We start from the raw sequence: 228,786 nt of genomic DNA, 5'->3' as shown, positions 1-228,786 counted from the left end.
CCAGCGCGCATCGGCCGCAAAGCGGCGGTCCGCGCCGGTCATCGTTCCGGAGCCGGCGTCGGCTGCGGCGGGGCCGCTCACCACATAGGGATAGCCGGCGCGCTGCCCGATCGACCGGGCCTCGCCGGTGAAGGCTTCCTGCAGGAGCACCACCTGCGGCTCGCGCCCGGTTTCCCGCATCGCGCCGAGGCGATCGGCGATCCGAGCCAGCGCAGCGGTTCGTCCGCGCGCGACCGGCCAGGGCAGGCCCTTGATGTTGTAGGTCAGCACGGCGAGCGTGCCGTCGAATCTGTGCGGCGGGGAAACCGCATGAACGGCCCGGGCGGAATGTGGCAGGGTAAGCGCGGCCATAGCCACCAGGCTCGCGCCCAGGGCCGACTTCCAGAGAGTGTGCATGAAGATGCGTCCAAGACCGATGTCGAGGCTTGGACGGCAAGCGCTCTGCGCCGCCGCAGTCCCAGAATAGAAAATTTGTTTTTCTTGGGAATGACTGTGGTCGGCCGTCGTCCTGCCGTCTCCTCGTCAGTGGGAGGCAAGCCAATGGGCCATGCTTTGGAAACCGGATCGGAGCGCGCCGCCGCGCTGATCCCGATCGCGATCATGATGATGCCGATGGTGGCGCATGGGCAGGGTGCGGTGCTGCGCCCGCCCATCGTCACCCCGGCCGCGCTTGCGCAGGCGCAGGACAAGCCGGCCATGCCGCCGATGGACAGCGTGATGCTGCTCAAGCCGGCGGACCGCATCAACCTGCCGGGCGCGCGCACGCATCTGTGGCAGGCGCAGGCAGGGGACTTCGATCTCACCCTGTTCGCCTCTCGCTTCAAGGGTCCGCGCATCGAGGGCGGCCTGGATGCTCCGATCGGCACCCGCTTCAACATCCGCACGGGCGGTATCGACCTGGCACGGGATCTGAGGGATGGGCTGCGCCTGCAGGCCGATGCCATGCTGACGCTGATGAAGCCGCATCTGGCGATGCGCCCCGGCTTCACCCACATGCCGAGCGCGCGGATCGCGACGCTGGGCTTCGGCCTGGGCCGCACGGACGGCCCCTCGCTGCGGCTGGACTATCTGCACATCGGCACGGGCCGGTACCGCTCCACGCTCGATCGGGTCGAGGCGTTCGACGACGGCGCGCCGCTGCCGGGAAGCGGGCTGCGCCTCGCTTTCCTCAGCCATGGCAGGGAAGGTCGGCCCACCCATGTCCAATGGGGCCTGGCACTCGCGTCGCTGCGGCGTCCGCTGGTCGATATCGCCACCGGCACCAGCGCCGGCACGATGACGGATCGCCGCGCCGAACTCAGCCTGCGGATGGTGTTCTGATGGGGCGGCAGGGCGGCGCATGATTTTATTCGGAAGGCAATGCGGGCCTCGAACCGCGACGGCGTCTCAGTATCGCGCGAAAGACAAACGGATATCGGCTCTTCGAGGAATGCTGTGACGATCGCGCGCGTTGTTTCCAATGGTTTCGAGAGATTTTCAGACTTCGGCCGTACCCCGCTCATGCAGGCGGGCCGGAGCTGGACGCGCTGGGCGGGTCTGCTCGTCCCGGCGCTGATCCTGGTCTGTTCGGCCTATCGGCTGCGCGACATGGATTATCGGGCGCTGATCGCGCTCGTTCCGACCGGCATCGCCTTCTGGCTTGCCTTTGCCGGCTATTATCTGGCGGCGCCGCTTTCGGAATGGATCATCTTCCGCCGGCTGTGGCGATTGCCGCCGCGGGGCCTGGCGGCGCTGCTGCGCAAGCTGGTGAGCAACGAGATACTGCTCGGCTATCTCGGCGAAGTCTATTTCTACGCCTGGGCGCGGCGCAATGCGGATACCGCTACTGCACCGTTCGGCGCGATCAAGGACGTCGCCATATTGAGCGCGCTGGCCGGCAATGCCTTCACTTTGTTGTTGCTGCTTCTCTCTCTGCCCGTCTTCGGGTCGCTCCATCTCGGCTTGGGGGGAGGCACGCTGCTGGCTTCAGCCGCGGTCGTGCTGGTCTCGTCGATCACCGCGCTGACACTGCGCCGGCAGATGTTCAGCCTGTCGCGCCGCGCGCTGTGGTTCGTCACCGCGATGCACGCGGTGCGGATCGTGACGATGATGTCGCTGGCGGCGGTCATGTGGCACCTGCTGCTGCCGGGCGTGCCGGCCGGCTGGCTGTTGCTGCTCGCGACGCTGCGCCAGCTCCTGTCGCGCCTGCCGCTCATCCCCAACAAGGACGTCGTGTTCGCGGGTCTCGCAGCCTCGCTGGTCGGCACGACGTTGCCGATCGTCGCCGCGGTCACGCTGGTGGCGTCGCTGATCCTTGCGGCGCATCTCGTGGTGGGCGCCTGCCTCGGCGCGGCCGAGCTGGCCGGCGCCGAGCGGTCATGAGCGGGGGTATCGAAGGCCATGCCGCCGCTCGTGCGGGCGCCACTTTCTGCGCGCGATGGCTGCGGTTTTCGCCTTCCGGCGACGTCGCTGGGTGATGCGAATAGGCTTTCTCTTCAATCACGACCAGGTGCATCAGGTCGCGCACAGCCTGCCGATCGCGCTGGCGCTCGCGCAGGCGGACACGGGCGCTGAGATCATCCTGGCGACCACCAACATGCGTGTCCAGGCGGAGGTCGTCCGGCTGGCCGGCGCGGAGATCGGGCACCGGCTGAGCCTCTATCCGCTGCGGCTGCACCGGCGCGGCAGCAAGGCGATCGCGGCGTTCAGCCATTTCGTCGCACCGGCGGAAAAGTTGCTGGTCTATGGCGACAATCTGGATTTCTTCCGCTCGCTCGACATACTCGTCGTGGCGGAAAAGACCTCGCTGGTGCTCAAGCGGCGCTTCGGGCTCGACCGGCTCAAGATCATCCACACCCGGCACGGCGCCGGCGATCGCGCGATCGGCTTCAACCGGGAGAGCGCGGAATTCGATCATGTGCTGGTTTCGGGCCCCAAGATCCGCGACCGGCTGATCCGCGACGCGGGTGTGGCGCCGGCGCAGATCAGCATCGTCGGCTATCCCAAATTCGATCTGTGTGCCGACACGACCAGCCGGTGCCTGCCGAACGACGAGCGCCCGGTCGTGGTTTACAACCCGCATCCCTCGCCGCATCTCTCCTCCTGGTTCACGATGGGGCGGCAGATCCTCGACTGGTTCGCAGAGCATGAGGAGTATCAGCTGATCTTCGCGCCGCACGTGATGCTGTACGAGCGGCGCTTCGTCGTCACCGTCGACAAGCTGCGTATCGATCGGCCCGGGCGGATCGAGGAGCGTTATCTGCGCGCTTCCAATATCCACATCGACCTCGGCAGCCGCGCCTCGACGACGATGGCCTATACCAACCGGGCCGACATCTATCTGGGGGACGTGAGCAGCCAGATCTACGAGTTTCTCATCCGCCCGCGCCCCTGCGTGTTCGTCGACGCGCACGAGACACAATGGCAGGGCGATCCCAATTTCGCCCATTGGCGTGCCGGCCCGGTGATTCGCGACATCGCCGAGCTGGGTCCGGCGCTCGCCGCCGCGCAGCGCGACCAGGACGCGGTCTACCGGCCGGTGCAGGAAGAATTGTTCGCCTACAGCTTCGATCTGGGCGACCGGCCGTCTGCCGAGCGCGCGGCCGAGGCCGTCGCGCGCGTCGCAGGGCTGGATTGGCGGCGGAAGACTGTGGCAGAGCCTGCAATCAGCCATGGCTGAAGCGGTACCCGGCGGCATCGTCCGCCGCATATACGGAAATCTCGGGCGGCTGCTGTCCGGCAAGGCGGCGGCGGGGCTGATCAGCCTTGCCTATATGATCGTCGCGGCGCGGGCTCTGGGCGCGCGGGACTATGGCGTGCTCGTGCTGGTCCACACCTTCGCGATCACGGTCGGCGGCATCGTCGAGTTCCCCGGCTGGCATGCGGTCGTCCGCTATGGCGCGCAATGGCAGGCGAAGGGCGATCCGCTGCGCCTGATGCGACTGCTGCGTTTCGTGGCGAGTGTGGAGATGACCGCAGGCATCGCGGCGGTGATCACCGCGGCCTGCCTCGCGCCCCAGCTCGGGCCGGGACTCGGCTGGTCGCCCACCGCGCTCGCCTTCGCGCTGCCCTACAGCCTGGCGGTGCTGGGATCGGTGCGCTCGACCCCGGCCGGCTATCTGCAGCTCATGGGCCGGTTCGACCTGCTCGGCTATCACAATGCCGTGCCCGCGCTCGCCCGGCTGATCGGTGCCGCCATCGTCTGGGCCTGCGGTTTCGGGTTGCTCGGCTTCCTCGTCGCCTGGCTGATCGCGGCGCTGCTCGAATGGGCGGTGCTGTGGGGGATGGCGATCCATGTCGCCCGCCGCACGCTGCGGGGGGTGAGCCTGCTCGGCACGGTGCGCGGAGTGCGGGCGGACAATCCGGGCATCTGGCGGTTCATGCTGATCGCCAATGCGGACGTGACCTTCGGCGAGCTTGCCGGACGCATCGCGCCGCTGATCGTCGGCTGGATGCTCGGGCCGGCCGCGGTCGGCCTCTATGCCATCGCGCAGCGTGCGACGGTGGTGATCGCCCAGCCCGCGCAGATATTGGGGCAGGCGGCCTTTGCCGAGCTGGCCCGGCTGGCGGCCCGCCACGATCATGGCGCGCGGATGCGGCGCGCGGTGCTGCACTGCATCGGCATCGCGCTGGCCGCGGCCGTTCCGGTCGTGCTGCTCCTCGTCTGGTTCGGCCGGGACGTCGCGATCCTGATCGGCGGCAAGGGGTTCGCCGATGCCGCGGGCGTGATGCTGTGGCTGACGCTGGCGCGCGCGATCGCCCTGGCCGGCCCGCCGTGCAGCGCCGCGCTGATCGCCATGGGCCGGCCCTCGCTGTCGGTGGGCGCCAACCTCTTCGCCAATCTCGCCCCGCTGCCGCTGCTGCCGTGGCTGCTCGGCCGTTTCGGGTTGATCTCCGCCGGCTGGCATGCGGTGCTGCAGGCGGCGATCGCCTCCTTGCTGATGCTGTGGTTCGTCTTCCGAGAAAGCCGGGGCGGCTCACATGGCGAAGTGGCCGCGCCGGCCTGATGCGCATCGCCTATGTGATCAACTCGGTGGAGGGCGGCGGCGCGGCGGCGCCGGTGCCGGCGGTGTGCGCCGTGCTGCGCGCGCAGGGTGCGGATGTTTCCGTGCTGGCGCTCACCGGGCGCGACCGGCGCGGACTGGCGGCGATAGAGGCGGCCGGGCTGGACGTGACGGTGCGTCCGGATGGCGAGAAGGATCATTGCGCTGCGCTGCACTGGCTCGACGCCCGCATCGCCGCGCAGCAGGCCGATGTGATCTGGACGTCGCTGACCCGCGCGACCCTGCTCGGCCAGATCGTCGGGCAGCGGCGCCGGCTGCCGGTGGTGAGCTGGCAGCATGCGGCCTTTCTGAAACCGGCCAACCGCGTCCTGCTGCGGCTGCGGCAGAAACGGTCGGCACTGTGGATCGCGGATTCCGAATGCGTCGCGGCGCTGACGCGGCAGCGGCTCGGCGTGGCGGAAGACAGGCTGGCGATCTGGCCGCTCTTCGCCGCCGATGCGGCCGCACCGCAGGCGCGGGCCTGGCGGCCGGGCGAAACGCTGCGCATCGGCAGCCTCGGCCGGCTTCACCCGGTGAAGGGCTATGACCTGCTGATCGAGGCGCTGGCGCGGCTGAAGACGAGCGGCTTTCATCCGGCCACGCCGTTTATGCTGGAGATTGCGGGCGAGGGGGCAGAGCGGGACGCGCTGCAGGGCAGGATCGATGCCGCCGGCCTCCGCGACGAGGTGCGGCTGGCCGGCTTCACCGCAGATCCGCGCGGCTTCCTCGCCTCGCTTCACCTCTATGTGCAGCCGTCGCGATCGGAGGGGCTGTGCATCGGCGTCCATGAGGCGATGCAGGCCGGCCTGCCAGCGATCGGCAGCGCCGTGGGCGAGATGGGCTTCACCATCCAGCATCGCCGCACCGGTTTAGTCGTTCCGCCGGGCGATGCGGAAGGCTTCGCCTTTGCGCTGGCGGAGTGCCTGAGCGCGCCCGAGAGGCTGCACATGATGGGTGTGGCCGCGCGTGCGCATGTGCTGGAGAAATTCGGGCCGGACGTCTTCGCGGGCGCCGGCGCTGCGATCATGGCGCGGCTTCGCGTCCTGACCGGGAACGGAACCAGCGCCCCGCATCGATGAGCCAGCCCCGGCCGCTGCGGTCGATCCGCTTGGCGTCGATCAGCGTGACGGGCCCGCAGCCGTCCAGCGTGTGCAGCCCCGCGTCGAACGGGCGCCAGGCGGGATCGGGCGCGAGGATGCGGCCGGGCCGGAGCGTGATGCCGCCCGGATCCAGCCGGTTGACATGCAGCAGGCGGATCGCGCCGCCATAGGTGCGGCTGCAATCCTGCACCGGCAGGACGATCCCGCCGTCGAGCAGGAAGGGCCGTCCGCCGGGCCGCGCGCCCGCGCGATCGAGCCGCACCGGGCCGGGCTGCAGCAGCGTCCATGGCCCGGTCAGCCGTTCCGCCCAGGCGACGTGCAGGCTGCCCGTGCGGTGCAGCCGGTCGCCCGCGCTGCTGTAGAACAGCCACCAGCGGCCCTCGTGGAAGAAGGGCGTCGCGTCGATCGCGGCGCCGTCCAGCGGCAGCCGGGCCACCGCCTCCCAATCATGGGGAAAGGCGCGGGCGCGATAGAGGGTGAGCGTGCCCGACCGATAGGCCTCCGGCAGCATCCAGATCGCGCCGTCGGCCGCGAACACATGGGGATAGGAGAGGTGCCACGGCTCCTCCAGCACGCGCGTGCGGCGCGTGACGCGATAGTGGCCGTCGAGCGCGAGATGATCGATCGCGCCGCGGCGGGTGCGGTAATCATAATGCTCGACGAACAGGTGAAGCCGGTCGTCCTGCCAGATGCCGAAGGGATCGGCATCGAAGGTGAAGGACCGCCCGACATCCAGCCACCGGATGGGGAGATCGGACGTCAGCCCGGCGGCCGCGATCCGCTCGACCGGTGCCGCGACGATGCCGACGCGCCATATGTCGCAGCGCCGGGGCATCAGCGGGTCCGGTGGCCGGCCGCGATCATTCTGGCTCGGCCTGATCGGGGAAGGCGAGCGACACGCGCAGGCCGGGGCGATTGTCCGCCAGCGTCAGCGCCGCGCCGTGCAGCGCGGCGATGGCGGAGACCAGCGAGAGGCCGAGACCCGCGCCGGGCGAACTGCGGCTGCGATCCAGGCGGTAGAAGCGCTGCAGGATCTTCTCGCGCATGTCGTCGGGCACGCCCGGGCCGTCGTCCGCCACTTCGGCGAGGATGCCGTGCCCGGTGCGCGCGAGGCGCGTCGTGATGCGCGTGCCGGCGGGTGTGTGGACCAGCGCGTTTTCGATGAGGTTGATGAAGAGCTGGGCCAGCAGCTCGCCGTCGCCGCGCACCGTGACGCCCGGCGCATGCTGCGCGAAAAGCGTCTTGCCGGCATCCTCGGCCACGGGCTGACAGGCGAGGTGGACGCGGTCCATCACCTCGCTCAGATCCACCTCGGCCAGCCGCTCGCGCCCCGCACCGCCTTCCAGCGTGCCGATGCGCAGCAGGGCGCGGAAGATGCGCAATATCTCGTCCACCTGCTCGATCGCCGTATCGATGCCCGCCTCATAGGCGGCGGGATCGGCCATCCCGCGGGTTTCCTCGAGCTGCTGGCGCAGGCGCGTCAGCGGCGTGCGCAGATCATGGGCGATGTCGGTCGAGACCTGGCGCAGCCCCTCCATCAGATTGCCGATGCGATGCAGCATGAGATTGAGGTTGCGCGAAAGCTGGTCGAATTCCGGGCTGATGCCGATCGCCGGCAACCGCTCGGCCAGCGCGCCGGCCATGATCCGATCGACCGAGCCGTTCACCCGATCGAGCCGGCGCACGAACAGGCCGCCGACGAAATAGCCGCCGACCAGCGCGAACAGGGTGATGCCGATGCCGCAGGCGAGGGTGAAGCGGCCGAGCCGGTCGGTGAGCTCCTGGACGTCGAACGTATCGGTGGCGACCACCAGGCGCAGCCCCTGGGGCAGATGGGTCGCCAGCGTCTTGAAGGTTTCGAAATAGGGCCGGCTGCCGCGGTGCCGATGCTCGTCGACGGGCACCGTGCCCCAGCCGTCGATCGGGGTATCGACCGGCAAGTCCCCGGCGATGCGTGTTCCGAGCGTGTCGACCAGCAGATAGTGGAAGGGCGCGTCCTTGCCGAGCGCGGCGTGGCGGTGAATGGCGTCGATCAGGCCCTGCCGGCCATGCGCGCGATATTCCGCGGCGAGATTGCCGGCCTCCGCGCGCAGCGACTGGTCCGTCGCCTCGATCGCGTAGCGGCCGATCTGCCGCTCCACGGCGATCAGGAGCAGCAGCGATCCGATCGCGAAGACGGCGGCGAACAGCAGCGCGAAGCGGAAGGCGCCGCTGCGCAGGACGCTCTGCCGGCTCCGCTCAATCCGCATCGATGCGATATCCGGCGCCCCGTACCGTCTGGATCAGGTCCCGATCGAAGCCGCGGTCCACCTTGGCGCGCAGCCGGCTCATATGGCTTTCGATCACGTTGGTGCGCGGATCGAAATGAAAGGACCAGACATTTTCGAGCAGCATGCTGCGCGTCACGATCTCGCCGGCATGGCGCAGCAGATATTCGAGCAGCTTGAATTCCTGCGCCTGCAGCTCGATCCGCCGGCCGGCTCGCGTCACCGTGCGCTTGATCAGGTCCACCTCCAGATCGGCGACGCGCAGCGTGGCGACGGTCTCGGCGATCGGCGGCCGGCGGGCGAGGGCGTGGACGCGCGCCAGCAGCTCGCTGACCGCATAGGGCTTCACCAGATAATCGTCCGCGCCGGCCTCCAGCCCCTCGACGCGATCGTCGATGCCGTCCATCGCGGTGAGCAGCAGCGCGGGGGTGCGGTTGTTCGCCGCGCGCAGCGCCTTCATCACGCTGAGCCCGTCGACGCCCGGCACCATCCGATCGAGGACGAGCACCGCATAGCTGTTGCTGGAGCCGAGAAAGATCGCGTCGGGCCCGGTCGCGCAGGAATCGACGATATGGCCGGCCGCGGTCAGCGCGCGTTCGACATGCTCGCGGGTCGCGGCATCGTCTTCGAGCAACAGGATCTTCATCGGGCCTTCGTTTCCACGCACGATCGATGCAGCACGGTAGCCAAGATCCGGCCCGCCATCCACCATGGGAACATTGGCAATTCCCAATGTCGGCGGGCTTTCCACCGAACGGGACTGGCGTCCCATTTCCCGGTCATGTTGAGCTTGTTTCAATATGACGAAGAAGAAAGAACCGACATCGTCCGGGACGGCGGATATAAGGGCGCATGCCCGCCACTCCCGCCTGGCCGCCTGCCAGCACGCCCCGCCTGTTCGTCGACCAGCCGCTCGCGGCGGATAGCGAGATCCGCATTGAGGGCGCGCAGGCCCATTATCTGTCCGGCGTCATGCGGCTCAAGGCGGGCGATCCCGTGCGGCTGTTCGACGATCGCAGCGGTGAATGGCTGGCCACGGTGAGCCGGGTCGGCAAGCGGGACCTGATGCTGTGCCTTGCCGCGAATCTCCAGCCGCGCGAGCCGGTACCGGATCTCTGGCTGCTGGCGGCGCCGATCAAGAAGGGGCGGATCGACCTCGTCGCGGAAAAAGCCTGTGAGCTGGGTGCCGCGCGCCTGCAGCCGGTGGTGACGCGCCGCACCGTGGTCGACCGGCTCAACCTCGATCGGTTGCGCGCGCACATGATCGAGGCGGCCGAGCAATGTGGCCGCACGGCGCTGCCCCAACTGGCGGAGCCGGTGAAGCTCGAGGCGCTGCTTGCCGACTGGCCGGAGGATCGTGCGCTGATCTTCGCGGACGAATCAGGCGGTGTCCCGATGCGGGATGCCGTGTCGCCCGGGCCGGCGGCGATCCTGATCGGCCCCGAGGGCGGCTTTACGCCGGAAGAACGCGAAGCGATCCGGGCTGTGCCGCAGGCAAAGGGCATTTCGCTGGGGCCGCGCATCTTGCGCGCGGAAACCGCCGCCATCGCTGCACTCGCGATCTGGATGGCAGTCGCGGGAGACTGGTCGCAAAATAAAACTGGTTGACGGTGCAACTGGATACTGGCGGAGCGCCTTTCCCATCGCTAATGGCGCGATCATGAGCACGCGCAAAGCAGCCGAAGGGGATGACCCGCAGATCCAGTCGCGCGACGATCTGATCGCGGTCTTCGAAAAAGGGGAAAAGCCGCGGGAACGCTGGCGGATCGGGACCGAACACGAGAAGTTCGTCTATTTCCGGTCCGATCACCGCGCGCCGAGCTATGAGGAGAAGGGCGGCATCCACGCCCTGCTGATCGGGCTCACCCGATATGGTTGGGAACCGGTCTATGAGGGCGACAATATCATCGCGCTCGCGGGGCCGGACGGCAATGTCAGCCTGGAGCCGGCGGGGCAGCTCGAGCTTTCCGGCGCGCCGCTCGATAATCTGCACGAGACGTGTGCGGAAACGTCGCGCCATCTCGACCAGGTGAAGGCGGTGGGCGACCGGCTCGGCCTCGGCTTCCTCGGGCTCGGCTTCTGGCCGGACAAGACCCGCGCCGAGCTGCCGGTGATGCCCAAGGGCCGCTATGCGATCATGCTCGACCATATGCCCAAGGTCGGCTCGCTCGGCCTCGACATGATGCTGCGCACCTGCACCATCCAGACCAACCTCGATTATTCGAGCGAGGCAGACATGGTGAAGAAGTTCCGCGTCAGCCTCGCCCTCCAGCCGCTCGGCACCGCTTTGTTCGCCAACTCGCCTTTCACCGAGGGCAAGCCCAACGGCTATCTCAGCTATCGCAGCCATATCTGGACGGACACCGATCCAGGCCGCACCGGCATGCTGCCCTTCGTGTTCGAGGACGGCTTCGGCTATGAGCGCTACGCCGATTATGCGCTCGACGTGCCGATGTATTTCGTCTTCCGCGACGGCGGCTACATCAACGCGGCCGGGCTCAGCTTCCGCGATTTCCTGAAGGGCGAGCTGTCGGTGCTGCCGGGCGAGAAGCCGCTGCTCTCCGACTGGCCGGACCATCTTTCCACCGCCTTCCCCGAGGTGCGGCTCAAGAGCTTCCTCGAGATGCGCGGCGCCGATGGCGGCCCGTGGAACCGGATCTGCGCGCTGCCTGCGCTGTGGGTCGGCCTGCTCTACGACCAGACCGCGCTCGACGCCGCCTGGGACTTGGTCAAGCATTGGACGATCGAGGACCATCACCGCATCCGGAGCGAGGTGCCCAAGCTCGGCCTCCAGGCGCGCGGTCCTCGCGGCCGCACCTTCCAGGAGCTCGGCAAGGAGGTGCTGGAGATCGCGACCGCCGGCCTCACCGCCCGCGCGCGGCTCAACGGCGCCGGCGACAATGAGAGCGGCTATCTCGATCCGCTGCGCGAGATCGTCGCCAGCGGCAAGACGCCGGCCGAGCGGCTGCTCGACCGCTATCATGGCGAATGGCAGGGCGATCTCGGCCGTATCTATGACGAGATGAGCTTTTAACCACTTCCCCCTCCCCCGCTGTGCGGGAGAGGGCTTGAGCGCTACTCCGCCGCCACCGGCTGCCCATCCGGCCGCTTGCTGCCGGTGATCCACCGGAGGAGCCGCGGGATCGGCGCGTTGCGTTCCATCCACGCCGCATAGGCCCGATAGGCGGGATCGGCGCCGAGATGCCGCTCCTCGGTCCGCGCGCGCCAATAATAGACGCCGCTGACGAGACCGAGCGTCACCGTGTTGCGCACTACGTCGTTGAGATTGTGGGTGGTGACGAGGAACGGCAGCTGGGATAGCCACCAGAAGAGGTTCTTCGACAGATAGGCGGGATGCTTGGTCCAGCGATAGGGACCGTGGGTCAGTATGCCGCGGTGGGTGAGATTGGAGAAGCGCAGGCCGAACGCCACTGTCGCCCACGCGTAGATGCCGGTGAGGAAGACCAGGATCGCGCCGACCGCAGCCAACACGATCGGATGGCCGTCGAACCAGTAGGTCCATTCCTGCGTGCCGTAATGATAATCGAGGGGGCCGCCGTCGCTCATCAGCACGAAGGGCGGATAGCAGATCAGCGCCGCCGTCCAGCCAGCCGCATAGGGGTTGGCCGAGCGGATGTGGGCATCGAGCGGCCGCATCGTCAACATGTAGCCGACGGTCGCGACGCTGACGTCGACCATGAACATCAGCGCGATCAGCCAGAGCGCGAAATTAGCCGGCGTCGCGACGATCTCGCCGGTCGGCCGCAGGATCACGTCGGCGAAATTGGCCGGCACGATCGAGAGCATGAAGGCGAGGAAGAAGCCCTTCACCGCCCAGGCGCGCAGATGGCCATAGATCGCCTCGCGATCCGCCTTGCCCTGGCCGAGCAGGAACTGGCCGAAGGCATAGGTGCCGTCACGCGGCTCGACGAGGCGCCGGTCGAGCCAGAGCATATAGGGTACGGACAGCAGGACGAGGAAGGGCACTGCGATCGCAAAGCAGTGCATTGCGAACAGATAGCTGCCGTCCCAATACCAGCGGCCGATGCAATAGACGACGGCGATGAGGCCCCATGTCGTCCAGAGGCCGGCGAGCTTGGTGAGGCTCGTCTCTAGCCCGGCGCGCAGCGGGCGGGGCGGGCTGTTCCAGTCGATCCCGGTCGAGGGGTTGCGGTGCACCTTGTCCACCGCCAGCGACCAGAACACCATCGGGATGCCGCACAGCAGGATCGCGACGAGCGCCGAATAGGGACCGTCCAGTCCGAAATGGCGGGCGATCGCCGTCCAGATCGCCAGGCCGACGAGTCCGGCGATGCCGACGCCGTTGCTTACCGCGGAGCGCGGCCGGGGATCGCTGTCCGTCATCCTTCTGCCCATCGAACGCCTATCGGGTCGCTCTAGTCGGCAATGGTAAGCAAGCCATGAAGCTTTTGCTAAACAGATTGTAATGACCGGCCCAATGAAAGAAGAGAGATGAAGCGGACGTAACAAATCTGCAATGGGAGGTGGCGATGCGACGGATCGCGGTGCTGGCGGCGGGCGCGGCACTGGTCGCGGCTCCTACGCCGGCGCTTGCCAGCGAAAAGGGCTGGGACGATGCCAGCCGGGCGGGCGAGGTCGGCCTCGTCGCGCTGGCGCTGGGTATGCCGGCGGTGAAGGGCGACTGGAATGGCGTGTGGCAGGCGGGCGGCAGCGTGGTCGTCGCCGGCGGTGCCGCGGCGATCCTCAAGGAAGCCTTTCCCGAAAGGCGGCCGGACGGCAGCGACCGCAAGAGCTTCCCGTCGGGCCACGCCTCCATCTCCTTCGCAGCCGCGGCCACGCTCCACCAGCGTTACGGCTGGGAAGTGGGCCTGCCGGCAACGCTGGTCGCCAGCTTCGTCGGCGTGGCACGGGTGAAGGCGCGCAAGCATCATTGGTACGACGTGGTGGCTGGCGCCGCAGTCGGCGAGGCGAGCGGCTGGCTGATCACCCATCCCCACGACGATCGCGTGCAATTCTTCCCGTGGGGCGACACCCATGGCGGCGGCCTGGCGCTGGGCATGCGCTTCTGAGGGAAGCGGCGCGAACGGCCTGACGCGGCTGCCCGGCTTCTCAACGGATTGTGCAGAACTCCCGCGTTGCCGGGAGGATGTGGGTCCGAATCGGCGATGGACGAATGCCGTCCGGCAGTCGACCGGATATCCTCTTGCTCGGGCCCGACCCCGCCTTGAAGAGTGTTGTCGGGCGCCCCGATACCCCTTTGCCACAGCGATGCGGCCGCGACTGCCGCGCCGATCTCGGCTATCCACAGGGTCGGGAGAGGTCGCCCGCAGAGGCGAGAGGATCGCGAGGTCTGGCTATGGACATACATGCGGCGGACGAGCTGGCGCCGATCGTCGAGGACGATGCGTTCATCCGCAAGGCGCTGGAGGCAGCGAGCACGCCCGCGCTGCTTGCGACGCTGATCCATCTGACGGGCGATCCCGCGCTTCTGAACGAGCGGTTCCGTCCCACGCCGACGATGGGCACCGCCTTCGGCACGCTGCCCGCCGAGGCGCATGCCGAGCTGATCGATCGCGCCGTGGCCGAGCTGGGCAGGCTGCGCGACGGGCCGCGCGAGCCCTTGCGCAAGCCCTCGGCCGACCAGATCCAGCGCGTCATCGCCTTCGTGCTCGGGCAGGACGTGCCGGGCGAATATACGCCCTTCGCGATGGACGAACTCGGCATCGAACCGTTGCCGACGCCCAAAATGTCGCCGCCGCCGGGCTTTCACGCGCTGATCGTCGGCGCAGGCATGTCCGGGCTGCTGGCGGCGATCAAGCTGGATCAGGCGGGGATCGCGTGGACGATCGTCGAGAAGAATCCGGACGTCGGCGGCACCTGGTTCGAGAATCGCTATCCGGGCGTGCGGGTCGACTCGCCCAACCACAATTACGCCTATTCCTTCGCGCCCAATCACGATTGGTCGCATTATTTCTCGCAAGGGGCCGAGATCCTCGCCTATTTCCGCTCGATCGCCGATCGCTTCGGCCTGCGCGAGCGCATCCGCTTCGGCACCGAACTGGTCGAGGCGCGCTTCGATGAGGACGCCGGCCTCTGGCGCGCGGCGCTGGCCGGGCCGGACGGCCGCGAGACGGTCGAGGCCAACATCCTGATCAGCGCGGTCGGCCAGCTCAACCGGCCGCGCCTGCCCGATATCCCCGGCATCGCCGATTTCGCCGGCCCGATGATGCATTCGGCGCAGTGGGATCCTTCGGTGGACTTTGCGGGCAAGCGGGTCGCCATGATCGGCACCGGCGCGAGCGCGATGCAGATCGTGCCCGAGCTGGCCAGGATCGCCGAGCATGTCACCGTCTTCCAGCGGCACGCCCCGTGGATCACGCCGCAATCGGTTTATCGCAAGCCGGTCGAGGAGGGGAAAAGTTGGCTGCTCGGCCACGTCCCGCATTATGCGCGCTGGTATCGCTTCCTCCTCTTCTACGCGACCGCCGATCAGGTCCATCCTGCGACGCAGGTCGATCCCGACTGGCCGGACCATGATCGCTCGATCAGCGCGATGAGCGGCATGGTGCGCGATGGGCTCGAGGCGATGTTCCGCCAGCAGACCGAGGGGCGGCCGGATCTCTACGAGAAGGTGATCCCGGTGTTCCCGCCCTTCGGCAGCCGCATGCTGGTCGACGACGGCACCTGGCTCGCGACGCTCAGGCGCGACAATGTCACGCTCGTCACCGACGGGATCGACCATGTCGAGGCGGACGGCGTCGTGGACGGCAAGGGCATCATGCATGAGGTGGATGTGCTGGCGCTCGCCACCGGCTTCCATGCCAACCGCTTCCTGTGGCCGATGGAGATATATGGGCGCGAGGGCCGCAGTCTCGCCGCGCTGTGGGGGGACGAGCCGCGCGCGCATCTCGGCGTCACCGTGCCGGGCTTCCCGAACCTGTTCATCCTCTATGGGCCGGGCACCAACCTTGCCTTTGGCGGATCGATCATCTTCACGGTCGAATGCCAGGTGCGGATGATGCTCGATGCGCTGGCCCGGATGGTCGAGGGCGGCGGCACGACCATCGAGTGCGATGCGGCGAGCTATGATGCGCATGTCGCGGAGCTGAGCGCGATGCTCGCCACCTCGGTGTGGGCGCATCCCGAGGCACGTAACTGGTATCGCAACCGCCGAGGCGTCGTCGTGAACACGATGCCGTTCCGGCTGATCGATTATTGGACCTGGACGAAATCGGTGGCGCCTTATGATTATATCGTGCGGGCGCCCGCCGAGGTGGCGGCTGCCGATTAGGTCTTCTGTGGAAAGGCGACCGCAATGCTGGAAGAGTTGATGCCGCTCGCCGCGCGTGTCGCCGAGACGTTGAAGGCGCGCGGCCAGACGGTGGCCGTCGCAGACGGCGCAACCGGCGGCCTGATCTCGGCTGGCCTCCTCGCTATAGCCGGCGCGACCGGATTCTATATGGGCGGCGGCGTGATCTATTCGCTGAAAGGGCGCGACGTGCTGCTCGATCTCGAGCCCGAGGCGCTGAAGGGGATGCGCTCGGTCACCGAGCCTTATGCGCTGCTCCAGGCGCGAGCGATCCGCGATCGTTTCGGCGCGGATTGGGGCGTGGCGGAAAGCGGGTCGGCGGGGCCGGGCAAGCATCCCTTCGGGGCCGAGGCGGGGATGAGCGCCATCGCCGTCGCTGGCCCGGGTGTCGAGCTGTCCCGTATCGTGCGGACCGGCCAGGCGGATCGGGCGGGCAACATGCAGAGCTTCGCGCTGGCCGCGATCGGCCTGCTGGACGAGGCTTTGCGGAGCTGACGAGAGAGAGGAGAAGCGTGGCGATGGCGGATGTGAGAAACGGCGTTGCGGTGATCACCGGCGCTGCGGGCGGGCTGGGCGGGGGGCTCGCCAGGGTTGCCGCCGGCAGGGGCATGAAGCTGGTGCTGGCCGATCGCGACGAGGCGCGCCTCACGGCGGTGGTCGATGCGCTTTCTGCGGAGGGTGCAGAGGCGATCGGCGTGCCGACCGACGTCACCGATCCGGCGGCGCTCGATCGGCTCGCCGCAAAGGCGAAGGAGCGGTTCGGCGCGGTCACGCTGCTGATCAACAATGCCGGGATCGAAACGCTCGGCCTCTCCTGGGAGCTGCCCGCCGAGACCTGGCAGCGCGCGATCGGCGTCAATCTGCTCGGCGTGATCTACGGCGTGCGCGCTTTCGCGCCGGGCATGCTGGCCGAAGGCAAGCCGGCGCATATCGTCAACATCGCCTCGCTCGCCGCGCTCGGCATGATGCCGATCACCGCGCCTTATATGGTCACCAAGCACGCGGTGCTCGCCTTCACCGAATGCCTCAAGCTGGAGATGGACGTCAAAGCGGCGCCGATCACGGTCTCTGCCGTGCTTCCGGGCGCCATCGCCACCCCGATCTTCACCGATGCACCCGGTGTCGACGGCGATCCGATGGTCGCCGCCCATCGCGCGATCATGGGGGAGATGCTGGCCCAGGGCCTGTCGCCGGACGAGGCGGCGGACCGAATCTTCGCCCAGCTGGACGAAGGGCGCTTCTGGGTGTCGCCCCATCCCGAGATGCTCGCCGAGATGGCTGACGACCGGGCCGCCTATCTCTCCGCCCGCTCCGCGCCGGAGCTGCGCGAGGGACACAGGCACATGCTGGCGATCTGAGGCGGCTGCTCGATCGCGACGCCGAGGCCGCCCGTGCAGCCGAAGCATGGATGGCCCGGCTTCCGTCCGCAGCAGTGAATCCCACGGGGGTTCGGATGTGACGGGCGGCGCTTGCTTTCCGCCCTGTGGTTGGTTGCAAAAAATAGGCCATTGGAGCATCCATCGAATGGATTGCAGTCGGCGAAGGGTCGCGAAATGCGTGCTTTGTTCCGAATATCTTTCTGGGTCCTCGCCGTCTCCTTGATGGCTTGCGGTGCCAGTGAGGGCAATGCGTCCAAAAGGGACGAGAAGAACAAGGAGCGGTGCGCGAATTTCGGCTTCAAGGAAGGCACGGATGCGTTTGCGAATTGCGTGATGCGGCTTTCATTGAAGCAGGACCGTGACCAGCCCGATCACGACACGCTCGTGCGCCGCTACAGGGATCGCAGCATGGCCCGCCGCGGGGACGATCGCTACCCCGTTTGTACTGCAGCCATGATGGACAATGAGCTCGATATCTCGACGGGCAAATGGGTCGGCCCCAATTGCCAGATGGCCCCAGATTAACTCTCGTCGAGCGTCGCCGGCAAGACGGTGGACATGTTCTTTCTTGCTGGGAAGGATTTCGAACCCAGTTCAAAGCCATAGCAAATTTCCGGCCGAGTCTGCATGACCGCGAGGCCGCTTGCCATCGCCACGTCGAACTCGGTCTTGCGTGTCGCGGGCGGCGGGCGATTTTTGTCGGATCGACGGCTCGGCGGAGTGCCGTCGCACAAACGCAGCGCTTGCCTCGAAAACTGGATGCCCCGGCTGGAATCGAACCAGCATTGACGGAATCAAAATCCGCTGTCCTACCGTTAGACGACGGGGCAATGCGGCCGCTCCATGGCAATCAAAGGCCGCCGCTGCAAGCCCGGATCATCGCTTTTCGGGATTCAGCGGTCCTGCTCGCGGCGATTGAGCTGATATTCGATCTCGCGTCGCACTCGCGCCCAGAATTGTTCCATCTCGTGTAGCGCGCACTGATTAAACCATTCGGATTCGACGCCAGCATCGGTCGCGAAATCGAGTGCGTCGAACATGCGGGCCGCCTTGCGATCCGCTTCCGCCAACGGATCCTGCGCCAACAGGCAAAGATCCGCCATGAGCTGCATCGTGACGATCTCGCCGACAAACTCTCGGGCGCGCCAATGCGCCTCTTCCTTCGTCTCTATGTCCATAGGCCCCCGCCAAGCAAAACATGGCTTAATGGCTGGAATCTGCGGGAGCAACGCCATTGCAGGAAAAAATGTTGCAGTGCGTCAAGTCCCCGCATCGCGCCGCCGCAGAGGTCGGCCGGCATCCCGGTGGCGGGGATGAATTAATGTGGGCGGGTCGCGCCGATTGATGATTGCCATCGCTCGCAAACTCGCCTAATCGCCCCCCTCCCAGGCGCCCGTAGCTCAGCTGGATAGAGCATCAGACTACGAATCTGAGGGTCGGACGTTCGAATCGTTCCGGGCGCGCCAACACCCTCGCTTGGTCATAGACTGGGCGAGGGTTTGTTTTTGTGGGCTTTCGCGGCGGCCCATGTCAGCCGGTTGCCATGCGCGCGGTGATCGTCCGCAGCGTGGCGACGGTGGTCGCGATCGCTTCCGCAGAGAGGCCGCGACAGGCCTTTTCCAGCATTGCGACGATCAGCGGGACGATCGCATCGCGTGTCGCCTTGCCCGCGGGGGTGAGAGAGACCAGGAAGGCGCGGCGGTCATCCGGCGCGGTGATCTTTTCGACCAGACCGATCGCGATCAGCCGGTCGATCGTCCGGCTCATCGCCGGCTTGTCCTTGTAGGTGAGCGCAGCGAGATCGGTCTGGGTCAGCCGGCCATATTGGTGCAGCCGGTTGAGGATCGGGAATTCCCGCGGCCGCAGATCATAGCCGGCGCGAGCGATCGCGTCGGCCAGGCCGCGGCTCAGCTGATAGCCCGCCTGGCTGACCACGAAACCGATCACATTGTCATAATCGTCGAAGGAAAAGGCCGCCTCCGCGGCCACCCCAGGATCCTGCGCGTCCATCGTCACCCGTTGCCCGATAGCATCAATAAGTTGTATAACACAAATATTGTGATTCGCATATATGTACGGAGACGGGCGATCGGGCATGGGTGAGGGTGATGCGGCATTTCGGCTGGACGGACTGGTTGGCCTGGTGACGGGTGGCACGCGCGGTATCGGCGCAGCGATCGCCGCCGAGTTCGCCGCCGCCGGCGCGCGCGTGATCGTGACCGGGCGGAACGGGGAACAGGCCGTCGCGGCCGCCCGCGCGCTGGGCGGGGACGCGGCCGGCTTTGCTTATGACGCCGCCGAACCCGGCGGGGCCGAGGCGCTCGCCGCCGCCGTCGCGCAGCGCTTCGGCCGGCTGGACCTGCTGGTGAACAATGCCGCGATCTTGAAGCCCCACCGCATCGACAAGGTGAGCGGGGAGGAGATCGACCTGATCTTCGCCACCAATGTCCGCTCGCCGCTGCTCCTGTGCCGTCATCTGCATCCGCTGCTTGCGGGCAGTACCGCCGGCGCAGTGGTGAATATCGGCGCGGCGGGCGGCCATGTGCCGATGGCCGGCATCGGCGCCTATTCGGCGAGCAAGGCGGCGCTGATCAACCTGACGCGCACCTTGGCCAAGGAATGGGCGCCCGACGGCATCCGCGTGAATGCGTTGACGCCGGGATCGGTGGCGACCGACATGATCCTGCCCCGCGATCCGGAGCGGCGCGCGCGCTTCGTCGCGGAGATGGGCGAGACCAATTTGATGAAGCGCATCGCCGCGCCGATCGAGATCGCCCGCGCGGTGCGGTTCCTGGCGAGCGGCGCGGCCTCCTTCATCACGGGGCAGGTGCTGATCGCCGACGGCGGGCTGCTGGCATGAGCGCCGCCGTGCCGCCTTATCCGCGGGGCCGCGAACTGCTGGCGGGGCGGACGGTGCTCGTCACCGCGTCCGCAGGCAGCGGCATCGGTTTCGCCACGGCCAAACGCTGCGCCGAGGAAGGGGCGGTGGTCATGTTGTCCGACATCCACACGCGGCGCCTCGCCGAACATGCCGACGCGCTGGAGCGGGAGATCGGCCGGCGTGTGCATCGCATGGCGTGCGACGTGCGCGATGCCGGCCAGGTGGCGGCGCTGATCGCCGCGGCGCTGGAGGCGATGGGCCGGCTCGACGTGCTGCTGAACAATGCCGGGCTCGGCGGCACCCATGCGGTGACCGAAACCAGCGACGCGCAGTGGGAGGCGATCCTCGACACCAATCTCGGCGGCACCTTCCGCTGCATGCGGGCCGCCTTGCCGGCGATGATCGCGCAGGGCGGCGGATCGATCGTCAACATGGGAAGCATCTGCGCCTGGCGCGCGGAGGCCGGGCAGAGCGCTTATGCGGCTTCCAAGGCGGGCATATTGGCGATGACGCGCTGCGTGGCGATCGAGGCGGCGGAACATGGCATCCGCATCAATGCGGTCGTGCCTAGCCTCGCCCTCCACCCGCATCTGCGCAAGGTCAGCAGCGCGGCGCATCTCGATCGCATGATCCGCGAGAACGAGGCGTTCGGGCGCGCCGCCGAGCCGTGGGAGATCGCCAATGCGGTGGTTTTCCTGGCGTCCGACTATGCCAGCTACATGACCGGCGAGGCGCTCTCGGTGAGCTGCCGGCGGGCTTGACGGGGAGGATGGGATGAAGGGGCGGCTACCCGACGACGTCAAGCGCCTGATCGATGCGCCGAACTTCGCCTGTCTCGCCACGCTGATGGAGGATGGCTGGCCCAAGGCCGAGCCGGTGTGGATCGCGCGCGAGGGCGAACGGCTGATCATCGCCACCGATCGCAAGTCGATCAAATCGACCAACATCGATCGCGATCCGCGCGTGGCGCTTTCGGTGACGGATTATGCCGATCCCTATGAGCAGGCGCTCATCCGCGGGCGCGTGGTGGAGGCGCGCGAGGACAATGATCTCGTCATCCTCGATGCCATGGCGCTCAAATATCTCGGCACGCCCTTTCCGCGCCGCCGCTGGTCTAGCCGCGTTGCCTATTTCGTCGAGCCGATCGTGGCCCGCTATTATCAATCCCCCCTCCGGCACCGGCCGGCCCAAACCCATGAGGATGCTTCATGACCGTGAGCTGCACGATCGAGGATGCGATCGCCACCGTGACGATGCACAATCCGCCGGTGAATGCGATCACCGTCGGCGATACCTGGAAGATCCATGACCTCTTCAAGGAGCTGAGCGCAAAGGAGGATCTGCGCGCGGTGATCCTGACCGCAGAGGGCAAGGGCTTCAACGCCGGCATCGACATCAAGGAGATGCAGGCGAACAAGGCGGCCGGCGACGAGTGGAAGCTGATGATCAGCTCCGGCGAGGCCTGCTATCACGCCTTTCATGCCATTTACGAGACGCCGGTACCGGTGATCGCGGCGGTCAACGACTTCTGCATGGGCCTGGGCGTCGGGCTGGTCGGCAGCTGCGACATGATCGTCGCGTCGACCAAGGCGCGCTTCGGCCTGCCGGAAGTGGATAATGGCGCGCTCGGCTGTGCGTCGCATCTCGCCAAGCTGGTGCCGCCGATGAAGCTGCGCGAGATGTCGCTTACCTGCAAGCCGGCGACGGCGGCGGAGCTGCATGCCTGGGGCTCGATCGCTTATCTGGTCGAGCCCGAGGAGCTGATGCCCAAGGCGCGCGAGCTTGCCAGGCAGATCGCCGCCAAGCAGGCGCCGGCGGTGCGTTTCGCCAAGGCAGCGCTCAATCATATCGACGTGTTCGAGATGCACGCCAATTACCGGCTCGAGCAGGGCTATACCTATCAGCTCAACATCATGGGCGAGGGCAGCCGGGCCCGGAACGCCTTCGTGGAGGGCACCCGCATCGTCACGCGCGCCTGATCCGATGCTGCTTGCGGGCAAAGTGGCCCTCGTTACCGGGGGCGCACGCGGCATCGGCGCAGCGACGGCGCGGCTGTTCGTCGCCGAGGGCGCACGCGTCGCGATAGCCGACCGGCGTGCCGAGGAAGCGGCGGCGCTCGTCGCCGAGATCGAGGCGGCGCATCCCGGCGCGGCGCTGTTCGTGCCGCTCGACGTGACCAGCGAGACGGACTGGCAGTCGGCTGTGGAGCGGATAGAGGCGGCGTTCGGGCCGATCGGCGTGCTGGTGAACAATGCTGGGATCATCCGCGTGGCGCCGATCGAGGCGCTCGACGTCGAGACCTTTCGCAAGGTGATCGACACCAATCTCGTCGGCACCTTCCTCGGCATACGCTGCGTCACGCCCTCGCTCCGGCGCGCGGGTGGGGGATCGATCGTCAACTTCTCCTCGGTGCAGGGCCTGGAGGGACGGCAGGGCTTCGGCGCCTATGCCGCCTCCAAATTCGGCATCAGGGGCCTGACCAGGAGTGCGGCAATCGAGCTTGGACCGGACGGCATTCGCGTGAACGCGGTGGTACCGGGGCCGACCAAGACCAAGATGATCGAGCGGCCGGGCTGGTCCGACGCGGATTATGACGCGATGTACGGCAAATATCCGCTGATGCGCATGGCCGACGCGCAGGAGGTGGCGCGCATGGTGCTGTTCCTCGCGTCGGACCAGAGTTCCTTCTGCACGGGCGGCGACTATCTCGTCGATGGCGGCACACTGGCCGGAAAGCCGCGCGACTGACGGGGAAAACGTCAGCTCCGGGCCGCCGCCTGCGCCCGCCACCGGCCCAGAAGAGCGCTCGCATCCGCATCCTCCTGGATCGCCCCGGGCGTCCGGCTGAAGCGCGGCGCGGGGGCGGGATGGGCGAGGCCGCCCCGTTCGACATAGGTGGCGCGGGCGGCGTGATGCGGATGCGAAGGGGCCTTGTCGGCAGTCAGCACCGGCGCGACGCAGGCGTCGCTGCCCTCGAACAGGGCGAGCCAGTGGCTGGCCGGCCGGGTGGCGAAGGTGCGTTCGAACCAGGCGGTGGTCTCCGGCCAATCCTTCTCGTCCTGGCTGAGTGAGGCGGGGGCGCCCAGCCGTTCGCACAGATGGGTCCAGAATGCGGGCTCGAGCGGACCGACGGCGATCTCGCGGCCGTCCGCGCAGCGATAGCAGCGATAGAAGGGCGCAGCCCCGCCGAGCAGATTGGCGTCCCGCTCCAGCGAGATCAGCCCCGAGGGCGTGAGCCCGGTGAACATCCCCATCATCGAGGCGACGCCGTCGACGATCGCCGCATCGACCACCTGGCCCTTGCCCGATCGCTCCCGCTCCCACAAAGCGGCCATGATGCCGAAGGCGAGGAACATCGATCCGCCGCCGAAATCGCCGACCAGATTGAGCGGGGGCACCGCCGGTTCGCCGGGGCGCCCGATCGCCGCCAGCGCGCCGGTGATCGCGATATAGTCGATGTCGTGGCCGGCGACCCGGGCGAGCGGACCCTCCTGGCCCCAGCCGGTCATGCGGCCGTAGACGAGGCGCGGATTGGCGGCGAGCAGCGTGTCCGGGCCCAGGCCGAGCCGCTCCATCACGCCGGGGCGGAAGCCTTCGATCAGCACGTCGGCCAGCAAGGCCGCTTCGGCTGCGGCCGCACGGCCCTCTTCGGAGCGGATGTCGAGCGGCAGGACGGCGCGGCCGCGGTCCATGATCGGGTTCGGCCAGCCATTGCCGCCCGGCCGGTCGATGCGCAGCACCTCGGCCCCGAGATCGGAGAGCAGCATCGCGCAATGCGGCCCCGGCCCGATGCTGGCGAACTCGACGACACGAAGGCCCGCCAGCGGACCCAACCGTTCTGCCATCGCCCGATCCTCCCTCAGCGTCCTTGCCAGGTCGGGCTGCGCTTCTCGGCAAACGCCTTCGGCCCTTCGGCCGCATCTTCGGATGCCAGCATTGCCCGGATCGCGGGCAGGGTGCCTTCGGCCGCGAGCGCGTCGGCGACCGACTTGTCGAGCCCGGCCAGCACCGCCTGCTTGGTGGCGCGCAGCGACATCGGGCTGCATTGCAACAGCTCTTCCGCCCAGCGCCGGGCGAGCGGTAAAACATCGCCGTCGGTCACCTCGTTGACGAAGCCGAGCGCCAGCCCCTCGGCGGCGGTGACGCGGCGGCCGGTGAGCATCAGGCCCATGGCGCGGGTCAGGCCGATCGCGCGCGGCAGCCGGTGCATGCCGCCGGCCAATGCGGCGAGGCCTACCCGCGGCTCGGGCAGGGCGAACACGGCATTGGCCGAGGCCAGGACGATGTCGCAGGCCAGCGCGATCTCGAAGCCGCCGCCCATCGCCACGCCGTTCACCGCGGCGATGATCGGCTTGGGGCAGTCGAAGCGCGAAGTGAGGCCGCCAAAGCCGCTCGGCGGGATGTGCATGCCCCCGCCTGCGGCCTGTTGCTTGAGGTCATGCCCCGCGCAGAAGGCCTTGGGGCCGGCGCCGGTGACGATCGCCACCCATTGCTCGTCATCGGCCGCGAAGGCGTCGAAAACTTCGTGCAGCTCGACATGGGCGGCCGCGTTCAGCGCATTGTGCGCCTCGGGCCGGTTGAGCGTGACGATGGTGAGCCGTCCCTCGCGGGCGACGTCGACATAGGTGTAGCTCATGCGGCCGCGGTCTCCGGTTGCGTGAGGAAGCCGGCGAGCCGGCCGGCGATGATCGTCTCGGCATCGTGCACGATGCGGCCGATCAGTTCCGCGCAGGTCGGTACGTCGTGGATCAGGCCCTGCACCTGGCCCGCCCAGACGAGCCCGGCGTCGATATTGCCGGTCTCCAGCGCGTCGCGGCCCTTGGCGCCCTTCACAAGATCGGCGACGTCGCCGAACACCGCCTCGGGCCGCGCCGAAATCTCCACCACCTGATCCGAGACGCTGTTCTTGGCGACACGGCCGGTGTTGCGGAACTTGCGGAAGATGAGGTTGGTGCCGCGCTCGTCATTGTCGACGATGAATTGCTTGATCCTGTCGTGGATCGGCGCCTCGACGGTCGCGCAGAAGCGCGTGCCCATGTTGATCCCTTCAGCGCCGAGCGCCAGGGCGGCGACCAGACCGCGGCCGTCGCCGAAGCCGCCGCTGGCGATGATCGGGATCTTGATGCGGTCGGCCGCGGCCGGGATCAGGATCAGGCCGGGAATGTCGTCCTCGCCCGGATGGCCGGCGCATTCGAAGCCGTCGATCGAGATCACGTCGACGCCCATCCGCTCGGCCGAGAGCGCATGGCGGACGGCGGTGCATTTATGCAGTACCTTGATGCCGTGGGCCTTGAACTCATCGACATGCTCCTGCGGCTTGTGGCCGGCGGTCTCGACGATGGTGATGCCGCTGTCGATGATCGCGCGGCGATATTCGGCATAGGGCGGCGGATTGACCGAGGGCAGGATGGTCAGGTTCACGCCGAACGGCTTGTCGGTCATCGTGCGGCAGCGATCGATCTCGCGCCGCAGATCGTCCGGCGTCGGCTGGGTGAGCGCGGTCAGGATGCCGAGGCCGCCGGCGTTGGATACGGCGGCGGCGAGCTCGGCACGGCCCACCCACATCATGCCGCCCTGCACGATCGGATGCTCGATGCCGAGCAGTTCGGTGAAGCGTGTACGAAGCGCCATCTGTCAATCTCCCTTCACGATCTGGAATCGCCGCTTTCCGCCTGCCGTTCGGACCGGGCTTGTCGAAGTCCTCCTTTTCTCTTCTGCCGTGGAAGAGGAGGCAGGTTGCCGCGACAGGCTCGCCGGGAACGGATCTCGGTCAGACGCTCCTGAAATCCGCTTTGCGCTTGGCGAAGAAGGCGGCCAGGCCTTCGCGGCACTCGGCGGTCGCGCCCGCCTCGGCAATCGACTGCGCCTCACGCTCCAGCTGCGCCTCGTAGCTGCTGTCGAAGCTGTGGTGCAGCAGTGCGCGGGCGCCCCCGACCGCGCCGACCGCCGCGTCCGCGAATTGCGTGGCGATCGCATCGCCCTCCTCGGTCAGCCTGTCCGCCTCGACCAGCCGGCTGACGAGGCCGATCGCCTCGGCCTCGGGCGCCTCAATGCGCCGGTTGGCGAGAATGATCTCCTGTGCCTTGCGCAGCCCCACCAGCCGGGGCAGCAGCCAGCTCATGCCGCCATCGGGGGTGAGCCCGATCGCGCCATAGGCCGCGGTGAAATGGGCGGTGGGCACGGAAAGCACCACGTCGCCGCTGATCGCGAGACTGAGCCCGGCGCCGGCCGCGGGGCCGTTGACCAGCACGACCAGCGGCTTCTTCATCCGCGCGAGCCGGACCATGCTCATGTGGAGCGTGCCGGCAAGCTCGCTGAGCAGCGCGTCCGCGCGCTCGCCCGCGGCCGCCATCTGGCCGACATCGCCGCCCGCGCAGAACAGCCGGCCCCGGCCGGTCAGCACCACGCAGCGTATCGCATCGTCGGTCTGGCAGCGTATCGCCGCCTCCAGCAGGCTGCGCGCCAGGGCGAGATCGATCGCATTGCCGACATCGGGCCGGTTGAGCGTCAGCCGGGCGATGCCGTCCGCGACATCGAGGAGGATGGGGGATTCGCTCATGTCCGGATGCTCCCGTATCGGCTCATTTCGGGGCCATGCGGATGGCGCCGTCCAGCCGGATCACCTCGCCGTTCAGCATGGGATTGGTGACGATGCTCTCGACCAGCTGGGCATATTCGTCCGGCTGGCCGAGGCGGCTCGGGAAGGGCACCTGCCTGCCCAGCGAATCCTGCGCTTCCTGCGGCAGGGTGGCGAGCAGCGGCGTCCAGAAGATGCCGGGCGCGATCGTCATCACGCGGATGCCGTAGCGGGCGAATTCGCGCGCGATCGGCAGCGCCATGCCGACGACGCCGCCCTTCGACGCCGAATAGGCCGCCTGACCGATCTGCCCGTCGAACGCCGCCACAGAGGCGGTGTTGACGATCACGCCGCGTTCCTCGCCCACCGGTTCGGCATCGTGGAGGCGCGCGGCGAATTTGGACAGGACGTTGAACGTGCCGAACAGGTTGATGCGGACGATCTTGGTGAAGTCGCCGAGCGGGATCGCCTTGCCGTCGCGGCCGATCACCTTGGCGGGCGGCCCGATGCCGGCGCAGTTCACCAGGATGCGGGCCTTGCCGTGCAACCCCTCCGCTTCGGCGAGCGCGGTCTCCACGGCGTCCTCGTCGGTCACATCCACCGCGGCGAAATGGCCGCCTATCTCCTTCGCCTTCTCCTCGCCGAGCGCGGCGTTGAGATCGAAGATCGTCACCTTCGCGCCGGCCCGTGCCAGCCGCTCCGCCGTGCCGGCGCCGAGCCCGGAGGCTCCGCCGGTCACGATTGCTGCCATGCCGTCAATCCGCATCCGTCCGTTCCCCTTGCTGGTGCCTGTCGTGCCGTTATGCCTGCGCGCTCAGAGGGCGCGGGCGATGACCATGCGCTGGATGTCGGACGTGCCTTCGTAGATCTGGCAGACGCGTACGTCGCGGTAGATCTTGGCGATGCCGAACTCCTCGAGATAGCCATAGCCGCCGAGCGTCTGGATCGCGCCGGAGACGACCGCCTCGGCGGTTTCCGAGGCGACCAGCTTCGCCATCGAGGCTTCCTTGAGGCAGGGCAGGCCGCCATCCTTGAGGCTGGCCGCGTGCAGCACCAGCTGCCGCGCCGCCTCCAGCCGCGCCGCCAGGTCCGCGAGCCGGAAGCCCACCGCCTGATGCTCGATGATCGCCTTGCCCATCGAGCGGCGCTCCTTGGCATAGCCGACCGCGATCTCCAGCGCCGCCTGCGCCATGCCGATGCACTGCGCGGCGATGCCGATCCGCCCCGTCTCCAGATTGGCGAGCGCGATGCGATAGCCCTGGCCCGGCGCGCCGAGCAGCAACGCCTCCTCGACGAACAGATCCTCGAAGCGCAACGCGCAGGTGTCCGACGCCGCCTGGCCGAGCTTATGCTCCACCTTGTCGACCCAATAGCCTGGCCGGTCGGTCGGCACGAGGAAGGCGGAGAAGCCCTTCTTGCCCGCATCTGGATCGGTCACCGCGATCACCATGGTCATGCCGGCGATCTTGCCCGAGGTGATGAACTGCTTGGCGCCATTCAGCCGCCAGCCGCCGTCCGCCTTCGTCGCGCGCGTCCGGATCGCCGCCGCGTCCGAACCCGCATCCGTTTCGGTCAGCGCGAAGGCGCCGATCATCCGACCGGCGATCAGATCGGGCAGGAAGCGTGCCTTCTGCGCCTCCGTCCCATCCTTGAGCAGCCCTGCGACCATGATCGAATTCTGGATCGAGACGATGGTGGAGAGCGCGCCGTCGGCCGCCGCGATCTCGATCAGCGCCAGCGCATAGGAGACATAGTCGCTCGCCGCACCGCCATAGGATTCCGGTGCCACCATGCCGAGCAGCCCCAGCTCCGCTATCTCCTCGAACAGGCCCGGCGGATAACCGCCCGCCGCCTCGAACGCCGCGCTCTGCGGACGCAGCCGCTCCTGCGCATAGCTACGCACCGCTTCCTGGATCGCGGCCTGCGTTTCGGTCAAAATCACAAAACCACTCCGTCATCTCTATACTGGCGAGTAGATCGCAGATGCGAGGGCATGGAGCAAGAGCGGAACGCGGATTGTTTTCACTGCCATCCCGACGAAAGCACGTCCTGAGCGCAGCCGCTCACGGCACCAGCACCGCCTTCACGCATTCCCCGCGAATCTGCGCCGCGACGGCCTCGTTGATGCGGTCGAGCGGAAAGGTCTCGATCAGCCGGTCGATCGGGAAACGCCCCGCGCGAAACAATTCGACCAGCTCGGGAATGAAGCCGTCGAGATCGCTGTCGCCCTCGATGATGCCATGGATGCGATGGCCATAAGTGATCAGCGAGGCGATATTGATCGAAAGGCTGCTGTCCGGCCGCGGCGGCACGCCCACCAGGCCGAGCAGGCCGTGGCTGGCGAGGCTGGCGAGCGCGGTCTCGATGACGGCTTCGCGGCCGCTGGTCTCGAACGCATATTCGGTGCCGTCGGGCAGGATTGCGCGGATCGCGGCGCCCACGTCGCCGTCCGCCGGATCGACGACATGTGTCGCGCCGAGCGACAGGCCGAGCGCGCGCCGGGCGGCGAAGGGCTCGACGAGGATGATCGTGGCGCAGCCCTGCACCACCGCACCCATCACCGCCGCGAGGCCGACCGGCCCGCCGCCGAAGATCGCGATGCTCGATCCGGACGGGCAGGCGAGCGAGCGCATCACGCCGCCCGCGCCGGTCTGGAAGCCGCAGCCGAGCGGCCCGAGCAGCTCCAGCGGCACGTCGTCCGCCTCGATCTTAACGACGTTGCGCTCCTCGGCGACGGCATGGCCGGCGAAGGAGGATTGGGCGAAGAAATGGCCCGAGGCCGGCGTGCCCGCGACGCGGATGGCGGTGGAGCCGTCGGTGCGGGTGCCGGCATAGTTGCGCTGCGGAAATTCGCGGCAATAGGAGGGCAGATGCTCGGCGCAGCGCGGGCAGGCGCCGCAACTGGCGAAGCCGATCACCACCCGGTCGCCCGGCTTCACCTTGGTGACGCCGTCGCCCACCGCCTCGACGATGCCCGCGCCTTCATGGCCGAGCACCGCAGGCAGGGGGATGGGAATGAACTGATCGCGCGCGATCAGATCGGTGTGGCAGAGCCCGACGCCCACGATGCGCACCAGCACTTCGCCGGCGCGCGGAGCCTCGAGGTCGATCGGCTCGATGGAGAAATCGGCGTGGGGGCTGCGGGCGACGGCGGCGATGGTCTGCATGGCGGGGTCCTAGGGGGATTTGTTTTCCGTCATCCCTGCGAAGACGGGATCATTGGAACGGGATGACATCAAGTCGACGCGTCATCCCAGCGAACGCTGGGATCACTCTCGACCTCGAGCCAAGTGCATTTTGAGAGCGATCCCAGCTTTCGCTGGGATGACGAAGAAGGGTAGCGCTCACAGCGCCATCACGACCGATTTGGGCTCCAGATAGGCGTCCAGCACCTCGCTGCCATTCTCCCGCCCGATGCCGGACATCTTCATCCCCCCGAAGGGAAAGGCGGGATCGGCGAGCAGGATGCAGTTCACGAAGACGGTGCCCGCCTCCAGCGCGGCCGAGGCTTTGTGCGCCGTCGTGAGATCGCGGGTAAAGACATGGGCGGCGAGACCATAGGCGCTGTCATTGGCGAGCGCGATCGCCTCCTCGATCTCGTCGAACGGCGCGGTCGCCAGCACCGGACCGAACACCTCCTCGCGCATCACTTCGGCATCCGACGGCACATCGCGCAGCAGGGTGGGCGCGAAATAATAGCCCGCGTCGGGGATGGGCCCGCCCGCTGGCAGCGCCGTGATCCCGGCATCGGACGCGCGCTGCACGAAGCCGGAGACCTTCTCATGCTGGCGCGCGCTGATCAGCGGGCCGAGCTGGCTGGTCCGATCCGCGCTCGGACCGATGCGCTGCGCCGCGCCCACCGTGCGGATGCCGTCCAGCACCTCGTCATAGATGGACCGGTGCACATAGAGCCGGGTGCCCGCGTAGCAGATCTGGCCCGAGTTGAAGAAGCAGCCCATCGCCGCCTGTGGAATTGCGGTCGCGAGATCGGCGTCCTTGCACAAGATGGTCGGCGATTTGCCGCCGAGCTCCAGCGTGACGCGCTTCAGCGACGGCACCGAGGCGGCGAGGATCGCCTGGCCCGTGGCGGTCGATCCGGTGAAGGCCACCTTGGCGATGCGCGGATGCGCGGCCAGTGCGGCGCCGGTCGCGCCGTCGCCGGTGACGACGCTCAGCACGCCGTCCGGCAGGCCCGCCGCGCGGGCGAGCTCGACGAGGCGGAGCGCGCTCAGCGGGGTTTCGGGCGCGGGCTTCAGCACGATGGTACAGCCGGCGGCGAGCGCCGGGGCGATCTTCCACATCGCCAGCACCAGCGGGAAGTTCCACGGCGTGATCGCGGCGACGACGCCGATCGGCTCGCGCCGCGAATAGGCGTGGAACGCGCCGGGCGTGGCGGAGAGCGGCGCGGCCCGGCCGGCGAGCTTGCCCGGCCAGCCGGCATAGGCGCGCAGCCAGGAAATGGCGGTCGGTATGTCGAGCGTCTCGACGATCGAGATGGGCTTGCCGGTGTCGAGCGCCTCCAGCGCGGCGATGCGCGGCAGGTCCGCCTCGATCGCGTCGGCGAAGCGATGCAGCAGCCGCTCGCGCGCCAGCGGATGGAGATCGCGCCAGGCGGGATTGCGAAAGGCGCGATGCGCAGCCTCGACCACGGCATCCACGTCGGCCGGCGAGGCGGCCGGAATATCGGCAAAGCGCTCGCCGGTGCAGGGATCGATGTCGGCGGTGCTGGCCTCGATGCGGATCGGATCGGCGCCCGCGCGCAGGATGAGCTCGGGCAGTTCCAGACCGGAGAAGCCCTGGATCGATGTCATTGCAGCGTCTCCCGGCCGCGCCGCCGATAGTCGCTCGGCGTCTGGCCGGCGAACTGGCGGAAGGCGCGGGTGAAATGGCTCTGGCTGGTGAAGCCCAGCGCCTCGGCGATGGTCGCCATCGACGCGTCGGACTGCTCCAGCATCTGCTGGGCGCGATCGAGCCGGGCGCGCATCACATATTGGTGCGGGCTGACCCCGGTCGCCCGCTTGAAGATGCGGCAGAAATGGGTGGGGGTGACGCCCGCCTGCGCGGCCATCTCCTCCAGGCTGTGCTCCGCCTCGGGCCGTTTCTGGATGGCGTTCATGATGTGATGGATGCGGTAGGAGGAGAAGGCGCTGGTCGGGATCTCCGCCGATGGCGCCGAGACGGGGCCGCGCAGCATATGCGCCTTCAGCGCATCGACCAGCGCGCCGACATAGACGTCGCGCTCCGGCGTCTGCGGCGCATAGAGCTCGCCCAGCACCTGGCGGGTCAGCGCGACGCCGAGCGGATCGGAGAAGGCGAAGCGCATCCGCTTGAACTGGTCGAGCGCGGGCGCGCGCTGGAGATCGGAGGAACTCACGCTGAGCGTCACCACGTCTAGCTCGCCGTCGACCAGCCAGCCGGTCGGCTGGTTCGAGGGAACGATGGTGGCGCAGCCGGGCAGCGATGCGGTCTCGCTCCAGCCGTCGCGTTCCCAGGTGCGGACATTGGGCTTGCCGGCGATGTGCACGACGAACATGGGATCGGGCAGCGGCGGCAGCGTGTAGCTGCCGACGAACTGGCGCCAGCGGCACAGCCGCCAGCGGCCATGGTCGGCGCCCAGGGTCACGTCCGGCGCGCGGCCCAGCGCGTCCGCGATGATATGTTCGTCGTTCCAGCGTGTCGGTTCCGCCACGGCATCTCTCCTTCAGGCCGGCGTCAGCCTGACGTCGAGGTTCTTCAATCCATTGATGAAATTGGATCGGAACCTGCGCGGCCGTGCCATGACCTCGAACTGCTTAACATGGCGGGCGAGCACGCCAAAGGCGACGCGCAGCTGCATCTCGGCGAGGCGCGATCCGACGCAGACATGCTGGCCCGTGCCGAAGCCGACATGCTGGATATTGCCGCGGCCGATATCGAACCCGTGGGGATTGGCGAACATCGACGCGTCGCGGTTGGCGGCGATGTACCACAGCACCACCTTGTCGCCCTTGCGGATGCGGGTGCCCGCGATCTCGGTGTCGGCGGTGGCGGTGCGGCGCATGTGCATCACCGGGCTGGCGAAGCGCACCATCTCGCGCACCGCAGTCTTGAGCAGGTCGGGATCGGCGCGGATCCGGTCCCACTGGTCGGGGTTTTCGGCGAAGGCGACGATCGAATGGCTCAGCGAGTTGCGCGTCGTCTCGTTGGCGCCGACCAGCGCGAGGATCATGTTGCCGAGAAATTCCTTGAACGGCACCGGCTCGCCATCGACCTGCATGTTGGCGAGAAGCGTCGCCAGATCCTGGCCGGGGCTTGTCCGCCGCTCGCGGAACAGGGCTTCGGCAAAAGCCATGAATTCGCCCATCACCTGCGCCATCGCCTCGGGGGACTGCCGGAAATCCGGATCGTCCTCGCCGACGAAGGCGTTGGTCCAGTCGTAGAGCTTTGTCCACAACTCCGCGGGCAGATCGAACAGCTCGGTCAGAGTGAGCAGCGGCAGCGGCGCCGAGAGCAGGGGCACGATGTCCACCGTCTCGCCGAGCGGAATCTCGCCGATCAGCCGGGTGCAGCGATCGAGGATGCGTTCCTCGATGCCGGCCAGCCGGCCCGGCGCGACGGCGGGCATGATGAACTTGCGATAATGGGTATGCAGCGGCGGATCGAGGGAGATGAAGGGGATGCCGATCGCGGACTCGCCGGCTCCGGTCAGGCCGACCTCATTCTCGTTGAAGATGCGATGCCCGCCATTCTCATAGGCGGAGGAGAATAGCGCCGGGTTGCGCGATACCTCGACGATGTCGGCGTATCGCGTCAGCGCCCAGAAGCCGGCGCCGTCCTTCTCCTCGTTCCAGTAGACTGGCCGGTCCCGCCGGAGCGCGTCGAACGTCTCGTGCGGCACGCTCCCCACATAGAGGTCGGGATCCTTGAGATCGGGGCTGAGGTCGGGATCAGCGATCGGCATCACTTTTTCTCTCAGAAGGCGATGCGGACGGAGCCGCCGAAGGTGCGCGGATCGGAGGGCACCAGGAAGTTGTAGGGGAAGCCGGCGCCGCGCAGATCGAGGCCGTAGCCCAGCGTCTTCTTGTTGGTGAGGTTGTTCACCCAGGCGCGCAGGGTCAGCTTGTCGTGCGTCCAGGCGAGCGAGGCGTTGACCTTCGCATAGCCCTTCTGCTGCAATTCGGAATTGACCTGGCCGGTGCCGGCGGCGTTCACGCCGTTGAACGGCGAGAACCATTGCCGGCTGAAATAGGTGAGCGTCGGCGCGAGCGAGAGATCGCCGTCCGCGACCCGCGCCACCGTCCAGTCGAAGCCCGCCTGTGCCGTCCAGCGCGGCGCGAAGGGCAGGGCGTTGCCCGACAGGTCGGTGCCCTGCAGGGTCAGCGTCTTATACTGGGCATGGAGATAGCCGAAGGAGCCGTTGAGCGTGAGGCTGGGCATGACCCGGAAGCTCGCCTCGGCCTCCGCACCATAGACTTCGGACTTGGGGGCATTGACCAGGAAAGAGACGGGGCCGGCGCGCGTGTCCTGCACCTGCTGGTTCTTATAGTCATAGTAGAAACCGGCGACCGAAAGACTCAGGCGTCTGTCGAAGAACCGGCCCTTGAGGCCCGCCTCATAGGCATTGACCTGCTCGGGCTTGATATAGGTGATGCCGACGGACGAGGTGTAGCCGCCGCCGTTGAAGGCGCCCGACCGATAGCCGCGATTATAGCTGACATAGGCGAGCATGCCGTTGTCGAAGGTATAGCTGAGCGCGGCCCGGCCGGTCAGCGCATTGTTGCGGCCGCGGATCGCGTAGCGGGCGGAGGGATCATAGGCGCAGCTGCCCGGCACGCCGTCGCACGGCACGGTGGTGGCAAGCGGGATCTGCGCGCCGCCGACGTCGCCCGCGAAGAGATAGGCATAGCCATCCTCGTAGCGCGAGCGATCCCAGGTGTAGCGCAGGCCCACAGTCAGCACGAGCTTGCTGGCGAGATTATAGTCGCCCTGCGCGAAGGCGGCGTAGGATTTGCGAACCTGCCGGTAATGCTGGAAGAAGCCGCCATTGACGCCAGGCGCCAGCGCGCTGCCGATGTTGAACAGATTGTCGGTGATGGTGTGATCCCAGCCATAGAAGAGGCCGGTAACCAGGCTGAGGCCATTGCCGCTATAGTTCAGCCGCGCTTCCTCGCTGAACTGGCGATATTTGGAGCGCCAGTTGATGTCGAGCACGTCGAGCGGCGATCCGTCCGCCGCCTGCTGCAGATTCTGCTTGCCGCCGTCATAGGAGGTGATCGAGGTCAGCTTCAGCGAGGGCGAAAGCTCATAGGCGATATTGGCCGAGACGCCCCAAGCGTCGGTCTTGCTCTTGCCGACCCGGTTCTCGTTCACCTGATAGAAGCCGAGGCCTTCGCGATAGGGCTGCAGGCCGAACACGGCGGCCTGGTTGCCGCGGTCGCGCCCGCCATAGGCCTTGATGCGGATGTCGAGCGGTCCGCCGCCCGGCCGGATGCGCAGCGCGACGCGGCCTTGCAGCTTGTCCACCGAATCCGGATCGCGGCCGCCCGGATAGACATTGTGGAACTTGCCGTCGCCCTTCTCGTAATTGCCGGCGATGCGGATGCCGAGCTGGTCGTCGACCATCGTCGTCTCGACCGCGCCCTGCGCCGTCCAGCTGTTGAAATTGCCGTAGCCGCCCTGGAGATAGCCGTTGGTGCCGCTGAGGCTCGGCTGCCTGGTGATGAAGTTGATCGCACCGCCCGTCGTGTTGCGGCCGAACAGCGTGCCCTGCGGCCCGCGCAGCACTTCGACCCGGTCGAGATCGAACAGGCCCATGCCGTGTGCGGTGCGATTGGCGAGATAGACGTCGTCCATATAGACGCCGACCGGCGAGGCCTGGTTGCTGTTATATTCGTTGGCGACGCTGATGCCGCGCAGCGAGAAATTGGGCTGGGTGCTGCCATAGGCGCTGTTCACCTGCAGGTTCGGCACCGCGCTGGCGAGCTGGGCCGAATTGGTGATGCCCTTGTTGACGAGGCCCTGGCCGGTCACTGCTGAAATGGCGAGCGGCACCTTCATCAGCGATTGCTCGCGGCGTTGGGCGGTCACCACGATGTCGCCCGTTCCGCTGGCATCGTTGGTCGCTGCCGCAGGCGCCGTGGGCACATCGCCGCCGGCCGACTGGGCAAGGGCAGGCGCCGAGACGGAGGCGAGCAGCGCCAGCGCCGTCAAACGGATATGGGGGGAAGCGTGCGACATTGTCCTCTCCTGTTCTGTGGTCTCATGTCCCGGTTGTTGCCCATAGGCGCCGGGTAAGCCTTTTCCCGTGCGGGAGAGGGCTTCGAGCGGCGCCCATGGGTTGCGACCCGAGAACGTTGGCCCCGATGTAGCGCGATCGGGGCCGGGAGGCTTTGCACAGGTTTCAGCCGGAATTTTACAAATCCTGCGCGCGGCTTGCGCGGCGGGGCGTCCTGGCCTTCTGCTGAATCCGCGCCGGCGAGCCGTTCTCGCCCGGCAAGCACGATCGAAGAGAGGATCCGCGATGCACCCTTCGGCGCACGCCCGCAGCACGCCCGAAAAGCCCGCCATCGTCATGGCCGAAAGCGGCGAGACGATCGGCTATGGCGCGCTCGAGGCGCTATCCAACCAGTCGGCCCATCTGCTGCGCCGCCTCGGCCTGCGTCGCGGCGACACGGTGGCGACGCTGTTCGGCAATGCGCCGGAAGTGTTCGTCTTCGGCTGGGCGGCGCAGCGCGCGGGGCTTTACCTCACCTCCATCTCGAACCGGCTGAGCGCGGCCGACATCGCCTATATCCTCGGAGATTGCGGCGCGAAGCGGCTCGTCGCTTCCGATGCCTATCTCAGCCTCGCCGGGGATGCCGCCGCGGCGGCGGGCGGCCTGCCGCCGCATGGCTGGACGGACTGGGCTGCGCTGGCGGCACAGGAGCCTGCGACCCCGATCGCGGACGAGAGCGCGGGTACCGACATGCTCTATTCCTCCGGCACCACCGGCCGGCCGAAGGGGGTCAAGTTCCCGCTTCCCGAAGGCCCGATCGACGATCCGACGCCGCTCGCCGCGATGGGGCGCGATCTCTACGCGATGGGGCCGGACACGCGCTATCTCTCGACCTCGCCGCTCTACCATGCGGCGCCCTTGCGCTGGGCGATGACGGTGCAGCGGCTGGGCGGCACGGTGGTGGTGATGGAGCGTTTCGATGCCGAGCGCGCGCTGGCGCTGATCGAACGGCATCGCATCACCCACGGCACCTTCGTGCCCACCCATTTCATCCGCATGCTGAAGCTGCCCGAGGCGGTGCGTGGGCGCTACGATCTCTCCTCGCTGCGCGCCGTGGTGCACGCTGCCGCGCCCTGCCCGGTGCCGGTCAAGCGCGCGATGATCGACTGGTGGGGGCCGATCGTGCACGAATATTATTCGGGCACCGAAAGCTGCGGCATTACCGCGCTGTCTGCCGAGGAATGGCTGTCGAGGCCCGGCTCGGTCGGCCGCGCGGTGCTGGGATCGCTGCGCATCACCGACGACGAGGGGCGGCTGCTGCCGGCAGGGCAGGAGGGCAATATCTGCTTCGCGGACGGGCCGCGCTTCGCCTATCACAACGATCCGGAGAAGACGGCGCGCGCCTATGACGCCAATGGCTGGGCGACGCTCGGCGATATCGGACGGGTGGACGAGGACGGTTATCTGTTCCTCACCGATCGCAAGAATTTCATGATCATCTCCGGCGGCGTGAACATCTACCCGCAGGAGATCGAGAATCTGCTGGTGACGCATCCCAAGGTGGCCGACGCTGCGGTGATCGGCGTGCCGGACGAGGAGATGGGCGAGCAGGTGCTGGCCGTCGTCCAGCCGGCGGCGGGCGTGGCGGGCGACGAAGCGCTGGCCGACGAGCTCTGCCGCTTCGCGCGCGCGGCGCTCGGCGGGGTCAAGACGCCGCGCCGCTACGAATTCCGCGACGAACTGCCGCGCGAGGCAACGGGCAAGCTGATGAAGCGGCGGCTGATCGACGCCTATCGCTGATCGGGCGGCAGCGGCCGGCTGACGATCCAGGCGGCGCAGGCGGCGAGCGCCAGCGTCACCAGCGCGGCGATCCACAGCCGCGGCCGCGCGCCGGCGAGAAAGATCGTCCCGCCCAGCGCGATGCCCGCGCAGGCGGCGATCTTGGCCTGCTTCGGAATGGCGCCGTCCCGCCGCCAGGCGCGCAGGGTCGGCCCGAAACGGGGATGATCGAGCAGCCAGGCTTCCAGCCGCGGCGAGGAGCGGGCGAAGCAGCCCGCCGCCAGGATGAGGAAGATGGTGGTCGGCATCAGCGGGAGCAGTGCGCCGATGAAGCCGAGCGCGACGCAGACAAATCCGAGCAGCAGCCAGCCGATCCGCACCGCGCGATGCGGCTGCGATGGCTCGGGGCCATCAGGCAATCCGCGCATCGCCGTCGTTCCGTCCCACGCTTTCCCGGTCCTTTCCCGGCCCGTTGCGGCCGGATTGCTTGCGATATTGGATGAAAGCCGCACGTCAAGGGCGTGGCGCAGACTTCATCTGCCGCGCGGTTGTCCATCGGGCCGGCTTGGCGCTAGGATCGATCGCATCGGTCGGGACGTTTGCCGGCCGCAGGGAGGGCCGTTTGCGGCGTTGGCGTAACTGGGCATTGTCGGTGCTGCTCTGTGCCGGGCTGGCGACGATCGCGTGGCCGATGCTGCGCGATTATCGCGCCGCTGCGGCGCTGATGGCGGTGCAGAGCGATCGCCGCGGTCCCCCGCTGGTCGCGCCGTTCGATGCCCCCGCCCGCCGCCGCGCGATCGCCTGGCGGGACGTGCCGTTCGGCGGCTGCCCCGCGCTCATCCTCGTCGACCGCGATCTGCCGATGCTGGAGCGTTTCTACACGGACGACAAGCAATCGGTGCGCGACGAGGCGAAATGGCAGCGGGGCAGGGACAAGGTGCGCCCGATGCGCGTCTTCGGCCAGCTGATGGGCCGGCTGGCCAGCGATCAGCTGCTCGATCGCACGCCCGATCCGGCCCGCGCGCGGTGCATGGTGGCGCATCTGGAGGCCTGGGCGAAGGCGGAGGCGCTGACCGGCAACGTCTCGATGATGACGTCGAGCAATCGGGCTTGGTTCGTCATCATCAACGCGGCGACCGCGCTGATCGTCCTCAAGCAGGATCACAGCATCTCGAAATCCGAGGCCCGGCCGATCGAGCGCTGGTTGTCCGCACTTGCCTGGTCGGTCGAAAAATTCGACGACGAGATGTACCAGAAGATCCGCGAGACGCCGCGCTATCCGAACAATCACGTCTATTGGGCGGGCGCTGCGGCTGTCACCGCCGGCGTGGCGGCGCAGGACGTGAGACTCTTCCTGCGCGGCATCGAGGATGGGCGGCACGGCCTCCAGCAGGTCGACGCGCAGGGCTTCCTCTCCGGCGAGCTGTGGCGCGGCGGGCGTGCCTATCGTTACACGCTGTGGGGCGCGGGGCCGCTGGCGCTGATCATTCGCTATGCCGAGGCGAACGGCATCCGGCTGACCGAGGTGAACGATCATGCCGCCCGCCGCCTCGCCGAATCGATCATCATGACGCCTGCGTCGCCCCAGGCTTTCGAGCGTGCGGCCGGCACAGCGCAGATCGATCCCTGGAACCATATGCCGCTGCGCACCGGCGACACCGACTTCGCCGAACTGTTGGCGCCGCTCGGCCTCGGCCCCCGGATCGAGGCCTATGCCGCGCCTTATCGTCCGGTGTTCAGCCAGATGCTGGGCGGCAACCTCACCATCCTCTATGCGGATCCCGCGAAGGTGCGCGCGGCGATCGAGCATCCCGGCACTCGGCTGACCGATCCGCCGCTCTGACCGGTACGGCAAGAAGAGGGGGGAGGACGGATGGGGCCGCTGGCGGGAATCCGGGTCGTGGAATTTGCCGGCATCGGCCCGGCGCCGATGTGCGCGATGATGCTGGCCGATGCGGGCGCCGAGGTGCTGCGCATCGATCGGCGCGAGGCATCCGGCATCGGCATCGCCAAGCCGGTCCGCTACGATCTGCTGGCCCGCAGCCGGCGTTCGGCGGCGATCGACCTCAAGCATCCCGACGGGATCGCGTGCGTGCTCGACCTGGTCGCCTCGGCCGATGCGCTGATCGAGGGCTTCCGCCCCGGCACGATGGAAAAGCTCGGCCTCGGCCCGGATGTCTGCCTCGCGCGCAATCCGGCGCTGGTCTATGGCCGGCTGACCGGCTGGGGACAGACCGGGCCGCTCGCCCAGACCGCGGGCCATGATCTCGACTATATCGCGCTCACCGGCGCGCTCCACGCCACTGGCCGCGCCGGGGCGCCGCCGACGCCGCCGCTCAACCTCGTCGGCGATTATGGCGGCGGCGGCATGCTGCTCGCCTTCGGGCTCGTCGCGGCGTTGCTCCATGCGCGGGCGACCGGCGAGGGGCAGGTGGTCGATGCGGCGATGACCGACGGCTCGGCGCTGCTCATGACCTCGCTTTACGGAATGCATGGCGCCGGGCTGCACGGCGATACGCGCGGCACCAACCTGCTCGATTCCGGCGCGCCTTATTATGACAGCTACGCATGCGCGGACGGACTCTACGTGGCGGTCGCGCCGATCGAGCCGAAGTTCCGCCGCATCCTGCTCGACCGGCTCGGTATCGATCCCGCCGACTGGCCGGAGCAGGAGGATGCCGCCTGCTGGCCTGCGCTCCGCGCCCGTCTCGCCACCGCCTTCCGTACCCGCACCCGTGACGAATGGTGTGCGCTGTTCGAGGATAGCGACGCCTGCGTCGCGCCCGTGCTGAGCCTCGCCGAGGCGCCTCATCACCCGCATAATATGGCGCGCGGGACGTTCGTTACCGTCGATGGTGTCGTGCAGCCCGCGCCCGCGCCCCGCTTCGCCGCGACACCGAGCGCGATGCCCACTCCGCCCGAGGGGCCGGGCGCGAGCACGCGGGCGGCGCTCGATGCGTGGGGGATCGGGGCGGAGCGGATCGACGCGTTGGAGCGAAACGGGGTGATAGGACGATGAGCAAGGGCGCGTGAAAGTGGCCGGATAAGTTCGGCCCGCGCCTTCCCGTTGCCGCGACATCGTGTACCCTCCTCGAAAACAGCGAGAGGAGAAGCAGATGGCTGGCGGCGAACCGCGCATTCCCTATCCGGACCCGGCCCAATTCGAGGGGATCAGGCGCAATTCGGCGGAGAGCCGGCTGAACGTCGAGCGGATGTTCGCCCATATCCCGCCCGGGCTGTTCGAAGGCTATGGCGCCTTTGCGTCCTCGGTGATGAGCAATGCGTCGCTCGATCCCGTGCTGCGCGAGCTTGCGATCCTGCGCGTCGGCCATCTCTCGCACTGCGCCTATGAGATCTACCAGCACGAATCCTTCGCCCGCTATATCGGCATGTCCGATACGCTGATCGCCGCCGCGGCGGTGGGGGCGGAGGATCCTGCGCTCGATGCACGCCAGCGCGCGGTGCTCGCCTTCACCGACGATCTGGTGCTGCGCATCCGCCCGACCGACGCGGTGCTCGGTGAGGCACGGCGGCAGCTTTCGATCCATGAACTCTTTTCGGTGCTGCTCACCGTCGGCCAATATATGACCGTCTGCCGCATCCTCGAAACCACCGGCGTGCCGATCGAAGGCGACAGCAGCATCGTCACCGGCAAGCTGAGCGCGATCCCGGCCCAGGCGCCGGCTGCGGCGGGTTGAGCGGTGGCGATGGAAAAGCAGCTCCAGGGCCGCATCGCCTTTGTCACCGGCGGCGCGCAGGGCATCGGACAGGCGACGGCGCTGGCTTTCGCCCGTGAAGGCGCGAAGGTGGCGATCGCCGATCTCAAGGACGCGGGCGAGACGATCGAGGCGATCCGGCGCCTTGGCGGCGAGGGCTATGGCGAGCGGCTGGACGTGACCGAGGAGGGCGCGGTCGATGCGATGGTCGACGGGATCGTCGCGCGCTGGGGTCGGCTCGACATCGGCTTCAACAATGCCGGCATCGCGCTGGAGGCGGTCGCCACGGCGTGGGGCGATCTCGCCATCTACGATCGCCTCGTCGCCACCAACCAGCGTGCGGTGCTGCTCTGCATGACGGCGGAGCTGCGCCACATGACCGCGCAGCGATCGGGCGCGATCGTCAACACGGCCTCGATCGCCGGCCTCTCGGGCGTGTCCGGCGCCGGCTACAGCGCCTCCAAGCATGCGGTGGTCGGCCTCACCCGCTCGGCGGCGCTGCGCCACGCGGCGGACGGCATCCGCATCAACTGCGTCTGCCCCGGCGCGATCTGGACCGAGATGACGCAACAGGCCGCGCAGGAGCCCGAGGCTGCGGAGCTGATGGCGCAGATGCACCCGATGCGCCGCTTTGGACAGGCGGAGGAGGTGGCGGAGGGCGTGCTGTTTCTCGCCTCCGATCGGGCGAGCTTCATCACCGGTCACCCGCTCGCGATCGACGGCGGCTTCCTGGCCGGGTGAGTCCCGATCCTGAGCGAAGTCGAAGGGTCAGGATGATGAAGTAGGGAAATAGCGCATCCAGACTAGTCCGGTCGAACGATGCACGGCCGTTCCGATCGGTCCACATCCCGGATCGCACACTGGGACAGGATGAACCGAATGGCCAAGCACACCGAAAGCCGCGCCCTGCGCTATGCCGTGATCGGCGCCGGCATGGCCGGCATTCTCGCCGGCATCCGGCTCTTGCAGGCGGGCGAGGCCGTCACCGTCTATGAGAAAGCGGATCGGCTCGGCGGCACCTGGCGGGAGAACCGCTATCCCGGCCTTACCTGCGACGTGCCCGCGCATGCCTATACCTACAGCTTCGAGCCTTATGCCGAATGGCGCGCTTATTATGCGACCGGCGGCGAAATTCAGGGCTATTTCGAGAAGACGGCCGAGAAATATGGGCTGATGCCGCATATCCGCTTCGGCCACGAAGTCGTCTCCTGCGTCTGGGACGAGGACGAGGCGCGCTGGACGCTCGGCTTCGGCAATGGCGGCACGGCGACGGCGGATGTGGTGATCGCGGCCTCGGGCGTGCTGCACCATCCGCGCATGCCGGAGATTCCGGGGCTCGAGAGCTTTGCCGGCCGCGCCTTCCACAGCGCGCGCTGGGACGATGCGGCGCAGCTGGACGGCGCCCGCGTCGGCGTGATCGGCAATGGATCGACCGGTGTGCAGATCGTGTCCGCCCTGTCGCAGCGGGCGGAGCGGCTGGTGCATTTCCAGCGCTCGCCGCAATGGATCATGCCGGTTCCCTATTTCGAATATAGCGAGGAGCAGCGCGAGGCCTTCCGCCGCGATACGGCGCTGATCGACGCCATCCGCTACGACAAGGACTATTGGGCGTCCATCAACCGCTTCACCCAGGCGATCACCCATGTCGACGGGCCGGAGATCGCGGCGATCGAGCAGCTGTGCCTCGACAATCTGGAGACCAGCGTGAAGGATCCGGTCCTGCGCGAGAAATTGCGCCCGGACTACCGCGCGGCGTGCAAGCGGCTGATCTATTCCTGGTCCTATTATGACGCCGTGCAGCGTCCGGCCGTGTTCGTCGAGCGGCAGCGCATCGCCGGGATCGAGCCGGAGGGCGTGCGCATGGCGGACGGCACGCTGCACGCGCTGGACACGCTGGTGCTGGCGACGGGCTTCCACGCCGATCGCTTCATACGGCCGACGCAGGTGCTGGGCCGGGGCGGGGCCTCGCTCGACGATGCGTGGCGCGTGCGTCCGACGGCCTATTATGCGATCGGCATTCCCGATTTCCCGAACTTCTTCATGCTCAACGGGCCGACCGGGCCGGTCGGCAATTTCTCGCTGATCGACATCGCCGAGCGGCAATGGGGCTATATCGACCAGTTGCTCGACCTGCTCCGCCGCGGCGAGACCCGCGCGATCGCGCCGAGCCATGCGGCCCATGCCGATTATGAGGAGCGCCGCATCGCCGCGGCGCGCACGACGATCTTCGGATCGGGCTGCGCGAGCTGGTATCTCGACGCCACCGGCGTTCCGGCGAGCTGGCCGTGGAGCTACGAGGCCTTCGCTGACGCGATGGCGAAGCCGGTGCTGGCCGATTATGAGGTGCGGGCAGCGGCGCTGGCCTGAGCGAATATCCCGGCGTTTGCCCCTCGCCGTCTGGACTTATCCCGCGCTCTCGCCGTCCCAATATCTCCGCACGTCGTCCATGCCGAATATGTCCGCCTCTGCGCGCAGCGCGCCGACCGCCATCTTGTTCGAATCCGGATAGACGCACAGCTCGTCAGGCTTGCGCTCGCCGATCATCAGGTAGCGCAGCGGGCCGGGGCCGGCGTTCATGAGGCTGTGGCCGACCTTCTGCCCGGCGGGAAAGCAGACATAGTCGCCCGCCTTCATCGCATGCCGTTCCTCGCCGAGGATCAGCGTCGCCTCGCCCTCGAGGATCAGCGCATGCTCCTCCTCCAGCATATGATAATGGGTCGGGCAGAGCCGCTTGCCGGGCGCCGGCGCCTCGATCAGCACGCCGACATGATAGTCCCTGCCGACCGCGGCATGAGTGAGGTGCCTGGATCGGCCGCCGAAGCGTCCGCCATCTCCTTCCTCGTTCCATTCCACGCTTTGCGAGGACAGCGGCGGCACGGGATCGTCCGGCGCATCGATCGCCGCCGCGATCGCATCGAAGCGTTCCGGCACGCCCGGCGCCTCGCCCAGATCCTCGCCGTCCCAATAGTCGCGCGTCGCGGAGAGATCGAAGATTGCGCGACGGCCGAGCGCGCGCACCAGGAGCTTGCGCGAGTCGGTATAGACAGCGACCTCGTTCGGATCGCGCTCGCCGAGGACGACATAGCGGCAGACCGCCGCGGCCTCGTTGACGAGGCAGTGGCCCGCCTTCTGCCCGGCCGGGAAGCAGGCATAGTCGCCCGGCCCCATCGCGAAGCGCTGCGTGCCGAAGCGCAGGGTCAGCCGGCCTTCGAGGATATAGACATGCTCCTCCTCGAAGACGTGATAATGGGTGGGCACACTCTGCCGGCCGGGAGCCAGCTCCTCTATCGCGACGCCAACATGATAATCGTCGCCAACGGCCGCGCGGGTGAGATGGCGGTAGCGCGTGCCGAATCGCGATCCCTCGCGCCACTCCTCCCATGGAATGTCGCCGGATGCGATCGGGCCGGCGGGCCTTTCGGACTGCATCGTCATCCTCCGTCTCCCGCCGCGCAGCGCTCCGGGACGGAGTAGCACGTCCCGGATTCCCTTAATCCGGCGTGTGACGGAATGCCGTCAATCCCCCAGCGCGTAGGCGACGAGCGTGTCGCTGACCTTCGTGCCGAGATATTTGTGCCCGCCGGCCGCGATCACGACATATTGCTTGCCGTTCTTGGTGAGGCGGAAGGTCATCGGCGTCGCCTGGCCGCCGCCGGGCAGGCGGCCCTTCCACAGCATCTTGCCGGTGCGGATGTCGAAGGCGCGCAGATAATTGTCGGTCGTCGCGCCGATGAAGACGAGCCCCGAGGCGGTGACCACCGATCCGCCGAGGTTCGGCACGCCCCATTTGAACCAGAGCGGGAAGGGGGCGACGTCGCGGGTGGTGCCGAGCGGTTCCTCCCACAGGCGCTTGCCGGTCTTGAGGTCGATCGCCAGCAGCGTGCCCCAGGGCGGGCTGATGCACGGCGCGCCGAGCGGCGAGAGCATCGGCTGCATCGTGTTGGCATAGGGAGCGCCGATCGCGGGCAGCATCATGTCGCCCTTGGCCATGCGCTCGTCGGCCTGCTTGCGCGGCACCATGGTGACGATCGCGGGCACCTGGGTGGTGTTGACGATCATGACCTGGCTCGCCTGGTCGATCGCGACCCCGCCCCAGTTGGTTGCGCCCATGAAGCTTGGGAAGGTGATCACGCCGCGCGTCGACGGAGGCGTGAACACGCCCTTCCAGTCGGCATTGCGGAACATGTCGCGGCACTTGCCGCGATCCCAGGGGGTGAAGCCCCAGATATCTTTTTCGGACAGGTCGCGCCGCACGATGAAGGCGGGATTGGCCGGGAAGGGCTGGGTGGGGGAGAGCTTCTCGCCCGGCAGGCCGCCGGTTTGCGGCACCGGCTTCTCGACGACCGGGAAGAGCGGCTGGCCGGTCTCGCGGTCGAGGATGAAGATGTGGCCGACCTTGGTCGACTGGGCCAGCGCCGGGATTTTGCGGCCGCCGCGCTCCAGGTCGAACAGCACCGGCTGCGAGGGCACGTCATAGTCCCACAGGTCGTGGTGGACGGTCTGGAAATGCCACTTCATCTCGCCGGTGCGCGTGTCGAGCGCGACGACCGAGGAGGAGAGATAGTCGAGGCCGTGACGGGTGATGCCGACATGGTCGGGCGCGGCATTGCCGGTTGGCAGGAACAGCATGTGCCGCGCGGCATCGACCGCCATCGGCGCCCAGACGTTGGGCGTCGCGCGGATATAGGGCTCGCCCTCGGCGGCCACTTCCTTGTCCGAGCGGCCGGGGGGCAGCGGGTTCCATGCCCAGACGAGCTTGCCCGTATGGACGTCGAAGGCGCGCACCACGCCGGCCGGAACGTCGACGCGCATATTGTCAGGGATGCGCCCGCCGACGATGACGAGATCGTCCGCGATCACCGGCGCCGAAGAGATTGCGAGATCGCCGAGCTGCGTCTTGCCGAGGCCGTCGAGCAGGTTCAACCGGCCGTCGCGGCCGAAATCCTCGCACGGGCGGCCGGTCGCGGCGTCGAGCGCCATCAGCTTGCCGTCGATCGTGCCGGAGAAGATGCGGCTGGCGCAGACCGCGCCCGGGGCCGCGCGCGCGTCATGATAATAGGTCACGCCGCGGCAGTTGAGCAAATAGGTGCCCTTGGGATCGGCCTTCTGGTCGAACGCCCAGACCTGCTTGCCGGTGGTCGGGTCCAGCGCGACGATGCGGCCGAGGCCGGAGCAGACGAACATCTTGCCGTCGGCTACGATCGGCGTCGCCTCGAAGGTGGGCGAGCTCATCGCGGGCGCGTTGGTCATCAGCCCGATATGATAGGTCCAGGCTTCCTTGAGCTGGCCGACATTGCCGGCGGTGATCTGGGTCAGCGGCGAGAAATGGCCGCCGCCTTCCGCGCCGCCGGTGAAGGTCCAGTCCGCGACCGGCCCCGAATAGTCGATCGGCTGGTGCGATCCGCTGCCGCAGCCTGCCAGCGACAGCATCGCGCCGATCATAAGAGCGATCGCAACCCGCGACCGATGCATCCATCCAGCCACTCTTCTCATCCTCCCCGAAGACTCGCCGCAGATGGCGAACGCCTTTCGCTCGCGGGTCTTCTCCGCGCGATGGTGCGCTGTGTCAATCGTTGGGGATGCGCAGCGATTCGAGAAACTCTTGCGTGTTTGCGTAGTGACATGCGGGACGGATCGATGCATGCGGTGCTTGAGTGTCGAAGGCCGCAGGCGCACTATGCTGCCACAACGATACGACGATACGCCACGAGAGGAGAGGCTCGCATGACGTCCAACCGTTTTCCCCATCTGTTGTCGCCCGGACGCATCGGCACCATGGAGCTGCGCAACCGCATCACCGTGACCGCGATGGGCGTCAATTTCGCGGAGGACGACGGCAGCTGCGGCAAGCGTATCATCGACTATCATGAAGAGCAGGCGCGGGGCGGCGCGGCGATGGTCAACACCGGCGTCGCGGGTGTCGCCTGGCCGGTGGGCGGCAACCAGAGCTGGCAGGTCGCGATCTCCGAGGACCGCTTCATTCCCGGCCTCGCCGCGGTGGGCGAGGCGGTGCACCGGCACGGCGCCAAATATTGCATCCAGATCCATCATGGCGGCCTGGTCGGCATGGAAGACATGCTCGCCGGCCGGCCGGTCTGGACGCCGTCCATCCCGAAACCCTCCACTGGCGGCGGCTATCTCGAGGCTTTCCTGCTGGAGGAACTGACCACGGCGCCGTTCACCCGCATCAAGGGCGTCGATTACAAGGTGCTGACCAAGGAGGATATCCAGACCGTCGTCGAGCAGTTCGCCGCCGGCGCCGCGCGCGCGCAGAAGGCGGGCGCCGATGCGGTCGAGATCCATGGCGGTCACGGCTATCTCATGTCCTCCTTCCTCTCGCCCTACACCAACCAGCGCGAGGACGATTATGGCGGCCCGCTGGAGAACCGCGCGCGCTTCCTCGTCGAGATCGTCCGCGCGGTGCGCGCCGCCTGCAATCTCGCCATCCTCGTCAAGATCGATTCCCGCGAGGTCGGCAAGGAGAATGGCATCCGCCTGGAGGATGCCGTCCAGACCGCGAAGATGATCGAGGCAGCAGGTGCCGATGCGATCACCTGCAGCTCCTATCACGACACCAGCCAGGGCAAGCTCCATTCCGCCTCGAACATCCCGCACGAGCCGGGCACGAACCTGCCCGCCGCCGCGGCGATCCGCGCGGCGGTGAACATCCCGGTGGTCGCGTCCGGCCGGGTCGAACCGGAGGTGGGCGACAGCGTGATCCGCGAGGGCAAGGCGGATTTCATCGCGATGGGCCGCAAGCTGCTCGCCGATCCGCATCTGCCGCGCAAGCTGACCGAAGGACGCTTCGAGGACGTGCGGCCCTGCATCTATTGCTACACCTGCGTTAGCGCGATCTATACGTCGGAGCGTACCCGCTGCGCGGTCAATCCGCGCACCGGCTTCGAGTGGGAGATGCCGGCCGAGCTGCCGGCCTCGCCGAAGCGCAGCTTCGTCGTGATCGGCGGCGGCCCTGGCGGCATGGAATCGGCGCGCATGCTCGATGCGGCGGGCCACAAGGTCACCCTGATCGAGCGGTCGAACCGGCTCGGCGGCACCTTGCGCTTCGCCTCGCTCGCCTATGCCGCGAACGAGCGGCTGCTCGACTGGCTGACACGGCAGATCGGCGCGTCGGGCGTCGATGTCCGCCTGAACACCGAGGCGACGCCGGAGCTGCTGCGCAGCCTGTCGCCCGATGCGGTGATCGTCGCCACCGGCGCGATCCGCGACCTGCCGGACATTCCCGGCGTCCATCACGATCATGTCTTCAGCGGCGACGACATGCGTTCGCTCGTCCTCGGCGAGAGCACGGACGCGCTGAAGCGCAAGACCGGCCTGATGACCCGCCTCGCCACCAAGGTGGGCGCGGCCACCGGCGCCACCGCCAATCTCGATTTCGTGCGCAAGGCGACGCGGCAGTGGATGCCGCTGGGCGACCGGATCGTGATCGTCGGCGGCGAGCTGGTCGGCATCGAGCTCGCCGAATTCCTCGCCGAGCGTGGCCGCAGCGTGACCGTGGTCGATGATCTGCCGCGCTTCGGCAAGGGCCTCACCGTGGTGCGCCGCATGCGCATCCTGCCGGAGCTCGCCGAGCATGGCGTCGGCCTGTTCCCGGGATCGTCCGAGATCCGCATCGACAAGGATGCGGTGCGCTTCACCGATGCGGCCGGCAAGGCGCACGAGGTGGCGGCCGACAATGTGATCGTCGCCAAGGGCGCGCATGGCGACCTGACCCTCGCGGAAACGCTGTCGGCGGCGGGCTTCACCGTCCAGACCGTCGGCGACGCGCGCGGCGTGGGGTATATCGAGGGCGCGATGCGCGGCGCTGCCAATGCGGTGGGCAAGCTGTTCGAACTGGAGCCGGCGTGACCTTTCGTCCTTCCCATCGCGTCGCGATAGGGAGGATGCCCTGACGTCATCGCTCCCCTGACGTCGGGGCCTGCGCCTTTGTGCGGACGACCAAAGCGAGTGAATGGATCTGCAATGAACATCTCATCCTCGTCGCCCGCCCCCGACCTCACCCTCACCGATCTTCTCGCGGAGCGCGCCATCGCCCGCCAGCTCATCCTCTTCGCCCGCGCGATGGACGCGCGCGACTGGGCGGCGCTGGACGGGATCGTGGCCGAAGAGGCGACCGGCGACTATGGCGAAGGCCCGCTTGCCGGCCGGGCCGAGATCGTCGCGAACATGCGCAAATATCTCGACGGCTGCGGCCCCACCCAGCATCTGCTCGGCAATCTCGTGATCGACCTGGACGGCGATCATGCCGCCAGCCGCTGCTATGTGAACGACATCCATCTCGGCCCGGGCGACAAGTCCGCGCTCAGCTTTCGGACGCTCGGCGATTATCATGATCGCTGGGAAAGGCGCGGCGGGCATTGGTGGATGGTCGAGCGCATCAAGCATAATCGGGCGCATGTGGGCACGTTCGAGGTGTTTGGGCTGGATTGAACCCGCTTGCATCCTCGTCCTCATCGCCGGCCAGATCCTCGTCGTCCCAAAGCCATTCGGGCGGCTCGGGCTCGTCACGCCCCGGCGGGGCGCAGCCATGGGTGCGCCAGTGGCGGCGGTGGAGATCATAGTCGGCGACGCGTTCGCGGGTCTCGGCGATGAGGGCGGCGGCCTCGTCCGGATCGAGATCGGGGCGGGCGTTCAGTGACCAGCGATGGTCGGGGCAGCGGGAGAGCCAGAAGAGGATGGCCGCGAGCGAGGGCGGCTGCTCGACGCGGGTCCGGGTGCGGATGATGTCGCCGTCGTCGTTCCGCAGGAGTTTCTCGCGGACATGGCTGTAGCCGGTGGCGCGGGCGAAGAGGGCGGCTTCGACGGCATCGTCTGCGACGTCTTTGGGAAGGCGCACCGCCTGTCCGAAGGCGGCGTGGCGGAGCGTCCACTGGCGGATGGTGGTGGTGGTGACGCCGAAGGCATGGGCGAGATCGCGGTCGAGCGCACCTTGTCCGGCGAGGGCGCGGGCCAAGGGCACGAAGGCGGGGGCGTAGCGTGCTGCGGGTGCGGGCGGATCGGCGTCGATGGTTTCGACGAGGGGTGCGGTGATCGGTGCCGGCAGAGGGGGGTGTATGCGATGAGGGAGGGTATCGCTTTCCTCCTTCCCGTCATCCCAGCGAAAGCTGGGATCGCTCTCCACGAGCGACCGGTCGATGGTTGAAAGCGATCCCAGCTTTCGCTGGGATGACGGGTGTGGGGCGAGCGTTTCGAGGATCTGGAGCGGATCGGTGTCGTCGGCAGGCGCAGTTGCGGGAGCGAGCGCGTCGACGCGGGCGAGCGTGTCGGCGTCGCCCGCCATCTCCGGCTCGCCGTCGATCGCGGCGCTCCAGGCCTCATAGGCGACATGCTCGATCTCGCGTAGCGTCTCTTCGGTAGGCGTGAGATCGTCGGGTCCGGCCCTTCGTATCACCATCGGCGCGGCCCAGCGCTCGGGGCGGCGGATGCGGAGCCAGAAGATGGCGGCCTTGTCGTTGGGCGGGACATGTTCGGTGACGGTGGTGCGGATCAGTTCGCCGTCCTTCAGGGCGAGCTGCTCGGTCTCGCGGTCATGGCCGGTGGCCAGCCGGAACAGCGCGCGTTCGACCGCTGCATCGGCCGCCTCCGGAGACAGGCGGCAGGCGGCGGCGAAGTCGGGATGCTGCTGCTTCCAGGCGCGGATGGTCGTGAAGGACACGCCGAAGGCGGTGGCGAGATCCTTGTCGAGCGCACCGCGCGCCGCAAGCGTGCGGGCGGCAGGGATCAAAGCGGGGCTGTAGGATGTTGTGTCGGTCATAATAGCGAGGCTGGCATGGGAGCGAGGATTGCCGCGAGAGCGCGGTCCAATGCCTGATCCCGAAAAGCATGCGTGAAATATGTCCCGATTTGGCCACTTCCTGATTTCGAGCGATCTTGTCAGGGCGCAGGACTGATGTGAGCATCACCGGATCATGGCGACCATTCTCATCACTGGTGCGGCAGGGCGACTTGGGAGAATAGTGCGCGCCGATCTGTCCCGCGTCGACGATCTATCCTTGCGGCTTCTGGACAGGAGAAGCGGAGGCGATCCAGATATAGTTGAGCTGGATATGGCAGTCCCTTCGCCGGACTGGAGCGACATGCTGGCGGACGTGGATGTGATCGTCCATTTCGCCGGCAATGCGCATCCCAAGGCCGGATGGCCCGATATGGTCGGGCCGAACATCGATGCGCCGCTCAACCTCTATCTTGCCGCCGCGCGGCATGGGGTTCGCCATATCGTGCTGGCGAGCTCGATCTGGGTCTGTGCCGGGCGAAGGAGCGATCGCGCCGCGATCGACGCACGCGATGCCGATCCGGGGGACAGCCGCTATGGCGCGACCAAGCTCTTCGCGGAACGCCTGGCGCATGGTTTCTGGTTGTCGGACCGCATCGCCACCACCATCCTGCGCATCGGCGCATACAAGGCCGACGGCGAGACCGTCGCCGGACTGACGCAGGGCTGGGATGCCGAGACACGGCTGTCCTCCCGCGACCTGTGCGAAGGCGTGAGACTGGCGATCGGCCGGACTCCGGAGGGCGTTTGCACGATCAATCTTCTGTCGCGCAACCAAAACGCCCGATTCACGCTGCACGAGGCGGAAGAGGCGATCGGTTATGTGCCGCAGGATCGTTTCGAAACTCCCACTCCTGGCATGACCATGCATGACCGCCTCCGGCGCGTCAGGCATTTGCTGAAGACGCGGGTGAGGGCGGGTCGGGTGGTGCCGGTCAGCGGGGAATAGGCGGGCTGTCGGCTGGACCTCTCGGCCTAGCTCCGCGCCAGCCGCCGCAGCCGCAGCGCCAGCAGGCAGAGCATCGCGCCGCGGAACAGGAAGCTCAGCCCTACCAGCAGGGCGAGGACGAACAGGGCGGTCAGCGGCCCGGCGAGGAAAAGATAGAGGCCCAGCACCATGTCGACGATCCCGAGCAGGATCAGCATGCCGCGATGTTCCGTTGCCCTGAACCCTGCGACCAGCTCCAGAATACCGCCGGTGAACAGCCATGCGCCGATGAACCAGACGATCGAGATGGCACCCAGAAACGGGTGCCATATGATGAGCAGGCCCAGGGCGATCGCCACCAGCCCTGTCACGATGTCGAGCCAGTGATTATGCCAGCCCCGCGTCGAGAACCCGGCTGCCAGCGCGATCGCGCCGCCGAGGATGAGCAATGTAGCGAGGAACAATCCGGTCGCGAAACCCGTCGCCAGCGGCTCGGCCAGCGCCAGCACGCCGATGCCGATCGAAACCAGGCCATAAGCGAGGATCCAGCCCCAATTGCCGCGATGCCGGACCCAGCGTGCGTGGGAGTGTGCGCTCGCCATTGGATGCTCCTTCCGTTGCAACATCGGTATACAGCAAATGCAGCCGCCACCCTATCAGGAATATCCCTATCTTCCGCTGCCTCTGCGGGAGGACGGCCGGACCCTCCTGCTTGAGCCGGCCGTCCACGGCTTGGCCTGCGGATGCCAGGTTGCGGTGATCATGACCTTATCCCGCTTGCGCCGAGCTCGAGCGCTTCGACATGCTCGGCGCAAGCGGATCGGGAAATCCCTGGCAGATCAGCCTCAAGTCCTCAGGTTCAGATCTGTGCCTGGCCGCCGTCGACGAAGAGCTCGACACCGTTGACGAAGCTTGCGTCGTCCGATGCGAGGAACAGCACGGCCCTGGCGATTTCCTCCGGCTGGCCGATGCGGCCCGCGGGGATCTGGGCAGAGAGAAAGGCCTTGGTGTCCTCGGCCTGGTCACCGCCGCCGAACAGGTCGTTGAGGCCGGCCGTTTCGGTGAGCCCCGGACTGATCGCATTGACCCGGATGCGGCGATCCTTGAGATCGAGGATCCAGTTGCGGGCGAAGTTGCGTACTGCCGCCTTGGTGGCCGAATAGACGCTGAACGCGGGCGTGCCCGAGATGCTGGTGGTCGAGGAGGTGAGGATGATCGAGGCGCCGTCGCGCAGCAGCGGCAGCGCCTTCTGCACGGTGAACAGCACGCCCTTCACATTGGCGTCGAAGGTCTGCTGATAATGTTCCTCCGTGATCGTGCCGAGCGGGGCGAGCTCGCCGCCGCCGGCGTTGGCGAACACCACGTCGATCTGGGCATGGCGCTGCTGCACGGCATCATAGAGACGGTCGATGTCGGCGAGCTTCGCCATGTCGCCCTGGACGCCGGTCACTCGGCCGCCGATCTGCTTCACCGCCGCATCGAGGGCGTCCTGCCGGCGGCCGGTGACGAACACCGCTGCACCTTCGGCCGCAAAGGCCTTGGCCGTGGCCAGGCCGATGCCGCTCGTGCCGCCGGTCACCACCACCACCTTGTTGTCGAACCTGTTGCTCATCGTCTTTCTCCGTCATGCGATCCGGCACTGTGCCGGCTGCCCATTGGAGGTATTCACGGAACGATGATGCGAGTAGACGGCAAATATGGCACGTAGCGTTCCATTGGAGGAACGATGATGCGCAATGACCTCAACGACTATGCCTATTTCGCCGAGGTCGTCGCGCAGGGCGGCTTTGCCGCGGCCGGCCGAGCGCTGCGCGAGCCCAAATCGAAGCTCAGCCGCCGCGTCGCAGCGCTGGAAGCGCGGCTGGGCATGCGGCTGATCGAGCGGTCGAGCCGGCGCTTCCGGGTCACCGATGTCGGCCAGGCCTTTTACGAGCGGTGCCGGGCCATGCTGGCGGAGGCGGAGCAGGCGGAGGCGGTCGTGGCGCAGGCGCAGGCCGAACCGCATGGCCGCATCCGCTTCAGCTGTCCGACCGGGATGATGGAGCTCGTGTCCGGCCTGGTCGCGACGTTCCTCGCCCGTTATCCGAAAGTGCGGCTTCAGTTGCTGGCGACGGATCGCGCGGTCGATCTGATCGAGGAGCGCATCGATCTGGCGTTGCGCGTGCGGGCGACGCTCACCAGCGACGCCGCGCTCACCATGCGCTCGCTCGGGCGCTCGATCCGCATCCTAGTCGCCGCACCGCGCATCGCGAGCCAGCTGGGCGCCGTGGAGCAGCTCGCGGCGCAACCGACCCTGGCGACCAGCGATGCCGGGGGCGAGATCGAATGGCATCTGGAGACGGCGGACGGGCACGCCCATCTGTTGCGACACGGACCGCGGCTCGGCTGCGGCGACATGGAAACGGTGCGGGAAGCCGCGATCGATGGTCTCGGCGTCGCCCTGCTGCCCGATCATCTGTGCCGCGAGGCCCTGGCGGACGGCCGGCTGGTGCACGTGCTTCCCGCCTGGCGCGGCCAGCAGGGCATCGTGCATCTCGTCTTCACGACCCGCCGGGGCCTTCCGCCCGCGGTCCGTGCCCTGATCGATCATCTCGCGGCGGGATTTCCGCGCGACGCGTTGGCGAGTACCTTCTGACCTTCGCGGCCGGCGGCGAAAGCCTTCGTCCAATTGCCACCGCGCATCGCATGTCATCACAAAATATAGGCGGTGGCGGCCTTCTTCCGGCTCGATCCGATTTGCGATACGCTCCGTATCATAACAGGATCAGAGCGGAGAGATCATCATGCCGGCAGCACTGCAAGCGAGTCCGATGCAATTGCGAGCCCCCGATACCGGATTTCCGAAGGGGTGGTATGCGGTCGCCGAGGCGGCGGAAGTCACCGGCGATACCATGCTTCCGGTGCGGTATCTGAGCGAGGACCTGATCGTCTATCGCACCGCCGACGGTGCGGCGCAGGTGAGCGGCGCCTTCTGCCCGCATCTGGGTGCGCATCTCGCCAGCCATGACGGCGCGATTGCGGACGGCAAGATCACCTGCCCCTTCCACAAATGGCAGTTCGACGGCGCCACCGGGCGCTGCGTGCACATCCCCTATACCGATGTGCTGGTGCCGGCGAGCGTGAAGCTCGATCTCTATCCGACCCGCGAGGTCGATGGCATGGTGCTGATGTGGTATCATCCGGCGGGCGCCGAGCCCGACCATGAGCCCTATACCCGCGCCGGCGAGACGGGCGTGCCCTGGACCTACTACACCACGCACGAGTGGATCTCGACCTGCCCCTATCGCGACCTGTTCGAGAATCTGTTCGACACGGCGCATGTCCAGCAGCTTCACAACAGCGTGAACCTGCCGGTGATCGAGGCGATCGAGCCCAGGCCCCACGGCCTGCAGTGCCGCTTCGTCCCGCCGCGGGGCGAGCAATATCAGATCACCCGGTTCGAGAATAATTTCACCGGCGTGTCGATGGTGACGGCGATCACCGAGGGGCCCGGCTTCGGCTTCCTGCAATGCGTGACGGCGACGCCGATCGACAATGAAACCTTCCGCCAGGTCAGCCGCTATTATGTGCGCGACATGGGATCGGAAGAGGCCAATGCCGCGATGGGCAAGCCCTTCGCCGACAATACCGCCTATGAGACCGAGAAGGACTTCCGCGTCCTCAATTTCAAGAAGCACCTGACCAAGCCGCGGCTGTGCGCCGGCGACGGGCCGATCATGAAGTGGCGGCAATATCAGGACAGCTATTATGTGTGAGGGCTTCTTCATCCTCCCCGGAACGGGGAGGGGGACGGCCTGAAAGGCGGTGGAGGGGCTCCCGCTCGCTCCAGTCGCCACGGCATCGCTTTGGGCAACCGGCTCGCCCCTCCACCGCGCTACGCGCGGTTCCCCTCCCCGTTCCGGGGAGGATGATTATTGTGCCCCCGGCTTGAACTCGGCGACGATGTCGTAGCGGTCGCCGGGGAAAAGCTGGGTCACATGCGTCACCGGCACGCCGGAGCGCCAGGTCCAGCGCTGCAGCTCCAGGCAGGCGGTTCCGGAGACCACACCTAGCCGCCGCGCGACCGATCCGGTCGCGGCGACGGCACGAATGCGGTGGCGGGCCTGGGTCCAGGGCGTGTGGCTGAGCAGCCAGGTGCCCGGCGGCGTCATCAGGAAGCTTTCCTTTGCGGCGTCCGGCACCGCGTCAAGCGCGATCAGGCGCGTCTCGATGCCGAAGGCGGAGGCGCCGCTGTGGTGGGTCCCCTCAATCAGCAGCGCGGGCCGGCCTATCCCGGTTTCATCGGCGAGATCGGACGGGAGGGCCATGCGGCGCACACCCCGGTCCCACCGGTAAATCTCCCCGCGCGAGGCGATGAGCTGCGGCAGATCCGGCACGTCGAGTACCGCCGAATGAACCTGCGGATGCGCGACGAAGCTGCCCGCCTTGCGCCGCCGCTCGATCAACCCGGCCCGCGCGAGGCTTTCCAGCGCCTTGCTGACCGTCGCGCGCGCGCAGCCATAGCGTTCCACCAGTTCATGCTCGAACGGGATGCGCGTGCCCGGCGGCCATTCGCCCGAATGGATCCGCTCTTCGATATCCGATCGGATGCGCTGTTCCAGCGTCATGTCAGCAGCTTTTCCAGCGTGGCGCGGTAGCGCAGCGCGATTGCCTCGCCATCGACGTGCCGCCCACCCGCCACGCGGCGCCGGCCGCCGCGCCAGACCGTGTCGACGATGCCGGGGCGGCCGGCAAAGATCCACCGGTCGAGCATCGTCGCCGCGTCGGCGCCGGCCAGCGCGGGATGCGCCGCATCGAGCGTCACGATGTCGGCCGGCGCGCCGCGGGTGAGACCGGCCTCCACGCCGAGAGCCTGCGCGCCGCCGGCCAGCGCGGCGGCGAACAGCGTCTCGCCCACCGACGGGCTCGCTTCGTCCGCCATCAGCGCGCGCCGACGATGGGCGAGGCGCTGCGAATATTCCAGCGCGCGCAGCTCTGCTGCGGCGTCGATCGCGATGTTCGAATCCGTGCCCGTCGCGAAGCGGCCGCCGGCGGCGCGCCAGGCCGTGCCGGGGAAGATGCCATCGCCGAGATTGGCCTCCGTCACCGGGCAGAGCCCTGCGGCCGCGCCGCTGGCTGCCAGCCCGGCGATCTCTCGCGCGTCGAGATGGGTGGCGTGGACGAGGCACCAGCGCGCGTCGACCTGTGCCTGATCGAGCAGCCATTGCACCGGCCGCGCACCGCTCCAGGCGAGGCAGGCGTCCACCTCGCGGCGCTGCTCGGCGGCGTGGATGTGGATCGGCCCGGTTCCGCCGGCCAGCGGCAGGATCGCGGCCAGCTCTTCCGGGGTGACGGCGCGTAGCGAATGGGGCGCGATGCCGAGCGCGGCGTCGGCGGGCAGATGGGCGCGGCTCGCCTCGACCAGCCGGGCGAAGCCGTCGATGTCCGACAGGAAGCGGCGCTGGCCGGGCGAGGGCGGCGCTCCGCCGAAATCGCCATGCGCGTAGAAGACGGGCAGTAGGGTGAGGCCGATCCCCGCCGCCCCGGCCGCCGCGACGATCGCGCCCGCGGTCTCGGCGGGATCGGCATAGCGGCGTCCGTTCGGATCATTGTGCAGATAATGAAACTCACCGACGCGCGTGTAGCCGCTCTCCAGCATCTCCGCATAGGCCTGCGCGCTGATCGCGGCGATATCCTCCGGGGTCAGCCGGTCGAGGAAGCGGTACATCACCTCGCGCCAGCTCCAGAAATCGTCATCGGGCCGCCCGCGCCGCTCGGAAAGCCCGGCCATGCCGCGCTGGAAGCCATGGCTGTGGACATTGCCGAGACCGGGCAGGGCGATGGCGTGCCGTTCGTCGCCGGACTGCGGGGTGGCGCCGGTCTCGATCTGCGCGATCCGCCCACCCGTCATGCCGATCCGCACCTGCCGCGCCCAGCCTCCCGGCAGCCACGCCATGTCGAACCAGAGCATCTCCATCGCCATGCCTCTCCTCCGCTGTCGATTATGTCTAGACATAAAGGGCGTATCAGGCAAGATTGGATGGATGGATCGGCTGTGGACCCATGCACGACTCGCCACGATGACCGGCGATGGCCTCGGCATCGTCGAGGACGGCGCGATCGCGTGCCGGGACGGGCGGATCGCCTATGTCGGGCCGGCTTCGCGAGCGCCCGATGCGGCGGAGACGATCGACTGCGCGGGGCGCTGGATCACGCCGGGGCTGATCGATTGCCACACCCATCTGGTTCATGCCGGCAACCGCTCAAGCGAATGGGCGATGCGGCTCGCAGGCGTGAGCTATGAGGAGATTGCGCGGGCCGGCGGCGGCATCGTGGCGACAATGCGCGCGACGCGCGCGGCGGACGAGGCGGCGCTTGTCGCCGCCGCGCTGCCCCGGCTCGATGCGCTGCTTGCCGAGGGGGTGACGACGATCGAGATCAAGTCGGGCTATGGCCTGACCCTCGACGACGAGCTCAAGATGCTGCGCGCCGCCCGTGCGCTGGAGGGCGAGCGGGCGGTGCGCGTCGCCGCGACGCTGCTCGGCGCCCATGCGCTGCCGCCCGAATATGCGGGCCGGGCGGATGCCTATGTCGACCTGGTGAGCGAGGCGATGATCCCCGCCGCGGTGGGATTGGCCGATGCGGTCGACGCCTTTTGCGAGGGCATCGGCTTCAGCCCCGCGCAGACCGAGCGGGTGTTCCGCGCCGCCCGGACCGCGGGCCTGCCGGTGAAGCTCCATGCCGAGCAACTCTCCGCGCTGCACGGCGCGAGCCTGGCCGCAGCCTATGGCGCGCTCTCGGCCGATCATCTCGAACATGCCGATGAGGCGGACGTGCGCGCCATGGCGGAAGCGGGCACCGTCGCGGTGCTGCTGCCCGGCGCCTATTACTTCATGCGCGAGACGCAGAAGCCGCCGGTCGATCTCCTCCGCCGGCATGGCGTGGCGATCGCGCTCGCGACCGACTGCAATCCCGGCACCTCGCCGACCACCTCGCTGCTGCTGATGCTCAACATGGGCGCGACGCTGTTCGGCCTGACCGTGGAGGAGGCGCTGCGCGGCGTCACCGTCCATGCCGCCCGTGCGCTCGGGCTCGGCGGTGAGATCGGCACGCTGGAGGCCGGCAAGGCCTGCGACCTCGTCCTCTGGGACATCTCCGAGCCCGCCGACCTCGTCTACCGGATCGGCTTCAATCCCCTTTCTGCCCGCGTGAAGGACGGCCGATGCTGCTGACCCCCGGCGCCATATCCTATGCGGACTGGCGCGCCATCCATGAGGGCGCCGACGCGGCGCTCGATCCCGCCTGCCGCCCTGCCATCGCGGAGAGCGCGGCGGCGGTGGAGCGGATACTGGCGAAGGGCAAGCCGGTCTACGGCATCAACACCGGCTTCGGGAAGCTGGCGAGCGTGCGGATCGAGGCCGGCGATCTCGCGACGCTCCAGCGCAACATCGTGCTGTCCCATGCGGCGGGCGTGGGCGAGGCGATGCCGGTGCCGGTCTCGCGGCTGATGATGGCGCTGAAGCTCGCCAGCCTCGCGCGCGGGGCCTCCGGGGTCAGCGTCGCGACGGTCGATCTGCTCGAGGCGATGCTGGCGCGCGGGCTGACGCCGGTCGTGCCGGCGCAGGGATCGGTCGGCGCGTCGGGCGATCTCGCGCCGCTCGCGCATATGACCGCGGCGATGATCGGCGTCGGCGAGATCATCGTCGCAGGCGAGCGGCTGCCGGCCGCCGAGGCGCTGGCCCGCGCCGGGCTCGCGCCCGCCACGCTCGGCCCCAAGGAAGGGCTCGCGCTGCTCAACGGCACGCAATTCTCGACCGCCTATGCGCTATCCGGCCTGTTCGCGGCCGAGCGTCTCTACCGCGCCGCGTTGATCACCGGTATTCTGTCCACTGAGGCGGCGAAGGGATCGGACGCGCCTTTCGATCATCGCATCCATGTGCTGCGCGGCCATAAGGGCCAGATCGAGACGGCCGATGCGCTGCGCGCGATGATGGCGGGTTCGGCGATCCGCGCCTCGCATCGCGACAACGATGTCCGCGTGCAGGATCCCTATTGCCTGCGCTGCCAGCCGCAGGTGATGGGCGCGGTGCTCGATCTGCTGCGCAAGGCGGCGGACACGCTGATCGTCGAGGCGAACGGCGTGTCGGACAATCCGCTGATCTTCGCGGAAAGCGACGAGGCCCTGTCCGGCGGCAATTTCCATGCGGAGCCGGTCGCCTTCGCGGCGGACATGATCGCGCTGGCCTTGTGCGAGATCGGCAGCCTGGCCGAGCGGCGCATCGCCATGCTCGTCGATCCGGCGCTGTCGGGGTTGCCGGCCTTCCTGACGCCGCAGCCGGGGCTCAATTCGGGCTTCATGATCCCGCAGGTGACCGCCGCCGCGCTCGTCTCCGAGAACAGGCAGCGCGCGACGCCGGCCAGCGTCGATTCGATTCCGACCTCCGCCAATCAGGAGGATCATGTCTCGATGGCGGCGCATGGCGCGCGGCGGCTGGCCGAGATGGCGGCCAATGTCGAGGCGATCCTCGGCATCGAGCTCCTGGCCGGGGCGCAGGGCTGCGATTTCCACGCGCCGCTCGCTTCGAGCGCGCCGGTCGAGGCGGTGCGCGCGCTGCTGCGGGCGCAGGTGCCGATGCTCGACCATGACCGGCACATGGCGCCGGACATGGCGGCGGCGACCGCGCTCATGCGCTCGCCCGCGCTGATCGCGGCGGTCGGGCCGCTGCCGGGGGTGGCCTGATGGGCTGGCTGCATGTCGAGCGGCGCGAGACGCCGCTGATCCTCGCTTTCCCGCATGGCGGCAGCGTGTTGCCGGACCGGTTTGTGGATGGGCTGCGCGACGCGGTCGCGACCATCGATGCGGACTGGCATATCCGCGCGCTCTATGAGGGCCTTGCCGAAGCGACCTTGGTCTGGACCGATATTTCGCGCACGATCATCGACTGCAACCGCGACCCCTCCGGCGCATCGCTCTATCCGGGGCAGACCACGACCGGCCTGTGCCCGACCGAGACGTTCGACGGCGTGCCGCTCTATGAGCCCGGCGCCGAGCCCGACGCGGCCGCCATCGCCGCGCGGCGCGAGGCCTGCTTCGATCCCTATCATGCCGCGCTGTCAGGCGAGATCGCGCGGCTGCGGGCGCTGCATCCGCGCGTGGTGGTCTATGATTGCCATTCGATCCGCAGCCGCGTGCCCCGCCTGTTCGACGGCGAGTTGCCCGAGCTCAACATCGGCACCGATCGCGGCGCCACCTGCGATCCGGTTCTTGAGGCAGCAGTGACGGGCGCGGCGGCGGCGTCCGGCCGCAGCCATGTGCTTAACGGCCGGTTTCGCGGCGGCTGGACGACGCGCCATTATGGGCGACCGCAGGAGGGTGTCCACGCGGTCCAGATGGAAATCGCGATGCGCGCCTATCTGCGCGAGCCGGCGGAGCTGGCCGCCTCGCCCGACTGGCCACCACCTTATGATCCCGATTTCGCCGCACCGCTGCGGAGCGATCTTGCCCGCATCCTCGTTGCTGCGCTGGACTTTGCGAAAGGCTCTGCATGACCCGCATCGACAATGAACGCCATATCGCCGCGCCGACCGGAACCACGCTCAGCGCGAAAAGCTGGCTGACCGAGGCGCCGCTGCGCATGCTGATGAACAATCTCGATCCGCGCGTCGCCGAGAATCCGCAGGAGCTGGTCGTCTATGGCGGCATCGGCCGCGCCGCGCGCGACTGGGAAAGCTATGACCGCATCGTCGAGGTGCTGCGGCGGCTGGGTGAGGAGGAGACGCTGCTCGTCCAGTCGGGCAAGCCGGTCGGCGTGTTCCGCACCCATGCCGACGCGCCGCGCGTGCTGATCGCCAATTCGAACCTCGTGCCGAAATGGGCGACATGGGAGCATTTCCACCAGCTCGATCGCGCCGGCCTGATGATGTACGGCCAGATGACCGCCGGCTCCTGGATCTACATCGGCAGCCAGGGCATCGTGCAGGGCACCTACGAGACCTTCGTCGAGGCCGGGCGTCAGCATTATGGCGGCGATCTCGCCGGCCGCTGGATCCTGACCGCTGGCCTCGGCGGCATGGGCGGAGCGCAGCCGCTTGCGGCGACGATGGCCGGAGCCTCCTGCCTCGCCGTCGAATGCCAGCCGAGCCGGATCGAGATGCGGCTCGCGACCGGCTATCTCGACCGCATGACCGACAGCATCGACGAGGCGCTGGACATCGTCATCGGCGCGAAGATGCCCGTCTCCGTGGGTTTGCTCGGCAATGCGGCGGAGATCTATCCTGAGCTGGCGCGTCTCGGCGTACGGCCCGCCCTGGTGACCGACCAGACGTCGGCCCATGATCCGGTGAACGGCTATCTGCCGCAGGGCTGGACCCTGGAGCAGTGGATGGAGGGGCGTGAGCGCGATCCGGCGGCGGTGGCGCAGGCGGCACGGGAATCGATGGCCATGCAGGTTCGCGCCATGCTGGACTTCTGCAAGCGCGGCATTCCGGTCGTCGACTATGGCAACAACATCCGGCAGATGGCTTATGACGAGGGCGTCGCCGACGCCTTCGCCTTTCCCGGCTTCGTGCCGGCCTATATCCGCCCGCTCTTCTGCCGCGGCATCGGCCCGTTCCGCTGGGCGGCGCTCTCGGGCGAGCCGGAGGACATCTACCGTACCGATGCCAAGGTGAAGGAGCTGCTGCCCGACAATGCGCACCTCCACCGCTGGCTCGACATGGCGCGCGAGCGCATCCACTTCCAAGGGCTGCCGGCGCGGATCTGCTGGGTCGGCCTCGGAGACCGCCACCGGCTCGGCCTCGCATTCAACGAAATGGTGGCGAAGGGCGAGCTCAAGGCGCCGGTGGTGATCGGGCGCGACCATCTCGATTCCGGATCGGTGGCGAGCCCCAACCGCGAGACCGAGGCGATGCGCGACGGATCGGACGCGGTGTCGGACTGGCCCCTGCTCAACGCGCTGCTCAACACGGCGAGCGGCGCGACCTGGGTGTCGCTGCACCATGGCGGCGGCGTCGGCTTGGGCTATTCGCAGCATGCCGGAATGGTGATCGTCGCGGACGGGACGCCCGAGGCGGCGAAGCGGCTGGAGCGGGTGTTGTGGAACGATCCGGCGACCGGCGTGATGCGGCATGCCGATGCGGGGTATGAGGAGGCGATCGCCTGCGCGCGAGAGCAGGGGCTGGATCTGCCGAGCCTGGGCTAGAGCATCGAGCGGGCAATCTGATCGTCATGCCAGCTTCCGCTGGCATCGTTCTCCACATGGGATCGGGTGGCTTCGGAGAGCGACCTCAGCTTTCGCCGGGGTGATTCGGATCTGACAGCGAGGTGGTGGCCAAGAAAATCATGGCGCGGCTTCGCACCGGTCGGCCGCTCGCCGTTGAGAACCGGATTGTGCGACCCCCTTGCTCCGCTGAATCCGGCTCGAAATCCTAAGCGGGATTCCGGCGTGGGTTAAATGTAGATACTGTCCATCGATATCGCGCTGAATAGCCCATTTCGAAGCGCTGACCGGATGCACCCTCGCACCCGCAGGATCTTGAACCGAACTCGAAGAAAATAATTGAGTATTTTTGTAAGATCGCGATGAAATTCACAAGAGTTACATTGGCCCATTGGCTTCACCGTGTGATATTTTCAATTCATCTAAAAACCCGTCCGAGAGGGGCATTGCTGGTATTAAATCGATTTTCTGAGGAATGTTGAAGGTTTTTCGAATAATCTCCTCAGCCTTCAACGGACTGCTTATTCTTACAACAAATAGTATGGCGCCATGATCGGATTCGACCTCAAATATCCATCCTGCATTCACGTCCCGTGATCCTTAATTTGATGTTGGGGTATGCTGACTTGACCCGGGATTTTCATCCAGCCTTGATTAGAGTCGCGGCAGTTGTAGCTACGCCGCGAGGCGCGCTGCTTGCAACGGGGGGCAGGCATGCCTGTCCCCGTTGCAAAAATCGTTTCGGCATAGGCCGCCCGGGGTAGATCACTGCCTGTCGAGAGTGATGCCAGCTTCCGCTGGCATGACGGTTCAGATTTAACGCTTGATGCTCTAATCATGCATCGCCCATATGGAGCGATGTACCACAATATCTGAATTATAATGTCTCAATATTATTGGGCCTATATATTCGGAAAATTTATATCGACGAACTGGCGTGCAAATTCCTGTGGGTCGACGGACACGCCCTGCCTGGCGGCGTTTTCTTTTCCTCGTTTCCAAATTTCCTGAATCTTTTGAGGAAAATCTGGAGGAAATTCCATCCTTGTCGAAACTATATCAAACCATGATCCGCGGATCCCAAAAAGGCTGGATAATTTAGGAGCCATTAAATTAAGGGCATGCTCTTCCTTATCGTCGAGATGGCCAATGCAGCTTAAGACATAGCAATCCACAAGCTTGAGAAATGGCTTTCCATCATATCGAGACATGCAACGATCCTATAAGATATTCAGGGAAGAGATTGAGTTATGGCTTCTTGCGGCGCCGTACCCGATTCTTGCGGGCGCCAGCTGGAATGGCCCATTCTGAATAGCCTCCGCGAGCGCCCGGATCCGGATGGATAGTCCTCCACCACACTGAGCCAGGCGTATGTTGCTCGCGAGGGACAAGACGCATGACTCCAACTCTGCCGTTAGTGGTGGACGTGGAAGCATGCTCCCATCTCCAGCCTTCGGGTGCCGATCTTCTTCTCACGGCGGATACCGCATCTCTGAAGTCCGGGAAAGCCTCGTCGAAAAACTTGGTCATTTCGGGATCGGATGCCAGCCATGCTTTGAGAGCGGCATTGGCCCTTCTGAAGTGCAGCCCACGGTACTTCCCAAAATCAACGGGATCCAGTACCATTTCGAACAGAACGCTATAGGCCTTCGGATGTGCAGGTGGGCCTGGATTGGTGACGCGTATGTCATCCGATTCTTTCGATCTTTCGGGTGGAATGGATTCGTGATTACGAAGTGGATAAGCCTCTGCGTCATTGACGGATTTTCCGAATGTGACGTCCTCGCCGCCCGGCGCTCCTAGTGGTAGGGACTTGCCATTCAAAGGTAGGGTTGTGTCGGCGTTGCCAGCATTGCTGGACAGATTTTTCCCCTGTTGTATGGCTTTAAGCACCCCGTTTTCGATCGGCAGGGCCTGTTTCACAGCGCCGTGGCGCACGGCGGGAGTCTCTGCGAGGCCTGATCCCGAGCTCTTCAGGGCGCGACGGATGGCTTCGTTTCTACCATCGGTGGGGATGATGGCTTGCCCACCTGAGCCGACGTCGTCCGTCGCTCTCGTTATCGAGCTGGCCGGAGGCAAGGAAGAGGCCGTGGCTCCTTGCGGCGGAAAATGGACCGGCGGAGCGGAAGGCGCCTCGGTGACGTCGAGAGCGGTACCGTCGGTGATGGCGACCCGCTCGGCAGGTCGTGCGGCAGTTGCAAGCGGTGTCGTTTCCGGAGAAATGGCTGTCGCAGCGGCGTCGCTCGCGGAATTTCCGTCGCGCAGCATGCCGCGTATGCGCGCTACCCCCGGGCCGACCAACGGCCCCAGCGCCCCGGCGGCCGTACCGCCCAGCGCTCCGCCGGCGGCACCCATGACCATGGACGGATAGCGCTCGCGGAGATTGCCTTCGCCCGCGCCGAGCCCGCTGAGGGCACCCTCCGCGATCGCGGTGCCCAGGACATATCTGCCGATGGCTTCCCGCGCGGCCTGCTTTGCCAGATAACGCGAACCGGTCGTCCGCATCGTTGAAGTAGCGGCGCGCAGACCTATCGTTTCGAGCTCTGCGCCGGGAATGAGCAGCGATCCGGCGATTTGGCCCCCGAAGCGTGCCCACGGGTGATGGGCCTCGTCGAAACCCAGTATCGCGCGGTTCTTCTCGCTATTGCCCCAGAGAATATCGCCGAACCGCCGATCGCTGTTCCAGATATTCTCACGACCTTTCGTGCCGCCAAGCGAGTCGACGATGCCGCCGATCTCGTCGAGAAAGTTGAACGGATCTGCGAGGCCGCGTGCTGCCGCGCCGAGGGCGCCGTCACCTGGGTCGGTCAGTGTTCGGGGGCGGTTGAGATACTCGATCTGGCTGGCTGCTTCGCCCGCTTTATCGCGTTGAGCGTAGCGTTTGCGGGTTTCGTCCTCGGAGATCTCGAAGCCATTGGCTTTTGCATAGGCGAGAAGATCCTCCGGCGTGGACGTCATGTCGGTCCAGATCGAAAGATAGCCCTGCTCGATATCCGGCCGTAGGCCCTGAAACGGCGTTTGTTCGTCACCGAAATAGGCGACGCCTTTTCCGTCCGTTGAGATTTCGGGCTTGGCCCATGGGTCCGGCTTCCCCCGCTGCCAGCCATCCACCTGCTGCCAGTCCCGCAGCGGCAGCTTGCCCCAGGCCTGCCGCACGTCGGCAACTTCGAGCCTGCCCTGCCGCGCCTTGTCCGCCAGGCTCCGGAACAGCGCCGGATCGGGGTCGGGATCGCGGCCGCGCCGGTTCGCCGCGATCGCCGCGCCGATCCCGGCCTGATGCTCCGCAGGCAGCCGCGCATGATCCGCCGGCGGGATGACGCGCAGCGAGACGGCGTTCGGATCGAGCACTTTCGCCCAGGACCGGTCGATGACCGCCTGGGTCTCCGCATCGGGCGCCGCCGCATCCGCCGCATCGGGCTGGCCGGACAAGGCGAGGGGGCCTGCGTCCTGCTCCGCCGCATAGGGCCGCAGCCAGCCGTCGAGCCGCTCCGTCGTAGCCGGATCGAACAGGCCGCGATGCCAGTCGACCCAGCTTCGCGCGCGCTGCGGATCATGCGCGACGAGATGGTCCGCGGCGTCGGCGCGTGCCTTGTTCAGCGCCTCGGCCTCGGCCGTGCCAGCCGCGTCGGCATCGAGGCCCAGGCGGCGGCTGCGCCCGCGGATCTCGCCGATCAGTCGCTGCTCGCCTTCCGCCACCGCGCGCGCATCGCCCAGCCGCGCGCCGCGAACGATCGCGCCCTGCGCCAGATCCTGCCGGCGCTGCGACTCCGCCTCGTTGAAGGCCTGCGCCTCGCGCGTCGCATGGGCGCTCGCTTCATTCTGCCAGGCGCCGTGGCGCAGCGCCGCGATCTCGCCATACAGGCGCCGCTGCCGGTCATTCTCCAGCGAAGCCAGCGGCCGGCTGAGCGTCTCGTCCAGCGCCTGCCGGATCTCCTGCCAGCGCCGCGCCGCCGTCTCGCCCCGCGCGGCGAACCAGGGCGCGGACACCGCCTTCCAGCCGGACACCAGATCCGCATCCGCCTGGCGCACCCGCGCTTCGTCGCGATGCAGCTGCAGCGGATCGTCATCGTCCGGCGACGCGGCGATGCCGTTCAGTGGTGAGTAGCTATCCTGTGTGCCGGGCGTATCGGCCCAGGCGAAAGGATAGAGCGGATCGGGGGGAGGACTGCTTGCCATGGACAAGCGGTCTCATCACCCCGGGGATTGCCGAAAGGGCGAGGGGCGAGACGGCAGGGGCGGGCGGTTTCGCCGGACGGTACGGAGGCTAAAGAATCGGGCCTTAAATCAAAATCGTCATGCCAGTGCTTCGACTTCGCTCCGGATGAACTCCACTTGCGGCGGAAGCTGGTTCTCTCTCCAATGGGAGCCGGGTGACTGTGGAGAGTGACCCCGGCTTCCGCTGGGGTGACGTGGGTGACGTGAGTAGGCCAGATTAAACGCAAGATGATCTGGAAGTGGAGGGCAATTGGGAAAGAGAAAAGGAAATGATTAAAGACCATCACCCCATCCTGGTTCCGCGAGCGGCACAAGGTGAAAGAGGTGAGGGTCTCTCGCTATTCGATCAGAACGGCAGGCGCAGGCTCGCCTTTACGCCATGATCGGTCAGGCGGTCACCCATCTGCCCCGAATAGGAGACGGAGAGTACCATGCCCGAACGGAACTTCGCCTCCGCGCCGAGATCGACGGCGGCGACATTCTTCGCGATCGGCGGTGCGGCGACCGAGAAGATGTCGCCGCCGACGAAGGAGAGCGCCGCCCGGTTGTTGCGGCCGTTCGCGGCGTAGCGCCAGCCGGCCGAGCCCTTGAGCGAGACGGTGGTTCCTTCGCCCGAGCTCAGCGTGGCACCGAAGCGGGCGCCGAGCGTCGTGAACACCATGTGCGAATCCTGGGCGCGAACGTCCAGCCGGGCCGCGCCGCCGCGTTCGATCTCATGATCCGAATCCAGGTGGACATAAGCGGCCGATCCGAAGGGCTCGATCGTCGCGAAACCCAATGGGATCTTGTAGCCGACCTCGCCGAAGACCTGCCCGATGCCGAGCTCATATTTGGCCTTGAGCGTGTCCGAATAGCCGGAGAAATCGGCCGAGCGTGTCGTCTTCAGGTTGCGCAGCGTGTAGGAGCCGCCGAACCGGACGCCCAGCGCGCCGCTGGTGATGCCGGCATAGACGCCGACATGGGCATCGTCGGCGGTGGCGTAGGAGCCGCGTGCCGGCAGCTTGAGGCGGCTGTGGTCGTAGCCGACCAGGGCGCCGATCCTGAGCGAGCCGCTACGGATCATGTCATAGCCCAGGAAGAAGCCGCCAATGTCGCGCTCGTAGCGCGCGGCATTGCCGTCGCCCCGCATATGGCCCCAGGATCCGAAGCCGTGGAACCACAGCTTGTTGGGATCGGACGAGTCGAGCAGCCGGTCGTTCACCGCCTCGCGGATGAAGCGGCTGTCCTCGAACGCCGCGGCGCGGGCGGTGGCGTGGATCTCGCCCGAGACGGCGTCGAAGGCCCTGCGTGCGTCGCTTTCGGTCTGGAGATAGCCGATCGCGTCGTGGAGCGGGCCGGTGATGCTGTCAGCGCCGCGTGCCGCCGCGATCTGGTTCGGCGTTGCGCCGGCCGACGCGAAGGACCGCGTCTGGGCGACGTCCAGATAGACGTGGGTCGGATCATAATCGGCGATCAGATTGTAGAAGAGCGAGACATGGGTGTCGCCGAACAGCGCATATCGGCCCGAAACGCCGTCGGCCGCGGTCAGCACGGTATAGCGCTTGCCGAGCTGGTAGCGGGCGGCGTCGAGCTTGGTGACGACGATCTTCGATCCCGACGCCAGGGTGGCGCTGCCCGTGGCACTGATCTTGTCGTTCGCGCCGGCCGAGGTGAGGTCCACCTGATAGGTGCTGCCTGCCGCCTGCGCGAAATTGCCGTTGACGCCCAGCGTGGCGATGGCGGGGGAGGCCGCGCCCGGCGCGACGAAGGACCCGGCCTGGGCCGATACGCCGCCGACCACGCCGTGGCCGGCAAGCGTCGCGCCGTTGCCGACCGTCACGACCGAATTTTCGAGGCTGCCGTCGACCTGCAGCGTGCCCTGGGTCACCGTGGTCGCGCCTGCGAAGGGGCTGATGCCGGTGAGCTGCAGCGTGCCGGTGCCGGTCTTGTAGAAATTGCCGGCGCCCATGATGCGGTTGGCAAAGGTGGCGTCGGTCGGCTGGGCGATCACCAGATTGGCGTTGTTGTTGATCGCGCCGGTGCCGAAGCTGGTCGCCGAGCCGACGAGCGTGCCGTCCGTCACTGTCGTCGTGCCGGTGTAGGTGTTGACTCCGCCGAGGATCAGCGTGCCGAGATCGGTCTTGGTCAGGCCGCCGCTGCCGGTCAGCGGCGCATCGACGGTGGCGACGAAATCGGCGCCGGCCGCCGTGCCGTCGCCGACCTGGAAGGTGGCGACGGTGCCGCCCAGCTCGATCGGATCGCCGACGATGTGATAGCCGTCGACCGCGAACTGCATGCCGTTGATCGCGATGGCGCCCTTGCTGCCGTCCACGGTGACGGTTCCGGGCGTACCGGTGAAGACGACGGAGCCCGGATTGGGCGTATAGGCGCCGTTGGTGGCGCCGGTCGCCTCCGTCCAGTTGGTCGTCGTCGCGTCCCACACGCCGTTACCGCCATCGATCACGCCATTGCCGCCGTTGCCGGCCGCGCTGCCGTCCCAATATTGGAAGCTGCCGGTCGGGGTCGTTCCGGTGCCGCCGCCGCCGACGACGGAGCCGAAGCCATCGAGATAGGCGTAGCCGGCATGGCCGCCATAGGGGCAGTCATTGGCGAGCAGGGACAGGATGAAATCATGCCCGCTCCGGCCGGAGACGTCGATGCTCTGGGTCAGCCAGTCGGTATAATACCAGTTCTGCGAGCTTTGGGTGAAGGTGCCGGGTGCCGTCGCCGAGTTGAGGTTGAAGCTGTACAGCACCTCGTTGGTGGTCGCGTCGGTCAGCGTGATGATGAACGCATCGGAATCCGTCGGCCCGTGCGAATCCTGCAGTACCGCAGCATAGGCGAAGGCGATGATCGGGTCGCTATAGTTGTTCACCCGCTGGCTGAGCACCGAGACCGAATAGTCGCTGCCGGAATTATTCACCTGCGCGCTGTGGTTGCCCGCATAGACGAGACGCAGATTATTGTCGGTGAAGCTGTCGAATCCGGCGTTCGTGACCGTATTGTTCTGCACCGATGACGAATAGGAGCTGCCGCCCGGCAGATAATCCTGAGGAACCGGATAGGACCCGCCGTACCAATAGCCGCCGCCCGTGGTCCAGCCTTGCAGGGTTCCGGTCTCGAAGCTTCCGTTGACGAACGTGTCGGCGTGCGCGACGCCGATCATGGCAGTCGCACCGACGGTTGCGGCCAGAGCAGCTATGAACCTTTTCATGCTAGCAGTCCCCCATATATGACGATCGAACGGTCGCGCCCTCTATGCGGACGATGATCGCAGGGGACTGTGAGCGGCATCACGCCTATTATTTTTATTTCTTACCCTTTGAGCGCTTTAATCTCCGCCCATCATAGAGCTGGACTCCGATCGGCAGCGTAGAAAAGTCGAGATCGATCCGTATGCGGAACGTTTTAGCCTCGCTCATCTTGCACTTTGCCGCTCTTCGCTGGTCATGGCCGGGCGGGCTCATTGTGATCGCCTGCACCAGGATGGACGCGGTTCGTACGAGCCTGTCCATCCCGGCGATTTTTTCTGGCGATCCCGCCCGGTGTCGTCTCGCGCGACAATCGCAAAAATGGCGGTGATCCACAGCAGGTGCGGGCTCGACCCGATCGGCCCGAACGGGCATTTCGTGCTGCGCGACGGGGCAGACCCGGCCGGGGAGAGGCGAATGGACAGATTTACGGATCAGGTGGTGATCGTAACCGGGGCGGCCGCTGGCATTGGCGCCAGCATCGCAGAACGTTTCGCCGCGGAGGGCGCGCGCGTCGTGCTCGCCGGACGCACCGAAGCCACCCTGGCCGAGCAGGTTGACAAAATGGGCGGCGGGGACGGGCTGCGCCACAAGGTCGCGGATGTCAGCAAGCCCGCCGATATCGAGGCGCTGATCGATTTCACCATCGCCGAATTCGGCCGGATCGACGTGCTGGTCAACAATGCCGGATCGGGCATGCTCGGCAAGGTGACCACGATCGATCCCGCGATCTGGCATCATGTGATGGCGACCGATCTGGATTCGATCTTCTACGGCTGCCGCTTCGCCATTCCGCACATCATCAAGACGGGCGGATCGGTGATCAACATCTCGTCCATCTGCGGCGTCGGCGCCGATTACGGCTTTCATGCCTATAATGCGGCCAAGGCGGGCGTGATCAATTTCACCCGTTCGGTCGCGCTCGATCATGCGAAGGACGGGATCCGCATCAACTGCGTCAGCCCCGGCCTGATCATGACCCCCGCGACCAGCCAGACCCCGCCCGAAATTCGCGAGATATGGCACGGCAAGATCCCGATGGGCCGCGCCGGCCGAGTAGAGGAAGTGTCAGGCCTGGTAGCCTTCCTCGCGTCCCGGGACGCCTCCTACATCACCGGGCAGAATTTCGTGGTCGACGGCGGCGTCACCGCCCATACCGGGCAGATCAACCTGCTGGAGCTGTTCGGGGGATAGGCTCTGATCATGCTTCATCCATGTCGAAACATGATCAGCGCGGTGTAAGCCGGCGCAGCGCCGCTGCGATGCCGTCGATCGTGTAGGGTTTCTGCAGCACCTCGACAGCGGCGTAGGCGGGCGGCAGCGCAGCCTGCTCGCCATAGCCGGTGGCGAAGAGGAAAGGGATGCCGCGCGCGGCCAAGCAGTCGGCGATCGGCAGGCTGGTCTGGTCGCCGAGATTGACGTCGAGCATCGCGATCGATGGCGGCTCGCGCTCTATTTCCTCCAGTGCCTGGCGAATCGTTGCCGCGGTCAGCACGCGGGCTGCGCCAAGCTGGTAGAGAATATCCTCGGCGTCGATAGCGATGATCAGGCTATCCTCGACGAGCAGAGCGGTGAGCCCGCTGAGCGGCTGGGCCGTCACCGCACCGGTGATCGCATCGGTGGCGGGTTCGGGAACGGACAACTCCTCCACCGAATGCTCGATCCGGCCGCGCACGATGTGGCGCGCGGGTATGCAGAAGTCCGCTTCGAGCCCCGTCAGCGCATAACGTATCTCAGCCCGCCCGCCGAGGTCGTAGGGAATGGAACGGTGGATGATCACGCTGCCGAAGCCCTGCCGGACAGGCGCCTGCACCACGGGACCGCCGCTTTCGCGCCAGAAGAGTCCTAGATCGCCATCCTCGTCCAGATCCCATCGCAGGTCTATCCGGCCGCTGTCGGACAGGCCGCCATATTTGGCGCTGTTGGTCATCAGCTCGTGCAGGACGAGCGCCAGCGTCGAGAAAGCGTGCGGGTTGAGCAGGATTTCCGGCCCGCCCATCGCCACCCGATCCGCGCGCTGGCCGAGATAGGCGGCAGCTTCCGTCTCGATCAGGCCGCGTAGCGAGGCGGGCCCCCAATGATCGCGTGTGATCTGGTTGTGCGCGCGGGCGAGGGCATGGATGCGTCCGTCTATGTCGCGGATATAATCGTCGAGCGAACCGGACGAGGCGGTCGACTGGCGGACGAGCCCGCGGATCAGGCTCAATATGTTGCGCACGCGGTGATTGAGCTCGGCGATCAGCAGATCCTGGCGCTCGGTGGCAAGCTGGCGCTCGGCATGCGCCTGATCGGACATGCGCAGCACGATCTCGATCAGCGTCGCGCGCAGCGTTTCGGCGACGCGCGTTTCCGCGGCGGAGAAGGCGCGTGACTTGCCGCGCACCAGTTCGGACCATGCCTCGAAGCTCTTGCGCGGCGTAAGGCGGGGGCCGTTTGGGCCATATTCCACCGGCTTGCGGGGATCGCCGGCCCAGCGCACCGTCCGCACGATTTCCTGCCGGAACAGCACCACATAGTCCCGCGGCGTGCGGGAGATGGGCAGCGCCAGCATGCCGGCGGCGACCTCCGAATAGGCTTGGCCGCCCGGCTCGATCGCCGAGATGCAGTCCGTGGAGAAGACCTTGCCGGCGGCGGCGGTGTTGAGCGTGCGGACGAGCGCGCGAAACTGGGCCTCGTTCGGCGTCATCCCCGAGAGTGCTATCCGGCCGTCGATCCAGACGCCGATGCCGTCCGCCTGGATGACGCGCGACAGCGTCTCGCCAAGCCATACCGGATCGTCGAGCAGGCTGGCATCACCGGCCACCGCGGTCAGCAGCCGGTCGGCCGTGTCACGCGCGGTGCGCAGATAGTCCGCCGCGGCCTGGCGTTCGCGCGATTCCAGCTTCATCGCGAACATCTGGCCGAACAACTCGCAGACCGAGCGCCGCTCGAGCCCGGGCAGGCGCGCGCCATAGTGATGACAGGCGAACAGGCCCCAGAGCTTGCCGTCGATCACGATCGAGAGCGAAAGGGAGGCGCCGACGCCCATATTGGTGAGATATTCGATATGGATCGGCGAGACGGCGCGCAGCACCGAGAGCGACAGGTCCAGCGGCGCGCCATGCGCGTTGATCTGCGGCACGATCGGAACCGGCGTCGCCGCGACGTCCGCGATGATACGAAAGATATTGCGGACGTAGAGGGTGCGTGCCTGCTGCGGAATGTCGGTGGCCGGATAGTGCAGCCCCAGGAAGCTGCCGATGCCGGAGCGCGCCGCCTCGGCCACCACCTCGCCCGATCCGGTGTCGTCGAAGCGATAGACCATCACCCGGTCGAAACCGGTCAGCGCGCGGACCTGCCGTGCACCTTCGCGAAAGAAGGCGAGCAGCGTCTCGGCCTGATCCAGACGGTTCATCATCTGCCGGATCGTGCCGGTCGGATCGCCCTCGCCGCTGGTGGGGCTCGGTTCGAACTCCAGTACCAGGCCGCCGGCCGCCATGTGCAGCGCGATATCGTAGCGCCTTCCGCCCGGATCGAGGGCGATACCGAACATCCGCTCGGCGGCATCCTCGCCGCGCAGCATCGTCATTCGGTTGCGGATCGAGTGCATTGCCTCCGCGCCGATCCATTGCGACAGTGCGGTGCCGAGGAGATCCTCGGGCGTTTGGCCGAGCAATCCGGCGATGTTGGCCGATACGCGGGAGATGAGCCAGTCCGACGAAAGCGCGATCAGGAAACCGAAGGGCTGGATCGCGCCCAATATGTGGATGGGCTCTCGATCACAGTTGGTGAGATCGACCTTGAACGCGCTCTCCGTCACTCGGTGGCGGCCTCCCATTCGAGCCATGCCGCCTGTTCGAAAAGCGCGAACAGGGTCTCAGCTGCAATCGTCGCGGCCGCAAGCGCGGCCGCGTAATCCAGCGAAACCTCTAACTGGCGCAGGAAGTTCCGCCAATCCGCACCATTTTGATCTGAATTAAGGTATTTTTTGGGAAAGCGAGGGTCAATTCGGCGGGAAAGCATCGCGCCGCCGAGGCGCGATCCTTCGAGCACATAGAGCATGCCCCATATTGCGGCCGGGTTATCCGGAGGGGGCAAGGCGAGGGGCGGAGGGACGGCGATCTCCAGCACCGCCATGTCCGTCCTCAACCGGTCGGCTCGCCGCCGGGAGGACCAGTCCGGCAACACGGTCTCGGTGTCGGCGGCGTCGAGCACCGCCTCCGCGGGCAGAAAGGCCCGCGCATGGGCGCTCAGGAAGCGGCCATAGCCGGCCCGATCGGCCAGGTCGAAGCGGCCGAATGCCGCATCGACCCGTTCGTGGCAGCCCGCTGTCGCGTCACGCAGAGCGAAGCGCGGGCCATGCTTCATCCGAAGACCCGATCGAAGATCGTATCGACATTCTTCAGATGGTAGCCGAGATCGAACTTTTCCTCGAGTTCGGTGGGAGAGAGCGCGGCCGTCACTTCCGGATCAGCCTTGAGCAGATCGAGCAGCGAAAGCGCGCCATCCGATTCCCATACCTTCATCGCGTTGCGCTGGACGAGGCGATAGGCGTCCTCGCGGCTCACGCCCGCCTGGGTGAGCGCCAGCAGCACGCGTTGCGAATGGACGAGGCCGCCCATCTTGTCCAAATTCTTCTGCATGCGCGCCGGATAGACCAGCAACTTGTCGATCACGCCGGTAAGCCGCGCGAGCGCGAAATCGAGCGTGATGGTGGCATCGGGGCCGATATAGCGCTCGACCGAGGAGTGGCTGATGTCCCGCTCGTGCCACAGCGCGACATTCTCCAGCGCGGGCGTCACATAGCCGCGCACCATGCGCGCGAGGCCTGTGAGATTCTCGGTCAGCACCGGGTTGCGCTTGTGCGGCATCGCCGATGAGCCCTTCTGGCCCGGCGAGAAATATTCCTCCGCCTCCAGCACCTCGGTGCGCTGCAGGTGACGAATCTCGACGGCGACGCGCTCGATCGAGGAGGCGATGACGCCCAGCGTCGCGAAGAACATCGCGTGGCGATCACGCGGGATCACCTGGGTGGAGACGGGTTCGACGGTCAGCCCCATCTTTTCGGCGACATAGGCCTCGATGCGCGGATCGATGTTGGCGAAGGTGCCGACCGCACCGGAGATGGCGCAGGTGGCGATGTCCGCGCGGGCGGCGGCGAGGCGGGTGCGGTTGCGGGCGAACTCGGCATAGGCTTCGGCCAGCTTGAGGCCGAATGTCACCGGCTCGGCATGGATGCCGTGGCTGCGGCCGATAGTGGGGGTGAGCTTATGCTCATAGGCCCGGCGCTTCAGCACTTCGAGCAGCTTGTCGATATCGGCGAGCAGCAGGTCGGTGGCGCGGGCGAGCTGCACGGCGAGGCAGGTGTCGAGCACGTCGGAGGAGGTCATGCCCTGATGCAGGAAGCGTGCTTCCGGGCCGGTCCGCTCGGAAACATGGGTGAGGAAGGCGATCACGTCATGCTTGGTTTCCGCCTCGATCGCATCGATACGCTCGATGTCGAAGGGGCCGGCCTCGCGATGCGCCGCCCAGATGCGTTCGGCGGCATCCTTGGGAACCACGCCCAGCTGGGCGAGCGCGTCGGTCGCATGCGCCTCGATCTCGAACCAGATCTCGAACTTGGTCTCGGGCGTCCAGATGGCGACCATATCGGGCCGCGAATAGCGGGGGATCATGCGTGCGTCCTGCAAAGGGAATGTCAGCCCGCCGGGTAGCAGAGGTGCCCGAAGGCTTCAACAAAGTCGGTTCGTCGCAGAATCTGAACGATTCACGGGCGAGAATCGGAGAGGAAGGTCACGGAGCCGCAACAGATTCGAAATCGGTACGTTCGACACACCAGACCGCAGCGCACTTCCCCCTCGCTCCGGTGCAGATCAGATTGGAGAGATTTATGAATCGTCTTATCGCCCTTGCCGGCGCGACGATGCTCGCGACCGCTGGTGTGGCCATCGCCCAGGATATGCCGGCCAGCCAGGGAACCCCGGACAGCAGCGCAACCGCGCCGGCCGCTTCGACCACCACCTCGCAGCCGACGACCGCCTCTGCGCCCACGTCTGCGACAGATCAGTCCGCCTCGGCCCCTGCGCCGACCACGGACCAGTCGGCGTCCGCGCCGGAACCGAGCACGACCCAGACGGCCAGCGCCACGGCGGCACCGACGCCCAATCCGAGCGTCGTCGCCGAAGTGCAGTCCAAATGGGCTACCTATGACACCAAGAACACGGGCAAGCTCACCCCGCTGGAATTCGGCGAGTGGGTGATGGCCGCCAAGGGCAACGACGTGTCCAAGGCCGTCGAGAAGACCAAGGCGAGCAAAGCCTCGAATCTGGCCGCCACCAAGGTGCTGAACGCCACGGGCAGCGCCTTCGCCAAGGCGGACACCAACAAGGACGGCGGCGTTTCGCCGGACGAGTTGGCGGCATTCCTGTCGGCCTAACCCGAGCAGCAGGTCGATGGGAGAGGGGGCGGATCCGCAAGGGTCCGCCCCTTTTTCGTATTTCCTCTTCCAATTAGGAGAGGGCCGCTTTCACGCTCTCGCCCCGGCCGTCTCCCGCAGGCCGGATGGAGGTGTTACCCCGCTATGAAGGCGTCGATGGCGCGTTCGAGGATGGTGAGCGGCACGCCGCCGGTCTTCACTACCGCATCGTCATAGGCGGCAAGATCGAACTTCGCGCCGAGCGCGGCTTTCGCTTTCTCGCGCAGGCGGATGATCTCGTTGTGGCCGACCTTGTAGCCGCAGGCCTGGCCGGGCGATGCGCAGTAACGGTCGGTCTCGCTGGTCATCGCCTCGACGCCGCGCCCCGTCTCCTTCATCAGGAACTGCACGGTCTGCTGCCGGCTCCAGCCCTGGGCATGGAGGCCCGTATCCGCCACCAGGCGGCACGCGCGGAATTGCTGCGCCTGCAGATAGCCGATCTCGCCGAACGGATCGTCCTTGTAGAGGCCATGTTCGGCCACGAGCTGCTCCGCATAGAGCGCCCAGCCCTCGATGAAGGCGTTGAAGCCCATCAGCGAGGTGATCAGCGGTATTTCCGCATGATGTTCGGCGAGATAGGCGCCCTGCCAGGTATGGCCGGGAATGCCTTCGTGCGCGGTCAGCGTGGCGAGCTGATATTTCGGCCAGAGTGCGGTCGTCTTCAGATTGACGTAGTAAATGGCCGGACGCGAGCCGTCGAGCGACGCGAAATTCATATAGCCGAGTGCCGCGCCGTCCTGGATGTCGGGCGGCACGCGCTTCACTATCACGTCGGCCTTGAGGCCGAGATGCGAGAGCTGCGGCAGCAGCGGACGGATCGCGGCGATGCGGCCGTTGAGATAGGCGATGATCTCGGCGCGGCCGGCGTCGGTGTCCGGATAGAGGAAGCGTGGATCCTTGTTGAGCGCCTGGGTGCGTTCGCCCACCGTGCCCTTGGTCAGCCCCTGCTGCTTCAGGAGCGCGTCCATCCGCCCCTTCAACTCCTCATTCTGGGCAAGGCCGGTGCGGTGGATCTCCTCCGCGCTCATCGTCGTGGTGGTGCCGAGGCGCAGCGCCCAGTGATAATAAGCATCGCCGTCGGGCAGCCGCTGCACGCCGGCGGTGTCCGGCGCACGAGCGGTGGCGGCAGCGAAGGCCTCGATCTGGCGATCGAGCGCCGGATAGACCTGGGTTTCGAGCAGCTTCGTGCATCGGGCCGCCCAATCGCCCGCCACGCCCGCCTTCTGCGCCCGCGTGGCGAGCGAGGAGACGAGCCGCTGTTCGCTCGCCGGCGTCGCGCGGAAGCCCTTGAGCTGGCCGAGCGTGGTCTTGGCGATGAAAATCGGCGGCATCACGCCGCGCGCCGCATCGGCCTTGATCTGGGCGGTCTCCTGGTCGATCTGCCGCGCGAAGCCGGCGACGCGCGCGACATAGGCGTCGCAATCCTCCCTCGTGGCGATCAGGTGCTGGGAATCGAGAAATTCCGGCACGCTGCTGACCGCGCCATTCTGCTGGCTGACGATATAGGGCGTGGCCCCGCCCTGGAAGCCGGAGGCCGCGCCGCCTGCGCCATAGGGGAAGGCAAGTCCGTCGATGCCGCGGTCGGCGGCATAGCCAATCGTCTCGTAGCGTAGCCGGTCGGCGGCATCGAGCGTCGCCGGATCGATCCGGCCGAGCGCCTGCTTCATTGCCTTGACCTGCTCCGTCCAGCGCGCGTTGCTGGCCGGCGAAATATCCGAAAGCTGCGATTTCAGGGGCGCGCGCGCGCCCTTGTCCAGCCCGAGTGACGTCGCCGTTTCGGGGCTGAGCGCGAGGATCTGTTCGGCGAAGCCATCGATGGTTGTGCGGAAGGCGCTTGCAGGCGCAGGGGCAGCCAGCGCCACGCGGGGCACGACGGCCAGAAAGGCGACGGATGCGGCGGATTGGAGAAGCGTGCGGCGATCGAGCGCCGGGGGTCGGAGGGACATTGTCTCATCCTCTGATTACGGATGGCGCGGAAACTAGAGGGGATTTGCGCTTACGCCAAATGGGGGCGCGGATTAGACAGCTTCCGGTCTGGGTGAATCGCGACCGGTACAAGCCCGGCAACAGGAGGGGGAATGCCATGAACATGGATTTGCAGCCGCGGCTCGGCCAGCCGGGCACGGGCGTCGTAATCACCGGCGGCGCGTCCGGCATCGGGCTTGCTTCGGCCCGGGCGTTGGCGGCGGTGGGGAGACCGGTCGCGCTGTGGGACATACAGGAATCGCGCGCCGCGCAAGCGGCGGCCGAGATTGCGGAAAGCCATGGCGTCGTCGCGCTCGGGCTTGGCGTCGATGTGCGCGATCCCGCCGCGATCACCCTGGCGGCGGAGGAGACGCGTGCTGCTCTGCCTTCGGTCGGCGGACTCGTCCATTGCGCGGGCATCGTCGACACCGGATCGCTGGAAGGCGTCACGATCGAGAGCTGGGACGACGGCATCGCGATCCATCTGCGCGCGATCGTGCTGCTGCTGCAGGCCTTCCTCGAAGACATGAGGCGCCATCCGGGCTCGGCGATGGTGGCGACCGCGTCGATCAACGCGACGCTCGGCAACGGCGTCAACCCCATCTACACGGCGGCGAAGGGCGGCGTGCTCTCGCTGGTGCGTTCTCTGGCCGACAGGCTGGCCCGCGACGGTATCCGCGTCAATGCCATCTCGCCCGGCATGATCATGACGCCGATGACCAAGCCCGCCGCGGACGCGCTCGGCCGCGACTATTTCGAGAAGCGCATCCTGCTCGAGCGCTTCGGCGAACCGGAGGAGATCGGCCGGGTCGTCCGCTTCCTGCTTTCGGAGGAAGCGAGCTACGTTACCGCCGCCGAGTTCATCGTCGATGGCGGCAACGTGTCGTCGCAGCGGTAGCGACCTTGCAAAAAGGCTACAGCTTCCCGAACGGTGAGAGAGTGCAGCGATCCTCTTGGGGGAGGGTTAAGAAGCAGGCTATTTCCCCGTATAGACCGGCGTGCCGTCGCTGGCCTTGATCGTGCTGGCCCATTGCTGGCGGACCATGTCCTTCACCGATATGGGCAGCGGCACATAATCGAGGCCCGAAGCGAGCGAATCGCCGTTCTTATAGGCCCAGTCGAAGAATTTCAGCGTCGCGGCCGCCCTGCCCTTATCGGCCTGCTGGGTGTGCAGCAGGATGAAGGTGGCCCCGGTGATCGGCCAGGTGGAGGCGCCCGGCTGATCGAGCAGGAGCAGATAGTTGCCTGGTGCCCTGGTCCAGTCCGCGCCGGCTGCCGCGGCGGCAAAGGCGGCGGCTTCCGGCTTCACGAAGGCGCCGCTGGCATTCTGCATCAGCGCATAGGACATGCCGTTCTGCTTGGCATAGGCATATTCGACATAGCCGATCGAGCCGGTCGTCTGCTTCACGAAGGCAGCGACGCCATCATTGCCCTTGCCGCCGAGACCCGCCGGCCAAGCCACGGAATCGCTGGCACCGACCTTCTTCGACCATTCCGGGTTGAGCTTGCTGAGATAGGAAGTGAACAGGAAGCTGGTACCCGAGCCGTCCGAGCGGTGGACGATAGAGATGGGCAGGTTGGGCAGTGCGGTGCCTGCGTTCAGCGCCGCGATCTGCGGTGCGTTCCACCTCGTCACCTTGCCCAGGAAGATGTCGCCGAGCAGGGCACCGTTGAGCTTGAGGTCGCCGGGCTTGAGGCCGGGCACGTTGATCACCGGCACGATGCCGCCGAGCACGGTCGGGAACTGATAGAGGCCCGCCTGTTGCAACTCCTCGGGCTTCAGCGGCTTGTCCGACGCGCCGAAATCGACGGTGCTCGCCTTGATCTGCTTGATGCCGCCGCCGGAGCCGATCGCCTGATAGTTGAGGCCGACGCCGGAGGCCTTTTTATAATCCTCCGCCCATTTCGCGTAGACCGGCGCAGGGAAGGTCGCGCCCGCGCCGGAGATCTGGCCGGGGCCGCCGCCATCTGCTTGCTTCGAACCTTGCTGGCCGCAGCCCTGGAGCATCAGGAGAGCAGCCGCGACGGCGGCCCCCTTGGCGGCTAAGCGGATGATGCGCATGTCTTCTCTCCCGCAAAATACTGGTCCCGCCCCACTCTCGGGGGAGGTGACAAGCTTATGTGACAGTTTCATGACAATGCGAAAGCAGCCGTCGCCGCAGCGATCCTATCCTGCCGCGCGCATGGCGGGAAACCGCAGCGTCGCGGCGAGTCCACCTTCGGGACGATTTTCGAGCGTGAGCCGCCCGCCATGGCTTTCGGCGATCGCCTGGGCGATGGCGAGGCCGAGGCCGCTGCCGCCGGTGGCGCGGCTGCGCGACGATTCGAGCCGGTAGAAGGGCTGGAGCACCTGGGCTAGCTGGTCGGGGGCGATGCCCGGTCCGCGATCGGCGACACGGAGCGCCACTTCATCACCCGTGCGGGCGACCGAGACCTCCGCACCACCGCCATATTTCAGTGCGTTATCGATGAGGTTGCGCAGCGCACGGCGGAGCAGATTGACCTGAACGGCCAGCACCTGCCGCGGCGAATCGGCGCATTCCACGGACTGGCCGAGCTCGCGATATTCCTCCACCAGCGCCTCGGCGAGCGCGGCGACATCCATCGGCCGAGCCTCCTCTCGCGCACGGCCGGAGCGGGCGAGCACCAATATGTCCTCCAGCATCGCTATGATCTCGGTGATCTTGGCGACGGCGGCCTCGCGTTCCTCCTCGGGCTCCATCGCCTCGACACGAATGCGCAGCGAGGCGAGGGGCGTACGCAGATCGTGGCCGATCGCACCCAGCATCCGATCCTTTTCGTCGAGCAGCGCGATGACCCGGCGGTTCATGGCGTTGAACGCCTCGATCGCCTGTCTGAGGTCGTCGGGGCCGCTCGGTTCCACCGCCACGGGATCGTCGCGCCCGCGAAAGCGTTCGGCGGCGTTGGTGAGATCGCGCAGCGGGCGGGCGAGCCGACGCGCGATCCAGATCGCCGCACCGAGCACGATCAGATAGAGCAGCAGCGTCGCCGCGGCGATGCGCACGGTGAACCAGGGATCGCGCTTCGGCGTCGCGATCCGCGCGATCAACCACTGGCCGTCGCCACCCTTCACTGCCAGCCGCATCATCCGCATGTCCGGCGGTGGCGACCAGGCGCGGCCGTCGCGGCGGGCGGCCGGTGCGACCAGCGTCGCGCGGACGTCTCCGCCCTGCACCCCGGCATCGGTCAGTGCCTGGCGCAGCTTCGCCTCGAGCCCACCGTCACGATCCTGCGCTGCGATGCCGGCGTCGGCAGCGAGCGCGAACCGCGCGCCGCGATGCGAGTTGTCCGCGATCACGGCGCTGCGGAAGATGGGCTGGGCCTGCGCGATGTCCGCGGCGACGCCGGCGAAGCGGGTGATCGCCGGCCCCTCATTCTGCGCGAGGCTGAGCTTCTGCCGCTCGTTGAGCAGCAGCGCGAAGTTGGCGAGCTGCGCGACGAGCAGCGCGAGGCCGATGAGCAGGGTCATCCGCCCCGCCAGGCTGCGCGGCCAGGGGCTGCGCGAAAACGCGCTCATATCCGCCGCACGTCGGCGGTGAGCGTGTAGCCGCCGCCCCATACCGTCTTGATCAGCTTGGGATCGGAAGGATCGGCCTCGATCTTGCGGCGCAGGCGGCTGATATGATTGTCGATGCTGCGTTCGAACGCCGCGAGCTCGCGGCCCTGGCTGAGATCGAGCAGCTGGTCCCGCGTCAGCACCCGCTTGGGATGGGTGACGAAGGCCTGGAGCAGGTTGAATTCGCCGGTGGAGAGCGGCACGGCGACGCCTTCGACATCGACCAGCTCGCGCTCGCCCACCTTCAGCACCCAGGGGCCGAAGGCATATCCTTCCGCATCCGGCGCATGCACGGCCTGCGCACCGCCGCCCGCAGTCCGGCGCAGCACGGCCTTGATCCGCGCGAGCAGCTCGCGCGGCGAGAAGGGCTTGGTGACATAATCGTCCGCCCCGATCTCCAGGCCCAGGATGCGGTCCATCTCCTCCGCCTTGGCGGTCAGCAGGATCACCGGCGTCGCGCTCGTCGCGCGGATGAAGCCGGCCAGCGAGATGCCGTCCTCGCCCGGCATCATGATGTCGAGCAGGACGAGATCGATCGCGTGGACGCTGAGGATCTGCCGCGCCGCCGCAGCATGTTCCGCCTTGGTGACGCGCAGCCCGTTCTTGCTCAGATAGGAAGCCAGCGGATCGCGAATATCGCGTTCGTCGTCGACCAGGAGGATATGGGGTTCGTCTGCCATGGCATGGTCCTAGCCGGGAAAGGCGGGCGCGTCATTGGTCGGTGCGCTTGCCAAAGCCGTCGTCATGCCAGCGAAAGCTGGCATCGCTTTCCAGCCGCGATCGGCTCGCTGTCGAGGGCGATCCACGCTTTCGCCGGGAAGACGCGGTTGGGGAAAAGCCCCGGCCTTTTTGCGGCCGGGGCGTTTATCCCGTTCACCTCTAGTAGATGCTGTTGGCCATCACGGCGGCGATGATGCCGGTGGTGATGCCGACCAGTACCGCGTCGTTGCCCGAGCGAACCCAGCGATAACCGCGCGGCGCATCATAGAGGCGATAATGATGCGGGTTTCCGATCACCCGATAGTTGCGGGCGTAGCGATAATCGAAACGGTCGCCCCGGTTCCAGCGACGATAATCGACGCGGTCGTGACGGTTATGACGGTCGAAACGGTCGCCGCGGCGATCGAAGCGGTCGTGGCGCTGCTCGAAGCGGCCATGGCCGTCGAAGTGCGGCGCGGCCATCGCGGGGGTGGCGACGGCGATCGTGGTGGCGGCCAGGGCGGCGGCGATCATCTTCTTCATCATCTTCAATCTCCTCGAATGTGGCGCCGTCTGCGGCGTTGAGGAGACAATGGCCCCCGCCTGTCGCGAGGCTTTGTCGGCCGGCGCGGAAAAGTGTCGCAAATTGTATCGATGCGGCGGCGCTTGACCTCGCGCGCGCGCCGCAGCACACCCGCGGGCCATGGCCCTCTCCTCCTCCCGCAAGCGCAAGCCCGCGCGCGAAGCGACCCTCGCCGAGAATATCCGGTTCGTGATCGGGCTCGTGGTGTTCGCGGTGCTGCTCCGCAGCCTTCTGTTCGCCCCGTTCAGCATCCCCTCCGAATCGATGCTGCCGCGGCTCCTGATCGGCGATTATCTGTTCGTCGCGAAATGGCCCTATGGCTATTCGCGCTACAGCTTCCCCTTCGGCCCGCACCTGTTCGACGGACGGATCTTCGGCGGCGAGCCGAAGCGCGGCGACGTGGTCGTGTTCAAGGCGCCGCCGGGCAACGACGTCGACTATATCAAGCGGGTGATAGGCCTGCCGGGCGACATGGTGCAGATGAAGGCCGGGCAGCTGTTCCTCAACGGCGAGGCGGTGCCCAAGGCGCGTGTCGCCGATTTCCTGGTGCCGGTGACGCCGAACAGCCCGTGCCGCGAAAATCCCGGCGAGTTGCAGAAGCAGGAGGTGCTGAAGGACGGTAGCAGCGTCTGCCGCTATCCGCGCTTCCGCGAGACGCTGCCGGGCGGCAAGAGCTATGACGTGCTGGATACGGGCGATGCCGGGCAGGCGGACAACACCCCCGTCTATGTGGTGCCCGCCGGCCATCTCTTCCTGATGGGCGACAATCGCGATCACAGCGCCGACAGCCGCTTTCCCGCCGTGGAGGGCGGCGGCATCGGCTTCGTGCCGGAAGAGAATCTGGTCGGCCGCGCGATAGTGAATTTCTGGTCGACCGACGGATCGGCCAATTGGTTCCTGCCTTGGACCTGGTTCACCGCGGCGCGATGGAGCCGGATCGGCGAGGGCTTTTGAGGAGGCCTCGTCCCGCCGGCGGTGCGAACGGCTCTGCGGCCGGGCAGGGTGGTGATGCGATGAGCGAGGTTCCGGTCGACTGGCTGGAATCGATCCTGGGCCACCGGCCGCTGGATCCGGCGCTCTATGCCATGGCGCTGACCCATTCGAGCCACAGCGCCGCGGGCGACTATCAGCGGCTCGAATTCCTGGGCGATCGCGTGCTGGGCGTGACGGTGGCGGCCTGGCTCTACCGGCTCTTTCCGGGCGAGCCGGAGGGCAAGCTGTCCCGCCGCTTCAACGCGCTCGTCGCCGGCGGCACGTGCGCCGGCATCGCGCGGACGCTCGGCATTCCGAAACATCTGCGGCTCGGCAAGCAGGCACGCGACGACGGCGCCTCGGACAGCGACAATGTGCTGGGTGACGTCGTCGAGGCGCTGATCGGCGCCCTGTTCCTGGAAGGCGGGCTGTCCGTCGCCGAGCGTTTCATCCATCGCGCCTGGGGCGGCCTCGTCGAGACGCAGGACAGCGCGCCAAAGCACCCCAAGTCCGCGCTGCAGGAATGGGCGGCTGCGCATCGCTACCGCGGGCCGGCCTATACGCTGGTCAGCCGCAGCGGGCCGCATCATGCGCCCGTTTTCGTGGTGAAGGTGGAGATTCCGGGCCGCGCGGAAGCGAGCGCCGAGGGATCCTCCAAGCAGGAAGCGGAGACCGCGGCGGCGGAGAAGCTGCTGGCGATGCTGGCCTGATCCGGGCTATGGGCGGCGCCTTCGGAAATATCGAGGACAAGGAATGACGCAGCGATGCGGCCTGGTCGCCGTTGTCGGCGCACCGAATGCCGGCAAGTCGACGCTCGTGAACGCGCTGGTGGGCCAGAAGGTGGCGATCGTCAGCCCCAAGGCGCAGACCACGCGGGTGCGGCTGATGGGCGTGGCGCTGGAGGGCGAGAGCCAGATATTGCTCGTCGACACGCCGGGCATCTTCGAGCCGCGCCGCCGGCTCGACCGGGCGATGGTGGCGGCCGCCTGGGGCGGCGCGCAGGACGCGGACCTGATGGCGCTGGTGATCGACGCCAAGACTGGCATTACCCGCCGCATCGAGCCGCTGATCGAGACGCTGAAGGAGCGGCGCGAGCCCAAGCTCGTCATCCTCAACAAGGTGGACGTGACGGCCAAGGAGGAGCTGCTGGCGCTCGCGGTGCGCTTGTCCGAAGCGCTGGCGCCCGAGGCGGTCTTCATGGTCAGCGCGGCGACGGGCGATGGGGTGGCCGACCTCAAGGCTGATCTCGCCGCCCGCGTGCCGGAGGGGCCATGGCATTTCCCCGAGGACCAAGTGTCCGACGCGACCGACCGGATGCTCGCGGCGGAAGTGACGCGCGAGCAGATCTATCTGCAGCTTCACGCGGAGCTGCCCTATGCGAGCGCGGTCGAGACCGAGAAATATGAGGAACATCGCGACGGATCGGTGACGATCCACCAGCAGATCCTGGTCGCGCGCGATTCCCAGAAGGCGATCGTGCTGGGCAAGCGCGGCGCGCGCCTCAAGGAGATCGGCAGCCGTGCCCGCGCCGAGCTCGCCGCGCTGCTCGGCCGCAAGGTGCACCTCTTCCTCCACGTCAAGGTGAAGGCGGACTGGGAGGAGGATCGCGGCCTCTATCGCGAGATCGGCCTCGACTGGGTTGATTGAGGGGGCTGAGGTAATCCTCTCATCCCGTTTGGGCTGAGCTTGTCGAAGCCCTTTCCTTCTTCCCGATCGGCGCGAAAAAGAAGGGAAGGCTTCGACAAGCTCAGCCTGAACGGGTTGGGGGCCGCATCCCTTGAGCTGCCTTCACTGCAGCATCTCTTCCACCCAGGCGGGCACGAGGATGCTTGCCGGGCCTAGCCGGCTCTCGTCGAACAATGTGCTGCCGGCGGAGGGTTCCAGGTTCATCTCCAGCGTCTGTATGCCGTTGGAACGTACCTCCTGCACGAAGCCGGCGGCCGGATAAACCGCGCCGGACGTGCCGATCGAGACGAACAGGTCGCAGCGCTGGAGCGCGGCGTAGATCCGCTCCATCTCATAGGGCATCTCGCCGAAGAACACGATGTCGGGCCTGAGCCAGGCGCGGCCGCAGCCGGGGCAGGGCGGGCCGTCGCTCAGCGCCTCCGTCCAGGCCGTCCGCTCGCCGCAGGCCTCGCACAGCGCGGAGTGGAGCGCGCCGTGCATGTGAAGCAGCCGCGTCGCGCCCGCGCGCTCGTGCAGGTCGTCGACATTCTGGGTGACGATCAGCAGTTCGCCATCCCATTCGCGGTCCAGCCGGGCCAGCGCCTCATGTGCGGGATTGGGCGCCACGGTGCGTAGCGCCGCTCGCCGCAGATCGTAGAAATTCTGGACGAGCGCGCGGTCCCGGGCGAGCGCTTCGGGGGTGCAGATATCCTCGACCCGATGGCCTTCCCACAGGCCGCCCGGGCCGCGGAACGTGGCGAGGCCGCTCTCCGCGGAGATGCCGGCACCGGTGAGCACGACGATGTTGCGGATCGAAGCCATAACCCTCATGAAGCAGCGCCGTGGAGGAACTGCAAGACATATGACGACGATCGGAATCTTGGGCGCAGCCGGCCGCATGGGCCGGGCGATCGCGAGCGTGGCGGAGGCGCAGGGCATCTCCGTCGCGGGGGGCGTCGATCGTGAGGGGGCGGTGTTCGGCGGCCAAGCCGACGCGGCGGCGCTGGCCGAGGCGTGCGACGTGCTGATCGATTTCTCCGTGCCGGCTGCGCTCTCCGCCAATCTGGATGCGGCGCGGGCGGCGGGCACGCCGATCGTGGTCGGCACGACGGGGCTGGAGCCGGAGCATCATGCGCTGATCGACGCGGCAGCCAGGGACGTGGCGGTGCTGCAGACCGCGAACACCTCGCTCGGCGTCAACATATTGAAGGCGCTGGTCGAGCAGGCGGCAGCCAAGCTTGGGCCGGACTGGGACATCGAGATCGTCGAGATGCATCACCGCAACAAGCTCGACGCGCCGTCGGGCACGGCGCTGCTCCTCGGCGCGGCGGCGAACCGCGGGCGCGGAGCCGAGGACGGCTCCAGCCTCAACCGGCTCGATCGCATGGAAGCGGGCCTGGTCAAGCGCGAGGAAGGCGGCATCTATTACTCCAGCCTGCGCGGAGGATCCGTGGCCGGCGACCATATGGTGGTGTTCGCGGGCGACGACGAACGGATCGAGCTCGGCCATCGCGCCGAGAACCGCACGATCTTCGCGCGCGGCGCGCTCAAGGCGGCGCAGTGGCTCGCCGGCAAGCCGGCTGGCCGCTACGCGATGAACGACGTGCTGGGCCTGTGAAGAAGGCCGACATCTTCGAATTCTATCGCCGGCTGGCGGAGGCCAACCCTGCGCCGGAGACGGAGCTGGAAGCGGTCAACGACTATACGTTGCTGGTCGCCGTCGTCCTGTCCGCCCAGGCGACCGATGTCGGCGTCAACAAGGCGACCAAGGCGCTTTTCCGCGAGGTGACCACGCCGGAACAGATGGTGGAACTGGGGTTGGACGGGCTCAAGCAGCACATCCGCACCATCGGCTTGTTCAACACCAAGGCGAAGAACGTCATCGCGCTCTCCGAAGCGCTGATCGCCGAGCATGGCGGCAAGGTGCCCGCCGATCGCGATGCGCTGGAGAAATTGCCGGGCGTGGGACGCAAGACCGCCAATGTGGTGATGAACGTCGCGTTCGGGGCGGAAACCTTCGCCGTCGATACCCACATCTTCCGCGTCGGCAACCGCACCGGCCTTGCCCGCGGCAAGACGCCGCTGGCGGTGGAGAAGCATCTCGAGAAGGACACGCCGGCGCCCTTCCGCGTCCATGCTCATCACTGGTTAATCCTCCATGGCCGATACATCTGCAAGGCACGCAAGCCGGAATGCTGGCGCTGCCCTGTGATCGATCTGTGCGCGTACAAGCCGAAGACGCCGCCCCCTGCGACGGCAAAGGGATGACGGCGCCGAATCCGTCTCTCCAGCGTTGATGCAGGCGGCGTCTCGGGCGCTGGCATGTGGAGAAGGCAGGATGACCCCGAACAGGACATGGATGATGGTCGGACTGGCGGCGATGCTGGCCATTCCCGGTGGCGCGGCCATCGCGAAGGCGAAGGACGACTGGAAGGCGGCGACGCCCTCCGGTGCTCCCGTGGATTGCGTGCAGATCAACGCTATCCGCGAGACGCGGGTGCGGGACGATCGGACGATCGATTTCTACATGAATGGCAAGCAGGTGTACCGCAACGTGCTGCCCCAGAGCTGTTCGCAGCTCGGCTTCGAGAAGGCGTTCAGCTACGAGACGTCGCTGAGCAAGCTCTGCTCGGTGGACATCATCACGGTGCTTTACCAGGGCGGCGGCGGCCCGCGACGCGGCGCGAGCTGCGGGCTCGGCCAGTTCCAGCCGATCACCGGCGCGCCGCGTTGAGGCGGAGGCAGGCGGCGCCGACGCCGCTCGGTTCCCTGCCTTTCGTCACTTTTCCGAACGATGCTCTAGCGGAGGGCGCCGGGCTTTGCTAAGCGGCCCCTCCACGCACCCATAGCTCAGCTGGATAGAGCGCTGCCCTCCGAAGGCAGAGGCCAGAGGTTCGAATCCTCTTGGGTGCGCCAAAATTTCCCGGAAAACTGGCATTCGGCATCGATCTGCCTCATGGAACGTCGGCGGAGGGTTATCCACCACGCCGCACTATGCCTATTAAGGACATCGTCCTTAAAGTGACGGCTTCGCATTGGTTCAATGGGGAAGCCGTCGCAAAGCCAGATTGGAAGCCGGATCATGTCCGACGATGATTACGTCTATGATGAGGAAAGTGGAGAATGGCTTCCGGCCGCCGAACTGGCGGAGAAGCGGAAGGCCGCTTCGCAGGTCGAGGTGCGTGATGCCGTCGGCAATCTTCTGGCCGATGGCGATCAGGTGACGCTGATCAAGGATCTTGACGTCAAGGGTGCGGGGCAGACGCTCAAGCGCGGAACTTTGATCAAGTCGATCCGCTTGACCGGCGACGCCCAGGAGATCGATTGCAAATATGACGGGATCAAGGGTCTCGTCCTGCGTGCCGAGTTCGTTCGCAGACGCTGATGCCTGGAACGGTCCTGCCGCGGCCGTGACGGCCGCCCCCTATTCGGCCAAACGCCGCAGAAAGGCTGGCGGGACGTGTGCCGTCAGCCAGACTCCGTTGCTCGACAAGAGGAAGACGGCGCCGCTGTCGGCCAGCGCACCGGCCAAGACTTCGAGGATCACCGGTTCGCCGCGGCGCGCGCCGACCTTTTGCGCAGTGACGACGTCCGGCGAGAGGTGAACGTGATGGCGCGCGCCGGGGACGAGGCCCTGTTCCAGGATCGAGGGCAGGAAGCGATCGACCGTGCCGTGATAAAGGACGGCAGGCGGCGGCGTCTGGGGCCATTCTGCATCGATCTCGATCGAATGGCCCTGCCGCGCGCGGATGCGCGTGCCGTCGGGAGAAAGCTCGAACCGCTTCTTGTCGTTGGTTGCGACGACATGGGCGAGATCGTCCAGCCCATTGGGGAGGCGCGCGCGGCCGAGCGCGGCGAGCACGTCCGCCGTCCCCGCCCAGCCTGCACCGTCGAGCGTGAGTTGACCGGCCGCGGGATTGTGGCGGAGCCAGTATGACATTTTCTTCGATATGGTCTTGGTGTCTGTCATGCGCCCAATTCTAGCTGTCGATCATGCGCTAGTCATGTTCTCTTTTTGTCTCGCATCTTCGGGCACGGGCGACGCCATCTGAACGCTTGTGGATGAAGCGTGTCGCGGCTCGGGGTTGCTGGGGCCATATCTGTGCGCTTCCCGTCAAATCGGGCCATGATCTGTGCGCTGCTGCGTAGCGATTGACGGCTATGGTCGCGCATCCGCTTGCCGCTCGGTTGCGCCATCGGCTAATCGGTGCGCAACAGCATTGAGGAGCGGATGTGATGAAGCGGGCCGAGATCGAAGGAAAGCGGATCCTGATCACCGGGGCCACCGGGCAGTTCGCCAAGCCGGTGGTCGCCGCCTATGCCGGCAAGGCGCAGGTCTTCGCCGCCGCGCGCTACGGTAAGCAGGAGGATTGGGACGCGATCGCCGCGCTCGGCGCGACGCCGGTGCGGATCGACCTGTCCAATCCGGACAGCCTCGCCTCGTTGCCCGAGGTGGATTTCGTCGTGAACGCGGCGGTCGCCAAGTCGGGCGATTTCGAGCGGGACCTCAAGGAGAATGCGGAGGGCGTCGGCCACCTGATCGCGAAGAATCGCAACGTCCAGGCCTTCGTCCACATCTCGACGACCGGCGTCTATGCCTATGAGGGCCATCGTCCGCGCAAGGAGACGGACGCGCTCGGCGACAATCACCGCTCGATGATGCCGACCTATTCGATCGCGAAGATCGCGACCGAGAGCGTGGCGCGTTTCGCCGCCAAGGCGTTCGGCGTGCCGACGATCATCGCGCGGCTGAGCGTGCCTTATGGTGACAATGGCGGCTGGCCCTATTATCACCTGCTGGCGATGCAGGCCGGCGCGCCGATCACCGTGCATCCCGAGCGGCCGAACTATTACAACCCGCTGCATGTCGACGATTATGTCGAGAAGATCCCCTATCTGCTCGGCGCCGCCTCCAAGGACGTCGTCACCACCAATTTCGGCGGATCCCAGGCCGTCGCGATCGAGGAATGGTGCGCCTATATCGGCGAGAAGACCGGCCTCACCCCGATCTTTGAGGACAGTGCGCTGGCGTTCGGCGGCCTCGCGATCGATCCCACCAGGATGCATTCGCTGATCGGAGAGACCAAGGTCGACTGGCGCGACGGCATCGATCGCATGCTCCGCGCGCTGGCGCCGGATGCGGTGAAGACGCCGGCCTGAGGTGAGGGGAGTGCTCGCTTCTTAACCTTCTCCCGCTTGCGGGGGAAGGTTTGAGACCGATCACGACACGAGGAGTCGTCTTCGCGCGCGAAATTCGCTACCGGCCGGCGATGGATATCAGACCGACCGACCGGCCCGACCGGCGTACTTTTGCGATCATTTCCCACCCGGACGCGGGCAAGACCACGCTGACCGAGAAATTGCTGCTGTTCGGCGGCGCGATCCGGGCGGCGGGCGAGGTCAAGGCGCGGGGCGCCGCGCGGCGGGCGCGGTCCGACTGGATGAAGATCGAGCAGCAGCGCGGCATCTCCGTCACTTCCTCGGTGATGACGTTCGAGCGCGACGGGCTCACCTTCAACCTGCTCGACACGCCGGGCCACGAGGATTTCTCCGAAGACACCTATCGCACGCTGACCGCGGTCGATTCCGCGGTGATGGTGATCGACGCGGCACGCGGCATCGAGGCGCAGACACGCAAGCTGTTCGAGGTCTGCCGAATGCGTTCCGTGCCGATCATCACCTTCGTCAACAAGGTGGACCGCGAGGGCCGCGAGCCTTTCGCGCTGCTTGACGAGATCGCCGACCAGCTGGCGCTGGACGTGAGCCCGATGAACTGGCCGATCGGGATGGGCGGCCAGTTCGAGGGGTTGTACGATCTCGAGCATGACCGGCTGATGCGCCCCGCCGCGGATAATGCGCGGGGCTTCGAAGGCGATGTCGAGCAGCTGGGCGGGATGGACGATGCGAAGCTGGCGACGTTGATTTCGTCGCAAGGCCTGGCACTGTTGCGTGAGGAGGCGGAACTGGCGCAGGCCGGCTATGCGCCATTCGACGACACCGCCTATCGCCATGGCGACCTGACGCCGGTTTATTTCGGCTCCGCACTCAAGGATTTCGGCGTCGCCGAGCTGATCGACGCGCTCGCCCGCTTCGCGCCGAGCCCGCGGCCGCAGCCGGCCGATCCCGCGCCGATCTCGCCGGACGACGCGAACGTCACCGGCTTCATCTTCAAGGTGCAGGCCAATATGAACCCGATGCACCGGGACCGGGTGGCGTTCATGCGGCTCTGCTCGGGCAAGTTCCGCCGCGGCATGAAGCTCAACCAGATGGGCACCGGTAAGGCGATCGCGGTGCACAGCCCGATCCTGTTCTTCGCGCGTGAGCGCGAGGTGGCGGACGAAGCCTTCCCGGGCGACATCATCGGCATCCCCAATCACGGTACGCTGCGCGTTGGCGACACCCTGACCGACGGGCCGCCGGTGACGATCACCGGCCTGCCCAACTTCGCGCCCGAGATACTGCGCCGCGTCGCGCTCAAGGATCCGACCAAGACCAAGCAGCTGCGCAAGGCCCTGGACGATCTGGCCGAGGAGGGGATCATTCAGGTCTTCTATCCCTCGATCGGCGGACAGTGGATCGTCGGCGTGGTCGGCCAGCTCCAGCTCGAGGTGCTGATCTCGCGGCTCGAGGTGGAATATAAGGTGGATGCGGTGCTGGAGCCGTCGCCCTGGGATACGGCGCGCTGGATCTCCGCGGCGACGCCCGAGGAGCTCAAGGCCTTCACCGACCTGCACCGCGGCGCCCTCGCGGAGGACCGCGACGGCGCGCCGGTATTCATGGCGCGCGATACGTGGGAGCTGGGCTATGTCAGCGACCGCAACCGCGCGATCCGCTTTTCCGCGACCAAGGAACGCAACTGACGCAAGGAGCATCGAGATGGGCACGGACGTGATCCTGCCGGACGGCAGCGCTTTTCCGCAGATGGGGATGGGCGTGATGCTGATCCCGGACGCCGACGTGCCCGCTGCAATGCGGACGGCGGCCGATCTCGGCTATCGCGCCTTCGACACCGCGCCGGTCTATCGCAACGAGCCGGGTGTCGGGAACGGCATCCGCGGCTGCGGCGTGCCGCGCGAGCAGTTGTTCCTCACCACCAAGCTGTGGAACAGCCGCCAGGGCTATGACGAGGCTCTGAAGGCGTTCGACGAGAGCCTGGCGGCGCTCCGGCTCGACTATGTCGATCTCTATCTCATCCATTGGCCGGTGCCGAGGCAGGATCGCTATCTGGAGAGCTGGAAGGCGCTCGTCCGACTGAAAGAGGAAGGGCGCGCACGGCAGATCGGCGTCTCCAACTTCCTGCCCCACCACCTCGACCGCATCATCGGCGAGACCGGCGTGGTACCGGCGATGAACCAGATCGAGCTTCACCCGGCCTGGCAGCAGCGGGAGCTGCGCGCCTATCATGCGCGTCACGGCATCATTACCGAGGCGTGGAGCCCGCTCGGCCGCGGCGGCGCGCTCGCCGATCCGGTGATCGCCGGCATTGCCGCGCGGCTCGGCCGCTCGCCGGCGCAGGTGATCCTGCGCTGGATGACGCAGCAGGGCATATCCGTGATCCCCAAGGCTTCGTCGCAAGGCCATCTGCGCGAGAATCTCGAAAGCTTCGGCTTCGACCTCGATGCGGCGGACATCGCCGCGATCGAGGCGTTGGATGCTGCGGCCGGCCGCTTCGGCCCCGATCCAGAGACGTTCGATATGATGTGATGAGCGGCGACGAGCTACTGCTCGGCCAGCTCGATCCAGACCGGTGCGTGATCGCTGGTCTTCTCCCAGCCACGCACCTCGCGATCGACCTCTGCCCGGCGCAGCCGGGCGGCGAGGGGTGGGCTGAGCAGCAGATGATCGATGCGCAGCCCCGCATTGCGCGCGAAGGCGTTCCGGAAATAGTCCCAGAAGGTGTAGATGGTCTCGTCGGGATGGAGGCTGCGCAGCGCGTCGGTCCAGCCCTGCTCCAGCAGCCGGAAATAGGCGGCGCGCACCTCGGGGGCGAAGAGCGCGTCGTCGAGCCAACGCTCGGGCTTGTAGACGTCCCGCTCGGTCGGCATCACGTTGAAGTCGCCCGCCAGGATCACGGGCATGTCCGTCGCGATCAGCTCGGCCGCATGTGCGATCAGCCGGTCGAACCAGCGCAGCTTGTAATCGAATTTCGGCCCCGGTCGCGGATTGCCGTTGGGGAGATACAGGCCACCGATCAGCAGGCCGTTCACCGCCGCCTCAATGTACCGGCTGTGGCTGTCGTCCGGATCACCCGGCAGGCCGCGGCGCGTCTCGACCGGCGCGCCGACGCGGCTCAATATCGCTACGCCGTTCCAACTTTTCTGGCCGTGCCAGATCGCCTGATAGCCGGCGGCGGCGATCGCCTCGACCGGAAATTTCTCCTGCGGGGCCTTCAGCTCCTGCAGGCAAACGATGTCGGGCTCGGCCGTCTCGAGCCAGCGCAGCAGGACGGGGAGACGGCCATTGACGCCGTTCACATTGTAGGTCGCGATCTTCATCCGTAGACCAACGGATGGACGCCCACGCGGTTGCGGGCATGGTGACGAGAGGGAAACGGGATATAAGCGACGGCATGGGTGTTGATCCTCATGCCAATTGCAAGGAGGCCGGCATGCTCGAACATCTTCCGCGCTGGATCGGCGCGCTCATGCGCAATATCCGCGCGGGCCATTCGAAGCTGGTGATCGCCGATCCCGCGCTGGAGCTGGGCTCCGTCGTCATCGACCTGTCCAGCCCGGCCTTCGCCAATGGCGGAAGGTTGCCCGAGCGCTTCACCGCCGATGGTGAGGGCGTGTCGCCGCCACTGGTGTGGGGGCCGGTGCCGGCCGGGACCGCCTGCCTGGCGCTGATCGTCGAGGATCCGGACGCGCCGGCGCCCAATCCGCTGGTCCATGCCATCGTCTGGGCGATCCCGCCGGACGAGCATCGCCTGGCCGAGGGCGCGATCGTGCGCGATGGCGAGGGCGGGGCCGACGGCAGCGACGTCGGCCGCAACAGCGTCTTCGCCGAGGGCTGGCTGCCGCCCGATCCGCCGTCCGGCCATGGCTCGCACGACTATGTGTTCCAGCTCTTCGCGCTGGCGAGCACGCCGGATCTGGGCACCAATCCGGGGCGGTCGGAGATCACCAGCGCCCTAGCCGGGAACATCCTCGCCGCCGGCATGTTGGTCGGCACCTATTCGCGCGGCGAGCCTGCGCAGCTCGGCGGCGGTGCGCTGAACGCGGCGACGGCGTGATCGGTCCGCCAATGCGGCTCCGTTTGGGCTGAGCTTGTCGAAGCCCCTTCCTCTTCTGGCGAGCTTGAAAAGAAGGAGGGCTTCGACAAGCTCAGCCCGAACGGATGGGGGTGCTGCTCCACACTCACCCCTTCGGCAGCCCCGCGCGCAGTTCCTCGATCCACACGCTCGCCGTCCCGTCGGATGGCGCGCGCCAGTCGCCGCGCGGGCTGAGCGCGCCTCGGGTCGAGACTTTCGGCCCGTTGGGGATTGCCGATCGCTTGAACTGGCTGGTCTGGAAGAAACGAAACAGGAAGGATTCCAGCCATTTGGCGATGGTCGGCAGATCATAGGCGTTGCGTGCGTCCAGCGGGAAGCCGATTGGCCACAGCCCGGCCCCACTGTCCTTCCACGCGTGCCAGGCGAGGAAGGCGATCTTCGACGGCGGCAGGCCGTAGCGCACCGTATAGTGCAGGAAGAAATCGTGCAGCTCATAGGGGCCGATGCGCGACTGTGTGCTCTGGATCGCGCCGGTCGCGTCCGCCGGCACCAGCTCGGGCGAGATTTCGGTATTGAGGATCGCGGTCAGGATCCGGTCGGTCTCCGTGTCGAACTGGCCGGTCTGGACGCACCAGCGGATCAGGAACTGGATCAGCGTCTTGGGCACGCCGCAGTTCACCGCATAGTGGTTCATCTGATCGCCGACGCCATAGGTGCACCAGCCGAGCGCCAGCTCGGACAGGTCGCCGGTGCCGACCACGAAGCCGCCGCGCTGATTGGCGAGACGGAACAGATAGTCGGTCCGAAGCCCTGCCTGCACATTCTCGAAGGTGATGTCGTAGACCGGCTCGCCCGCCGAGAAGGGGTGGCCCATGTCCGCCAGCATCTGGCGCGCGGCCGGGCGGATGTCGATCTCCGCCGCCTCGATGCCGAGCGCGCGCATCAGTGCCCAGGCATTGCTCTTGGTCTCCTCGCCGGTGGCGAAGCCGGGCATCGTGTAGCCGAGGATCGCGGTGCGCGGCAGGCCCAGGCGGTCGCAGGCCTTGGCCGCGACGATCAGCGCGTGGGTGGAATCGAGCCCGCCCGAAATGCCGATCACCATCTTGCCGCCCGGCGTCGAGCGGAAGCGCTTGGCGAGGCCTTCCACCTGAATGTTGAACGCCTCGTAGCAATCCTCGTCCAGCCGATGCGGATCGTTCGGCACGAAGGGGAAGCGGCGCAGCGCGCGCCTGAGGCCGCGATCGCCATGGTCCGGTCGGTGCGTAAAGGCGATACGGCGGAAACGCGTCTCGGGATGGCCGGCGGCGGCGGCGGCGTCGTTGAAGGTGCCGAAGCGCATGCGCTCCAGCCGCAGCCGCTGCACGTCCACGTCCGCGACGATGATCTCGGGATCGTCTCCGAAGCGCGAGGATTCCGCCAGCGCCTCGCCCAGCTCGTGGATCATCGCCTGGCCGTCCCAGGCGAGATCGGTGGTGCTCTCGCCCGGCCCGGCGGCCGAATAGACATAGGCGGCGATAGCGCGCGCGGATTGGGCGGCGCCCAGCAGCTCGCGCTCGCGCGCCTTGCCGATGGTGATGTTGGAGGCGGAGAGATTGCACAGGATCAGCGCGCCGGCCAGCGCGCCCATCGTCGACGGCGGGGTCGGCGCCCAATAATCCTCGCAAATCTCGATATGGAACACGAAATCCCGAAGATCCGACGCCGCGAAGATCAGGTCGGTGCCGAACGGCACGCTCTGCCCGGCTACGTCGATCGTGAGCCCGGTCAGGCCGACACCGGGGGCGAACCAGCGCTTTTCATAATATTCGCGATAATTGGGCAGGAAGCTTTTCGGCACCACGCCCAGTATCGCGCCCCGCGCGATCACCAGGGCGCAATTGTAGAGCCGTCCGGCACGGCGCAGCGGTGCGCCGACCACCAACACTGGCGCGAGGTCGGCGCTTTCGGCGCAGAGCCGCGCGATGCCCGCCTCCACCGCATCCAGCATCACATCCTGCAGATGCAGGTCGTCGATCGCGTAGGAGGAAAGGCCGAGCTCGGGAAAGACGATGATATCGGTGCTCTGCGCCGCGCCCTCGCGCGCCATGGCCAAAGTTGCCTCGATATTGGCGGGAACGTCCCCGGCGGTGGCGGCTGGCGTCGCCGCGGCCACGCGCACCAGACCTTGCGCGTGGATCGAATAGAAGCGCTCGCCGCTCACGCCGTCTTCTCCTTGCCGAACCGGATGCGATGGTCCCCTAAACGATCGACAGGCGGGTTGCACCCTTTCCATGCTTGGACCCGTGTGAACACGGCATTTGGATGTTGCGGCCATTGGGTGCAGCATGAAGCTGGCGGGGCAAGGTCGCCGGGAGGACAAGAGACATGATGCTGGATCGCCGGACTTTCCTGGGGACGGGCGCCGCGCTGGCGCTGACCGCCCCGCTGCATGCGGCGCTGTCCGGGACGCTGGACATCGCTCTCGTCAACGGCAGCGTCTGGACCGGCCGGCGGGGCGCTCCTCGCGAAACCGCGATCGGCATCGTCGGCGAACGGATCGCCGCGGTCGGTGCCGGACCTGTGCGTGCGCGGATCGGAAAGCGTACCCGGGTGATCGACCTCGGCGGCGCCTTCGTGATGCCGGCTTTCACCGACAACCATACCCACTTCCTGCGCGGTGCCGTGACGCTGACACAGGCCGATCTCCTGAGCGCCAAGGACCGCCGGGATTTCGCCGACCGGCTGGGCGCGGTGGCACGGGCGCGGCCGGGCAAGTGGATCCTCGGCGGCACCTGGGACGAGCAGCGGCTCGGCGGCGAACTGCCGACCCGCGAATGGATCGATGCCGCCACCGGCGATACGCCCGTCGCGGTGCCTCGCACCGATCTGCATACCTATCTGCTCAATTCGGCGGCGCTGAAGCTGGTGGGCATCACCCGCGACACGCCGGATCCGGCCGGCGGCGTGATCGTGCGCGATGCAAAGGGCGAGCCGACCGGCATCCTCAAGGACAATGCCAAGGAACTCGCCGATCGCGTGATCCCGGAGCTCAGCGATGCCGATGCCGATGCGGCGATGCGCGGCGGCATCGCGCATGGCCTCAGCAAGGGTGTGGCGCAGGTCCACAATCCCGAGATCGACTGGAAGACGTACGAATCGCTCCGTCGCCTGCGGGCGGCGGGCGAGACCGGCCTGCGCTTCTATGCGATGGTGCCGCTGGTCGACTGGGAGAAGATGGTGCAGATCGTCGCCCGGGAAGGGCGCGGCGACGATTGGGTGCGCTGGGGAGCCGTGAAGGGGCTGGCGGACGGATCGCTCGGCTCGCGCACCGCCGTGTTCACGGATCCCTATGCCGATGCGCCGGACCAGCGCGGCGTGCGCGTGACCAGCCTTGCGAATCTGCGCGAATGGATCGGCGCGGCGGATGCGCACGGGCTGCACTGCGCGACCCATGCGATCGGCGATCAGGCCAATGACGACATTCTCGACATCTATCAGGCCGTCGCCGCCGCCAACGGCCCGAAGGACCGGCGCTTCCGCATCGAGCATGCGCAGCATCTCCATCCCGCCTCGATCGGACGCTTCGCGCGGCAGAAGGTGATCGCCTCGGTGCAGCCTTTCCATGCGATCGACGACGGGCGCTGGGCGGTGAAGCGGATCGGGCCGGCGCGCCTCAATGGCACCTATGCCTTCCACGCGCTGATCGCGAGCGGGGCGACCGTCACCTTCGGTTCGGATTGGCCGGTGGCGCCGCTGGATCCGCTGACCGGCGTCTATGCCGCGATCACCCGCCGCACCATCGACGGAGCCAATCCGGGCGGCTGGCTGCCCGACCAGAAGGTCACGGCCGAACAGGCGCTGATCGCCTATACGCAGAGCAATGCCTATGCCGGCTTCATGGAGGATCGCACCGGCATGATCGCGCCCGGCTATTATGCCGACATCACCGTGCTGGACGGAGATCTGCTTGCAATCGATCCGCTCAAGATCCCCGACGTCAAGGTGCTGCACACCTTCGTGGGAGGCAAGCAGCGCTTCGGCGAGGGGGCGTAGACCAGGTCGCCACGCCGACTTTCGTCGGGCGAGGCCGGATAGCGAACCGCCCCTTACTCCGCCTCGCTCCGGATCGGCCGCGAGAGCAGTTCGCCGATCACCTCGCGCACGCTCGCCCGGCCGGCGAGCAGGGCGCAGACCGCGTCCGCGATCGGCATGTCGACGCCCGCTGCGCGCGCCGCCTCGGCGAGCACCGGCGCCGTGAAGGCGCCCTCGGCAACGGTCCTGCGATCGGCGAGCAGTTCTGCCGCAGGCCTTCCTTCGCCCAGCCCCTTGCCGAGCGAGAAGTTGCGCGAACTGGTCGAGGAGCAGGTGAGCACGAGATCGCCGAGCCCGGAGAGACCGGCGAGCGTTTCCAGCCGCGCACCGCGGGCGAGGCCGAAGCGGCTCATCTCGGCAAAGCCGCGCGAGATCAAGGCTGCGCGCGCATTCTGGCCCAGCCCTGCGCCCTCCACCACGCCGCAGGCGATGGCGAGCACGTTCTTGACCGCGCCGCCGATCTCGGCCCCGATCACATCCTCCGACAGATAAGGCCGGAAGGAGGGGCGGGCGAGCCGATCGGCCAAGCCGGAGCCGAGTGTCGCGTCGCTGCAGGCGAGCGTGATCGCGGTCGGCAGGCCGGCGGCCACCTCATGCGCGAAGGTCGGCCCGGACAGCACTGCAATCGGCGCATCGGGCCGGATCTCGGTGGCGACTTCGGACATCAGCAGGCGGCTGCCTGCCTCGATCCCCTTGGCGCAGAGCAGGAGTGGACGCGGGCCACCCGGCACGCTGGCGAGCACGCTGCGCAGATGCTGTGCCGGCGTCACCACCAGCAGCGCGTCGCAGGCCGCGAGCGCGGTCAGATCGTTGGTCGCGCGGATGGCGGGCGACAGTGGCACGCCGGCCAGATAGGCAGCGTTCTCGTGCGTGTCGTTGATCGCCGCAACGACGTCGGGCTCGCGCGCCCATAGCAAAGTATCGCGTCCGTCCGCGGCCGCGACCTGGGCGAGGGCGGTACCCCAGGCGCCTGCGCCGAGCACGCCGATTGTCTCATATGTCCGAGCCATCGCTCTCTCCTGCTCGTCGGTCCGGCTCAGGCCTTCACGCCTGCGCCGCGCGCCTTCTCGGCGGTCGGATCGAGCGGCCAGCGTGCCCGCGCGGGCGCGTCCAGCGTGTCGATCAGCCCTTCGCGATAGCGCTCGCAGCCGGCCCAGGCGATCATCGCCGCATTGTCCGTGCACAGCCAGAGTGGCGGCGCGGAAAAGGGAATGTCGCGCTCCTGCGCCAGGCGCTGCAGCGCGCTGCGCACGGCGCCGTTGGCGGCAACGCCGCCTGCCACGACGAGTGCGGTCGCCCTTGGCGAGACGGCGAGGGCGCGGCGGGTACGGTCGATCAGGCAATCGACCACCGCCTGCTGGAAGGAGGCGGCGATGTCCTCGGCGCGATGGAGCCCGGCATCTCGCGCGCGCAGCACGGCGCTCTTGAGCCCGGCGAAGGAGAAATGCGGCTCCTGCGACCCGATCAGCGGGCGCGGCAGCGGCACTGCACGCGGGTCGCCGGCCCGCGCCGCCTGCTCGACGGCCGGTCCGCCCGGGAAGCCGAGGCCGAGCAGCTTGGCCGTCTTGTCGAAGGCCTCGCCCGCGGCATCGTCGATAGTCGTCGCCAGGCGGCGGTAGCGACCCACTCCCTCCACGAACAGCAGCTGGCAATGGCCGCCCGAAACGAGCAGCAGCATATAGGGAAAGCCGAGCTCAGGATCGGCGAGGCGCGGCGAGAGGGCGTGACCTTCGAGATGGTTGACCGCGACCAGCGGCTTGCCGGTCGCCAGCGCCAATGCCTTGCCGGTGACGAGGCCGACCATGACGCCGCCGATGAGGCCCGGCCCCGCGGTCGCTGCGATCGCGTCGACGGCATCGAGCGCGATGCCGGCATCGTCCAGCGCCGCCGCGACCAGGGGTGTCAGCATCTCGACGTGCGCGCGCGCGGCGATTTCCGGTACGACACCCCCGAAGGGCCGATGCGCAGCTTCCTGGCCGGCCAGGCGATGGGCAAGAATTCGCCGCTCACCCGTCACCAGTGCCGCTGCCGTCTCGTCGCAGCTCGATTCAAGTCCCAGAATCAGAGTCATCTGGCGCCTCCCTGCACCGGCACGGCATCGGGAGCAAGCGGTGGCGGCAGAGCGATGATCCGGGGTTTGGATCTCGGGGCCGAGGTTTGTCCGAACGAGCGGAGGCGTGTATCGTTCGAAGCGCTGGAGTCTGCCACTTGGCAGCAGCATCGGCGTAGCTTTCACCTGTTTTCCGCTCGAGAGGGGCTTGGGGCGAACTCTCGTCGGGAGGGCGGAACAGGGGCGGCGCGTCCGGGAACGGTTGGTCGGGCGAGAAGGGGGTTCGCGCGAATGGCACCGGAGCTGTTGGTCGACCTGATCGGCCATCTTTACGACGCGGCGGTAAATGCCGAGCTCTGGTCCGGCATGGCGGGCCGCATTGCCCACGCGTTCGAGTCGACGAGCGCGGTCATCAAGTTCCAGGACGCGGTCAGCACTGTCCAGCTGCTCGAGCATACGGACAATATGGAGGTGGCCGATCATCTCCAGGGCTGGGCGCAGGACTGGCACCTGCGCGATCTCTGGGTGCATCGCTCCGTCGCCTACGGGCTCGACCGGATCGTCACCGACGAGATGCTGGTGACGCTCGACGAGCAGCGCAAGAGCGGCTTCTACGGCGAATTCCTGAAGCATTTCGACATCCATCACATGCTGGGCGCGGTCTTCCCGACCGGGGAGGAGGCGATCGGCGTGCTTGGCATCCACCGGCCCAAGGGCGCCTCGGCCTATGGTGAGGAGGAGCGGCGGCGGGCGGCGCTGTTCCTACCCCATCTCGAGCGGGCCGTGCGCCTCGGCCGCCAGCTGTCGCGGGCGAGGCTGGCCGAGACGGCAGCGCTGGAGGCGATGAACCGGCTCGACACGGCGATCCTTGTCGTCGACGCACCGGGCATCGTCGTCTACGCCAATGCGCTGGCAGAGACGCTGCTGCGCGGCGGGAACGGGATCGGTACCGTGGGAGGCCGGCTGCAGCTGGACGATGCTTGGCTGCACCGCCGCATGGCCCAGCTGGTGCGCGATGCCGTCGCCGCCGCGGCCGGTCGGCCGGCGGCTGGGGCTCCGGCCGCGCTGCTCGTCCCGCGCCTCGACCGCCTGCCGCTTTCGCTGTCGGTCGCGCCGCTGAGGCCGGGCTGGTCGAGAGGCATCGATCCCGGTCCGCTGGCACTCGTCTTCGTCAAGGATCCCGAGGCGCCTTCGCTCCACATCGCGACGCTGTGCGCGCTGTTCGGCTTCACGCCGACCGAAGGCGCGATCGCGGCGGAGCTGGGGGCGGGCCGGCCGCTGGACGCCATCGCGGCGCGGCAGGGCATCGGCATCGGCACCGCGCGCTGGCACCTCAAGAACATCCTGGCGAAGACCCGCACCAGCCGGCAGGCGGAGGCGGTGGCATTGCTCGCGCGAAGTGTCGCCGCATCGGTTGGCAGCCGATAACGGCCTTTTCCCTCCCATTTGGGAGGCGTCGCAAGCGGATCGACGAGGCACAAGCGACGCGACCGGACAACGGGATGCGCATATGGTCTTTGCTAAAGCGTGGATTCAGCGTTGCGCGCTTGCCATGCTCGTCGTTGCGACGGCGACCGGGGTCGCGCCCGCGCAGCAGGTGCGGCCGGGCGTCGGCTTTCCGTCGGCTCTTCCGCTCAAGGATCGCATCGATATCGTCAATGCGGCCGGATATCAGATCACGCCTGACGGACGGAGCGTGTTCGTCTATTGCGGCGACACGAAGATGCCAAACCGCCCGGTCGTCGCCCAGATCGACGTCAATGGCGACGGCAAGACCGAATATATGGTGCTTGGCGAGCGCAAATGTCCAGGCGAGCCACCCGTGCCGATCACCGCGGATATCGTGATGCGCGATGCCCGTGGGATCTGGCAGAATATCCTCAGCGTCCATGGTTCGCCCAAATGGGCGGACGGGACGACGAATGGCTGGCGTAACCTCACGATCGTGCAGGGCGCGCGCGCTACCGCCTACGTCCATGATGTCGAGGGACAGCGCTATGCGAACGCGTCGGATCTCGAGGCGAGGAAGAACCTGGCTCTCCCCGCATCTCCCACCAGGACAGCCGCAGGGGTCGTGCCGACTGCCGGTTGGACTGCGCCGTACAGCATGGGCGCGATTTCGCCGGGAGACCTGGCCGCCATCCTGACGGCTGCCGGTTACAAGCGCATCAGGGGCAAGTGGACCGGGTGCGACGGGGTGAGCGAGGTCCATATATTCGGGGAGGATCAGCTTGCCGGTGACGGGCCGGTGATCGACCTCAACGGCGACGGGCGGCCGGAGGTGATGGTCTATGACGAAAGCGACCAATGCTACGGCAATGTCGGAATGCATTTCAACATCGTCACCCCGGTGCCGGGGGGCTGGAAGCTGATCTTCGCGTCGGGCGAGGGGATGCCGCTGGTCCAGGATTCCAAGAATGCCGCAGGCTGGCGCGACGTGGTGGCAGGCGGTCCGGGCTTCTGCCACAGCCTCTACCGGTTCAACGGCAGGGTCTATGCCGATTTCCGTTCCTATGAGGAAACCAAGGGAGCGTGCAGCCAATAGCGCCGCGCCTTGCCGTTCCTGATCATCACATCTGACTGAAGGGAGGCATGTTCGTGCACAAATCTCTCGTGCTGGCCGGTGGCGCCGCACTGCTCCTGCTTCTCGCGGGTTGCCACAAGAAGGCGGACCTCGACAACGCCGGAGCGACCGCGGACAATGCGACCACCGCGAGCGGGAATGCCACGGCCGAGGAAGTCGCCGCCGAGGCGCGTGGCGACGTGAGCTGTCCCGCTACGGCCGAGACGCCGCGTCCGGCGGGTGCGCCGGTGGACGATGTGGTGGGCGTGCGTCCCGGCATGGGCTGGGGCGAGGCCGCGCATTTCGTGATGTGCGACAATCCGCTGCTGGTGGTGAAGGAAACCGCCGACCGCAACTATGACATCGACACCCATGGCACCAAGATCCGCCAGGGCTTCCTCGCGAGCTTCGCCGAGCCGCGCGTCGAGAAGACCGGGCAGGACATCGTCAAGGAGATGCAGGAGGACTCGATGCGGCGAGGGATGAACGCCTATGAGGCGCCCCTCAAGCCCGGCCAGTCCCGCTATTTCGTCAGCACCATGGGCCTTCCGGGCCAGGAGAAGGTCGTCTCCGTCGCGCGCGAGGAATATTATGAGGCCGGCAAGCTGCCGACGGTCGAATCCGTGGAAGCCGCGCTCAAGGCGAAATATGGGTCGCCCTCGCTCGCCCGCGACGGCAACAAGGTCCGCCAGATATTCTGGGAATATGATCCGAGCGGGCGGCCGGTCACCGAGACTTCGCCGCTCTATGAACGGTGCATGATCACGGCCTCGCCTGATGCCTCGACCCAGCTGAACCCCGATTGCGGCGTGACGGTGGGCGCGCAGATCACGCAATCGGACGACAATCCCGGTCTGGCGCATAGCCTCGCCGTGACCGCGCAGAATGGTGCGGAAGGCGTCAAGCGGATCAACGACACCGAGCAGGCGCTGTCGCAGGCCGACCAGCAGCGGCAGGCGAATGAGGTCAAGGGTGCGGCGCAGAGTGCCGACAAGCCCAAGCTGTGAGGATGGAACAGATGCGGCCGTCATCGCTCCCGCTCGCATTGCTCCTGGCGTCGGCCCTGTTGCTGGCATCCTGCGGCAAGGCACCCGCCGGAAATGCGACTGCGCCCGGCGGAAGCGATGCCGCCGGTACTTCATCGACCGCGGGCGGGGGCGCCGCGCCGGCCGGGGCATCCATGCAATCCACGGGTGCCCCGCCGGCCAATCTCGCGGGACGCACGCGGGAGCTCGCCAGTCCCGACGATTTCACCATGGTGCTGCTCTATTACAGCCTCTCCGGCGCGACGCCGCCGGTCGACAGTTGGATCGAGAACGACACCAGCGTCCGCTTCGCCCAGCCGATCGACCGGGATGCGGCGCGTAAGGCGCTGCGCCAGAAGATCGATGCCGGTCTGGCCGCGGCGAAGGATGTGGGTCTGATCCGCCTGACGATGGACGCCGATCTGAGCGACTTCGATCCGAGCTACAACGAATATACGATCCGCGCGCTCGCGCCGAGCTCGGTCGTCACTTTCAAGAGCTTCGGAGAGCAGGTCTCCGTCAAGTTCGACAATGCCGAGACGGCGCAGCGCTGGAGCGTCCCGCCCCAGCAGGCGCAGCTGATCCGCGACCGCGTGCAATATGGATCGGGCGCGACCATCGAGCTGCTGGCGCGGATCACCGGATCGACGCCGGACGCCTCGGCCGGCACGATCGACGTGACCGTGCTGTCCTATGAGCTGAAGAGCCATCGCGACGGCACGACGCTGGCGCGGATCACGCTGTAGCCGTCTACGCTTCCACGAGAACCCGCCGCCCGTTTTCAGCAGGAGCGCGAAGCGCTTTCCCTCAAAAGCATCAGGCTCTAGAGCGGCGCCCCATGCAGTTTCCGCTTCGTCTCGGTACCCGCGGGTCGCCGCTCGCCCTCGTCCAGGCCCATATGACGGCCGATGCCCTTCGTCGCACCCATGGCTGGAGCGAAGAGGCGATCGCGATCGTGCCGATCCGCACCAGCGGCGATCGCATCCAGGATCGCGCGCTCGCCGAGGTCGGCGGCAAGGCGCTGTGGACGCGCGAGCTCGACCGGGCGCTCGGCGACGGCGAGATCGATTTCGCGGTCCATTCGATGAAGGATGTCGAGACCATCCGCCCGCTCGAGATCGCGCTGGCCGCGATGCTCCCGCGGGCAGACGTGCGCGACCGGCTGATCGGCGTCGAGCGGCTGGAAGCGCTGCCGGTCGGCGCGCGCGTCGGCACCTCCTCGCCCCGGCGCAGCGCGCAAGTGCGCCGCCGCCGGCCGGATTGCTCGGTGGTACTGTTCCGCGGCAATGTCGACACGCGGCTGGCGAAACTCGCAGCAGGCGAGGCGGAGGCGACCCTGCTTGCCGCCGCTGGCCTGGATCGGCTGAAGAAGGACGGCATCGGTCATGCCATTCCGGTCGAGACGATGCTGCCCGCTCCGTCGCAGGGCGCCGTCGGTATCGAGGCGCTCGCCGTGCGCACGGACCTGCTCGCCCTGCTCGCTGCGATCGATCACCGCGCGACGCACCGCTGCGTGGCGGCTGAACGGGCGTTGTTGGCCGCCCTGGGCGGCGATTGCCGTTCGCCGGTCGCGGCGCTGGCGGTGGAGCATGGAGACGGTCTCTGGCTTCGCGCCGAGATATTGAGCGAGGATGGGGCCGAATGCGTCGGCGGCGAGGCGCAGCTGGCGGGCGATGGGCATGCCGGCGCGGCCGCGCTCGCCAAGCGGCTGCTCGAACAGGCATCGCCCGTGCTGAGGGCGCTGTTCGCCGGGTGACCCGCGCGGTCCTGATACTGCGGCCCGAGCCAGGTGCGGGCGCCACCGCCGAACGGGCGCGGGCGCTGCGGCTGGAACCGATCGTCCAGCCGCTTTTCCGCATCCGGCGTTTGCCCTGGGATCCCCCGCGGGCCGAGGGCTTCGATGCGGTGATGATGACGAGCGCCAATGCCGTCCGCCACGGCGGGCCGGGCTTGACCCGTTATCATCATCTGCCGCTTCATGCGGTCGGTGCGGCGACGGCTGCAGCGGCGCGCGCGGCAGGGTTTCATACCGTGATCGAACATCGCGGCGACGCCGCGGCGCTGGTCGCCGCATTGCCCGGGGATGTGCGCCGCTTGCTTCATCTCGCCGGACGCGAGCATCGCGAAGCGGCGCGCGCCTCGGTGTCGATCGAACGGCGGATCGTCTATGCGTCCGACAGGGACGCGGCCGCTGCGGCAGCGATTGTGGAGGCGCTGGGCGGGCACCCGATCGTCCTGCTCCATTCGCCCCGAGCGGCGCGCATGCTTGCGGAACTGGTGGATCGCGCAGGCGTCTGCCGTGGCGGTCTGCGGCTGGCCGCGATCAGTCCGGCGGCGCTGGCTGCGTCCGGCGAAGGCTGGGAGCGGGCGGCGGCGGCGGCGGTCCCGACCGACGACGCGCTGCTGGCGGTCGCCGCGCGCTTGTGCGACTAGAGGGACGAGCAGACGGGAAAGCAGCGATGAACGACTATGCCAGCGACATGACCGAGCCCAGGAAGGGTGGCCTGCTGCGCTGGCTGATCGTGATCGTGATCGCCTTCGTGGCGGGATCGATCGCGATGGGATGGGTGCTCACCCACTGGGACAAGGCGACCGCCTATCTGGCGCGCCAGCCGGCCCCGCAGGCGCCCGTTACGCCCCCGCCCGCGCCGCGTCTCCTGGCGACGCCGCAGGATGGCGCGCAGATCGATGCACGCGTTGCCGATCTCGAGGCGCGCATCGGTCAGATCGACGTGCGCGCCCAGGCGGCGGTGGGCAATGCCGATCGCGCCGAAGGGCTGCTTGTGGCTTTCGCCGCACGCCGAGCGCTGGATCGGGGTATTCCGCTCGGCTATATCGAGGCGTTGCTGCGCGCCCGTTTCGGCGACGGTCAGCCGCAGGCCGTGGCGACGATCATCAGTGCAGCGCGTCAGCCGACGACCCTCGATATGTTGCAGTCAGGCCTCGCCGAAGTAGCCCCTGCTTTGGCCGGGCCGGCACCCGCATCGAGCTGGTGGACAGCGATGCGGCGCGAGGTCGGCAGCCTGATCGTCGTACGCCATGCCGGCGCATTGCCTACCGAACCGGCCCAGCGGGTCCAGCGGGCGATGATGCTGACCGAGGCCGGCCATGTCGACGAGGCACTCGCCGAGGTCGCGCGGCTGCCCGCGCATGACAAGGCGAATGGCTGGATCGCGGCGGCGCGCCGTTATGCTGCCGCGCGCAGCGCGCTAGACGTTATCGAGACCGCGGCGCTGCTCGCCCCGCGTGATCCGGTGCCACCGCCTGCTGTTCCGACTGTAGTTTCGCCTAAGGAGACACCGGCTCCTGCGAAACCGGCGGCGAAAGCCGAGTCCAGCAAGGCGGGCAAGGCGTAGGCTTCATCCTATCCTGTGCCGGTCGGAGGCGAGGATAGGGGGGCCGCCGCCAGCACTCGTTCGAGCCGCGAACGCGACGCATCGGTCGCCACCGCCAGCGTGGCGAGGGTGAAGCCGTAGCGCACAGCTGTTTCCAGCGCGTCGGCATCGATGCGCCCGTCGGTCCAATCCATCAGCGCGCCGCCCACCAGATAGACGAAATTGCGCGTGAAGGCTGCGATATCCACCGAGGCGGCGATGAGCCGCTCTCCGGCGAGCGCACCCATCAGCTCGGTCCACAGCGCCACGGCGGGATCGGCGGTCCCGATGTCCGCATCCTCGGCATCGCTCGAATATATGACGGCGATGAGGGCGCGGAAGAAGCCGGGTTCGGCGGCGAGGGTGCCCGCCATCAGCCGGATCGCCTCATACATTCGGTCCAGCGCGTCGCGCGCGTCGCCAGCGCGGATCCGCGCCAGAAGATCGTCATTCAGTTCCTGATAAAGCGTCAGGAAGATCCGCCGCTTGGTGCCGAACAGATTATAGGGGGTCGCCTGGCTGACACCGGCCGCCTCGGCGAGGCGCCGCATCGATAGCGGCTCCTTTTCCAACATCGCCCGAGCGGCGGCCAATATAGCCTTGCGCCGCCGGTCCATCGCTTCCTGTACCTTCACATTCCATCCCTTCGGCCTACCCGATTGCCCCAACGCGTCGGCGGAGGGAAGCCTTGCGCGCTGATGTTATAGCACGCTATAAATCATGTCGCGGCGCAGACCGCGAGTCACGAGGAGAGACCCATGAAATTCTCGATCTGCTTCGAAGCGCAGATGGTGGACACGTCGCGCGAGTCCGAGCAGCGGACCTTCTACGAGGCGGTCGAGCAGACCGTTTATGCCGAGAAAATGGGCCTCGACGGGGTCTGGGCGGTGGAGCATCACGCGCTCACCCAATATTCCCACATGTCCTCGCCGGAGACCTTCCTGGCGTTCGTCGCGGGCAAGACCGAACGGATCCGCATCGGCCATGGCGTGATCTGCCTGCCGCCGCAGATGAACCATCCGGTGAAGGTGGCGGAGCGGGTGGCGACGCTCGACATCCTGTCGCGCGGCCGCGTCAATTTCGGGGTCGGCAAGGGCGGCACCCAGCAGGAAGCCGGGACCTTCGGCTACGATCTTGCCGAGCTGCAGCCGATGATCGACGAATCCATGTACCTGATCCCCAAGATCATGGTCGAGGACGAGATCGAGCATGACGGCGAATATATCAAGATCCCGCGCCGGCCGATCCATCCCAAGCCCTATCAGCAGCCGCACCCGCCGATGTTCATGGCCTGCACGCGCGATGAATCGCTGCGCAACGCCGGCTCGCGCGGCCTCGGCGGGATGATCCTCGGCTTCAGCACACCGGAGGATACGGCGCGGCTGAACGGCATCTATCGCGAGGCCTTCTCGAACCGCGATCCGGCCAGGCAGGTCGGCTATTTCCCCAACGAATATCTCGCCGTGGGCTGCCCGACGATCGTCAGCACCGATCGCGAGAAGGCGCTGCGCATCGGCCTGCGCGGCCAGCGCTTCTTCGCCCAGGCGATCCATTACTGGTATGGCGGCGGCGCCAAGCCGGATGTCGAGGAAGCCTCGTCAGAAGAGCATATCGCCGCGGTGAAGAAGGCCGAGGAGGCGACAGTCGCCTATCTCAACGAGGCCAAGATCCCGGTGACGGCGGCGGCGACCGACATGTACAATGTCGATCATGCCTATGGCACCCCGGACGAGGTGATCGCGCATATCGAGCGGCTCGAGGCGGCGGGCGCGGACGAATGCCTGATGCTGATGCAGATGGGCACCGTGCCGCACGAGGCGATCATGGAAACGCTCACCCATTATGGCGAGACGATCATCCCCCATTTCCGCAAGAAGGAAGCCCGCGCCAAGGCGGCGTGAGACGCGTGTAATCCTCCCCGGAACGGGGAGGGGGGCCGCGCGAGGCGCGGTGGAGGGGTTCCGCTCTCCTCAGGCCGGAACCCCTCCACCATGCTGCGCATGGTCCCCCTCCCCCTGCGGGGGAGGATAAAAGAAAGCCTACAGGAGGGAATCGATGGCGCTGACGCCGATCGCACAGGGCATGCTGGCCCATTTCAATGCCAATCCGGTCGACTGGAAGGCAATCACCCCGCTCCAGTTCCGCGAAAGCTCCCGAGCGATGGAGCAGCCCGCCGATCCGGCGGATCGGATCGTCTCCGCCGATGCCGATGCGGACGGCGTGCCGGTGCGCATCTATCGGCGCGAGGAGGCGGGGGAGGCGGAGCCGGTGCTCGTCTTCTACCATGGCGGCGGCTACATCGCCTGCGGTGTCTCCAGCCATGAGCGGCTGTGCCACCGGCTGGCACGGCTGGCCGAATGCGCGATCGTCTCGGTCGATTATCGGCTCGCGCCCGAGCATGTCTTTCCCGCCGCAGTTAACGATGCGCTGACCGCGCTGCGCTGGGTCGCGGCGCATGGCGCCGACCATGGCCTCGACACGCGGCGCATCGCGGTGGGCGGCGACAGCGCCGGCGGATCGCTCGCCACCGTCGCTGCGCTCCGGGCGCGGGACGAGGGTGGGCCGGCGCTGGTCCACCAGCTGCTTTTCTATCCGGGCACCGACCTCACGGGCGAGACCGAGTCCGAACGGCTCTATGCCAATGGCTATTTCCTGGATTCCGATTTCTCGGAGCTGTGCGTCTCCTCCTACATCCCGGATGCGAAGGACCGTGGCCATCCCTGGGCCTCGCCGCTGCTCGCCGAGGATTTGTCGCGCCTGCCGCCGGCGACGGTAATCACCGCCGAATGCGATCCGCTGCGCGACGAGGGTAAGGCCTATGCGGAGCGGCTGATCGCGTCAGGCGTGCCGGCGCGCTACGCCGATTATGCGGGCGTCTTCCACGGTTTCGCCAGCATGTTCGGCATGCTGCCCGAGGGCGATCAGGCGGTCGCCGAAGGGGCCGAGGCGCTGCGCGGCGCCTTTGCGAGGGTCGACGCATGAGCGTGCGGCCCTTCTCCATCGCGGTGCCGCAGGAGCGGCTGGACTGGATCGAGCGCCGGCTGCGCGACGCGCAATGGCCGACCGAGGCGGTCGGCGACCCCTGGGCCTATGGCGCGAGCGTGCCGGAGATGCGCAGCCTCGTCGACTATTGGCTGAACCATTATGACTGGCGCGCGCGCGAGGCGGCGATGAACCGCTTCCCGCATTTCCTCGCCTCGGTGGAGGTGGATGGCGCGCCCTATGACGTCCATTTCATCCATGTGAAGGGCAAGGGGCCGGATCCCAAGGTCGCGATCATCATCCATGGCTGGCCGGGCTCCTTCGTCGAATTCCTGGCATCGATCGAGCGGTTGACCGATCCGGCGAAGTTCGGCGGAGATCCGGCCGATGCGCTGACTGTCGTGATCCCCTCGCTGATCGGCTACGGCTTCTCGTCCAAGCCGGCCAAGCCGATCGGTCCGCGCACCATCGCCAGGGCGTTCGATACGATGATGCGCGAGGAGCTTGGCTATCACGACTATATCGCCCAGGGCGGCGACTGGGGATCGTCCGTCTCCGGCTGGCTCGGCTATGAAGGGCAGGGCTGCACCGCGCTGCACCTCAACTTCGCCTTCGGCTGGACCAATCCGGACGCGCAGCCGGAGACGCCCGAGGAGATCGCCGCCGCGCAGAAGCTGGGCGAGGTCTGGCGGATCGAGAGCGGCTATATGGTGATCCAGTCGACCAAGCCGGTCTCGCTCGACCATGCCATGGCGGACAGCCCGCTCGGCGTCGCAGCATGGCTGGTGGAGAAGTTCCACACCTGGTCGCAGCTCGAAAATGGCGACCTCTGGTCGGTTTATACGCGCGACCAGATACTCGACAACATCATGGTCTATCTCGCCAACAACACCTTCGGCACAGCCTCCTGGCTCTATCGCGGCGTGTTCGACGAGCCGGTGCCGCCCGGCGCCCGGGTGACCAAGCCGGTGGCGATGGCGGACTTCCCCGGCGAGCTCGCCCGCTTTCCGCGCAGCACGATGGAGAAGAGCTACAATATCGTGCGCTGGACCGAGCAGCCCAAGGGCGGGCACTTCGCCGCGATGGAGCAGCCGGAGCTGTTTACGCGGGATCTGCTGGCCTATGCGCGGGAGTTGCGGAATCCGTTTTGATCCTCCCCGTTCCGGGGAGGATGAAGAAGTTTACGCCGCGCGGCCCATCGTGCGTTCTGCACGCTGCGCCATGATCGTCTCGACCACCCGATAGGTGCGCTCATTGTCGACGTCGATGGCGAGCGAGCCGTCGTCGAAGATCACGGGGCGCATGCGCTTGCGCAGCCGTTTCGAGAAGCGGGCGAAGGCGTTCTCCAACGTGCCGATGCCGAGGCGGAAGCGGATCAGGTTGAGGATGCCGAAGGCCTGGGCGATCCGCATCGGATGCTTGGAAAATTGGCCGCCGCTGCGGAAGATGTTGGCGGCGGAGAGCGCGTCACGGCTGTCGATCCAATAGCAGTTGCAGTTGGAATAGCCATCGTCGGCGAAGGCGTAGAAGCGTCGCTGGCCCTCGGGATGGGCGGCAAGCACCGCATCCTTGCGCGCGAAGGCCGCGGCGATCTCCGCGCCCGTCTCGCGCACGCGCGCCGCCATCGTGCTCAGTGCGGCGTGGGTGAACAGTGCATTGTCTGCCGTCGTGATCAGCAGCGGGAAGCGCGCGTCCTCGGCAGCGACGAAGATGCTGTCGGCCAGGTTGGGCTGCGCCTGGGTGATGCGCAGCCGGCCTTGCGCCTTGAGCGACCGGATCGTCGGCAGATGATCGAGCACGCCGACATCGTCGATCGAGACGATCACCATCGTCGCCTCGGGCGCGGCGTCGAGCGTCGCCAGCAAATGCTCGATCAGCGGCTTGCCGCCGACCGGCACCAGGCATTTGTGGGTGGTACCCGCGCGTTCGGCGAGCGGATCGAGCGTGCCGCCGCGCTTGCCGGCGAGCACGAGGACGGTGATCGGTGTTTCAGCAGAGGCCATGGCGCATCAGGCTCTCGGCGACGATCGTCTCGATGAGCTCCGCCTGGCTGAGCCCGGCCAGCGCGGCCGAGCGGCCGAACACCTTCGCCGACCAGAGATTGCAGTTGAGGTTGACCTCCAGGAAATTGACCTCGCCGGTCACGAGATTCACGCGGAACTCGAAGCGGCCATAGTCGAACGGTGCGAAGATGCCGACCAGCGTCTCGGTCATCGCCGTGATCCGCCGCGTGATCGCCTCGTCCTCCAGCGGCACCAGCCTGTATTTGGCGCTGCGGTCGACCAGGTCACGCTTTTCCCAATAGGTGCGCAAATGGGTGGGATCGGCCTGCTCGAACAACATCATCGGCATGATGCGTGGGCGGCCGTCGACGGTGATCACCGGCACCTCGACGTCGCTGCCGTCGAGGAAGGGCTCGACGATCGCGTCATGCCCCTCGGCATGGATACGCGCGACGGCGGCGTCGACGCCGGCCCAGTCGGTGGCATCGCCGACACCCCAGGAGGCGGAGGAGGCGTTGGGCTTGATCACCAGCCGGTCGCCCTGCGGGCAGGTGGCGGCATCGACCGGCGCGCCGCGGCGGTAGATCGCCCAGGGCGCCGTCCGGATGCCGCGTGCCGACGCCTCGCGCTTGGCGAGATGCTTGTCGTCGGAAAGGCCGCGCAGGATCGGGCTGGCGCCGAGGAAGGGAATGCCATGGCGCGTGCAGAGCAGCGGCAGCAGCATCTCCGAGTTCAGGAAGCCGCCGCGGTTGAGCAGCGGAAAGACGAAATCGACGTCCGGCCTCTGGAACAATGTCTCATAGCTGTCGGCGAGGGTGAGATTGAGGCCGATCCCTTCCAGCGTCTCGCGCATCTCGCGATGATAGACGGCATGGTTGCCGTCCTCGGGGTGCAGTTCGCCGTTCCACAGCGCATGCTTGGCGATGAACAGGATACGCAGCCGCTCCTTGGCGGCGGCGGGCACGGCGGTGGGTTTCCACAGATGAGCGGAGTCGAGCATGGGCCCGTTCAACGCCCTCTCTGTTACGATCGCCCCTCAGTTTGATGACGGTTTTTGTGACTCCAAGTTCATCATCGTGTCATTTTCCCTTCCTAGCCTCACCGCAGAACGCCAGCGCCGGCGGACGAGGGTAGAGTCATTTCCGTAATGTTTTCCGAAAAGGCCGCGGTCATGGACCGGGCGGAACTGGCCGCCGGATTGATGACGACCGGTGGTGACCGGCGCATTGCGGTCGATCCCGGCACGGGCCTCAATCCCTATCTCGTGGCACCGCAGCCGAGCGGCGTGATGGCCTATTCCTCCTCCACCGCCAATGCCATCTCTCCGGCAGCCTTTGCCGAGGTGCAGCGCCGGCTGGAGCGTATCGCGCCCGACGGCGTGCTGGACGCCCGGGGCTATCGTGCGGCGCTGGACGGATTGCGCGAGCGTATCCGCCGCGCGCTGCGTCTGCCGGCGAGCACCGAGATCGTCTTCGCCGCGTCCGGCACGGACCTCGAATATGTCGGCCTCGCCGTCGGCCATCGCGCCGGAGCGGCCGGGATCGACAATATGCTGCTCGGCGCGGACGAGGTAGGCAGCGGCTGCATCCACAGTTCGCGCGGCCATTACTTCGCGGACCGGACACCATTGGGTCTCGTGGTGGCACCCGGCGAAGCGATCGATCCCGCCAATCCTGATCGGGTGCGGCTGCACGCGCTGGCGGCGCGAGGCATGGGCGGCGTGCCAATGCCGTCCGAGGATCTCCTGCTGGAGATCGGTGCGCTTGTCGATGCCGCTGCGCGGGCGGAGCGGCACGCGCTGGTCCATGTCGTGCATGGCTCCAAGACCGGCCTGATCCTGCCCAGCTTCGCGCATATCGACGCGTTGCGCCGCCGATTCGGGGATGCGCTGAGCTTCGTCGTCGATGCCTGCCAGTGCCGGCTCGGCGGATCGACCGTCGCATCCTATCTGGCGCGGGGCGCGACCGTGTTCCTGACCGGATCCAAATTCATGGGCGGGCCGCCGTTCAGCGGCGTCGCGCTGGTGCCGCGCGGTGCCATGCAGAAATCGGCAGGCATGCTGCCGGGTTTCGAGCGGCTGTTCTGCCGTGCCGAATGGCCGGAAAGCTGGCCGGGGGCGGAGCGACTGCCGGAGGGAGCCAATCTCGGCCTGCTGCTGCGGTTGGAAGCCTCGATCTACGAACTGGAGCTCTATCAGCGGTTGACGCCGGCGGACGTGCGCCGCACGCTCGACCTGTTCGATGAGGCGGTGGACATGCTCACCGCCCGGCTCGGTGCGGTGCGGGCCATCCCACAAATGGCGAATGACTGGCAGGACAGCAGCGTGCGGCCGCAGGAAATGCGCACGCTGGTGACGGTGGATCTCGGCCAGACGCGTCGCAAGATCGGCTTCGAGCGATCGCGGAAACTCTATCGCATGCTGCTCGACGATCTCGGCAGCAATGTGCTCGGCCCGGCGAATCGTGTCGTCGCGGCGCGCCGGATCCGGCTCGGTCAGCCCGTGAAATGCATCCCGCTGCCCGAGGGTGGTTATGCCGGCACGCTGCGCATCGGCCTCTCGATGCCCCAGATGGTCGAATTTGCCGCGATGGATTCCGCCTCGCTTCAAGCCCGGCTGCAGGATGATATGGGCGCGATCGCGGCCAAGCTGGACATCGTCGCCGACCTGTAGGGCGGCACCCGGGTTGCGATCAGGCGGATGCGTAAAGCCCTCCCCTTCGGGGAAGAGATGAGTGCGAGCAGATCGCAGGCCGTTCTACGAACGAAGGCCGGAACCGCTACGTCCCCTCAGGAACGTTTGCGATTCCGGCCCCCGCCGGCGGCGGCGCCCGTAGGCGAAGGCGTCGCCACCGATCTGCATGGCCCCCGTATTAACCACAGGGTTTTGATCGGCCAATGATTTAGTCCGATGCCAGTGATCGACAATTTCACTCAACTCCACAGAGCGTTGACCGGGGCCGGAGTTTGTGAAACAGTTTCACTATGTCGATGCCGATCACTGCCGAGTCTTCGCGTCCGCTGGGCCGTCCCAGCCGGATTACGCGCGGTGCGATCATCGAGGCCGCGCTGGAGATCGGTCTCGACGATGTGACCATGACGTCGGTGGCAGATCGGCTCGGTGTTTCGATTGCTGCGCTCTATCGCCATGTCCGTAACCGGAGCGAGTTGCTGCGCCTTGTCGCGGATGCGCATCTGCGCGATTCCATGACGCCGAAGGATGTCGGCCAGCATTGGGCGGGGCTTGCGCGGGCCTATGCCGAGATGCTTTTCGACAGCTTCGCGGGCCAGCCCGGGCTGATCCTGGAATATGCCAATGGCGGCTTCCCGCCCGAGAGTGAGGTGGACGGGATCGAGCTCTATTTGCAGGCGATGCATCTGCGCGGCTTTGCCGGCCCCGATGCGCTGGCGCTGATGCGGGACATGCGCGCCGCCGCGCTGGGCGCCGCTTTCGTGGCGACGGCGATGCGATCGGTGGATGCACGGGCGGGTGCGGATGCGGCGGTGGACGCGGCCTTTGCCGGCCGGGGCGCGGACGAGTTGGTCCTGCTTCGTGCCTGTGGAGATGATTATCGCCGCATCGTGGCCGAGCCGGGCTGGGCAGGCGTGATCGACAGGCTGCTGATCGGCGTCGCCGCGGAGCGTGGAGAGACGCTGCCGGAAGGCTGGCGGGAGGCGGGGATCGCTTGAGCAGCGGGCAGATCTAAAACCGAGAAAACGTGTCGAGGAGAGAGACAATGGCACATTATGACACCATCATTCGCGGCGGCATGATCGTTGATGGGCAGCGCAATTCGCGCTTTCTGGGCGATATCGGCATCGTCGATGGCGTGATCACGCGCGTCGGGCGGATCCAGCCCGGCGCCACCGCAGATCGCGAGATCGACGCGACCGGGCTGATCGTGGCGCCCGGCTTCATCGACCTGCACACCCATTATGACGCGCAGGTCTTCTGGGATCCCTATCTCACGACGTCGGGTTGGAACGGCGTCACCTCGGTCGTCGTCGGCAATTGCGGCTTCGGCTTCGCGCCGCTCAAGAAGGAGCTGCGCCAGCGCGCCATGCAGTCGATGACCAAGGTCGAGGCGATCCCGATCAAGACGATGGAAGCGGCGATCCCGTGGGATTGGGAAAGCTATCCCGAGATGCTCGACAGCATGGACCGCACGCCGCTGGCGCTCAACGTGCTGCCCTATGTGCCGGTCAACCCGCTGCTGATCTGGGTGATGGGCATGGAGGACGCCAAGGCCGGCCGTAAGCCGACCGACGCAGAGCATGCCGAGATGGTCCGCCTGCTCAACGAGGCGATGGATGCCGGCGCCTGCGGCTGGTCCGCCCAGTGCCTCGGCGTTGCCGGAGATCCCGAGGCGACGACGAGCGGCGGGGCGGCGCAGTCCGACTATGACGGCACGCCGATGCCGACCGACGTGATGCACGACGAGACGCGGCTGGCGCTCGCCAGGGTGCTCGGCGAGCGGGGCGAAGGCTTCATCGAGCTCTCCGGCGCGGGCCTTGCGCGCGAGCATTGGGAGGAGCTGGCGCGGGTGAGCGGCGCGCCGATCATCTGGCAGGCGGTGGTGCCGTCGGGCGGCTGGATCGGCGATGCGCGGCCGGACCTCTTCGCCTGGTTCCAGAGCTGCCACGACAAGGGCCTGCGCATTTACGGCCAGGGCATTACGCAGAATCCGCCGCTGCTGTTCACCTTCGACTATTGGGACCTGTGGGGCCCGGTGTGGAACGAGCTGGCCGGGCCGGACGTGCCGCGCGAGAAGAAGCTCGCCAACCTCGCCGATCCGGCGTGCCGCGAGAGGCTGCGCGCCGAGCCGCTGAAGGTGATGTTCATCGACGGCATTCAGGACACCAAGCTGCACCAGACCGGCGACGTGCGCTACAAATGGTTCGAGGGCCGCACGATCGGCGAGATCGCCGAGGCGACGCGCCAGCATCCGGTAGACGTGGTGTGCGACATGGTGGTGGCCGACGATCTCGGCACGATCTTCCACGCCACCCAGTTCGACACGACGATCGAGGGCATCAAGGCGCTGATCGACAACCCCTATATCATCCCCGGCCTGTCGGACGGCGGCGCGCACCTCAAATATCTGGCGGCGGGCAGCTACGGCACCGAATATATCGCCAAATATGTGCGCGAGCACGGCTTCTCGACCCTCGAGGAGGCGCATTGGCGCCTCTCCGCGCTGCCGGCCTTCTGCGCAGGCTTCAAGGATCGCGGCACGATCCGCGAGGGCGCGATCGCGGACATCATCGTCTACGATTATGAGAAGCTCAGCTATAATTTCCCCGAATTCCGGCGCGATCTGCCCGGCGACGAATATCGCCTGGTGTCGGGCGGCAGCGGGTATCGCTACGTGTTCGTGAACGGACAGATTACGATACAGGACGACAAACAGACGGAGGTCTATTCCGGCCAGTTGCTTCGCGGCGGGGTTGCCGACATGGAGAAGCTCAAGACGCGGCGGCGCGAGGCCATCGCGGCGGAGTGATCCAAGGAGGCAAGTATATGAGCGCGGATGAGGTCTTCCGGGGCGGCGTGGCCGTCGTCACCGGAGCGGGCAGCGGCATTGGCGAGGGCATTGCGCGGCGCGCGGCCGCCCTCGGCATGAAGCTGGTGCTGGCCGACATCGCGTCCGACCGCATCGAGGCGGTCGCGGCGGACATCCGCGCTCAGGGCGGCGAGGCGCTGCCCGTGCAGACCGACGTGTCGGATTCCTCCGCGCTCGATCGCCTCGCCGACGCTGCCTATGACGCCTATGGCGAGGTCACCTTGCTGGTGAACAATGCCGGCATCGAAATGCTCGGTCATGTCTGGGAGATACCGGCAGCGACATGGGACAAGGCGCTGACCATCAACGTGCTCGGCGTGATCCATTCGGTGCGCGCCTTCGCGCCCCGAATGCTCGCGGCGGGCAAGCAGGCCTGGATTGCCAATCTCGGTTCGATCGGCTCCTTCGGCATGATGCCCGTGCAGACGCCCTACATCGTCAGCAAGCATGCGGTGCTGTCGTTCAGCGAATGCCTGGCGCTGGAGATGGAGCTGATCGGCGCGCCGATCACCGTCTCCTGCGTGCTGCCGGGGCCGGTGGCGACGCGGATCTTCACCGATGCGCCCGCGGGCAACAATCCGAGCACCGTCGACAAGCATCGCGCGATCATGGCTGGAATGCTGAAGGACCATGGCCTCACCCCGCTGCAGGCCGGCGAGATCATCCTCGACGGCATCGCCCGCGGCGATTTCTGGGTACCGACCCATCCCGAGATGGCCGAGCAGGCCGCGGCGGCGCGCGCAGCCTATCTGACCGGCGAGCATCGGCCGAAGCTGGCGGAAGAGGCTCGGGCGATCCTGGCTTGAGGGGCGCGCGGCTCTTTCTCGGAGAGCAGCGCTGTTCGCACATCTCACCCGTCGCTCTTACGTCTTCGTCATCCCGGCTCAGCGGATTGCTTCGCTGATCCGGGATCCATTCGCCGCGGCGGTGCCGATAAGGCGATACGCTGCGGCGAAATGGATCCTGACTTCCGTCAGGATGACGAAAAAAAGTGGGAGGGGAGTCAGGCGTCCGCTGTGGCCTCTTGCAGCAAGCCCAGCATCTCCTCCGTCGTCCGTACATCGGCGAACATCAGCCGCACCGTGAGCAGGGCGGCATTATGTTCCTCGTCGGTGCGGGTCGCCGTGGCGTCGGAGAGGAAGAAGACGCGGTAGCCGCGCATATTGCCCTCGCGCGCGGTGCTGTCGCAGCAGCAGTTGGTGAGCGTGCCGGCGATGACGATCGTGTCGATGTCGCGCGCCTTCAGCACGGCCTCCAGCGCGCCGGCGGGGCAGGAGAAGGCGCCGTAGCGATATTTGTCGATCACGATGTCCGACGGCGCCGTCGCCATCGCCGGATGGAGGGCGTGCGAGGGCGTGCCGGCCTCCATCGTCTCCACCGCCTCGCGCACTTCGGGGATGGAGAGATCATATTGCCAGCCGGGCATGGCGCGCGGCGGGCGGTGGTCCACGGTCTGGCGCGTCCAGATCACCGGCGAGCCGGCAGCGCGGAAGGCGGCGGCAAGCCGGTTCACCGTATCCACGATGGCGAGTGCATAGGGGTTGCCGAACACCTCGCCTGGGGCGAGGAACACCGTCTGCATGTCGATCAGGACGAGCGCGGTGCGTGCGGGATCGACATGCTGGAAATCGTTGAGCTGGCGGCCGCGCTCGACCGCCCACTCGGGCAGGTGGATCGTGTGCGTGGTCATGCCGGCACGGGAATGGCGGTGGACAGCGAGGTCTCGCGCCATGCATCGATATCCGCGGCGATGGCTGCCAGCTGATCCTCGGCATAATGGAGCGCATCGGCACCGAGCAGCAGGTGAAGCGGCGGCTCGGGGCTATCGATCGCCTTCAGGATCGCCGCGGCGGCCAGCGCCGGATCGCCATTCTCCCGCCCGACATTGGTGGTGAGAACCTCGCGCGCCATATGCGCGGTGCCTGCATAATCCGGGATTACCTTCTCGCTCAGCGCCAGCGAGCGGCCGGCGAAATCGGTGCGGAAGCCGCCGGGCGCGACGTTCATCACCTTAATGCCGAGCGCGCCTACCTCCTGCGCGAGCGTCTGGCCATAGCATTCCAGCGCATATTTGGTCGCGCCATAGGTGGCGGTGCCCGACCAGGGGGCGAGGCCACTGACCGAGGTGATGTTGATGATAAAGCCGGCCTTGCGCGCGCGCATCGCCGGCAGCACCGCCTGGATCACCGCGACCGCGCCGAATACGTTCACCTCGAACAGCGCGCGGATCTCCGCGAGGCTCGTTTCCTCGATCGCGCCGACCAGGCCATGGCCGGCGTTGTTGACCATGATGTCGATGCCGCCGGTCAGCGCTTCGGCTTCGGCAACGGCGGCATGGACGCGGGCCTCGTCGGTCACGTCCATCAGGAAGCCGTGCGCGCGGCCGGGGGCCAGCGCCTCGAACGCGGCCTTTGCCTCGGGCTTGCGAACGGTGCCGCAGACCGTATCGCCGCGATCCAGGGCCGCCTTGGCGATGGCTTCTCCAAATCCGCTGCTGACGCCGGTGATGAGCCAGGTGGCCACGCTCTGTCCTTTCGTTGTTCCGAGCGAACGCTAGTCGCTGGGGCGGAACCCTATCTTGCCGCGCCCGCCTCCAAAAGTTGACTGGATACGCATGTGGGCCGGCGCCGGAAAGCGAGCGCCGGGCGACAAGATTAGCTCAGACGCGCTTATTATCCGTGCGGTTCGAGCGCAGTCGAGAACCCTTTGGTGAAGCTCCTCGGCTTCGCTCGGACGGGGTTCTCGACTTCGCTCGAACCGAACGGTTAGGAAGAACCGAGGAGAGTCTATGTCCGTCTGCATCCTGGGATCGATCAATCAGGACGTGATCTGGCGCGTCGCCGCGCTGCCGCGGCCGGGCGAGACGATCACGACGCGGGATATGAAGCTGCTGCCAGGCGGCAAGGGGGCGAATCAGGCGATCGCGGCGGCACGCATGGGCGCGGCGACGCATATCATCGGCGCCGTCGGCGACGACGCCTATGGGGTGGGCCTTTCCGGCTATCTCGCCGAATCGGGCGTCGACGTGCGCCATGTCGCCCGGATTGCGGGCGTGCCGACGGGTGCAGCCTATATCCCGATCGACGATAGCGGCGAGAATCTGATCATCGTCGTGCCCGGCGCCAATGCGCGGGTGACGGGTGACGATGTGACCGATGCCAAGATCGGCGAGGCGCGCATCGTGCTCTGCCAGCTGGAAATGCCGATCCCGGCGATCGCGGCCTTCTTCGAGCGGGTGGGGCGCCTCGGCGGCACGCGCATCCTCAACGCCGCGCCGGCGCTGCCCGAGGGAAAGGCGCTGTTCGAGGCGAGCGACATGCTGGTGTTCAACCAGACCGAGCTGGCCTCTTATCTCGGCCTCGACGGCGAGCCGCGCACTGCCGAAGAGGCGGCGGTGGCGCGGCGGCTGCTGAGCCGGCCGGGGCAGTCGGCGGTCGTGACCTTGGGCGCGGCAGGCGCGGCGCTGGTTACTGCCAGCGACGTCGAATTTGCCCCCTCTTTCCTGGTTCCCGTGGTAGACACAACGGGCGCCGGCGATTGCTTCTGCGGCGCGCTTGCCGCCCTGCTCGACGAGGGGGTGGCGCCGGGTCAGGCGCTGCGGCTGGCGAATGCGGCGGCGGCGCTGTGCGTCGGGCGCGAAGGCGCGGGGCCGGCGATGCCGAGCCGGGCTGAGGTCGAGGCGTTCCTTGCCCGGCCAAGTTAACGGGCGCGCGCGATCAAGAGTTTGTCCAGCCCCCGGATAGTCTGACGGGCGTAACGACATAGGGGTGGAACGATGGGAAATACTCCGCCGGCCATGGATCCATTCGGGCTTCCGTCCGACACCGGGGGAAAGGATCTGGGCGTGTTCATGCCGATCGCCAATGGCGGTTGGATTCTCTCCAAGAATGCGCCGCCGATCGACGGCTCCTATGAGTACAACCGCAAGGTGGCGAAGCTCGCGGATGAGATCGGCCTCGATTTCATCATGTCGATGGCGAAGTATCGCGGCTATGGCGGCGAGACCGAGCATTGGCGCTACACGCTGGACGCCACCGCCTGCATGTCCGCGCTTGCCGAGGCGACCAGCCGGGTGAAGGTGTGGACGACGGTGCACACCATCCTGCAGAACCCGGCCGTCACCGCCAAGATGATCGCGACGCTCGACCAGATCAGCCATGGCCGCGCCGGCCTCAACGTCGTCACCGGCGCGTATAAGGGGGAATTCTCCCAGATGGGGGCCTGGCCCGAAGGCGTCGACCATGACGCGCGCTACGATCTCGCCACCGAATGGATCCAGGGTATCAAGGCCCTGTGGACCCAGGATTCGGTGACCATGAAGGGCAAATATTTCACGCTCGACGACTGCATGTCCGACCCCAAGCCGTCGACGCGGCCCTTCCTGGTCTGCGCCGGCACGTCGCGGCGGGGCATGGACTTCACCTCGCAGGAGATGGACGCGATCTTCCTGTCCGGCGGCGACGCCAAGGAACTCTACAAGGCCAGCCGCGACGCCAAGGAGGTCGCCGCCACCTATGGCCGCGCGATGCGCACCTATTCGATGATGACGATCCTGTTCGGCGAGACCGACGAGGCCGCCGAGCGCGAGGCCGCATATTATCGCGAAGGGCTGGACGAGGGCGCTCTGCGCGGCATGATGAAGGCCTATGGCTTTCTCGATGCCGAGATCGGCAAGGAGAATGCCTTCGTCCAGAAGAGCCGCTCCACCTTCCAGACGCCGCATGTGCTCGGCACGCCGAAGACAGTGATCGAGCGGTTGAGCGACCTGCTCGAGGAATCGCAGATCGACGGGCTGATGCTCATCTTCCCAGACTATATCAAGAGCTTGCCGATTTTCGGCGCCGAGGTGCTGCCGGCACTGCGGGAACGCTTTCCTTCGGTCGTGAAGGAGCCCGCACATGTCTGAGGCCGTCCTCGCCGAACTGCCGCATCTCGACGCACAGGCCATCGCGCCGATGATCGTGCCGGAGAAGACAGCGCTGATCGTCGTCGATATCCAGACGGACTTCGCCTCGCCCGCGGGACTGCTCGGCCGCCATGGCGTCGACATGAGCGTTGCCGAACCCGCGCTCGACAATATCGACCGGCTGATCGCAGCGGCGCGGAAGGCCGGCGCGGAGGTGGCCTTCATGCGTGTCGTGACGAGCCCGGAGACGGACTCCAACGCGCTGAAGACGCTCTACGAGCGGCGCGGCATGCCGGGTGGGCAGGGCATCTGCCGCACCGACGACGGCGGCGCCGACTATTATCGGGTGAAGCCCGAGCCGGGCGACATCGAGATCGAGAAGCTGATGTTCGACAGCTTCCACGGCACCGACCTCGACGAACAGCTGCGCGGGCGCGGGATCGAGACGCTGGTGATCACCGGCATCAGCACCGATTGCTGCGTCGATTCCACCGCGCGGGCGGCGTTCCACCGCGACTATCATGTCTTCGTGGTGTCGGATGCGTGCGCGGCGTTCGGGGACGATCTCCATTATGGCGCGCTGAACGCGCTGCAGAAGAATGTGGCGTTCCTGGTGACGAGCGATGCGGTTATCGGGGCGTGGGCCAAATGACTCGTTTCGTCTTCGTCATTCCGTTCGCACTGAGCTTGTCGAAGTGCTCTCCTTCTTTCTTGCTTCGGGAAGAGCAGAAGGGAGGGCTTCGACAGGCTCAGCCCGAACGGGTTTTAGGTTGGGCGCTATGACCCTCACCTACGTCACCTTCCTCTCAACCAACGTGGACCGTCTCGCGCAATTCTATGTCGATGCGCTCGGCCTCGAGGAGATCGAGGCGTCGCGCGATCATCGCTATCGCGAGGTGATCGCCGGCGGCTGCAAGATCGGCTTTGCCTATGCCGGCGCCTATGAAACGCTGGGCCTCGCCGAGGACGCAAACCCGACTGGCTTCCGCTCGGTGCTGACCTTCGCGGTGGGCAGCGTCGCCGAGGTCGGCCCCGGCGCCGACAGGGCAGTCGCGGCCGGCGCCACGCTGGTCAAGCCCGGCTTCGACACCTTCTTCGGGCAGCACCAGGCGGTGCTGCGCGATCCCGACGGCAACGTCTTCCGCATCAGCGCACCCATCGGATCATGATCGTCTATACCCCGCCCAGCGCCGCATCGCACATCCCGGTGATCGACCTTGCCGGCAGCTTCGACGATCCCGAGGCGCTGCGCCGCGTGGGATGGGAGATCCACAAGGCCTGCCGCGAGACCGGCTTCTTCTACATCTCCGGCCATGGCGTGCCGCAGGCGCTGATGGACAATCAGATCGAGATGACGCGCCGCTTCTTCGCGCAGCCGGCCGAGGCCAAGCGCGCGGTGGCGATCGCGCATTCGCCCTGCCGGCGCGGCTATGAGGAAGGGCTGCAGATCCTCGATCCCGGATCGCCGCCCGATCTCAAGGAAAGCTTCATGCTCGGCCGCGAGCTCGGGCCGGAGCATCCCCATGTCCAGGCGGGCGTTCCCAATTACGGTCCCAATCTCTGGCCGGCCGGGCTGCCGGGCTTCCGCGAGCAGATGGAGGCCTATGAGGCCGAGATCATCCGCATCGGCACCCATCTGATGGGCTGCCTCGCCGCCTCGCTGGACCTCGATCCCGGCTATTTCGCGGACGGGCTCCAGGATCCGCAATGCGGCATGCGGCTGCTCCACTATCCGCCGCAGCCGGCGGATACGGCGTTCAACCGGCTCGGCGCCGGCGCGCACAGCGACTGGGGATCGATCACCATCCTGCTGCAGGACGACATGGCGGGCCTCGAGGTGCGGAACGCCGACGACGAATGGATATTGGCAACGCCGATCCGCGGCACCTTCGTGATCAACATCGGCCAGATGATGGAGCGGTTCAGCGCCGGCCTCTACCGCGCCAACCTGCATCGCGTCCGCAACAACGCGGCCGACCGTGCGCGCCATTCGGTGGCGGTGTTCTTCGAGCTCGACCATTTCTACAAGATGGGCCGCGCGCCGACCGTGCCGGCCAATGACGCGTTCGACGCGCTGTTCGACCTCACCGTCGGCGAGCATATCGAGCAGATGGCCCGCGCCAGCTACGGGGGGTGAGGGCGCGCGGTGGGCTGGTTGAGCGCAGGTCGACCATCTCTATCTTCGGACCAATCTCGTCATCCCAGCGAAAGCTGGGATCGCCCTCAGCAGCGAACCGGGTGCCATTGGTGAGCGATCCCAGCTTTCGCTGGGATGACGAAAAGTGGGATGAATCCTAGCGGCAATCCCCGGCTCGATGGGACGGCTTGGTCATGCCAAGAGTCCCACACCCCGATCCGCTCTATCCCGTCGTCTGGGCCGAAACGCCCACCGCACCGGATAGCCCCGCAACCCCCGCCGTCTCCGGCCTGCCGGAGGACGACGACCCGATCCAGCTGCACCTCGACGAGGCGCTGGTGCGCAAGGCCGACAATGACACGGTGGACCGCTGGAAGACGCTGTCCGGTCCATGGTTCGCCGCGCGCGGCGAGGACGCCGCGACGCGCTGGAAGGATATCGAGCAGTCGCTGCACGAGATCGTGCGCCGGCCGCTGGGCGAACTGGCGACCACGCGGCAGCGAAACATGTACCGCGACATCATGGAGCCGCGCCTTTCGGCCTGGGGCGACGAGGCGCGTGCCCATGCGGACCGTGAGACCCAAGCTTTCAACGACAGCGAATCCCGCCAGCGCCAGGATCTGGCGCTGGCAGCGATGCGCCGCGGCGCGCGGTTGAACGACATGCGCGCCGTGGCGGAAGGCGAGCGGCGCATCATCGGTGAGGTGCGTGGGCGCAGCCGCCGGCAGGGCCTCGATCCGGATGCGACAAGCGCAGCGGAAACGGACGCGCTCGGCGCGGCGCATGCGGATCTGGTCGAGCATCTGGCGCAGCACGATCCCCAGCACGCGCAAGGCTGGCTGGACGCGCACGGCGGAATGATCAGCGATCCGGCGAAGGTCGAGCGACTGAAGAATATGCTGCAGCCCTATGTGGCGGAGCAGCAGCAGGAAGGGCTTGCCGACCTGATCCGCGAGGAAGGCGGTGACCTGCCTGCCCAGCATGCCGCCGTGGACGCGATGGGGCTCGATGCGCCCATCGCCGACGGGCTCAAGCAGCGCCTCGCGGACATGGCCGAAGGCGACCGCAGGACTGCGGAAAAGGAACAGGATGCGGCCTTATCCCGCGTAATGGCCGCCGTGCTCGATCCGGAGATGCAAACGCTGCGCGGCATACCGCCGGCGGATTATTATGCGCTGACACCGGATAGATTGAAGATGGTGAACGCCGTGATGGCGGCGAATTTGCGCGGCGAGGGAGCAGTGGCCAATCCTGGGCTTTACAGGGCACTAGCTAACAGGGCGGCGCGGGGGGTGCTGACAAACGACGAGGTGCGCAAAACGTTCGAAAGACTCCCACATTCACAAGTCGATCTATTTGGCCCTGTGTCAGAGGGCGAGATGTCTAAGCCATCGGGTTATCGACCTTTTAGTTCCCCTGAACGTGGAGAATTGGACAATATATCTTCTTCGAATTTCATCAATAATGACTTGGAGAGCGCGGTATATGATCCTGATATCGTAAAGCCGAAATTGGATAGGGCTGGTATTGCAGATTGGACAAGAAGGAAATGGAATGGCAATTGGAGAGGATTTGCTGAGTGGAGTGTCGGAAAGGCGATTAAAGATCCAAAAACGTCGCAATCTGCTAGAGACGTACTTGGGAGCTTCCTGAGTGGGAAGGGAAGGAAAGTATTCTATTATGGACCGCAATCCCAAGGTTTAAAGGAGCTCTTTACCGGAGAGACCGGAGGGTATTTCGAGCGCGAGCAAATAGAAGCCATGCGATATATGGCGTATAAGAAGGGGAAAAGGGGGTATCTAAAAGACGGGGATAAAGTAGATAATTTCGTATTCAGAGATTTCACCCCTGTTGATGGTGCTTTAGGGTTCAAAGATGGTACTCAAATGGGCGATATCGTTGGAACGATAACTCATGGATTGGAAGCGTATGTAAAAGATGATCGATTTATTCTCGGGCTGACAATGACATGACGATGCTGTCGTTTCCCGGAGGGAACTTGATTACTCTGCAAGATAGATTTATAGATCTTCCTAAAAGTGGGCCTTTGTCGAGTGTCAAAATCATATTTGAGTGGTCTGTTCCTATCCCAGACTATCTGAAAGAGCGGCCTTGATGCGATTTTATCATACTCTATTTCTTATCTCTTCATGTCTGCTTGGAGGGTGCGATCCCAAGGATGCCTCCTATGCGGATTTAATGGGGGAATGGCGATCCGATCAGGGTTACTCTGTGACGTTGCGTCCGGATCGCAGTTTCCGGTTCTGTGACGGTTCAGCGTGCTTTGACGGCCGTTTCAGGAATCCGGGCGGCATCGAAATCGAACTCCAAGATTTTTTCAAGCATACCGAAGCAAAGAGATTTGTTAAACAGGCAGGAATGTTTGAAAATGTCAGCCCGGGTTCTCTATTTTATCCGGGAAACGATCTGAGTTTCTCTGTTACATCGGATAATAATCGATCGAACTGGTGTGGTAAAGAAATCTGTGTTTTATACGGGTCTGTTGAGACGCGTGACCATATTGCGTTTATAAAACAATAAATCTTAAGGTTGCCGTGTACGTCATAAAATCATCGATTAATTATCGAAATATATTATAATTGTAAAAATAGATCGTTACATTCTCAATACGTGGGAATGCCGGGGCGGTATATTCCATAATGGGTTAAATAATTTATCTGCGCCACAAGCATATTCGGACTGTTCCCTTTCTCGTGGATTTGCCTGTGCCGGTGTAGCATGCTCCCTGCCGTCGAAGCGTCCACGAATCACCCTCGCCGTGCGTGGAAAGTATGTCTTCATTTCCATATCCCCACCAGCCTTTCTTGTCGTTGTAGATAGATGCCCAATAATCTCGTGACTGTTCATCGGCTTGGATTTCGGGCTCGGGATAATCAATGCCCCAGTGAAGTTGCCGAGGACCCTCAATGTAGAATTCACCATTTTGCTCTATTTTATAGGCGCATTTTCCCGATATCCTGGTTTTACCATTCACGTTGAGCCAGGCATCGGCCCCATTTTAAGTCTTTGGGCAGGCGATGTTCCCGCTTGGCTGCAGAATGCGCGGTGCAAGTGGCGAGACCGGCGACCAAGAAGCCGAGCGCAAATCTCCACTGGCTTTTTGAGATCATTCATCGCTCCGGGATTCGCGCTTCGCTCGAGTAAGCGAGGTTGTGTTCACCTCATGTTCTATCTTACTCTGCGTTGTAGACAATGCATCGAAGCAGGTGGACGCCAAACTGGCTTCGCGGTTTCGGCTAACGCTCCACCGCTATGTCCAGCAGCCTATCGCGCATTCCGCGAAGGATGGACGCCCGAAAAAGTTCGGGCGCGGATCGTCAAGACCGGGGGGTGAGGGTCTGGGAGCATCGCGGACATGGCAACCGCTCTTCGCTCCTCCGAATCCGGCATCGCCGTCCACCCGCTGTCCCCGGTGATCGGGGCGGAGATTTCCGGTATCGACCTGCGCCAGCCGCTGGCCGCCGAGGATGTCGCCCGGCTGCGACGCGCGTTGCTCGATCACAACGTCATCTTCTTCCGGGACCAGCCGCTCGATTTCGAGGATATGAAGCGGGTCGGCCGCGCGTTCGGCGAACTGCACATCCATAGCGGCGTCGCGGGCCTGCCCGACCATCCCGAGATCGTGCGCATCCATGCCGACGGCGCCTCCAAATATGTGGCCGGGGAGGACTGGCATTCTGACCTCACCTGCGATCCCGTGCCGCCGATGGGCAGCCTGCTCTGCCTGCACACCGTGCCGGAGGTCGGCGGCGATACCGCGTTCGCCAATATGGTCGCCGCCTATGAGGCGCTGAGCGATCGGATGAAGGCGCATCTCGACGGGCTCACCGCGGTGCATGACGGTGCGCGGGTGTTCGCTGCCTTCTCGCCGCCGGACAAGACCTTCCCCAAGTCGCGCCATCCGGTGGTGCGCACCCATCCCGAGACAAGGCGCAAGGCGCTGTTCGTCAACAAGCAGTTCACCGCCCATATCGAGAGCCTGCCGCGCGACGAGAGCGAGGCGCTGCTCGCCTATCTCCACGCCCATTGCGCCAAGCCGCAATTCCAGGTGCGCTTCCGCTGGCAGAAGCATTCGATCGCCTTCTGGGACAATCGCGCGGCGCAGCACACCGCGATCTGGGATTATTTCCCGCATATCCGTTCGGGCTATCGGGTGACGATCGCTGGTGACGGGGCGCCGTTCTGATGGGGTACGGATATGGCGCGTCGGAGCCTTCTCCCGCTTGCGGGAGCGGGCTCAAGAGGGGAGAGGCGCAATGACCGACGCCCCCACGCCCGTCGACCTGCTGATCCGCAATGCCTGGATCGTCACCATGGACGGCGAGCGGCGGATCTTCCGCGACGGCGCGATCGCCCTCGTCGGGGATCGCATCCATGCGGTCGGGCCGAGCGCCGAGATCACGGCGGCGGTGCAAGCCAAGGAGACGATCGACGGCAGCCGCTTCGTCGTCACGCCCGGCTTCGTCAACGGCCATATCCACACCACCGGCGAGCCGCTGACCCGCAGCCTGGTGCCCGACGATACCGACTGGCGCACCAACGTCTTCGACTGGCTGATCCCGATCGACATGGCGCAGGAGCCGCGGCACGAGCGGCTTTCGGCGCAGTTCGCGGCGCTGGAAATGCTGCGCACCGGCACCACCTGCTTCGTCGAGGCGGGCACGATCATGGCGCTGGACGAGGTGGTCTCGGGTCTCGCCGAGACCGGCATCCGCGCGCGCGTCGGCCAATGGGCGCAGGATCGCGCCTTCGCCGCCGACGACGATCAGGTGGCGCTCACCGATCGCGCGCTGAAGGTGCTGGAGAGCGAGCTCGATCGTTATCCGACCGCGGGCGATCCGCTGATCGCCGCCTGGCCGGCGCTGGTCGGCCACAACACCGCCACCGACACGCTGTGGATCGAGGCGACGCGGCTGGCGAAGGAGAAGGGGGCGGGCGTCACCGCGCATATGAGCCCCGATCCGATCGATCCGGACTATTATCTTGCGACGACCGGGCGTCGCGCGATCACGCACCTCGGGCATCTGGGCGTCCTCGGGTCGCACCTTTCGCTCACCCATGCCATTCATCTCGACGATGAAGAGGTGCGCCTGCTGGCCGATAGCGGCACCAACGTCACCCATTGCCCGATGACGGCGATGAAGGGGGCCTATGGCGCCACGGCCGCAGGCAAGTTTCCCGAGATGGCGGCGCTGGGGGTCAACATCCAGCTCGGCACCGACGGCAATAATAACGGCAACGTCGCCGACATGATGCGCGCGATGTTCGTGATGGCCGGTATCTTCAAGGATTCGCGCCGCGATCCGACGCTCTTCTCCGCCTATCGCGTGCTGGAGGCGGGGACGCTGAACGGCGCGCGCGGCGCGCAGCTTTCCCATCTGATCGGGTCGCTGGAGCCGGGCAAGAAAGCCGATTTCGTGCTGCATGATCGCGATCGGCCGGAATGGGTGCCGCTGTTCAACGTCGTCAACCAGCTCGTCTATGCGGCGGACGGCCGCGGCGTGCATAGCGTGTGGGTGGACGGGCAGCGCGTGGTCGAGAATTACCGCTCGACCCTGATCGACGAAGAGAAGATGTTCGCCGATGTGCAGCAGGCCGGCGGCGAGGTGATCGCCCGCGCAGGCTTGCCGGTTCCCTGCGAATGGCCGGTGTTGTGATGCGGCCGCGCCGCGCTTACCTTCTTTCCCGAGGAGACGGCCGATGAACGTCCATGGGCGCGCACGTTTCGTCGTGCTGGCGGCGATGAGCCTGCTCTATTTCCTGCTTTCGGCGGGCACCTTCAACGCGCTCGGCGTCGTGCTGCCGATGATGGTCACCGACATGGGGATGAACTGGACGGAGGCAGGGTTCGGCTTCACGCTGCTCGGCATCGCCTGTGGCATCACCAGCCTGGCGCCCGCCATGCTGATCCGCCAAATCGGTGTCAGCCTGACCCTGATCGTCGGCGCGATCCTTCTGGCCGCGGGCTTCGGCTGCCTGGCGATCGCCCATGGCGTGCTGCCCTATCATGTCGGCACGACCCTGATGGGCATGGGCTATTGCTTCTGCGGCACGGTGGCCGGGGTGCACGTGATCTCCGCGATGTTCGAGCGCAAGTCCGCCGCGCTCGGCATCTATTTCACCACCGGCGGCCTGGGATCGGTGGCGGGGCCGTTGTTCTTCGTCGCGATCCAGAAATTCCTGACCGACTGGCGAATCTTCTGGGTGCTCTGCGCCGTCGGCGCGCTCGTGGTCGGCCTGTTCGCGGCGATCGTGACGCGGGGTAGCCATCCGCGCCACGCGCCCAAGGACCGGCCGATGGTCGAAGCAACCGGATGGACCGCGCGCGAGGCGCTGCGCATGCCGCAATATTGGGTGATCGTCGGCGGCTATACGGCCTGCCTGCTGGTCAACACCACGGTCCACAGCTTCGTCGTCCAGCATATGAGCGAGCGGGGCATCACCCAGGCGAGCGCTGCGTTCATCGTCAGCGCGGGCGCCGCGGTGGGCGCGATCGCATCGGCGGTGGCCGGCGTGGTGGGCGAGAAGATCCATGCCCGCTGGCTGATGCTCTGCTCGCTGGCGGCGCTGACGATCGCATCGGGATCGCTGGTGATCCCGCAGAGCTGGTTCTCGCTCGGCCTGTTCGCCCTCTCGATCGGCATCGGTCTGGGCTTCAGCTATGTCGCTGCGGCGATGCTGCTGCACGATTATTTCGGCAAGCGGCCCAATCTCGAGCTTTACTCCACCATGTGCATGGTCTCGACCTCCGCCGCGGTGGGGCCAGGGCTGGGCGGGTTCGTGCGCGATCATAGCGGCAGCTTCCTGTCTGTGTTCGTGACGCTGGCCATCATCGGCTTCGCGCTGGTCGTGGCTGTGCTGGTGATGCGCCGGCCGGTGCGCGCGGCGGACGAGGCGGAGACCAAGCTCGCGCCCGAATATATCTGATGGCCGGACGTCATACTCCGCCGTCATGCTGAACTCGTTGCAGCATCCACCCATCGGCGGGCACCGTGTCTGGTTTGATGCGAAGCTGATCGGTCGCGTTCTGCCGTAGACACAAGGCCTGTCGTACGGTGGATGCTGAAACAAGTTCAGCGTGACGGTTAGAAGAAAGGACCGAAACTGTTGACCGACTTCGCCGATCCCGCCCGCGCGCCCTATGCCGTCACCGAGGCCGAGCGCGACGCGATCGCAGCCGCGATAGATACGGACGAACTGGTCGCGCTCGCCCTGACCCTGGGCAATATCCCCAGCCGCTCGCGCGAGGAGCTGGCCGCAGCCAATTACGTCCATGACTGGATGGCGCGCGAGGGCTTCAATCCCCGCCGGGTGGGCGCGACGCCGGAGCGCCCCAATATCATCGGCGAATATGGCGGCAGCGGCGACGGCGCCAACCTGCTGTTCACCGCGCATCTGGATACCGAGAGTCCGAGCGGCATCGCCCATCAGGACGCCTTCCGGTATCGGCCCTCCACGCTCGCCGATCCGGAATGGACGACCTGCTGGGTGGAGGACGGACAGCTGCGCGGCTATCCCATCTCCAACGATCGCGGCCCGATGAGCTGCTTCCTGATCGCGGCCAAGGCGCTCCGCAAGGCGGGCATCGGGCTTTCCGGCAAAGTCTATCTCACCGCCTGCCCAGGCGAGATCGGGCCCGAACCGATCGAGGAATATCAGGGCATCCAGTATAATGGGAAGGATATCGGCGCCCATTATCTGTTCCATCATGGCGGCGTTGCCCCCGATTATGCGATCGCGGCCGAAGGCACCGATTTTGGCGTCACCTGGCAAGGCTGCGGCTATGCGCTGTTCCGGATCCGCATCCACGGCCGCGGCGTCTTCTCGCCGATCCTCGAGGCGCCGGAGCGGCCCGAGGCGCATCCCAATCCGATCTACCGGCTGGGCCCCGTGATCGAGGCGGTGCATGCTTGGAGCCTCAAATGGGAACGGGAGAGCCAATATGAGACGCCGGGCGGCCTTTCCCAGCCCAAGGTGCAGCTCGCCTCGGTGCGTGGCGGCGCGCCGTTCGACTTCGGGGCGGGCACCGAGGTGTGCGCGCTCTATCTCGATGTGATCCTCAATCCTCGCCAGACGGTGGCGCAGGCCTATCACGGTCTCAACGCGGCGCTGAAGACGGTCGACATCGAAGGCTATGACATCGAGCCGGTTGTGGTGCGGCACGGCTTCGAAGCGGAGGCGGGGGCGGTGGCGCCGCTGACCGGCGCGGTGGACGCCGCGACGCGGCTGGTGCGTAGCGTGCCCTCCGAGCGGGCGCATCCGGTCTATTCGAGCATGTGGCGCGACCATAACGTGTTCAACATGCATCGCATCCCGGCGATCACCACCGGCATGCCGCGCTGGCGGCCGACGCCGGAGGACATGCGATCGAGTGCGCTGATCTACGCGCTGACCATGCTCGCGACCTGCGGGCGCGGCGCGGCACCCGACTTCGGCGGGGCGACCAGCGTCTATGGGGATGAAACGCCATTTTCGTGATCGCCCGCGTGGGGCCATGGCTTGCACATATCGGTTTGGTCGCGTTTTCCTTCGTCATCCGGACGGACGTCGGGATCAGCGAAGCGACCCGCTGAGCCGGGATGACTGAGAAAAAAGCAGAACATCGCATGGCGTAGAGGAAGCTGGAAGAGGCACGCCCGCGTTGACGAACCTTCCCTCGCGCGCCTAGCCTTGCGGCAGGCATGGCGACAGATCGTGCCGCGAAATTGGGGGAGGGGTTCATCGATCAGAGGATGGAATCCGCGGACGTGAGGTTCACGACCAACGCTTACCCGAAAGAGCAGCGGCGCGACGCGTGGCGTTTCGCGCTGCGACGGCTGTCGATCGAGCTGGGCGAAATGCCGGAGGAGGGGCTTTATGGTGAGCTCGTCGCCTTCAAGAGCGAGCTCGGCATAGAATTCATCCGCGTCACCGCGACCGCCCAGGCGTTGAAGCTCGATTTCACCGCTCATCCGGACTTCTTCTGGCTCACCATGCTGCTCGACGGCCACGCCGATGTAAGCGGCGGAAAGGCGATGCTTTCCGCCGAGGATGGCGACATCGTGTTCGGGCGCGGTGAGATCGCGGCGACCCATGCCTTTTCGGGCGACAACCGCAGCCTGATCGTCAAGATTCCGCGTTCCGTGCTCACTCTCCGGCTGCGCACGCCGCTGCCCGAGGAGATCGGCAAGCTGGCGGCAGACCAGGGGGCGAGCCGCGTGCTGGGCGGCATGCTCCGCTCCGTGGCCGACACGCTGATCGACGCGACGCCCGATCAGATGCGGCCGATCGAACTCAGCCTCCCCGAATTCCTGCTGACCGGCTTGCTCGACAATGCGCCGCCGCGCGCGCTGGGTGGTGCTGCGGGCATGCGCGCTGCGCTGCTCGAGCGCATCTTCCAGACGATCGAGATGCGCCTGTCCGATCCTGAGCTCAGCCATCAGCAGGTGGCGAGCGAGCATGGTATCTCGCCGCGCTATCTGCAGAAGCTGTTCGAATCGGTCGGCGAGAGCTTCGGCCATTTCGTGAAGCTCAGGCGGCTGGAGCGCTGCCGGCTCGATCTGCGTAGCCCGCTGCACGCGCAGAAATCCATCTCCGACATCCTCTTCCAATGGGGGTTCAACGATTCCGCTTCGTTCAGCCGGGCGTTCCGCGAGCAATATGGGGTTTCTCCACGCGAATATCGCAAGGCTGGCCCGTCGGCTGCGACTGACAGCGAGCAGCCGCGTCGCGGCAGCCCTGCGGCCAAGCGAGACATGCGTCCGCTTGCTCCGCAGATGGACGGCGAGGAGGGCGAGAGCGAGGCGCCGCTGACCCTCGACGATGCGGGCGATACGGCGCCGGGCGTACGCCACCACCTGCTGCCGGTGAGCCCGGAAACGGTGCATTGGGGCTTTTTCAGCCGGCATTTGAAGCCGGTGCTGGAGGTGCGCTCCGGCGACTATGTGACGATCGAGACGCTGACCCATCACGGCAATGACGATGCCGAGCGCATGATCGAGGGCGATCCGGGCGCGGAGAGCGTCTATCACTGGACGCACGAGGGCAAGGCGATCGAGCGGCGCGGGGCGGGGCCGCTGGACGCCTCCGCCTATGGCCGCGGCGCGGGCGAAGGCTTCGGCGTGCACATCTGCACCGGCCCGATCGCGGTGGCGGGCGCGCGGCCGGGCGACGTGATCGAAGTGCGGGTGCTCGACATCAAGGCGCGGCCGAGCGGCAATCCCAAATTCCAGGGGCGCGCCTTCGGTAGCAACGCGGCGGCCTATTGGGGCTTCCACTATTCTGACTTGCTGACCGAGCCGCGCCCGCGCGAGGTGATCACCATCTACGAGGTGGAGCGCAACGACGGCCGGCCGTGCGCCCATGCCGTCTATAATTATCGCTGGACCCCGCAGACCGACCCGTTCGGCGTGGTGCATACGCGGATCGACTATCCGGGCGTGCCGGTGGATCATGCCACGGTCGAGAAGAATTTCGACATATTGCGCGACGTGGAAATACCGGTGCGGCCGCATTTCGGCGTGATCGGGCTGGCGCCGGCGCATGGCGATCTCGTCGATTCGGTGCCGCCTGCGGCATTTGGCGGCAATCTCGACAATTGGCGCACGGGGCCGGGATCGCGGATCTTCCTGCCGGTGGCGGTGGCGGGCGGGTTGTTGTCGCTGGGCGATCCGCACGCCTCGCAGGGCGATTCCGAATTGTGTGGCACGGCGATCGAATGCTCGATGACCGCGCTGATCCAGATCATCCATCATCCCGCCGCTGCGACGCACCGGCATCTGCGCGATCTCGACTATCCGCTGATCGAAACGGCCGACGAATGGGTGATCATGGGTTTCAGCCATCCGGACTATTTGAAGGAACTGGGCGAAGACGCGCAGAGCGAAGTCTATAAGCGCTCCTCGATCGATCTCGCGATGCGCGATGCGTTTCGCAAGGCGCGGCGTTTCCTGATGACGTCGCGCGGGCTCAGCGAGGACGAGGCGATCTCGCTGCTTTCGGTCGGCGTCGATTTCGGCGTGACGCAGGTCGTCAATGGCAATTGGGGCGTGCATGCCGTGATCAGGAAGAGCCTGTTTACGGCGTAAGGGGAGATCAGGGTGGCTTGCGATGACTCGTTTGGACAAAGCTGCTTTGGGCGTTTCGGGCGTTATGACGCTGCTCTTCGCTCCCAGGGCATTGGATGCTGCGCGCCTTTATAAAGAGCTTGATCAAATCTCGGGTGCGATGTGCATGGTCGGCATTCTGGGCTGGATCATCGCTACATACGGACCGATAATGGTTTTCGTATCATCCTGGCATTTATCTCTGCGCCTGCGTGCGACTTGGGTGGTCCATCTCCTGGTGACCCCATGTGCCGGGATCACGCTGCTAGCCGGTTCGAAAATCATGCTGTATCTGATCCGGGACCCCGACTTCGACGCGACGTTGGGCGCTCCCGTCATGCCGGCTCCGCTCCTGTTCGTGATCGCATTTGTGGGCTATTTCTCGGTTTTGATATTCAAGCAGATAAAATCTGCTCCGAGACGAGCTTAAAGTTTGTTTGGAAATGCGCGGCGCGCGGACGCATGCGCCCACCCCCCAACCCATCCCTGCAAGCAGGGAGGGAGTGACCGCTACCGTCCCACCACCGCCTCGTAGTCCGGATCGATCTCCACCGCCCGGTCCTCGTCGGCGCGGGCCGCCCCGATCTTGCCCTGGCGGCGCAGCAGGAGGCTTCTGTTGTAATAGGCCGATGCGGCATGCGGGGCATGGCGGACCGCGGCATTCGCGTCGGCGAGCGCGCGATCGTCATCGCCGAGGCGCCCATAAGCGAGGCTGCGGTTGAGATAAGCCTGGGAGAATTTGGGGGCCACGGCGATCGCGGCGTCGAAGGCCGCGATGGCGCCGTCCATATCGCCCTGCCAGGCGCGTGTCAGGCCATCCGCGAGATGGGCCGCCGCGACGCCCTTGGGGCCGCGGGCGGAGAGCGGCAGGGCGCGCTGGCAGAGCGAGAGGATGCGGCTTGGATCCTCCACCGTGCAAGCATTCCAGTCGCCACGGGCCGGAGGCGCTGTCTCACGGCGCCGCGCGGTCACGACTACGTCCCCCGGCGCAGGCGAGGCGACGGGCGCGGTCTCCGGCGGAACGGATACGATTGGGGCGGGCGGCGGTGGCGGTGGCGGGGGTGGAGGAGCTGGAGGTGCGGCGCGAGAGCTGTACGCGGGCGCCCTTCGTTGCGCTTGCGTCGAACCGGCTTCGGCGAGCTGAACCGGGGCGGCGCGCGCGACGGGCGTTGGCGGAGCGGCGGGTTCGGCCTCGGCCTGCGGTGGTTCGACCCGGGCGGCCGGTTGCGTGGCTGCGCGATCAGCCGTGGCCGGGGGGCGTTCCGGCGAAGGTGGAGCGGGGCTGCGATAGGTCCGCCTCGTATCTGCCGATGGCACGGTAACGGCCGGGGGCGGTGACGGTGCGGTGCGGATCGCCTCCTTGCCTGCATTGCGATAGACGATTTCCCAGGCAGCGGGCAGCCCGACGACCGCCATCAGCCCGACGGTGACGAGCGCGCCGAACTGGGGACGACGGATCCACGGCCTACGGGGTGTGCGTTCGGGTTTGGCGGGCACGCCGGCCGCAGGCGCGTGGCCATCGAAGCGCCGCATCGCCTCGCCGATCGCCGCTTCGCGCCGGGAGGCATTCGGCGGCGGCGGATCGGGCAAGGATGCTCGGAGATCGTCGTCCGCCATTCAACCGCTCCTGCCGGTGCAGGGCGAAATTAAAGCGCGACGGAAGGACATGGACGACATCTGGCGTCCTTATACCGTCCCTTTGCAGGTGGGTCGAATATTGTAAGAGCCCATTCGGAAACGCGCGAAACGGCGTGCTTCGAGGCGGCACTGGCATAATGTGCCGAAGGTCCATTTCCAAACCGGCTCAGAGGGTGCGGCGGCGATGGCCACATCGCCGCCGCGTCCGGTCATCGATCGAGCCGGGCCATCGCGGATGCGGTCTTGGCGGCGCGGACTATCTGGACGAATTCGGCGCGATAGCCGAACGCGTCCGATCCCCGGGCGGCATTCGCGATCGCCAGCACGTCGTCATAACCCATCGCGCCGCCATATTTCCCGCCGCGCAGCAGCTCGGCGAAGGCGGCGACGCCGGTAGCGAAGCGCGCGTCCTGCGGCGCATCTGCGAAGCGCGCTGTCTCCGACGCGCGGTCGATCGGGGTCGCGATCAGCCGGCTGGTGTCGGATTTAGGCAGCTTGTAGCGGATCTTCACATAGCCATATTCGTTGCCGTGCGCTTCCACCGGGGCGGTCGTCGGTCTGGCATAGCGCAGATCCCCGATTGCGCGGGGACCGCCAACCGGCGTGATCTCGTAGAGCGCCGTCACAGTCTGGCCCGATCCGACATCGCCGGCATCGACCTTGTCATTGTCGAAGTCCTCGCGCGCCAGCATCCGCGTCTCATAGCCGATGAGACGATATTCGGCGACGGCGGCGGGATTGAACTCGACCTGGATCTTCACGTCCTTGGCGATCGGAAACAGCGTCGAGCTTGCTTCGTCGACCAGAGTCTTGCGGGCCTCGGCGAGCGTGTCGATATAGGCGGCGGCGCCATTGCCGTTCTGGGCCAGCGTCTGCATCAACGCGTCGTTGTAATTGCCCATGCCGAAGCCCAGCACGGAGAGGAAGACGCCCTTGCCGCGCTCACGTTCAACATAACCCTTGAGCTCGGTCTCGTTGGTAATGCCGACGTTGAAGTCGCCATCCGTGGCGAGGATCACCCGATTGACGCCCTGCGGATCGAGATTCTCCTCGGCCAGCATATAGGCCTGCCTGATACCCTCGGCCCCGGCCGTGCCGCCGCCCGCGCTGAGGCGATCGATCACCGCGCGGATGCGGCTCTTCTCGCGGGCCGGAGTCGGCGCCAGCGCGACGCCGGCATTGCCCGCATAGGTGACGATCGCCACCCGGTCGTCGGGCGCGAGTTCGTCGAGCAACATTCCGAGCGACTGCTGGACCAGCGGCAGCTTGTTGGGCGCGTACATCGATCCGGACGTATCGATCAGGAAGACGAGATTGGCGCGGGGCCGCGTGGCGCGCTGGATCGCATAGCCCTTGATCCCGATCCGCACCAGCTTGCGGCCCGGCGCCCAGGGGCTCGGGAATACGGACACATTGGTGCTGAACGGCTGCTCAGCCGATTGCGGCGCGGCATAATCATAGGGGAAATAGTTGATCATCTCCTCGCTGCGCACCGCCGCCGGCTGCGGCAGCACATTCTGGTTCAGCGAGGCCCGGACGAAGCTGTAGGATGCGGTATCGACGTCGATCGAGAAGGTCGAGACCGGTTCCTCGCGGGCCAGTTTGACTGGATTCTCCTCCTTCGCGGTGAAGCGGTCGCGCCCGACATTCTGATAGGCGGGCGGGCGGAGCGCATAGGCTTCCCTCGCCATGGGTGCGGACGGCGCGGGCGCATAGGCCATGGGTGGCCCCATTCGCGCCGCCGTGATGACGACGTCGTTGGGGGCGAGGACGGGTGGCGGAGGGGGCGGTGGTGGAGGGGGCGCGACCGATGCCATCGGCGGCACGACGCGCGGTGGCGCTCCGTTGCCGGCGCCCGTCTCGTCCAGGTCGGTCCTGGCGCAGGCGGTGAGCAGCGCGGCGGTCAGCCCGAGGGCAAGAACCGGATGGAAGCGAGGCATGATACTCTCCCTGGCAACGGCAGGCCGATCGCCCGCCAGTCACTGGGACGCGGCTCGGAGGGGAAAGCTTGGGAGAGGTGCGAAATTTTTTTCGGAGTTTCAATTCCCCCCGTGTTCGGCAGCGATCAGGCGGCGGGCCTCGTGCATGCGCCAGGATATCGTCGCTTCCGTCACGCCCAGGATGGCGGCAGCTTCCCCATGGCTGAGTTGCTGGCCGGCGACCAGGATCACGGTATCGCGATAGACGGGCTTCAGCCGGGCGATCGCGCTCTTCAGCCAGAATGCGTCGTGCAGATCGCGCCCGTCTGGGCCGCGAGTCAGGCCGGCGATCACCGCCAGCCGCTCGGTAAAGCCTTTGAACGAACGCCGTCGGCGGCGGAAGTCGCGGCAGGCGTTGAACACGATGCCGCACAGCCAGGTGCCGAACTTCGCCTCGCGGCGGAAGCCGGCGATCTTCTCGACCAGCGTACAGCAGACATCCTGCGCGATATCGTCGGCATCGGCCCGCGATCCGGTCAACTGCCAGGCGAGCCCATGGATGCGGTCATAATGGCGGCGCAGCAGGGTTTCGAAAGCCTGGCGGTCGCCGGCCATGGCGGCGGGCAGCAGGTCGGAATCCGGATCGGTTGCGAAATCCGCCATCGCCCGCCTGTTTGCCCCAATCGGGCGCACGGCGCCATATCGGGTTTCACGCCCCCCATCGACATCGTTCCCCGAAACAAAAAACGCCGACGTCCTGAGAAGGACGCCGGCGCGAGGGGAGAGAGAGCAATCAGAAGGCGAAGCTAACCGTGCCGAACACCTGGCGCGGATTGATATATTCGACGCTGGTCGTGCCCGATCCATAAGGATCGGAGAAGCGCGAGTTGATACCGGTCTTGTTGGTCAGGTTCTGTGCCGAGAAGGAGACCTTCCACGGCTTGTCGTGCGGCGCATATTCGATGAACGCGTTGTAGATGGTATAGGCAGGAACCTTGTCGAGCGCGGCGACAGCGAAGAGGCGGTAGTTGAACTTGCCGCGATAGACCAGCTCGCCGCGGATGGTCAGATCTCCGCTACCCAAGTCATGGGTATAGGTCGTGCTGAAAAGCCCCTGGACGCCCGGCATCTTCGGAAGGCGCCTGCCGTAGACGTCCTGCCGAGCGGCAGCAACTGCTGCTTCGATACGGGCATCATAATAATATCCGGAAGGATAGCCGAGTTCAGCGTATTTTTCCGCACGGACAAGGGCGGCTGTTTGCGCATCAAGAACCAGATAGTGGCTTTTGAACTTGCCCTTGCCCAGCGAAAGTGTGCCGTCGAAGCGTAGTCCATCGAGTGGTAGGACGGATGTTTCGAATTCGGCGCCGTAGACTTCAGCTTTAGGAATATTGTCTGTGCCACCTGCAAATGGAACAGGATCTTCAGCAGTGTATTGAAAATTAGTATACCAATAATAATAGGCAGAAGCATTGAAACGGAATTTCTTGTCGAAGAGTTCATTCTTCGATCCGATCTCAAGTGCTTTGACAGTTTCCTTTTTGAATTTAGACGGAACGAACTGTGGTCCGGACGAGAAACTTCCGGGTGTAAAGGGTTCGGCAGATACGAAGCTCAATCCTGTGGGTTTATATCCCTTGGATGCCGTGACGTAGAGAAGATTGTCCGGCGTAACCTTATATTCGACGCCGACCTTGCCAGTAATGGCAGAACTCGTGGTCTTTCTGGGCGGCACGACCTGGAAATATTGATAGGGCTGCGCCGTCACTTTGTCCCATGAGTAGCGAGCGCCTAGCGTGAAGGCTAGAGCATCGGTAGCATGATAGGTCGCCTGACCATATCCAGCCCAGGAAGTGTGCTGGAAGGGGCTATCAGTCTGGAACTTGACGCCGGTGCCGTCCGGCAGGACAACGGCGGCAGCAAAGGGCGTCACGACTTCAAAGATGTTCTGCAGCGCACGCTGGCGCAGATAGAAGCCGCCGACGGTCCATTCGAGCGCTGTATTGCCGACTGACGCCAACGAAACCTCCTGGGTGAAGGTCTTGCTCTTGTCCTGCCACAAGGTGATGTGGTCGAAATAGAAGGGACTCGCCAGACGATCATTGTCGCTCGTCTGATGTTTGTTCATATATTGATAAGCGCTTACCGACTTGGCGATCATGTTGTCGCCGATGTCCTGGGTGAGCGTAAGGTAGATCATCTTCGTGTTGAGCTTGAAGACGCTGGGAAAGTCCTGATCGACGGCACGGGCACCCGGCGTCGTGTCGCGAATATCCTTCTGCAGCGCTCCATTGTGATCCGCATGGAACATCTGGCCTTCGAGCAGGGCGGTGAAGGTGTCGTTCGGTTTCCACAGCAACGAACCGCGGACGCCGATGTTGTTTGCATCGTCGAGCTGGTACTTTGAACGGCCCGGCACGCCGACGGAATAGCCGTAGCCGTCATGCCGCAGATATTGAACACTGGCACGGGCGGCGATGGTGCTGCTGATCGGAATGTTCACCGTGCCGTTGGCTTTGACGTAATTATAATTGCCATAGCTCAGCTGCGCTGTGCCGCTGGCTTCGCCCAGCACGGGCTTCTTGGTTATCACGTTGATCGCGCCGCCGGTCGAGGTTTCACCGAACACGGTGCCCTGCGGGCCGCGCAGCACTTCGACGCGATCGACGTCGAGCATGTCCTGGTTGAGCGCGATGACGTGGGCGATGTAGACGCCGTCGACGTGGAAGGCGACGCCGGGCTGCGAATTGGGGTTCTGGGCAGTCTCGTAGCCGATACCGCGGATGGTGATGATGCGCTCGGCGCCCTCGCTCTTGGCGATGTTGAGGCCCGGCACGTAGCCGTTGAGATCGTTGAGCTCGTTGACATTGCGTTGCCGCATCAGATCGCCGGCCACCGCGGTGATCGCGATCGGCGCGCTCTGCAGCTTGGTTTCGCGCTTCTCACCCGTGACGACGATGTCGGTGAGGGTGGTATCGGCCGCCGCCGCGGTGTCAGTGGATGCGGGCGCGGAATCTGCGGCGTGCGCGGCCGAGGACCCTAAGGCAAGCATGGAAGCGCTTGCGTACAGCAATGCTGAGGCGATGGTCTTGGTCTGCGTCATTCGGACCCCCCTTCGGTCTCTGGTTTTCCCCTCCGCCGCGAATATCATCCTGACTCTTCGGCCGGGCTCTCTGGTGACCGAATGTCACTGTAGGCCGGGTCTTCGGTCTTGTATCGCCGCGCACAATGAGTTGACACTGATGCAGTGCAGCATCGCAGAGGGCGGGGGACGCCGCAATGTCGCGCTTTTGCAACAGCAAGGGGCCCCGGCTTTGGCCAGGGCCCCCCAAGCGCTAGTGGATTTGACCGCCGCCACTGGCGGCGGACGTTCAGCGGAACGGCTTGTCGCCCGCCACAGTGACGCGAAAGCCGGAACGGACTTCCGGGAAATAATCCCACACCGCGAAATGCTGGGTGCAGCGATTGTCCCAGAACGCGACCGAATCCTTCCGCCAGCGGAAACGTACCTGGAAATTCGGATTCTTCACATGTTCGAACAGGAAGCCGAGAACGGCATCGCTTTCGTCCTTGCTGAGCTCGTTGATCCGGGTCGTATAGGAACCGTTGACGAACAGCGCCTTGCGCTTGGTGACAGGATGTCTGCGGATCACCGGGTGGCTGTTGCACGGATAGCTTTTGGTGGGATCCGGAAACAGCGCCTGATAGACGTGATTGCCGTCGTGTACGGCCGTCAGCGGCTCCAGAAATGCCTTCATCGTAGGCGAAAGCGCATCATAGGCGGCGTACATGCTCGAAAAAAGCGTGTCGCCGCCATCTTCCGGCACGGTGTGGAGATGCAGGATGCTGCCCATCGGCGGCTCCTCGTTGCAGCTCAGATCCGAATGCCAGTCTTCGCCTGCGACGAACTTCGAATTTTCGTCGGCATGGATCGCGACGATTTCAGGATGATCGGCGATGCCCGCGACGCCGCTATGGATGGCCAACGCCCCGAAGGCACGGCCGAGCCGCTTGTGGCTTTCATGATCGAGCGGCTGATCGCGGAAAAAGATCACCTGATGCTCCATCAGCGCATCGTGCATCTCGCTGAGCAACTGATTGCCCAAGGTGGGGGCGGTGAGGTCCACCCCGAAAATTTCCGCGCCGATCCGCTTGGTCATCGGCCGGACGTCAAGCACCTCATATCCCATCGTGCATACTCCCGAATCGCCGCATCATATCGCGTTACACGCCAGCCGGCGTCTTGGCTTGGCTCGCACGAAGCCTTGTCGCGGGGCGAATGTGCAAAAGGCGCACAGAGTCTTGATGGCCTGCGCCAACCGCGCTTCGGCGCTTTAAGCGGCGTCCAAAGCGCCATAGCCTTGGTTCATGAGCAGCATGGACCGCACCCGCTTCGGCATCATCGTCTCCTGCACCGTTGCCAATATGGTGAGCCTGACCCCGGTGGTCCATGCCACCTTCGGCACCTTCCTGATCCCACTCTCCACCGAATTCGGCTGGTCGCGGGCGAGCATATCCGGCGTGCTGGCGATCCTGGCGGTGACGGGCGCGATACTGATCCCGCTGGCCGGCTATTATGCGGACCGTTATGGCACGCGGCGCATGATGCTGGCGGGCAATTTGCTGCTCGCCGCGGCCTTCGCCAGCCTCGCCTTCTCGAACGGCAGCCTCGTGCAATTCTATACAAGCTATTCGGCGATCGCGATCGCAGGGGCGCTGCCCTGCACTGCGGTGATCTCCAAGCTGGTGTCCGACTGGTTCGATCGATCGCGCGGAACGGCGCTCGGCTTCACCGCGGGCGTCGGCAATGCGGTCGGATCGACGGCGATGCCGGCCGTCGCCGCGATCCTGCTCACCAGCTTCGGCTGGCGCGATGCCTATCTCGGCATCGCCGCGATCGCGGCCGGGCTCGGCTTTCCCGTCATGTATTTCCTGCTGCGCGATGCGCCGCGCTACGAGGCCGTGGCAGGCGAGGTGCCACCGCAGGCGCCCGGCTATCGGCTGAGCGAGGCGCTGCGCATGCCGGTCTTCTGGCTGATCCTGGTCGCCATCGCGTCGGGCGCGGGCTGCCTCACCGCGATCTTCAGCCATGTGGTGCCGATCCTTGCCGAACGGCACGTCAGCCTCGGCATGGCTACGCTCGTTATCAGTGCCTTCGCGCTGGTCTGCGCAATCTGGCAGGTCGGCAGCGGACTGCTGCTCGACAAGATCCCGACGCCGAAGATCACGGCGCCCATGTATCTCGCCGCGGTAGGTGGTCTGGCGGTGCTGGAGCTGGGCGAGAGCAATGCGGTGCTCCTGGCCGGCGGCGCGCTGCTCGGCGTCGGGCTTGGCACCCAATATGGCGCGATGCCCATGCTTATCGCCCGCTATTTCGGCACGCGCAGTTTCGGCGCGATCATCGGCGTGATGTATTCGGCGGCGATCATCATGCAGGGGCTCACGCCAGTGCTGCTCGATCACCTCTTCGATATCCAGCAGACTTATCGCAACGCGCTGATCGGCATCGGCGCCTGCCTCACCGCGGGCGCGGCGCTGTTGCTGCTGCTGCCCGCCTATCGGGAAAAGACGGTCAAGCTGGATATGGCGCCGGTGCATATTTGAGGGCCGGTTGGTCGCGGCGGCGGCACCGCGATGCCGCTCGCGCGTTGAGCCCTTCGTGCGCGTTTCCGCGCGACGAGGGAGATTTTGCATGACGGACGCCAGCCCCACCCAGACATCCAATGGCAAGACTGCGCTCACGGAGGCATTGCGCACTCACTTCTCCGGTGACGCGCCGCTTATGGAAAAGGCGAAGGGCTTCGCCAAGGAACGGCCCTGGGCCAGCGCGGCCCTTGTCGGCGTCGCGGCCGTCGCGCTGCTGAACACGTTGCGCGGGGTGCGGGGCTGATCCGCACGAACGCGATATCGGCAAGGCGCGGTGGCGCCGTGAACTGCCAGACGAAGAAAAGGCGCGCCGGGCGGCGCGCCTCGCAGGCTGAGAACCGGTGAGCCTCGCATGGATCGCGAAGGGTCGTCAGCCCCTCTCCTGCATGCAGGAGAGGGGCTGACGCGTCAGATGTCCTTCACGACGCCCTTCTGCGGGAAGAGATTACGGTCGATACGCACATGTATACCCTGCGTGCCGTCGACCACCTGGGTCACGCCGAAATCGGCGGCCACGCTCATCAGCGAATAGCCGTCATTGGCAGAAAGCCCCTGATGCTCGGTCAGCAGGTGAAGCATGTCCAAAGCCGCATTCTTCATCGCCTGGTCGAGATCGTCGCCGAAGCCATGAACGATCCAATTGTTCGGCGTCTCGAGCAGCGGCGAGGGGAATTTGAAATCCTTGCGCAGGATGATCTGGAACAGGCAGTCCAGCGACGCCTCGATCGCGGTGCCGCTGATCTCTCCGTCTCCCTGGCTTACGTGCGGATCGCCAATCGAGAAGAGGCCGCCCTTTACCTGCACCGGATAATACATGGTGGCGCCGGCGCCGATCCGCCAATTATCGATGTTGCCGCCATGCAGCCCCGGCGGAATGGTGCTCACCGGTTCGTTGACCGCGGGCGCGACGCCAGCGGTGCCGAGATGCGGGCGCGCCGGGATGGTGATGCCGGGCAGTGCAGGTTGGCGATCGCATTCCGGGCAGTTGGTGATCGTGCCCGGGACCAGATATTTACCTTGGAAATCATAGGCGTAGAGGGCGCTGGCGGTGTTCGCGTTGGGATCGATCTTGTAGATCGTCACCCGTTCCTTCTCGTCGAATTCCTTGTAGAGATGCCCCCAATTGGCCGCGAGATTGGAGCCATAGTTGAAGCGCGGCACCATCTGGAAGTAACGCACCTCCAGCATGTCTCCGGGCTCGGCATCCTCGATGTAGATCGGGCCGGTCATGATGTGCACGCCCGGCGCGCGGGTTTCCGGCGCGATCTCGGTGAAGATGCGCTTCACGGATTCGTCCATCATCAGGTCGGGCGCGTCGCCGGCATGGTGGGTGACCGCCTGGGCCTGGACGAGATCGCCGCTCCTGATCGTCAGCGCCGGCTTGATGTCCGGAGAGAAATAGCCCCAGTGGACGGTCTCCGGCGTCGCGTCGAGCCGGTGCAGCGCACCCGGCTTCAGATCGTGACGAATAGTGCCGTGATCGCAGATCAGCGCCATTAAGTCCCCCTTCTACCTTCGAAACGCAACGCGATTGCTCCGGACGCGTCTGCCCGTTCCGGATCGCCGCCGGTGGGGCGGGCGGGCCGGAGTGGATGGAAAATCGGGATCTGAGCGGCGGATCGCCCGCGCCATCCATGGCCTTTCGGGGCCGGAGAGGGCACGAGCGGACATTTCATCCGCGCGTCGTCCGCCGATAGGTTTCGTCGTAGCGATGCACCAGCCAGCGGTTGAACTGGCCCTGCGCACCTTCCTGCCAGGAATAGCGGCCGCGCGGCGCAAAGCGCGAACGCAGGCCAACCTGGACGAGCTCATCGACATGCATGTCCTGCGCGATGATCGCGCCGGCCGCCGCCATGTTCATATCCAGCTTGTGCTGGAAACCCGGGTCCTTCATCGCGCCCGGCGCGAAGAGGAGGCCGGTATCCTGTTCCAGGCTTTCCGGCCCGTCGGCGCGCAGGATCAGGTAGATCACCATGTCGCTCATCATCACCAGCGACAGCGTCGGCGGAATGTTGGCGAAGGTCATGCGGTTGCGATCCGCGTCGCTGAGCGAGGGGAAGAGCGGCAGCAGCGCCTTCTGCGTCGCATTGAAGCTGGCATCAGGATGCAGCGTGCCGTTGTAGCGCAGGAAGCCCGCGTCGGCCGGCGTGCTGTCGGGAAATTCGGCGAGATGGCTCGGCACGAAGTCGTGCAGCGGCCCGTGATGCAGTTTGCTGGCGTGATAGCCGTCATTATTGTTCTCGAACATCACCTTCCAGTTCCAGGGGAACTTGCCGGCCGGGCCGGGCCGCGGCCCCTCGGCATTGGCGAGATCGAAGTTGGAAATGGCGGCTTCGACGTTCCTCAGGCGGGGCGCGAGCGGCGGCGCATCGTCATCGAAGTTGATGAAGATGAAGCCCATCCAGACTTCCACCTTCATCTGCGGCAGCCGGACGTCCTTGCGATCGAAATTGCAGGTCTTGCCCATCGCCGGTGCGCCGACGAGCTGACCGTCCAGCGAATAGGCCCAATGATGATAGGGACACAGAAAGCCCCGCGCATTGCCATGGCCTTCGGCGACGAGCATGGCGCGATGCTGGCAGACCGACGACATGGCCCGCAGCGTTCCGCTCATGTCGCGGGTCACGACGATCGGCTCGCCGATGATCTGGGTGGTGAAATAATCGCCGGGGCTGGCGACCCAGGCTTCACGTCCGACGCACAGCCATTCGTGGTTGAACAGCGCTTCCTTCTCAAACTCGTAGAATTCGGCCGAGGTGTAGCACTCCGGCGGCAGCGTCTCCGCCTCGGACAGATCGCGCGTCGAGCTTGACAGGCTCTGGATGAATTCTGCGCTGATCAGATCCGCCATCACGACAACCCCTTGGAACTCCCGCCTCTGCTGCGCTGCAAAATGGCTAGGCCGGGGCGGGGGTCCGGTCTTGCGCCAGCGCGTACTAGAAGTTGTTTCATTCTCTTCCCCCTCCAGATGGGGAGGGGGAATGGGCACAACATCCTACTCGCGCGTGTAGTTTTCGGGAATCTGGGGATTTTCGCCGGCCTTGCCCCACAGGATGATCTCATTGCCCCAGGGGTCCTGAAAGGCATGGTTGTAGCCGTTGAACTCCTTCCAATAATGATCGCGCCACAGGATCTTGGCGCCGAGCTTCTCGGCGGTGGCGAGGATCCGATCCGCGCTGTCGTCGTCGCCGATCAGGATCCAGATGCGCGGCTTGCGCCCGTCGTTGGAGAGGGTGCGCGGCTCCACGCCCGCCGGATCGGGGTGCGGCCGGGCATTGCCGGCATCGAAGATGCCGAGATGCAGGTTGCCGATCTCGCTGTCGCTGCCATCCTTACGCTTGAAGAAGCCGCCCGGCACCATGCGGTGATAGATGCCCTCCGGACGGGCATCATTCTGCCAGCCGAACACCTCCGCGTAGAATTTGCCCGCAGCCGAGGGATCGTCCGAAGCGAGATCGACGAAGATCAGGGTATTGGTCATATCAAGGCCTCTCCTTGGTCAGCTTGGCGGTCTTAGCCTGCCGCCGTCCGCCGCTCTTGATCGTGGCGCCCCGGATGGTTGATCGCAACTGGGCGCGCGCGACACCTAACTGTCATCAAGCGGCATTAATCGATTTCCGACACTCGAATGCGGAGGCCTCCGATGGCTACTGTTGCCGCCTCGCCGAATGCCGCTTTCCGACCGGACCTCGAAAAGGGGCTCGGCGGAATGGGCACTGTCGGCTTTGGTGCGTGCGTGCTCGCTGCGATCGCCTATGTGGCCTACAGCGTCTATGTCGACGCAGCCGCAGCCGGCGTTCACGCGACCGCCTATCTGCCCTTCTTCCTGCTCTTCGTAGCCTTGCTCATCGCGCTTGGCTTCGAATTCGTGAACGGTTTCCACGATACTGCCAATGCAGTGGCAACGGTGATCTACACCAATTCGATGCCGGCGAACGTCGCGGTGGTCTGGTCCGGCTTCTTCAACTTCCTCGGCGTGTTGCTATCGACCGGGGCGGTCGCGTTCGGCATCGTCTCGTTGCTGCCGGTCGAACTGATCCTCCAGGTCGGCTCGCACGCCGGCTTTGCGATGGTGTTCGCGCTGCTGATCGCTGCGATCATCTGGAATCTCGCCACCTGGGCGCTCGGCATTCCTTCGTCCAGTTCGCACACGCTGATCGGATCGATCATCGGCGTCGGCGTGGCCAATGCGATGATGCACGGCAAGAGCGGCACTGCGGGCGTCGATTGGGGCAAGGCGACCGAGATCGGCCAAGCGCTGCTCTTCTCGCCGCTGATCGGTTTCGGCCTCGCAGCATTGCTCTTCCTCGCCATGAAGGTGCTCGTCCGAAGCCCTGCCCTGTATCAGGAGCCGAAGGACGGCCTGCCGCCTCCCTGGTGGATTCGCGGCCTGCTGATCTTCACCTGCACTGGCGTCAGCTTCGCGCATGGATCGAACGACGGTCAGAAGGGAATGGGCCTGATCATGCTGATCCTGATCGGCACCGTGCCGACCGCCTATGCGCTTAATCGCGCGGTACCGGAACATTATGTCAGCGATTTTCACAAACATTCGGTCGCGGTGACGCAGCTTTTCTCGGCGCATGGCGGCGGCGTGCCGCAGACGGGCAGCGTTCGCGGCGAAGTGACCCGCTATATCGCCGACAAGACGTTCGCGCCGGCGACCGTGCCGGCACTGTCCAGCCTGGTCGCCGACATCGATCGCCAAGTGCAGGGCTATGGCTCGCTCGCCAAGGTGCCGGCCGCGGCCGTCGATAACGTGCGCAACGACATGTATCTCGCTTCGGAGGCTATCAAGCGCCTATCCAAGGAGAAGGCGGCGGGCCTTTCCGATACCGAGACCAAGACCTTGTCGATCTACAAGGGCTCGCTCGACGCGGCCACGCGCTTCATTCCCACCTGGGTGAAGATCGCGGTCGCCTTCGCGCTCGGCCTCGGCACGATGATCGGCTGGAAGCGGATCGTGGTGACGGTGGGCGAGAAGATCGGCAAGAGCCACCTGACCTATGCGCAGGGCGCATCGGCCGAACTGGTGGCGATGGCGACGATCGGCGCAGCGGACAGCTTCGGCCTGCCGGTCTCCACCACCCATGTGCTCTCGTCCGGCGTCGCCGGTACGATGGCGGCCAATAGATCCGGCCTGCAGATGGCGACGATCCGCAATCTGATCATGGCCTGGGTGCTGACCCTGCCGGTTTCGATCCTGCTGGCGGGCATCCTCTACGCCTGCTTCTCCCAGATATTCTGAGCGCGGAACCGGAACCGGGGGCCGATCCGCTCGGCATATTGGCCCGGCCTAGCCTGATCTGGGGAATGGATTGCGTCGGCGGGGCTCCGTGCCCCGTCGACGAAGCCGCTTTGGAGAGCTTGCCCGCGGACGGGCTGCGCTGGCTGCACTTCGATCTGGTCGACCGGCGCAGCCGCAGCTGGATCGCCAATGCAGCGATACTGCCTCCAGCGATCCGCACCATGCTGCTCTCCGAGGAGAGCCATGCGCAGGGGATCGTCGAGGGTGATTTCGTTGGCGGCATCATTCCGGACTATGAGCGCGATTTCGAACAGGTGGAGCCGACCCGGGTCGGCATGCTCCATTTCGGGGTCGGGCCCGGCCTGTTGATCACCGCGCGCCGCCATCCGCTGCGATCGGCGGATATCGTGCGCAGCCGCTTCGCCGCTGGTGTCTCCGTCCACGACGCTGGCGCCGCGCTTCAGATGCAGGTGATGGCGATGGCAGAGGTGGCGATGCAGGTGCTGCACGGCCTCGAGCTTCGGGCGCAACGGGCCGAGGACGGGTTGCTCGACGAGAGCCTGTCTCCCGACATTCGCGGCCTGGCGTCGCTGCGTCGGCGCACGGTACGGCTGCACCGGATGTTGGCGGGCACACGTACCGTCTTCCACCGCATCGAGGAGGACGAGGATCTGCCGGAGGCATTGCGTCCGGCGGTCGAGCAGATAGCCCAGCGTCTCGCCGCACTCGACGGCGACGTCGGCGCGATGCAGGCGCGGCTCCGGCTGCTGCGAGAAGAAATGGACATCGAGATCAACCAACGGACAAACCAGAATCTCTACCTGCTGTCGATCATGACCGCATTGATGCTGCCGCCCACGCTGATCACCGGATTTTTCGGAATGAACACCGGCGGCTTGCCGGGTAGCGCCACTCATCATGGCACGATCTTCGCTGGCGCCCTGATCATCGGGTCTGCGCTCGCGGTTTATGTCGTATTGCGCGCGATGGGCTTCGTGCGACGATAAAGAAAGACGCCGCCGGGTGGGGAATCCCGGCGGCGTCGCTTCCCTTAGGGGGCTGAGGGAAGCTAACTCACATCTGGACCTGGAGGCCGACGCGCAGCGAGAGCGCGGCATGACCCTGCTGCTGCTCGGCACCGAATTCGCCGCCGACGCGGAACGAGCCGTTGCCGCCCTGCGCGCGCAGACGGCCGATCCAGCCGCTCTTGCGCTTCTCCGGATCCAGCGTGAAATCCTCACCGCCTGCGAAATGGGCGGTCGTCGCGCCGAGATCGCCGCCGACGAGCTGTCGCCGGCCGCCCTCGAGCTCGATCCGGAACCACCCGGAATCGACGTCCTGCCCGCCGAAATTGAGGCCCGCCGCGACCGATCCGGAGACGGCCAGTTCGTCGCTCTTGCGCTTTGCGACGAAGAGGTTGAACGCGTCGCCGCCGCCCTGCTCGGCATATTTGCCTTCCGACAGGCGATAATAGTCGACCGAGGCGATCGGCCGCAGCGAGAAATGGCCGTCGATCACGCGATAGGAAACGCCGCCGGACGCCGAGACGAGATTGCCGTTCCAATGACCCTTGGCGGTACGCTCGACATCCTGGCTGCCGGTCGATCCGGAGAATTCACGCGTGCCCTTGAAGCGGACATGGCCCCAGCCGCCGCGTGCCCAGGCATTGAGCCGCCCCCAGTTCGCGCGCCAATAGCCGGACACTTCGTAGTTCTGGGCATCGACCTTATTGGCGGTGCCGCCATCGGCGTCCTTGCCGTAGAGATAGGCGAGCGAGACGCCGAAATTGCCGACGCCGGTGATGATCTCCGCGCCGCCCGAAATGCCCCAGCCGGAGACGTCGTAGGAAGCGGTGTCGCCGAGACTCTTGGCGGTGCCCCAGGCCACTTGCTGCAGCCAGAAACCCCATTTTCCCTGGTTGCTGAAGGGGGCGTTGGGATCGGCGAGGATCCGGCCGACCGCGCGCGAGCCCTGCGTCACGCTTTCGAAGGCGCCGCCGGCGTGATCCGGCAGCATCTGGCGCAGCGTCTTGCGGAAGCTGTCCCCGTCCGCGATGTTGAGGAAAGCGCCGCCGACCTGAGCGTCCTTGGAAAGCGCGGCGTAGACCGCATTATACGCCGCCGCCTGCGAGCGATTGAGACCCAGTTCGCCCGCCGTCTTGCGCGAGATGTCGACCGCCACCTGACCGGCGGTGCTGCTGTCCACCGTGCCCTTGTAGAGGAAAGGCAGAGCGCTGCTCAGCGACAGGTTGGATCCGCCGTTGACCGAGCCCGCTGTCAGGAAGACGTGATGGCCCTCCGACTGGGTGATGCTGTTGATCCGCACGGCCAGCTTCGATCCTTCCGCGAAGCTGGCATTGCCTGCCACCTGGATCTGCGTGTTCGCCCCGGTGCCGCCGATGGCGATGCCGAGCGTGCTGCCGTTGCTAACGGCCAGCGAACCGAGCGCCGTGGTGCCGGTGCTGGTCAGCCGCAGCGTGCCTCCCGAGACCGTGACGGCGAGGCCGCCGCTGTTCGCGAGCGTGCCCGAGAAGATCGAGCTTCCGCCCAGCGTCAGCGAATCCGCACCGCCGCCGAAATCGGCGCTGCCGGTATAGGTGGCGGTGCCGCCCAGCGTCATCGTGTCGTTGCCGGCGCCGAAGACGGTGTTGCCGGTATAGGCGGCATCGCCAGACAGGGAGAGCGCGTTGTTACCGCCGTTGAAGCGGGTCGTGCCGGAAACGCTGCCGTCGGCGATGTCGAGCAGGTCGTTGCCCGAGCCGAACAGGATGTCGCCGCTGATGCTCGGCGCGGCGACACCGTCGGCGACCGCGATCTGCTTCACGGTCACGCCGCTGCCGTTCGCGGAGAGATCGATCGCGATGTTGCGGGCCGAATCCGATGCGGCGCCGGATGCGCTGATCGCACCGCCATTCTCAATGAGGCTCACCGAGCCCGAGACGTCGCGGATCGCGACGGCTGTGCCGTCTGCGGCCGACGCCGTCGCCTTGATCGTGCCGCTGTTGCGGATCGTCGAGACGTTCGCGCCGCTGTCGATCTGGATGCCGGTGGAGACGGAGGCCGTGGTGCCGCCGCCCGCCGCCGAAACCGTGCCGGCGACGCGGATCTCGGGCACGGTGGCGCCGCTGCCGATGCGGATCGCGGTGGCGCTCGCGCCGTTAGCGGTGGCGGTGACGCTGCCGTTGATGCCGATGCCGCCGGCCACCGTCACGGCGCCGCCGAGACCGCCGACGACAAGGCCATTGCCGTTGACGCCACTATAGACGCCGTTGCCGGCGATGCTGCCGTCGATGACGATGCCGAAGCCGGTGCTGGTACCCGCGACCGGGCCGATCGCGACCGCATGGTCCGTGGCGCCGATCTGCACCGCCGGCGCACTGCCGTAGGAAGTGACGGTGGCCGACCCTTCCTTGGAATCGTCGATGCCGTCGCCATCCTCGTCATTATTGTTGGGGTCGGCATCCTTGGGCGGGACGGCGAAGACGATGCCGCCATTGACGTCTCCGGAAACGAGCAGTGTCGGCCCGCCCTGGAGGAGATCGTCGGCGTCCAGCTTCGAGGTGTCGCCGGGTGGGGTGGTGTTGCGATAGCCGGTGGATGCGAGGCTGCCCTGCACCACCAGCGCGCCACTGACCGGGCCGCCGATCACCGCGGCGCTTGCATCCTTGCCCTGTGCGGTGATCGTGCCGGCCAGCCGCACCGAGCCGTTGACCGCGCCCGTGCTGACGCCGACCGAGCGATCGCCGACCACGCCGATCGTGCCATCGGTGGTGAGCGAGCCGGTCAGTGCGCCACCGAGCTTGATGCCCGCGGAATCATTGCCTTCGATCGTGATCGTGCCGCTGTTGATTATGGCGCCGCTATAGGCGCCGGCAGTACGGATGCCGAAGCGGTTCGAGCCGGTGGCGAACGGCCCGTCGAGATCGCCGTCATTGTCGCTGTCGGTCGGCGTGTAGGTCTCGTCGATCTGGATCTTGCCGCCGGCGGCGTTGGTGATCCCGCCCGACGTGCCGGCATTCGCCAATATCCCGGTGGCGTTGCTGGAATCGGTGATCTGAATAGTGCCTTCGTTGGTGACCTTGTTGGCGCTGTCGATGGTGACGGCTACGCCCGCCGCGGGCTTCACCGATCCGGCGCTGGTGATGCGCACGTCATCGGGCGTGCCGCTCTTTACCGTGGAGGTCAGTACGGGCGTGGTGATCGCGGTGGAAATGCTCGTCTCGGCATGGGCGGCCGCCGCAAGGACGAGCGGCGTAAGGCAGGTGGTAGCAAGCAACGAACGCATGAAGTTCCCCAATCCATCCAGTCGGCAGGGGACATGCGCTCTTCGTCTCGCACCTCCCCCGTCATGGCATTGGGACGGGGACGATCGTCGAAAGCCTTTGCAGAAAATTGCCAATGCCTATCCAACGCATTGAAAATCTGTCATTAAAATATATCCATTTTGGAATATACACGGTGTGATAGCGTATTCGCAGTGGGGCGGCTGCGGGAATGCGGCGCCGGATGTGGGGGTATCATGATCAGACTATTGTGCCGCGTGCTCGGCCATGAGCGCGATAGCAGGCGCATATGGCGCAACGGCAATGATTATCGCAGCTATTGCAAGCGGTGCGAACTGCCGCTGATCCGGGAATCCGGCGGCTGGCGGCCCTACGATGCCGCGGTGGACGATCGCAATCCAGAAGCGGGGATGCGCCGCACCCGCGGCCGCTCAAAAAGCGGCATCAACGCCTAGGCGGATGGTACGCGGGCGAAGCGGCGTGATCTGGTCGCTGCGTCCGGTGTTGAAAGGCGTACCGAGAGCGAAGCGGTTGCCGATGCTGTCGGTGAGATTGGTGAGCGTCAGGGTGAAGCCGAGCTGTGGGCGGCCGATCCGCATGCTGAGCGCCGTATCGAGATAATCGCCCTGTGCTTCGCCCAGCACCGGGCCGATGCCGAGGCGAGACTTGCCGATATAGCGGGCATAGCCGCCCACGCGCAGGTCCATCCCATCGCCGAGTCGGGTGCGATAGTCCAGGCCGACGCGTGCGGCAAAGCGGGCGACATTCGGAATTCGGCTCATTTTCGCAGCGGCGATCGCTTCGTCGGACAGCGGGCGGAGCGTGCCGTCCGAGGCGAAGTCGAAATGCGCCATCTGGTTGGCGCGGGCGATCGCCACATAATAAGCCGGCGAGGGCTCGGTCACGCGGCTGTCGTTGAAGGTGAAGCCGACATCGGCGCGCAGCCCTGGTATCGGCTGCCAGCCCGCGGTGGCGGAGACCGACCAGATGCGGCCATTGCCGATATTGTCCGTGCTGGGCAGGCCGGATTCGTCGATGAAGTCGGCCTGGATGTTCTTCCAGCGCGTGTAGGAGCCGCTGGCGCTGAAATCGACAGTGTCGCGGCCCGGCGTACCATAGCGCAGGCCCGTTTCCAGCGTAGCGACGCGATCGTTGCGGAAGCGGCGCACATAGCCGCTGTCGATCGCGAGGCCGCCGGGGCGGAAGCCTTCCTGGAAGCGGGCGTAGAAAGTGAGCTTGTCGAGGGGCGTCGTGGAGATCGAGACCGACGGCAGGAAGGAGCTTTCGGTGCGGCTCGCGGTGGTACCGGCGAAGGCAAGGGCATGCGTCGGTAGCATGTCGTTGCCGGATCCGGTCAGCTTCGCATGGGTGTAGCGGCCGCCGACCGTTACGGTGAGGGCGCCGAATAGCAGCTTGCTGACTTCGCCGTAACCCGTCACCTCGCGGATCCGGTTGGTGACGCCGGTGACGGGCAGCGGCTCCTCCGGTGCGCCGAGCGAGCGGTCGAGACGGGTACGGTTGTCGATGTAGCTGAAGCCCAGCACCCAGCCGAAGCCGTCCTGCATCGGCCGCGACAGGCGGTTTTCGGTAGTGAAGAGCCGCGTGTCGTTATGCTGGCGGAAGATGCGCAGCGGCCCGTCCGGCAGGCTGGCATCGTAACGCTCGGTGAGTTGCTGATGGATATAGCCCGTCGAGGAGAGCAGGCGCAGCCCATCCCACTGCTTGGAAACGACGACCTGGCCGAGCCGATACTGGCCGCCGAAACCCTGTCCGATCCGGCTCGCGCGGCTGAGCGGCGGCAGATCGCGGTCGGCATATTGGCTGTCGTCGCCATGCGTATCCTGCGCGATGCCGCCGAGATCGATCGTCCAGCCATCGCCCGGGTCGATCCGCAAGGTAACGCGGCCGCCATAGACGTCCGTGCGGTTGATATTGTGCTTTCCGCGCAGCACGTCGTCGATATAGCCTCCGTCGGTGATGCCATAACCGACCGCGCGCAGCGCGATGTGGGGGGAGAGCGGCAGGTTCACCATCCCGCCAAGATCCCCGCTGGGATCGCCATGCTGGGTGGCCGAAACGCCAGCTGACACGCTGGCCTCTGTGGTATCGAGCCGCGGCGCATTGCCGACGATGCGGATGATCCCACCGAGCGAGCCGGCACCGTAGAGCGTGCCTTGCGGCCCCTCGAGCACCTCCACCGACGCGACGTCGTAGAGGCGCAGGTCCGGATCGGGCGCGTTGTAGTTCAGCCGGATGTCGCCGAGATACTGGCCGACCGTGGCCTGGGTCGGCCCCGTGAAGCTGGAATCCGCGATGCCGCGGATGAACAGCTTGTTGCGGCCGGCGCCGAGATGGGTCGAGGAGACGCTGGCCAGGCGGGAGAGGATCGATTCGGTGCCGCGCTCACCGCCGAACGCCAGATCCTTGCCGTCCAGCACGCTGGCCATGCCGGGATAGTCCCTGAGGCGGATGTCGCGCTTGCTCGCGGTGACGATGATCGGCGATTCGTCGCTGCCGGTGGTGCGTGGCGGGGAAGAGGGGCGGACAGCCGCGCCGGGGGCGGGCCGTGCCAAGGCGACGATGCGGAAGGTCTGCGCGTCTATCTCGACGATGCGGGCGTCGATGCCTCGAAGCAGCCGGGCGATCGCCTCGCGCGGGGCCATGCGTCCTTTGAGAGGCGGCACGGGCCTGCGCCACAGGCCGGCGTCGGCGACGCTGATGCTGAGGCCTGCTTGGCGGCCGAGTTGGGTGAGTGCCGTGCCGAGATTCCCGGCCGGCAGATCGAAATCGCGTACGGGAGCCGCCGCGGCGGCCGTCACACAGGCCACCGACGCAGTGAACGCAAAGGCGAGGCGAAGTGCGGTCACGGTCCTTTAGCGGTCAACACCCATGTCTGGCCCTCGCGGCCGATGGCAATATCGAGCAGCGGGCCGACCGATCGCAGCATCGCTTCCTTGTCGCCGCCGCTTATGGTGATGATTCCGCGCACCGGCCGCGCCGCCACATCGGGCGCCGCCCGTACCGACAGGCCAAGGCTGCGGCCGAGATCTTCCGCCACCTGCGCCATCGGCGCGCCGTCATAGACGAGCTTGCCCTCGCGCCAGCCGGCGACGCTGTCGGGCGCGACCGCGGTCACGTCCAGCGGCGCATCGCCGTCGCGTGCCCGCAGGGCCTTGCCGGCCGGGAGCTGCACTGCCTCGGCATCGGGATTGTAGACGACCGCGCCTTCGGACACGGCGACGCGCGTCTCATGCGCCTCGCGCACCACGTTGAACACCGTGCCGACATCCAGCAGCGTTGCGCCGCCGACGCTGACCGTGAACGGGCGGCTGGCGTCGTGAACGACGGTGAACAGCGCTTCACCGTGATCGACGCTGGCAAAGCGCGGATGGTTGCGGTCCAAGGTCAGCCGGGTCGTGCCGTTGAGGTCGATGCGGGTGCCATCGCCGAGCGCCAGCGTGCGATGCTCGCCAGGCGCCGTTTCCACGACATAAGGCAGCGCCCGCGTCGTCATCCAGCCATAGCCGCCGACCAGCGCCAAAGACGCGGCGACGGCACCGCCGAGCCAGCCCCGTCGTCCGACGGCGCGTCGCTGCGGAGGCGGGGCGGGGGAAAAAGCCGGGGCGGGACGGATCGGCTCGGCCCGGCGTGCAGGGGCCGATTGCAGCAGCGCGCCCATATCCTGGTCGGCGGTCGCGACGGCATGATAGACGTCGGCATGAGCCGGATCGGCGCCGAGCCACGCGGTGAAGCCGTCCCAATCGTCGAATATGGGATCGCGCTGCCGGATCACCCAGTCCAGCGCCTCGTTTTCGATCTGATCGTGCGGTTTCGTCATCTGCGTCTCACCGCAATGACGGAGACGATCGCTTCAACCCTCATCGAGCGTTCTCCTGAGCTCGATCATCGCCTTGTAGGCCTTGCGCAGGTCGCTCTCCACCGTGCTGAGACTGATCCCCATTTCCGCCGCGATCTCCCGCTGGCCGATGCCATCGAGACGGTGACGACGGAAGATCCGCTCCACCCGCGGGCCGAGCGCGGCCAGCGCCGCTTCGGCCTTGCGCAGCGATTCGCGCCCGATCAGCACCCGCTCTCCCGAAGGCTCGTCAGATCGGCCGGGCGTGGTCGCGCCGGTTGCATCCGACCAGTCCTGCTCTCGCTTAACGTCCTGGCGCACCGAGCGGTAGCGATCGAGCATCAGGTTGTTTGCAGCGCGGAAAAGATAGGAGAGCGGCTGGGCGACCGGGCCGGTGCGCGCCGACGAAATCTTCAGCCACAAATCCTGAAGCAGATCCTCGGCTGCCTCGCCGGCGCCGTGCGCACGCAAAAAGCCGAGCAATCGCGCGCGCTCGGCGAAGAATACCGCTTCAAGCCCATTGGCGTCCTGTTGCTCCATGCGCTCTCAGCCGGCGGATCTCTCTCGTTTCTGCTGCTGCCCTTAAAGCATGGTTTGGCAAAGGTCACGAATTGGTGAGAAGGGGAAGCCGGTCCAAAGAGACGACGAATTGCGCAGGTGCGAAGGAACAAATTTGTCGTATCGCGGGTATATCCGAGGGACGAAGGGGGCGGGCTTGCAGTCGAAAAGGGTTTCACGGATCGGATGTGCGTTGCTGCTGGCCGCGGCAGCCCCTGCCGTTGCCCAACCCGATCCAAACGACGCGGCGCTGTCCGATCCGGCCTTCGACGCCAGCCTCCCGCCACTCGAAGCCACCATGCCGCCGCCTGCCGAGGCCACGCCGCCCGCGCCCGAACCGGCGCCGGATCCCGAACTCTCTACACCGCTGCCGCCGCTCGGCAGCTTCGACACCATGCCCCCGCCCAACGTGGCGGTGAAGGACGACACTGTACCGGAGATTCCCTACGCGGTGGTGGTGAAGGGGCTCGACAAGATCGGACTGGAAGGCCGTTTCCGCGATCTGTCGACATTGTTGCAGGGCAAGAAGCGTGCAGCCGGGGCCGCACAGGTATCGGCGCGTGCATCGGAAGACGTGGCGCTGATGGAGCGGCTGCTGCGCTCCGAGGGCTATTATGACGGGCTCGCCAGTGCGTCGGTCAACACGCTGCCCAATGCGGAGAACCGGCTGACCGTCACGCTGACGGCGACGCCCGGGCCGCGCTACGGGCTCGGCAAGATCGTCGTGACGGGCGCGCCGCCTGAACCGGAGGCGCTGGCGCTGAAGGCGCTGAACCTCAAGACCGGCGATCCGATCGTCGCGGCGGCGATCGAGAATGCCGAGGCCGAGGTCTCGCTGCGGCTGCCCGAACATGGCTATCCCTTCGTGCAGGTCGGCCAACGCGACATCTTGCTCGACGACAAGACCCATGTCGGGGATTATACGCTGCCCGTGGATGCCGGCGCGCGGTCGGTTTTCGGCGGCCTGCGCACCAAGGGCGATGCGGTCTTCCCGATCAGCCATCTCGAAATCTTCCGGCGCTTCAAGCCCGGCGAGCTCTATGACAGCCGCAAGGTGGACGATCTGCGCCAGGCGCTGATCGCAACCAGCATGTTCTCCACCATCGCGGTCGAGCCGGTGCATACCGGACAGCTGGCGCCCGACGGCACCGAGACGGTGGATTTGATGGTCAGCCAGGCCAAGGGGCCCTGGCGTTCGCTGGCGGCCAATGCCGGCTATGCCACGGGCGAGGGCATCAAGCTCACCGGCAGCTGGACGCACCGAAATCTCTTCCCGCTGGAAGGGGCGCTGATCGTCGAGGCGGTTGCCGGCACGCAGCAGCAGAGCCTGACCACCACCTTCCGTCGATCCAATGCCGGCCAGCGCGATCGCACGTTGACGGTCAGCGCCGGCGTCGCGCGGCAGCGTTTCGACGCCTATAATGCCGAGACGGTGAGCCTGACCGGCACGCTGGCGCGTGCCAGCACGCCGATCTGGCAGAAGCGCTGGACCTGGAGCGTCGGCACGGAATTGCTCGCCAGCCGGGAGACCCGCTTCCAGACGGCGACGCAGGATCGCACGAAGAACACTTATCTGATCGCAGCGCTGCCGCTGCAGGTCGGCTATGACCGGTCGAACAGCCTGCTCGATCCCACCAAAGGCTATCGCCTCACCGCGCGGGTGAGCCCCGAGGTGCAGAAGCGGACCAGCGGCAGCTTCGATCGCTATGCGCGGCTGTTGCTCGAAGGCAGCGTCTACTTTCCGGCGATGGATTCGCTGGTTCTCGCCGGCCGGGCGCGGGTGGGATCGATCATCGGCGCCTCGCGCGATGCGATCGCGCCGTCGCGGCGCTATTATTCGGGCGGCGGCGGCTCGGTGCGCGGCTTCGGCTACCAGCAGCTCGGACCCAAGGACATCGACAATAATCCGATCGGCGGCCGCTCCGTGACGGAATTCGCGTTCGAGGCACGCTATCGCTTCGGCAATTTCGGCATCGTGCCGTTCGTGGACGCCGGCCGCGTCGGCGAATCCTCGGTGCCGTCACTGTCGGGCATGCGCTACGGCGCCGGCATAGGCGGACGCTATTATACAAATTTCGGCCCCATGCGCGTCGATGTCGCCACGCCGATCGGGCGGAGGAAGGGTGAATCCAAGGTCGCGCTCTATATCTCGATCGGGCAGGCCTTCTGATGGCGGAGGAAGAGACCATCGTCCGCGAGCGTCCCGCGCTGGGGTGGCGCATCGCGAAATGGACCGGCTTGGTCGTCGCCGCGCTGCTCGCCTTCCTCCTGTTGTTCGTCCTGTTTCTCAACACCGGGCCAGGCCGGGCCTTCCTCGCCCGCCAGATCGCCGCCTATGAAACGCAGAGCGGCATCTCCGTCCACATCCGCCGGATCGACGGATCGATCTACGACCGGATGGAACTGATCGGCCTCTCGGTGAACGACACCAAGGGCGCCTTCCTGACATCCGATCATGTGACGCTGGACTGGCGGCCCTTCGCCTATCTCGGCAAGAAGCTGGACGTGCGCGCGCTGCTCTCGCCCGAGGTGCGTCTGCTGCGCAATCCGGCGCTGAAACCGGTGCCGCCGGAGCCCAATGCGCCGATCCTGCCCGATCTCGATATCGCGATCGGCCGGCTCAAGGTCGATCGGCTGGTGATGGAGCCTCCGGTCACCGGCAAGCGCCATATCCTGTCGCTGGCCGGATCCGCCGACATCGCCGGCGGTCGGGCGCGTATCGATGCCGATGCGCACGCCATCGCGGCGCCGGGCATTGCGGGCGGCGACGCGGTGGTGGTCAAGCTGGATGCGGTGCCGGACCAGAATCGGCTGCTGATCGATGCGACGATCGACGCACCGGTGGGCGGCGTGGTGGACAGCTACGCCAAGCTGGGCAAGCCGCTGGCCTTCACGATCAAGGGCAATGGCGACTGGAAGAACTGGAACGGCCGCCTTGCCGGCCGGCTCGGCGGCGCCTCGCTCGCCGATCTCAGCGTGATCGGCAAGGACGGGCGTTTCCTGATCAAGGGCGACGTCGTGCCCGGCCTGATGCTGACCGGCCCGGGCGCGCGGCTGACCGAACCGGCGATCACCATCGATCTCGACGCGACGCTGGGCAAGCGCAAGGCCGACCTCAAGCTGGCGGCGCACAGCAGCGCGCTGGCGATGACCGCGGCCGGTCTGGTCGATCTCGGCGAAAACCGCTTCGGCAATCTCGCCATCGACGCGCAGCTGCTGACGCCCGGTGCGATCGCGGAGAATGTCCGCGGCAAGGACGTGCGCTTCGCGGCCATGCTCGATGGGCCGTTCGCGACGCCGACGATCGCCTATAAGCTCTCCGCCGCTGCGATCGGCTTCGGCAATACCGGCATCGAGGGCCTGGCCGCCTCCGGCCGAGCGACGATCGATGCCAAGCGTATCCTGATCCCGGTGAATGCCACCGCGAAGCGGGTGACGGGCCTCAACGCCGCGGCCGGCGGCCTGCTCGCCAATCTCTCGGTCAATGGCGATCTCGCTTATTCCGACGGGCGGCTGATGTCGGACAATCTGCATCTGCGGTCCTCGCAGATCGACGCGACCGCGCTGATCCTCGCGGACATGAACACCGGGCGCTACACCGGCGCGATCAAGGGCCGGATCAACGATTATCACGTCGACGGGCTCGGCCGCATCGCGTTGACCACCGATGCCAGGCTGGTGCCCGGCAAGAAGGGCGGCTTCGGTATCCAGGGCGCGTTCAAGGTCGCCACCCGATCGCTCGACAACGCCACCGTGCGCGACACGCTGGGCGGCAATGCCGTCACCACCGCTCGCTTCGGTTTCGACGAGAATGGCATCGCCTCGTTGCAGGGCTTGCGCATGACGGCGCCCGCCTTCCGCGTCACCGATGGCGGCGGCAGCTTCAACACCGCGACCGGACAGATCGCCTTCCGCGCCAGTGCGGTCTCTCGCCAATATGGCCCGCTGGCGGTCACCGCGTCGGGCACACTCGAAAAGCCGGTGGTGCTGCTCAAGGCGCCGCGTCCCTATGTCGGCGTGCAGCTCAGCAGTGTGGAGGCGGAGCTGCGCGGCGTGCCGCAGGGGTACAGCGTCAAGGCCAAGGGCGGCTCGCCCTATGGGCCGTTCGCCGCCAACGTGCTGATCCATTCGGGCAAGGGGCCGCTCGCGATCGACGTCGCCAGCGCCCGGTTCGCAGGCATCGATTTCGCGGGCAAGCTCGTCCAGACCGCGGCGGGCCCGTTCGGCGGCACACTCACCCTGTCCGGATCGGGTTTCAACGGCGCTGTGAAGCTCTCCGCAGCGGGCGCGAACCAGCGTGCTGACGTGGACGTCAAGGCGCAGGCGGCGAAGATCCCCGGCGAGGTGCCGATCACCATCGGCAGCGGCGTGATCCAGGCGACCGCGATACTCTATCCCAACGCACCCTCGGTCACGGGCGCCTTCCGTTTCGCCGACATTCGCCAAGGCGACACGCTCATCGGGCGCGCGCAGGGCCGGATCGACTATCGCAGCGGCCGCGGCACGCTGGCCATGACCGCGGCGGGCGAGAGTGGCGTGCCGTTCGACGTGGCGATGCAAGCGGCGCTTTCGCCCGATCGCATCGTCGCCAATGTGAAGGGCAACGCGAATGGCATCGCCTTCCACCTCGCCCAGCCGGCAGTTGCGACCAAGGCGGGGAAGGACTGGAATCTGCAGCCGGTGATGCTGGTCGTGCCCCAGGGCCGGATGCAGATCAGCGGCCGCTACGGCGCCACCACAGACATCCACGCCCGGCTCGACAATATGAGCATGGCCGTGGTCGCCATGGTGAAGCCGGGTCTCGGCATAGACGGGCGCGCCAGCGGCACGATCGATTACAGCACCAAGCCGGGCGCGGAGGTGCCGACCTTGCGCGCGCGCCTCGACATCGCACACCTGACCCGCACCTCGTCCTTTGTGGTTTCCGAGCCGGTCGACGTCGCCATGCTCGGCACGCTCGACGGGTCAGGCGGCGACATTCGCGCGCTGATCCGCCGCGGTGGCGCGACGGTGGGCCGGATGCAGCTTCGCCTCGCCCCGCTCGGTTCGGGAGCGGGGCTGGCGCAGCGTCTGTTCGGCGCGCCGCTTTCGGGCGGGATCCGTTATAACGGCCCCGCCGACGTGCTGTGGACGGCCACCGGTATCGCCCGGCAAAACGTCACCGGCCCGATCGCGGTCGCCGCCGATTTCGGCGGCACGCTGAGCGAGCCGACCTTGAACGGCGTGATGCGCGCCAACGGCCTGCGCTACGAGAATGAGATTTACGGTACGGTGATCTCGAACATCGTGCTGGAGGGCCGCTTCACCCAGTCGCGCCTCGAAATCCCGTCGTTCAGCGGCCGTGCCGGGACCGGCACCATCTCGGGCCGCGGCACCGTGAGCCTGGATGCGGCGCAAGGCTATCCGCTGAGCCTCGCCGTGACGCTGGACAAGGCGCAGCTCGCCAAGAGCGACGCGCTCGGGGCCACCGTGTCCGGCACATTGTCCGTCACCAACAGCAAGGCGGACGGCGCGCTGATCAAGGGCGACCTGCGCGTTCCCAGCGCGCGCTACCAGATCGTGCGTCAGGGTGCGGCCGAAGTGGCCGAGTTGGAGGGCGTGCGCCGCAAGGGGCAGCAGGGCGTGGCGGCTGCGGCCGCGGCGACACCGCCTCCGAGCCGGTGGCAGCTCGACATCCGGATCCGCGCGGCCAATCAGATCTTCGTGAGCGGCATGGGTCTCGAGGCCGAGTTCGCCACCGACATGCGCATCACCGGCACGGCGACCAAGCCGGTGGTGGTCGGCAAGCTTTCGGTGGTACGCGGCACCTACAGCTTCGCCGGCCGCCGTTTCGACCTCGACGACAATGGCGACATCCAGTTCGATGGTCCGCTGCTGGATCCCGAGCTCGATATCTCCGCGTCGACCACGGTGGAGGGCGTATCGGCGACGATCAATATCGGCGGCCATGCCCAGCATCCGCAGATCAGCTTCACCTCCACCCCCAGCCTGCCGCAGGACGAGATCCTCTCGCGGCTGCTGTTCGGATCCTCGGTGACGTCGCTGTCGCCGACCCAGGCGATCCAGCTGGCGGCGGCGCTCAACTCGTTGCGCGGCTCGGGCGGCGGGCTCAATCCGCTCGGCAAGTTGCGCTCGGCCGTCGGTATCGACCGGCTGCGCGTGCTCGGTGAGGACAAGAATGCCGGCCGCGGCACTTCGCTGGCTGCGGGCAAGTATATCTCCAAGAACGTCTATGTGGAGGTGATCACAGACGCGCGCGGCTTTACCGCGACGCAGCTCGAAATATCGCTGTCAAAGGCCCTGAGCGTGCTGAGCCAAACCGGATCGTTCGGCGGATCCAGCGTCAACATTCGCTATTCCAAGGATTATTGACCGCAACTCATCGTTGGGGTGTTTCAACCCGGCCGCGGCGCCGGGAACGGACAGTGCGTTTTTCCGTTCGCACTTGCACAATCGAGCATGATGCAAGGAGGCGCGGATGGACCGCCAATGGATCGAGGGCCTGCCGGCCTGGCTTCAGATCCTTCTGACGATCGGCCTTGCCGTCGCGATCGCCGTGGCGGTGCATGCGGCGGTGGTCTTCGTCCTGCAGAGGATGGTCGCACGCACGACCACCAATGCCGACAATCTGCTGCTCAAGCGTTTCATCGGCCCCGCGCGCTGGGTGCTGGTCGCCATCGCGCTTTCGGTGGTGCAGCCGCTCATGCCTCTGCCCGCGCTGGCACAGACCGCTTGGTCGCGCCTCTCGGGCCTGCTCGTTCCCGCGTTGATCGGCTGGCTGGCGGTGGCGCTGCTCGGTGCGATCAACGATGTCGTCCAAGATCGGGCAGACATCAGCGTGGCGGACAATCTAAGGGCGCGTCGGCGCAGGACGCGGGCAGGAATTCTCTACCGGGTGGCGCTGTTCGTCGTGCTGCTGATCACCTTCTGCATGATGCTGATGAGCATCCCCAGCGTGCGCAACATCGGCGTGACGCTCATCGCGTCGGCGGGTCTCGCCGGTCTGGCCGTCGGTGCCGCGGCGCAGCCCGCGCTCAAGAATCTTATCGCCGGCATCCAGATGGCGTTCACCGAGCCGATCCGTCTGGACGACGTGGTGATCATGGATGGCGAATGGGGCAGGATCGAGGAAATCCGCCTGACCTATGTGGTGATCAACCTGTGGGACGAGCGGCGCCTGGTCGTCCCGGTCTCGAAATTCCTCGAAAACAGCTTCCAGAATTGGACGCGCGAGACATCCCGGCTGCTCGGGACGGTGCTCTGGTATCTCGATCCGCGCGCGGACATCGCACGGCTGCGCGAGAAGCTGGGGGAGATCGTGAAGGCGAACACGCGCTGGGACGGCCGCTTCTACAATATGCAGGTCACGGATATGAAACCGGACGCGATCGAAGTGCGTGCGCTGATGACTGCCAGCGATGCCAGCACTGCCTTCGATCTGCGCTGCGACGTGCGCGAAGCGCTGCTGGCGTATATCTCGCGGGAAATGCCCGAGGCGCTGCCGCGACGTCGTCTCGAAGGCGTGGAAGCGCGCGATTGAAAATTCTGCTGGAAAGCTGCGCTACTGGTCCGAATCCTGCAGCAACTCGACGGCTCTGTCGCCGAGCAGCGCGTGAGTGAACTGCTGTCGCCACCAGAGCACGTCTTCGCGCTCGATCATGTCCATCATCGGCCGCCAACGGGCGATGCGTTCTTCGCGTCTCATGCGCAATGCCTGCATGATCGCGTCGGACATGTCCTCGGCGCTGTAGGGATTGACGAGCAGCGCGGACGGCATCTGCGCGGCGGCGCCGGCAAAGCGGGAGAGGATCAGCACGCCGGGATCTTCCGGATCCTGCGCCGCCACATATTCCTTGGCGACGAGGTTCATACCGTCGCGGAGCGGCGTGACCAGCCCGATTTTGGCGGCGCGGTATACCCCCGCCAGCACGTCGCGGGCATAACCTTGGTTGACGTAGCGGATCGGAACCCAGTCGAGATCCGCATAGGCGCCGTTGATCCGGCCCGCGAGGCCTTCGAGATCTGCACGGATCTTCTGGTAGCTCTCCACCGTGCCGCGGGAAGGGGGCGCGATCTGGAGCAGGAATACCTCCTTGCGCTCCTCGGGGTGCTCCAGCAGGAAGCGTTCATAGCCGAGGAAGCGCTCCTCCAGCCCTTTCGAATAATCCAGTCGGTCGACACCGACGATCATTGCCCGGCCAACGGCGCTGTCGCGCATCTGGCGGAAGGTAAGGCGTGCGGTGGGGCTGCGTGCGGCCTGGATGAACTCGTCCGCGTCGATGCCGATCGGACAGGCCATGATCTGCACTTCGCGGTCGCCCAGCCGAAGGAGCCTTCCCGCCTCGTCCAGGGTCGCGCCCAGTTCCTGGGTCGCATAGTCGGTGAAGGATTGCAGCCATTCCTCGGTATGAAAGCCGATGAGGTCGTAGGCGAAGAGGGTGCGGACCAGTTCCTCGGCCTCGGGCAGGGTGGAAAGCAGGCGTCGCGGCGGCCAGGGGATGTGGAGGAAGAAGCCGATCCGATTGCGACAGTCGCGCTTGCGCAGTTCGGCCGCAAGCGGAATCATGTGATAATCCTGGATCCACACCACGTCGTCGGGTTCGATCAGCGGCAGCACCGTCTCCGCGAAGCGTTCGTTTACCCGCTGATAGCCGCCCGCGAAGCCGCGTTCATATTCGGCAAGATCGATCCGATAATGGAAGAGCGGCCAAAGGGTGCGGTTCGCGTAGCCGTTGTAATATTCCTCGATATCCTGTTCCTCGAGGTCGACGGTAGCGGTGGTGACGCCATCATTGCGCTGCAGGCTGATCTGTCCGGTGAATTCGTCGGTCTGTTCTCCCGACCAGCCGAACCAGATGCCGCGATATTCGCGCAGGGCCGCGGCCAGCGCGACGGCGAGGCCGCCCTGCGCGCCGCTATGCGATCCGGTCGGAGCCTGAACGCGGTTGGATATGACGATAAGCCGGCTCACCTGACGGAACTCCAGGGTTTGCTGAGAAGGGTCGCGCAGTTGATCATCCCCACCAGCGAATAGGTTTGCGGATAATTGCCCCACAGCTCGCCGCTTACCGGATCGATATCCTCGGAAAGAAGACCGGCGCCGGTCCGGCGGGTCAGCATCTCTTCGAATAGCAGGCGCGCATCGGAATGCCGGCCGGTGAAATAGAGAGCTTCGATCAGCCAGAAGGTGCAGAAGTTGAACGCGGTTTCGGGAAGGCCGAAATCGTCCTCGGTGGCGTAGCGAAGCATGTAGGATCCGCGGCGCAGGCCTTCTTCCACCGCTGCCAGCGTGCCGCGGAAGCGCGGATCATCAGGCGCGAGGAAGCGCAGCTCGAGCAGCTGGATGAGGCTGGCGTCGAGATCGTCGCCCGAGAATGTGGCGGAAAGGCGCTGTGTTTCCTCGCGCCATGCCTCCCCTTCGATCCGTGCCCGCATCTCGTCCGCGCGGGCCTGCCAGAACTGGCTTCGTTCGGTGAGGCCGAGCGAGGCCGCGGCATTGGCCAGGCGGTCGCACGCCGCCCAGCACATCGCGGCCGAATAGGTGTGCACCGCCTGCCGGGTACGCAGTTCCCACAGACCGGCATCGGGCTTGTCATAAAGCGCATAGGCACGTTCGCCGACCCGTTCCAAGGCCTCGAAATCCTCTACGCCGGCCATGCGGAACAGCCGCTGGTCGAAAAAGGCCTGCACGTTGGAAAGCACGATCTGGCCATAGGCATCGTGCTGGACCTGCTCATAGGCCTGGTTGCCTACCCTTACCGGCCCCATGCCGCGATAGCCGGCGAGGCCCGGCGCGAAGCGCTCCTCCAGCGTCACTTCGCCAAGCACGCCGTAAAGCGGCTGGATATGGCCGCCGCGCGCGCCGTCCACGATGTTGCGCAGATAACCCAGATAGGCTTCGAGGACGTCGAGCGCGCCGAGCCGGTTCAGCGCCTGAACCGTGTAATAAGCGTCGCGTATCCAGCAGTAGCGATAGTCCCAGTTGCGCTGCGAGCCGCTATGTTCGGGAATGGAGGTGGTGAGCGCGGCCACGATCGCGCCGGTCTCCTCATGCTGGCACAGCTTCAGCGTGATGGCGGAGCGGATCACGACATCCTGCCACTCCAGCGGGGTGGCGAGGCCGCGGACCCAGCTCTGCCATTCCACTGTGGTGTCGTGCAGCATCTGGCCGATCGTGGCGGGGATATTGCCGGAAAAGCTCTCGTCCGGGCCCAGGAAGAAATGCAGTTCGCGCTCAACGCGGAAGCTGCGCTGTTCCTCGATCAAGCCGGTCGGCGCGTTGGTGGACAAGCGCATCACCGTCTCGTCTAGCAGGTAGCGGATATGATTGGATCCGCTGGTGGTGTGCATCTCTGCATCTCCCCAGCGCCGCGTCGGCTGCAGCCTGATGCGAATGCGCGGACTGCCCGAGACCGGCCGCACGATGCGCACGAAGGCGACGGGCCGGTAGGTTCGGCCCAGCCGGTCGAACCGTGGACAAAAATCGATCACCTCGATGGCGTTGCCGCCGCTGTCGGTATGGCGGGTGAAGAGGATCGGTGTGTTGCGCAGATAATGCTGCTCGGTGGAGACGCAATCCTCCAGATCGATCGCCCAGAGTCCCCTGGTGGCCGGCATCTCGCCGCTGAGCAGCGCGGAGAAGATGGGATCGCCGTCCACGCGCGGCACGCAGGCCCAGACGAAGCGGCCGGCGCGATCGACCAGCGCGCTGACCTGGCAGTTGCCGATCGGCCAGAGATCCAGTGTGGGTGTCATGCCATTCTCCCGCAGGCATCTTCGAGCCAGTCCAGCGCATGGCTGACGCCCGGCAGACCGTAGAGCGCCGCTGTCGGGCGCGGCGGCCCGATCAATATGCCGAACCCCCCGAGCTCTCGGGCCGCGGCGAATGCCGATTCGTCGGTGACGTCGTCGCCCAGGAAGATCGGGGTGGTGCCTGCCATGCTGGCATCGGCGAGCAACGTGCGCAGCGCCCCACCCTTGCCGGCGCCGGGAGCGCGCAGTTCGAACACCATCTTGCCCGGCTGGAGAGCAAGGCCGCAGCTTTGCGCCAGCTCCTCCGCCACCGCGCGCGCCTCCGGTTCGGCCTCAGGCGCCTGGCGATAGTGAAGGGCGACGCCGAATGGCTTGTCCTCGATCAGCAGGCCGGGAAATCGAAGGCGCAGCGCAACCATGCGATCGAGCGCATGATCCAGCACCGCCATGCGCTCGGGCGTCTCGATGCGGCCGTCGGACCAGCATAGTTCGACGCCGTGGCTGCCGGCGATCGCGATCGGGATGCCGTCGAACAGCGCCCTGATGTCGGCGGAGGCACGGCCGGTGACGATCGCCATGCGCCCTTCAAATGCTTCGGCAAGGCAGATCATCAGCGCGCGCAGGCGCGCATCCACCGCCACCGCGTCGGGACTTTCGGCGATTTCGACGAGCGTGCCGTCGAAATCGAGAAAGAGGCTTGTGCCGGCGGCGAGCACCGCCGGCGGCTTGGTCAGGGCCGTCGCAACAGGATCCATGTCGGGGAGAAAATGGATGAGGCGGCGATGCGTTCCGTTCTTTTGTCGAAACGTTTGTGCGCTGCGGCGAAAGGGGTGTGTCGCTCCACGCCCTGTCCTTTTATAGCGCAGGCTGCTAGATGCGACTGGCATGTCGCGAATGCGGTCCCTGATGCTCTGGCTGCTGCTGGTTTTTTCGCTCCTGGCGGGCGGGATCGCGCATGCCGCCGAAGCGCTGCCGCTGGCGGACACCGACGTGCTCGCCTGGCAGCATAGTCCGGGCGACGCCGACGAGGTGTCCGGCGATGTGGACAAAGGCGTGCCGCACCACCATTCGAGCTGCCACGGCCACGAACTGGCCGACATCGTTGCCCTCGGCGTGCCGATGCGGCGCGGTGCACCCGCGCGGCATGGCCGCGGCATCGTCGCGACGCTGCCGCAATCGACCGCCGATCCCGCACTGAGGCCGCCCGCCGCCTGACGGCCGCATCGCCGCCGGCACCTGCGCCGGCCGATACTGCTGTCGGGAGACGAAAATCATGCATCGCATCTACGCGGCCCTGCTGGCCGCGGCGTCCTGCGCGGGCTTCGCGCAGGCGCAAACCGTGCCGCAGGCGAGGGCGGGCGGAACCTTGTCGCTGGAGGAAGCGCTGGCTCTCGCCGGACGTGCGTCGCCCGCGATCGAAGCTGCCGGGTTCGATCTCGGCGGCGCGCAGGCCGCGCGGAAGGCCGCTGGGCTGCGGCCGAATCCGAGCCTCTCCGTCGAGGCTGAAAATATCGCCGGTACGGGCGTCTATCGCGGTCTTTCGAGCGTCGAGGCGACGACTTCGCTGGCCATGCCGATCGAACTTGGCGGCAAGCGCGGCGCACGGATCGCCGTGGCCGATGCCCGCGCCCGCCGCGCCAAGATCCAGGCCGCGATCGTGCTGGCGGACATGCGCTTTCGCGTCACCGGGGCTTATGCCGGCGTGATCGCAGCAGAGCGCCGGCTAGCGACGGCGCGGGAACAAGGGCGGATTGCGGCGGAGGCGTCGCGCGCAGCGGAGAGCCGCGTGCGCGCCGGCCGTGCCTCGCCGATCGAGGTTCAGCGCGCCGGGGTGATGCGCATCAACGCCGATGCCGCGATCGACCGGGCGGCACGCCTCGCCGAGGTTGCGCGTTTCGAATTGGAGCGGGCGATCGGCCGGCCGCTCGGCGGCACGCTGGATGCGGCATGGTTCGCGCGGGTTGCCCCCTCCTATGGGCCGATCCGGCCCATCGCCAGCGCCGGAACCCTGGCGCTGGCCGCCGCGGAAGCCGATCTCGCCACTGCCGATGCCGGCGTGCGGCTTGCCCGGTCGCAGCGCGTGCCGGACCTGACGGTGAGTGCCGGCGCCCGGCGTCTTGCGGCGACCAACGACATGGCCGCGGTGTTCAGCCTGTCGGTTCCGCTGCCGCTGTTCAACGGTGGAGAGGCCGCGTTGGCGCAGGCGAGTGCCGAGCGTCAGCGCGCCGATGCCGAGCGGAGGGCGCGCGAAATCGAAGCCGATCAGGCGATCGCGCGGGCACAGGCCGAGGCTGCGAATGCGGCGACGCTGGCAGCCTCGTCGAACGGCCCGGCGCTGGCCGCGGCGGAGGAAGCCGCCCGGATTGCCCGCATCGGCTATCGCGAGGGCAAGTTCGGCCAACTCGACCTGCTCGATGCCGAGCGGATGCTGGCGGACACGCGGCTTTCCGCGATCGACGCGCTGCTCGCCTACCACATTGCCGAGGCGCAGCTGGAGCGGCTCACCGCCCGCGCGCCGGCCGCCCAGGGAGAATGACCATGACGATTCTGATCCGGGCGGCGATGCCGCTCCTGTTGCTGGCCGGGCTGGCGGCGGGCTGCACCGCGAAGGAGGCGGCAAGCGAAGCGGAGGCTTCCGATGCGGCCGGGCACACGGGTGAGGACGGGCTCCTCCGGCTCACCCCGCAGCAGATCGCGGCGGCCGGCATCACGCTGGAGCGTCCGATACCGGCGGGCAGCGGCGCACTCGTCCTGCCGGGGACGATCGAGAGCGATCCGGACGCTATCCGTCTCGTCTCCGCCGCGATCGGCGGGCGTGTCGTGGCGCTGACCCGCAATCTCGGCCAGCCGGTGGCGCGCGGCGAGACGCTGGCGATCATCGAAAGCCGCGAGGCGGCGACACTGAAGGCGGAGGTCGCCGCCGCGGAGGCACGAAGGGCGCTCGCGCAGGCCACGCTGCGCCGCGAGCAGCGGCTGTTTGCCGAGCGCGTATCGCCCGAGCAGGATCTGATCGCGGCGCGAACCGCGGCGGCCGAAGCGGATATCGCGCTGCACCTCGCCCGGCAGCAGCTTTCCGCCGCGGGCGGCGGTGGCGTTGCGCTCAACCGGCTGGAGATACGCGCGCCCATCGCGGGCCGGGTGATCGCGCGCAGCGCGGTGCTGGGGCAGATGGTGGCAGCCGATGCCGAGTTGTTCCGCATCGCCGATCTCGCGCACGTATCGGTGCGACTCGCCCTCGGCCCGGACGATGCCGGCAGGGTGAGGCCTGGCATGGCTGTCGACATCTCCGCCGGAGAGCGCCGGGCGGCGGCGCGCATCGGCTTCGTGTCGCCCGTGCTCGATGCCGCGACCCGGCTGGTATCGGCGATCGCGATCGTCGACAATCGTGACGGCCAGTGGCGGGTCGGCGAACCCGTGACCGCAGCGATCCGCCTTCCGTCCACTCCGGGTCAAGCGGCGGGGAGCATGTTCACCGTGCCGGACGACGCGGTTCAGACCGTCGCCGGACGACCTACCTTGTTCGTGCGGACGGGCGAGGGGTTTCGTGCGGTGCCGGTGACGCTCGGCCAGCCGGGCGGCGATGGCGTGACCGTAACGTCCGGCCTCGACGGAAGCGAGCGCATCGCCGCGGCGGGCAGCTTCATCCTCAAGGCGGAACTCGGCAAGGGCGAAGCCGGACATGGGGAGCATTGAGCCATGCTGGACCGCATCGTCTCCTTTTCCGTCGAGCGGCGCTGGCTGGTGCTGCTCGCGACGTTCCTTGCCGCGATCGTCGGCAGCTGGGCCATCGGCCGACTGCCGATCGATGCCGTGCCGGACATCACCAACAACCAGGTGCAGATCAACGTCCGCGCGCCGGCATTGTCGCCGGAACTGGTCGAAAAACAGATCGCCTTTCCGATCGAGACCGCACTTGCCGGCATTCCGGGCCTGGAGCACAGTCGCTCGCTGAGCCGCAACGGCTTTGCCCAGATCACTGCCGTCTTCACCGATTCCACCGGCATTTATTTCGCGCGCCAGCAGGTCGCGGAGCGGCTGCGCGTGGCGGAGGAGAGCCTGCCCGACGGTGTCACGCCCGAAATGGGGCCGATCGCGACCGGCCTCGGCGAAGTCACTATGTGGACCGTCCATTATCAGCATCGCCCGGACGACCGGCACAGGCCGGGCGAGCCCGGCATCCAGCCGGACGGCAGCTACATCACGCCAGAGGGCGATCGGCTGACCGGCGAGGCGGACAAGGCCACCTATCTGCGCACGGTGCAGGACTGGATCGTCGCGCCGCTGCTCAAGCCGGTCGACGGGCTGGCCGGCGTCGATTCGATCGGCGGCCATGTGAAGCAATATCAGGTGATCCCCGACGTGCAGCGGCTGGCGGCGCTCGGCATGAGCCTGGCCGATCTGGCCCGTGCGCTCGAGGATAATAATCTCGGCCTCGGCGCTGGCGTGGTCGATCGCGGCGGCGAAGGGCTGGCCGTGCGGTCCGATGCGCGGATCCGTTCGATCGGCGAGCTGGCCGGCACGGTGATCGCCACGCGCGAGGGCGTGCCGATCCGGCTCGACCAGGTCGCCACGGTGCGGATCGGCCAGGCGATCCGCCAGGGATCGGCGTCCGAAAACGGGCGCGAGGTGGTCGTCGGCACGGCCATCATGCGGATAGGAGAGAACAGCCGTGCCGTCGCCTCGGCGGTGGCCGGGCGGCTGGCCGCGATCAATGCGTCGCTGCCGACGGATGTCGTCGTGCAGCCGGTGCTCGATCGCACCGCCCTGGTGAATGCAACGATCCGGACGGTGGCCAAGAATCTCGCCGAAGGCGCGTTGCTGGTCGTCGTCGTGCTGTTCGTGCTGCTGGGCAATGTCCGGGCCGCGCTGATTGCGGCGCTGGTCATTCCGGTCACCATGCTGATGACCAGCTTCGGCATGCTGCGCGGCGGCGTCTCGGCCAACCTCATGAGCCTCGGCGCGCTCGATTTCGGGCTGATCGTGGACGGGGCGGTGATCATCGTCGAAAATGCGCTGCGCCGGATCGGCGAGCGCCAGCACGGGCTTGGTCGCCCGCTCGCGCCCGAAGAGAGGCGCGCGACGGTCGCCGATGCGGCGCGGGAGATGATCCGCCCCTCCGTATTCGGGCAGGCGATCATCATTCTCGTCTATGTGCCGCTGCTGACCCTGAGCGGGGTGGAAGGCAAGACGTTCACGCCGATGGCGCTGACCGTGATCATCGCGCTTGCCTCGGCCTTCCTGCTCTCGCTGAGCTTCGTGCCTGCGCTGCTCGCCGTCTGGCTTTCCGGTTCGGTGAAGGAAAAGCCGGGCCGGATCATGACGTGGCTGATGCAGCGCTACGAACCGGGTCTCGGCCGGGCGATGGGCCAGCCGGCGGCGACGATCGGCATCGGCATCGGCGCAGTGCTCGCCGCGATCGGCGCCTTCGCGCTGCTGGGCCAGGAATTCCTGCCGCAGCTCGATGAGGGAGACGTCGCGGTGCAGGTGCTGCGTATTCCCGGCACCTCGATCGATCAGAGTCAGGCGATGCAATCCACGGTCGAACGAGCGCTTGCGCGATTGCCCGAGGTGCGGCTGGTCTTTTCGAAGACGGGTACGGCGGAGCTCGCGTCCGATCCGATGCCGCCCAATGCCTCGGACAGCTTCGTGATCATGAAGCCGCGGCGCGAGTGGCCTGATCGCACCCTTTCCAAGGCCGATCTCGTCGGCAAGGTGGAGCGGGTGCTGGCCGGCATTCCGGGTGGGTCCTATGAAATCAGCCAGCCCATCCAGATGCGCTTCAACGAGCTGATCGCCGGCGTGCGCGGCGATATCGCGGTGAAGCTGTTCGGCGATGATGCCGCGGCGATGAACGCCACCGCGGCGCGGATCGCGGCGATCCTGCGTCGCACTGAAGGGGCGGCGGACGTGCGGGTGGAGCAGACCGAGGGGCTGCCGATCCTCGACATCCGGCCGCGGAGGGACATGCTCTCGCGGCTCGGCCTGTCAGTGCGTACGGTGCAGGATGTAGTGGCGGCGGCCGTCGGTGGACGAGACGCCGGCATCATCTTCGAGGGTGACCGGCGCTTCGCGGTGACGATCAGGCTGTCCGATGCGGCGCGTGCCGACTTCCAGACGCTGGGGCAGGTGCCGGTGCCGCTGCCAGGCGGCGGCTTCGTGCCGCTGGCCAGCGTCGCGGACATCGCCGTTACCGAAGGCCCCAACCAGATCAGCCGTGAAAATGGCAAGCGCCGCGTGGTTGTGCAGGCGAACGTGCGCGGGCGGGACGTGGCCGGCGTGGTAGCCGACGCACAGGCGGCGATCGACCGCGACGTGCGCCTAGCCGCCGGCCAATATCTCGATTGGGGCGGGCAGTTCGAGAATCTGCGCGCGGCGAGCCAGCGGCTGATGCTGGTAGTGCCGGCCTGTTTCGCGCTGATCCTGCTGCTGCTCTATGGCGCGCTGGGAAGCGTGCGGGATGCCGCGATCGTGTTCACCGGCGTGCCGCTGGCGCTGGTCGGCGGCGTGCTGGCGCTGCTTCTGCGCGGCATGCCCTTTTCGATCTCGGCGGCGGTGGGCTTCATCGCGCTTTCGGGCATCGCCGTGCTCAACGGCCTCGTCATGGTGACGTCGATCCAGCAGCTCGTAGCCGGCGGGATCGGCCGCGCAGAGGCCGCCTATCGCGGCGCATTGGGCCGATTGCGCCCGGTGGTGATGACCGCGCTGGTCGCCTCGCTCGGCTTCGTGCCGATGGCGGTCGCGACCGGCGCGGGCGCGGAGGTACAGAAGCCGCTGGCGACGGTGGTGATCGGCGGGCTCGTTTCCGCGACGCTGCTCACCCTGTTCCTGCTGCCGACCCTCTATGCGCGTTTCGGGCGAGGCGGCGCCGAAATGGCCGGTGAAGCGGCACGGGCGATCCGCTGAGAAGGGTCATGGCCCGATGACGGCGGCTCATCGGGCTTGGCATCAGCCCTGGATCGGGCGCATCAGTTCGATGCGGACGCCATCCGGATCCGCGCCGTGATAAAGCTCGATGCCCGGCATCACGACGCGCGTCTGCTCGGCCCAAGTGCCGCCGCGCGCGGCGAGTATGTCGGCCACCGCATCGACATCGTCGACCCAGAAGGCAAGATGGGTGAGGCCATATTGATTGAGCTTGCGCCGCTCGCGCGGGCCGAAGCTCGGCGGATCGAACACCTTGAGCAGCTCGATCACATTGCCGTCCTTGTCCCGCACCATCTGCGCGCGCAGCTTGATGCCCGGTACCTCGTTGACCGTCGCGAGCCATTCATAGCCGCCGTCGAGCACGTAATTTTCCACCGGCTCGAAACCGAGCGCCTGAAAATAGGAGAGGGAGGCGTCGACATCTTCCACGCAGATGCCCGAATGGGAGAAGCGGCCGGCCACGCCCTCGGTGTGCATCAGCTCGATCCGCACCCCATCCGGATCGGTGCAGTAGAGCATGGTGGTGCGCCCCTCCGGATAATGCGCGCGCGTTTCCTCGAACACATGGCCGCCCGCGGCGCGGATCCGCTCGGCGCTGGCGTCGATGTCGTCGACGTAGAAGGAGAGGTGGACCAGGCCATATTGCAGGGTCGAGCGCCGCTCGCGCGAGCCGAAGGCGGGGGGCGCCTCGAAATGCAGCAGCTCGAGCCGTGGCCCGTCGCGATGCTGCAGCATCACCGGGTGCAGCCGGATGTCGGGAATGTCGGTGGTCTGCTCCATCTGGGCGCCACCCATGACGCCGTAATCGATCACCTCGGCGAAATCGAGCGCGTCGATATAGAAACGCTTGGATGCGGCCAAATCGCTTATGCATACTCCGCGATGTGAAAATGTTACGGCCATATTTCCCGCTCCTTGCGCATTTTATCGAGGCTTACAAAGCGAATCATGTTCGCGGCCCCGCCCTTGTCGCGATAGGCTGTGCGGGTGGCAAGAGCCGACAGGCTCGGCCCGATACGAGAGCAGAATGAGGCAGGAGAGAGCCGATGCAGCCGACCATCATCGAAGTCGCCATCAATGGCGAGACGAGCCCGAAGCGCAACGCGCACGTGCCCCGCACGCCGCAGGAGATCGCCGCGGAGTCGATCGCCTGCCTGCGCGCCGGCGCCGCCTCGATCCACAATCACAATGGGGACATCGCATTGCCCGGCGAGGCAGCGGCGGAGCGTTATGCCGAAGGCTGGGCGCCGATCCTGGCGGCGATTCCCGATGCGATCCTGTGCCCGACGACGGTGACGCATCCCGATCTGCCGACGTCGATGTCGCATGTGCCGGCCTGCGTCGCGCGGGGGGCGAAGATGGCCTCGATCGATCCGGGCGTGGAGAATATCTCGACCACCGGGATCGACGGGCTGCCCGGAGCGATGCGCGCTACCATGGGCAGTTCGATCGATGAGATCGAGGCGATGCTGGAGATCATCGCCGCGGCACCCGCGGGGCCGGCCTTCGGCATTTACGAGCCCGGCTATCTGCGGCTGATCCTCGCCTATCACAAGGCAGGCCGCCTGCCGCGCGGTTCGCTGGCACGTCTCTATTTCGGCGGCGATCATAATTTCATCGACGGTGGCAGGGGCGGCTTCAGCTTCGGTCTGTTGCCCACCGCCACCGCGCTCGACGCCTATCTGGAGCTGATCGGGGACAGCGGCCTGCCCTGGATGGTGGCGGTGCCGGGCGGCGACCTCTTCCGCACGGATCTCGCCCGCGCGGCGATCGAGCGGGGCGGGCATCTGCGCGTCGGGCTGGAGGATCATGCCGGCGATCGCATGCCGACCAATTTGGAGCTGGTCGAGGAAATCGCCGAACTCTGCCGCTCGCTCGGCCGGCCGCCGGCGACCTCGGCCGAGGCGGCGCGGATCCTGGATCTGCCTTGAGATGACAATTCCGTTCGGTTCAGCGAAGCCGAGAAGATAGGGCCTTCGACTTCGCTCGGGTTGGGTTCTCGACTTCGCTCGAACCAAACGGATAGGAGGGGCAATGCAACCCGACATTGCCGCTCTCGTCCGCCCCGATGGTCTGCTTTCCCTGCGCGTGATGCCCAAGGCTTCGGCCGATCGCATCGTGGCGGAACCAGATGCCGAGGGAGGACCGCGGGCGCGCGTCTATGTCACCGTCGCGCCCGAAGATGGCAAGGCGAACCGGGCGGTGATCGCGCTCGTCGCCAAGGCGCTGGACGTGGCGAAATCACGCGTCATTCTTGTCCGCGGAGAGACGTCGCGCGACAAGCTCGTGAGGATCGACGGCTGAACCTGCTTTCCGGCGCGCGCCGCGCACGATAAGCCGCGCCGATGGGGATCGGCAGCAGCGTCGCGTACTGGCTCAACCTTCCATGGCTCGGGCCGGCCGTCTTCGGGGTTTTGGGCTTCGCAGGCGTGCTGCTCGGCGTGATCAGGCTCGCCCAGCAGCGCTTGCTTCAGCACAGCGCAAGCCGGATGGAGACGGCTCCTGGCCTCGTGCGTGAGGCGCAACTGCTCGAATGGACGGAGAAGGGCACGCGCCGCGCGGCGATCGTGCTGAAGGTCGATTTCGAAGCTGGAGGAGAGTCCTATGTCTGCGATCAGTGGGAGTTGTTCCGGGGCAGCATGAAGCTCGAACATGGCGGCGTGCTGCCCGAGATAGAAGCGGGTGATACGGTACCGGTATGGTACGATCCGGATGATCCCGCTGTAGCGGCTCTTGCGATCGGCCGGCCGAGTTACGTTTCCGTACTCGCTGCCTTTGGTGCGGCCGCATTTTTCGTGCTTCTGACATGGGGGACGTGGCCTTAGCCTGCCGGCCCGGAAATCGCTCCAGGCGCCGAACGATCCGATCGAACCGTCCGGCGCCCGCAGCTCCTTATCTTACTCCGCAGCCACTCCGGCCCGCGAGAACATGTCGTCCCCGCCGGCATCCTCATTGGCGGCAGGCGCGGCCTTGGCGGCCTTGCGCCGGTCGAAGGCTTCCCACACCTCGCCCCAATTGCCGCGAGTCGCGGCCTTCGAATATTCGGTGGCGCGGGTTTCGAAGAAATTGGCATGCTCGACGCCGTTCAACAGCGGCGCCAGCCAGGGCAGGGGATGCTCGTCGGCCATGTAGATCGGCCGCAGACCGAGCTGACCGAGCCGCCAGTCGGCGATGTAGCGGACGTATTTCTTGATGTCCTTGGGGGTCATGCCGGTCACCGGCCCCATCTCGAACACCAGGTCGATGAACGCATCCTCGATCCGCACCGTCTTCTGGCACATGTCGAGAATGTCTTCCTTCACCGCCGGCGTCAGGCAGCCGCGTTCCTTCACGAAGGCATGGAACAGGCGGATGATGCCGTCGCAGTGCAGGCTCTCGTCGCGGATCGACCAGGTGACGATCTGCCCCATGCCCTTCATCTTGTTGAAGCGCGGGAAGTTCATCAGCATCGCGAAGCTGGCGAAGAGTTGCAGGCCTTCGGTGAAGCCGCCGAACATGGCCAGGGTGCGGGCAATGTCCTCGTCCGTGTCGACGCCGAAGGTGGCGAGATAATCGTGCTTGTCCTTCATCTCCTTATATTGGAGGAAGGCGGAATATTCCGTCTCGGGCATGCCGATCGTGTCGAGCAGATGGCTGTAGGCGGCGATGTGCACCGTTTCCATGTTGCTGAACGCGGTCAGCATCATCTTGATCTCGGTGGGCTTGAACACGCGGCCGTATTTTTCGTGGTAGCAATCCTGCACCTCGACGTCGGCCTGGGTGAAGAAGCGGAAAATCTGGGTCAACAGGTTGCGTTCGTGATCGGTCAGCTTCTGCGCCCAATCGCGGCAATCCTCGCCCAGCGGCACCTCTTCCGGCAGCCAATGGAGCTGCTGCTGGCGCTTCCAATATTCGAAAGCCCAGGGATATTCGAAGGGCTTGTAGGTCTTGGAGGCCTGGAGAAGCGGCATCGGCTAAATCCTTCCTTGTTCAAGCCCTGGCCCGTTCAGCCGTGGGGGCACGCACACGAGGCGCACCGAGGAACATCGGTGGGACGAATATAGGGAATGACGCGCCAAAAAGCCACGTTCGCCCCCCTCGTTCGCCGTACCGGGCTTTCTGTTCCGTCTTACGCCCCTACTAGGGATGGTGTTGTGACATGGAGGCGGGCACGACGTCTAGGGTGTGACGCACAGAAAGTTGGGGATGAATCGGGGCAGGCAGGTTCGGCCGCCTGTCAATCCGAATCCGCATCCGTCCTTTGCTCGCGTTGACGGGCTGGCCGCCGCCCACCATCTTCTCGCGTAGAAAATCGACGCCTTTCCGCCATTTTCAGGATTTGTTTGTCAATTTGGGCGACAGTGCAGCCTGTGTCGGAATATCTTACGCTTGGGAGCAGGGGCAGACCAGTGTCGTGATCAGGCTGTTCAAGCATTATGTGCCGCACGCCGTGCTGCTGCTCGGCATCGTCGATTTCATCATGCTGATGATCGCGGCCGAGGCCGGCTGGGTGCTGCGCGCGCACCAGATCGGCATGGAGGTGCTGCCCACGTCCACCCGCGTGCCTCAGCTCGTGACCTTCGCGGTCGCGCTGCAATGCGCGATGGTCAGCGTCGGCGTCTATGGCAGCGAGGCGCTGCAGAGCTTACGCTTCGCCACGGCGCGGCTGCTCGTCGCGGTGTCGCTGGGCGTAATCCTGATCTCCGTCCTCTTCTTCCTGTTGCCGAGCCTCACCCTGTGGCGCTCCAATTCCGCCTACGCGATGGGTTTTGCTTTCCTGCTGCTGGTGTTCGATCGGCTGGCGCTCGGCGGGGTGCTGGGCGGCGAGGCGTTCAAGCGGCGCGTGCTCGTGCTCGGCGCGGGCCGCCGCGCGGCGCGGATCAAGGAGCTGGAGGCCAGGGCCTCGGCCGGGTTCACCGTCGTCGGCTATGTCGCGATGAGCGACGGCAACCGTCAGATCGACGAGGCGATCTTCCGCGATCACATACCGAGCCTGGCCGATCATGTCGTGCGCCTGTCGGTGGGCGAGGTGGTCCTGGCGCTGGACGAGCGGCGCAATGCGCTGCCGCTGCAGGATCTGCTGCGCATCAAGACCACCGGCGTCCACGTCAATGAGATGTCGACCTTCCTGGAGCGCGAGACCGGCCGCGTCGATCTCGACACGCTGAACCCCAGCTGGCTGATCTTTTCGGACGGCTTCTCTGCGGGCCGTCGCCTGTCGAGCGCAGCCAAGCGCCTGTTCGACGTCACTGCCAGTCTGCTGCTGCTGGTGCTGGCCTCCCCGATCATCCTCCTCACCGCGTTGCTGGTGAAGCTGGAGAGCAAGGGCCCGGCCTTTTTCCGCCAGCAGCGCGTCGGCCTCTACGGCCAGACCTTCGACATCGTGAAGCTGCGCTCGATGCGGCAGGATGCCGAGGTCGCCGGCCAGGCGGTCTGGGCGCAGAAGGACGATCCGCGCGTCACCCGTATCGGCAAGTTCATCCGCAAGGTGCGGATCGACGAACTGCCGCAGGTCTGGACGGTGCTGCGTGGCGAGATGAGTTTCGTCGGTCCGCGGCCGGAGCGGCCTCAGTTCGTCGAGGATCTCGAACGGAGCCTGCCTTATTATGCCGAACGACACATGGTGAAGCCGGGCATCACCGGCTGGGCGCAGATCAACTATCCCTACGGCGCCAGCCTGGAAGACAGCCGTCACAAGCTGGAATATGATCTCTATTACGCCAAGAACTACACGCCCTTCCTCGATCTGCTGATCCTGCTGCAGACGGTGCGCGTGCTGCTCTGGCCCGACGGAGCCCGCTGAGGCCGCGGCCAATGCTGACCGACGGCATCATCCTGTGGAGTCACGCCGCCGCTGCCGCCCTCTACGCGGCACTGGCGATATGGCAGCTGCGCCGCCAGCAGCAGGGGCTGCAGCTTCGGATGCTCGCCTTCGCTTTTGCGATCACATGTGCCTGGTCGCTCATCGTCGCGGTGGTGGGGCCTCAAGCGATACCCGCGCAGATCAGCGAAAGTGCGCGCAATCTCGGCTGGCTCGGCTTCATGCTGGTTCTGCTCACCAAGGCCCAGGAGGATGATCGCCGCCCGGCCATCGTGCTGCTCTATGCGCTGCTCAGCCTCGTGATCGTCGCTCAATGCGTGGTCGACCTGCTGCCGCGGTTGGTGGGCGAGGGGGCATCGCCGGACAAGGCCTTTTTCTTCGCCGGCCTCGTCCTGCGCATGACGGTCGCGATCGGCGCACTGCTGCTCGTCCACAATCTCTATACGGCGGCGGCGCCGGAGGCGCGCTGGGGCATCCGCCTGCCGATGGTCTCGCTGGCCGCGATGTGGACCTACGATCTCAACCTCTACACTGTCGCCTATCTGGCTCATGGCTGGTCGTCCGAACTGTTCGCAGGCCGCGGCATCGCGATGCTGATGCTGGCGCCGCTGTTCGCGTTGGGCAGCCGGCGCAACGCCAAGTGGAAGATGCGCCTGTCGCGCGCGGCCGCGTTCCAGACGCTCTCGCTGGTCGCGATCGGCGGCTATCTGGTCGCGATGGTGATCGTCACCCGTTTGATGCAATTCATCGGCGGCGATCATGCCCAGCTTGCCGGCGTCGTCACCATCTTCGTGATGACCATAGCCGCCTTCCTGCTGCTGCCGTCCGGGCGGATGCGGGCATGGCTGAAAGTGACCATCGCCAAGCATTTCTTCCAGCATCGCTACGATTATCGCACCGAATGGCTGCGCTTCACCGACACGCTCGGCCTGCCTGGCACCACCGCCGCGCCGCTGGATCAGCGTGTGATCAAGGCAATCGCGGACATCACCGAATCCCCAGGCGGCCTGCTGCTCTCGGTCGAGGAGAGTGGCGGCTTGGCGACGGCCGAGCGGTGGAACTGGGCGATGGTCCATCCGCCCGCCCATGCCGGGAATGCCGCGCTCGTCCATTATCTCGCCGAGACCGGTCGGATCGTCGAGCTGGACATGGTGCGCGCGGGGATCGGCGAAGGCGCGCGTCGGGAGGCGCCGCTGGTGCCCGACTGGATCATGGCGGAGCCGCGCGCCTGGGCGGCGGTGCCGCTCGTGCATTTCCAGCGGCTGGTCGGCGTCGTGCTGCTCGAACGGCCGCGTGTCGACCGTACGCTGGATTGGGAGGATTTCGATCTGCTGCGCGTCGCTGGGCGGCAGGCGGCGAGCTATCTCGCGGAGGCGCGCGGGCAGGAGGCGCTGTCCGATTCCAAGAAGTTCGACGAGTTCAACCGCCGTTTCGCCTTCATCATGCACGACATCAAGAATCTGGTGAGCCAGCTCAGCCTCGTCGCGCGCAACGCCGAACGCCATGCCGACAATCCGGAATTCCGGGCGGACATGGTGGCCACGCTGAAGGCGTCGGTCGGCAAGATGAACGATCTGCTCGCCCGCCTGTCGCAGCACAATAAGGGCCGCGCCGAGGAGCCTCGCCCGATCGCTCTCAAGGCGCTGGCGGAGGCTGTGGCGGCACCGCGGCGCGGCGGCCACGCGATAGCGGTGGAAGGCCGCGCGGACGTGATCGCCAAGGCGGATCCGGTGCGCCTTGAGCAGGCGCTGGCCCATCTCGTCCAGAATGCCGTCGATGCGAGCCCGGCCGATGTCGCGGTGACCCTCCGGATCGAACCCCGCGGCGGCGATGCGACTATCGATATTATCGATCGCGGCGCGGGCATGTCGCCCGATTTCGTCCGCACTCGCTTGTTCAAGCCTTTCTCCTCCACCAAGCAGGGCGGTTTCGGCGTCGGCGCCTATGAAGCGCGCACACTCGTGGCGACGATGGGAGGGCGGCTGGAAGTGGAAAGTCGGGAAGGGGAGGGCAGTCGGTTCAGCATCGTACTGCCGCTCGCGGATGGTTCGACGGACGAATCTTCTTACCTTTCCCGCGCGTGGGAGAGGGGAGGGTGAGGGGTTTTCTCCTTCTTTCGAGAGCATTTCCAGGATGTTCCCGCATGTTCTCGCCGGCCCTTTGCCGTGTGCAGGGCAGGGAGCAGGAAGATAGGCCATGATCGATAAACCGAAATTGCTGATCGTCGAGGATGATGAGGGACTGCAGCGTCAGCTGCGCTGGGCCTATGAGGATTATGAGGTGATCGTTGCCGGCGATCGGGCGGCGGCGATTGACATGCTGCGCGCGCACGAGCCCGCCGTCGCCACGCTCGATCTCGGCCTGCCGCCCGATCCCGACGGTACCAGCGAAGGTTTCGCCACGCTGGAGGCGATGCTGAGGCTCAAGCCGGACATGAAGGTGATCGTCGCTTCCGGCCACGGCGCGCGGGAGAGCGCCCTGCGCGCGATCGCGTCGGGAGCCTATGATTTCTACCAGAAGCCGGTGGACATAGACGAACTCGGGCTGATCGTCGGCCGGGCGTTCCATCTCCACGCGATAGAGGCCGAGAATCGGCGTCTTGCCGAGGCGGGCGCGGGCAATGCCACCGTGCTCGGCGGAATGATCACTGCCGCGCCGGAGATGCTCAAAGTCGCCCGAACGATCGAGCGCGTGGCCAATGCCGACGTGTCGGTGATGCTGCTCGGCGCCAGCGGTACGGGCAAGGAGTTGCTGGCGCGCGGCGTGCACCAGTCGAGCCGGCGTCGGGGCGGCGCCTTCGTCGCGATCAATTGCGCGGCCATTCCCGAAAATCTGCTCGAGGCCGAGCTGTTCGGCTATGAAAAGGGCGCCTTCACCGGCGCGGTCAAGACCACCGAGGGCAAGATCGAGCTGGCCGAGGGCGGCACGCTGTTTCTCGATGAGGTGGGCGATATTCCATTGCCTCTCCAGGTGAAGCTGCTGCGCTTCCTGCAGGAGCGGACCATCGAGCGGATCGGCGGTCGCAAGCCGATCGCGGTCGACACGCGCATCGTCTGCGCCACCCACCAGGATCTCGACGCGATGATCGCGGCAGGCACCTTCCGCGAGGATCTTTATTACCGGCTCGCCGAGATCGTCGTGCGCATCCCGTCCCTGGCGGAGCGGCCGGGGGACGCGGCGCTGCTCGCCAAGCATTTCCTGGCGCGCTTCGCCAGGGAGATGAACCCGGCCGTGAAAGGCCTTGCGCCGGACGCGCTGGCGGCGCTGGATGCATGGGGCTGGCCCGGCAATGTGCGAGAGCTGGAGAATCGCATGAAGCGCGCGGTGATCATGGCCGACGGCAAGCTGCTCACCGCGGCCGATCTCGATCTGGTGGGGGATGAGGGCGAGGAGGTGGAGCTGATCAATCTCAAGGCGGCACGCGAGCGGGCCGATCGCCGCGCCATCCGGCAGGCGATGGCGCGGACCGAGGGCAATGTCTCGGGCGCGGCCAAGCTGCTCGGCATCAGCCGTCCGACGCTCTATGACCTCATGAAGCAATATGAATTGAACGCATAAGTTTGGATTAACCATTCGCCGCTAGGCCCGGTTTCATGAGGATCCGCCTCGTTTTCGCCTGGGTCATCCTGGCCTTGTCCGCCATGCCGCAATCGGCGCAGGCGGATGGCCGCGCCGATTCGATGGCGCTGTTCCGCAAGGCCTATGGCCGCTTCAAGGCGGGTGACGTCCCGGCCGCGCGGGTCGTGCTGCTCAATGCGATCAAGGCCGATCCGCACAACGCGATCGCGCATGTGCTGCAAGGGCGCGTCTATCTGGCGCTGAAGGACGGTGTGGCGGCGGAGGCGGAGTTCGGCCGCGCGCGCGACAGCGGCATCGCCGCGGACGATATTCGCCATCTCATGGCCAATGCCTATCTGCTGCAGGACAGGCCCCAGGATGCGATCGACGAGGCCGATCCGAGCCATGTGCCGGGCCGTTTCGCGGTGTGGGCGGCGCGGGTGCGCGCCATGGCGCAGCTTTCGCTCGACAATGACGATGCGGCGACCGCCGAGCTCAACCTCGCCCTTCGCCTGTCGCCGCGCAACAGTGCCGTCTGGACCGACATCGGCCATTTCCGCATCGAGAATGGCGAGACGGCAGGCGCTGTGGACGCGGCCGACCGGGCCGTCGCCCTCGATCCGCGCAATGTCGAGGCACTGCTGCTGAAAGGGCAACTCGTCCGCACCCAATATGGCCTGACCGCGGCGCTGCCCTGGTTCGATCGCATGCTGGCGATCGATCCGAACAATCTCGATGCGCTGCTGGAAAAGGCCGCGACGCTGGGTGATATCGGCCGTTCCCGGGCGATGCTGGCGACCACGCGCCAGGTGCTCGCGATCCGGCCGGGCAATCCCATGGCCTTTTATCTGCAGGCGGTGCTGGCCGCCCGGGCGCGCAACTGGACACTGGCGCGCAGCCTGCTGCAGCGGACCGACGGCAAGCTCGACGATCTGCCCGCCACCCTGCTGCTTGCGGGAGCCATCGAATATCAGACCGGCAATTACGAGCAGGCGATCGACAAGCTGGCGCGGCTGGTGGGGATGCAGCCGGAGAATATGAAGGCGCGCCGGCTGATGGGCGCCGCGCAGTGGCGGCAGGGCGACGATGCATCCGCGATCGATACGCTGCGTCCGATCGCCGACAGGCCCGACGCCGATACCTATACGCTGACCATCGTCGGCCGCGCGCTCGAGCGGCAGGGGCAGCGCAAGGATGCGGCGCTCTATCTCGATCGGGCCGCGATTCCGACGCGTGCCGAGCCGAGCCCGCTCGATGTCGTCGCGGATCCCCGTCAGTTGGCGGCGCTCCGCGCGGCGGCCGTCGCCAACCCCGGGGACACCAAGACGCAAATCGCACTGATCGCGGCGCTGCTGCGTGCCGATCAGGGGGCGGAGGCGCTTGATGTGTCGCAGGCGCTGCTGGCGCGCAATCGCGGCGCACCGATGGCGCATGTGCTGGTCGGCGATGCCTATGTCGCGACCGGCAACTATGCAGCCGCGGCGACCGCCTATCGCGATGCCGCCAACATCAGCTTCACCGAGCCGGTAGCGCTGCGCCTGATCGATGCGTTGCGCCGGGCAGGTAATTCGGCGGGCGCGGTCGAAGTGCTGAATCTGTTTCTCAGTCAGAATCCGCAGGACGTGCCGGCGCAACTGCTCGCGGCCGACGTGATGCTGTCCAACGGGCAGTGGGACAAGGCGATCAACATCCTCGAATCGCTGCGCGGGCGGCTCGGCGATCGCGATGCGGCACTGCTCAACAACCTGGCCTGGGCCTATTTCAGCGCAGTTCGCATGGATCAGGCGCTGGTCTATGCCGGCAAGGCCTATGATCTCGCGCCCGCCAATCCGGCAGTGGGTGACACCTATGGCTGGATATTGTTCCAGACCGGCCGGGACCGGCAAAAGGGCCTCGCGCTGCTAAGGAAGGCGGCCGGCCAATCTCCACGCGATGCCGGCGTTCGTTGGCACCTCGCCCAGGCCTATGCCGCGACCGGCGCGGGCGCCCAGGCCAAGGCGGCGGCGCAGGCGGCACTTGCGCTGCCCGGCTTCCAGGATCGCGCGAAGGCCGAGGCGCTCATCGCCCGCTACTGATCTTCTCTCCCGCGGCTCGCTCGCTTATGGGGGCAGCCATGGATACTGCAGACGCTCTCACCCGCATTGTCGCCGCGCTCGAACGGCTTGCGCCGCCGCCGCCTCAGCCGGCCGATCCGCTGGCGCATCCCGCTTATGTGTGGCGCGATGGTGCGCTCGTGGCGGCGCGCTCCTTCCGGCCATTGGCCCTGCCGCTGCTGACCGGAATTGACGCGCAGAAGGCGGCGGTGCTCGAGAACAGCCGCCGCCTGGCCGCCGGTCACGCGGCGCACGACATCTTGCTGTGGGGATCGCGCGGCGCCGGCAAGTCCGCGCTGGTCAAGGCGAGCGTCGGCGCGCTCCAGGGGGAGGGTGCGGCGATCGCGCTGATCGAGGTGGCGGGCGAGCATCTCGAATCCCTGCCCGCGCTGTTCGCGCTGATCGCCGGCCAGCCGCGCGCCTTCATCTTGTTCATCGACGATCTCGGCTTCGAGGAGGGCAGCTCCGCCCCGCGCCTGCTGCGCTCGCTGCTGGAAGGCGGCGCCGAGGCGCGGCCGGCCAATGCGCGGCTCTACGTCACGGCCAATCGCCGCCACATCGTCGCGCGGGATCTGCGCGAGCAGGACAGCCCGATCAATCCGCGCGACGTCGTGGACGACAAGCTGGCGCTGGCCGATCGCTTCGGCCTCAGCCTTGGTTTCCACGTCTGCGATCAGGCGACCTATGTCGCGATGGTCGAGGGCTATGCGCGCGAGCTCGGCCTCGTCTTCGACGCGCAGGACGCGATCAGCTGGGCCACCCAGCGCGGCAGCCGGTCCGGCCGGGTCGCCTGGCAATATGTGGTCGAGCTGGCCGGACGCGAGGGCAAGGCGGTTTAACTGATGCCCCGGCGTCCGCTGGGGTGACGAAGAAGAAAAGCGCCGAATCGACCAGCGGAAATGCCATAACCGTTCGCAGGGAGGGCAGGCGGATATTTCGTTCGCCGGGCGCGGCTCCCTCACACCGCGCGGCTGAACGTGCCGCTGCTCTGGTTGCGATAGGCGTCGAGGCCGCTCGCGATGCTGCGGGCATAGGGCAGGCCCTCCTGTGGCACGATCAGCCGATTGCCTTCGCGAAGCACCAATCCCGCCTCCGCATAAGGGCGCAGCATCGCCCAGGCCGGCTCGATCAGGTCGTCGTCGATCCGGGCCGATCCGATGCAGAGCAGCCGCTCGATGGCCGCGCCGCGCCGCCGGTCGTCCGCGCTCCGGGCCGTCCCGCGCTGTGTGGCGAGACGCCCTGCCGAAACGCGCATGCGATAGCGACCGGCGAGTTTCTCATTCTGGGCGAGCAAACCGGGGAAGCGGCTGATCGCGCTGGCCCCGAGGCCGATCACCGTCTCGCACTGATCCTCGGTGAAGCCCTGGAAATTGCGGCGCAGCTGCCGGGCGGACGCCGCTATCGCCAGCGGATCGCCCGGCCGCGCGAAATGATCGAAGCCGATCGGCCGATAGCCGGCGGCGGTGAGCCTGTCCCACGCGCGCCAGGCCTGGCGGAAGCGTGCTTCGCCGTCCGGTAGCGCCGCGCCGTCGATACGGCGCTGGCGCGGCAGCAGCGCGGGCAGATGTGCATAACCGAATATGGCAAGCCGGTCTGGCGCCAGTGCCTCCGCCTGCTCCAGCGTCTCGTCGAAATCGGCGGCGGACTGGTCGGGCAGGCCGTACATCAGGTCGAAGTTGAGCGATCGGACGCCGGCCGCGCGGAGCGCCGCGGTGGCGTGCGCGATCAGCTCCGGCGGCTGGACCCGGCCAATCGCCCGCTGCACATGCGCCGCGAAGCTCTGCACGCCGAGGCTGGCCTGGGCGATGCCGATCGCGCCGATCGTGTCGATCCAGGCGGCATCCAGGGTCCGCGGGTCGAGCTCGATCGAAAGCGTCGCTCCAGCGGCGCGGAAACGGGTGACGAGGCGATCGACCAGCCGGGCGAACTGCAGCGGCGACAGCGCGTTGGGGCTGCCGCCGCCGAAGGCGATGCGCACCGTCTCCACCCCGGCGGGCAACAGCGCGCCGACCAGATTGATCTCCCTGTCCAGAGCGTCGAGATAGGCGGCGAGGCGGCCCGACCGGTTGGCTGCGCCGGTGTTGCAGCCGCAATACCAGCAAATCTCCCGGCAATAGGGGATGTGGACGTAGAGCGAGACGCGCTCGCCCGCGGGAATGGCGGCGATCGCCTGGCGCATATCCGCTTCGCCGATGCCGCCATGGAATTCGGCGGCGGTGGGGTAGCTCGTGTAGCGCGGCACGGCGCGGGCGAGCAGATCGGGTCGATAGGGCCACATGCGCCTTGCCTAGCAATGCTGCGCCGCTCCGCCTTTGACCGGGATCAAGCGCGGATTTGGCGGGGGTCAAGGCGTCAACGCTGACGACGGTCCAGACAGGCTCCGTCACGACAAGACGGAAAGGGATAGTCATGAAACGCATTTGGCCGCTGGGTCTGATCGCGGCCGCCGCGATGGCGGCGGCGCCCGCTCATGCCGAGCAGGGCGACCTGCTGGTACGCCTGCGCGGCATCGTCGTCGCGCCCAATGAAAGCTCCGGCAGCATCGGGCCGAGCTTTCCGGGCGAGAAGGTGAAGGTGAACGATGCGGTGATGCCGGAGCTGGACTTCACCTACATGTTTACCAAGCATGTCGGTGCCGAGCTCATCCTGGCGACGACCAAGCATCATGTCTCCGGGCGGTCGGGCACCACCGGATCGATCGGGCGGCTGGCGTCGAGCTGGGTGCTGCCGCCGACGCTGACCTTGCAGTATCATATCCTGCCCGACGGGCCGATCCGGCCCTATGTCGGTGCGGGCGTGAACTACACCATCTTCTATTCGGAAAAGGCCTCCGGCGCGCTGGAAGATGCGGTCGGCAAGTCCAAGGTCGGGCTCAAGGACAGCGTCGGCTATGCGCTACAGGCGGGTGTCGACGTGCCGGTCGGCAAGCGGACCTTCGTCAATTTCGATGTCAAATATATCGACATCCGCACCAAGGCGACGATCGATACGGCTGCACTCGGCACGGAGCGTGTGCGCGTCCACCTCGATCCGCTCGTCTTCGGCATGGGCTTCGGCATGCGGTTCTGAGGCGGATCCGGTCCGCGGGACGTGACCCCGCGGACCGGCGATCAGGCAGAAGCCAGTCGCCGCAGCCCGGCCCGGTCGCGCACGGCGAGCCGCCGGCCGCCTGGCAAGGCGATGACGCCCGCATCTTTGAACCGGGTCATCGCGCGGCTCACCGTCTCGATGGCGAGGCCGAGGAGGTCGCCCATCTGCTGGCGGCTGAGCGGCAGCATGATCTCCCTGCCGCTCGCGCCGCCCAGCCGGTCGGCCATTTCGACCAGCAGGCTCGCCACACGCTCGGTGGCAGTCATCCGGCCGAGCAGCAGCATCCAGCGGCGCGCGCGGTCCAGCTCGTCCAATGTGCGGCGGAGCAAGGCCTGCTGGATGCCGGGGTGCTCTTCGGCGAAGCCGTCGAACGCGCCGCGGCGGAACACGCAGATGCTGGCGTCGGTCAGCGCCGTCACGGTCTGCTGGCTGTCCCGGCCGAAGGGGCGGCCGATGAAATCGGACGGGAAGACGATGCCGACGATCTGCTCGCGCCCGTCGCTCGTCATCGTCGACAGCTTGAACATGCCCTCCAGTACATTGCCGACGAGGACCGATTCGTCGCTTTCCCACAAGAGTGTCTGGCCGCGGCGGACATGCACCCGACGCCCGAGCCGATGCAGCTCGGCCAGCGCCGCGCCATCGAGCGAGCAGCAGATCGCGCGGGCACGCACGCCGCAGGATTCGCAGCCGTGCGTGCTATCCGCTGTTTCGTCCGCATCCCGTGTCGTGCCGGCAGTTTCGAACATCGATCACCCCCATCTGATGCGGGAAACGCCCCGCTCGCAAGGGGCCTGATCGGCGTTCCGCGGCCGGCCCTCTATCCGCAGATGTACGGATGGCACGCGAGGGGGGCGTCCTTCAGCCCAGGCGGAAGAGCCGTCGATACTCGGTCAGTACATCGGCATCCTCGATCGTGGGCGGGGTCGCCACATCCTTGCCATTGGCGAGCGAGCGCAGCACGGCACGCAGGATCTTCCCGGAACGCGTCTTGGGCAAGGCTCGCACCACGTGCACCTCGCGCAACGCCGCCACCGCACCCAGTTCGGCCCTGACGCGCGCGACGATCGCATCGGGCAGCGCGCCGTCCGCCTCGATCCCTGCCTTGGTGACGGCGAATGCGACCGGCACCATGCCCTTCAGTGCATCGTCCACGCCGATCACCGCGCATTCCGCGATCTCCGGCTGGCTCGCTACGATCTGTTCCATCTGGCCGGTCGAGAGCCGGTGGCCGGCGACGTTGATGATGTCGTCGGTCCGGCCCATGATGTTCACGAAGCCGTCGCCATCGACATGGCCTGCATCGCCGGTCTCATAATAGCCGTCGAAGGTGGCGAAGGATTTTGCATAGCCGGCCGGGTTGTTCCACAGGCTGCGATAGCAGCCGGGCGGCAGCGGCGTCTTCAGCACGACATGGCCCGTGTCGCCGGCCGGCACCGGCGTGCCCTCGTCGGAGAGGATATCGAAAACATATCCCGGCACGGGAAAGCCGGCGCTGCCGCGACGGCGGCGTGTGTCGCCGAGCCCAAAACAGGTGGCCGCCGCCGGCCAGCCGAGCTCGGTCTGCCACCAATGGTCGATCACCGGCAGACCCGTCACCGCCTCGGCCCAGGCCAGCGTGTCCGGATCGGCCCGCTCCCCGGCCAGGAAGACGGCGCGCAAGTTGCCGGTGCCGATGGCCTTGAGATGCCGGGCGTCGGGATCCTCCTTGCGGATCGCGCGCATCGCCGTCGGCGCGGTGAAGAAGATTTCCACGCCGTGGCGCGCTATGGTGCGCCAGTAGGTCCCGGCATCGGGCGTGCCGACGGGCTTGCCTTCGAACAGGATGGTCGTCGCGCCCGCGATCAGCGGCCCGTAGACGATATAGCTGTGCCCGACGACCCAGCCGACGTCGGATGCCGCCCAGAACACGTCGCCCGGCCGGATGCCGTAGATGTGCCGCATGCTCCAGGTCAGCGCGACGGCGTGGCCGCCATTGTCGCGAACAACGCCCTTGGGCGTGCCCGTCGTTCCCGACGTGTAGAGGATGTACAGCGGATCCTCGGCCGCCACCGGCACGCAGGACACGGGCTCGGAATCGGCGAGCAGCTTGGACCAGTCGAGATCGCGCGGCGCGGTGAGCTCGGCGGCGAGCATCGGCCGCTGCATCACCACGACATGCTCGACGGCATGGGCGGCGAGGGCCAGCGCCTGATCGACCAGCGGCTTGTAGGCAATCTGCCGGCTGCCCTCGATGCCGCAGGAGGCGGTCAGTAGCAGGCGCGGCCGGGCATCGTCGATGCGCTTGGCGAGCTCGGGCGGAGCGAAGCCGCCGAAGACCACCGAATGGATCGCGCCCAGCCGTGCGCAGGCGAGCATGGCGAACGCCGTTTCGGGGATCATCGGCATGTAGAGGACGACGCGATCGCCTTTGCCCACGCCGAGCCGCTCCAGCATGCCGGCGGTAGCGCTCACCTGGTCGAGCAGCTCGACATAGCTGTAATGACGGATCGTGCCCGTGACCGGACTGTCGTAGATCAACGCCGTCTGGCCGCCACGACCGGCGGCGACATGGCGGTCGACCGCATTGTAGCAGCTGTTCAGCGTCGCGCCGGCGAACCAGCCCGATCGATCGGACCAGGCCGTGCGCGGCGGCGCGATCCAGTCGATCGCCTTCGCCGCGTCGAGCCAGAAGCTCTCGGCATCCACGATGCTGCGCTCGTAGGTTGCGCGATACCGTTCCGACATCATCCTCCCCATCCGGTGCCGGCCATATCGCAAACGGTCGGCTGCCGCCGCGCGAGCTCCTAACGGATTGGCACAGTGCTGACCATCCGTCAGGCGCCTCTGTCCGTCAGAACCGGGCTTCGAGCAGCACCAGGGTCGGATCGCCCTCGACGGGCCGGGCGGCAAAGCCCATTTCCCGTTCCAGCTCGATCGCCGAATGATTGTCGCGGCTCTCGATCGACTGGAGCACGCGGATGCCGCGCCGCTGCGCCGCACGCGCGACATGATCGAGCAGCGTCCAACCGATGCCCAGCGCCTTGCGGTCGGCACGCACGGAGATCGCGACCTCGGCGCTCGTCATGCTGCGGTCGCACGCCAGCATCGCGGTGGCGACGGGCAGGGCGTCCCCCTCTTCGAAGGCGACGAAGGTTTCGGTCTGCCAATGGTCGCATTCCGTCATCGGCGCGAGCTGACTGTGGCCGACATGATCGGTTGCAGTGAGGAAACGGAAGCGCCGATCGTCCGCCGAGACGGACTCGAAGAATCGCGCGAGCAGAGGCTCGTCGGATGGTTCGGCTGGCCGGACGCGGATAGCGATCCCGGTTCTGGTCTTCAGGGTCTGCGGCTCTGCGGAAAGCATGTGCACCGTCCTTGAGGGATTAGGTCCGGGTTGGACCGTGGTGCGCACTTAGCGGGGCAAGGCGGACTGCAGCCATCCGTACTGTCCCGTAATCGCCGTCCGGTCACGCGCCGCCGCGATGTGCGTCGTCGACGCTCACCCAAAGCAGCGTGCCGATGAACAGGGTGCCTGCGGTCAGGATCAGGTCGACGAAATGGGTGCCGATGAAGCTCAACATGGTCTGTCTCCGGTCGTCTGGAACCGGAGCAAATCTAGCTGCCATATGGTGGGACACTTTGACCGGGGTCAAAATCCGCGAACCTGTGCGATCGTCTATATGCGCCGGTGCTCGGCAGCTGCGCCGCCTGTCGTCGACTGTCGCGATAGATTTGCGGTAGCGATCCAAGCGGGCGTCTTTGGAGACCCCTGGAATGTTGCGGCTTGCCTTCGCATCGTCCGCTAGGTTTCGCCGTAGGTCGCCGGCGAAAAGCGGGCGCCGAACGTGCCGCCTTTCCGACGACATTGCTCTGATCGAACTGGCGGGTTCTGCTAAACCATTGAAAAGGTTGGTGACCCCTACGGGAATCGAACCCGTGTTTCAGCCGTGAAAGGGCCGCGTCCTAGACCGCTAGACGAAGGGGCCGTCACCGGCGTGGGGGGCGCTTAAGGCAGGTGGGCGGTGGGGTCAACCCCATCGCGGCGGCAAATGTCGGGAAGTTCAATCCGCCCAGGCGGCATCCTCCAGATGCAGCTCGGCGGCGGGACGGCTGCCCCAGTCGTCGATCCGCGCGCGGCCCGCGACCCACAGGCGGCGGCCGCTCCCTGCGCCGAGCAGCGCCTGGCCGAGCAGCGTGTCGGCCTGGCGGAAGGCGATCGTCTTGATCGAGCGGCCGTCGTCGCCGGAGACGATCGCGCGGACATGGCCGTTGCCGACGATGTCCGCCTTGACGATGCGCACCGGACCGGCGGCGACGCGCGGGGCCGGCCAGCCGGCGCCATAGGGGCCACCCGCTTCCAGCGCCTCGACCAGCGCCGGGCCGATACCGCCAGGGGCGACCACCGCGTCGAGCAGCAGCGCGCGATCATCGCGCGCGCGGGCGACGTCGTTCGCAAGGTGCGCGTCGAGGAATTCGCCAAAGGCATCGACACGGTCGCTGGCGACGGTCAGCCCCGCCGCCATGGCATGGCCGCCACCGGCGACGAGCAGACCGCTGTCCTTGGCGGCGAGCACCGCGGCGCCGAGATCGACACCGCCGATCGAGCGGCCGGATCCCTTGCCCGTGCCCTCGCCATCATCGGCGATCACGATCGCCGGCCGGCCGAGCTTTTCCTTGAGGCGGCCCGCGACGATGCCGATCACGCCGGGATGCCAGTTGCGCCCCGAGACGACGATGACGGCGCGATTATCCTGGCTGCGCGCGGCATCTTCGGCCTGCTCCTGCACCAGTGCCTCGATGGCGCGGCGCTCCTCGTTGAGCCGGTCGAGCTCGGCGGCGATCGCCTGCGCCTCGGCGCGATCCTCGGTGGTGAGCAGGCGCACGCCGAGATCGGACTTGCCTACCCGCCCGCCGGCATTGATCCGCGGCCCCAAGGCGAAGCCGAGATCGGTGCAGGTCGGCGCACGATCGAGCCGCGAGGCCTCGATCAGCGCGGCGAGACCGATGTTGCGCCGATTGGCCATCACCTTGAGGCCCTGCGCCACGAAGGCGCGGTTGAGGCCGCGCAGCTGGGCGACATCGGCCACCGTGCCGAGCGCGACGAGATCGAGCAGGTCGAGCAGCCGGGGCTCGGGTCGCGCGGCGAACCAGCCGCGCCCGCGCAAAGTCCGCAGCAAGGCGGCGCCGAGCAGGAAGGCGACGCCGACCGCGGCGAGATGGCCATGCGCCGCGCCGTCCCCCTCGTCGAGCCGGTTCGGATTGACCAGCGCGAGCGCGCGGGGGAGGGCGCTCGCGCATTTGTGATGATCGACGACGATCACGTCGACGCCGGCGGCATTGGCCATCTCCAGCGCCTCGAAAGCCTGCGCGCCGCAATCGACGGTGACGATCAGCCGCGCGCCGCCAGCCGCGATGCGCACCAGCGCCTCGCCCGAGGGACCATAGCCCTCCATCAGCCGATCGGGGATATAGGCGGCGGGATTGCTGCCCAGTGCGCGGAGCAGCCGGATCAGCAGCGCGGCGGAGGTCGCGCCGTCTACGTCGTAATCGCCGAAGATGGTCACCGGCTCGCCGCGCATGACCGCATCGGCCATGCGTTCGGCAGCGACATCCATGTCGCGGAAGATGGATGGGTCGGGCATGAAACCGCGGATGCTCGGCAGGCGATGCGCTTCGATCGCCTCGCGCGTGACGCCGCGGGCGAGCAGCAGTGAGGCGACGAGATCGTCGGGCTGGAAATCGGGATCGCGCCCGTCGGTCTCCGTGCCGCGCCAGCGCCAGGGCTGGCCGAGGATCGATCGCGAGATGTTGAGCGCGGAGGGTGCAGGCATCGCCGGACGCTAGCGGATCGCCCGGTGCTTGGGAATCGCCTGTGCGACGATCAGCCTCGCACGAGGTGCATCAGCAGGCCGAGCGCCAAGCCTAGCATGGTGAGGCCGACGAGCAGATCGAGCACGCGCCATGCCATTGGCCGTGCGAACAGCGGAGTGAGCAGCCGTGCGCCATAGCCGAGGCTGGTGAACCAGATCACGCTCGCGCTCGCCGCACCGGCGATGAAGATCGGCTGGGTGCCCGCCGCCTGCGAGGAGCCGACCGTGCCCATCAGCAGCACGGTGTCCAGATAGACATGCGGATTGAGCAGGGTGAATCCCGCCGCGCGGCCCAGCGTCGCGCCGAGCGGCATCGCGGCCGCCTGGTCCGAGAGGATCATCGCGTCGGGCTGGGTGGCGCGGCGCAACGCGGTCGCGCCGTACCAGGCCAGGAAGGACGCGCCGCCGAGCGAGAGGATCAGCGCGAGGCCGGGCACGAGGCGCAGCACCATGCCGAGCCCGGTGACGCCCGCCGTGATCAGCAGCGCGTCGCAGGCCGCGCAGAACAGGACGATCGGGCCGACATGCTCTCGGCGCAGGCCCTGCCGCAGGACGAACATATTCTGTGCCCCGATGGCGACGATCAGGGCGGCGGAGAGGGCGAAGCCCCGGGCAAAGGCGGATGGGTCGATCATGGTGAAAGCGCCGCTGCCATGGCGGCGGATCATCAGGCCAGCTTATTTTCCTAAACGTGATGAAGTATGACTAATCCTATGCTCGACTATCCTGCCCTTGCGGCCGTCACCGCCATCCTTCGCGAAGGGAGTTTCGAACGGGCGGCCACCGCGCTCGGCGTCACGCCCTCTGCGGTGTCGCAACGGGTGCGTGCGCTGGAAGAGCGGCTGGGCGCGGTCCTGATCGTGCGCGGCCATCCTTGCGCGCCGACGGCGATCGGCGCGCAGCTCTGCGCCCATGTCGAGCATGTGGCGTTGCTCGAGAGTGAGCTGGCCGCGCGCCTGCCGGAGCTTGCGGGAGCGCATGGCGCATCGGCGACGACGATCCGCATCGCCGTGAACGGCGACAGCCTGACGAGCTGGTTCCCGCCGGCTGCCGCTGCCTTCGCGGAGGAAACCGGCGCGCTGCTCGACCTTGTGCTCGATGACGAGAAGCTGACGGCGGAGCGGCTGCGCTCGGGCGACGTGTTCGCGGCGATCACGGCCGATGCTTCGCCGGTCCAGGGCTGCCGCATCCTGGCGCTGGGGTCGCTGCGCTATGTGGCGGCGGCGAGCCCGGATTTCGCGCGCCGCCATTTCGCCGAAGGCGTGACCGCCGAGACGTTGACGCATGCGCCGGTGCTGCGTTTCGATCGCAACGACATACTCCAATCGCAATGGGTGCGGGGAAGCCTGGGAATCGAGCTTGCCGCGCCGATCCACTGGATCCCCTCGACTCAGGGTTTTCTCGATATGGCGATAGCCGGGCTGGGTTGGGGCCTGCATCCCCTGGTCATCGCCCAGCCGCATCTCGATGCCGGCCGCCTCGTCGAGCTGATGCCGGGCAAGCAGGTGGATATGCCGCTTTACTGGCAATATTCGCGGCTCGGCGCCAAGCTGTTGGAACGGCTGAGCGCCACCGTGTCGCGGGTGGCGAGACAGACGCTGGTGAAAGGCGGGTAGCGATTCGGACCGTCCGATCCGGAGGGGCCTCAGTTCGAGCTCAGCGTGTGAAGCGCTCGGCTTGACTGGTCTGCGCGTTGCTTCGTCGACCGGACTTCACCATAAGACGGCATGATAAAGAAGTCCGGCCCCAGCCCTCGGCCTGTCCGGCGTATCCAGGCGAACGTCCTGGCCTCGTCGGAGCGTCGCCTCCTGACATGGTTATGCGCGCGAATGCCGGCGTGGGTGACGCCGGACAGCCTGACGGCCTGCGGGATGGCGGGGGCCATGGCGGTGTTCGCCGGCTATTGGGCGAGCCAAGCCGATGCGTCGTGGCTGTGGCTGTCTATCCTCGGCTATGTGGTCCAGTGGTTCGGCGATTCCATGGACGGCAGCCTGGCACGATATCGTGCGATCGAGCGGCCCCAATATGGATATTTCATCGATCACAGCTGTGATGGTATCGCGACGATCCTCATCCTTGCCGGAATTGGGCTGAGTCCCTTCGTGCGGCTGGACGTCGCGCTGTTCGCTCTGGCCGGCTATCTGCTCCTCTCGATCCATGCCTATCTGTCGGCGCGGGTCTCCGGTGAGTTCAAGCTTTCCTACCTGGCTGCCGGACCCACCGAGCTGCGTCTGCTGCTGATCGGTCTGACCCTCGCGATGCTGCGTCTCGGATCGGCTCCGGGAGCCTTCGGGGCGATTTCCGGCTTCGATCTGCTGGTCGGCGCCGTGGGCTCGATCCTCGTCCTTCTGTTCATGATCCAGACGTTCGTGACTGCTCGCCGGCTTGCGTCGCTCGGCGAGTAGACGGCGCATTGCCGTCGCGGGCTGATAGCCGGGCGGCAACGCTCATGCCGACCCGATCCCGGTTCCGGTTCACTCCCGCTCGGCGCGAACGGCCTTGTTTGGCGTGATTGTTCCGCGGATCGTCGCCGCCTGCGCTGATCCGGGGGACGTCGGGACGGTGCCGGTCGGAGCCGCCGGCAAAGCGCTGGCGACGATCGAATCGAGCGAGGAGCCGTCGAAGCCAAGCTCCTTCATCAGCCCGTCGATCACCGGCGCCTGGGCGCGGTATCGCAGGGCCGCGGCGACGGCGGAGTTGGCGAGATTCTGCTCGCTGCCGTTCGGCACGACGCCGGCATCGCCCTGGCTTCCGCCGGTCAGGCCGTCGACCTGGACGATCTTGATCGAATCGATCGATTCCAGCGGCTTGGAGGCCTCGCGGATGATCTCCGGCAGCACCTTCAGCAATTCCAGCTTCGCCTGCAGCGAGATCTGGTCGGAGGAGAGCAGGTTGGCGGCCTCGTTCACCGCGCGCTGGCCCGCCGCTTCCACCTCGAAGCGGACGCGCGCCGCCTCGGCGCGCAGCTTTTCGGCCTCGGCTTCGCCCTCTGCCGCGGCGCGCAGGGCGGCGGCGCGGTCGGATGCGGCCTGCTTTTCGGCCTCGGCCTGCACCTTGATGCCGATCGCCTGGCGCTCGGCCTCCTTGGAGGCCTCGATCAGCTCGATCCGCTTGGCGCGCTCGGCCACCTCGGTCTCGCGCGCGGTGACCACCTGCTCCTCGGCGGCGACGGAGGCGGCGCGGGCCTTGTCGGCCTCGGCCTTGGCCTGGCTTTCCTCCCGGCTCTTATTCTGCACCGCGATCTGCTGTTCCTGCCGGGCGATCTCCAGCGCCTGGGCCTGAGCGATCTTCGCCTGCTGCACGGCGCGGTCGGCCTCGATCTGGGCGGCGTCGGTCTGCTGCTTGGCGGTGATCTGCGCCTGATCGGCCTCGCGCTGCCGCTCGGACGCCTGGCGCGACAGCTCGGAGGCCTGCTCGGCGCGGCGCATGCCGACCTCGCGCTCCTGTTCCAGCCGAGCGAACTCCGCGTCGCGCGAGATCAGCAGGGACTGGCGTTGCGCTTCCAGATTCTTGGCCTCGATCTGCACGCGGGTATCCTGCTCGATATCGTTGCGCGCTTTCTTGCGCAGCTCGATCTGCTCGGTGAGCTTGGTCAGGCCCTCGGCATCGAAGGCGTTGTTCGCGTTGAAATGCTCGATCGAGGTCTGGTCGAGGCCGGTCAGCGACACCGATTCCAGTTCGAGCCCGTTCATCGCGAGATCGGCGGACGAGACTTGCTGCACCTTCTGTACGAAATCCGAACGCTGCTCGTGCAGCTGGTTCATCGTCATGCCGGCCGCGACCGAGCGCAGCGCGTCGACGAACTTGCCCTCGACCAGCTCCTTCAGATGCTCCGATTGCATGGTGCGCATGCCGAGCGTCTGGGCGGCCATCGCGATCGCCTCGCGATCGGGGCGGACGCGCACGTAGAATTCGGCCTTCACGTCGATGCGGAGCCGATCGAGCGTGATCAGCGCGTCCGAATTCTTGCGCTCCACCGCCAGGCGCACCGTGTTCATGTTGACCGGCATCGTCTCGTGGAAGACGGGCAGGACGAGCGCGCCGCCGTTCATCACCACCTTCTCGCCGCCGAAGCCGGTGCGCACGAACGCGATCTCCTTGGTGGCGCGATGATAAAGGCGCGCCAATATCATGCCGAGGATGACCAGCGCGACGATCGCGGCGCCGGGCAGCAGCACATAGGGGCTGGTGATGCTGTCGAGGATGCCGCCCGAGGGGGCGGCCGTCTGGGGCAGGTTGCTCATCGCGCTATCCAGTTCGAGAAAGGCGGGCGGTCGCTCGAGATCGCCCGGAAGACATGGCCCTCGCGGCGGACGAGCAATATCTCGTCCCCCTCGGCGAAGGCGGCGGCGGGATCGTCCGGCTCGACCATCACATAATGGCTCTGGCCGTGGAAATCGCGCACCCGCGCCTTGGCGGGCGATCCCTGGGTGGCGCGGCCGACGGTGATCTGCGCATGCAGGCCGACGAGCTGACCGATGTCGATCGCGGTCGTCTCGTCGCGCGGCATCACCCGGGCGAGGAGGCGTGCGGCGAGACCGGTGACGGGGAGCGCTGCGACGCCGGCGGCAGGCGCGGCGATCAGCGCGGGCAACAGCCGGCCGAGATGGTCGAGCGCGAGCTGCTGGCCGATGAGGCCGATGATCCCGAAACAGGCGAGAAAGACGACGAGCAGCATCAGCAAGGGCAGTTTGCCGAAGCCCAGCCAGCCGAGCCAGTCGCCATCCGTGTCGACGTGAAAATCGTGGCCGAGCGAACCGACGCCAAGGCCGATTGCCTCGACCGCGCCGATGAGCAACATGATGACCAGAGCCACGACGAAGGCGAGATTCTCCCCCGCCCCCAGAAATTCCAGCACTCGATTCTCCCCTGTCAGGGGCGAAGACTATCCGGTCGAGAGGGGATTAGGCAATTCAAACCGGACCGGATCGGATAGAGTTGGCGGCGTGCATCGCAGCGGGCCAAACGGAGCCGACGCAAGGGGGCATGCGCCGGCTCCTGACCGCGCGCGGTGTCTGATCGCATCGCGGCTTGGCGAGAACTGATGAGGTTCGATCGAGGGCGCAATTACCAGAAAGGGGGTGCACTCCCGTAGAGGTAGGCGGCGATAGGTGCTGCGTGCTGCGCTGCGCACTACGTGGATTTACCCGGTTTCGTGTTGGATGTGCAGCACCGCAACGGATGCAGTGCCCGAATTGATGCGATTGCGCTATTTGCAATGGTGTGGGCGAGCCCGATGCTCTCGGCGGTGTAAGCTTGGCAGTGTCTCTGGTCGGGTTCATGGAAGTTGATGGACGACTACCCCTGTGAGCCGGGGCTTTGATCGGAATCGCCGATGGGCATGGCGGCCGATGCAGCCTGATCGAGCAGTTCGTTCACGTGGCGGAGCTTGTCGGGATTGCGCATCACATAGATTCCGACGACCTCGCCATCCTCGATTTCCAGCGCTGTGGTCTGGATCTCGCCATCGAACTCGCGCGTTACGAAGCCGGGCAGGCCGTTGATGAGGCCGACGCGGATCAGGGTCGAGCCATATTTGCCGAACAGTACCGCCAGCCCCTTGTGAACCTTCATCACCGAGGAGCGGCCGAAAATTGGCTGCGGAGCGGCAGGGCGCTTGCCGCCGCCATCCGAATGGAGGCTGACATCCGCGGCGAGCATCGCGCCGAGCGTGCTCATATCGCCGCTGCGCGATGCAGCGAAAAAGGCTTCGGCGATGGCGAGGCCGCGTTGCCGTTCGATCCGGAAACGTGGACGCGCCTCGCGGACATGGGTGCGGGCGCGGGCGGCGAGCTGGCGGCAGGCGGCGGCATCGCGCCGGATCGTCGCCGCCACTTCGTCGAAGGCGAGGCCGAACACGTCGTGCAGCAGGAAGGCGGCCCGCTCCAGCGGCGAAAGCCGTTCCAGCGCCAGCATCAGCGGAAGGGTCACGTCCTCGTCCGCATCCTCCTCGTCCGTCTCGACGATCGGATCGGGCAGCCAGGGGCCGATATAGGTTTCGCGCTGATGGCGCGCGGATTTGAGTTGATCGAGGCAGAGCCGCGTCACCGTGCGGCGCAGGAAAGCCTCGGGCTCGCGCACCGCGGCGCGATCGGCCTTCATCCATCGGATGAAGGCCTCCTGCACCGCATCCTCGGCATCCGCGACCGAACCGAGCATGCGATAGGCGACACGGATGAGACGGGGACGCAACGGATCGAAGGACGCCGCTGCGTCTGCGGTCTCCCGCGCCGCCCTCGCCATCAGGCGGCCGCCTTCTGCGCTGACTTGGCCGCTGCGGGTTCGATCCACAGCCCGAAGCCCACGGCGAGACGATTCCAGCCATTGATGATGTTGATCATCAGGCTGAGCTTCACCTGCTCCTCCTCGGTGAAATGGGCGTTCAGCGCGTCATAGGCGCTTTCCCGTTCGGCCGCATGGCCATGGCTTTCCGAGAGTCGCGTCAATGCTTCGGTCCAGCCCAGCGCGGCCCGTTCGCGATCCGTGTAGCAGGGCGCGTCGCGCCACGCGGAGAGAAGGTAGATGCGCTGCTCGGTCTCGCCTTTCGCCCGCGCCTCGGCGGTATGCATGTTGATGCAGTTGGCGCAGCCGTTGATCTGCGAGGCGCGGATCTTGACCAGTTCGACGAGGGCAGCGTCCAGGCTGGCGGCTATGGCCATCGATGTGCCCATCCAGCTTTTCATGAGCTGGGGCGCGGCGGCAAAAAGATCGAGCTTGGCAGTCATGGTCGGGCTCCTTTCATGAGTTCCGATGCCATGACGAGCAAGGCGTGATGCGTGTGACATGCGGCCGGAAAAAAGCCGTGCGTGCCGCTTCTCTCGCGACCGCTTGGGATGCCGATTGGTCCCGCGATTAGAGGAACGGGCGGGCGAGCACGAGTACGGCCACGAACAAGGTCGCAAGGCCGCACAGGAAGATGCGGTCCGCCCAGTCTTCGGCGCGGGAATTCTCCTCTTCCTTGCGGATCGACAGGTAGGAGAGGAGACAGCTGAGGCCGAAGCACACCGCAGCCGCCCAAGCGATCTCGTCGGCGATCGAGCGCTGCGACTGGTTGGTGATGTGTATGCCGGTGATGATCAGCAGGGCGATGCCGAGCAGATTCGACGCGGCGTTGAGGATATGGGAATTGCGGACCACGCTGCATCCGCTAGTCGGTCGAGGCTGAACCTCTGGCTAACCGGGCATCGCAAAGCCGTCTGGCGTGCATCGCGGCGAAGGACGGGGCGCCGCCGCCCCGCCCCCGCCGGATCAGCCGGGGTGGTGCTCGCCCTTAACCCAGCGCACCGTGCCGGTGCTGGCGCGCATGACCACGCTCTCGGTGGTGATGCAGCCGCCCTTGCGGCGCTTTACGCCTTCGAGCAGCGAGCCGTCGGTGACGCCGGTGGCGGCGAAGATGGCGTCGCCCTTCACCAGATCACGAAGATGATAGATGCGATCGAGATCGGTGACGCCCCAGCGCTTGGCACGGGCCTTCTCGTCGTCGTTGCGGAATAGCAGCCGGCCCTGGAACTGGCCGCCGACGCAGCTCAGCGCGGCCGCCGCAAGCACACCCTCAGGAGCGCCGCCCGAGCCCATGTAGATGTCCACCGTCGTATCCGGATCGGTGACTGCGATGACGCCGGCGACGTCGCCGTCCGGGATCAGCATGATGCCGCAGCCGATCTCGCGCAGCTCGGCGATCAGCTTTTCGTGGCGGGGGCGGTCCAGCACGCAGGCGATGATCTCATGGGGTTGCACACCCTTGGCCTTGGCGAGCGCCTTCACATTCTCGGTCGGCGTCTTGTCGAGACCGACGGTGCCTTCCTCATAGCCCGGGCCGATCGCCAGCTTGTCCATATAGACGTCCGGCGCGTTGAGCAGGCCGCCCTGCTCGGCGATGGCGAGCACCGCGAGCGCGTTGGGGCCGGCCTTGGCGGTGATGGTGGTGCCTTCCAGCGGATCGAGCGCAATGTCGATCTTGGGACCTTTGCCGGTGCCCACCTTCTCGCCGATGTACAGCATCGGCGCCTCGTCGCGCTCGCCTTCGCCGATCACCACCGTGCCATCGAATTCGAGTTCGTTGAAGGCGGCGCGCATTGCTTCGACGGCGGCATGGTCGGCCGCCTTTTCATTACCGCGGCCGATGAGGGTGGAAGCGGCGATGGCTGCAGCTTCGGTCACCCGGACCATCTCCAGAACGAGAACGCGATCGAGCGCCTTGCTTGCCTTCACCATGGATTGCCGTCCCCTTGCTAAGTCGAATGGGCGATAAGCGAGCGCCGTTACATTGTCGAGATCGTCCTGACGTTACGGTTTCACGCGTCGACGATATGCATCAGCATCGGTTTGGAGAGTATGCTTTGCGACCCGTCCAGCCGCTCCAGCGCATCGGTCACCGCGCGCTCCGGGCCTTCATGCGTCACCATCACCAGGATCACGCCGTCGGCCGAGGCGCCGCGCTGGATCATGCTCTCGATCGAGACGCCGGCGTCGCGCATAGCCGCGGTGATCTCGGCGAGGACGCCGGGGCGGTCGGCGACGGTAAAGCGCAGATAGGCGCGTCCGCGGCGCTGGCCGGCCTCAGCGGGTGGCAGCTGCGCGAGGCTGGCGACGGGCATGGCGAAGGCAGGCCCATATTCGCCGCGGGCAATGTCGATCAGGTCGGCGACCACCGCGCTGGCGGTCGGCCCCTCGCCGGCACCCCGCCCCTCGAAGAAGAGGCGGCCGACGAAATTGCCCTCGGCCACTACCGCGTTGAGCGAGCCCGAGACGTGGGCGAGCGGGTTGCCGAGCGGGACCAGGCAAGGGTGGACGCGCTGGAACAGTCCCTTGGAATTGGCCTCGCCGACGCCGACCAGGCGGACGCGATAGCCGAGCGCCTGCGCTTCGGCGATGTCCGCGGCGATGACGTGGCGGATGCCGGTGATCGCGACCCCGGCGAAGTTGACCTGGGTGCCGAAGGCGAGGCTGGCGAGGATCGAGAGCTTGTGCGCGGCGTCGATGCCGTCGATGTCGAAGCTGGGATCGGCTTCGGCATAGCCGAGCGCCTGCGCCTCGGCGAGCACCTCGGCGAAGTCGCGCCCCTCCTTCTCCATCGTGGTGAGGATGTAATTGCAGGTGCCGTTGAGGATGCCGTAGACGCGGCCGATCTCGTTGGCGGCCGCGCCTTCGCGCAGCCCCTTGATCACCGGGATGCCGCCGGCGACCGCGGCCTCATATTTCAGCGCGGCATCCGCATTTTCGGCAGCGGTGGCGAGCTCCAGCCCGTGATGCGCGATCATTGCCTTGTTGGCGGTGACGAACGCCTTGTTGGCGGCGAGCGTCGCGCGGGCGAGGACGAGGGCGGGGCCGTCCGCGCCGCCCATCAGCTCCACCACCACGTCGACATCGTCGCGCTGGGCGAGGGCGGTGGCGTCGTCCACCCAGTCGAAACGGGCGAGGTCGACGCCCCGGTCGCGCGTGCGGTCGCGGGCCGAGACGGCGATGATCTCGATCGGACGGCCGGCACGGCGCTCGATCAGCGCCCGGTTGGTGTCGAGAAGTTTCACCACTCCCGCGCCGACGGTGCCGAGCCCGGCGAGCGCGATGCGCAACGGCTGCGTCATTCCATTCCCCATATCATGCCGCCGCCTCCTAGCCAGCGGCCGGGCCGAGCGCCAGCCCTGTGGCGAATTACGCTTCACCCCGGGTGAGGCCGATCGTGCCGATTGCAATCATTGCATCTGTAACGGTTGTTTTTTGCCATCGATCGCCTGTTGCAATGCAACATTGCTTTCCCATATGCGCCTGCGACCGGTTGCCAAGAGATATGCGCCGGCAAGGTAACGGGATTTATGGTCAAGTCGCTTTTCGCTGCTGTTCTGCTTGCTTCCCTGCCGGTGGCCGCTTCGGCCGCACAGGCGCCGCGTGCCTATGTGGCGGACGGGGTCCGCTATATCGTGCAGCGCAGCGATCAGGGAGGGGCGGTGCTGCTGCGCGGCCGCAATATCGCGACGGGCGAGCAGTTCGACCTGACGGTGGCCGATGGCCGCATCTTCGGCACCTATGGCGGCCATCCGGTGGACGCCTATCCGGAAGAGGCGATGCGCATCGCTCAGTTCGGCCTGCGCTGATCAGGGCTGAGTCGGCCTGAACAGGGTCTGCTTGCCGAGCATCTCGTCGGTGGTCTTCTCCTGGGCATCGAGCCGGGCCTGAAGATCGGCGACCTTCACCTCCAGAGCCAGGATCTTCGCGTTCTGCGCACGCATCTGCGCGGCGATCTGATAATAGACCTGCTGGGCTGCGTCGTCATTCGCCTGCTTGCTGCCGTCGGACCCGCATCCGGCGGCCAGCAGCAGGGCGATGGGCGCACACCAGGATCTTGCATTCATCATGAACTCCCGAGCCGTTTACGCTTGCTTAGCCTGATCGCAGGATAAGGCGAGATGGTAGAATGCGCGCGATCACGGAGCCTATCGATGGATCATGCCGCTGATCTGTCCCGACCCGGCAGCGGATCGGGCAGTTCGCAGCCCCCGGAAATCCGCCGCGCGGCGCGCGCGGAGGTGCGTTTCGTCGCGAGCCTGCGCCGGCGGGGCGGCCGGGCGGGAGACGTCACCATCGTCGATATCTCGACGATCGGCTTTCGCGCCGAAACGGCCTCGGTGTTCCACACGGGCACGCAGCTCTGGCTCAAGCTGCCCGGCCTCGACGCGATCCTGACGCGCGTCGCCTGGACCAGCAACGTGCATATCGGCTGCGAATTCATGCAGCCGCTGCATATTGCGGTGTTCGACCGCATCGTGGCGATCGCGCACGCCCAGGCGGGCTGACCGTTCAGCCTGCCGGTGCGCAGGGCATCCGGCCCAGATACCCTAAACCTCCCAATAAGGCGGATCGCCGAAGCGCCGCTTCAGATGCTCGGCCAGCGCGCGCAGCTTCGCCGGCGGGCTGCGGCCGTGAGCATGGGCCATGTAGAGAAATTCCCCTTCGGGGCTGGCGTCCAGCGGCACTTCGACGAGATCGCCGCCGCGAATGGCCGGCCCGGCGACGAACGCGGGAAGCAGGGCGAGTCCCAGCCCGGCTATGGCGGCGTCGCGCATCATATCCCCGTTGTTCACGCCGAGCGCGAGCCTGGCGCGGACCAGCACCGGACCATCGGCGGTCTGGAACCGCCAGTCGGCAAGGCCGCGATTGGTGTAGAAGACGCCGCGATGCGCCTCCAGCTCGGCAATGCTGCGCGGCGTGCCGCTGCGTTCGAGATAGACGGGCGAGGCGACGAGCAGGCGCCGGCTGGCGGCGAGCGTCCAGACGATCAGGCGGCTGTCCGCGATCGGACCGTTGCGGATGATCGCGTCATAGCCGCCCGCCACGGCATCCACGCGGCGATCGTCCATATCCAGCGTCAGCTCGATCGCGGGATGTTCGGCGAGGAAGGGATAGAGGGCCGGCCCGAGATGGAGCCGGCCGAAGGTGACGGGTGCGGCGATGCGCAGCGGGCCGGACAGCGTGCCCCGGCGTTCGGCCAGCTCGGTCGTCGCCTGCTCGACCTCGTGACCGATCAGACGGGCGCGTTTCAGGAAGGTGGCGCCATCCTCGGTGAGGCTCAGCCGGCGCGTCGTACGGTGGAGCAGCGTGGTACCGAGCGCGCGCTCGAGCTCGGCCAGTCTTTCGCTGACGACCGATTTGGAAAGCCGCAGCCTGCGTGCCGCCTCGCTGATCGAACCGCCTTCTACCGTGGCGACGAAGGCGGCCACTCCCTCGAGCTTGAACATCGTTCGGTAAATCCGAAATATAATTCCCGAATTGGGTGACTAGCCCGAACGATCGAAAAGCACCATCCATTGCGCATCGAACGGCGATCGACGCCCTTCGCAAGCAAGGATCAGGATCATGGATCGTCTTCACAACAAGGTTGCGATCATCACTGGCGCCAGCGCCGGCATCGGCCGCGCGACAGCGCTTCTGTTCGCGCAGGAAGGGGCCAGCCTCGTCGTCGGCGCACGCCGCCAGGGCGAGCTCGACAGTCTCGTCGCCGAAATCGAGGCCGCGGGCGGCCGTGCCGTGGCGCTGGCAGGCGATGTGCGCTCGGAAGAGTATCAGCGCGCGCTGGTCGAGACCGCGGTGCGGCACTTCGGCACGCTCGACATCGCGTTCAACAATGCCGGTACGCTCGGCGAGGGCGGGCCGAGCAGCGAGGTTTCGGAAGCCGGCTTCAGCGATACGCTGGCGATCAACCTCACCGCATCCTTCCTCGGCGCCAAACACCAGATTGCGGAAATGGCGCGCCATGGCGGCGGCTCGGTGATCTTCACCTCGACCTTCGTCGGCTACAGCTTCTCCTTCCCGGGCGTCGCCGCCTACGCCGCGAGCAAGTCCGGCCTGATCGGCCTGACCCAGGCCCTGGCCGCCGAATATGGCGATCGCAATATCCGGGTGAACGCGATCCTGCCCGGCGCGGTCGACACCGACATGTATCGCGAAATGAACGACACCGCCGACAAGCAGGCGTTCATCACCGGCCTGCATGCGCTGAAGCGCGTCGCCCGGCCGGAGGAAGTGGCCCGTACCGTGCTCTATCTTGCGTCGGACGATGCGAGCTTCGTGACGGGCACGGCTTCGCTGATCGACGGTGGCGCCTCGATCACGCGCAGCTGAGGCTGATCGAGCACAGAAGACAGATGGAGTTGATTTGGAGCTTTCTTCTTCGTCATCCCAGCGGAAGCTCTCGCCCTTACAGCGCCTTTTCGCGCTCGATGAGGTCGGCCGGATCGAGCGCCAGGCGGCGCATATGGGCGGCGATGCGGGGCCAGTGGTCGCGCAGGAACACCTCCCGCTCGGCGGCGCGCAGCTTTTCGACCGCGCCGTCCGCCACGAACATGCCGACTCCGCGGCGCACGACGACCAGGCCGTCCTCCTGGAAGCTCTGATAGGCCTTGGCGACGGTCAGCGGATTGGCGCGATGCTCGGCGGCGAAGGCGCGGACAGACGGCAGCGGATCGCCGCTGCCGTAGCGGCCCTCCAGGATCGCGTAGGCGATTTCGTCGCGCAGGCGCAGATAGACGGGGCGGTCGTCGTTGATCATCAGGTGATATGCTGTCCTAATACAGCATGGCGCGTCAAGCAGGGATGCCTTTCCATGCGGAAACCGCAGCTTCATAGGCGGGGCGGGGCCGTTCTTCGAGCGCGCGGGAGGGCGAGCCGATGAAGATGAAGCCGGCGATTCGCTCGTCATGGCCGCCGAACGCGTCGCGCACCTGCGTCGAATAAGCCGCCCAGCCGGTCAGCCAGCTGGCGACGAAGCCGGACGCGTGGGCAGCATGGAGCAGGTTCATGCAGACCGCGCCTGCCGACAGCTCCTGCTCCCAGATCGGGATATGGCTGGCATGGGCGGGTTTCGAGAGGACGACGACGAGCGCCGGCGCCTGGCGGGCGAACTGGTCCATCGCCTCCAGCTCCAGCCGGCCGGCTCCGCGCTTCTCCTCGCGATAGGCATCCTGCAGCAGCGTCGAGAGCGCTTCGCGGTGGTCGGTGGCGACGGTGACGAGCCGCCAGGGCGCCAGCTTGCCGTGATCCGGGGTACGGATCGCGATCTCCAGCATGGCGCGCAGCTGCGCATCGTCCGGCCCGGGGGCGACCATGTCGCGCGGCTTGCCGGAGCGGCGGGAAGCGAGAAGGGCGAGCGGAGAGGAGATGTCGTTGAACATGCGCATCCGCTACCAGCCGGCGGGCCCGGCAACAATCGTCTTCACAGCGCCGAATTGGGCGCTAGTTTCGCGGTCATGACCGGCGGCCCGACAGCGGAGGCCGCCCCGCACCCTTCCGGAGCCTTTTCCCGACATGGAAACCCCGACCGCCGATTCTCCCATCGAGCCCGATATCAGCCATGTGAACCCTGCCGAGGGAAAGACATGGTTCGGCCACCCCGCCCAGCTCGCCCGTCTGTTCAGCACCGAAGCGATGGAGCGTTTCGGCTTCTATGGCATGCGCGCGCTGCTGACGCTGTATCTCACCAAGCATTTCGTGTTCAGCGACCGCGCGGCCACCGGCCTCTATGGCGGTTACACCGCGCTGGTCTATCTGACGCCGCTGATCGGCGGCTATCTCGCGGACCAATATCTGGGATCGAAACGTGCCGTGAAATTCGGCGCGATTCTGATGTCGCTCGGTTATTTCATCCTCTGTTTCCACGGCCCCACCGCCAAGCCGATCGCGACGATCGACGGGCAGCGCTACGAAGTTCAGGTGGAAACGGCCGGCGACGGTGCGGAGACCCAATATCTGGTCGACGGCGGCAAGCGCCTGCGCATCAAGGGCAATGACGACGGCAGCGTCTCGCTGATGGATGGCGCCCAGGTGGCGCGCAGCCTGCCCAAGGGCCATTTCGAACCGGGCGGCGAGCGCAGTCCCTTGTTCGTGACCGTGCTGCTGATCGGCCTGTGCCTGGTTTCCGTCGGCAACGGCTTCTTCAAGCCGAACATCTCGACGATGGTGGGGGAGCTCTACGCACCCGGGGACCGACGACGCGATACCGGCTTCACCATCTTCTATATGGGCATCAACCTCGGCTCGCTCTTCTCGCAGCTGCTATGCCCCTGGCTGGCCGTCGCGGTGGACTGGTGGGCGGGCTTCGGCCTGGCGGCCATCGGCATGCTGGTTTCGCTGCTGCTGATCCAGTTCGACGGTGGCCGGCTCTCGGGCTATGGCGAGCCGCCGCGGCGCGAAGGCGCGGACAAGGCGCCGCTCATCTACCTTTGCGCGCTGGCGGTCGTGCCGGTCTTCTATTTCCTCTACACCAACCTCATGAGCGCGCCCGAGCCGGCGCCGGGATCGGGCATCGTCGGCTATATCGTGTCGCTGCCGCTGATGGGCAAACTGCTGTTCGGTACCTTCCTCGTGGGCGTGCCGGGCATATTGATCTGGTCCTATGCCAAGGGCAGCGCCGTCGAGTTCCAGATGATGGTGGCGGCGATGGTGCTGATCGTGTTCAACGTGGTCTTCTGGACGCTGTTCGAGCAGGCGGGCTCCTCGCTCACCCTGTTCGCCGATCGCAACACCGATCTCTCCGTCTTCGGCCTGTTCAGCATCAGCGCGGGCCAGACGCAATTCTTCAACGCCGCCTTCATCGTGGCGCTGGCGCCGGTGATGAGCCTGTTGTGGAACGGTCTGGCGCGGCGCGGGATCGAGCCTTCGGTGCCGATCAAGTTCGCCATCGCGCTGATCCTGGTCGGCGCCGGCTTCCTGTTCCTCGTCTGGGGCGTGAGCATGGTCGGCCCCAGCTTCAAGGTCGCCATCTGGTGGCTGGCCGGCCTCTACCTGATCCATTCGGTCGCGGAGCTGTGCATCTCGCCGGTCGGTCTCTCGATGATCACCAAGCTGTCGATCGCGCGGATCGTGGGCATGATGATGGGCGTGTGGTTCCTCTCCATCTCGGTCGCGCAATATGTGGCGGGCGTGGTCGCGCAGGTGGCCAGCGTCGAGACGGTGGGCGGACAGGTGACCAACCTCAAGGTCAGCCTCGATACCTACGCCCAGGTCTTCCAGACGATCGGCCTGGTCGCGGCCGGGATCGGCGTCGTGCTGCTGGCGCTGTCGCCGTTGATCAAGCGCTGGATGCACGGGGTGCAATAGCTTTCTTATCCTCCCCGGAACGGGGAGGGGGACCATCAGAAGGATGGTGGAGGGGTTCACGCCGGCAACAGGCGATGCGCGTGCGGTGAGCGGAACCCCTCCCCCGCGCTACGCGCGGTCCCCCTCCCCCGTTGGGGGAGGATGAAGATTGGCAAGCTGGGCCCGTTCAGATTATCTTGATGCGGATCATCCTAAGAGCAGCCCCGGCAGCGGGCGGGAATCCAGCAAATGGCGAAGAAATATTTCGGGACGGACGGTATCCGCGGGCGTACCAACGACGAGCCGATGACCGCGGAGATCGCGATGCGCGTCGGCCAGGCGGCGGGCGCGCATTTCCGGCGGGGCGACCATCGCCACCGGGTGGTGATCGGCAAGGATACCCGCCTGTCCGGCTATATGATGGAGAGCGCGCTGACCGCCGGTTTCACCAGCGTCGGCATGGACGTGGTGCTGGTTGGCCCGATGCCGACGCCGGCGGTCGCCATGCTCACCCGATCGATGCGGGCGGACATGGGCGTGATGGTCTCGGCCAGCCACAATCCCTTTGCGGACAACGGCATCAAGCTGTTCGGCCCGGATGGCTACAAGCTGTCCGATGCGGACGAGGCGGCGATCGAGGCGGCGCTGGACCGTGCGCCGAAGCTCGTAGCCTCGGCGGACATCGGCCGGGCGCGGCGCGTTGAGGATGCCCGCGGGCGCTACATCCACGCCGCCAAATCGAGCTTTCCGGAGCATCTGCGGCTCGACGGGCTGCGCATCGTGGTCGATTGCGCCAACGGTGCGGCCTATCATGTCGCGCCTTCGGCGCTGTGGGAACTGGGCGGAGACGTGATCGCGCTCGGCGTCAATCCCAATGGCATCAACATCAACGACAAATGCGGTTCCACCGATCCCGAGGCGCTGCGCGCCAAGGTGCTGGAGACGCGCGCCGATATCGGCATCGCGCTGGACGGAGATGCCGACCGGCTGATCGTGGTCGACAATCTCGGCAAGGTGGTGGACGGCGACCAGCTGATGGCGCTGATCGGCAGCAGCCAGGCGCGGCAGGGGCTGCTGCGCGGCGGCGGCATCGTCGCCACGGTGATGTCCAATCTCGGCCTCGAACGCTTCCTCGGCGGGCAGGGGCTGACGCTGGAGCGAGCGGCGGTGGGCGATCGCTACGTGCTCGAAACGATGCGTAGCGGCGGCTATAATGTCGGCGGCGAACAGTCCGGCCACATCATCCTGGCCGATCATGCCACCACCGGCGACGGGCTGATCGCGGCGCTGCAGGTGCTTGCCGAGCTCGTCGAATCGGGCAAGCCTGCCAATGAGCTGCTGCACCTGTTCGATCCGCTGCCCCAGCTGCTCAAGAATGTCCGCTTCTCCGGCGGCAAGCCGTTGGAGGATGCGACCGTCAAGGCAGCGATCGCCGAGGGCGAGGCGCGGCTGAACGGAACCGGGCGTCTGTTGATCCGCAAGTCCGGCACCGAGCCGCTGATCCGGGTGATGGCGGAGGGCGAGGACGACGCGCTGGTCGAGCAGGTGGTCGACAGCATCTGCGACGCGGTTCGCCGGGCGGCGTGAGGACGCCGCGCATCCTGATCGTCGCGGGATCCGATTCCGGCGGCGGCGCGGGTATCCAGGCCGACATCAAGACGGTCAGCACGCTGGGCGGCCATGCGATGACCGCGATCACTGCGATCACCGCGCAGAACACGCTGGGCGTGACCGCAGTGCATCCGGTGCCGACGGCGATGGTGATCGCGCAGATGGACGCGGTGATCGACGATATCGGCGTCGATGCGGTGAAGATCGGCATGATCGGATCGGCGGCGACGTCCGAGGCGCTGGCCGACCGGCTGGAGCGGCTGCGCGACGTGCCGATCGTGCTCGATCCGGTGATGGTGGCGACGAGCGGCGCGACCCTGGCCGACGGGGCAATCATCGCTGCCTTCGCACGGCTGATGGACATCGCGACGGTGGCGACGCCCAATGCGCCGGAACTCGCGGCGCTGACCGGCCTTGCGGTCGGCGGCCCGGCGGAGGCGGTGGCGGCGGCCCGCCTGCTGGTCGATCGCCATGGCTGTTCGGTGCTCGCCAAGGGCGGCCATTTCGAGGGCGCGCTGGTCGACAGCCTGGTCGATTTCCAGGGAAAGCTGTTCGACTGGACGGACGAGCGCATCGAGAGCCGCTCGACCCACGGGACCGGCTGCACCCTGGCGAGCGGCATCGCGGTCGGCCTCGCCGAGGGATTGCTGATGGACGAGGCGGTCGGCCGCGCCCGCGCCTTCGTGCGCGCGGCGATGATGGCGGCGCCGGGGCTCGGCGCTGGACACGGGCCGATGGGCCAGGGGCTGGTGCGCGCGCGTCCAAGCCATTAGGTCACGACGACATGAGACAGGCTATCTCGTCATGCCGGCGGACCCTGGCATCGCTTGAAGACGCGGCCGCGCGACATTCGAGAGTGACTCCAGCTTCCGCTGGAGTGACGATGTGGAAGCCGGTGGACTTGTGCAGGCATCCCGCTCTCGGCGGGGTGACGAGAAAGGCTGATGTCGACACATTCTGACGGATCCTCCGTGATCGGACCCACTTTCGACCTGGAACATCCCCACCCGCTTCCCGTGGTGGGCGTCGACGAGGCGGGGCGCGGTCCGCTCGCCGGGCCGGTGGTGGCCGCGGCCGTGGTGCTCGACCGCGCCTATGTGCCGGACGGGATCAACGATTCGAAGAAGCTGAGCGCGGTTCGGCGCGCGGCGCTGTGTGGCGAGATCCGGCAGGTCGCGCGGGTGGGCGTCGGCATCGCGACCGTCGAGGAGATCGATACGATCAATATCCTCCATGCGACGATGCTGGCCATGCATCGCGCGGTGGATGCGCTGGGCATCGATCCGGGCATGGTGCTGGTCGACGGCAACCGGCTGCCGCGCTGGCGCTATCGCGCGACCGCGATCGTCAGCGGCGATGCGCTCTGCCTGTCGATCGCCGCCGCCTCGATCATCGCGAAGGAAGAGCGCGACCGCATGATGGCGGACTATGACGCGCTCCATCCCGGCTATGGCTGGGCCCGGAACAAGGGCTATGGCACCGCCGACCATCGCGAGGCGCTGGACAGGCTCGGCCCGACCCCGCTCCACCGCCGCAGCTTCGCGCCGGTGGCGATGAAGCTGTTGTAGGGGGACGGCCGAGATCCGTTTGGGCTGAACTCGTCGAGACGGCCGGCTGAAGCTCAGCGCCTCCCTTCCGCCTTCCGGCGATGAAAGGAAGGGAGCACTTCGACGAGCTCAGTGCAATGGTTTACCAAATACCCTGATGGCTTGATCTATCGTCATCCTGGTCCGGCAGGACGGTGAATGTATATCCGAACAATTCCGATCTCTTTCCGAATTGTGACGAACTATTTCCAGAATCAAGAACTAATCCAGCCACCGATAAATTTTGTTCGTCGACCGCCCGTCGGTTCAATCTCTATTTCTCTGGCAGAGATTAAGGGGATTGAAGATGCGCAGATATTCCAACCGCCGCCCGATCGCGCAATCCGTGTTCGTCGCTTTCCTGTCGACCGCCGCGTCGCCCGCGCTGTGCGCTGCCCCGGCGGAGGCGATGGCCGAGCCGGGCGAGGCGGACATACTCGTGACGGCCCGGCGGCGCGAGGAATCGGTGCAGAAGGTGCCGCTCGCTATCGCCGTGCTCGGCGGCAAGATGCTGGATAGGACAGGCACGTTCAGCGTCGCGCGGCTGACCCAGCTGCAGCCGAGCCTGACGCTCTATTCCACCAATCCGCGCAACACGACGCTGAACATCCGCGGCCTGGGATCGCCGTTCGGCCTTACCAATGACGGCATCGAGCAAGGTGTCGGCATCTATGTGGACGAGGTCTATAACAGCCGGGTCGCGTCCTCGACCTTCGATTTTGTCGATATCGAGCGGGTGGAGGTGCTGCGCGGGCCGCAAGGCACGCTCTACGGCAAGAACACGACGGCTGGCGCGATCGGCATCACGACCCGCGCGCCGAGCTTCACGCCCGAGGCACGCGCCGAATTCACCGCCGGCAATCTTCAGTTCCTCCAGGCGAAGGCGTCCTTCTCGGCGCCGCTGGTCGAAGACCGGCTGGCGCTGCGCCTGTCCGGCGCGGTGACGACGCGGCGGGGCACGATCTACAACGTCACCAGCCGGCAGCATGTCAATTCGCTCGACAACAAGGCGGTGCGGGCGCAGCTGCTGCTGCGCGCCACCGATCGGCTCGATCTCACTTTCTCGGGCGACTATAACGATCAGGCGCCGAACTGCTGCGCGCAAATCTATGTACGCACCGGCGCTACCCAGCGGCCGCTGAACCGGCAGTTCGCCGCGCTTGCCGCCGCCTTCGGCTATGCGCCGCCCAGCACCAACGCCTTCGACCGGCTGACCGACCTCGATTCCGAGCTGCGCGCGGAGCAGCAGATCGGCGGCGTGTCGCTGCGCGCGCGCTGGGAGATCGGGCCGGGCACGCTCACCTCGGTCACCGCGTGGCGATTCTGGAACTGGGATCCGTCCAACGATCGCGATTTCACCGGCCTGCCGATCACCACCCTTTCGCAAAATCCATCGCGCCAGCGGCAGTGGACGCAGGAACTGCGCTATGCCGGAACGGCCGGGCGGATCGATTTCGTCGCCGGCCTGTTCGCCTTCCGCCAGACGCTGAAGACCAGCGGCGTGCAGGAACAGGGCAGCGCGGCGAGCCGCTGGTTGCTCAACCCGGCGAGCGCGTCGGCGCAGGATCCCGCGGTGCTGGACGGGCTGCGCTCGGAAAATGCGATCGGGCTGAAGAACAGCAGCCTTGCCGCTTTCGGGCAGATCGGCTGGCGCGTCACCGACCAGCTGCGCCTGCAGCCCGGCTTCCGCGTCAATTACGACCGCAAGTCGGGATCCTATGTCGCCACGGTGACGACCGGCAGCGGATCGACCGTGCTCACGTCCGAACAGCGCGGCGTGCTGGCGCCGCAAAGCTATGATCCGCGGTTCAGCGCCTGGAACGTCTCGGGCGATTTCACCCTCTCTTACGATATCGCGCCGGACGTGCTGGGCTACGCCACCTATGGCCGCGGCTTCAAATCGGGCGGGATCAATCTTTCCGGCCTGCCGCTCGACGGCAACAACCAGCCGATCCTCGCCTCGGCCACGGTGAAGCCCGAGAAGGTGGACCATTTCGAGATTGGGCTGAAAAGCCAGTGGCTCGGCCGTCGGCTGTCGTTCAACCTTTCCGCCTTCTGGACGGACGTGCGCGACTATCAGGCGACCGTGACCAACGGGCAGCTCGGCGTGCTGCGCGGCTATCTCGCCAATGCCGGCAAGGTGCGCACGCGCGGGCTGGAGGCCGATCTTTCGGCGCGGCCGACGGACCGGCTGAGCCTCTACGCCTCCGGGGCCTTCACCGACGCGAAATATGTCCGCTTCGTCGACGCGCCGTGCCCGCCCGAACTCTCCGGTGGCAGCAGCGGGCCGGTGCCGTCCGCGCCGGGAACGCCGGGGGTCAGCCCGGCCTCGTGCGACATATCCGGCCAGCGGCTGCCCGGCGTCTCGCGCTGGTCCGCCTCGTTCGGCGGCGAATATGCATTGCCGGCGACGATCGCCGGGCGGGAGGGGCAGGCCTATCTCGGCGTGGACGGCAGCTATCGTTCCACCTTCTCGTCCAATCCGTCGCGATCGCGCTACACCGACATTGCCGGCTATGCTCTGCTCAACCTGCGCGCGGGCTTTCGCTTCGGTACGGGATGGGACCTGTTCGGCTGGGTCCGCAACGCGCTGGACAAGGATTATTACGAGGTGCTGGCCACCCAGTCGGGCAATACCGGCCTGATCGTCGGCCAGCCTGCCGATCCGCGCACCTATGGTTTGACGATCAAGGGGGCGTTCTGAGGGAGGCGGGCCGTTTGCCTCGGCCTTGCCTCAGCCAAATCTCCGTAAACGCGTCCGGAAGAAGGCGCGATTTCAGATCTCGGATGCCAGGCGCGCCGCGATCGCATCGATGCAGCCCTGGTGGAATTCGGCGGTGATGCTCGGGCAATGGGCGGCATCGCGCAGGCCCGCCTCCAGGGTCCAGCGGAAGCCGGCCTGCTGCGCGCCCGGGAAGCTCGTGGGGCCGATCCAGGTAACGCGGGGCGGCGGGGGCAAGGCGAGGGCGGGTAGCTTCTCCGGCTGCGTCTCGGCGAGCGGCTGGGCGAGGCGGGTGCGGTGGGCCGGGTTGATCGGATAGCCCGGCCGCGGCGGCGGTGGCGCGGCGACGTCGCCGACGATGACCAGCCCGGCAAGGGCGCCCGTCGCCGAGGCGAGCAGGGCGAGGGCGGCCGGCGACGACAAGGTGAGCAGCCAGGGCGCGGCGCGTGCGACGCGGACGGCAATTCGCTGGCTCCGGCTCCGTTTGCGCATGGATCGTGCGATGCTCCCGGTGAAACAGCCTATCGCAACGCGGCGGAGGGCGGCAAGGATCATGGTTAAGCGTCGCTTGCCGCGATGTGTCGCCGCCCGATGCCCTTTGCGACGAAATGTTGGCCGGCGAGTCCGCGCGGGCACACCACAAGCAGTTGAGTCCTGCCAGGGGCGCGGGACTCCATATGCTGTGGCGGACTCCTTGTGTTCCGCCGGTTGCGGCCCGGCCGCAGCGGCGGCGATCAAGTCTTTGAGCTTGACCGCGGAGTCCGGCTGACTCAGGATTCCGCGGCAAGACGGGGGATTTCGGATATGGCGGCTGCGAAGCGCGCGGAGGCGAAGCGGGGAAATGTTGTGTCGGGCCGGCCGCAGCTCAGCCTGCTGTCCCTCGATCGGATCATCGAGCAGGATTGCATCGAGGCGATGAAGGCGATGCCGGATCGCTCGGTCGACATGATCTTCGCCGATCCGCCCTATAATCTGCAGCTCGGCGGCGATCTGTGGCGGCCCGAGGGCGGCATGGTCGACGCCGTGGACGACGATTGGGACAAGTTCGACAGCATCGAGGCCTATGACCGCTTCACCCACGCCTGGCTGGCCGAGGCGCGCCGGGTGCTGAAGGATGACGGCACGATCTGGGTGATCGGCAGCTATCATAACATCTTCCGGGTCGGCGCTGCGTTGCAGGACCAGGGCTTCTGGGTGCTCAACGACATCGTGTGGCGCAAGGCCAATCCGATGCCGAACTTCAAGGGCACGCGCTTCACCAACGCGCATGAGACGCTGATCTGGTGCGCGAAGAGCGAGAAGGCGCGCTACACCTTCAACTACAAGGCGATGAAGGCGCTCAACGACGAGCTGCAGATGCGCTCGGACTGGGTGTTGCCGATCTGCGGCGGGGCCGAGCGGCTGAAGGACGATGACGGCCACAAGACCCATCCGACGCAGAAGCCCGAGGCGCTGCTGTACCGCGTGCTCTTGTCCTGCACCGAGCCGGGCGACATCGTGCTCGATCCCTTCTTCGGCACCGGCACGACGGGCGCGGTGGCCAAGCGGCTGAAGCGGCGCTGGATCGGCATCGAGCGCGAGCCCAAATATGTCGCCGCCGCGCGCGAGCGGATCGAGAGCGCGCTGCCGCTCGACGAGAGCGCGATGACGGTGATGCCCTCGCGCAAGTCGCAGAAGCGCGTGCCGTTCGGGGCGCTGATCGAGACCGGCCTGATCGCGCCGGGCGCGGTGCTGACCGACGCCAAGCGGCGCTGGCGGGCGGTGGTGCAGGCGGACGCCTCGCTCGTCGTCGAGGGGCGGCAGGAATCGATCCACAAGCTCGGCGCGGTGCTGCAGGGGCTGCCCTCCTGCAACGGCTGGACCTTCTGGCATGTCGAGGAGGCCGGCGCGCTGATCGCGATCGATGCGTTGCGCGAACGCCATCGCGTCGAGGTGGGCGAATAGGCCAGGCCGGGCGCCGAATGAAACGCTATCTTCGGCCCACCGCCTTCGTCGACGCGCCGTTCGGCCTGGACGGCCGCGTCGCGCGGCTGGCGGGCGGGCTGGTCTGGTTCTCCGCGGTCGAGATTATCGCCGATGATGGCGGGCGGCGGATCGGCAGCGAGATGGTGCCGGTCGCCGAGATCGAGCGCGCGATCGCCGGCGATCCTGATGCGGAGGCGGCATGGCGGCGGATCGTCGCGCCGCGGCCGGCGCTGACGCTCGGCGAGCGGGTGGTGCGGCTGGATCAGCCGCAGGTGATGGGCATCCTCAACCTGACGCCGGACAGCTTTTCCGACGGCGGCAAGCATGTCGGCGACCCCGCGGCGGCGGCGAGCGCGGGCGTCGCGATGGCGGCGGACGGCGCGGCGATCGTCGATGTCGGCGGCGAATCGACCCGTCCCGGCGCGGCGACGGTCTGGGAGGGCGACGAGGTCGAGCGGGTCGTGCCGGTGATCCGAGCGATGGCGGCGGCGGGCGTCGCCCTGTCGATCGACACGCGCAAGGCGGCGGTGATGGAGGCGGCGGTGGCCGCGGGCGCCACGCTGATCAACGACGTCTCGGCGCTTTCCTACGATCCGCGCGCGATGGACGTCGCGGCGCGATCCGGCCGCCCGGTCGCGCTGATGCACTACAAGGGCGATCCGCAGACCATGCAGCAGGATCCGCGCTACGGCGACGTGCTGCTCGAGGTCTATGACTGGATCGAGGACCGCATCGCGGCTGCCGAGGCGGCGGGCATCGCGCGGGAGCGGCTGATCGTCGATCCCGGCATCGGCTTCGGCAAGACGCTGCGCCACAATCTGCAGCTGCTCAACGGCCTCTCGCTGTTCCACGGCCTCGGCTGCCCGGTGCTGCTGGGCGCGAGCCGCAAGCGGATCGTCGGCGCGCTGTCAGGCGAGGCGCCGGTCGAGAAGCGCCTCGGCGGATCCATCGCGCTCGCGCTCGCTGGCGCGGCGCAGGGCGTACAGCTGCTGCGCGTGCACGACGTCTATGAAACGGTGCAGGCGCTGCGCGTCTGGCGGGGCCAGCGCGACGAGGCACTGACCCCGCTCTGACGCATCCTACAGCGTATAGCCGCCGTCGCTGAGCAGGAGCATGCCGGTGGTATAGCTGCTCGCGTCCGACAGCAGGAAGCACATCTGCGCGGCGACTTCCTCGGGCTTGGCGAAGCGGCCCAGCGGCACCATCGTCTTCGCGAATTCGGCGAAGGTCGCGTCGCGGCCGATCTTCGCTTCCAGTTCCTTGAAGGCGTCCAGCTGCTCCCAGATCGGCGTTTCGACGCAGCCGGGCGCATAGGCGTTGACGCGGATGCGATCGGGCGCGCCTTCCTTCGCGGCGCATTTGGCGAGATGGATCACGCCCGCCTTGGCCACCGAATAGGCGGCCGAGCCGAGCTCGGGCTTCACGCCCGCGGCAGAGGCGGTGATCAGACAGGCGCCGCCCGTGCCTTTCGCCTTCATCGCGCGCATCGCCGAACGTATGGTGAGGAAGGCGCCGTCGAGATTGACCGCCATTACCCGCCGCCAGGCCGCCAGATCGCAATCGGCGAGCGGCACGTTGGCTCCCCCGGCGCCCGCATTGGCATGGGCGATGTCGAGCCCCTCCAGCGCCGGGGCGGCGGCCTCCCAAAAGGCCTCGTCGGAGACGTCGCCGGCCAGCGTGTCGATCTTGGCCCCGCCGATCGTCGCCGCAGCGGCGGCAAGGCCGTCGGCATTGAGATCGCTCATGATGATCCGCCTGGCACCATGGGCCGCGAGGTGACGCACCACGGCAAGGCCGATGCCGGAGGCCGCGCCGGTGACGAGGGCGGTCTTGCCGGAAAAGTCGTTGCTCATAATCCCTCCTGCGAGCATGCGTAAATTTTGCGGCGACCGAATACGCATGGTTCGAATTTATTGTCTAGAGATTGATCAAAGCAGTGGCTTCATCGTCAAAACGATTCGATTTTCCGGAAAATTCTGCGGAAAGCCGATCAGGCGGCGTCGCCGATGCCGAGTTCACCGAGCCGGCGATAGAGGGTGGACCGGCCGATGCCGAGACGGCGCGCGACCTCGGTCATGCGGCCGCGATAATGGCCGATGGCGAGGCGGATGACGTCCGCCTCGATCGCTTCGAGCGGGCGCAGATGGCCATTGGCTTCGAAGAGAGTGATGCCCGATCCGGCGGCCAACAGGCCGTTCATCGCCATGCCGCGCGCCGCCGCCGGGGTCTGCGCAGCCTCGGCGATGTGCGGAAAATCGTCCGCGGACAGGAGTTCGCCGTCGCACAGCACGGCGGCACGGAACAATGCATTCTGGAGCTGTCGGACATTGCCCGGCCAGTCATAGGCCATCAGCAGCGCTAGCGCGTCGTCGCTGATCCCCAGCCGCCGCATGCCGGGCTGGGCTGCGATACGGGCGAGCAGGTGCCGCGCGAGCGCCGGAACATCGCCTGCACGGGCACGCAGCGGCGGAATGGTGAGCTGCACCACCGCGAGCCGATAGAAGAGATCCTCGCGCATCTGACCGCTCGCGATGGCGTCGGCCAGCGGCGCGTCGTTGGCCGCGATGATGCGCACGTCGACGAACTGGCTGTGGCGCCCGCCGATCGGACGAACTTCGCCGGTCTGGATCAGATTGAGCAGCCGTATCTGCGTGTCGGGCGGCAATGCGCCGACTTCGTCGAGGAACAGCGTGCCGCCGTCCGCGGCGACGAGACGGCCGATGCGTCGCTCGAACGCGCCCGGAAAGGCGCCGCGTTCATGGCCGAACAATTCTGATTCGATGAGGTTGGAAGCGATTGCGGCGCAATTGACGGTCACCATCTGGCGCCGTCCGCGCGGCGAGGCGGCGTGGATGGCGCGCGCGATCACTTCCTTACCGACGCCAGGTTCGCCCTCGATCAGCACCGGCACGCGCGCCCGCGCTGCCTTGGCTGCGATCGCCAAGGCGGCGCGGAAATCCGGGGCGGAGCCTACGATCTCCTCGAAACCCAGCACCTGGCCGATCTTCTCGCTGAGCGGGCGCAATTCGCCTTCGTCCTCCCGCGCCGAGACCGCGCTGAGCGCGGCAATCAGGCGGTCGGCAGTGATCGGCTTCACCAGATAGTCGTTCGCACCCGCGCGCATCGCGGCGATCGCGACGTCGACAGAAGTCTGGGCCGTGAGGATCAGAACGGGCAGGTCGGGGTACGATTCGCGGATCGCGACGACGAGTGCACCGTCGTCGGATCCGGGCACCCATGAATCGATCAGGACGGCATCGATCTTCTCGGCTTTCAGCAATTGCCGGGCCGCATCGCGATCCGCGACGGCGTGCATGCGCCAGCCGACGCGCGCGGCGATCGCGCCGATTAGGCGCGTCTGCGCCGGTTCGTCGTCGATCAGCAGCAGAGCTCGCGGTGTCTCTCGCGCCATTTCGTCCCCATCGTCTCAGCCCGGAACGCTATAGCGGCGCTTAGGTAAAGGCGTTCTTAAGAGAGTGGCGTTCGAGCCGCTTCCGGTCAAAATTCGCCATGGCCACGTCAAAATGTTCGGGGGCTTGAGGCGGCGCTGCACAGCGGATAGAGACCGCCGCCGAAGGACCAGCAGATCAGGGGATATGAAATGGCGGACAGCGCGGGCGACTTCAAGGCGCATGAGCAGACCTACGACGGCTTCATCTCGCTGCTCAAGGTCGGCACGGTGCTCACCGCGCTCGTGACCATCCTTGTCATCTTCCTGATCACGCGCTGAAGGCCGATTCCTTGAAGATCGCTGTCGTAAAGGAGCAAGCCGCGGGCGAGTTGCGCGTCGCGGCGACGCCCGAGACCGTCAAGAAGCTGAAGGCGCTCGGCGCCGAGCTTGCCGTCGAGGCGGGTGCGGGAATCAATGCCGCCATATTGGACTCGAGCTTTTCCGATGCGGGAGCCACGATCGGCGATCGAGCGGCCACGCTGGCCGGCGCGGATATCGTGCTGGGCGTGCAGGGGCCGGATCCGGCGAGCATCGCCGGCGTGAAGCCCGGCGCGCTGGTGATCGCGGGCCTCAATCCGTTCGTCGAGCGCACGCGCGTCGACGGCTATGCCGCGGCGAACGTGCAGGCGCTGGCGATGGAATTCATGCCCCGCATCACGCGGGCGCAGTCGATGGACATCCTTTCCTCGCAGTCCAACCTTTCCGGCTACAAGGCGGTGGTGGACAGCGCGGCGGTCTATGGCCGCGCCTTCCCGATGATGATGACGGCGGCGGGCACGGTCGCGGCGGCGCGCGTGTTCGTGATGGGCGTCGGCGTGGCAGGCCTCCAGGCGATCGCGACCGCGCGCCGGCTGGGCGCGCAGGTTTCCGCGACGGACGTGCGCGCCGCGGTGAAGGAGCAGATCGAATCGCTCGGCGCCAAGGCGATCTTCGTCGAGGGCGTGGAGGGACAGAGCGAGGCCGCTGGCGGCTACGCCACCGAAACCTCCGAGGAATATAAGAAGGCGCAGGCCGAGCTGGTCTCGGGCCATATCGCCAAGCAGGACATCGTGATCACCACCGCGCTGATCCCGGGCCGGGCGGCGCCGCGGCTGATCACCGATGCCCAGATCGCGACGATGCGTCCGGGCAGCGTGGTCTTCGATCTCGCCGTGGAGCAGGGCGGAAACGTCGAGGGCTCGGTGGTGGGCGAGATCGTCGAGAAGCATGGCGTCAAGATCATCGGCTATGCCAATATTCCGTCGCGCATGGCGGCCGACGCTTCCTCGCTGTTCGCGCGCAACCTCTTCAATTTCCTGAACGCGTTCTGGAACAAGGAAAAGGGCGAACCGGTGCTGCCCGCCGAAGACGAGATCGTGCAGGCGATCACGCTGACGCGGGACGGCAAGGTCGTCAATTCGCGCCTGCTCGGCTGACCGGCGGTGGCGCGCCGCGCCACCCGCCTTTCGGCTCATCGTTTCCGGCATGGAATGCAGCGCTTTGCGGGCGTAGCATGAGTCAGCAACGATAAGCGAAAGGATGCCGTCATGCTGACGATGAAAGCGCAATGCGAGCATTGCAGCAGCAGCCTGCCCGCCGATCTGGACGGGGCGTTCATCTGTTCGTTCGAATGCACCTTCTGCGCGAATTGTGCGGAAGACGTGCTCGGTTATCGCTGCCCCAATTGCGGCGGCGTGCTCGTCGAGCGGCCGACCCGCGTGGGCGATGCGCTACGACGGGCGCCTGCCGGCGGGGCGATGTGAAGCGCGCGGCGCTTACCCTTGCATGCGCGGCGGCATTGCTGCTGACGGGATGTGTGGTGCGCACTGCCGCCAAAGTCGCGACCGCGCCGGTGCGCGTCGTCGGCAAGGGCGTCGACTGGACGACCACCAGCCGCGAAGAAGCCGACCGCAATCGCGGGCGCGCGATGCGCAAGCAGGAAGAGCGCGCCGCAAAGGCGCGCCGCAAGGAAGAGAAGGATGCGCGCAAGCGGGAGCGGGAGGAGGAGCGGGCGTATCCGTAAGGCGGCGACCCTCGCCTTTCGTTGGGGGGAAATCGTACATGAAGGGCAGGAGCGCACGGGCACGCTCTGCATGCCAAGCTTCCGCAGGATCGTTGGGAACGGGTGACTATCTATCGGCCCGGTCATGCCGGAAGATGCCGGGCCTGCTTTCCAAGTCTTTGTGATCGCATCGTTTTGTGCGGAAAACCGGTTCCCACTTTTCCGCACGATGCTCCAGCATGTCCCGGTGGTGGTAGCTCCTATCCTGCACGGCACTATGGGAGCGTTCAGCGGATCAGACCCGGTCTATTTCCTCGGCCTGGGCCTCGCGGGTTCGTCCCATCTCGCCGGTTTCGGCGATCTCGTCATAGAGTTCGGCCTGCCGGGAGCGCAGCCGTTCGCCTATGGCATCGAGATCCAGCTTGCCTGCGGCATGCGCGGCGAGCGCATCCTCGAACAGATCCTCGTCCTCTTCGTCGATATGATGCACGGTCTCCTCGCCCAGCACGTGGATCTTGGAGGCGAAGAGCGGCTCATCGCCGTCGAGCTGCTCGATCTCGGCGCAGAGCGCCTTGCCGGAGGCATGCTCGACGATGCCTTCATTGACCTCATCCTCGCCGATCACGGGAGCCAGCGCGGGATAGAGTATCTCTTCCTCGATTGTCATGTGGATCGACAGCCGCATGCACAGCTCGCGCGCGATCGCGGTGCGTGTCCGGCCACTGGCTTCCTCGGCCTTGTCGAAGAGCGATCGGAAAACATGATGTTCCTGCTTCAGCAGGGTCAGGGCGATAGGGTCGTCGCTGCGGATCCGATGGTGTCCGCGGTCGTTACGCGGCTCATATTTTCCCATATTCGCGCTCCTTCCGGCCCGATGCATTCGGTGTAGAGCGGAAGAAACGGAAAAACGGGGGCAGCGGTTCCGAAATGCCGGGCCGCGGACGATCGGCAGGCGCGGCTTCCAAGCCGCTTGCTCTCCGGCGCCGGGAGTGGCATCGGCGGGAGCGAGGGCGGTTAGCTCAGTTGGTAGAGCATCTCGTTTACACCGAGAGGGTCGGCGGTTCGAGCCCGTCACCGCCCACCATGGCCTGGCGCGATGGGGTCTGTTTTTCGATCAGAGCGGCCGCACGAGGCGAATCGCCACGGCGGCCCAGGCCGGGTCGGCGATCACCTGTTGCCGCGCGCCGGCGCCGAGCGGCAGGATATGCAGCTTGCCTGC

Annotated in this window: 198 protein-coding genes and 5 tRNA genes (2 of these 203 only partly in view); 114 read left to right on the top strand and 89 right to left on the bottom strand. The window is 66.6% G+C overall.

The annotated features are described in order from the left end of the window. Positions 1-396: the beginning of an endonuclease/exonuclease/phosphatase family protein gene (locus GQY20_RS07415; RefSeq protein WP_157216426.1), read on the bottom strand. 702 nt of this gene lie to the left of the window's left edge; 396 of the gene's 1,098 nt are visible here — the first part of the coding sequence; its start codon is at positions 394-396; its stop codon lies off the left edge, out of view. Between the two features lie 144 nt (positions 397-540). Between GQY20_RS07415 and GQY20_RS07410 the strand changes: the two genes are divergently transcribed. The 5 genes from GQY20_RS07410 to GQY20_RS07390 all read left to right on the top strand — a co-directional run bounded on the left by GQY20_RS07410 (position 541) and on the right by GQY20_RS07390 (position 6,100). Continuing rightward, complete coding sequence (locus GQY20_RS07410) at positions 541-1,320, top strand: hypothetical protein (protein ID WP_157216425.1); 780 nt, start codon at positions 541-543, stop codon at positions 1,318-1,320. Between the two features lie 114 nt (positions 1,321-1,434). Next, complete coding sequence (locus tag GQY20_RS07405; RefSeq protein ID WP_157216424.1) at positions 1,435-2,361, top strand: hypothetical protein; 927 nt, start codon at positions 1,435-1,437, stop codon at positions 2,359-2,361. Positions 2,362-2,455: 94 nt separating this feature from the next. Next, positions 2,456-3,658, top strand: a complete 1,203-nt coding sequence (locus GQY20_RS07400) for a hypothetical protein (RefSeq protein ID WP_157216423.1) — start codon at positions 2,456-2,458, stop codon at positions 3,656-3,658. After that, positions 3,651-4,985, top strand: coding sequence for a lipopolysaccharide biosynthesis protein (locus GQY20_RS07395; RefSeq protein ID WP_157216422.1), 1,335 nt, complete (start codon positions 3,651-3,653; stop codon positions 4,983-4,985). The genes GQY20_RS07400 and GQY20_RS07395 overlap by 8 nt, the downstream gene beginning before the upstream one ends. Next, positions 4,985-6,100, top strand: coding sequence for a glycosyltransferase family 4 protein (locus GQY20_RS07390; protein ID WP_157216421.1), 1,116 nt, complete (start codon positions 4,985-4,987; stop codon positions 6,098-6,100). The genes GQY20_RS07395 and GQY20_RS07390 overlap by 1 nt, the downstream gene beginning before the upstream one ends. On the opposite strand, the gene GQY20_RS07385 is transcribed toward GQY20_RS07390, so the two are convergent. From GQY20_RS07385 to GQY20_RS07375, 3 genes are read right to left on the bottom strand one after another with little or no spacing between them, the layout of a single operon-like run. Then, on the bottom strand, positions 6,045-6,956 hold the full coding sequence (locus GQY20_RS07385) for a glucosamine inositolphosphorylceramide transferase family protein (RefSeq protein WP_198350867.1): 912 nt from the start codon (positions 6,954-6,956) through the stop codon (positions 6,045-6,047). The two genes, GQY20_RS07390 and GQY20_RS07385, sit on opposite strands and share 56 nt — an antisense overlap. A gap of 25 nt (positions 6,957-6,981) precedes the next feature. Next, complete coding sequence (locus tag GQY20_RS07380; protein ID WP_157216420.1) at positions 6,982-8,370, bottom strand: sensor histidine kinase; 1,389 nt, start codon at positions 8,368-8,370, stop codon at positions 6,982-6,984. Next, on the bottom strand, positions 8,360-9,034 hold the full coding sequence (locus tag GQY20_RS07375; RefSeq protein WP_157216800.1) for a response regulator transcription factor: 675 nt from the start codon (positions 9,032-9,034) through the stop codon (positions 8,360-8,362). The genes GQY20_RS07380 and GQY20_RS07375 overlap by 11 nt, the downstream gene beginning before the upstream one ends. A 206-nt stretch (positions 9,035-9,240) precedes the next feature. On the opposite strand from GQY20_RS07375, the gene GQY20_RS07370 reads away from it, so the two are divergent. Both GQY20_RS07370 and GQY20_RS07365 read left to right on the top strand, forming a co-directional pair. Continuing rightward, entirely contained in the window at positions 9,241-9,996 is a 756-nt protein-coding gene (locus GQY20_RS07370) for a 16S rRNA (uracil(1498)-N(3))-methyltransferase (RefSeq protein WP_157216419.1), read from the top strand. A 52-nt stretch (positions 9,997-10,048) separates the two neighbouring features. Further along, positions 10,049-11,422 carry a glutamate--cysteine ligase gene (locus GQY20_RS07365; RefSeq protein WP_157216418.1) on the top strand — a complete coding sequence of 458 codons (1,374 nt, stop codon included), beginning with the start codon at positions 10,049-10,051 and terminating at the stop codon, positions 11,420-11,422. A 41-nt stretch (positions 11,423-11,463) separates the two neighbouring features. On the opposite strand, the gene GQY20_RS07360 is transcribed toward GQY20_RS07365, so the two are convergent. Next, a complete protein-coding gene (locus tag GQY20_RS07360; protein ID WP_157216417.1) occupies positions 11,464-12,753 on the bottom strand; it encodes a methyltransferase family protein in 1,290 nt (429 codons plus the stop codon). A gap of 146 nt (positions 12,754-12,899) precedes the next feature. On the opposite strand from GQY20_RS07360, the gene GQY20_RS07355 reads away from it, so the two are divergent. The 5 genes from GQY20_RS07355 (at position 12,900) to GQY20_RS07335 (ending at position 17,583) form a co-directional block, all read left to right on the top strand. Further along, entirely contained in the window at positions 12,900-13,439 is a 540-nt protein-coding gene (locus GQY20_RS07355) for a phosphatase PAP2 family protein (RefSeq protein ID WP_157216416.1), read from the top strand. Positions 13,440-13,726: 287 nt separating this feature from the next. After that, entirely contained in the window at positions 13,727-15,661 is a 1,935-nt protein-coding gene (locus GQY20_RS07350; RefSeq protein ID WP_157216415.1) for a flavin-containing monooxygenase, read from the top strand. Positions 15,662-15,685: 24 nt separating this feature from the next. Further along, positions 15,686-16,174 carry a CinA family protein gene (locus GQY20_RS07345; protein WP_157216414.1) on the top strand — a complete coding sequence of 163 codons (489 nt, stop codon included), beginning with the start codon at positions 15,686-15,688 and terminating at the stop codon, positions 16,172-16,174. Positions 16,175-16,197: 23 nt separating this feature from the next. After that, positions 16,198-17,037, top strand: a complete 840-nt coding sequence (locus tag GQY20_RS07340) for an SDR family NAD(P)-dependent oxidoreductase (protein WP_157216413.1) — start codon at positions 16,198-16,200, stop codon at positions 17,035-17,037. Between the two features lie 195 nt (positions 17,038-17,232). Continuing rightward, positions 17,233-17,583 (top strand): hypothetical protein, encoded by a 351-nt coding sequence (locus tag GQY20_RS07335; RefSeq protein WP_157216412.1) that lies wholly within the window; start codon positions 17,233-17,235, stop codon positions 17,581-17,583. 231 nt (positions 17,584-17,814) lie between these two features. Here the strand turns inward: GQY20_RS07335 and GQY20_RS07330 are convergent. Further along, positions 17,815-17,888 (bottom strand) — tRNA-Gln (locus GQY20_RS07330). Between the two features lie 63 nt (positions 17,889-17,951). Next, the gene (locus GQY20_RS07325; RefSeq protein ID WP_157216411.1) at positions 17,952-18,236 is read right to left on the bottom strand and encodes a hypothetical protein; all 285 of its coding nucleotides are present in this window, start codon (positions 18,234-18,236) and stop codon (positions 17,952-17,954) included. Between the two features lie 211 nt (positions 18,237-18,447). Between GQY20_RS07325 and GQY20_RS07320 the strand changes: the two genes are divergently transcribed. Further along, positions 18,448-18,524: transfer RNA gene (locus tag GQY20_RS07320), tRNA-Arg, on the top strand. Between the two features lie 64 nt (positions 18,525-18,588). On the opposite strand, the gene GQY20_RS07315 is transcribed toward GQY20_RS07320, so the two are convergent. After that, the gene (locus GQY20_RS07315) at positions 18,589-19,047 is read right to left on the bottom strand and encodes a MarR family winged helix-turn-helix transcriptional regulator (RefSeq protein WP_157216410.1); all 459 of its coding nucleotides are present in this window, start codon (positions 19,045-19,047) and stop codon (positions 18,589-18,591) included. 106 nt (positions 19,048-19,153) lie between these two features. Here GQY20_RS07315 and GQY20_RS07310 point away from each other — a divergent pair, with 106 nt between their 5' ends. From GQY20_RS07310 to GQY20_RS07290, 5 genes are read left to right on the top strand one after another with little or no spacing between them, the layout of a single operon-like run. Further along, on the top strand, positions 19,154-19,918 hold the full coding sequence (locus tag GQY20_RS07310; protein WP_157216409.1) for an SDR family NAD(P)-dependent oxidoreductase: 765 nt from the start codon (positions 19,154-19,156) through the stop codon (positions 19,916-19,918). Then, a complete protein-coding gene (locus GQY20_RS07305) occupies positions 19,915-20,700 on the top strand; it encodes an SDR family oxidoreductase (protein ID WP_157216408.1) in 786 nt (261 codons plus the stop codon). The genes GQY20_RS07310 and GQY20_RS07305 overlap by 4 nt, the downstream gene beginning before the upstream one ends. 13 nt (positions 20,701-20,713) lie before the next feature. Continuing rightward, positions 20,714-21,151, top strand: a complete 438-nt coding sequence (locus GQY20_RS07300) for a pyridoxamine 5'-phosphate oxidase family protein (RefSeq protein ID WP_157216407.1) — start codon at positions 20,714-20,716, stop codon at positions 21,149-21,151. Then, positions 21,148-21,918, top strand: a complete 771-nt coding sequence (locus GQY20_RS07295) for an enoyl-CoA hydratase family protein (protein ID WP_157216406.1) — start codon at positions 21,148-21,150, stop codon at positions 21,916-21,918. The genes GQY20_RS07300 and GQY20_RS07295 overlap by 4 nt, the downstream gene beginning before the upstream one ends. A gap of 22 nt (positions 21,919-21,940) precedes the next feature. Continuing rightward, a complete protein-coding gene (locus GQY20_RS07290) occupies positions 21,941-22,687 on the top strand; it encodes an SDR family NAD(P)-dependent oxidoreductase (protein WP_232475934.1) in 747 nt (248 codons plus the stop codon). An 11-nt stretch (positions 22,688-22,698) separates the two neighbouring features. On the opposite strand, the gene GQY20_RS07285 is transcribed toward GQY20_RS07290, so the two are convergent. From GQY20_RS07285 to GQY20_RS07235, 11 genes are all read right to left on the bottom strand, one after another. Then, positions 22,699-23,784 carry a CaiB/BaiF CoA transferase family protein gene (locus GQY20_RS07285; protein WP_157216404.1) on the bottom strand — a complete coding sequence of 362 codons (1,086 nt, stop codon included), beginning with the start codon at positions 23,782-23,784 and terminating at the stop codon, positions 22,699-22,701. Between the two features lie 14 nt (positions 23,785-23,798). After that, complete coding sequence (locus tag GQY20_RS07280) at positions 23,799-24,575, bottom strand: enoyl-CoA hydratase-related protein (RefSeq protein ID WP_157216403.1); 777 nt, start codon at positions 24,573-24,575, stop codon at positions 23,799-23,801. Further along, a complete protein-coding gene (locus tag GQY20_RS07275; protein WP_157216402.1) occupies positions 24,572-25,570 on the bottom strand; it encodes an NAD(P)H-dependent flavin oxidoreductase in 999 nt (332 codons plus the stop codon). The genes GQY20_RS07280 and GQY20_RS07275 overlap by 4 nt, the downstream gene beginning before the upstream one ends. A gap of 139 nt (positions 25,571-25,709) precedes the next feature. After that, the gene (locus tag GQY20_RS07270; protein ID WP_157216401.1) at positions 25,710-26,498 is read right to left on the bottom strand and encodes an enoyl-CoA hydratase/isomerase family protein; all 789 of its coding nucleotides are present in this window, start codon (positions 26,496-26,498) and stop codon (positions 25,710-25,712) included. A 22-nt stretch (positions 26,499-26,520) separates the two neighbouring features. Next, positions 26,521-27,282, bottom strand: a complete 762-nt coding sequence (locus tag GQY20_RS07265; protein ID WP_157216400.1) for a 3-hydroxyacyl-CoA dehydrogenase — start codon at positions 27,280-27,282, stop codon at positions 26,521-26,523. A 48-nt stretch (positions 27,283-27,330) separates the two neighbouring features. Continuing rightward, positions 27,331-28,455 (bottom strand): acyl-CoA dehydrogenase family protein, encoded by a 1,125-nt coding sequence (locus tag GQY20_RS07260; RefSeq protein WP_157216799.1) that lies wholly within the window; start codon positions 28,453-28,455, stop codon positions 27,331-27,333. 124 nt (positions 28,456-28,579) lie between these two features. After that, positions 28,580-29,683: an NAD(P)-dependent alcohol dehydrogenase gene (locus GQY20_RS07255; protein WP_157216399.1), complete on the bottom strand. Its 1,104-nt coding sequence runs from the start codon at positions 29,681-29,683 to the stop codon at positions 28,580-28,582. Positions 29,684-29,860: 177 nt separating this feature from the next. Beyond that, positions 29,861-31,327: an aldehyde dehydrogenase family protein gene (locus tag GQY20_RS07250; RefSeq protein ID WP_157216398.1), complete on the bottom strand. Its 1,467-nt coding sequence runs from the start codon at positions 31,325-31,327 to the stop codon at positions 29,861-29,863. After that, the gene (locus tag GQY20_RS07245; RefSeq protein WP_157216397.1) at positions 31,324-32,205 is read right to left on the bottom strand and encodes a helix-turn-helix domain-containing protein; all 882 of its coding nucleotides are present in this window, start codon (positions 32,203-32,205) and stop codon (positions 31,324-31,326) included. The genes GQY20_RS07250 and GQY20_RS07245 overlap by 4 nt, the downstream gene beginning before the upstream one ends. Before the next feature lie 12 nt (positions 32,206-32,217). Then, positions 32,218-33,456: a cytochrome P450 gene (locus GQY20_RS07240; protein WP_157216396.1), complete on the bottom strand. Its 1,239-nt coding sequence runs from the start codon at positions 33,454-33,456 to the stop codon at positions 32,218-32,220. Between the two features lie 11 nt (positions 33,457-33,467). Further along, positions 33,468-35,732, bottom strand: coding sequence for a TonB-dependent receptor (locus GQY20_RS07235; RefSeq protein ID WP_157216395.1), 2,265 nt, complete (start codon positions 35,730-35,732; stop codon positions 33,468-33,470). Between the two features lie 283 nt (positions 35,733-36,015). Here GQY20_RS07235 and GQY20_RS07230 point away from each other — a divergent pair, with 283 nt between their 5' ends. Further along, positions 36,016-37,509, top strand: coding sequence for an acyl-CoA synthetase (locus tag GQY20_RS07230; protein WP_157216394.1), 1,494 nt, complete (start codon positions 36,016-36,018; stop codon positions 37,507-37,509). Here GQY20_RS07230 and GQY20_RS07225 read toward each other — a convergent pair. Next, entirely contained in the window at positions 37,500-37,916 is a 417-nt protein-coding gene (locus GQY20_RS07225) for a YbaN family protein (RefSeq protein WP_157216393.1), read from the bottom strand. The two genes, GQY20_RS07230 and GQY20_RS07225, sit on opposite strands and share 10 nt — an antisense overlap. 194 nt (positions 37,917-38,110) lie before the next feature. Between GQY20_RS07225 and GQY20_RS07220 the strand changes: the two genes are divergently transcribed. The 5 genes from GQY20_RS07220 (at position 38,111) to GQY20_RS07200 (ending at position 43,571) form a co-directional block, all read left to right on the top strand. Continuing rightward, positions 38,111-39,331 (top strand): alginate lyase family protein, encoded by a 1,221-nt coding sequence (locus tag GQY20_RS07220; protein WP_157216392.1) that lies wholly within the window; start codon positions 38,111-38,113, stop codon positions 39,329-39,331. Positions 39,332-39,361: 30 nt separating this feature from the next. Continuing rightward, complete coding sequence (locus GQY20_RS07215; protein ID WP_157216391.1) at positions 39,362-40,507, top strand: CaiB/BaiF CoA transferase family protein; 1,146 nt, start codon at positions 39,362-39,364, stop codon at positions 40,505-40,507. Positions 40,508-40,604: 97 nt separating this feature from the next. Continuing rightward, the gene (locus GQY20_RS07210; protein WP_157216390.1) at positions 40,605-41,186 is read left to right on the top strand and encodes a carboxymuconolactone decarboxylase family protein; all 582 of its coding nucleotides are present in this window, start codon (positions 40,605-40,607) and stop codon (positions 41,184-41,186) included. A gap of 9 nt (positions 41,187-41,195) precedes the next feature. Then, positions 41,196-41,945 (top strand): SDR family oxidoreductase, encoded by a 750-nt coding sequence (locus tag GQY20_RS07205; RefSeq protein ID WP_157216389.1) that lies wholly within the window; start codon positions 41,196-41,198, stop codon positions 41,943-41,945. Positions 41,946-42,083: 138 nt separating this feature from the next. Then, entirely contained in the window at positions 42,084-43,571 is a 1,488-nt protein-coding gene (locus tag GQY20_RS07200) for a flavin-containing monooxygenase (protein WP_198350866.1), read from the top strand. Positions 43,572-43,607: 36 nt separating this feature from the next. On the opposite strand, the gene GQY20_RS07195 is transcribed toward GQY20_RS07200, so the two are convergent. Together GQY20_RS07195 and GQY20_RS07190 are read right to left on the bottom strand one after the other, a co-directional pair. Beyond that, positions 43,608-44,639: a cupin domain-containing protein gene (locus GQY20_RS07195; protein WP_198350865.1), complete on the bottom strand. Its 1,032-nt coding sequence runs from the start codon at positions 44,637-44,639 to the stop codon at positions 43,608-43,610. A gap of 81 nt (positions 44,640-44,720) precedes the next feature. Then, positions 44,721-46,688 (bottom strand): pyrroloquinoline quinone-dependent dehydrogenase, encoded by a 1,968-nt coding sequence (locus tag GQY20_RS07190; protein ID WP_232475932.1) that lies wholly within the window; start codon positions 46,686-46,688, stop codon positions 44,721-44,723. A 240-nt stretch (positions 46,689-46,928) separates the two neighbouring features. On the opposite strand from GQY20_RS07190, the gene GQY20_RS07185 reads away from it, so the two are divergent. Continuing rightward, the gene (locus GQY20_RS07185) at positions 46,929-49,070 is read left to right on the top strand and encodes an oxidoreductase (protein ID WP_157216387.1); all 2,142 of its coding nucleotides are present in this window, start codon (positions 46,929-46,931) and stop codon (positions 49,068-49,070) included. Between the two features lie 114 nt (positions 49,071-49,184). Next, positions 49,185-49,652 (top strand): nuclear transport factor 2 family protein, encoded by a 468-nt coding sequence (locus tag GQY20_RS07180; protein ID WP_157216386.1) that lies wholly within the window; start codon positions 49,185-49,187, stop codon positions 49,650-49,652. Here the strand turns inward: GQY20_RS07180 and GQY20_RS07175 are convergent. Further along, positions 49,600-50,976: a hypothetical protein gene (locus tag GQY20_RS07175; RefSeq protein ID WP_157216385.1), complete on the bottom strand. Its 1,377-nt coding sequence runs from the start codon at positions 50,974-50,976 to the stop codon at positions 49,600-49,602. The genes GQY20_RS07180 and GQY20_RS07175 overlap by 53 nt on opposite strands. Before the next feature lie 154 nt (positions 50,977-51,130). On the opposite strand from GQY20_RS07175, the gene GQY20_RS07170 reads away from it, so the two are divergent. After that, complete coding sequence (locus tag GQY20_RS07170; RefSeq protein WP_157216384.1) at positions 51,131-51,943, top strand: NAD-dependent epimerase/dehydratase family protein; 813 nt, start codon at positions 51,131-51,133, stop codon at positions 51,941-51,943. 26 nt (positions 51,944-51,969) lie between these two features. On the opposite strand, the gene GQY20_RS07165 is transcribed toward GQY20_RS07170, so the two are convergent. Then, positions 51,970-52,524 carry an HdeD family acid-resistance protein gene (locus tag GQY20_RS07165; RefSeq protein ID WP_157216383.1) on the bottom strand — a complete coding sequence of 185 codons (555 nt, stop codon included), beginning with the start codon at positions 52,522-52,524 and terminating at the stop codon, positions 51,970-51,972. 257 nt (positions 52,525-52,781) lie between these two features. Beyond that, positions 52,782-53,534, bottom strand: a complete 753-nt coding sequence (locus GQY20_RS07160) for an SDR family NAD(P)-dependent oxidoreductase (RefSeq protein WP_157216382.1) — start codon at positions 53,532-53,534, stop codon at positions 52,782-52,784. Positions 53,535-53,648: 114 nt separating this feature from the next. Here GQY20_RS07160 and GQY20_RS07155 point away from each other — a divergent pair, with 114 nt between their 5' ends. Together GQY20_RS07155 and GQY20_RS07150 are read left to right on the top strand one after the other, a co-directional pair. Continuing rightward, on the top strand, positions 53,649-54,557 hold the full coding sequence (locus GQY20_RS07155; protein WP_332836079.1) for a LysR family transcriptional regulator: 909 nt from the start codon (positions 53,649-53,651) through the stop codon (positions 54,555-54,557). 175 nt (positions 54,558-54,732) lie between these two features. Next, positions 54,733-55,677, top strand: coding sequence for a Rieske 2Fe-2S domain-containing protein (locus GQY20_RS07150; protein WP_232475931.1), 945 nt, complete (start codon positions 54,733-54,735; stop codon positions 55,675-55,677). Between the two features lie 156 nt (positions 55,678-55,833). Here the strand turns inward: GQY20_RS07150 and GQY20_RS07145 are convergent, their stop codons facing one another. Both GQY20_RS07145 and GQY20_RS07140 read right to left on the bottom strand, forming a co-directional pair. Beyond that, positions 55,834-56,529 (bottom strand): UTRA domain-containing protein, encoded by a 696-nt coding sequence (locus GQY20_RS07145; RefSeq protein ID WP_157216380.1) that lies wholly within the window; start codon positions 56,527-56,529, stop codon positions 55,834-55,836. Then, entirely contained in the window at positions 56,526-57,878 is a 1,353-nt protein-coding gene (locus GQY20_RS07140; protein ID WP_157216795.1) for a formimidoylglutamate deiminase, read from the bottom strand. Before GQY20_RS07140 ends, GQY20_RS07145 begins: the two co-directional genes overlap by 4 nt. 67 nt (positions 57,879-57,945) lie before the next feature. Here GQY20_RS07140 and hutI point away from each other — a divergent pair, with 67 nt between their 5' ends. From hutI to hutU, 4 genes are read left to right on the top strand one after another with little or no spacing between them, the layout of a single operon-like run. After that, positions 57,946-59,133 (top strand): imidazolonepropionase, encoded by a 1,188-nt coding sequence (gene hutI / locus GQY20_RS07135; RefSeq protein ID WP_157216379.1) that lies wholly within the window; start codon positions 57,946-57,948, stop codon positions 59,131-59,133. Then, positions 59,124-60,641, top strand: a complete 1,518-nt coding sequence (gene hutH, locus GQY20_RS07130) for a histidine ammonia-lyase (RefSeq protein ID WP_157216378.1) — start codon at positions 59,124-59,126, stop codon at positions 60,639-60,641. The genes hutI and hutH overlap by 10 nt, the downstream gene beginning before the upstream one ends. Then, positions 60,641-61,450, top strand: coding sequence for an N-formylglutamate deformylase (gene hutG / locus GQY20_RS07125; protein WP_157216377.1), 810 nt, complete (start codon positions 60,641-60,643; stop codon positions 61,448-61,450). Before hutH ends, hutG begins: the two co-directional genes overlap by 1 nt. Continuing rightward, positions 61,447-63,102 carry a urocanate hydratase gene (gene hutU / locus GQY20_RS07120; RefSeq protein WP_157216376.1) on the top strand — a complete coding sequence of 552 codons (1,656 nt, stop codon included), beginning with the start codon at positions 61,447-61,449 and terminating at the stop codon, positions 63,100-63,102. Before hutG ends, hutU begins: the two co-directional genes overlap by 4 nt. A gap of 920 nt (positions 63,103-64,022) precedes the next feature. Here hutU and GQY20_RS07110 read toward each other — a convergent pair. The 3 genes from GQY20_RS07110 to GQY20_RS07100 all read right to left on the bottom strand — a co-directional run bounded on the left by GQY20_RS07110 (position 64,023) and on the right by GQY20_RS07100 (position 70,528). Further along, positions 64,023-64,331, bottom strand: coding sequence for a hypothetical protein (locus GQY20_RS07110; RefSeq protein ID WP_157216374.1), 309 nt, complete (start codon positions 64,329-64,331; stop codon positions 64,023-64,025). Positions 64,332-64,368: 37 nt separating this feature from the next. Beyond that, the gene (locus tag GQY20_RS07105) at positions 64,369-67,296 is read right to left on the bottom strand and encodes a hypothetical protein (RefSeq protein WP_157216373.1); all 2,928 of its coding nucleotides are present in this window, start codon (positions 67,294-67,296) and stop codon (positions 64,369-64,371) included. Between the two features lie 385 nt (positions 67,297-67,681). Further along, the gene (locus GQY20_RS07100; RefSeq protein WP_157216372.1) at positions 67,682-70,528 is read right to left on the bottom strand and encodes an autotransporter outer membrane beta-barrel domain-containing protein; all 2,847 of its coding nucleotides are present in this window, start codon (positions 70,526-70,528) and stop codon (positions 67,682-67,684) included. A gap of 454 nt (positions 70,529-70,982) precedes the next feature. On the opposite strand from GQY20_RS07100, the gene GQY20_RS07095 reads away from it, so the two are divergent. Further along, positions 70,983-71,759 carry an SDR family NAD(P)-dependent oxidoreductase gene (locus tag GQY20_RS07095; protein WP_157216371.1) on the top strand — a complete coding sequence of 259 codons (777 nt, stop codon included), beginning with the start codon at positions 70,983-70,985 and terminating at the stop codon, positions 71,757-71,759. Positions 71,760-71,793: 34 nt separating this feature from the next. Here the strand turns inward: GQY20_RS07095 and GQY20_RS07090 are convergent, their stop codons facing one another. From GQY20_RS07090 to purB, 3 genes are read right to left on the bottom strand one after another with little or no spacing between them, the layout of a single operon-like run. Continuing rightward, the gene (locus GQY20_RS07090; RefSeq protein WP_408641058.1) at positions 71,794-74,364 is read right to left on the bottom strand and encodes an HWE histidine kinase domain-containing protein; all 2,571 of its coding nucleotides are present in this window, start codon (positions 74,362-74,364) and stop codon (positions 71,794-71,796) included. Further along, on the bottom strand, positions 74,361-74,912 hold the full coding sequence (locus tag GQY20_RS07085) for a biliverdin-producing heme oxygenase (RefSeq protein ID WP_198350863.1): 552 nt from the start codon (positions 74,910-74,912) through the stop codon (positions 74,361-74,363). The genes GQY20_RS07090 and GQY20_RS07085 overlap by 4 nt, the downstream gene beginning before the upstream one ends. Then, positions 74,909-76,219: an adenylosuccinate lyase gene (gene purB / locus GQY20_RS07080; protein ID WP_157216369.1), complete on the bottom strand. Its 1,311-nt coding sequence runs from the start codon at positions 76,217-76,219 to the stop codon at positions 74,909-74,911. Before purB ends, GQY20_RS07085 begins: the two co-directional genes overlap by 4 nt. A gap of 215 nt (positions 76,220-76,434) precedes the next feature. On the opposite strand from purB, the gene GQY20_RS07075 reads away from it, so the two are divergent. Next, positions 76,435-76,980, top strand: coding sequence for an EF-hand domain-containing protein (locus tag GQY20_RS07075; RefSeq protein WP_157216368.1), 546 nt, complete (start codon positions 76,435-76,437; stop codon positions 76,978-76,980). 134 nt (positions 76,981-77,114) lie between these two features. Here GQY20_RS07075 and GQY20_RS07070 read toward each other — a convergent pair whose 3' ends face one another. Continuing rightward, a complete protein-coding gene (locus GQY20_RS07070; RefSeq protein WP_157216367.1) occupies positions 77,115-78,965 on the bottom strand; it encodes a DUF885 domain-containing protein in 1,851 nt (616 codons plus the stop codon). A 137-nt stretch (positions 78,966-79,102) separates the two neighbouring features. Here GQY20_RS07070 and GQY20_RS07065 point away from each other — a divergent pair, with 137 nt between their 5' ends. Continuing rightward, complete coding sequence (locus GQY20_RS07065) at positions 79,103-79,882, top strand: SDR family NAD(P)-dependent oxidoreductase (RefSeq protein ID WP_332836078.1); 780 nt, start codon at positions 79,103-79,105, stop codon at positions 79,880-79,882. Between the two features lie 78 nt (positions 79,883-79,960). On the opposite strand, the gene pstS is transcribed toward GQY20_RS07065, so the two are convergent. From pstS to GQY20_RS07045, 4 genes are all read right to left on the bottom strand, one after another. Next, entirely contained in the window at positions 79,961-81,046 is a 1,086-nt protein-coding gene (pstS, locus tag GQY20_RS07060; protein ID WP_232475930.1) for a phosphate ABC transporter substrate-binding protein PstS, read from the bottom strand. Positions 81,047-81,151: 105 nt separating this feature from the next. Continuing rightward, on the bottom strand, positions 81,152-82,522 hold the full coding sequence (locus GQY20_RS07055) for a sensor histidine kinase (RefSeq protein WP_198350862.1): 1,371 nt from the start codon (positions 82,520-82,522) through the stop codon (positions 81,152-81,154). Then, the gene (locus GQY20_RS07050) at positions 82,519-83,241 is read right to left on the bottom strand and encodes a response regulator (protein ID WP_157216365.1); all 723 of its coding nucleotides are present in this window, start codon (positions 83,239-83,241) and stop codon (positions 82,519-82,521) included. Before GQY20_RS07050 ends, GQY20_RS07055 begins: the two co-directional genes overlap by 4 nt. Before the next feature lie 199 nt (positions 83,242-83,440). Beyond that, positions 83,441-83,803 carry an RcnB family protein gene (locus GQY20_RS07045; protein ID WP_157216791.1) on the bottom strand — a complete coding sequence of 121 codons (363 nt, stop codon included), beginning with the start codon at positions 83,801-83,803 and terminating at the stop codon, positions 83,441-83,443. A gap of 160 nt (positions 83,804-83,963) precedes the next feature. Here GQY20_RS07045 and lepB point away from each other — a divergent pair, with 160 nt between their 5' ends. Genes lepB through era form a run of 3 tightly spaced genes read left to right on the top strand, consistent with a single transcriptional unit; the run spans position 83,964 to position 86,462 of the window. Continuing rightward, complete coding sequence (lepB, locus tag GQY20_RS07040; RefSeq protein WP_157216364.1) at positions 83,964-84,797, top strand: signal peptidase I; 834 nt, start codon at positions 83,964-83,966, stop codon at positions 84,795-84,797. Between the two features lie 59 nt (positions 84,798-84,856). Then, entirely contained in the window at positions 84,857-85,525 is a 669-nt protein-coding gene (gene rnc / locus GQY20_RS07035; RefSeq protein WP_232475929.1) for a ribonuclease III, read from the top strand. Positions 85,526-85,568: 43 nt separating this feature from the next. Continuing rightward, positions 85,569-86,462: a GTPase Era gene (era, locus tag GQY20_RS07030; RefSeq protein WP_157216363.1), complete on the top strand. Its 894-nt coding sequence runs from the start codon at positions 85,569-85,571 to the stop codon at positions 86,460-86,462. Positions 86,463-86,603: 141 nt separating this feature from the next. Here the strand turns inward: era and GQY20_RS07025 are convergent, their stop codons facing one another. Further along, entirely contained in the window at positions 86,604-87,302 is a 699-nt protein-coding gene (locus GQY20_RS07025; protein WP_157216789.1) for an NAD-dependent deacylase, read from the bottom strand. A gap of 40 nt (positions 87,303-87,342) precedes the next feature. On the opposite strand from GQY20_RS07025, the gene dapB reads away from it, so the two are divergent. From dapB to GQY20_RS07000, 5 genes are all read left to right on the top strand, one after another. Continuing rightward, complete coding sequence (gene dapB, locus GQY20_RS07020; protein ID WP_157216362.1) at positions 87,343-88,098, top strand: 4-hydroxy-tetrahydrodipicolinate reductase; 756 nt, start codon at positions 87,343-87,345, stop codon at positions 88,096-88,098. After that, complete coding sequence (gene nth / locus GQY20_RS07015; protein ID WP_157216361.1) at positions 88,095-88,748, top strand: endonuclease III; 654 nt, start codon at positions 88,095-88,097, stop codon at positions 88,746-88,748. Before dapB ends, nth begins: the two co-directional genes overlap by 4 nt. Before the next feature lie 70 nt (positions 88,749-88,818). Next, positions 88,819-89,214 (top strand): hypothetical protein, encoded by a 396-nt coding sequence (locus GQY20_RS07010; RefSeq protein ID WP_232475928.1) that lies wholly within the window; start codon positions 88,819-88,821, stop codon positions 89,212-89,214. Positions 89,215-89,319: 105 nt separating this feature from the next. After that, positions 89,320-89,396, top strand: a tRNA-Arg gene (locus GQY20_RS07005). A gap of 166 nt (positions 89,397-89,562) precedes the next feature. Further along, positions 89,563-89,865: an alkylphosphonate utilization protein gene (locus GQY20_RS07000; protein ID WP_157216360.1), complete on the top strand. Its 303-nt coding sequence runs from the start codon at positions 89,563-89,565 to the stop codon at positions 89,863-89,865. A gap of 39 nt (positions 89,866-89,904) precedes the next feature. On the opposite strand, the gene GQY20_RS06995 is transcribed toward GQY20_RS07000, so the two are convergent. Next, complete coding sequence (locus GQY20_RS06995; RefSeq protein WP_157216359.1) at positions 89,905-90,450, bottom strand: RNA 2'-phosphotransferase; 546 nt, start codon at positions 90,448-90,450, stop codon at positions 89,905-89,907. A gap of 266 nt (positions 90,451-90,716) precedes the next feature. Between GQY20_RS06995 and GQY20_RS06990 the strand changes: the two genes are divergently transcribed. The 3 genes from GQY20_RS06990 (at position 90,717) to GQY20_RS06980 (ending at position 94,184) form a co-directional block, all read left to right on the top strand. Next, positions 90,717-91,640, top strand: a complete 924-nt coding sequence (locus tag GQY20_RS06990; RefSeq protein WP_157216358.1) for an NAD-dependent epimerase/dehydratase family protein — start codon at positions 90,717-90,719, stop codon at positions 91,638-91,640. Positions 91,641-91,750: 110 nt separating this feature from the next. Beyond that, entirely contained in the window at positions 91,751-93,340 is a 1,590-nt protein-coding gene (locus tag GQY20_RS06985) for a peptide chain release factor 3 (protein WP_157216357.1), read from the top strand. 16 nt (positions 93,341-93,356) lie between these two features. Further along, positions 93,357-94,184 carry an aldo/keto reductase gene (locus GQY20_RS06980; protein ID WP_157216356.1) on the top strand — a complete coding sequence of 276 codons (828 nt, stop codon included), beginning with the start codon at positions 93,357-93,359 and terminating at the stop codon, positions 94,182-94,184. Between the two features lie 14 nt (positions 94,185-94,198). Here the strand turns inward: GQY20_RS06980 and xth are convergent, their stop codons facing one another. Further along, entirely contained in the window at positions 94,199-94,975 is a 777-nt protein-coding gene (gene xth, locus GQY20_RS06975; RefSeq protein ID WP_157216355.1) for an exodeoxyribonuclease III, read from the bottom strand. A gap of 113 nt (positions 94,976-95,088) precedes the next feature. Between xth and GQY20_RS06970 the strand changes: the two genes are divergently transcribed. Then, complete coding sequence (locus GQY20_RS06970; protein WP_157216354.1) at positions 95,089-95,712, top strand: YbhB/YbcL family Raf kinase inhibitor-like protein; 624 nt, start codon at positions 95,089-95,091, stop codon at positions 95,710-95,712. Positions 95,713-95,836: 124 nt separating this feature from the next. Here GQY20_RS06970 and GQY20_RS06965 read toward each other — a convergent pair whose 3' ends face one another. Continuing rightward, positions 95,837-97,891 carry an NAD(+) synthase gene (locus GQY20_RS06965; protein WP_232475927.1) on the bottom strand — a complete coding sequence of 685 codons (2,055 nt, stop codon included), beginning with the start codon at positions 97,889-97,891 and terminating at the stop codon, positions 95,837-95,839. Between the two features lie 164 nt (positions 97,892-98,055). On the opposite strand from GQY20_RS06965, the gene GQY20_RS06960 reads away from it, so the two are divergent. Then, on the top strand, positions 98,056-99,723 hold the full coding sequence (locus GQY20_RS06960; protein WP_232475926.1) for an amidohydrolase: 1,668 nt from the start codon (positions 98,056-98,058) through the stop codon (positions 99,721-99,723). Positions 99,724-99,776: 53 nt separating this feature from the next. On the opposite strand, the gene GQY20_RS06955 is transcribed toward GQY20_RS06960, so the two are convergent. Together GQY20_RS06955 and tsaD are read right to left on the bottom strand one after the other, a co-directional pair. Continuing rightward, the gene (locus GQY20_RS06955) at positions 99,777-100,772 is read right to left on the bottom strand and encodes an NAD(P)H-dependent glycerol-3-phosphate dehydrogenase (RefSeq protein WP_157216352.1); all 996 of its coding nucleotides are present in this window, start codon (positions 100,770-100,772) and stop codon (positions 99,777-99,779) included. A 26-nt stretch (positions 100,773-100,798) separates the two neighbouring features. Next, entirely contained in the window at positions 100,799-101,833 is a 1,035-nt protein-coding gene (gene tsaD / locus GQY20_RS06950) for a tRNA (adenosine(37)-N6)-threonylcarbamoyltransferase complex transferase subunit TsaD (RefSeq protein ID WP_157216351.1), read from the bottom strand. Positions 101,834-102,103: 270 nt separating this feature from the next. On the opposite strand from tsaD, the gene GQY20_RS06945 reads away from it, so the two are divergent. The 7 genes from GQY20_RS06945 to GQY20_RS06915 all read left to right on the top strand — a co-directional run bounded on the left by GQY20_RS06945 (position 102,104) and on the right by GQY20_RS06915 (position 108,756). Continuing rightward, positions 102,104-103,240 (top strand): helix-turn-helix transcriptional regulator, encoded by a 1,137-nt coding sequence (locus tag GQY20_RS06945; RefSeq protein ID WP_157216350.1) that lies wholly within the window; start codon positions 102,104-102,106, stop codon positions 103,238-103,240. 82 nt (positions 103,241-103,322) lie between these two features. Continuing rightward, positions 103,323-104,357, top strand: a complete 1,035-nt coding sequence (locus tag GQY20_RS06940; protein WP_157216349.1) for a hypothetical protein — start codon at positions 103,323-103,325, stop codon at positions 104,355-104,357. A gap of 53 nt (positions 104,358-104,410) precedes the next feature. After that, positions 104,411-105,382, top strand: coding sequence for a hypothetical protein (locus GQY20_RS06935; RefSeq protein ID WP_157216348.1), 972 nt, complete (start codon positions 104,411-104,413; stop codon positions 105,380-105,382). 11 nt (positions 105,383-105,393) lie between these two features. Next, positions 105,394-106,146 carry a hypothetical protein gene (locus tag GQY20_RS06930; RefSeq protein ID WP_157216347.1) on the top strand — a complete coding sequence of 251 codons (753 nt, stop codon included), beginning with the start codon at positions 105,394-105,396 and terminating at the stop codon, positions 106,144-106,146. A 92-nt stretch (positions 106,147-106,238) separates the two neighbouring features. Beyond that, positions 106,239-107,156 carry a hydroxymethylbilane synthase gene (gene hemC / locus GQY20_RS06925; protein ID WP_157216346.1) on the top strand — a complete coding sequence of 306 codons (918 nt, stop codon included), beginning with the start codon at positions 106,239-106,241 and terminating at the stop codon, positions 107,154-107,156. Next, positions 107,153-107,833 (top strand): uroporphyrinogen-III synthase, encoded by a 681-nt coding sequence (locus GQY20_RS06920; RefSeq protein ID WP_232475925.1) that lies wholly within the window; start codon positions 107,153-107,155, stop codon positions 107,831-107,833. Before hemC ends, GQY20_RS06920 begins: the two co-directional genes overlap by 4 nt. 26 nt (positions 107,834-107,859) lie before the next feature. Continuing rightward, complete coding sequence (locus tag GQY20_RS06915; RefSeq protein WP_198350861.1) at positions 107,860-108,756, top strand: hypothetical protein; 897 nt, start codon at positions 107,860-107,862, stop codon at positions 108,754-108,756. Positions 108,757-108,764: 8 nt separating this feature from the next. Here the strand turns inward: GQY20_RS06915 and GQY20_RS06910 are convergent, their stop codons facing one another. Further along, a complete protein-coding gene (locus GQY20_RS06910) occupies positions 108,765-109,409 on the bottom strand; it encodes a TetR/AcrR family transcriptional regulator (RefSeq protein ID WP_157216344.1) in 645 nt (214 codons plus the stop codon). Positions 109,410-109,532: 123 nt separating this feature from the next. Between GQY20_RS06910 and GQY20_RS06905 the strand changes: the two genes are divergently transcribed. The 3 genes from GQY20_RS06905 (at position 109,533) to GQY20_RS06895 (ending at position 112,907) form a co-directional block, all read left to right on the top strand. Next, the gene (locus GQY20_RS06905) at positions 109,533-110,675 is read left to right on the top strand and encodes an LLM class flavin-dependent oxidoreductase (protein WP_157216343.1); all 1,143 of its coding nucleotides are present in this window, start codon (positions 109,533-109,535) and stop codon (positions 110,673-110,675) included. 154 nt (positions 110,676-110,829) lie between these two features. Continuing rightward, entirely contained in the window at positions 110,830-111,756 is a 927-nt protein-coding gene (locus GQY20_RS06900) for an alpha/beta hydrolase (protein ID WP_157216342.1), read from the top strand. Then, a complete protein-coding gene (locus GQY20_RS06895) occupies positions 111,753-112,907 on the top strand; it encodes an epoxide hydrolase family protein (protein WP_157216341.1) in 1,155 nt (384 codons plus the stop codon). The genes GQY20_RS06900 and GQY20_RS06895 overlap by 4 nt, the downstream gene beginning before the upstream one ends. A 30-nt stretch (positions 112,908-112,937) precedes the next feature. Here the strand turns inward: GQY20_RS06895 and GQY20_RS06890 are convergent, their stop codons facing one another. Together GQY20_RS06890 and GQY20_RS06885 are read right to left on the bottom strand one after the other, a co-directional pair. Beyond that, entirely contained in the window at positions 112,938-113,759 is an 822-nt protein-coding gene (locus GQY20_RS06890; RefSeq protein ID WP_157216340.1) for an NTP transferase domain-containing protein, read from the bottom strand. Beyond that, entirely contained in the window at positions 113,746-114,759 is a 1,014-nt protein-coding gene (locus GQY20_RS06885) for a D-alanine--D-alanine ligase family protein (RefSeq protein WP_157216339.1), read from the bottom strand. Before GQY20_RS06885 ends, GQY20_RS06890 begins: the two co-directional genes overlap by 14 nt. A 171-nt stretch (positions 114,760-114,930) precedes the next feature. Between GQY20_RS06885 and GQY20_RS06880 the strand changes: the two genes are divergently transcribed. The 4 genes from GQY20_RS06880 to GQY20_RS06865 all read left to right on the top strand — a co-directional run bounded on the left by GQY20_RS06880 (position 114,931) and on the right by GQY20_RS06865 (position 120,126). Then, positions 114,931-116,430 carry a hypothetical protein gene (locus tag GQY20_RS06880; RefSeq protein WP_157216338.1) on the top strand — a complete coding sequence of 500 codons (1,500 nt, stop codon included), beginning with the start codon at positions 114,931-114,933 and terminating at the stop codon, positions 116,428-116,430. Positions 116,431-116,741: 311 nt separating this feature from the next. After that, on the top strand, positions 116,742-117,446 hold the full coding sequence (locus GQY20_RS06875) for a TetR/AcrR family transcriptional regulator (protein WP_157216337.1): 705 nt from the start codon (positions 116,742-116,744) through the stop codon (positions 117,444-117,446). Between the two features lie 47 nt (positions 117,447-117,493). Continuing rightward, entirely contained in the window at positions 117,494-119,260 is a 1,767-nt protein-coding gene (locus tag GQY20_RS06870; RefSeq protein WP_157216336.1) for an N-acyl-D-amino-acid deacylase family protein, read from the top strand. Between the two features lie 17 nt (positions 119,261-119,277). Next, positions 119,278-120,126 (top strand): SDR family NAD(P)-dependent oxidoreductase, encoded by an 849-nt coding sequence (locus GQY20_RS06865; RefSeq protein ID WP_157216335.1) that lies wholly within the window; start codon positions 119,278-119,280, stop codon positions 120,124-120,126. Positions 120,127-120,323: 197 nt separating this feature from the next. Here GQY20_RS06865 and GQY20_RS06860 read toward each other — a convergent pair whose 3' ends face one another. Then, a complete protein-coding gene (locus GQY20_RS06860) occupies positions 120,324-121,052 on the bottom strand; it encodes a cysteine hydrolase family protein (RefSeq protein ID WP_232475924.1) in 729 nt (242 codons plus the stop codon). Further along, complete coding sequence (locus tag GQY20_RS06855; protein ID WP_157216334.1) at positions 121,007-121,843, bottom strand: oxidoreductase; 837 nt, start codon at positions 121,841-121,843, stop codon at positions 121,007-121,009. The genes GQY20_RS06860 and GQY20_RS06855 overlap by 46 nt, the downstream gene beginning before the upstream one ends. Before the next feature lie 265 nt (positions 121,844-122,108). Here GQY20_RS06855 and GQY20_RS06850 point away from each other — a divergent pair, with 265 nt between their 5' ends. The 13 genes from GQY20_RS06850 (at position 122,109) to GQY20_RS06790 (ending at position 137,898) form a co-directional block, all read left to right on the top strand. After that, positions 122,109-123,023 (top strand): ribokinase, encoded by a 915-nt coding sequence (locus tag GQY20_RS06850; protein WP_157216333.1) that lies wholly within the window; start codon positions 122,109-122,111, stop codon positions 123,021-123,023. Positions 123,024-123,095: 72 nt separating this feature from the next. Then, on the top strand, positions 123,096-124,226 hold the full coding sequence (locus GQY20_RS06845; protein WP_198350860.1) for an LLM class flavin-dependent oxidoreductase: 1,131 nt from the start codon (positions 123,096-123,098) through the stop codon (positions 124,224-124,226). Then, a complete protein-coding gene (locus tag GQY20_RS06840) occupies positions 124,219-124,878 on the top strand; it encodes a cysteine hydrolase family protein (protein WP_157216332.1) in 660 nt (219 codons plus the stop codon). The genes GQY20_RS06845 and GQY20_RS06840 overlap by 8 nt, the downstream gene beginning before the upstream one ends. Positions 124,879-125,005: 127 nt before the next feature. Continuing rightward, positions 125,006-125,395, top strand: coding sequence for a VOC family protein (locus GQY20_RS06835; protein ID WP_157216331.1), 390 nt, complete (start codon positions 125,006-125,008; stop codon positions 125,393-125,395). Continuing rightward, positions 125,392-126,363: an isopenicillin N synthase family dioxygenase gene (locus tag GQY20_RS06830; protein ID WP_157216330.1), complete on the top strand. Its 972-nt coding sequence runs from the start codon at positions 125,392-125,394 to the stop codon at positions 126,361-126,363. The genes GQY20_RS06835 and GQY20_RS06830 overlap by 4 nt, the downstream gene beginning before the upstream one ends. 194 nt (positions 126,364-126,557) lie before the next feature. Further along, positions 126,558-128,336 carry a hypothetical protein gene (locus tag GQY20_RS06825; protein WP_157216329.1) on the top strand — a complete coding sequence of 593 codons (1,779 nt, stop codon included), beginning with the start codon at positions 126,558-126,560 and terminating at the stop codon, positions 128,334-128,336. A 142-nt stretch (positions 128,337-128,478) separates the two neighbouring features. Beyond that, on the top strand, positions 128,479-128,904 hold the full coding sequence (locus GQY20_RS06820; protein WP_157216328.1) for a hypothetical protein: 426 nt from the start codon (positions 128,479-128,481) through the stop codon (positions 128,902-128,904). Positions 128,905-129,739: 835 nt separating this feature from the next. Continuing rightward, a complete protein-coding gene (locus GQY20_RS06815) occupies positions 129,740-130,570 on the top strand; it encodes a TauD/TfdA dioxygenase family protein (protein WP_157216327.1) in 831 nt (276 codons plus the stop codon). A 70-nt stretch (positions 130,571-130,640) separates the two neighbouring features. Next, positions 130,641-132,041, top strand: a complete 1,401-nt coding sequence (locus tag GQY20_RS06810) for an amidohydrolase family protein (protein WP_157216326.1) — start codon at positions 130,641-130,643, stop codon at positions 132,039-132,041. Positions 132,042-132,084: 43 nt separating this feature from the next. Then, complete coding sequence (locus GQY20_RS06805) at positions 132,085-133,311, top strand: MFS transporter (RefSeq protein WP_157216325.1); 1,227 nt, start codon at positions 132,085-132,087, stop codon at positions 133,309-133,311. A 180-nt stretch (positions 133,312-133,491) separates the two neighbouring features. Next, the gene (locus GQY20_RS06800; protein ID WP_232475923.1) at positions 133,492-134,862 is read left to right on the top strand and encodes a zinc-binding metallopeptidase family protein; all 1,371 of its coding nucleotides are present in this window, start codon (positions 133,492-133,494) and stop codon (positions 134,860-134,862) included. Between the two features lie 269 nt (positions 134,863-135,131). Further along, positions 135,132-137,450, top strand: coding sequence for an acetamidase/formamidase family protein (locus tag GQY20_RS06795; protein WP_232475922.1), 2,319 nt, complete (start codon positions 135,132-135,134; stop codon positions 137,448-137,450). Positions 137,451-137,472: 22 nt separating this feature from the next. Then, positions 137,473-137,898, top strand: coding sequence for a hypothetical protein (locus tag GQY20_RS06790; protein WP_157216323.1), 426 nt, complete (start codon positions 137,473-137,475; stop codon positions 137,896-137,898). 80 nt (positions 137,899-137,978) lie between these two features. Here the strand turns inward: GQY20_RS06790 and GQY20_RS06785 are convergent, their stop codons facing one another. From GQY20_RS06785 to GQY20_RS06765, 5 genes are all read right to left on the bottom strand, one after another. Then, positions 137,979-139,085 carry a tetratricopeptide repeat protein gene (locus GQY20_RS06785; protein WP_157216322.1) on the bottom strand — a complete coding sequence of 369 codons (1,107 nt, stop codon included), beginning with the start codon at positions 139,083-139,085 and terminating at the stop codon, positions 137,979-137,981. Between the two features lie 230 nt (positions 139,086-139,315). Then, complete coding sequence (locus GQY20_RS06780; protein WP_157216321.1) at positions 139,316-141,046, bottom strand: vWA domain-containing protein; 1,731 nt, start codon at positions 141,044-141,046, stop codon at positions 139,316-139,318. A gap of 99 nt (positions 141,047-141,145) precedes the next feature. Further along, positions 141,146-141,688 carry an RNA polymerase sigma factor gene (locus tag GQY20_RS06775; RefSeq protein ID WP_157216320.1) on the bottom strand — a complete coding sequence of 181 codons (543 nt, stop codon included), beginning with the start codon at positions 141,686-141,688 and terminating at the stop codon, positions 141,146-141,148. 130 nt (positions 141,689-141,818) lie between these two features. Continuing rightward, the gene (locus GQY20_RS06770) at positions 141,819-144,128 is read right to left on the bottom strand and encodes a TonB-dependent receptor (RefSeq protein WP_157216319.1); all 2,310 of its coding nucleotides are present in this window, start codon (positions 144,126-144,128) and stop codon (positions 141,819-141,821) included. Between the two features lie 268 nt (positions 144,129-144,396). Further along, positions 144,397-145,215, bottom strand: coding sequence for a TauD/TfdA dioxygenase family protein (locus tag GQY20_RS06765; protein ID WP_157216318.1), 819 nt, complete (start codon positions 145,213-145,215; stop codon positions 144,397-144,399). 178 nt (positions 145,216-145,393) lie between these two features. On the opposite strand from GQY20_RS06765, the gene GQY20_RS06760 reads away from it, so the two are divergent. Next, on the top strand, positions 145,394-146,629 hold the full coding sequence (locus tag GQY20_RS06760; RefSeq protein ID WP_157216317.1) for an MFS transporter: 1,236 nt from the start codon (positions 145,394-145,396) through the stop codon (positions 146,627-146,629). Positions 146,630-146,717: 88 nt separating this feature from the next. Next, the gene (locus GQY20_RS06755; RefSeq protein WP_157216316.1) at positions 146,718-146,915 is read left to right on the top strand and encodes a hypothetical protein; all 198 of its coding nucleotides are present in this window, start codon (positions 146,718-146,720) and stop codon (positions 146,913-146,915) included. A gap of 164 nt (positions 146,916-147,079) precedes the next feature. Here GQY20_RS06755 and GQY20_RS06750 read toward each other — a convergent pair whose 3' ends face one another. From GQY20_RS06750 to GQY20_RS06740, 3 genes are all read right to left on the bottom strand, one after another. Continuing rightward, positions 147,080-148,168 (bottom strand): acetamidase/formamidase family protein, encoded by a 1,089-nt coding sequence (locus GQY20_RS06750; RefSeq protein ID WP_157216315.1) that lies wholly within the window; start codon positions 148,166-148,168, stop codon positions 147,080-147,082. Between the two features lie 175 nt (positions 148,169-148,343). Continuing rightward, positions 148,344-149,522, bottom strand: coding sequence for an aromatic ring-hydroxylating oxygenase subunit alpha (locus GQY20_RS06745; RefSeq protein WP_157216314.1), 1,179 nt, complete (start codon positions 149,520-149,522; stop codon positions 148,344-148,346). A gap of 144 nt (positions 149,523-149,666) precedes the next feature. After that, positions 149,667-150,152, bottom strand: coding sequence for a VOC family protein (locus GQY20_RS06740; protein WP_157216313.1), 486 nt, complete (start codon positions 150,150-150,152; stop codon positions 149,667-149,669). A 162-nt stretch (positions 150,153-150,314) separates the two neighbouring features. Between GQY20_RS06740 and GQY20_RS06735 the strand changes: the two genes are divergently transcribed. Both GQY20_RS06735 and GQY20_RS06730 read left to right on the top strand, forming a co-directional pair. Beyond that, positions 150,315-151,919 carry an inorganic phosphate transporter gene (locus GQY20_RS06735; protein WP_157216312.1) on the top strand — a complete coding sequence of 535 codons (1,605 nt, stop codon included), beginning with the start codon at positions 150,315-150,317 and terminating at the stop codon, positions 151,917-151,919. A 110-nt stretch (positions 151,920-152,029) separates the two neighbouring features. Beyond that, positions 152,030-152,926 carry a CorA family divalent cation transporter gene (locus GQY20_RS06730; protein ID WP_232475921.1) on the top strand — a complete coding sequence of 299 codons (897 nt, stop codon included), beginning with the start codon at positions 152,030-152,032 and terminating at the stop codon, positions 152,924-152,926. Between the two features lie 67 nt (positions 152,927-152,993). Here GQY20_RS06730 and GQY20_RS06725 read toward each other — a convergent pair whose 3' ends face one another. Beyond that, entirely contained in the window at positions 152,994-156,203 is a 3,210-nt protein-coding gene (locus GQY20_RS06725; protein WP_157216310.1) for an autotransporter outer membrane beta-barrel domain-containing protein, read from the bottom strand. Positions 156,204-156,437: 234 nt separating this feature from the next. On the opposite strand from GQY20_RS06725, the gene GQY20_RS06720 reads away from it, so the two are divergent. Then, entirely contained in the window at positions 156,438-156,656 is a 219-nt protein-coding gene (locus tag GQY20_RS06720) for a hypothetical protein (protein WP_157216309.1), read from the top strand. Here the strand turns inward: GQY20_RS06720 and GQY20_RS06715 are convergent. Genes GQY20_RS06715 through GQY20_RS06705 form a run of 3 tightly spaced genes read right to left on the bottom strand, consistent with a single transcriptional unit; the run spans position 156,633 to position 160,597 of the window. Beyond that, positions 156,633-159,068, bottom strand: a complete 2,436-nt coding sequence (locus GQY20_RS06715) for a TonB-dependent receptor (protein ID WP_157216308.1) — start codon at positions 159,066-159,068, stop codon at positions 156,633-156,635. The genes GQY20_RS06720 and GQY20_RS06715 overlap by 24 nt on opposite strands. Beyond that, positions 159,065-160,039 carry a FecR family protein gene (locus tag GQY20_RS06710; protein WP_157216307.1) on the bottom strand — a complete coding sequence of 325 codons (975 nt, stop codon included), beginning with the start codon at positions 160,037-160,039 and terminating at the stop codon, positions 159,065-159,067. The genes GQY20_RS06715 and GQY20_RS06710 overlap by 4 nt, the downstream gene beginning before the upstream one ends. Positions 160,040-160,072: 33 nt before the next feature. Next, the gene (locus GQY20_RS06705; protein ID WP_157216306.1) at positions 160,073-160,597 is read right to left on the bottom strand and encodes an RNA polymerase sigma factor; all 525 of its coding nucleotides are present in this window, start codon (positions 160,595-160,597) and stop codon (positions 160,073-160,075) included. A gap of 211 nt (positions 160,598-160,808) precedes the next feature. Here GQY20_RS06705 and GQY20_RS06700 point away from each other — a divergent pair, with 211 nt between their 5' ends. The 3 genes from GQY20_RS06700 (at position 160,809) to GQY20_RS06690 (ending at position 168,155) form a co-directional block, all read left to right on the top strand. Beyond that, positions 160,809-162,785: an autotransporter assembly complex protein TamA gene (locus tag GQY20_RS06700; protein ID WP_232475920.1), complete on the top strand. Its 1,977-nt coding sequence runs from the start codon at positions 160,809-160,811 to the stop codon at positions 162,783-162,785. Next, positions 162,785-166,987, top strand: coding sequence for a translocation/assembly module TamB domain-containing protein (locus GQY20_RS06695; protein WP_157216304.1), 4,203 nt, complete (start codon positions 162,785-162,787; stop codon positions 166,985-166,987). Before GQY20_RS06700 ends, GQY20_RS06695 begins: the two co-directional genes overlap by 1 nt. Positions 166,988-167,093: 106 nt before the next feature. Further along, positions 167,094-168,155 carry a mechanosensitive ion channel family protein gene (locus GQY20_RS06690; RefSeq protein ID WP_157216303.1) on the top strand — a complete coding sequence of 354 codons (1,062 nt, stop codon included), beginning with the start codon at positions 167,094-167,096 and terminating at the stop codon, positions 168,153-168,155. A gap of 21 nt (positions 168,156-168,176) precedes the next feature. Here GQY20_RS06690 and otsA read toward each other — a convergent pair whose 3' ends face one another. The 3 genes from otsA to otsB are packed head-to-tail and all read right to left on the bottom strand — an operon-like array spanning position 168,177 to position 172,122. Further along, positions 168,177-169,586 carry an alpha,alpha-trehalose-phosphate synthase (UDP-forming) gene (gene otsA / locus GQY20_RS06685; protein ID WP_157216302.1) on the bottom strand — a complete coding sequence of 470 codons (1,410 nt, stop codon included), beginning with the start codon at positions 169,584-169,586 and terminating at the stop codon, positions 168,177-168,179. Continuing rightward, on the bottom strand, positions 169,583-171,370 hold the full coding sequence (locus GQY20_RS06680; protein ID WP_157216301.1) for a glycoside hydrolase family 15 protein: 1,788 nt from the start codon (positions 171,368-171,370) through the stop codon (positions 169,583-169,585). Before GQY20_RS06680 ends, otsA begins: the two co-directional genes overlap by 4 nt. Continuing rightward, the gene (gene otsB, locus GQY20_RS06675) at positions 171,367-172,122 is read right to left on the bottom strand and encodes a trehalose-phosphatase (protein WP_157216300.1); all 756 of its coding nucleotides are present in this window, start codon (positions 172,120-172,122) and stop codon (positions 171,367-171,369) included. The genes GQY20_RS06680 and otsB overlap by 4 nt, the downstream gene beginning before the upstream one ends. 139 nt (positions 172,123-172,261) lie before the next feature. Here otsB and GQY20_RS06670 point away from each other — a divergent pair, with 139 nt between their 5' ends. The 4 genes from GQY20_RS06670 to GQY20_RS06655 are packed head-to-tail and all read left to right on the top strand — an operon-like array spanning position 172,262 to position 178,270. Then, positions 172,262-172,582, top strand: a complete 321-nt coding sequence (locus GQY20_RS06670) for a hypothetical protein (RefSeq protein WP_198350859.1) — start codon at positions 172,262-172,264, stop codon at positions 172,580-172,582. 58 nt (positions 172,583-172,640) lie between these two features. Then, a complete protein-coding gene (locus GQY20_RS06665; RefSeq protein WP_157216298.1) occupies positions 172,641-173,903 on the top strand; it encodes a TolC family protein in 1,263 nt (420 codons plus the stop codon). Beyond that, complete coding sequence (locus tag GQY20_RS06660) at positions 173,900-175,060, top strand: efflux RND transporter periplasmic adaptor subunit (protein ID WP_157216297.1); 1,161 nt, start codon at positions 173,900-173,902, stop codon at positions 175,058-175,060. Before GQY20_RS06665 ends, GQY20_RS06660 begins: the two co-directional genes overlap by 4 nt. A gap of 3 nt (positions 175,061-175,063) precedes the next feature. Further along, positions 175,064-178,270 (top strand): efflux RND transporter permease subunit, encoded by a 3,207-nt coding sequence (locus tag GQY20_RS06655; RefSeq protein ID WP_157216296.1) that lies wholly within the window; start codon positions 175,064-175,066, stop codon positions 178,268-178,270. Positions 178,271-178,312: 42 nt separating this feature from the next. On the opposite strand, the gene GQY20_RS06650 is transcribed toward GQY20_RS06655, so the two are convergent. Beyond that, the gene (locus GQY20_RS06650; RefSeq protein WP_157216295.1) at positions 178,313-179,194 is read right to left on the bottom strand and encodes a VOC family protein; all 882 of its coding nucleotides are present in this window, start codon (positions 179,192-179,194) and stop codon (positions 178,313-178,315) included. 143 nt (positions 179,195-179,337) lie between these two features. On the opposite strand from GQY20_RS06650, the gene GQY20_RS06645 reads away from it, so the two are divergent. The 3 genes from GQY20_RS06645 (at position 179,338) to GQY20_RS06635 (ending at position 181,116) form a co-directional block, all read left to right on the top strand. Further along, entirely contained in the window at positions 179,338-180,222 is an 885-nt protein-coding gene (locus GQY20_RS06645; protein ID WP_157216294.1) for a BKACE family enzyme, read from the top strand. Positions 180,223-180,325: 103 nt separating this feature from the next. After that, positions 180,326-180,595 carry a DUF167 domain-containing protein gene (locus GQY20_RS06640; RefSeq protein WP_157216293.1) on the top strand — a complete coding sequence of 90 codons (270 nt, stop codon included), beginning with the start codon at positions 180,326-180,328 and terminating at the stop codon, positions 180,593-180,595. A gap of 41 nt (positions 180,596-180,636) precedes the next feature. Next, a complete protein-coding gene (locus GQY20_RS06635) occupies positions 180,637-181,116 on the top strand; it encodes a DUF3592 domain-containing protein (RefSeq protein WP_157216292.1) in 480 nt (159 codons plus the stop codon). Between the two features lie 72 nt (positions 181,117-181,188). Here the strand turns inward: GQY20_RS06635 and GQY20_RS06630 are convergent, their stop codons facing one another. Then, positions 181,189-182,241, bottom strand: coding sequence for a ribonucleotide-diphosphate reductase subunit beta (locus GQY20_RS06630; protein ID WP_157216291.1), 1,053 nt, complete (start codon positions 182,239-182,241; stop codon positions 181,189-181,191). 443 nt (positions 182,242-182,684) lie between these two features. On the opposite strand from GQY20_RS06630, the gene GQY20_RS06625 reads away from it, so the two are divergent. From GQY20_RS06625 to GQY20_RS06605, 5 genes are all read left to right on the top strand, one after another. Then, on the top strand, positions 182,685-184,073 hold the full coding sequence (locus tag GQY20_RS06625; RefSeq protein WP_157216290.1) for a TIGR03013 family XrtA/PEP-CTERM system glycosyltransferase: 1,389 nt from the start codon (positions 182,685-182,687) through the stop codon (positions 184,071-184,073). An 11-nt stretch (positions 184,074-184,084) separates the two neighbouring features. Continuing rightward, positions 184,085-186,190 carry an XrtA/PEP-CTERM system histidine kinase PrsK gene (prsK, locus tag GQY20_RS06620; protein ID WP_157216289.1) on the top strand — a complete coding sequence of 702 codons (2,106 nt, stop codon included), beginning with the start codon at positions 184,085-184,087 and terminating at the stop codon, positions 186,188-186,190. Between the two features lie 97 nt (positions 186,191-186,287). Beyond that, positions 186,288-187,649 (top strand): PEP-CTERM-box response regulator transcription factor, encoded by a 1,362-nt coding sequence (prsR, locus tag GQY20_RS06615; RefSeq protein ID WP_157216288.1) that lies wholly within the window; start codon positions 186,288-186,290, stop codon positions 187,647-187,649. 35 nt (positions 187,650-187,684) lie between these two features. Beyond that, positions 187,685-189,724: a tetratricopeptide repeat protein gene (locus GQY20_RS06610; RefSeq protein WP_157216287.1), complete on the top strand. Its 2,040-nt coding sequence runs from the start codon at positions 187,685-187,687 to the stop codon at positions 189,722-189,724. A gap of 38 nt (positions 189,725-189,762) precedes the next feature. Next, positions 189,763-190,581 carry an ATP-binding protein gene (locus GQY20_RS06605; protein WP_157216286.1) on the top strand — a complete coding sequence of 273 codons (819 nt, stop codon included), beginning with the start codon at positions 189,763-189,765 and terminating at the stop codon, positions 190,579-190,581. Positions 190,582-190,700: 119 nt separating this feature from the next. Here GQY20_RS06605 and hemN read toward each other — a convergent pair whose 3' ends face one another. Continuing rightward, positions 190,701-192,020: an oxygen-independent coproporphyrinogen III oxidase gene (gene hemN, locus GQY20_RS06600; protein ID WP_157216285.1), complete on the bottom strand. Its 1,320-nt coding sequence runs from the start codon at positions 192,018-192,020 to the stop codon at positions 190,701-190,703. Positions 192,021-192,151: 131 nt separating this feature from the next. Here hemN and GQY20_RS06595 point away from each other — a divergent pair, with 131 nt between their 5' ends. Continuing rightward, complete coding sequence (locus GQY20_RS06595; protein WP_157216284.1) at positions 192,152-192,811, top strand: OmpW/AlkL family protein; 660 nt, start codon at positions 192,152-192,154, stop codon at positions 192,809-192,811. A gap of 41 nt (positions 192,812-192,852) precedes the next feature. Here the strand turns inward: GQY20_RS06595 and GQY20_RS06590 are convergent, their stop codons facing one another. From GQY20_RS06590 to GQY20_RS06565, 6 genes are all read right to left on the bottom strand, one after another. Continuing rightward, positions 192,853-193,581: a Crp/Fnr family transcriptional regulator gene (locus tag GQY20_RS06590; RefSeq protein ID WP_157216283.1), complete on the bottom strand. Its 729-nt coding sequence runs from the start codon at positions 193,579-193,581 to the stop codon at positions 192,853-192,855. Between the two features lie 112 nt (positions 193,582-193,693). Then, positions 193,694-195,559: an AMP-binding protein gene (locus GQY20_RS06585; RefSeq protein ID WP_157216783.1), complete on the bottom strand. Its 1,866-nt coding sequence runs from the start codon at positions 195,557-195,559 to the stop codon at positions 193,694-193,696. Between the two features lie 106 nt (positions 195,560-195,665). Next, complete coding sequence (locus GQY20_RS06580) at positions 195,666-196,178, bottom strand: GNAT family N-acetyltransferase (protein WP_157216282.1); 513 nt, start codon at positions 196,176-196,178, stop codon at positions 195,666-195,668. Between the two features lie 546 nt (positions 196,179-196,724). Then, a tRNA-Glu gene (locus GQY20_RS06575) sits at positions 196,725-196,800 on the bottom strand. A 75-nt stretch (positions 196,801-196,875) separates the two neighbouring features. After that, positions 196,876-198,645 (bottom strand): single-stranded-DNA-specific exonuclease RecJ, encoded by a 1,770-nt coding sequence (gene recJ / locus GQY20_RS06570; RefSeq protein WP_157216281.1) that lies wholly within the window; start codon positions 198,643-198,645, stop codon positions 196,876-196,878. Between the two features lie 50 nt (positions 198,646-198,695). Beyond that, on the bottom strand, positions 198,696-199,352 hold the full coding sequence (locus GQY20_RS06565) for a LysE/ArgO family amino acid transporter (RefSeq protein WP_232475919.1): 657 nt from the start codon (positions 199,350-199,352) through the stop codon (positions 198,696-198,698). 45 nt (positions 199,353-199,397) lie between these two features. On the opposite strand from GQY20_RS06565, the gene GQY20_RS06560 reads away from it, so the two are divergent. Together GQY20_RS06560 and GQY20_RS06555 are read left to right on the top strand one after the other, a co-directional pair. Continuing rightward, entirely contained in the window at positions 199,398-200,300 is a 903-nt protein-coding gene (locus GQY20_RS06560; protein ID WP_157216280.1) for a LysR family transcriptional regulator ArgP, read from the top strand. A gap of 111 nt (positions 200,301-200,411) precedes the next feature. Next, positions 200,412-201,089, top strand: coding sequence for a CDP-alcohol phosphatidyltransferase family protein (locus GQY20_RS06555; RefSeq protein ID WP_157216279.1), 678 nt, complete (start codon positions 200,412-200,414; stop codon positions 201,087-201,089). Between the two features lie 69 nt (positions 201,090-201,158). Here GQY20_RS06555 and GQY20_RS06550 read toward each other — a convergent pair whose 3' ends face one another. The 7 genes from GQY20_RS06550 to GQY20_RS06520 all read right to left on the bottom strand — a co-directional run bounded on the left by GQY20_RS06550 (position 201,159) and on the right by GQY20_RS06520 (position 208,268). After that, positions 201,159-202,928 carry a flotillin family protein gene (locus GQY20_RS06550; protein WP_157216278.1) on the bottom strand — a complete coding sequence of 590 codons (1,770 nt, stop codon included), beginning with the start codon at positions 202,926-202,928 and terminating at the stop codon, positions 201,159-201,161. Next, entirely contained in the window at positions 202,925-203,542 is a 618-nt protein-coding gene (locus GQY20_RS06545) for a YqiJ family protein (protein WP_157216277.1), read from the bottom strand. The genes GQY20_RS06550 and GQY20_RS06545 overlap by 4 nt, the downstream gene beginning before the upstream one ends. A 440-nt stretch (positions 203,543-203,982) precedes the next feature. Then, on the bottom strand, positions 203,983-204,927 hold the full coding sequence (locus tag GQY20_RS06540) for a sigma-70 family RNA polymerase sigma factor (RefSeq protein WP_157216276.1): 945 nt from the start codon (positions 204,925-204,927) through the stop codon (positions 203,983-203,985). Further along, on the bottom strand, positions 204,927-205,409 hold the full coding sequence (locus GQY20_RS06535) for a carboxymuconolactone decarboxylase family protein (protein ID WP_157216275.1): 483 nt from the start codon (positions 205,407-205,409) through the stop codon (positions 204,927-204,929). The genes GQY20_RS06540 and GQY20_RS06535 overlap by 1 nt, the downstream gene beginning before the upstream one ends. A gap of 127 nt (positions 205,410-205,536) precedes the next feature. After that, positions 205,537-205,821, bottom strand: coding sequence for a hypothetical protein (locus tag GQY20_RS06530; RefSeq protein ID WP_157216274.1), 285 nt, complete (start codon positions 205,819-205,821; stop codon positions 205,537-205,539). Positions 205,822-205,932: 111 nt separating this feature from the next. Then, entirely contained in the window at positions 205,933-206,898 is a 966-nt protein-coding gene (glpX, locus tag GQY20_RS06525) for a class II fructose-bisphosphatase (RefSeq protein ID WP_157216273.1), read from the bottom strand. 80 nt (positions 206,899-206,978) lie between these two features. Next, positions 206,979-208,268, bottom strand: a complete 1,290-nt coding sequence (locus tag GQY20_RS06520; protein ID WP_157216272.1) for a homoserine dehydrogenase — start codon at positions 208,266-208,268, stop codon at positions 206,979-206,981. Between the two features lie 228 nt (positions 208,269-208,496). Here GQY20_RS06520 and GQY20_RS06515 point away from each other — a divergent pair, with 228 nt between their 5' ends. Next, positions 208,497-208,775: a hypothetical protein gene (locus GQY20_RS06515; RefSeq protein ID WP_157216271.1), complete on the top strand. Its 279-nt coding sequence runs from the start codon at positions 208,497-208,499 to the stop codon at positions 208,773-208,775. On the opposite strand, the gene GQY20_RS06510 is transcribed toward GQY20_RS06515, so the two are convergent. Then, positions 208,776-209,033 carry a hypothetical protein gene (locus tag GQY20_RS06510; protein WP_198350857.1) on the bottom strand — a complete coding sequence of 86 codons (258 nt, stop codon included), beginning with the start codon at positions 209,031-209,033 and terminating at the stop codon, positions 208,776-208,778. A gap of 87 nt (positions 209,034-209,120) precedes the next feature. Between GQY20_RS06510 and GQY20_RS06505 the strand changes: the two genes are divergently transcribed. Continuing rightward, a complete protein-coding gene (locus tag GQY20_RS06505) occupies positions 209,121-209,474 on the top strand; it encodes a pilus assembly protein PilZ (RefSeq protein WP_157216269.1) in 354 nt (117 codons plus the stop codon). Between the two features lie 42 nt (positions 209,475-209,516). On the opposite strand, the gene GQY20_RS06500 is transcribed toward GQY20_RS06505, so the two are convergent. Next, positions 209,517-210,416: a LysR family transcriptional regulator gene (locus tag GQY20_RS06500; protein WP_157216268.1), complete on the bottom strand. Its 900-nt coding sequence runs from the start codon at positions 210,414-210,416 to the stop codon at positions 209,517-209,519. A gap of 118 nt (positions 210,417-210,534) precedes the next feature. On the opposite strand from GQY20_RS06500, the gene GQY20_RS06495 reads away from it, so the two are divergent. Beyond that, positions 210,535-211,299, top strand: a complete 765-nt coding sequence (locus GQY20_RS06495; RefSeq protein ID WP_157216267.1) for an SDR family oxidoreductase — start codon at positions 210,535-210,537, stop codon at positions 211,297-211,299. Positions 211,300-211,375: 76 nt separating this feature from the next. Here the strand turns inward: GQY20_RS06495 and GQY20_RS06490 are convergent, their stop codons facing one another. Further along, positions 211,376-211,726: a GntR family transcriptional regulator gene (locus GQY20_RS06490; protein ID WP_157216266.1), complete on the bottom strand. Its 351-nt coding sequence runs from the start codon at positions 211,724-211,726 to the stop codon at positions 211,376-211,378. 34 nt (positions 211,727-211,760) lie between these two features. After that, positions 211,761-212,348, bottom strand: a complete 588-nt coding sequence (locus tag GQY20_RS06485; RefSeq protein WP_157216265.1) for a nitroreductase family protein — start codon at positions 212,346-212,348, stop codon at positions 211,761-211,763. 133 nt (positions 212,349-212,481) lie between these two features. Here GQY20_RS06485 and GQY20_RS06480 point away from each other — a divergent pair, with 133 nt between their 5' ends. The 5 genes from GQY20_RS06480 to GQY20_RS06460 all read left to right on the top strand — a co-directional run bounded on the left by GQY20_RS06480 (position 212,482) and on the right by GQY20_RS06460 (position 220,152). Beyond that, the gene (locus GQY20_RS06480; protein WP_157216264.1) at positions 212,482-214,272 is read left to right on the top strand and encodes a peptide MFS transporter; all 1,791 of its coding nucleotides are present in this window, start codon (positions 212,482-212,484) and stop codon (positions 214,270-214,272) included. Between the two features lie 228 nt (positions 214,273-214,500). Beyond that, positions 214,501-215,838: a phosphoglucosamine mutase gene (glmM, locus tag GQY20_RS06475; protein ID WP_157216263.1), complete on the top strand. Its 1,338-nt coding sequence runs from the start codon at positions 214,501-214,503 to the stop codon at positions 215,836-215,838. Beyond that, the gene (gene thiD, locus GQY20_RS06470; RefSeq protein WP_157216262.1) at positions 215,835-216,635 is read left to right on the top strand and encodes a bifunctional hydroxymethylpyrimidine kinase/phosphomethylpyrimidine kinase; all 801 of its coding nucleotides are present in this window, start codon (positions 215,835-215,837) and stop codon (positions 216,633-216,635) included. Before glmM ends, thiD begins: the two co-directional genes overlap by 4 nt. Before the next feature lie 171 nt (positions 216,636-216,806). Further along, positions 216,807-217,430 carry a ribonuclease HII gene (locus GQY20_RS06465; protein ID WP_157216261.1) on the top strand — a complete coding sequence of 208 codons (624 nt, stop codon included), beginning with the start codon at positions 216,807-216,809 and terminating at the stop codon, positions 217,428-217,430. Between the two features lie 325 nt (positions 217,431-217,755). Next, positions 217,756-220,152 carry a TonB-dependent receptor gene (locus GQY20_RS06460; protein ID WP_157216260.1) on the top strand — a complete coding sequence of 799 codons (2,397 nt, stop codon included), beginning with the start codon at positions 217,756-217,758 and terminating at the stop codon, positions 220,150-220,152. Between the two features lie 72 nt (positions 220,153-220,224). On the opposite strand, the gene GQY20_RS06455 is transcribed toward GQY20_RS06460, so the two are convergent. After that, the gene (locus GQY20_RS06455) at positions 220,225-220,662 is read right to left on the bottom strand and encodes a hypothetical protein (RefSeq protein ID WP_157216259.1); all 438 of its coding nucleotides are present in this window, start codon (positions 220,660-220,662) and stop codon (positions 220,225-220,227) included. A 312-nt stretch (positions 220,663-220,974) separates the two neighbouring features. Between GQY20_RS06455 and GQY20_RS06450 the strand changes: the two genes are divergently transcribed. Together GQY20_RS06450 and folP are read left to right on the top strand one after the other, a co-directional pair. Next, the gene (locus GQY20_RS06450) at positions 220,975-222,114 is read left to right on the top strand and encodes a site-specific DNA-methyltransferase (RefSeq protein WP_157216258.1); all 1,140 of its coding nucleotides are present in this window, start codon (positions 220,975-220,977) and stop codon (positions 222,112-222,114) included. 17 nt (positions 222,115-222,131) lie between these two features. Then, positions 222,132-223,208 (top strand): dihydropteroate synthase, encoded by a 1,077-nt coding sequence (gene folP, locus GQY20_RS06445; protein ID WP_157216257.1) that lies wholly within the window; start codon positions 222,132-222,134, stop codon positions 223,206-223,208. Between the two features lie 6 nt (positions 223,209-223,214). Here folP and GQY20_RS06440 read toward each other — a convergent pair whose 3' ends face one another. Then, positions 223,215-223,988 carry an SDR family NAD(P)-dependent oxidoreductase gene (locus tag GQY20_RS06440; RefSeq protein ID WP_157216256.1) on the bottom strand — a complete coding sequence of 258 codons (774 nt, stop codon included), beginning with the start codon at positions 223,986-223,988 and terminating at the stop codon, positions 223,215-223,217. A gap of 137 nt (positions 223,989-224,125) precedes the next feature. Beyond that, positions 224,126-225,547, bottom strand: a complete 1,422-nt coding sequence (locus tag GQY20_RS06435) for a sigma-54-dependent transcriptional regulator (protein ID WP_157216255.1) — start codon at positions 225,545-225,547, stop codon at positions 224,126-224,128. 189 nt (positions 225,548-225,736) lie between these two features. Between GQY20_RS06435 and GQY20_RS06430 the strand changes: the two genes are divergently transcribed. The 4 genes from GQY20_RS06430 (at position 225,737) to GQY20_RS06415 (ending at position 227,588) form a co-directional block, all read left to right on the top strand. Then, positions 225,737-225,865: an aa3-type cytochrome c oxidase subunit IV gene (locus GQY20_RS06430; protein ID WP_157216254.1), complete on the top strand. Its 129-nt coding sequence runs from the start codon at positions 225,737-225,739 to the stop codon at positions 225,863-225,865. Between the two features lie 11 nt (positions 225,866-225,876). Beyond that, positions 225,877-227,001, top strand: coding sequence for a Re/Si-specific NAD(P)(+) transhydrogenase subunit alpha (locus GQY20_RS06425; RefSeq protein WP_157216253.1), 1,125 nt, complete (start codon positions 225,877-225,879; stop codon positions 226,999-227,001). A gap of 111 nt (positions 227,002-227,112) precedes the next feature. Continuing rightward, positions 227,113-227,328 (top strand): DUF1272 domain-containing protein, encoded by a 216-nt coding sequence (locus GQY20_RS06420; protein ID WP_157216252.1) that lies wholly within the window; start codon positions 227,113-227,115, stop codon positions 227,326-227,328. Next, positions 227,325-227,588 (top strand): hypothetical protein, encoded by a 264-nt coding sequence (locus tag GQY20_RS06415; RefSeq protein ID WP_157216251.1) that lies wholly within the window; start codon positions 227,325-227,327, stop codon positions 227,586-227,588. The genes GQY20_RS06420 and GQY20_RS06415 overlap by 4 nt, the downstream gene beginning before the upstream one ends. A 274-nt stretch (positions 227,589-227,862) precedes the next feature. Here GQY20_RS06415 and GQY20_RS06410 read toward each other — a convergent pair whose 3' ends face one another. After that, entirely contained in the window at positions 227,863-228,420 is a 558-nt protein-coding gene (locus GQY20_RS06410) for a hemerythrin domain-containing protein (protein ID WP_157216250.1), read from the bottom strand. 155 nt (positions 228,421-228,575) lie between these two features. Here GQY20_RS06410 and GQY20_RS06405 point away from each other — a divergent pair. Beyond that, positions 228,576-228,651 (top strand) — tRNA-Val (locus GQY20_RS06405). A 30-nt stretch (positions 228,652-228,681) separates the two neighbouring features. Here the strand turns inward: GQY20_RS06405 and GQY20_RS06400 are convergent. Then, positions 228,682-228,786, bottom strand: the final stretch of a protein-coding gene (locus GQY20_RS06400; protein ID WP_157216249.1) for a helix-turn-helix domain-containing protein. 459 nt of this gene lie beyond the right edge of the window; the window shows 105 of its 564 coding nt (coding positions 460-564); its start codon lies beyond the right edge, outside the window; its stop codon occupies positions 228,682-228,684.

It is taken from the genome of Flavisphingomonas formosensis, assembly GCF_009755815.1.
GTDB lineage: Bacteria > Pseudomonadota > Alphaproteobacteria > Sphingomonadales > Sphingomonadaceae > Flavisphingomonas > Flavisphingomonas formosensis.
This window is presented reverse-complemented; position numbering and strand designations above follow the sequence as displayed.

Coding starts and splice junctions, on each gene's coding strand:
- GQY20_RS07410 (WP_157216425.1), top strand. CDS start 541: ATGGGCCATGCTTTGGAAACCGGATCGGAGCGCGCCGCCGCGCTGATC.
- GQY20_RS07400 (WP_157216423.1), top strand. CDS start 2,456: ATGCGAATAGGCTTTCTCTTCAATCACGACCAGGTGCATCAGGTCGCG.
- GQY20_RS07395 (WP_157216422.1), top strand. CDS start 3,651: ATGGCTGAAGCGGTACCCGGCGGCATCGTCCGCCGCATATACGGAAAT.
- GQY20_RS07390 (WP_157216421.1), top strand. CDS start 4,985: ATGCGCATCGCCTATGTGATCAACTCGGTGGAGGGCGGCGGCGCGGCG.
- GQY20_RS07385 (WP_198350867.1), bottom strand. CDS start 6,956: ATGCCCCGGCGCTGCGACATATGGCGCGTCGGCATCGTCGCGGCACCG.
- GQY20_RS07380 (WP_157216420.1), bottom strand. CDS start 8,370: ATGCGGATTGAGCGGAGCCGGCAGAGCGTCCTGCGCAGCGGCGCCTTC.
- GQY20_RS07375 (WP_157216800.1), bottom strand. CDS start 9,034: ATGAAGATCCTGTTGCTCGAAGACGATGCCGCGACCCGCGAGCATGTC.
- GQY20_RS07370 (WP_157216419.1), top strand. CDS start 9,241: ATGCCCGCCACTCCCGCCTGGCCGCCTGCCAGCACGCCCCGCCTGTTC.
- GQY20_RS07365 (WP_157216418.1), top strand. CDS start 10,049: ATGAGCACGCGCAAAGCAGCCGAAGGGGATGACCCGCAGATCCAGTCG.
- GQY20_RS07360 (WP_157216417.1), bottom strand. CDS start 12,753: ATGACGGACAGCGATCCCCGGCCGCGCTCCGCGGTAAGCAACGGCGTC.
- GQY20_RS07355 (WP_157216416.1), top strand. CDS start 12,900: ATGCGACGGATCGCGGTGCTGGCGGCGGGCGCGGCACTGGTCGCGGCT.
- GQY20_RS07350 (WP_157216415.1), top strand. CDS start 13,727: ATGGACATACATGCGGCGGACGAGCTGGCGCCGATCGTCGAGGACGAT.
- GQY20_RS07345 (WP_157216414.1), top strand. CDS start 15,686: ATGCTGGAAGAGTTGATGCCGCTCGCCGCGCGTGTCGCCGAGACGTTG.
- GQY20_RS07340 (WP_157216413.1), top strand. CDS start 16,198: ATGGCGGATGTGAGAAACGGCGTTGCGGTGATCACCGGCGCTGCGGGC.
- GQY20_RS07335 (WP_157216412.1), top strand. CDS start 17,233: ATGCGTGCTTTGTTCCGAATATCTTTCTGGGTCCTCGCCGTCTCCTTG.
- GQY20_RS07325 (WP_157216411.1), bottom strand. CDS start 18,236: ATGGACATAGAGACGAAGGAAGAGGCGCATTGGCGCGCCCGAGAGTTT.
- GQY20_RS07310 (WP_157216409.1), top strand. CDS start 19,154: ATGGGTGAGGGTGATGCGGCATTTCGGCTGGACGGACTGGTTGGCCTG.
- GQY20_RS07305 (WP_157216408.1), top strand. CDS start 19,915: ATGAGCGCCGCCGTGCCGCCTTATCCGCGGGGCCGCGAACTGCTGGCG.
- GQY20_RS07300 (WP_157216407.1), top strand. CDS start 20,714: ATGAAGGGGCGGCTACCCGACGACGTCAAGCGCCTGATCGATGCGCCG.
- GQY20_RS07295 (WP_157216406.1), top strand. CDS start 21,148: ATGACCGTGAGCTGCACGATCGAGGATGCGATCGCCACCGTGACGATG.
- GQY20_RS07285 (WP_157216404.1), bottom strand. CDS start 23,784: ATGGCAGAACGGTTGGGTCCGCTGGCGGGCCTTCGTGTCGTCGAGTTC.
- GQY20_RS07280 (WP_157216403.1), bottom strand. CDS start 24,575: ATGAGCTACACCTATGTCGACGTCGCCCGCGAGGGACGGCTCACCATC.
- GQY20_RS07275 (WP_157216402.1), bottom strand. CDS start 25,570: ATGGCGCTTCGTACACGCTTCACCGAACTGCTCGGCATCGAGCATCCG.
- GQY20_RS07270 (WP_157216401.1), bottom strand. CDS start 26,498: ATGAGCGAATCCCCCATCCTCCTCGATGTCGCGGACGGCATCGCCCGG.
- GQY20_RS07265 (WP_157216400.1), bottom strand. CDS start 27,282: ATGCGGATTGACGGCATGGCAGCAATCGTGACCGGCGGAGCCTCCGGG.
- GQY20_RS07255 (WP_157216399.1), bottom strand. CDS start 29,683: ATGCAGACCATCGCCGCCGTCGCCCGCAGCCCCCACGCCGATTTCTCC.
- GQY20_RS07250 (WP_157216398.1), bottom strand. CDS start 31,327: ATGACATCGATCCAGGGCTTCTCCGGTCTGGAACTGCCCGAGCTCATC.
- GQY20_RS07240 (WP_157216396.1), bottom strand. CDS start 33,456: ATGCCGATCGCTGATCCCGACCTCAGCCCCGATCTCAAGGATCCCGAC.
- GQY20_RS07235 (WP_157216395.1), bottom strand. CDS start 35,732: ATGTCGCACGCTTCCCCCCATATCCGTTTGACGGCGCTGGCGCTGCTC.
- GQY20_RS07230 (WP_157216394.1), top strand. CDS start 36,016: ATGCACCCTTCGGCGCACGCCCGCAGCACGCCCGAAAAGCCCGCCATC.
- GQY20_RS07225 (WP_157216393.1), bottom strand. CDS start 37,916: ATGCGCGGATTGCCTGATGGCCCCGAGCCATCGCAGCCGCATCGCGCG.
- GQY20_RS07215 (WP_157216391.1), top strand. CDS start 39,362: ATGGGGCCGCTGGCGGGAATCCGGGTCGTGGAATTTGCCGGCATCGGC.
- GQY20_RS07210 (WP_157216390.1), top strand. CDS start 40,605: ATGGCTGGCGGCGAACCGCGCATTCCCTATCCGGACCCGGCCCAATTC.
- GQY20_RS07205 (WP_157216389.1), top strand. CDS start 41,196: ATGGAAAAGCAGCTCCAGGGCCGCATCGCCTTTGTCACCGGCGGCGCG.
- GQY20_RS07200 (WP_198350866.1), top strand. CDS start 42,084: ATGGCCAAGCACACCGAAAGCCGCGCCCTGCGCTATGCCGTGATCGGC.
- GQY20_RS07195 (WP_198350865.1), bottom strand. CDS start 44,639: ATGACGATGCAGTCCGAAAGGCCCGCCGGCCCGATCGCATCCGGCGAC.
- GQY20_RS07185 (WP_157216387.1), top strand. CDS start 46,929: ATGACGTCCAACCGTTTTCCCCATCTGTTGTCGCCCGGACGCATCGGC.
- GQY20_RS07180 (WP_157216386.1), top strand. CDS start 49,185: ATGAACATCTCATCCTCGTCGCCCGCCCCCGACCTCACCCTCACCGAT.
- GQY20_RS07175 (WP_157216385.1), bottom strand. CDS start 50,976: ATGACCGACACAACATCCTACAGCCCCGCTTTGATCCCTGCCGCCCGC.
- GQY20_RS07170 (WP_157216384.1), top strand. CDS start 51,131: ATGGCGACCATTCTCATCACTGGTGCGGCAGGGCGACTTGGGAGAATA.
- GQY20_RS07165 (WP_157216383.1), bottom strand. CDS start 52,524: ATGGCGAGCGCACACTCCCACGCACGCTGGGTCCGGCATCGCGGCAAT.
- GQY20_RS07160 (WP_157216382.1), bottom strand. CDS start 53,534: ATGAGCAACAGGTTCGACAACAAGGTGGTGGTGGTGACCGGCGGCACG.
- GQY20_RS07155 (WP_332836079.1), top strand. CDS start 53,649: ATGATGCGCAATGACCTCAACGACTATGCCTATTTCGCCGAGGTCGTC.
- GQY20_RS07150 (WP_232475931.1), top strand. CDS start 54,733: ATGCAATTGCGAGCCCCCGATACCGGATTTCCGAAGGGGTGGTATGCG.
- GQY20_RS07145 (WP_157216380.1), bottom strand. CDS start 56,529: ATGACGCTGGAACAGCGCATCCGATCGGATATCGAAGAGCGGATCCAT.
- GQY20_RS07140 (WP_157216795.1), bottom strand. CDS start 57,878: ATGGAGATGCTCTGGTTCGACATGGCGTGGCTGCCGGGAGGCTGGGCG.
- hutI (WP_157216379.1), top strand. CDS start 57,946: ATGGATCGGCTGTGGACCCATGCACGACTCGCCACGATGACCGGCGAT.
- hutH (WP_157216378.1), top strand. CDS start 59,124: ATGCTGCTGACCCCCGGCGCCATATCCTATGCGGACTGGCGCGCCATC.
- hutG (WP_157216377.1), top strand. CDS start 60,641: ATGGGCTGGCTGCATGTCGAGCGGCGCGAGACGCCGCTGATCCTCGCT.
- hutU (WP_157216376.1), top strand. CDS start 61,447: ATGACCCGCATCGACAATGAACGCCATATCGCCGCGCCGACCGGAACC.
- GQY20_RS07110 (WP_157216374.1), bottom strand. CDS start 64,331: ATGTCTCGATATGATGGAAAGCCATTTCTCAAGCTTGTGGATTGCTAT.
- GQY20_RS07105 (WP_157216373.1), bottom strand. CDS start 67,296: ATGGCAAGCAGTCCTCCCCCCGATCCGCTCTATCCTTTCGCCTGGGCC.
- GQY20_RS07100 (WP_157216372.1), bottom strand. CDS start 70,528: ATGAAAAGGTTCATAGCTGCTCTGGCCGCAACCGTCGGTGCGACTGCC.
- GQY20_RS07095 (WP_157216371.1), top strand. CDS start 70,983: ATGGACAGATTTACGGATCAGGTGGTGATCGTAACCGGGGCGGCCGCT.
- GQY20_RS07085 (WP_198350863.1), bottom strand. CDS start 74,912: ATGAAGCATGGCCCGCGCTTCGCTCTGCGTGACGCGACAGCGGGCTGC.
- purB (WP_157216369.1), bottom strand. CDS start 76,219: ATGATCCCCCGCTATTCGCGGCCCGATATGGTCGCCATCTGGACGCCC.
- GQY20_RS07075 (WP_157216368.1), top strand. CDS start 76,435: ATGAATCGTCTTATCGCCCTTGCCGGCGCGACGATGCTCGCGACCGCT.
- GQY20_RS07070 (WP_157216367.1), bottom strand. CDS start 78,965: ATGTCCCTCCGACCCCCGGCGCTCGATCGCCGCACGCTTCTCCAATCC.
- GQY20_RS07065 (WP_332836078.1), top strand. CDS start 79,103: ATGAACATGGATTTGCAGCCGCGGCTCGGCCAGCCGGGCACGGGCGTC.
- pstS (WP_232475930.1), bottom strand. CDS start 81,046: ATGCGCATCATCCGCTTAGCCGCCAAGGGGGCCGCCGTCGCGGCTGCT.
- GQY20_RS07055 (WP_198350862.1), bottom strand. CDS start 82,522: ATGAGCGCGTTTTCGCGCAGCCCCTGGCCGCGCAGCCTGGCGGGGCGG.
- GQY20_RS07050 (WP_157216365.1), bottom strand. CDS start 83,241: ATGGCAGACGAACCCCATATCCTCCTGGTCGACGACGAACGCGATATT.
- GQY20_RS07045 (WP_157216791.1), bottom strand. CDS start 83,803: ATGAAGAAGATGATCGCCGCCGCCCTGGCCGCCACCACGATCGCCGTC.
- lepB (WP_157216364.1), top strand. CDS start 83,964: ATGGCCCTCTCCTCCTCCCGCAAGCGCAAGCCCGCGCGCGAAGCGACC.
- rnc (WP_232475929.1), top strand. CDS start 84,857: ATGAGCGAGGTTCCGGTCGACTGGCTGGAATCGATCCTGGGCCACCGG.
- era (WP_157216363.1), top strand. CDS start 85,569: ATGACGCAGCGATGCGGCCTGGTCGCCGTTGTCGGCGCACCGAATGCC.
- GQY20_RS07025 (WP_157216789.1), bottom strand. CDS start 87,302: ATGGCTTCGATCCGCAACATCGTCGTGCTCACCGGTGCCGGCATCTCC.
- dapB (WP_157216362.1), top strand. CDS start 87,343: ATGACGACGATCGGAATCTTGGGCGCAGCCGGCCGCATGGGCCGGGCG.
- GQY20_RS07010 (WP_232475928.1), top strand. CDS start 88,819: ATGACCCCGAACAGGACATGGATGATGGTCGGACTGGCGGCGATGCTG.
- GQY20_RS07000 (WP_157216360.1), top strand. CDS start 89,563: ATGTCCGACGATGATTACGTCTATGATGAGGAAAGTGGAGAATGGCTT.
- GQY20_RS06995 (WP_157216359.1), bottom strand. CDS start 90,450: ATGACAGACACCAAGACCATATCGAAGAAAATGTCATACTGGCTCCGC.
- GQY20_RS06990 (WP_157216358.1), top strand. CDS start 90,717: ATGAAGCGGGCCGAGATCGAAGGAAAGCGGATCCTGATCACCGGGGCC.
- GQY20_RS06985 (WP_157216357.1), top strand. CDS start 91,751: ATGGATATCAGACCGACCGACCGGCCCGACCGGCGTACTTTTGCGATC.
- GQY20_RS06980 (WP_157216356.1), top strand. CDS start 93,357: ATGGGCACGGACGTGATCCTGCCGGACGGCAGCGCTTTTCCGCAGATG.
- xth (WP_157216355.1), bottom strand. CDS start 94,975: ATGAAGATCGCGACCTACAATGTGAACGGCGTCAATGGCCGTCTCCCC.
- GQY20_RS06970 (WP_157216354.1), top strand. CDS start 95,089: ATGCTCGAACATCTTCCGCGCTGGATCGGCGCGCTCATGCGCAATATC.
- GQY20_RS06960 (WP_232475926.1), top strand. CDS start 98,056: ATGATGCTGGATCGCCGGACTTTCCTGGGGACGGGCGCCGCGCTGGCG.
- GQY20_RS06955 (WP_157216352.1), bottom strand. CDS start 100,772: ATGGCTCGGACATATGAGACAATCGGCGTGCTCGGCGCAGGCGCCTGG.
- tsaD (WP_157216351.1), bottom strand. CDS start 101,833: ATGACTCTGATTCTGGGACTTGAATCGAGCTGCGACGAGACGGCAGCG.
- GQY20_RS06945 (WP_157216350.1), top strand. CDS start 102,104: ATGGCACCGGAGCTGTTGGTCGACCTGATCGGCCATCTTTACGACGCG.
- GQY20_RS06940 (WP_157216349.1), top strand. CDS start 103,323: ATGGTCTTTGCTAAAGCGTGGATTCAGCGTTGCGCGCTTGCCATGCTC.
- GQY20_RS06930 (WP_157216347.1), top strand. CDS start 105,394: ATGCGGCCGTCATCGCTCCCGCTCGCATTGCTCCTGGCGTCGGCCCTG.
- hemC (WP_157216346.1), top strand. CDS start 106,239: ATGCAGTTTCCGCTTCGTCTCGGTACCCGCGGGTCGCCGCTCGCCCTC.
- GQY20_RS06915 (WP_198350861.1), top strand. CDS start 107,860: ATGAACGACTATGCCAGCGACATGACCGAGCCCAGGAAGGGTGGCCTG.
- GQY20_RS06905 (WP_157216343.1), top strand. CDS start 109,533: ATGAAATTCTCGATCTGCTTCGAAGCGCAGATGGTGGACACGTCGCGC.
- GQY20_RS06900 (WP_157216342.1), top strand. CDS start 110,830: ATGGCGCTGACGCCGATCGCACAGGGCATGCTGGCCCATTTCAATGCC.
- GQY20_RS06895 (WP_157216341.1), top strand. CDS start 111,753: ATGAGCGTGCGGCCCTTCTCCATCGCGGTGCCGCAGGAGCGGCTGGAC.
- GQY20_RS06890 (WP_157216340.1), bottom strand. CDS start 113,759: ATGGCCTCTGCTGAAACACCGATCACCGTCCTCGTGCTCGCCGGCAAG.
- GQY20_RS06885 (WP_157216339.1), bottom strand. CDS start 114,759: ATGCTCGACTCCGCTCATCTGTGGAAACCCACCGCCGTGCCCGCCGCC.
- GQY20_RS06880 (WP_157216338.1), top strand. CDS start 114,931: ATGGACCGGGCGGAACTGGCCGCCGGATTGATGACGACCGGTGGTGAC.
- GQY20_RS06875 (WP_157216337.1), top strand. CDS start 116,742: ATGTCGATGCCGATCACTGCCGAGTCTTCGCGTCCGCTGGGCCGTCCC.
- GQY20_RS06870 (WP_157216336.1), top strand. CDS start 117,494: ATGGCACATTATGACACCATCATTCGCGGCGGCATGATCGTTGATGGG.
- GQY20_RS06865 (WP_157216335.1), top strand. CDS start 119,278: ATGAGCGCGGATGAGGTCTTCCGGGGCGGCGTGGCCGTCGTCACCGGA.
- GQY20_RS06860 (WP_232475924.1), bottom strand. CDS start 121,052: ATGGCGCGAGACCTCGCTGTCCACCGCCATTCCCGTGCCGGCATGACC.
- GQY20_RS06850 (WP_157216333.1), top strand. CDS start 122,109: ATGTCCGTCTGCATCCTGGGATCGATCAATCAGGACGTGATCTGGCGC.
- GQY20_RS06845 (WP_198350860.1), top strand. CDS start 123,096: ATGGGAAATACTCCGCCGGCCATGGATCCATTCGGGCTTCCGTCCGAC.
- GQY20_RS06840 (WP_157216332.1), top strand. CDS start 124,219: ATGTCTGAGGCCGTCCTCGCCGAACTGCCGCATCTCGACGCACAGGCC.
- GQY20_RS06835 (WP_157216331.1), top strand. CDS start 125,006: ATGACCCTCACCTACGTCACCTTCCTCTCAACCAACGTGGACCGTCTC.
- GQY20_RS06830 (WP_157216330.1), top strand. CDS start 125,392: ATGATCGTCTATACCCCGCCCAGCGCCGCATCGCACATCCCGGTGATC.
- GQY20_RS06825 (WP_157216329.1), top strand. CDS start 126,558: ATGCCAAGAGTCCCACACCCCGATCCGCTCTATCCCGTCGTCTGGGCC.
- GQY20_RS06820 (WP_157216328.1), top strand. CDS start 128,479: ATGCGATTTTATCATACTCTATTTCTTATCTCTTCATGTCTGCTTGGA.
- GQY20_RS06815 (WP_157216327.1), top strand. CDS start 129,740: ATGGCAACCGCTCTTCGCTCCTCCGAATCCGGCATCGCCGTCCACCCG.
- GQY20_RS06810 (WP_157216326.1), top strand. CDS start 130,641: ATGACCGACGCCCCCACGCCCGTCGACCTGCTGATCCGCAATGCCTGG.
- GQY20_RS06805 (WP_157216325.1), top strand. CDS start 132,085: ATGAACGTCCATGGGCGCGCACGTTTCGTCGTGCTGGCGGCGATGAGC.
- GQY20_RS06790 (WP_157216323.1), top strand. CDS start 137,473: ATGACTCGTTTGGACAAAGCTGCTTTGGGCGTTTCGGGCGTTATGACG.
- GQY20_RS06785 (WP_157216322.1), bottom strand. CDS start 139,085: ATGGCGGACGACGATCTCCGAGCATCCTTGCCCGATCCGCCGCCGCCG.
- GQY20_RS06780 (WP_157216321.1), bottom strand. CDS start 141,046: ATGCCTCGCTTCCATCCGGTTCTTGCCCTCGGGCTGACCGCCGCGCTG.
- GQY20_RS06775 (WP_157216320.1), bottom strand. CDS start 141,688: ATGGCGGATTTCGCAACCGATCCGGATTCCGACCTGCTGCCCGCCGCC.
- GQY20_RS06770 (WP_157216319.1), bottom strand. CDS start 144,128: ATGACGCAGACCAAGACCATCGCCTCAGCATTGCTGTACGCAAGCGCT.
- GQY20_RS06765 (WP_157216318.1), bottom strand. CDS start 145,215: ATGGGATATGAGGTGCTTGACGTCCGGCCGATGACCAAGCGGATCGGC.
- GQY20_RS06760 (WP_157216317.1), top strand. CDS start 145,394: ATGAGCAGCATGGACCGCACCCGCTTCGGCATCATCGTCTCCTGCACC.
- GQY20_RS06755 (WP_157216316.1), top strand. CDS start 146,718: ATGACGGACGCCAGCCCCACCCAGACATCCAATGGCAAGACTGCGCTC.
- GQY20_RS06750 (WP_157216315.1), bottom strand. CDS start 148,168: ATGGCGCTGATCTGCGATCACGGCACTATTCGTCACGATCTGAAGCCG.
- GQY20_RS06745 (WP_157216314.1), bottom strand. CDS start 149,522: ATGGCGGATCTGATCAGCGCAGAATTCATCCAGAGCCTGTCAAGCTCG.
- GQY20_RS06740 (WP_157216313.1), bottom strand. CDS start 150,152: ATGACCAATACCCTGATCTTCGTCGATCTCGCTTCGGACGATCCCTCG.
- GQY20_RS06735 (WP_157216312.1), top strand. CDS start 150,315: ATGGCTACTGTTGCCGCCTCGCCGAATGCCGCTTTCCGACCGGACCTC.
- GQY20_RS06725 (WP_157216310.1), bottom strand. CDS start 156,203: ATGCGTTCGTTGCTTGCTACCACCTGCCTTACGCCGCTCGTCCTTGCG.
- GQY20_RS06720 (WP_157216309.1), top strand. CDS start 156,438: ATGATCAGACTATTGTGCCGCGTGCTCGGCCATGAGCGCGATAGCAGG.
- GQY20_RS06710 (WP_157216307.1), bottom strand. CDS start 160,039: ATGACGAAACCGCACGATCAGATCGAAAACGAGGCGCTGGACTGGGTG.
- GQY20_RS06705 (WP_157216306.1), bottom strand. CDS start 160,597: ATGGAGCAACAGGACGCCAATGGGCTTGAAGCGGTATTCTTCGCCGAG.
- GQY20_RS06695 (WP_157216304.1), top strand. CDS start 162,785: ATGGCGGAGGAAGAGACCATCGTCCGCGAGCGTCCCGCGCTGGGGTGG.
- GQY20_RS06690 (WP_157216303.1), top strand. CDS start 167,094: ATGGACCGCCAATGGATCGAGGGCCTGCCGGCCTGGCTTCAGATCCTT.
- GQY20_RS06680 (WP_157216301.1), bottom strand. CDS start 171,370: ATGACACCCACACTGGATCTCTGGCCGATCGGCAACTGCCAGGTCAGC.
- otsB (WP_157216300.1), bottom strand. CDS start 172,122: ATGGATCCTGTTGCGACGGCCCTGACCAAGCCGCCGGCGGTGCTCGCC.
- GQY20_RS06670 (WP_198350859.1), top strand. CDS start 172,262: ATGCGGTCCCTGATGCTCTGGCTGCTGCTGGTTTTTTCGCTCCTGGCG.
- GQY20_RS06665 (WP_157216298.1), top strand. CDS start 172,641: ATGCATCGCATCTACGCGGCCCTGCTGGCCGCGGCGTCCTGCGCGGGC.
- GQY20_RS06660 (WP_157216297.1), top strand. CDS start 173,900: ATGACCATGACGATTCTGATCCGGGCGGCGATGCCGCTCCTGTTGCTG.
- GQY20_RS06655 (WP_157216296.1), top strand. CDS start 175,064: ATGCTGGACCGCATCGTCTCCTTTTCCGTCGAGCGGCGCTGGCTGGTG.
- GQY20_RS06650 (WP_157216295.1), bottom strand. CDS start 179,194: ATGGCCGTAACATTTTCACATCGCGGAGTATGCATAAGCGATTTGGCC.
- GQY20_RS06645 (WP_157216294.1), top strand. CDS start 179,338: ATGCAGCCGACCATCATCGAAGTCGCCATCAATGGCGAGACGAGCCCG.
- GQY20_RS06640 (WP_157216293.1), top strand. CDS start 180,326: ATGCAACCCGACATTGCCGCTCTCGTCCGCCCCGATGGTCTGCTTTCC.
- GQY20_RS06635 (WP_157216292.1), top strand. CDS start 180,637: ATGGGGATCGGCAGCAGCGTCGCGTACTGGCTCAACCTTCCATGGCTC.
- GQY20_RS06630 (WP_157216291.1), bottom strand. CDS start 182,241: ATGCCGCTTCTCCAGGCCTCCAAGACCTACAAGCCCTTCGAATATCCC.
- prsK (WP_157216289.1), top strand. CDS start 184,085: ATGCTGACCGACGGCATCATCCTGTGGAGTCACGCCGCCGCTGCCGCC.
- prsR (WP_157216288.1), top strand. CDS start 186,288: ATGATCGATAAACCGAAATTGCTGATCGTCGAGGATGATGAGGGACTG.
- GQY20_RS06610 (WP_157216287.1), top strand. CDS start 187,685: ATGAGGATCCGCCTCGTTTTCGCCTGGGTCATCCTGGCCTTGTCCGCC.
- GQY20_RS06605 (WP_157216286.1), top strand. CDS start 189,763: ATGGATACTGCAGACGCTCTCACCCGCATTGTCGCCGCGCTCGAACGG.
- hemN (WP_157216285.1), bottom strand. CDS start 192,020: ATGTGGCCCTATCGACCCGATCTGCTCGCCCGCGCCGTGCCGCGCTAC.
- GQY20_RS06595 (WP_157216284.1), top strand. CDS start 192,152: ATGAAACGCATTTGGCCGCTGGGTCTGATCGCGGCCGCCGCGATGGCG.
- GQY20_RS06590 (WP_157216283.1), bottom strand. CDS start 193,581: ATGTTCGAAACTGCCGGCACGACACGGGATGCGGACGAAACAGCGGAT.
- GQY20_RS06585 (WP_157216783.1), bottom strand. CDS start 195,559: ATGTCGGAACGGTATCGCGCAACCTACGAGCGCAGCATCGTGGATGCC.
- GQY20_RS06580 (WP_157216282.1), bottom strand. CDS start 196,178: ATGCTTTCCGCAGAGCCGCAGACCCTGAAGACCAGAACCGGGATCGCT.
- recJ (WP_157216281.1), bottom strand. CDS start 198,645: ATGCCTGCACCCTCCGCGCTCAACATCTCGCGATCGATCCTCGGCCAG.
- GQY20_RS06565 (WP_232475919.1), bottom strand. CDS start 199,352: ATGATCCGCCGCCATGGCAGCGGCGCTTTCACCATGATCGACCCATCC.
- GQY20_RS06560 (WP_157216280.1), top strand. CDS start 199,398: ATGCTCGACTATCCTGCCCTTGCGGCCGTCACCGCCATCCTTCGCGAA.
- GQY20_RS06555 (WP_157216279.1), top strand. CDS start 200,412: ATGATAAAGAAGTCCGGCCCCAGCCCTCGGCCTGTCCGGCGTATCCAG.
- GQY20_RS06550 (WP_157216278.1), bottom strand. CDS start 202,928: ATGAGCAACCTGCCCCAGACGGCCGCCCCCTCGGGCGGCATCCTCGAC.
- GQY20_RS06540 (WP_157216276.1), bottom strand. CDS start 204,927: ATGGCGAGGGCGGCGCGGGAGACCGCAGACGCAGCGGCGTCCTTCGAT.
- GQY20_RS06535 (WP_157216275.1), bottom strand. CDS start 205,409: ATGACTGCCAAGCTCGATCTTTTTGCCGCCGCGCCCCAGCTCATGAAA.
- glpX (WP_157216273.1), bottom strand. CDS start 206,898: ATGGTGAAGGCAAGCAAGGCGCTCGATCGCGTTCTCGTTCTGGAGATG.
- GQY20_RS06520 (WP_157216272.1), bottom strand. CDS start 208,268: ATGACGCAGCCGTTGCGCATCGCGCTCGCCGGGCTCGGCACCGTCGGC.
- GQY20_RS06515 (WP_157216271.1), top strand. CDS start 208,497: ATGGTCAAGTCGCTTTTCGCTGCTGTTCTGCTTGCTTCCCTGCCGGTG.
- GQY20_RS06510 (WP_198350857.1), bottom strand. CDS start 209,033: ATGAATGCAAGATCCTGGTGTGCGCCCATCGCCCTGCTGCTGGCCGCC.
- GQY20_RS06505 (WP_157216269.1), top strand. CDS start 209,121: ATGGATCATGCCGCTGATCTGTCCCGACCCGGCAGCGGATCGGGCAGT.
- GQY20_RS06500 (WP_157216268.1), bottom strand. CDS start 210,416: ATGTTCAAGCTCGAGGGAGTGGCCGCCTTCGTCGCCACGGTAGAAGGC.
- GQY20_RS06495 (WP_157216267.1), top strand. CDS start 210,535: ATGGATCGTCTTCACAACAAGGTTGCGATCATCACTGGCGCCAGCGCC.
- GQY20_RS06490 (WP_157216266.1), bottom strand. CDS start 211,726: ATGATCAACGACGACCGCCCCGTCTATCTGCGCCTGCGCGACGAAATC.
- GQY20_RS06485 (WP_157216265.1), bottom strand. CDS start 212,348: ATGTTCAACGACATCTCCTCTCCGCTCGCCCTTCTCGCTTCCCGCCGC.
- GQY20_RS06480 (WP_157216264.1), top strand. CDS start 212,482: ATGGAAACCCCGACCGCCGATTCTCCCATCGAGCCCGATATCAGCCAT.
- glmM (WP_157216263.1), top strand. CDS start 214,501: ATGGCGAAGAAATATTTCGGGACGGACGGTATCCGCGGGCGTACCAAC.
- GQY20_RS06465 (WP_157216261.1), top strand. CDS start 216,807: ATGTCGACACATTCTGACGGATCCTCCGTGATCGGACCCACTTTCGAC.
- GQY20_RS06460 (WP_157216260.1), top strand. CDS start 217,756: ATGCGCAGATATTCCAACCGCCGCCCGATCGCGCAATCCGTGTTCGTC.
- GQY20_RS06455 (WP_157216259.1), bottom strand. CDS start 220,662: ATGCGCAAACGGAGCCGGAGCCAGCGAATTGCCGTCCGCGTCGCACGC.
- GQY20_RS06450 (WP_157216258.1), top strand. CDS start 220,975: ATGGCGGCTGCGAAGCGCGCGGAGGCGAAGCGGGGAAATGTTGTGTCG.
- folP (WP_157216257.1), top strand. CDS start 222,132: ATGAAACGCTATCTTCGGCCCACCGCCTTCGTCGACGCGCCGTTCGGC.
- GQY20_RS06440 (WP_157216256.1), bottom strand. CDS start 223,988: ATGAGCAACGACTTTTCCGGCAAGACCGCCCTCGTCACCGGCGCGGCC.
- GQY20_RS06435 (WP_157216255.1), bottom strand. CDS start 225,547: ATGGCGCGAGAGACACCGCGAGCTCTGCTGCTGATCGACGACGAACCG.
- GQY20_RS06430 (WP_157216254.1), top strand. CDS start 225,737: ATGGCGGACAGCGCGGGCGACTTCAAGGCGCATGAGCAGACCTACGAC.
- GQY20_RS06420 (WP_157216252.1), top strand. CDS start 227,113: ATGCTGACGATGAAAGCGCAATGCGAGCATTGCAGCAGCAGCCTGCCC.
- GQY20_RS06410 (WP_157216250.1), bottom strand. CDS start 228,420: ATGGGAAAATATGAGCCGCGTAACGACCGCGGACACCATCGGATCCGC.